This is a genomic window from Mitsuaria sp. BK037 (assembly GCF_014193045.1).
GTDB lineage: Bacteria > Pseudomonadota > Gammaproteobacteria > Burkholderiales > Burkholderiaceae_C > Roseateles.
This window is the reverse complement of the sequence record NZ_JACHYS010000003.1, coordinates 113,236-338,888: the sequence shown is the minus strand read 5'-3', so window position 1 is coordinate 338,888 and position 225,653 is coordinate 113,236. Positions and strand designations below refer to the sequence as shown.

205 protein-coding genes, 1 tRNA gene and 2 riboswitches (2 of these 208 only partly in view) are annotated in these 225,653 nt (G+C 70.7%); of the genes, 114 read left to right on the top strand and 92 right to left on the bottom strand.

The annotated features are described in order from the left end of the window. Positions 1-362, top strand: partial view of a TonB-dependent siderophore receptor gene (locus tag FHT37_RS18290; RefSeq protein ID WP_255489803.1) — the end only. It extends 1,909 nt beyond the left edge of the window; 362 of the gene's 2,271 nt are visible here — the last part of the coding sequence; its start codon lies beyond the left edge, outside the window; the stop codon is at positions 360-362. Between the two features lie 33 nt (positions 363-395). Here the strand turns inward: FHT37_RS18290 and FHT37_RS18285 are convergent, their stop codons facing one another. The 3 genes from FHT37_RS18285 to FHT37_RS18275 form a co-directional block, all read right to left on the bottom strand. After that, on the bottom strand, positions 396-1,574 hold the full coding sequence (locus FHT37_RS18285) for a diguanylate cyclase (protein WP_183483488.1): 1,179 nt from the start codon (positions 1,572-1,574) through the stop codon (positions 396-398). Positions 1,575-1,599: 25 nt separating this feature from the next. Further along, positions 1,600-2,754, bottom strand: a complete 1,155-nt coding sequence (locus tag FHT37_RS18280) for a diguanylate cyclase (protein ID WP_183483486.1) — start codon at positions 2,752-2,754, stop codon at positions 1,600-1,602. Positions 2,755-2,939: 185 nt separating this feature from the next. Continuing rightward, a complete protein-coding gene (locus FHT37_RS18275; protein ID WP_183483485.1) occupies positions 2,940-4,202 on the bottom strand; it encodes a septal ring lytic transglycosylase RlpA family protein in 1,263 nt (420 codons plus the stop codon). 98 nt (positions 4,203-4,300) lie between these two features. Here FHT37_RS18275 and FHT37_RS18270 point away from each other — a divergent pair, with 98 nt between their 5' ends. The 8 genes from FHT37_RS18270 to FHT37_RS18235 all read left to right on the top strand — a co-directional run bounded on the left by FHT37_RS18270 (position 4,301) and on the right by FHT37_RS18235 (position 10,445). Beyond that, complete coding sequence (locus FHT37_RS18270; RefSeq protein WP_091729217.1) at positions 4,301-4,999, top strand: fumarylacetoacetate hydrolase family protein; 699 nt, start codon at positions 4,301-4,303, stop codon at positions 4,997-4,999. Positions 5,000-5,024: 25 nt separating this feature from the next. Continuing rightward, positions 5,025-5,885, top strand: a complete 861-nt coding sequence (gene nadC, locus FHT37_RS18265; protein ID WP_183483483.1) for a carboxylating nicotinate-nucleotide diphosphorylase — start codon at positions 5,025-5,027, stop codon at positions 5,883-5,885. 143 nt (positions 5,886-6,028) lie between these two features. Further along, the gene (locus FHT37_RS18260; protein ID WP_183483481.1) at positions 6,029-6,820 is read left to right on the top strand and encodes a GntR family transcriptional regulator; all 792 of its coding nucleotides are present in this window, start codon (positions 6,029-6,031) and stop codon (positions 6,818-6,820) included. Then, the gene (locus FHT37_RS18255) at positions 6,817-7,626 is read left to right on the top strand and encodes a transporter substrate-binding domain-containing protein (RefSeq protein ID WP_183483479.1); all 810 of its coding nucleotides are present in this window, start codon (positions 6,817-6,819) and stop codon (positions 7,624-7,626) included. The genes FHT37_RS18260 and FHT37_RS18255 overlap by 4 nt, the downstream gene beginning before the upstream one ends. 72 nt (positions 7,627-7,698) lie before the next feature. After that, positions 7,699-8,424, top strand: a complete 726-nt coding sequence (locus tag FHT37_RS18250; protein WP_183483477.1) for an amino acid ABC transporter permease — start codon at positions 7,699-7,701, stop codon at positions 8,422-8,424. Beyond that, entirely contained in the window at positions 8,421-9,074 is a 654-nt protein-coding gene (locus tag FHT37_RS18245; protein WP_183483475.1) for an amino acid ABC transporter permease, read from the top strand. The genes FHT37_RS18250 and FHT37_RS18245 overlap by 4 nt, the downstream gene beginning before the upstream one ends. Further along, positions 9,058-9,876: an amino acid ABC transporter ATP-binding protein gene (locus FHT37_RS18240; RefSeq protein ID WP_221211151.1), complete on the top strand. Its 819-nt coding sequence runs from the start codon at positions 9,058-9,060 to the stop codon at positions 9,874-9,876. The genes FHT37_RS18245 and FHT37_RS18240 overlap by 17 nt, the downstream gene beginning before the upstream one ends. A 95-nt stretch (positions 9,877-9,971) precedes the next feature. Beyond that, positions 9,972-10,445, top strand: a complete 474-nt coding sequence (locus tag FHT37_RS18235) for a DUF4440 domain-containing protein (RefSeq protein ID WP_183483473.1) — start codon at positions 9,972-9,974, stop codon at positions 10,443-10,445. 15 nt (positions 10,446-10,460) lie between these two features. Here FHT37_RS18235 and FHT37_RS18230 read toward each other — a convergent pair whose 3' ends face one another. The 6 genes from FHT37_RS18230 to FHT37_RS18205 all read right to left on the bottom strand — a co-directional run bounded on the left by FHT37_RS18230 (position 10,461) and on the right by FHT37_RS18205 (position 16,669). Beyond that, positions 10,461-11,087 (bottom strand): DUF4276 family protein, encoded by a 627-nt coding sequence (locus tag FHT37_RS18230; RefSeq protein ID WP_183483471.1) that lies wholly within the window; start codon positions 11,085-11,087, stop codon positions 10,461-10,463. A 4-nt stretch (positions 11,088-11,091) separates the two neighbouring features. Next, positions 11,092-12,282 (bottom strand): AAA family ATPase, encoded by a 1,191-nt coding sequence (locus FHT37_RS18225; RefSeq protein WP_255488885.1) that lies wholly within the window; start codon positions 12,280-12,282, stop codon positions 11,092-11,094. A gap of 204 nt (positions 12,283-12,486) precedes the next feature. Then, positions 12,487-13,221, bottom strand: a complete 735-nt coding sequence (locus FHT37_RS18220; RefSeq protein WP_091729188.1) for a proteasome-type protease — start codon at positions 13,219-13,221, stop codon at positions 12,487-12,489. A 51-nt stretch (positions 13,222-13,272) separates the two neighbouring features. Beyond that, the gene (locus FHT37_RS18215) at positions 13,273-14,136 is read right to left on the bottom strand and encodes a transglutaminase family protein (RefSeq protein WP_183483467.1); all 864 of its coding nucleotides are present in this window, start codon (positions 14,134-14,136) and stop codon (positions 13,273-13,275) included. A 54-nt stretch (positions 14,137-14,190) separates the two neighbouring features. After that, positions 14,191-15,159, bottom strand: coding sequence for an alpha-E domain-containing protein (locus tag FHT37_RS18210; RefSeq protein WP_183483465.1), 969 nt, complete (start codon positions 15,157-15,159; stop codon positions 14,191-14,193). A 79-nt stretch (positions 15,160-15,238) separates the two neighbouring features. Continuing rightward, complete coding sequence (locus FHT37_RS18205; RefSeq protein ID WP_091731745.1) at positions 15,239-16,669, bottom strand: circularly permuted type 2 ATP-grasp protein; 1,431 nt, start codon at positions 16,667-16,669, stop codon at positions 15,239-15,241. A 234-nt stretch (positions 16,670-16,903) separates the two neighbouring features. Between FHT37_RS18205 and FHT37_RS18200 the strand changes: the two genes are divergently transcribed. From FHT37_RS18200 to FHT37_RS18170, 7 genes are all read left to right on the top strand, one after another. Beyond that, positions 16,904-19,039 carry a diguanylate cyclase domain-containing protein gene (locus FHT37_RS18200; protein ID WP_183483462.1) on the top strand — a complete coding sequence of 712 codons (2,136 nt, stop codon included), beginning with the start codon at positions 16,904-16,906 and terminating at the stop codon, positions 19,037-19,039. A gap of 56 nt (positions 19,040-19,095) precedes the next feature. Beyond that, positions 19,096-19,473 carry a winged helix-turn-helix domain-containing protein gene (locus FHT37_RS18195; protein ID WP_409072715.1) on the top strand — a complete coding sequence of 126 codons (378 nt, stop codon included), beginning with the start codon at positions 19,096-19,098 and terminating at the stop codon, positions 19,471-19,473. A 255-nt stretch (positions 19,474-19,728) separates the two neighbouring features. After that, positions 19,729-20,496 carry a molybdate ABC transporter substrate-binding protein gene (modA, locus tag FHT37_RS18190; RefSeq protein ID WP_183483457.1) on the top strand — a complete coding sequence of 256 codons (768 nt, stop codon included), beginning with the start codon at positions 19,729-19,731 and terminating at the stop codon, positions 20,494-20,496. Between the two features lie 21 nt (positions 20,497-20,517). Continuing rightward, a complete protein-coding gene (modB, locus tag FHT37_RS18185) occupies positions 20,518-21,186 on the top strand; it encodes a molybdate ABC transporter permease subunit (RefSeq protein ID WP_183483455.1) in 669 nt (222 codons plus the stop codon). Next, positions 21,183-21,881, top strand: a complete 699-nt coding sequence (locus FHT37_RS18180) for a sulfate/molybdate ABC transporter ATP-binding protein (RefSeq protein WP_183483447.1) — start codon at positions 21,183-21,185, stop codon at positions 21,879-21,881. The genes modB and FHT37_RS18180 overlap by 4 nt, the downstream gene beginning before the upstream one ends. Before the next feature lie 35 nt (positions 21,882-21,916). Continuing rightward, the gene (locus tag FHT37_RS18175; protein WP_183483445.1) at positions 21,917-23,899 is read left to right on the top strand and encodes a patatin-like phospholipase family protein; all 1,983 of its coding nucleotides are present in this window, start codon (positions 21,917-21,919) and stop codon (positions 23,897-23,899) included. Positions 23,900-24,037: 138 nt separating this feature from the next. Next, entirely contained in the window at positions 24,038-25,591 is a 1,554-nt protein-coding gene (locus tag FHT37_RS18170; protein ID WP_221211150.1) for a methyl-accepting chemotaxis protein, read from the top strand. On the opposite strand, the gene FHT37_RS18165 is transcribed toward FHT37_RS18170, so the two are convergent. Continuing rightward, on the bottom strand, positions 25,578-26,564 hold the full coding sequence (locus FHT37_RS18165; RefSeq protein WP_183483444.1) for an NAD-dependent epimerase/dehydratase family protein: 987 nt from the start codon (positions 26,562-26,564) through the stop codon (positions 25,578-25,580). The two genes, FHT37_RS18170 and FHT37_RS18165, sit on opposite strands and share 14 nt — an antisense overlap. 122 nt (positions 26,565-26,686) lie before the next feature. Beyond that, a tRNA-Arg gene (locus FHT37_RS18160) sits at positions 26,687-26,761 on the bottom strand. 285 nt (positions 26,762-27,046) lie between these two features. Here FHT37_RS18160 and FHT37_RS18155 point away from each other — a divergent pair. Next, positions 27,047-27,646 carry a cytochrome c5 family protein gene (locus tag FHT37_RS18155; protein ID WP_183483442.1) on the top strand — a complete coding sequence of 200 codons (600 nt, stop codon included), beginning with the start codon at positions 27,047-27,049 and terminating at the stop codon, positions 27,644-27,646. 63 nt (positions 27,647-27,709) lie between these two features. On the opposite strand, the gene FHT37_RS18150 is transcribed toward FHT37_RS18155, so the two are convergent. The 9 genes from FHT37_RS18150 to FHT37_RS18110 form a co-directional block, all read right to left on the bottom strand. Next, on the bottom strand, positions 27,710-28,249 hold the full coding sequence (locus FHT37_RS18150) for a DUF2946 family protein (protein ID WP_183483440.1): 540 nt from the start codon (positions 28,247-28,249) through the stop codon (positions 27,710-27,712). A 31-nt stretch (positions 28,250-28,280) separates the two neighbouring features. After that, positions 28,281-29,315, bottom strand: coding sequence for a YheT family hydrolase (locus tag FHT37_RS18145; RefSeq protein ID WP_183483438.1), 1,035 nt, complete (start codon positions 29,313-29,315; stop codon positions 28,281-28,283). 13 nt (positions 29,316-29,328) lie between these two features. Next, the gene (locus FHT37_RS18140) at positions 29,329-29,790 is read right to left on the bottom strand and encodes a nuclear transport factor 2 family protein (RefSeq protein ID WP_091729141.1); all 462 of its coding nucleotides are present in this window, start codon (positions 29,788-29,790) and stop codon (positions 29,329-29,331) included. 69 nt (positions 29,791-29,859) lie between these two features. Continuing rightward, on the bottom strand, positions 29,860-30,075 hold the full coding sequence (locus FHT37_RS18135) for a zinc-finger domain-containing protein (RefSeq protein ID WP_147240588.1): 216 nt from the start codon (positions 30,073-30,075) through the stop codon (positions 29,860-29,862). Between the two features lie 54 nt (positions 30,076-30,129). Further along, a complete protein-coding gene (locus FHT37_RS18130) occupies positions 30,130-31,053 on the bottom strand; it encodes a branched-chain amino acid transaminase (protein WP_091729133.1) in 924 nt (307 codons plus the stop codon). 52 nt (positions 31,054-31,105) lie between these two features. Then, complete coding sequence (locus tag FHT37_RS18125) at positions 31,106-31,519, bottom strand: hypothetical protein (RefSeq protein ID WP_183483436.1); 414 nt, start codon at positions 31,517-31,519, stop codon at positions 31,106-31,108. Positions 31,520-31,600: 81 nt separating this feature from the next. Next, positions 31,601-31,993, bottom strand: coding sequence for an antibiotic biosynthesis monooxygenase (locus FHT37_RS18120; protein WP_183483434.1), 393 nt, complete (start codon positions 31,991-31,993; stop codon positions 31,601-31,603). A gap of 60 nt (positions 31,994-32,053) precedes the next feature. After that, positions 32,054-33,412, bottom strand: coding sequence for a DNA repair protein RadA (gene radA, locus FHT37_RS18115; RefSeq protein ID WP_183483432.1), 1,359 nt, complete (start codon positions 33,410-33,412; stop codon positions 32,054-32,056). A gap of 219 nt (positions 33,413-33,631) precedes the next feature. Then, positions 33,632-35,098: a sodium:solute symporter gene (locus tag FHT37_RS18110; RefSeq protein ID WP_183483430.1), complete on the bottom strand. Its 1,467-nt coding sequence runs from the start codon at positions 35,096-35,098 to the stop codon at positions 33,632-33,634. A 162-nt stretch (positions 35,099-35,260) separates the two neighbouring features. On the opposite strand from FHT37_RS18110, the gene FHT37_RS18105 reads away from it, so the two are divergent. Beyond that, positions 35,261-35,893 carry a LysE family transporter gene (locus FHT37_RS18105; protein ID WP_091729120.1) on the top strand — a complete coding sequence of 211 codons (633 nt, stop codon included), beginning with the start codon at positions 35,261-35,263 and terminating at the stop codon, positions 35,891-35,893. Between the two features lie 164 nt (positions 35,894-36,057). Continuing rightward, on the top strand, positions 36,058-36,942 hold the full coding sequence (locus FHT37_RS18100) for a DMT family transporter (RefSeq protein WP_175538385.1): 885 nt from the start codon (positions 36,058-36,060) through the stop codon (positions 36,940-36,942). A 300-nt stretch (positions 36,943-37,242) separates the two neighbouring features. Here FHT37_RS18100 and FHT37_RS18095 read toward each other — a convergent pair whose 3' ends face one another. The 3 genes from FHT37_RS18095 to alr are packed head-to-tail and all read right to left on the bottom strand — an operon-like array spanning position 37,243 to position 39,575. Further along, on the bottom strand, positions 37,243-38,010 hold the full coding sequence (locus FHT37_RS18095; protein ID WP_183483429.1) for a hypothetical protein: 768 nt from the start codon (positions 38,008-38,010) through the stop codon (positions 37,243-37,245). A gap of 22 nt (positions 38,011-38,032) precedes the next feature. After that, a complete protein-coding gene (gene arfB / locus FHT37_RS18090; protein WP_183483427.1) occupies positions 38,033-38,440 on the bottom strand; it encodes an alternative ribosome rescue aminoacyl-tRNA hydrolase ArfB in 408 nt (135 codons plus the stop codon). Between the two features lie 31 nt (positions 38,441-38,471). After that, positions 38,472-39,575 carry an alanine racemase gene (gene alr / locus FHT37_RS18085; protein ID WP_183483425.1) on the bottom strand — a complete coding sequence of 368 codons (1,104 nt, stop codon included), beginning with the start codon at positions 39,573-39,575 and terminating at the stop codon, positions 38,472-38,474. A 219-nt stretch (positions 39,576-39,794) separates the two neighbouring features. Here alr and lplT point away from each other — a divergent pair, with 219 nt between their 5' ends. Then, complete coding sequence (gene lplT, locus FHT37_RS18080; RefSeq protein WP_091729106.1) at positions 39,795-41,072, top strand: lysophospholipid transporter LplT; 1,278 nt, start codon at positions 39,795-39,797, stop codon at positions 41,070-41,072. A 63-nt stretch (positions 41,073-41,135) separates the two neighbouring features. Here the strand turns inward: lplT and FHT37_RS18075 are convergent, their stop codons facing one another. After that, the gene (locus FHT37_RS18075) at positions 41,136-42,077 is read right to left on the bottom strand and encodes a hypothetical protein (RefSeq protein ID WP_183483423.1); all 942 of its coding nucleotides are present in this window, start codon (positions 42,075-42,077) and stop codon (positions 41,136-41,138) included. Between the two features lie 232 nt (positions 42,078-42,309). On the opposite strand from FHT37_RS18075, the gene FHT37_RS18070 reads away from it, so the two are divergent. From FHT37_RS18070 to FHT37_RS18060, 3 genes are all read left to right on the top strand, one after another. Next, the gene (locus FHT37_RS18070) at positions 42,310-43,170 is read left to right on the top strand and encodes a DMT family transporter (protein WP_183483421.1); all 861 of its coding nucleotides are present in this window, start codon (positions 42,310-42,312) and stop codon (positions 43,168-43,170) included. 59 nt (positions 43,171-43,229) lie between these two features. Next, positions 43,230-43,727, top strand: a complete 498-nt coding sequence (locus tag FHT37_RS18065) for a glutathione peroxidase (protein WP_183483420.1) — start codon at positions 43,230-43,232, stop codon at positions 43,725-43,727. Positions 43,728-43,790: 63 nt separating this feature from the next. Then, positions 43,791-44,945: a DUF2332 domain-containing protein gene (locus tag FHT37_RS18060; protein ID WP_183483418.1), complete on the top strand. Its 1,155-nt coding sequence runs from the start codon at positions 43,791-43,793 to the stop codon at positions 44,943-44,945. Positions 44,946-44,994: 49 nt separating this feature from the next. Here FHT37_RS18060 and FHT37_RS18055 read toward each other — a convergent pair whose 3' ends face one another. Then, positions 44,995-45,465, bottom strand: a complete 471-nt coding sequence (locus FHT37_RS18055) for a BON domain-containing protein (protein WP_310739755.1) — start codon at positions 45,463-45,465, stop codon at positions 44,995-44,997. 319 nt (positions 45,466-45,784) lie between these two features. Here FHT37_RS18055 and FHT37_RS18050 point away from each other — a divergent pair, with 319 nt between their 5' ends. Then, positions 45,785-47,092, top strand: coding sequence for a glutamate carboxypeptidase (locus tag FHT37_RS18050; protein ID WP_183483414.1), 1,308 nt, complete (start codon positions 45,785-45,787; stop codon positions 47,090-47,092). 27 nt (positions 47,093-47,119) lie between these two features. Here FHT37_RS18050 and FHT37_RS18045 read toward each other — a convergent pair whose 3' ends face one another. Further along, positions 47,120-47,521 carry a PaaI family thioesterase gene (locus tag FHT37_RS18045; protein ID WP_091729078.1) on the bottom strand — a complete coding sequence of 134 codons (402 nt, stop codon included), beginning with the start codon at positions 47,519-47,521 and terminating at the stop codon, positions 47,120-47,122. A gap of 140 nt (positions 47,522-47,661) precedes the next feature. Between FHT37_RS18045 and FHT37_RS18040 the strand changes: the two genes are divergently transcribed. From FHT37_RS18040 to FHT37_RS18015, 6 genes are all read left to right on the top strand, one after another. Next, positions 47,662-48,855 carry an amino acid aminotransferase gene (locus FHT37_RS18040; RefSeq protein WP_183483412.1) on the top strand — a complete coding sequence of 398 codons (1,194 nt, stop codon included), beginning with the start codon at positions 47,662-47,664 and terminating at the stop codon, positions 48,853-48,855. Between the two features lie 213 nt (positions 48,856-49,068). Further along, entirely contained in the window at positions 49,069-50,412 is a 1,344-nt protein-coding gene (locus FHT37_RS18035; RefSeq protein ID WP_310739768.1) for a D-amino acid dehydrogenase, read from the top strand. A gap of 111 nt (positions 50,413-50,523) precedes the next feature. Further along, entirely contained in the window at positions 50,524-51,753 is a 1,230-nt protein-coding gene (locus FHT37_RS18030) for a serine hydrolase (RefSeq protein ID WP_183483410.1), read from the top strand. Positions 51,754-51,771: 18 nt separating this feature from the next. Next, complete coding sequence (locus FHT37_RS18025; protein ID WP_183483408.1) at positions 51,772-52,680, top strand: LD-carboxypeptidase; 909 nt, start codon at positions 51,772-51,774, stop codon at positions 52,678-52,680. A gap of 111 nt (positions 52,681-52,791) precedes the next feature. After that, positions 52,792-53,043, top strand: coding sequence for a type II toxin-antitoxin system RelE/ParE family toxin (locus FHT37_RS25475; RefSeq protein WP_404932667.1), 252 nt, complete (start codon positions 52,792-52,794; stop codon positions 53,041-53,043). After that, positions 53,015-53,362 (top strand): DNA-binding transcriptional regulator, encoded by a 348-nt coding sequence (locus tag FHT37_RS18015; RefSeq protein WP_183483406.1) that lies wholly within the window; start codon positions 53,015-53,017, stop codon positions 53,360-53,362. Before FHT37_RS25475 ends, FHT37_RS18015 begins: the two co-directional genes overlap by 29 nt. A 74-nt stretch (positions 53,363-53,436) precedes the next feature. Here FHT37_RS18015 and FHT37_RS18010 read toward each other — a convergent pair whose 3' ends face one another. Beyond that, complete coding sequence (locus FHT37_RS18010) at positions 53,437-56,346, bottom strand: TonB-dependent receptor domain-containing protein (protein ID WP_310737411.1); 2,910 nt, start codon at positions 56,344-56,346, stop codon at positions 53,437-53,439. A 225-nt stretch (positions 56,347-56,571) separates the two neighbouring features. On the opposite strand from FHT37_RS18010, the gene dacB reads away from it, so the two are divergent. After that, on the top strand, positions 56,572-58,005 hold the full coding sequence (dacB, locus tag FHT37_RS18005; protein WP_183483404.1) for a D-alanyl-D-alanine carboxypeptidase/D-alanyl-D-alanine-endopeptidase: 1,434 nt from the start codon (positions 56,572-56,574) through the stop codon (positions 58,003-58,005). 19 nt (positions 58,006-58,024) lie between these two features. Here the strand turns inward: dacB and FHT37_RS18000 are convergent, their stop codons facing one another. The 4 genes from FHT37_RS18000 to FHT37_RS17985 all read right to left on the bottom strand — a co-directional run bounded on the left by FHT37_RS18000 (position 58,025) and on the right by FHT37_RS17985 (position 62,396). Further along, entirely contained in the window at positions 58,025-59,110 is a 1,086-nt protein-coding gene (locus FHT37_RS18000; RefSeq protein WP_091729043.1) for an LD-carboxypeptidase, read from the bottom strand. A 74-nt stretch (positions 59,111-59,184) separates the two neighbouring features. Continuing rightward, the gene (locus FHT37_RS17995) at positions 59,185-59,793 is read right to left on the bottom strand and encodes a M15 family metallopeptidase (RefSeq protein WP_183483402.1); all 609 of its coding nucleotides are present in this window, start codon (positions 59,791-59,793) and stop codon (positions 59,185-59,187) included. Further along, positions 59,790-60,692 carry a LysR family transcriptional regulator gene (locus FHT37_RS17990; protein WP_183483400.1) on the bottom strand — a complete coding sequence of 301 codons (903 nt, stop codon included), beginning with the start codon at positions 60,690-60,692 and terminating at the stop codon, positions 59,790-59,792. The genes FHT37_RS17995 and FHT37_RS17990 overlap by 4 nt, the downstream gene beginning before the upstream one ends. Before the next feature lie 105 nt (positions 60,693-60,797). Further along, positions 60,798-62,396, bottom strand: coding sequence for an ABC transporter substrate-binding protein (locus FHT37_RS17985; protein ID WP_183483398.1), 1,599 nt, complete (start codon positions 62,394-62,396; stop codon positions 60,798-60,800). A gap of 269 nt (positions 62,397-62,665) precedes the next feature. On the opposite strand from FHT37_RS17985, the gene FHT37_RS17980 reads away from it, so the two are divergent. Together FHT37_RS17980 and FHT37_RS17975 are read left to right on the top strand one after the other, a co-directional pair. Further along, on the top strand, positions 62,666-62,956 hold the full coding sequence (locus FHT37_RS17980; RefSeq protein ID WP_183483396.1) for a type II toxin-antitoxin system RelB/DinJ family antitoxin: 291 nt from the start codon (positions 62,666-62,668) through the stop codon (positions 62,954-62,956). Continuing rightward, positions 62,919-63,239 (top strand): type II toxin-antitoxin system YafQ family toxin, encoded by a 321-nt coding sequence (locus FHT37_RS17975; protein ID WP_404935747.1) that lies wholly within the window; start codon positions 62,919-62,921, stop codon positions 63,237-63,239. The genes FHT37_RS17980 and FHT37_RS17975 overlap by 38 nt, the downstream gene beginning before the upstream one ends. Before the next feature lie 14 nt (positions 63,240-63,253). Here FHT37_RS17975 and FHT37_RS17970 read toward each other — a convergent pair whose 3' ends face one another. From FHT37_RS17970 to FHT37_RS17915, 12 genes are all read right to left on the bottom strand, one after another. After that, positions 63,254-64,240: a dipeptide ABC transporter ATP-binding protein gene (locus FHT37_RS17970; RefSeq protein WP_183484161.1), complete on the bottom strand. Its 987-nt coding sequence runs from the start codon at positions 64,238-64,240 to the stop codon at positions 63,254-63,256. A gap of 35 nt (positions 64,241-64,275) precedes the next feature. Beyond that, on the bottom strand, positions 64,276-65,220 hold the full coding sequence (locus FHT37_RS17965; protein ID WP_091729022.1) for an ABC transporter ATP-binding protein: 945 nt from the start codon (positions 65,218-65,220) through the stop codon (positions 64,276-64,278). Continuing rightward, positions 65,220-66,158, bottom strand: coding sequence for an ABC transporter permease subunit (locus tag FHT37_RS17960; RefSeq protein ID WP_183483392.1), 939 nt, complete (start codon positions 66,156-66,158; stop codon positions 65,220-65,222). The genes FHT37_RS17965 and FHT37_RS17960 overlap by 1 nt, the downstream gene beginning before the upstream one ends. Before the next feature lie 7 nt (positions 66,159-66,165). After that, positions 66,166-67,176, bottom strand: coding sequence for an ABC transporter permease (locus FHT37_RS17955; protein WP_183483390.1), 1,011 nt, complete (start codon positions 67,174-67,176; stop codon positions 66,166-66,168). Positions 67,177-67,192: 16 nt separating this feature from the next. Further along, positions 67,193-68,035: an N-acetylmuramoyl-L-alanine amidase gene (locus FHT37_RS17950; protein ID WP_147242352.1), complete on the bottom strand. Its 843-nt coding sequence runs from the start codon at positions 68,033-68,035 to the stop codon at positions 67,193-67,195. Next, positions 68,032-69,030 carry an N-acetylglucosamine kinase gene (locus FHT37_RS17945; RefSeq protein WP_183483388.1) on the bottom strand — a complete coding sequence of 333 codons (999 nt, stop codon included), beginning with the start codon at positions 69,028-69,030 and terminating at the stop codon, positions 68,032-68,034. The genes FHT37_RS17950 and FHT37_RS17945 overlap by 4 nt, the downstream gene beginning before the upstream one ends. Positions 69,031-69,213: 183 nt before the next feature. Further along, positions 69,214-72,645, bottom strand: coding sequence for a carboxypeptidase regulatory-like domain-containing protein (locus FHT37_RS17940; RefSeq protein ID WP_183483386.1), 3,432 nt, complete (start codon positions 72,643-72,645; stop codon positions 69,214-69,216). 534 nt (positions 72,646-73,179) lie between these two features. Then, positions 73,180-74,706 carry a glycoside hydrolase family 10 protein gene (locus tag FHT37_RS17935; RefSeq protein ID WP_183483384.1) on the bottom strand — a complete coding sequence of 509 codons (1,527 nt, stop codon included), beginning with the start codon at positions 74,704-74,706 and terminating at the stop codon, positions 73,180-73,182. A gap of 33 nt (positions 74,707-74,739) precedes the next feature. After that, entirely contained in the window at positions 74,740-75,906 is a 1,167-nt protein-coding gene (locus tag FHT37_RS17930; RefSeq protein WP_310739754.1) for a heparan-alpha-glucosaminide N-acetyltransferase domain-containing protein, read from the bottom strand. Further along, complete coding sequence (locus FHT37_RS17925; protein ID WP_183483382.1) at positions 75,903-77,201, bottom strand: MFS transporter; 1,299 nt, start codon at positions 77,199-77,201, stop codon at positions 75,903-75,905. The genes FHT37_RS17930 and FHT37_RS17925 overlap by 4 nt, the downstream gene beginning before the upstream one ends. 76 nt (positions 77,202-77,277) lie before the next feature. After that, a complete protein-coding gene (locus tag FHT37_RS17920) occupies positions 77,278-78,180 on the bottom strand; it encodes an N-acetylmuramic acid 6-phosphate etherase (protein ID WP_183483380.1) in 903 nt (300 codons plus the stop codon). A gap of 169 nt (positions 78,181-78,349) precedes the next feature. After that, positions 78,350-79,804 carry a hypothetical protein gene (locus FHT37_RS17915; protein WP_183483378.1) on the bottom strand — a complete coding sequence of 485 codons (1,455 nt, stop codon included), beginning with the start codon at positions 79,802-79,804 and terminating at the stop codon, positions 78,350-78,352. Positions 79,805-79,914: 110 nt separating this feature from the next. On the opposite strand from FHT37_RS17915, the gene FHT37_RS17910 reads away from it, so the two are divergent. The 4 genes from FHT37_RS17910 (at position 79,915) to FHT37_RS17895 (ending at position 85,549) form a co-directional block, all read left to right on the top strand. After that, positions 79,915-81,111: a phospholipase A gene (locus FHT37_RS17910; protein WP_183483376.1), complete on the top strand. Its 1,197-nt coding sequence runs from the start codon at positions 79,915-79,917 to the stop codon at positions 81,109-81,111. 155 nt (positions 81,112-81,266) lie between these two features. After that, complete coding sequence (locus tag FHT37_RS17905) at positions 81,267-81,530, top strand: hypothetical protein (RefSeq protein ID WP_183483374.1); 264 nt, start codon at positions 81,267-81,269, stop codon at positions 81,528-81,530. A 232-nt stretch (positions 81,531-81,762) separates the two neighbouring features. Then, on the top strand, positions 81,763-83,124 hold the full coding sequence (locus FHT37_RS17900) for an MATE family efflux transporter (protein WP_183483372.1): 1,362 nt from the start codon (positions 81,763-81,765) through the stop codon (positions 83,122-83,124). Positions 83,125-83,383: 259 nt separating this feature from the next. Then, positions 83,384-85,549, top strand: coding sequence for a S8 family serine peptidase (locus tag FHT37_RS17895; protein ID WP_255489783.1), 2,166 nt, complete (start codon positions 83,384-83,386; stop codon positions 85,547-85,549). Between the two features lie 179 nt (positions 85,550-85,728). On the opposite strand, the gene FHT37_RS17890 is transcribed toward FHT37_RS17895, so the two are convergent. Then, entirely contained in the window at positions 85,729-86,445 is a 717-nt protein-coding gene (locus FHT37_RS17890; protein ID WP_183483370.1) for a cistern family PEP-CTERM protein, read from the bottom strand. A gap of 231 nt (positions 86,446-86,676) precedes the next feature. Between FHT37_RS17890 and FHT37_RS17885 the strand changes: the two genes are divergently transcribed. The 8 genes from FHT37_RS17885 (at position 86,677) to FHT37_RS17850 (ending at position 95,910) form a co-directional block, all read left to right on the top strand. Next, positions 86,677-87,663, top strand: coding sequence for an ABC transporter permease (locus FHT37_RS17885; protein WP_183483368.1), 987 nt, complete (start codon positions 86,677-86,679; stop codon positions 87,661-87,663). A gap of 56 nt (positions 87,664-87,719) precedes the next feature. Then, on the top strand, positions 87,720-88,553 hold the full coding sequence (locus FHT37_RS17880; RefSeq protein WP_183484153.1) for an ABC transporter permease: 834 nt from the start codon (positions 87,720-87,722) through the stop codon (positions 88,551-88,553). Next, entirely contained in the window at positions 88,550-89,503 is a 954-nt protein-coding gene (locus FHT37_RS17875) for an ABC transporter ATP-binding protein (RefSeq protein ID WP_183483366.1), read from the top strand. The genes FHT37_RS17880 and FHT37_RS17875 overlap by 4 nt, the downstream gene beginning before the upstream one ends. Then, a complete protein-coding gene (locus FHT37_RS17870; protein WP_183483364.1) occupies positions 89,500-90,288 on the top strand; it encodes an ABC transporter ATP-binding protein in 789 nt (262 codons plus the stop codon). Before FHT37_RS17875 ends, FHT37_RS17870 begins: the two co-directional genes overlap by 4 nt. A 9-nt stretch (positions 90,289-90,297) precedes the next feature. Then, complete coding sequence (locus tag FHT37_RS17865) at positions 90,298-91,809, top strand: ABC transporter substrate-binding protein (protein ID WP_183483362.1); 1,512 nt, start codon at positions 90,298-90,300, stop codon at positions 91,807-91,809. 188 nt (positions 91,810-91,997) lie between these two features. Further along, positions 91,998-92,609, top strand: coding sequence for a response regulator (locus FHT37_RS17860; RefSeq protein WP_183483360.1), 612 nt, complete (start codon positions 91,998-92,000; stop codon positions 92,607-92,609). Further along, positions 92,606-95,017, top strand: coding sequence for a penicillin acylase family protein (locus tag FHT37_RS17855; RefSeq protein ID WP_183483358.1), 2,412 nt, complete (start codon positions 92,606-92,608; stop codon positions 95,015-95,017). The genes FHT37_RS17860 and FHT37_RS17855 overlap by 4 nt, the downstream gene beginning before the upstream one ends. Then, the gene (locus FHT37_RS17850) at positions 95,014-95,910 is read left to right on the top strand and encodes a hypothetical protein (protein WP_183483356.1); all 897 of its coding nucleotides are present in this window, start codon (positions 95,014-95,016) and stop codon (positions 95,908-95,910) included. Before FHT37_RS17855 ends, FHT37_RS17850 begins: the two co-directional genes overlap by 4 nt. Before the next feature lie 8 nt (positions 95,911-95,918). Here FHT37_RS17850 and FHT37_RS17845 read toward each other — a convergent pair whose 3' ends face one another. After that, positions 95,919-96,575 (bottom strand): glutathione S-transferase family protein, encoded by a 657-nt coding sequence (locus FHT37_RS17845; RefSeq protein WP_183483354.1) that lies wholly within the window; start codon positions 96,573-96,575, stop codon positions 95,919-95,921. 330 nt (positions 96,576-96,905) lie between these two features. Here FHT37_RS17845 and FHT37_RS17840 point away from each other — a divergent pair, with 330 nt between their 5' ends. Next, positions 96,906-97,520, top strand: a complete 615-nt coding sequence (locus FHT37_RS17840) for a DUF6515 family protein (protein ID WP_183483352.1) — start codon at positions 96,906-96,908, stop codon at positions 97,518-97,520. A 24-nt stretch (positions 97,521-97,544) separates the two neighbouring features. On the opposite strand, the gene FHT37_RS17835 is transcribed toward FHT37_RS17840, so the two are convergent. Further along, the gene (locus tag FHT37_RS17835; RefSeq protein ID WP_091728939.1) at positions 97,545-98,552 is read right to left on the bottom strand and encodes an XdhC family protein; all 1,008 of its coding nucleotides are present in this window, start codon (positions 98,550-98,552) and stop codon (positions 97,545-97,547) included. A 66-nt stretch (positions 98,553-98,618) separates the two neighbouring features. On the opposite strand from FHT37_RS17835, the gene FHT37_RS17830 reads away from it, so the two are divergent. Beyond that, on the top strand, positions 98,619-99,188 hold the full coding sequence (locus FHT37_RS17830; protein ID WP_183483350.1) for a CoxG family protein: 570 nt from the start codon (positions 98,619-98,621) through the stop codon (positions 99,186-99,188). 256 nt (positions 99,189-99,444) lie between these two features. Continuing rightward, a complete protein-coding gene (locus FHT37_RS17825; RefSeq protein ID WP_183483348.1) occupies positions 99,445-100,539 on the top strand; it encodes an acyltransferase in 1,095 nt (364 codons plus the stop codon). Positions 100,540-100,578: 39 nt separating this feature from the next. Here the strand turns inward: FHT37_RS17825 and FHT37_RS17820 are convergent, their stop codons facing one another. Further along, positions 100,579-101,271: a YafY family protein gene (locus FHT37_RS17820; protein ID WP_091728927.1), complete on the bottom strand. Its 693-nt coding sequence runs from the start codon at positions 101,269-101,271 to the stop codon at positions 100,579-100,581. 62 nt (positions 101,272-101,333) lie between these two features. On the opposite strand from FHT37_RS17820, the gene FHT37_RS17815 reads away from it, so the two are divergent. Next, positions 101,334-102,641 (top strand): NAD(P)/FAD-dependent oxidoreductase, encoded by a 1,308-nt coding sequence (locus FHT37_RS17815; protein WP_183483346.1) that lies wholly within the window; start codon positions 101,334-101,336, stop codon positions 102,639-102,641. 7 nt (positions 102,642-102,648) lie between these two features. On the opposite strand, the gene FHT37_RS17810 is transcribed toward FHT37_RS17815, so the two are convergent. Continuing rightward, positions 102,649-103,032: a VOC family protein gene (locus FHT37_RS17810; RefSeq protein WP_183484150.1), complete on the bottom strand. Its 384-nt coding sequence runs from the start codon at positions 103,030-103,032 to the stop codon at positions 102,649-102,651. 196 nt (positions 103,033-103,228) lie between these two features. On the opposite strand from FHT37_RS17810, the gene FHT37_RS17805 reads away from it, so the two are divergent. The 3 genes from FHT37_RS17805 (at position 103,229) to FHT37_RS17795 (ending at position 106,828) form a co-directional block, all read left to right on the top strand. Beyond that, complete coding sequence (locus FHT37_RS17805) at positions 103,229-104,653, top strand: pitrilysin family protein (RefSeq protein ID WP_183483344.1); 1,425 nt, start codon at positions 103,229-103,231, stop codon at positions 104,651-104,653. Next, positions 104,650-106,059, top strand: coding sequence for a pitrilysin family protein (locus tag FHT37_RS17800; RefSeq protein ID WP_183483342.1), 1,410 nt, complete (start codon positions 104,650-104,652; stop codon positions 106,057-106,059). Before FHT37_RS17805 ends, FHT37_RS17800 begins: the two co-directional genes overlap by 4 nt. Continuing rightward, positions 106,039-106,172, top strand: a riboswitch (yybP-ykoY riboswitch). Its footprint overlaps the gene before it by 21 nt. A 77-nt stretch (positions 106,173-106,249) precedes the next feature. Continuing rightward, positions 106,250-106,828, top strand: coding sequence for a TMEM165/GDT1 family protein (locus tag FHT37_RS17795; protein WP_183483340.1), 579 nt, complete (start codon positions 106,250-106,252; stop codon positions 106,826-106,828). On the opposite strand, the gene FHT37_RS17790 is transcribed toward FHT37_RS17795, so the two are convergent. The 4 genes from FHT37_RS17790 to FHT37_RS17775 form a co-directional block, all read right to left on the bottom strand. Beyond that, positions 106,750-107,232, bottom strand: a complete 483-nt coding sequence (locus FHT37_RS17790) for a PIN domain-containing protein (protein ID WP_183483338.1) — start codon at positions 107,230-107,232, stop codon at positions 106,750-106,752. The two genes, FHT37_RS17795 and FHT37_RS17790, sit on opposite strands and share 79 nt — an antisense overlap. Then, positions 107,232-107,531 carry an AbrB/MazE/SpoVT family DNA-binding domain-containing protein gene (locus tag FHT37_RS17785; protein ID WP_091728898.1) on the bottom strand — a complete coding sequence of 100 codons (300 nt, stop codon included), beginning with the start codon at positions 107,529-107,531 and terminating at the stop codon, positions 107,232-107,234. Before FHT37_RS17785 ends, FHT37_RS17790 begins: the two co-directional genes overlap by 1 nt. A 141-nt stretch (positions 107,532-107,672) precedes the next feature. After that, positions 107,673-109,166 carry a glycerol kinase GlpK gene (gene glpK, locus FHT37_RS17780; protein WP_091728893.1) on the bottom strand — a complete coding sequence of 498 codons (1,494 nt, stop codon included), beginning with the start codon at positions 109,164-109,166 and terminating at the stop codon, positions 107,673-107,675. Positions 109,167-109,234: 68 nt separating this feature from the next. Further along, positions 109,235-109,999: a DeoR/GlpR family DNA-binding transcription regulator gene (locus FHT37_RS17775; RefSeq protein ID WP_091728890.1), complete on the bottom strand. Its 765-nt coding sequence runs from the start codon at positions 109,997-109,999 to the stop codon at positions 109,235-109,237. Between the two features lie 174 nt (positions 110,000-110,173). Between FHT37_RS17775 and glpD the strand changes: the two genes are divergently transcribed. The 10 genes from glpD to FHT37_RS17725 all read left to right on the top strand — a co-directional run bounded on the left by glpD (position 110,174) and on the right by FHT37_RS17725 (position 120,596). Beyond that, positions 110,174-111,799, top strand: coding sequence for a glycerol-3-phosphate dehydrogenase (glpD, locus tag FHT37_RS17770; protein ID WP_183484146.1), 1,626 nt, complete (start codon positions 110,174-110,176; stop codon positions 111,797-111,799). Positions 111,800-111,978: 179 nt separating this feature from the next. Continuing rightward, complete coding sequence (locus FHT37_RS17765; RefSeq protein WP_183483336.1) at positions 111,979-113,118, top strand: ABC transporter ATP-binding protein; 1,140 nt, start codon at positions 111,979-111,981, stop codon at positions 113,116-113,118. Next, the gene (locus tag FHT37_RS17760) at positions 113,118-114,269 is read left to right on the top strand and encodes an ABC transporter ATP-binding protein (RefSeq protein ID WP_183483334.1); all 1,152 of its coding nucleotides are present in this window, start codon (positions 113,118-113,120) and stop codon (positions 114,267-114,269) included. The genes FHT37_RS17765 and FHT37_RS17760 overlap by 1 nt, the downstream gene beginning before the upstream one ends. Beyond that, positions 114,266-115,150, top strand: coding sequence for a carbohydrate ABC transporter permease (locus FHT37_RS17755; RefSeq protein ID WP_091728875.1), 885 nt, complete (start codon positions 114,266-114,268; stop codon positions 115,148-115,150). Before FHT37_RS17760 ends, FHT37_RS17755 begins: the two co-directional genes overlap by 4 nt. Next, complete coding sequence (locus tag FHT37_RS17750) at positions 115,143-115,955, top strand: carbohydrate ABC transporter permease (RefSeq protein WP_091728872.1); 813 nt, start codon at positions 115,143-115,145, stop codon at positions 115,953-115,955. Before FHT37_RS17755 ends, FHT37_RS17750 begins: the two co-directional genes overlap by 8 nt. Before the next feature lie 12 nt (positions 115,956-115,967). After that, positions 115,968-116,276 carry a DUF2160 domain-containing protein gene (locus FHT37_RS17745; RefSeq protein ID WP_091728868.1) on the top strand — a complete coding sequence of 103 codons (309 nt, stop codon included), beginning with the start codon at positions 115,968-115,970 and terminating at the stop codon, positions 116,274-116,276. A 96-nt stretch (positions 116,277-116,372) separates the two neighbouring features. Next, complete coding sequence (locus FHT37_RS17740) at positions 116,373-118,109, top strand: ABC transporter substrate-binding protein (RefSeq protein WP_091728865.1); 1,737 nt, start codon at positions 116,373-116,375, stop codon at positions 118,107-118,109. A 144-nt stretch (positions 118,110-118,253) separates the two neighbouring features. Continuing rightward, the gene (locus FHT37_RS17735; protein WP_183483332.1) at positions 118,254-119,459 is read left to right on the top strand and encodes an AAA family ATPase; all 1,206 of its coding nucleotides are present in this window, start codon (positions 118,254-118,256) and stop codon (positions 119,457-119,459) included. After that, positions 119,456-120,061 (top strand): DUF4276 family protein, encoded by a 606-nt coding sequence (locus tag FHT37_RS17730; RefSeq protein ID WP_183483330.1) that lies wholly within the window; start codon positions 119,456-119,458, stop codon positions 120,059-120,061. Before FHT37_RS17735 ends, FHT37_RS17730 begins: the two co-directional genes overlap by 4 nt. A 58-nt stretch (positions 120,062-120,119) precedes the next feature. Next, positions 120,120-120,596 carry a TerB family tellurite resistance protein gene (locus tag FHT37_RS17725; protein ID WP_183483328.1) on the top strand — a complete coding sequence of 159 codons (477 nt, stop codon included), beginning with the start codon at positions 120,120-120,122 and terminating at the stop codon, positions 120,594-120,596. Positions 120,597-120,723: 127 nt separating this feature from the next. On the opposite strand, the gene FHT37_RS17720 is transcribed toward FHT37_RS17725, so the two are convergent. From FHT37_RS17720 to FHT37_RS17710, 3 genes are all read right to left on the bottom strand, one after another. Further along, positions 120,724-122,700: an RDD family protein gene (locus FHT37_RS17720; protein ID WP_183483326.1), complete on the bottom strand. Its 1,977-nt coding sequence runs from the start codon at positions 122,698-122,700 to the stop codon at positions 120,724-120,726. Positions 122,701-122,878: 178 nt separating this feature from the next. Then, entirely contained in the window at positions 122,879-123,112 is a 234-nt protein-coding gene (locus tag FHT37_RS17715) for a hypothetical protein (protein WP_183483324.1), read from the bottom strand. 146 nt (positions 123,113-123,258) lie between these two features. Continuing rightward, positions 123,259-123,783 carry a hypothetical protein gene (locus FHT37_RS17710; RefSeq protein WP_183483322.1) on the bottom strand — a complete coding sequence of 175 codons (525 nt, stop codon included), beginning with the start codon at positions 123,781-123,783 and terminating at the stop codon, positions 123,259-123,261. A gap of 63 nt (positions 123,784-123,846) precedes the next feature. Here FHT37_RS17710 and FHT37_RS17705 point away from each other — a divergent pair, with 63 nt between their 5' ends. Beyond that, positions 123,847-124,452 (top strand): hypothetical protein, encoded by a 606-nt coding sequence (locus FHT37_RS17705; protein ID WP_183483320.1) that lies wholly within the window; start codon positions 123,847-123,849, stop codon positions 124,450-124,452. 48 nt (positions 124,453-124,500) lie between these two features. On the opposite strand, the gene FHT37_RS17700 is transcribed toward FHT37_RS17705, so the two are convergent. From FHT37_RS17700 to FHT37_RS17690, 3 genes are all read right to left on the bottom strand, one after another. Beyond that, positions 124,501-124,893: a hypothetical protein gene (locus FHT37_RS17700; protein WP_091728846.1), complete on the bottom strand. Its 393-nt coding sequence runs from the start codon at positions 124,891-124,893 to the stop codon at positions 124,501-124,503. A 31-nt stretch (positions 124,894-124,924) separates the two neighbouring features. Continuing rightward, positions 124,925-127,648 carry a serine/threonine-protein kinase gene (locus FHT37_RS17695; RefSeq protein WP_091728841.1) on the bottom strand — a complete coding sequence of 908 codons (2,724 nt, stop codon included), beginning with the start codon at positions 127,646-127,648 and terminating at the stop codon, positions 124,925-124,927. A gap of 87 nt (positions 127,649-127,735) precedes the next feature. Next, the gene (locus tag FHT37_RS17690; protein ID WP_091728837.1) at positions 127,736-128,290 is read right to left on the bottom strand and encodes an ECF-type sigma factor; all 555 of its coding nucleotides are present in this window, start codon (positions 128,288-128,290) and stop codon (positions 127,736-127,738) included. A 309-nt stretch (positions 128,291-128,599) separates the two neighbouring features. On the opposite strand from FHT37_RS17690, the gene FHT37_RS17685 reads away from it, so the two are divergent. Further along, positions 128,600-129,205, top strand: a complete 606-nt coding sequence (locus tag FHT37_RS17685; RefSeq protein WP_183483317.1) for a diguanylate cyclase domain-containing protein — start codon at positions 128,600-128,602, stop codon at positions 129,203-129,205. 67 nt (positions 129,206-129,272) lie between these two features. Here the strand turns inward: FHT37_RS17685 and FHT37_RS17680 are convergent, their stop codons facing one another. Genes FHT37_RS17680 through FHT37_RS17670 form a run of 3 tightly spaced genes read right to left on the bottom strand, consistent with a single transcriptional unit; the run spans position 129,273 to position 134,207 of the window. Then, complete coding sequence (locus FHT37_RS17680; RefSeq protein WP_091728831.1) at positions 129,273-129,734, bottom strand: GNAT family N-acetyltransferase; 462 nt, start codon at positions 129,732-129,734, stop codon at positions 129,273-129,275. 46 nt (positions 129,735-129,780) lie between these two features. Next, the gene (locus FHT37_RS17675; protein WP_255489776.1) at positions 129,781-131,586 is read right to left on the bottom strand and encodes a phytase; all 1,806 of its coding nucleotides are present in this window, start codon (positions 131,584-131,586) and stop codon (positions 129,781-129,783) included. 14 nt (positions 131,587-131,600) lie between these two features. Further along, positions 131,601-134,207: a TonB-dependent receptor gene (locus FHT37_RS17670; RefSeq protein ID WP_183483310.1), complete on the bottom strand. Its 2,607-nt coding sequence runs from the start codon at positions 134,205-134,207 to the stop codon at positions 131,601-131,603. Between the two features lie 188 nt (positions 134,208-134,395). On the opposite strand from FHT37_RS17670, the gene FHT37_RS17665 reads away from it, so the two are divergent. From FHT37_RS17665 to FHT37_RS17645, 5 genes are all read left to right on the top strand, one after another. Then, positions 134,396-135,292, top strand: coding sequence for a diguanylate cyclase domain-containing protein (locus FHT37_RS17665; RefSeq protein WP_183483308.1), 897 nt, complete (start codon positions 134,396-134,398; stop codon positions 135,290-135,292). After that, complete coding sequence (locus FHT37_RS17660) at positions 135,289-136,353, top strand: AraC family transcriptional regulator (RefSeq protein ID WP_183483300.1); 1,065 nt, start codon at positions 135,289-135,291, stop codon at positions 136,351-136,353. The genes FHT37_RS17665 and FHT37_RS17660 overlap by 4 nt, the downstream gene beginning before the upstream one ends. A 29-nt stretch (positions 136,354-136,382) precedes the next feature. After that, positions 136,383-137,210: an AraC family ligand binding domain-containing protein gene (locus tag FHT37_RS17655; RefSeq protein ID WP_183483298.1), complete on the top strand. Its 828-nt coding sequence runs from the start codon at positions 136,383-136,385 to the stop codon at positions 137,208-137,210. A 21-nt stretch (positions 137,211-137,231) separates the two neighbouring features. Further along, positions 137,232-138,215, top strand: a complete 984-nt coding sequence (locus FHT37_RS17650) for a DMT family transporter (RefSeq protein WP_183483296.1) — start codon at positions 137,232-137,234, stop codon at positions 138,213-138,215. A gap of 76 nt (positions 138,216-138,291) precedes the next feature. Then, on the top strand, positions 138,292-139,611 hold the full coding sequence (locus tag FHT37_RS17645) for a hypothetical protein (RefSeq protein WP_183483294.1): 1,320 nt from the start codon (positions 138,292-138,294) through the stop codon (positions 139,609-139,611). Between the two features lie 27 nt (positions 139,612-139,638). Here the strand turns inward: FHT37_RS17645 and FHT37_RS17640 are convergent, their stop codons facing one another. Beyond that, positions 139,639-141,090 (bottom strand): PLP-dependent aminotransferase family protein, encoded by a 1,452-nt coding sequence (locus tag FHT37_RS17640; protein ID WP_183483292.1) that lies wholly within the window; start codon positions 141,088-141,090, stop codon positions 139,639-139,641. A 152-nt stretch (positions 141,091-141,242) separates the two neighbouring features. Here FHT37_RS17640 and FHT37_RS17635 point away from each other — a divergent pair, with 152 nt between their 5' ends. After that, positions 141,243-141,566, top strand: a complete 324-nt coding sequence (locus tag FHT37_RS17635; RefSeq protein WP_183483290.1) for a DUF2917 domain-containing protein — start codon at positions 141,243-141,245, stop codon at positions 141,564-141,566. 119 nt (positions 141,567-141,685) lie between these two features. Next, a complete protein-coding gene (locus FHT37_RS17630; RefSeq protein WP_255489768.1) occupies positions 141,686-143,332 on the top strand; it encodes a S41 family peptidase in 1,647 nt (548 codons plus the stop codon). A gap of 195 nt (positions 143,333-143,527) precedes the next feature. On the opposite strand, the gene FHT37_RS17625 is transcribed toward FHT37_RS17630, so the two are convergent. From FHT37_RS17625 to FHT37_RS17540, 18 genes are all read right to left on the bottom strand, one after another. Further along, entirely contained in the window at positions 143,528-144,145 is a 618-nt protein-coding gene (locus FHT37_RS17625) for a phosphatidylcholine/phosphatidylserine synthase (RefSeq protein ID WP_091728796.1), read from the bottom strand. 122 nt (positions 144,146-144,267) lie between these two features. Next, entirely contained in the window at positions 144,268-145,389 is a 1,122-nt protein-coding gene (locus FHT37_RS17620; RefSeq protein WP_183483288.1) for a nucleotidyltransferase family protein, read from the bottom strand. Beyond that, the gene (locus FHT37_RS17615) at positions 145,386-146,300 is read right to left on the bottom strand and encodes an HprK-related kinase A (protein ID WP_183483286.1); all 915 of its coding nucleotides are present in this window, start codon (positions 146,298-146,300) and stop codon (positions 145,386-145,388) included. The genes FHT37_RS17620 and FHT37_RS17615 overlap by 4 nt, the downstream gene beginning before the upstream one ends. After that, positions 146,297-146,614, bottom strand: coding sequence for an HPr-rel-A system PqqD family peptide chaperone (locus FHT37_RS17610; RefSeq protein WP_147239942.1), 318 nt, complete (start codon positions 146,612-146,614; stop codon positions 146,297-146,299). Before FHT37_RS17610 ends, FHT37_RS17615 begins: the two co-directional genes overlap by 4 nt. Then, positions 146,614-147,288, bottom strand: a complete 675-nt coding sequence (locus tag FHT37_RS17605) for a hypothetical protein (protein ID WP_091728781.1) — start codon at positions 147,286-147,288, stop codon at positions 146,614-146,616. Before FHT37_RS17605 ends, FHT37_RS17610 begins: the two co-directional genes overlap by 1 nt. Positions 147,289-147,594: 306 nt before the next feature. Then, positions 147,595-149,523 carry an ABC transporter ATP-binding protein gene (locus FHT37_RS17600; protein ID WP_183483284.1) on the bottom strand — a complete coding sequence of 643 codons (1,929 nt, stop codon included), beginning with the start codon at positions 149,521-149,523 and terminating at the stop codon, positions 147,595-147,597. A 127-nt stretch (positions 149,524-149,650) separates the two neighbouring features. Continuing rightward, the gene (locus tag FHT37_RS17595) at positions 149,651-151,351 is read right to left on the bottom strand and encodes an alkaline phosphatase family protein (protein ID WP_183483282.1); all 1,701 of its coding nucleotides are present in this window, start codon (positions 151,349-151,351) and stop codon (positions 149,651-149,653) included. A 423-nt stretch (positions 151,352-151,774) separates the two neighbouring features. Continuing rightward, positions 151,775-153,025, bottom strand: coding sequence for a glycolate oxidase subunit GlcF (gene glcF / locus FHT37_RS17590; RefSeq protein ID WP_183483280.1), 1,251 nt, complete (start codon positions 153,023-153,025; stop codon positions 151,775-151,777). Between the two features lie 58 nt (positions 153,026-153,083). Beyond that, positions 153,084-154,262: a glycolate oxidase subunit GlcE gene (gene glcE / locus FHT37_RS17585; RefSeq protein ID WP_183483278.1), complete on the bottom strand. Its 1,179-nt coding sequence runs from the start codon at positions 154,260-154,262 to the stop codon at positions 153,084-153,086. Continuing rightward, a complete protein-coding gene (locus FHT37_RS17580; protein ID WP_183483276.1) occupies positions 154,262-155,788 on the bottom strand; it encodes an FAD-linked oxidase C-terminal domain-containing protein in 1,527 nt (508 codons plus the stop codon). Before FHT37_RS17580 ends, glcE begins: the two co-directional genes overlap by 1 nt. 88 nt (positions 155,789-155,876) lie before the next feature. Further along, the gene (locus FHT37_RS17575) at positions 155,877-156,821 is read right to left on the bottom strand and encodes a transporter substrate-binding domain-containing protein (RefSeq protein ID WP_183483274.1); all 945 of its coding nucleotides are present in this window, start codon (positions 156,819-156,821) and stop codon (positions 155,877-155,879) included. Next, positions 156,821-157,960: an FIST N-terminal domain-containing protein gene (locus FHT37_RS17570; RefSeq protein WP_183483272.1), complete on the bottom strand. Its 1,140-nt coding sequence runs from the start codon at positions 157,958-157,960 to the stop codon at positions 156,821-156,823. Before FHT37_RS17570 ends, FHT37_RS17575 begins: the two co-directional genes overlap by 1 nt. 29 nt (positions 157,961-157,989) lie before the next feature. Next, complete coding sequence (locus FHT37_RS17565) at positions 157,990-158,790, bottom strand: PhaM family polyhydroxyalkanoate granule multifunctional regulatory protein (RefSeq protein ID WP_183483270.1); 801 nt, start codon at positions 158,788-158,790, stop codon at positions 157,990-157,992. A gap of 106 nt (positions 158,791-158,896) precedes the next feature. Continuing rightward, positions 158,897-159,568: a MarC family protein gene (locus FHT37_RS17560; RefSeq protein WP_254783480.1), complete on the bottom strand. Its 672-nt coding sequence runs from the start codon at positions 159,566-159,568 to the stop codon at positions 158,897-158,899. Between the two features lie 91 nt (positions 159,569-159,659). Beyond that, positions 159,660-160,715, bottom strand: a complete 1,056-nt coding sequence (locus tag FHT37_RS17555) for a TraB/GumN family protein (protein WP_183483268.1) — start codon at positions 160,713-160,715, stop codon at positions 159,660-159,662. 10 nt (positions 160,716-160,725) lie between these two features. Further along, on the bottom strand, positions 160,726-163,032 hold the full coding sequence (locus tag FHT37_RS17550) for an ATP-binding protein (RefSeq protein WP_183483266.1): 2,307 nt from the start codon (positions 163,030-163,032) through the stop codon (positions 160,726-160,728). 127 nt (positions 163,033-163,159) lie between these two features. Beyond that, complete coding sequence (locus tag FHT37_RS17545; RefSeq protein ID WP_091728741.1) at positions 163,160-163,465, bottom strand: DUF3567 domain-containing protein; 306 nt, start codon at positions 163,463-163,465, stop codon at positions 163,160-163,162. A 219-nt stretch (positions 163,466-163,684) separates the two neighbouring features. Then, the gene (locus FHT37_RS17540; protein ID WP_183483264.1) at positions 163,685-164,386 is read right to left on the bottom strand and encodes a hypothetical protein; all 702 of its coding nucleotides are present in this window, start codon (positions 164,384-164,386) and stop codon (positions 163,685-163,687) included. 289 nt (positions 164,387-164,675) lie between these two features. Between FHT37_RS17540 and FHT37_RS17535 the strand changes: the two genes are divergently transcribed. Genes FHT37_RS17535 through FHT37_RS17525 form a run of 3 tightly spaced genes read left to right on the top strand, consistent with a single transcriptional unit; the run spans position 164,676 to position 167,503 of the window. Then, positions 164,676-165,728 (top strand): fumarylacetoacetate hydrolase family protein, encoded by a 1,053-nt coding sequence (locus FHT37_RS17535; RefSeq protein WP_183483262.1) that lies wholly within the window; start codon positions 164,676-164,678, stop codon positions 165,726-165,728. After that, a complete protein-coding gene (locus FHT37_RS17530; RefSeq protein ID WP_183483259.1) occupies positions 165,709-166,386 on the top strand; it encodes a DUF4197 domain-containing protein in 678 nt (225 codons plus the stop codon). The genes FHT37_RS17535 and FHT37_RS17530 overlap by 20 nt, the downstream gene beginning before the upstream one ends. A gap of 40 nt (positions 166,387-166,426) precedes the next feature. Then, on the top strand, positions 166,427-167,503 hold the full coding sequence (locus tag FHT37_RS17525; RefSeq protein WP_183483258.1) for a homocysteine S-methyltransferase family protein: 1,077 nt from the start codon (positions 166,427-166,429) through the stop codon (positions 167,501-167,503). 75 nt (positions 167,504-167,578) lie between these two features. Here the strand turns inward: FHT37_RS17525 and FHT37_RS17520 are convergent, their stop codons facing one another. Then, positions 167,579-168,784 carry an HD-GYP domain-containing protein gene (locus tag FHT37_RS17520; protein ID WP_147242013.1) on the bottom strand — a complete coding sequence of 402 codons (1,206 nt, stop codon included), beginning with the start codon at positions 168,782-168,784 and terminating at the stop codon, positions 167,579-167,581. 221 nt (positions 168,785-169,005) lie between these two features. Next, positions 169,006-169,110: riboswitch (S-adenosyl-L-homocysteine riboswitch) on the top strand. A gap of 78 nt (positions 169,111-169,188) precedes the next feature. On the opposite strand from FHT37_RS17520, the gene metH reads away from it, so the two are divergent. Then, positions 169,189-171,954 (top strand): methionine synthase, encoded by a 2,766-nt coding sequence (gene metH, locus FHT37_RS17515; RefSeq protein WP_255489763.1) that lies wholly within the window; start codon positions 169,189-169,191, stop codon positions 171,952-171,954. Between the two features lie 162 nt (positions 171,955-172,116). Further along, positions 172,117-172,767 carry a glycine zipper 2TM domain-containing protein gene (locus FHT37_RS17510; protein ID WP_183483256.1) on the top strand — a complete coding sequence of 217 codons (651 nt, stop codon included), beginning with the start codon at positions 172,117-172,119 and terminating at the stop codon, positions 172,765-172,767. 118 nt (positions 172,768-172,885) lie between these two features. On the opposite strand, the gene FHT37_RS17505 is transcribed toward FHT37_RS17510, so the two are convergent. Beyond that, the gene (locus tag FHT37_RS17505; protein WP_183483254.1) at positions 172,886-174,403 is read right to left on the bottom strand and encodes a YifB family Mg chelatase-like AAA ATPase; all 1,518 of its coding nucleotides are present in this window, start codon (positions 174,401-174,403) and stop codon (positions 172,886-172,888) included. Positions 174,404-174,840: 437 nt separating this feature from the next. On the opposite strand from FHT37_RS17505, the gene FHT37_RS17500 reads away from it, so the two are divergent. The 8 genes from FHT37_RS17500 (at position 174,841) to gshA (ending at position 186,090) form a co-directional block, all read left to right on the top strand. Continuing rightward, positions 174,841-175,569: a TorF family putative porin gene (locus tag FHT37_RS17500; RefSeq protein WP_183483252.1), complete on the top strand. Its 729-nt coding sequence runs from the start codon at positions 174,841-174,843 to the stop codon at positions 175,567-175,569. A gap of 69 nt (positions 175,570-175,638) precedes the next feature. Further along, positions 175,639-175,977: a P-II family nitrogen regulator gene (gene glnK, locus FHT37_RS17495; RefSeq protein ID WP_067066343.1), complete on the top strand. Its 339-nt coding sequence runs from the start codon at positions 175,639-175,641 to the stop codon at positions 175,975-175,977. 134 nt (positions 175,978-176,111) lie between these two features. Continuing rightward, on the top strand, positions 176,112-177,641 hold the full coding sequence (locus FHT37_RS17490; protein WP_183483250.1) for an ammonium transporter: 1,530 nt from the start codon (positions 176,112-176,114) through the stop codon (positions 177,639-177,641). A gap of 83 nt (positions 177,642-177,724) precedes the next feature. Continuing rightward, positions 177,725-178,660 (top strand): LysR family transcriptional regulator, encoded by a 936-nt coding sequence (locus tag FHT37_RS17485; RefSeq protein ID WP_183483248.1) that lies wholly within the window; start codon positions 177,725-177,727, stop codon positions 178,658-178,660. Between the two features lie 123 nt (positions 178,661-178,783). Further along, positions 178,784-179,617: a putative hydro-lyase gene (locus FHT37_RS17480; RefSeq protein ID WP_183483246.1), complete on the top strand. Its 834-nt coding sequence runs from the start codon at positions 178,784-178,786 to the stop codon at positions 179,615-179,617. A 124-nt stretch (positions 179,618-179,741) separates the two neighbouring features. Continuing rightward, positions 179,742-180,980 (top strand): MFS transporter, encoded by a 1,239-nt coding sequence (locus FHT37_RS17475; protein ID WP_183483244.1) that lies wholly within the window; start codon positions 179,742-179,744, stop codon positions 180,978-180,980. Positions 180,981-181,055: 75 nt separating this feature from the next. Next, positions 181,056-184,703: a hydantoinase B/oxoprolinase family protein gene (locus FHT37_RS17470; protein WP_183483242.1), complete on the top strand. Its 3,648-nt coding sequence runs from the start codon at positions 181,056-181,058 to the stop codon at positions 184,701-184,703. A gap of 91 nt (positions 184,704-184,794) precedes the next feature. Beyond that, on the top strand, positions 184,795-186,090 hold the full coding sequence (gshA, locus tag FHT37_RS17465) for a glutamate--cysteine ligase (protein ID WP_091728528.1): 1,296 nt from the start codon (positions 184,795-184,797) through the stop codon (positions 186,088-186,090). Here gshA and FHT37_RS17460 read toward each other — a convergent pair. Further along, positions 186,081-187,055, bottom strand: a complete 975-nt coding sequence (locus FHT37_RS17460; protein ID WP_183483240.1) for a LysR substrate-binding domain-containing protein — start codon at positions 187,053-187,055, stop codon at positions 186,081-186,083. The genes gshA and FHT37_RS17460 overlap by 10 nt on opposite strands. Positions 187,056-187,160: 105 nt before the next feature. Between FHT37_RS17460 and FHT37_RS17455 the strand changes: the two genes are divergently transcribed. The 6 genes from FHT37_RS17455 (at position 187,161) to FHT37_RS17430 (ending at position 196,523) form a co-directional block, all read left to right on the top strand. Further along, positions 187,161-190,169, top strand: a complete 3,009-nt coding sequence (locus tag FHT37_RS17455; RefSeq protein ID WP_183483238.1) for a TonB-dependent receptor domain-containing protein — start codon at positions 187,161-187,163, stop codon at positions 190,167-190,169. A 203-nt stretch (positions 190,170-190,372) separates the two neighbouring features. Further along, entirely contained in the window at positions 190,373-192,256 is a 1,884-nt protein-coding gene (locus FHT37_RS17450; protein WP_091728516.1) for a potassium transporter Kup, read from the top strand. A gap of 41 nt (positions 192,257-192,297) precedes the next feature. Beyond that, positions 192,298-193,470, top strand: a complete 1,173-nt coding sequence (locus FHT37_RS17445) for a benzoate/H(+) symporter BenE family transporter (protein ID WP_183483236.1) — start codon at positions 192,298-192,300, stop codon at positions 193,468-193,470. Positions 193,471-193,660: 190 nt separating this feature from the next. Next, entirely contained in the window at positions 193,661-194,644 is a 984-nt protein-coding gene (gshB, locus tag FHT37_RS17440) for a glutathione synthase (RefSeq protein WP_183483234.1), read from the top strand. Positions 194,645-194,745: 101 nt separating this feature from the next. After that, entirely contained in the window at positions 194,746-195,606 is an 861-nt protein-coding gene (gene fghA / locus FHT37_RS17435; protein WP_183483232.1) for an S-formylglutathione hydrolase, read from the top strand. A 176-nt stretch (positions 195,607-195,782) separates the two neighbouring features. Continuing rightward, positions 195,783-196,523, top strand: a complete 741-nt coding sequence (locus FHT37_RS17430) for a metallophosphoesterase (RefSeq protein ID WP_183483230.1) — start codon at positions 195,783-195,785, stop codon at positions 196,521-196,523. A gap of 112 nt (positions 196,524-196,635) precedes the next feature. Here the strand turns inward: FHT37_RS17430 and FHT37_RS17425 are convergent, their stop codons facing one another. The 3 genes from FHT37_RS17425 to FHT37_RS25470 form a co-directional block, all read right to left on the bottom strand. Next, positions 196,636-197,040 carry a hypothetical protein gene (locus FHT37_RS17425; protein ID WP_183483228.1) on the bottom strand — a complete coding sequence of 135 codons (405 nt, stop codon included), beginning with the start codon at positions 197,038-197,040 and terminating at the stop codon, positions 196,636-196,638. After that, the gene (locus FHT37_RS17420) at positions 197,031-197,489 is read right to left on the bottom strand and encodes a hypothetical protein (protein WP_183483226.1); all 459 of its coding nucleotides are present in this window, start codon (positions 197,487-197,489) and stop codon (positions 197,031-197,033) included. The genes FHT37_RS17425 and FHT37_RS17420 overlap by 10 nt, the downstream gene beginning before the upstream one ends. A 124-nt stretch (positions 197,490-197,613) precedes the next feature. After that, a complete protein-coding gene (locus tag FHT37_RS25470) occupies positions 197,614-197,742 on the bottom strand; it encodes a hypothetical protein (RefSeq protein WP_255489758.1) in 129 nt (42 codons plus the stop codon). Here FHT37_RS25470 and FHT37_RS17415 point away from each other — a divergent pair. Then, positions 197,741-198,196 carry a metallophosphoesterase gene (locus FHT37_RS17415; protein ID WP_183483224.1) on the top strand — a complete coding sequence of 152 codons (456 nt, stop codon included), beginning with the start codon at positions 197,741-197,743 and terminating at the stop codon, positions 198,194-198,196. The two genes, FHT37_RS25470 and FHT37_RS17415, sit on opposite strands and share 2 nt — an antisense overlap. Here the strand turns inward: FHT37_RS17415 and FHT37_RS17410 are convergent. Together FHT37_RS17410 and FHT37_RS17405 are read right to left on the bottom strand one after the other, a co-directional pair. Next, positions 198,181-199,278, bottom strand: a complete 1,098-nt coding sequence (locus FHT37_RS17410) for a Uma2 family endonuclease (protein ID WP_183483222.1) — start codon at positions 199,276-199,278, stop codon at positions 198,181-198,183. The two genes, FHT37_RS17415 and FHT37_RS17410, sit on opposite strands and share 16 nt — an antisense overlap. 147 nt (positions 199,279-199,425) lie before the next feature. After that, positions 199,426-200,700 carry a flavin-dependent oxidoreductase gene (locus tag FHT37_RS17405; protein WP_183483220.1) on the bottom strand — a complete coding sequence of 425 codons (1,275 nt, stop codon included), beginning with the start codon at positions 200,698-200,700 and terminating at the stop codon, positions 199,426-199,428. 84 nt (positions 200,701-200,784) lie between these two features. Here FHT37_RS17405 and FHT37_RS17400 point away from each other — a divergent pair, with 84 nt between their 5' ends. Both FHT37_RS17400 and FHT37_RS17395 read left to right on the top strand, forming a co-directional pair. After that, a complete protein-coding gene (locus FHT37_RS17400) occupies positions 200,785-201,309 on the top strand; it encodes a MarR family winged helix-turn-helix transcriptional regulator (RefSeq protein WP_183483219.1) in 525 nt (174 codons plus the stop codon). Next, the gene (locus FHT37_RS17395; RefSeq protein WP_183483217.1) at positions 201,306-202,301 is read left to right on the top strand and encodes a Bug family tripartite tricarboxylate transporter substrate binding protein; all 996 of its coding nucleotides are present in this window, start codon (positions 201,306-201,308) and stop codon (positions 202,299-202,301) included. The genes FHT37_RS17400 and FHT37_RS17395 overlap by 4 nt, the downstream gene beginning before the upstream one ends. Here the strand turns inward: FHT37_RS17395 and FHT37_RS17390 are convergent. Continuing rightward, the gene (locus FHT37_RS17390) at positions 202,223-203,545 is read right to left on the bottom strand and encodes an MFS transporter (RefSeq protein ID WP_183483215.1); all 1,323 of its coding nucleotides are present in this window, start codon (positions 203,543-203,545) and stop codon (positions 202,223-202,225) included. The two genes, FHT37_RS17395 and FHT37_RS17390, sit on opposite strands and share 79 nt — an antisense overlap. A gap of 128 nt (positions 203,546-203,673) precedes the next feature. Here FHT37_RS17390 and FHT37_RS17385 point away from each other — a divergent pair, with 128 nt between their 5' ends. Then, the gene (locus FHT37_RS17385) at positions 203,674-204,315 is read left to right on the top strand and encodes a helix-turn-helix transcriptional regulator (RefSeq protein ID WP_183483213.1); all 642 of its coding nucleotides are present in this window, start codon (positions 203,674-203,676) and stop codon (positions 204,313-204,315) included. Between the two features lie 136 nt (positions 204,316-204,451). On the opposite strand, the gene FHT37_RS17380 is transcribed toward FHT37_RS17385, so the two are convergent. Continuing rightward, a complete protein-coding gene (locus FHT37_RS17380) occupies positions 204,452-205,885 on the bottom strand; it encodes a cytochrome P450 (protein WP_255489756.1) in 1,434 nt (477 codons plus the stop codon). A gap of 111 nt (positions 205,886-205,996) precedes the next feature. On the opposite strand from FHT37_RS17380, the gene FHT37_RS17375 reads away from it, so the two are divergent. Next, complete coding sequence (locus FHT37_RS17375; RefSeq protein ID WP_091728470.1) at positions 205,997-206,887, top strand: AraC family transcriptional regulator; 891 nt, start codon at positions 205,997-205,999, stop codon at positions 206,885-206,887. Positions 206,888-206,980: 93 nt separating this feature from the next. Beyond that, entirely contained in the window at positions 206,981-208,858 is a 1,878-nt protein-coding gene (locus FHT37_RS17370; RefSeq protein WP_183483211.1) for an ATP-binding cassette domain-containing protein, read from the top strand. A gap of 237 nt (positions 208,859-209,095) precedes the next feature. Here the strand turns inward: FHT37_RS17370 and FHT37_RS17365 are convergent, their stop codons facing one another. Further along, positions 209,096-209,881: a fumarylacetoacetate hydrolase family protein gene (locus FHT37_RS17365; RefSeq protein WP_183483209.1), complete on the bottom strand. Its 786-nt coding sequence runs from the start codon at positions 209,879-209,881 to the stop codon at positions 209,096-209,098. A gap of 101 nt (positions 209,882-209,982) precedes the next feature. Between FHT37_RS17365 and FHT37_RS17360 the strand changes: the two genes are divergently transcribed. Further along, on the top strand, positions 209,983-210,459 hold the full coding sequence (locus tag FHT37_RS17360; RefSeq protein ID WP_183483202.1) for an energy transducer TonB: 477 nt from the start codon (positions 209,983-209,985) through the stop codon (positions 210,457-210,459). Between the two features lie 76 nt (positions 210,460-210,535). Here FHT37_RS17360 and FHT37_RS17355 read toward each other — a convergent pair whose 3' ends face one another. Continuing rightward, positions 210,536-211,975, bottom strand: a complete 1,440-nt coding sequence (locus tag FHT37_RS17355; RefSeq protein ID WP_091731695.1) for a PLP-dependent aminotransferase family protein — start codon at positions 211,973-211,975, stop codon at positions 210,536-210,538. Positions 211,976-212,094: 119 nt separating this feature from the next. Between FHT37_RS17355 and FHT37_RS17350 the strand changes: the two genes are divergently transcribed. From FHT37_RS17350 to FHT37_RS17270, 17 genes are all read left to right on the top strand, one after another. After that, complete coding sequence (locus FHT37_RS17350; protein WP_091728453.1) at positions 212,095-213,309, top strand: PLP-dependent aminotransferase family protein; 1,215 nt, start codon at positions 212,095-212,097, stop codon at positions 213,307-213,309. After that, positions 213,306-213,761: a GNAT family N-acetyltransferase gene (locus FHT37_RS17345; protein ID WP_147239842.1), complete on the top strand. Its 456-nt coding sequence runs from the start codon at positions 213,306-213,308 to the stop codon at positions 213,759-213,761. The genes FHT37_RS17350 and FHT37_RS17345 overlap by 4 nt, the downstream gene beginning before the upstream one ends. Positions 213,762-213,866: 105 nt before the next feature. Then, a complete protein-coding gene (locus FHT37_RS17340; RefSeq protein ID WP_183483199.1) occupies positions 213,867-214,706 on the top strand; it encodes a PhzF family phenazine biosynthesis protein in 840 nt (279 codons plus the stop codon). 10 nt (positions 214,707-214,716) lie between these two features. After that, the gene (locus tag FHT37_RS17335) at positions 214,717-215,358 is read left to right on the top strand and encodes a VOC family protein (protein WP_255488880.1); all 642 of its coding nucleotides are present in this window, start codon (positions 214,717-214,719) and stop codon (positions 215,356-215,358) included. Next, complete coding sequence (locus FHT37_RS17330) at positions 215,358-216,095, top strand: alanyl-tRNA editing protein (RefSeq protein ID WP_183483197.1); 738 nt, start codon at positions 215,358-215,360, stop codon at positions 216,093-216,095. Before FHT37_RS17335 ends, FHT37_RS17330 begins: the two co-directional genes overlap by 1 nt. Beyond that, positions 216,092-216,739 (top strand): glutathione S-transferase C-terminal domain-containing protein, encoded by a 648-nt coding sequence (locus FHT37_RS17325; protein ID WP_183483195.1) that lies wholly within the window; start codon positions 216,092-216,094, stop codon positions 216,737-216,739. The genes FHT37_RS17330 and FHT37_RS17325 overlap by 4 nt, the downstream gene beginning before the upstream one ends. A gap of 74 nt (positions 216,740-216,813) precedes the next feature. Continuing rightward, a complete protein-coding gene (locus tag FHT37_RS17320) occupies positions 216,814-217,305 on the top strand; it encodes a GNAT family N-acetyltransferase (RefSeq protein WP_091728426.1) in 492 nt (163 codons plus the stop codon). A gap of 67 nt (positions 217,306-217,372) precedes the next feature. Then, entirely contained in the window at positions 217,373-218,317 is a 945-nt protein-coding gene (locus FHT37_RS17315; protein WP_183483193.1) for an SMP-30/gluconolactonase/LRE family protein, read from the top strand. Between the two features lie 288 nt (positions 218,318-218,605). Continuing rightward, a complete protein-coding gene (locus tag FHT37_RS17310; RefSeq protein WP_255511608.1) occupies positions 218,606-219,169 on the top strand; it encodes an ATP synthase subunit I in 564 nt (187 codons plus the stop codon). 15 nt (positions 219,170-219,184) lie between these two features. Continuing rightward, positions 219,185-220,054 carry a F0F1 ATP synthase subunit A gene (gene atpB / locus FHT37_RS17305; RefSeq protein ID WP_091728416.1) on the top strand — a complete coding sequence of 290 codons (870 nt, stop codon included), beginning with the start codon at positions 219,185-219,187 and terminating at the stop codon, positions 220,052-220,054. Positions 220,055-220,131: 77 nt separating this feature from the next. Next, the gene (gene atpE / locus FHT37_RS17300; protein WP_091728411.1) at positions 220,132-220,401 is read left to right on the top strand and encodes a F0F1 ATP synthase subunit C; all 270 of its coding nucleotides are present in this window, start codon (positions 220,132-220,134) and stop codon (positions 220,399-220,401) included. Positions 220,402-220,437: 36 nt separating this feature from the next. Then, positions 220,438-220,908 (top strand): F0F1 ATP synthase subunit B, encoded by a 471-nt coding sequence (locus tag FHT37_RS17295; RefSeq protein ID WP_147239847.1) that lies wholly within the window; start codon positions 220,438-220,440, stop codon positions 220,906-220,908. Positions 220,909-220,910: 2 nt separating this feature from the next. Continuing rightward, positions 220,911-221,444: a F0F1 ATP synthase subunit delta gene (locus tag FHT37_RS17290; protein WP_091728405.1), complete on the top strand. Its 534-nt coding sequence runs from the start codon at positions 220,911-220,913 to the stop codon at positions 221,442-221,444. Between the two features lie 91 nt (positions 221,445-221,535). Beyond that, positions 221,536-223,089, top strand: coding sequence for a F0F1 ATP synthase subunit alpha (atpA, locus tag FHT37_RS17285; RefSeq protein WP_091728401.1), 1,554 nt, complete (start codon positions 221,536-221,538; stop codon positions 223,087-223,089). A gap of 59 nt (positions 223,090-223,148) precedes the next feature. Then, positions 223,149-224,024, top strand: a complete 876-nt coding sequence (gene atpG, locus FHT37_RS17280; RefSeq protein ID WP_091728397.1) for a F0F1 ATP synthase subunit gamma — start codon at positions 223,149-223,151, stop codon at positions 224,022-224,024. Positions 224,025-224,074: 50 nt separating this feature from the next. After that, positions 224,075-225,487, top strand: a complete 1,413-nt coding sequence (gene atpD, locus FHT37_RS17275; RefSeq protein ID WP_091728394.1) for a F0F1 ATP synthase subunit beta — start codon at positions 224,075-224,077, stop codon at positions 225,485-225,487. A 151-nt stretch (positions 225,488-225,638) separates the two neighbouring features. Next, positions 225,639-225,653: the 5' end (the start) of a F0F1 ATP synthase subunit epsilon gene (locus tag FHT37_RS17270; RefSeq protein WP_091728389.1), read on the top strand. The gene runs 402 nt beyond the window's last position; only the first 15 of its 417 coding nucleotides appear in the window; the start codon lies at positions 225,639-225,641; its stop codon lies beyond the right edge, outside the window.

The following is a 225,653-nucleotide window of genomic DNA, read 5'->3' as shown; positions in this document are numbered from 1 at the left end:
ACACGCGCATCACCCGCCACGCGCTGGACCTGATCTACGCGAACCTGCCGCGCCACACGCTGCAGCTGAGCACCAGCTACCGCTTCGGCGGCGCCTGGGAGCGGCTGAGCGTCGGCGGCGGCGTGAACTACCAGAGCACCGTCACCGGCTACGGCATCGCGCATCCGACCCTGGGCACGACCACCGTCACCCAGGGCGCCTATGCGCTGCTGAACCTGCATGCGACCTACCAGCTCAACGAGCGCTTCAGCCTGGGCCTGTCGATCCGCAATGCGCTCGACAAGACCTACTGGACCAACCTGGACTATCCCAACTACGGCGATCCGCGCAGCGTGATGCTGAGCGTGCGCGGCCGCTTCTGACGCGGGTCGCGATCGCGCCGCTCAGCGCACTGCTCAACGCGCCGGTTCCAGCTCCACCGCCTGTACGACGTTGCGGCCCTGCGCCTTGGCGCGGTAGAGCGCCTGGTCGGCGCGTCGCAGGACCTCGGCGGCGCTGACGTCGGCGGCCGAGGACTCCGCGATGCCGAAGCTGGCCGTCAGCGTCCAGGCCTGTCCTTCCCAGGCGAAGGCGTGGCCGGCCAGCAGCGCGCGCATGCGCTCCGCCACCAGCGCGGCGCCCGCGATGCCGGTGTGGGGCAGCAGCACGCAGAACTCCTCGCCGCCCAGGCGCGCGAGGCGGTCGACCTCGCGCAGGCAGGGCCGCAGCACTCGCACCAGCGCCTTCAAGGCGGCGTCGCCGGCCGCATGCCCCAGCGTGTCGTTGAGCTGCTTGAAGCGGTCCATGTCCAGCAGCACCAGCGCGTAGCCGTGGCCGCGCATCTGGCGCGAGTGCTCGGCATCGACCGCCTCGGACAGCGCGCGCCGGTTCAGCGCGTCGGTCAGCGGGTCGCGCTCGGTGAGGCGGCGGATCTCCAGCACCAGCTTCATCAGCAGCAGGAAAGCGATCCAGCCGTTGATCAGCAGCGCCAGCACCAGCGACGCCCACAGCCAGGCGATGTTGAAGTCGGAAGCCACGTCGATGTCCGCGGTGCGGCCCGGCGCGAGCAGCGCCTCCACCGGCCGCGCCAGCAGCAGCAGGCCGACCGCCATCAGCGGCGCGGCCAGCGCCAGCGCCGCGCGCGGAGCCAGGCCGCGCGCGCGCAGCAGGCGCCAGGCATCGACCGCCGCCAGCATCGCCAGCGCCGCCATCGCGCCGTAGATCAGCAGCTTGTGCCCGAGCGTGTCCGGCCCGCCCGTGAAGCGCGCGGCGACGATGCCCACGGCGAGCGTCGCACCGCCGACGGTGCGCCAGGGCGCGGGCCGCTCGCCCACCACCGGCACCGCCAGCCGGATCAGCGCGAAGGCGATCAGCGACAGCAGGTCCGACCACCAGTAATGCTGCGGCGACACCAGCCCGAGCGCCTCGTGGAGCAGGAACGAAGCGCCCAGCGCCGCGTTGGCGCCCGACAGGCAGGCACAGGCGCCGGGCGATTCGCGCAGGCCGGCGGCGATCATCAGCCAGACCACCGCGGCGATGCCGAACAGCACCACCAGCGCGGCGATCAGCGAGACCGGGTCGGCGGCGGGCAGCATCAGGCGGGCTCCATCGTCGGTGGCCTCACGCGAACTCCGCTTCGCCGGCGGCGCGCAGGACGCGGTTGCGGCCACGCGCCTTCGCGGCATACATCGCCGCGTCGGCCCGCGACAGCGCGCCGTGGCCGTGGGTGTCGCCGGCGCGCATGGTGGCGACGCCGAAGCTCGCGCTGATCGGCCAGAGCTTGTCGCCCCAGGCCAGCGGGTGTTTCTGCAGCAGCTCGCGCAGGCGCTCCGCGACCAGCATCGCGCCGTCGAGCTCGGTGTCGGGCAGCAGCACGGCGAACTCCTCGCCGCCGAGCCGGCCGAAGCAGTCGGTGTCGCGCAGCGTCGCGCCCAGGACGGCGGCCAGGTGCTGCAGCGCGGCGTCGCCGCCGGCATGCCCCAGTTCGTCGTTGATGCGCTTGAAGTGGTCCACGTCCAGCACCATCACCGCGTTGGCGCAGCCGCGCTCGGTCAGCGCCTGCAGGCGCGCGAGATGGTCCTCGATGGCGCGCCGGTTCAGCAGGCCGGTCAAGGCGTCGCGCCGCGTCAGGTGGCGCACGCGCGCGATCAGGCGCTGCATCACCAGCGCGATCAGGCCGGTGGCGATGGTCAGGTCGACGACCAGCCGCAGCATCGCCAGCGGCGCGTTGGCGCCCAGCCCGGCGAGGCCCAGTCCCGCCGGCGTCCAGCCCAGCAGCCCGCCGGCGCGCCAGAGGCAGCCGCCGGCCAGCACGAGGTAGGGCGTCACGACGATGGCGGTCAAGCCGGCGCGGAAGCCGGCGCCGAGGGCGACGTCCCAGGCGGCCATCAGCGCGAGCACGCCGCCGGCGATGTTGGAGACGGCCCGCGCCGAGGACAGGTCCGGATCGCCCGCGGTGAGGGCGGTCGCCACCAGCCCCAGCGCCACGATCGCGAGGATGTCCGGGGCGCCGTAGCGCACCCGCATCAGTCCGCGCACGCCGGCGGCGAGCAGCCCCGCCGCGATCACGTCCAGCGGCAGCGCGACCAGGCGTTCCATCGCGGCCGGCAAGGCCGGCCACCAGGCCAGCGCGCACACGCCGTGATAGGCGGAGAGCCGACGCGCCGCGCGCGGCGCGATGCGCAGCACCTCGCCCAGCGCGAGCCAGACGATGCACGCGACGGTATCGATGACGGCGATCACCATCAGCAGCGTGGCGGCGTCGAGCGGCGGCATGCGGGTCATCTTCGCAGGGCGATGCGCGGCGCACCATCGCGCCGTCGTCACCGGCCCCGGCTTCCTCTCCCAGGGACGAAGCGCCCCACGGCGCCCCGCGTGGAACGGGGCAATCGGCGTGCGGGCCGTGCCCGGTCAGGGTGACCGACGGGCGCTCGCCGGTGTTCCGCGGCGTTCCGCGGCGCTCAGCGGCGCTCGACCAGCACCGGCGTCAGCGACATCGCGGTGCGCACCCGGTCGGCGGCGGCGCGGGCGTCCTCGCGGCTCGCGAAGGGACCGGCCTGCAGGCGGTGCAGGTTGCGGTCCTTGAAGATCGTCAGCATCGGCGCGATCTCCTCCATGCCGCGGGTGAACTGCTCACGCAGTTGCTCCGCGCCTTCGAGCCGCGAGAAGGCGCCGAACTGCAGCCAGAAGCCCTGCGCCGCCGCGGCGATCTTGAGCGCGGGCACCGGCGCCTGCGGATCGGCCGCGGCAATGGCGCCGGCGGTGGCGACCGCCATGGCCTCGGCCTTGGACTGGCCGGACGGCGGCAGGTCGCTGCCGGGCGGCAGCGCGGTGATGGGGATCGGCGTCAGGCTGGCATCCGGCCTGGCGTCCGGATTGGCGGACGGCGTCGTGCCCATTGCCGTGCCCGTCGCCGCGCCGGTCGACGTTCCCGGCTTGTCGGCGCGCGCCACCGCCGGAACCACCGGCACCGGCAGCGGCACCTGCGCCGGCACGGTCACCGGCGCGGCCGGCGGACGCAGCTGCGCGGTCGTCGTCGGATCGGGCGCGCCGCTGGGCGTCGCGGCGGCATAGACCGGCGTGTCGGGCGCGACCTTGGGGTCGGGCGACAGCGTGTCGCGGTCGCGGGTCCAGGCGCCGGTGCGGATGTCCTCGTAGGTGATGCGCTCGATCTCGACCGGCGCCACGCCGTTCAGCACGCCCAGCTTGAGCGCGGCGGTGTAGCTCAGGTCGATGATCCGGCCCTTGTGGAACGGCCCGCGGTCATTGATGCGGACGATGACCTCCCGGCCATTCTTGGGATTGCGCACGCGCGCGTAGCTCGGGATCGGGATGGTCGCGTGGGCGGCGGTCATCGCGTACATGTTGTAGATCTCGCCGCTGGACGTCGGCCGGCCGTGGAACTTGCGCCCGTACCAGGACGCCAGGCCCTTCTGGACCAGCGGCTTGTCGTCGGCGATCGGCTCGTAGCGCTCGCCCAGCACCTCGTAGGGCTTGTTGGGGCCGCCCTTGCGGATGGATTCCAGCCGCGGCACCGCGTCGGGCACCTTCTGCAGGTCGGGCGGGACGACGGCGTCGGGGCCGTCGCGGTCGGGCCAGGAGGAGGACTTGGGGCCGCCCGGGGCGGGGCGGCTGGGGGTGGGACCGCGGCTGGCGCAGGCGGCCAGGATCAGGGCACACGTCAGGACGGCCAGGCGCTGGCCGGCGGGGCGGGCTTCAAACATGGCCGCAACCCTAGCAATGCCGCGTGGATTTGCCAAGGTTATGCTCCGCGCTCCCCTCCTTCCTTGCACGATCGTTGCGATCGTTACCTCCGCACGCCATGAGCACCTATGTCTTCCCCCCAGCGCCGCAGGCCGCCGTGGCCGTGCGCGGCAGCGATGCGCGTTATGCCGTGAGCCGCATCTTCTGCGTCGGTCGCAACTACGCGGCGCATGCCCGCGAGATGGGCAGCGATCCGGACCGCGAGCCGCCGTTCTACTTCACCAAGCCGGCCAGCGCGCTGGCGCCGTCGGGCGGCACCATCCCCTACGCGCCCGGCACGAAGAACCTGCATTACGAGATGGAACTGGTCGTGGCGATCGGCAAGCCGGTCTTCAAGGCCACGCCCGAGCAGGCCGCCGACGCGGTCTGGGGTTACGCCGCCGGCCTGGACATGACGCGCCGCGACCTGCAGAACGAGGCCAAGGCCATCGGCCGGCCCTGGGACCTGGGCAAGGGCTTCGAGCATTCGGCCGTCATCACTCCGCTGGTGCCGCGTTCGGAGCTGGGCGAGCTGTCCCAGGGCGCGATCACGCTGGCGGTGAACGGCGTCGAGAAGCAGCGCGGTGACCTGTCCGACATGATCTGGAGCATTCCGGAACTGGTGGCCAACCTGTCGCAGTTCTATCACCTGGCGCCGGGCGACCTGATCTACACCGGCACGCCCGAAGGCGTCGGCCCGGTGAAGCCGGGCGACGTGATCACCGGCGTCATCGAGGGCTTCGGCGAGCTGTCGATCACCATCGGCGACGCCGAGTAATCCAGAGGCAGCCGGGACCGCGACGATGTTCGACCACAACGAGACCCTGGACGAGGCCCGCGCGCGCAACATCCGCGACGCGCTGTTCGAGGACATCGGCATCAGCGACTGGACCGCGCGGCTGGTGCCGTCGGGCCGGCGCGTGCAGGCCCATGTGCGGGTGCGCGAGGCGGCGGTGCTGTGCGGCCGCGACTGGTTCGAGGGCGTGTTCCTGGCGCTGGACGGCTCGTCGCGGATCGAGTGGCTGTACGACGAGGGTGCCGACATGGCGCCCGACACCCTCGTCTGCCGCATCGAGGCCGAGGGCCGCTCGCTGCTCTCGGCCGAGCGGCCGGCGCTGAACTTCCTGCAGCTGCTGTCAGGCACCGCGACGGCGACGCGCGCCCATGCCCGCGCCATCGAGGGCGCCAGTCCGAACCCGCGCGGCTGCGCGGTGCTGGACACGCGCAAGACCCTGCCCGGGCTGCGCCTGGCGCAGAAGTACGCGGTGCGCGTGGGCGGCGGCGCGAACCAGCGCCTGGCGCTGTACGACGGCATCCTGATCAAGGAAAACCACATCGCCGCGGCCGGCGGCGTGACGCAGGCGCTGCGGCAGGCGCAGGCGCTGAACGCCGGCGTGTCCATCCAGGTCGAGGTCGAGACCCTGGAGCAGCTGCGCGAGGCGCTGGCCGCCGGCGCGGTCAGCGTGCTGCTGGACAACTTCAGCGAGCCGATGATGCGCGAGGCGGTGGCCATCGCCGGCGGCCGGGCGCTGCTGGAGGTGTCGGGCGGCGTGGCCATCGACCAGCTGCGCTGGATCGCGGCCACCGGCGTCGACCGCATCTCGGTCGGGCGCCTCACCAAGGACGCCAAGGCGGTGGACTACTCGATGCGGGTCGAGGGCTGAGGCCAGGCACCGGGACGGTGCCTCGCACACCAAGCTTGTGCGCAACGGCCGCACGCGTGTGTCGTCCTGGCTTGCATACAAGACAGATGCGCCAGTGAGGCACGCGTGGCGCCCGCTGGCACGGAAGCTGCAATGCCCTGGGCATGGGCATCACCGCCACCGACATCAGCCAACGGATCATCGACGCCGTGCTCGCGCAGAAGCTGGCGCCGGGCACGCGGCTCGGCGAGCAGCCGCTGGCGCTGCTCTTCGACTGCAGCCGCACCATCGTCCGCGAGGCGCTGACGCGCCTGGCCGCGCGGGGCATCGTCACCGTCAGCGCGCGGCGCGGCTGGTACCTGATCGCGCCCTCGCGCGAGGAGGCCCGTGAAGCCTTCGAGGCGCGCCGCGTCATCGAGCTCGGCCTGCTGCGCGGCCGCCGCGCCCTGGACAAGCCGGCGCTGACGCGGCTGAAGAAACACCTGGCGCAGGAGAAGGCCGCGCTGCGCGGCGACGACGTCGGCGCGCGCAGCTTCCTGCTCGGCGACTTCCATGTCTGCCTGGCCGAGTGCCTGGGCAACAGCCTGCTCGCCGACACGCTGCGCGACTACACCGCGCGCACCACGCTGATCGCGATGCTCTACCAGTCGTCGCACGAGGCGGCGCAGTCCTGCCAGGAGCATGTCGCGATCGTCGCGGCGCTCGAGCGCGGCGACGCCGCGGGCGCCGAAGCGCTGATGGCCGCCCACCTGGCCAGCGTGCAGTCGGGCCTTCAACTCGACACGCAGACCGACGACCCGCTGCACCAGCTGCGGCAGGCGCTGACGCCGCTCGCGTCGTCGGCCGCCACCGCCGCATCCGTCGCTCCCTCGACCTCCCGCCGCCCGCGCGCCGCGCGCCGCGACGGGTCCGACCCCGCCGATCCCGCCCCCGCCTACCTAGGAGCCTTGTTATGAGCCACGCCGTCCGTTCCTCCGTCCGCGCGCTGCCGCGCCGCCTGCTGCTGGCCGCGGGCCTGGGCCTGCTCGCGCTGGGCGCCCAGGCGCAGACCGCGCTGGACACGATCACCAAGGCCAAGACCATCAAGATCGCCATCCCGACCGACTACCCGCCCTACGGCTTCGTCGGTCCCGACATGAAGCCGCAGGGCCTGGACGTCGCGATGGCCGAGCTGATCGCCGCCAAGCTCGGCGTGAAGGTCGAGCTGGTGCCGGTGACCAGCGCCAACCGCATTCCCTACCTGCAGACGAAGAAGGCCGACCTGGTCATCTCCACGCTCGGCAAGAACCCGGAGCGCGAGAAGGTGATCGCCTTCAGCGCGGCCTACGCGCCCTTCTATCAGGCGGTCTTCGCGCCCAAGAGCCTGGCGATCAAGAGCTTCGCCGACCTCGCCGGCAAGAGCGTCGCGGTCACGCGCGGCGCGATGGAGGACCAGGAGCTGGCCAAGGTCGCGCCGTCGACGCTGGAGTTCAAGCGCTTCGAGGACAACAACGCGACCATCGCCGCATTCGCCGCCGGCCAGACGCAGGTGCTGGCCACCAGCGCCGCCGTCGCCGGCAACCTGATGCAGCGCCAGCCCGGCCTGAATGTCGAATACAAGCTGCTGCTCAAGGACAGCCCGTGCTTCATCGGCGTCGCCAAGGGCGAGGATGCGCTGCTGGCCAAGGTCAACGCGATCATCGCGGCGGCCAAGCAGGCGGGCGAGCTCGAGGCGCTGTCCAAGAAGTGGCTGGGCCGCGGCGCCGGCGAGCTGCCGCTCTGAGCGGACGCGGATCGCCACCGTGCCTGACGTGAGACCGACCGCGCCCTTCGCTGGTCCCTCCGGGAGCCGCCCATGATCGAGTTCGACTTCGGCGCCGTCCTTGCCGAATGGCCGCTGCTGCTGCGCGGCCTGGCGTGGACCGTGGGCCTGACCGTGATCGCGGTGCCGCTGGGCCTGGCGATCGCGACGCTGGGCGCCTGGACGCGCGCCTGCGGGCCGGCCTGGGCGCGGCGCCTGGTCGGCGTCTACGTCGAGCTGCTGCGCAACACGCCGTTCATCGTGCAGCTGTTCTTCGTGTTCTTCGGCCTGCCGTCGCTGGGCGTGAAGTTGTCGCCGACCAGCGCCTCGCTGATCGCGATGACGCTGAACCTGGGCGCCTACGGCACCGAGATCCTGCGCGCCGGCATCCAGGCCGCGCCCAAGGGCCAGTGGGAGGCGGCGCAGAGCCTGGCGCTCGGGCCGACGCAGGTCTTCACGCGGGTGATCCTGCCGCCGGCGTTCAAGCGGGTGTGGCCGGCGATGACGAGCCAGATCGTGATCGTGATGCTGGGCTCGGCGGTGTGCGGGCAGATCTCCACCGAGGAGCTCAGCTACGCCGCCAACCTGATCCAGAGCCGCAACTTCCGCGCGTTCGAGGCCTTCATCGTCGCGACGCTGATCTACCTGGCGCTGTCCGTGCTGGTGCGGCGCCTGCTGCTCTGGGCCGGGCCTCGGTGGTTCTTCGGCGGCGCGCCGGCGCCGACACGCCCGCCGCTGTGGCGACGCCTGGCCGGCACCGGCACGGGGAGCCGCCCATGATCGAGTTCACCCTCTGGGACATCCTGCGCAACCTGGCGCTCGCGCTGCGCTGGACGGTGGCGCTGTCGCTGATCGCCTTCATCGGCGGTGGCCTGGTCGGCGGCACCCTGCTGTGCCTGCGCATCGGCCTGGGCCGCAAGACGCAGCGCCTGATCGGCGCGTACGTCGCGCTGTTCCAGGGCACGCCGCTGCTGATGCAGCTGTTCCTCGCCTACTTCGGGCTGGCGCTGCTGGGCATCGAGGTGTCGGCGTGGACGGCGGCGTCGCTGGCGCTGACGCTCTACACGAGCGCCTACCTGGTCGAGATCTGGAGCGGCTGCGTCGAGGCCGTGCCGCGCGGCCAGTGGGAGGCCGCGCGCAGCCTGGCCATGAGCTTCGGCGAGCAGCTACGGCACGTGATCCTGCCGCAGGCCGCGCGCCTGGCGATCGCGCCGACGGTCGGGTTCCTGGTGCAGGTGATCAAGGGGACCGCGCTGGCCTCGGTGATCGGCTTCGTCGAGCTGACCAAGGCGGGCGGGATGATCGCCAACGCGAGCTTCAAGCCCTTCCTGGTCTTCGGCTGCGTGGCGCTGTTCTATTTCGCGCTGTGCTTCCCCGTGAGCCTGGCTGCCCAACATCTGGAGAGGAAGCAACATGGCCGTGCTGCCTGAGACCGTGAGCGCCGATACCGCCGACGCCGCCAACGTCGCGACCGCCGCTTCCACGCCTGTGCCGGGCGTGCCCATCGTGCGCATCACCGCGCTGCGCAAGTCCTACGGGACCAACGAGGTGCTCAAGGGCATCGACCTGGACGTGATGCGCGGCGAGGTGATCGCGCTGATCGGCAAGAGCGGCTCGGGCAAGAGCACGCTGTTGCGTTGCATCAACGGCCTGGAGCAGTTCCAGGACGGCTCCCTGCGCGTGGCCGACAAGCCGCTGCTGCACGACAGCGCGATGGCGATGCGCGCGCTGCGGCAGCAGGTGGGCATGATCTTCCAGGGCTTCAACCTGTTCCCGCACCTGAGCGTGGGGCGCAACGTGATGCTGGCGCCGACGCTGGTGAAAAAGCGCTCCGACCAGGACGCCGCCGAGCAGGCGCGGACGCTGCTGGCGCGGGTGGGGCTGGCGGAGAAGTTCGACGCGATGCCGGACCAGCTGTCCGGCGGTCAGCAGCAGCGCGTGGCGATCGCGCGGGCGCTGGCGATGGAGCCGCAGGTGCTGCTGTGCGATGAGATCACCTCGGCGCTGGACCCCGAGCTGGTGGGCGAGGTGCTGCGGGTGGTGGAGTCGCTTGCCGAGGAGGGCATGACCCTGCTGATGGTCACGCACGAGATGAGCTTCGCGCGCAAGGTGGCGGACCGGGTGATCTTCATGCACCAGGGCCGCGTGCACGAGATCGGACCGCCGGCCGAGATCTTCGGCGCGCCGAGGACGCCGGAGCTGAGGCAGTTCCTGAAGTCGCTGGATGAGTGAGTCGCTCGGGAGGGGGCCATCGAAAGGGGCGTGTCCATCGGCATGAGGGCGCGCGCGGCCTAGACTCCTCGGCCTACGTCACCAGGAGCCTCGCCATGCCCGACCGCCGCTCGATCCTTCGATCCCCCTTGGCATTGACCGCCGGCATGCTGGCGGTTTCGTTCATGGCGCCGTTGCAGGCACAGGCGGTGGCGTCGAGTGGCGCGTCCGCGGTGCGCGAGGCCGAGATCGCCTTCGCCGCGACCATGGCCAAACGCGACTTCAAGGCATTCGCCGAATTCGTCGCGGAGGACGCGATCTTCATCAACGGCAGCAAGCCGCCGCTGCGCGGCCGGGCAGCCGTCCTCGCGGAATGGAAACGCTTCTTCGATGGCGCCGAGGCGCCGTTCTCATGGGCGCCCGATCTCGTCGAGGCACTGCCGGACGGCACGCTCGCCTATTCGACCGGACCGGTGCATGCGAAGGGCAAGCTGGTCGCGCGCTTCGCGTCGACCTGGCGACTCGATCCCGATGGCCGCTGGCGCGTCGTCTTCGACAACGGCAGCGACGTCTGCGACTGCAAGCGCTGACGGGCCGCTGCCACCTCAGGGTGCCTGAAGCGCCTCAAGAAGCGCGCGTCGAAATGCCTTGAAGCTTGAAGACCTGCATTCGTCAATGAGGATGCGCCGGCCGAGGCGTCGCGCGGTATCGATCTTCGGCAGACCTTCCTTGAAGTAGCCGTGATTCTGGAGAACTCGCTCAAAAGCCTCCCAAGTGCCGCCAAGGATTGCATCCGGATCTCTGAAGCCCTGGCGCTGGGGAACATTCGGTGAGACGCGAGGGAATTCTGCGCGGACGGCATCCCAGTCTCCAAAGTACCAAGCTTCCAGTTCCTCGATGGCAATGCGATTCACCACCTGCCAGGAAGGGTCGCGTCCCGCTTGGCCTTGCACACGAAGTCCTGCGCGGCTGGCCATTCCGTCCAAGCTTCGCTTCAAGCTCCGGCAATCCTCGTCGTCGCAGTCGACCAGGACAAAGAGCCGCCAGTCTTCCGGTAGCCACTGCGAGTAGCCCCTCAGGCGTGCTTCAAGCTTGGCGAGCAGGTCGGACTTCCCCTGGAACGCGTGAATCTCGAAGGTGGTCGTGGCAGGCAGGATGCGGGGCAGAAGCGACTGAAGGAACGCTTCCATCGATGGCTCCTCGACCAAGAGCGCGATGTGGCTCGTGGGCATTCGTTCAGCGCCCTCGCATCAAGGGGCGAGTTGGGGCACCCTGGTTCGTCAGCGGATCTCCGATACCAAGTTGCCCCTCCATCCAGAGATGTCCAAGGAGCGCTCCTTGTTCCATGAATTGCGGAATGCCCGGAAGATCCGACGCTCGCTGCACCTGCGTGTAGCCATGATCATCACGCCACAGTACCCGTACTTCATTGGCTCGCAGGACGTTGAGGAAGAAGGGCGAGTGGGTCGTGACCAGGAGTTGCGTCGAGTTCACCGCAGTGCGGCACTCCTCCGCCAGTTCAGGCAAGAGGCGAGGGTGGAGATAGTTCTCAGGCTCCTCGATGCCGATGAACGGCGGCGGCGCTGGATCATGAAGGAGCAGCAGATACGCCAGCATCTTGAGCGTTCCGTCTGATGCGAAACGGGCCAGGACCGGATGACTGAAGGGGGCGTCCTTGATCTGCAGCAGCAAACGACCGTCAGGCATCGTTTCCGCGAGCACTCGTTCAATTCGAGGCACTCGCTGGCGCAGTATCTCGAAGACTCTCTCAAGCCTTGCGGGATGAAGTTCGCCGAGGAACTGAATGACGTTGGCGAGGTTGTCGCCGGTACGAGTGAGTCGCTCTTGGGGTCCAGCCTCGGGTTGGCCCCTGGCGCTGTCGGCCGAGAGATACGAGACATACCAACCGGTGATGAACTCTCGCAGCGCTGCCACGCGAGGATGTTCCGCGAATTGCCCCAGCGCATTCACAGCGAGCAGATCCGGCGACTTCAGAGGGGTCTCAACGCGCCGGTCTTGTTCGTCAGGCTGTTCGCCGCTGGTTGCTCGCCCTTGCCCCATCCGATAGTCCAGGAACCTGAACGGCTGACCATGGCTACCGCGCTTCCATCGAAGCCACTCTTCCACCACCACTGGCCCACCGCCTTCTTCGTCCACGGCGAGGTGATACGTGATCAGTGGGAAATTCGGTTCGCGATACTTGATCTCAATGACGATCGGGCCGTCCGCGCCCCGTGTCTTCAACTCTCTAGCGCGGCCGCGCTTATCCCAGGCCCTTCGTAGGCCAAGCTCAAAACACTCGGCAAGGAATGCGAAGACGTCGAAGACCGTGGATTTGCCGCTGCCGTTAGGCCCAAGCAGTACGGTGAATGGAGTAAGGTCCTTGAACTCGACGTCCCGAAGTGCCCTGAAGTTCTGAACCTTCAAGTATTCAATGCGCGCCGGAGCGCGGGGACGGAGCCGAGTCCCGGCTGAGGAACGGGTGGCGGGCATCTCGTGATCTTTGCAGGCTTTGTCTGGCTCCGACGCCAGAAATCAAAGCGGCAAGTCTAGAGCCATCGGTCCCACTTGCAATGGGGAATCGGCGTGGCGGACTCCCACCTGGTGCCACCGCGAGATTGAGGTGTCACCTCACGCGAACCAGTCCTCGTCCGGCAACTGCTCGAAGACGCGCTTGAGGCCGCCGCCCCAGCCCTGGCTCACCTTCATGAAGTAGGGATCCTCCCGCGTGATGCGGTGGGGCTGCGCGGGCGCGAAGCTGTCGGTCTTGTAGAGCAGCATGTCGATCGGCAGGCCCACCGACAAATTGCTGCGGATCGTCGAGTCGAACGAGATCAGCGCGCACTTGGTGGCCTCGGCCAGCGAGCTGTCGAAATCGATCACGCGGTCGATGATGGGCTTGCCGTACTTGGATTCGCCGATCTGCAGGTAGGGCGTGTCTTCCGTGGCCTCGATGAAGTTGCCCTGCGGATAGACATGGAAGATCCGCGGCGCCTCGCCCCGGATCTGGCCGCCGACGATGAAGTTGGCGCCGAAGTCCACGCCCTGGTTGAGCTGGCCGGGCCCATCGCTGTCGCGCGCGACCACTTCCTTGAGGGTCTTGCCCACCAGCTCCGCGACGTCGTACATCGAGGTCAGGTTCATCAGGTGCGCGCCCTGGCCGACCGCGCGCTGGCGCAGCAGGCTCACCACGCTCTGCGTCGTCGCCAGGTTGCCGGCGTTGAGCAGCGTGATCAGGCGTTCGCCAGGCTGCTCGAACACATTCATCTTGCGGAAGGTGGCGATGTGATCCACGCCCGCGTTGGTGCGGGAATCCGACGCGAACAGCAGGCCGGCACGCAGCCGCATGGCAACACAGTAAGTCATGGGGCGCGAGCGTAGCCGATCAATCCGCGCTTGTGGGCGAGGCGCCCTTCGTCATTGCTGGTCGGTCGTGCCGGGCTTCACGAGCACTTCGGCCCGCATGGTTTCGAGCCCGCCGCCTGTTCGTACGCCGCGCACGGGACAGGCGTCCAGATAGTCCGCGCCGATCGCCAGCTTCACGTAGCGACCATCGGCCAGGCACTGGTTGCTGATGTCGTAACCCAGCCAGCCGCCCGCCATGCCGTGCGATGCGTCACGACCTTCCGTCGCCGCCGTCGCCGTCGTTGTGGCGTCGGGCAGCCGCACCTCGGCCCAGGCATGGCTGGCGACGTGCTCGAAGTCGGTGGCCAGGTAACCCGACACATATCGCGCCGGCAGCCCCAGCAGCCGCGCGCAGCAGACGAAGACCTGCGCGTGGTCCTGGCACACGCCGTGACCGGTGGCGAAGGCCTGCGCCGCCGGCGTGGCCGCGTCGGTGTAGCCCCGCACATAGGGCATGCGCTCGCCCAGCGCCGCCATCAGCGCCAGCAGCGCGCCGTGGGCATCGGCGGTCGCGGCGTCGGCGAAGCTCGCGGCGAACTGCCGCAGCGGCTCGTCCGCGCGCGTCAGCGGGCTGTCGCGCAGGAACAGCGGCGCGGGCAGCTCATCCTCGGGATCGGGCGTGGGGGGCGCATCGCTGGTGTCGACCTCGCCGACCGCGCGCAGGACGATGTCGCGCCGCGGACCGTCCAGGCTCAACACATGCATGGTGTTGCCGAACGCGTCCTTGCAGGCGCTTGCCGGTGCCGGCAGTTCCAGATGCCAGTGCAGCACGCGCAGGCCACGGCCCGCGCGCGGCGTGAGGCGCAGGTACTGCGTGCTGCGCGCCACCGGCGCGTCGTAGTCGTAGACCGTCTCGTGCGAGATGTGCAGGTGCATGCCTTGTCTCCGGGGGGCGTCCGCCGCGTCGGAACGACGCGGTCGGCGCCGAGGTCATTGCGCTTCGAAGTAGGCCTGCTGGATGTCCAGGCTCAGGCGGGCCGAGTCTTCCAGGAAGCCCGTCAGCCATGGATGCAGGCCCTGCTCGAGGATCTCGTCCACCGCACCGTACTCCAGCCGCAGCGCGAGCCGGCTGGCGCTCTGCTTGGCGGTGCGGCCGGCGTCCTCGGCGCCGCCGCGCGCCTCGATCTGCGGCAGGATGGCACGGATCTCGTCACAGCAGGCGCGCAGCGAGCGCGGCACGTCCGGGCGCAGGATCAGCAGCTCCGTCACGCGGCGGCCGTTGAGGCTGTCGCGGTAGGCCGCGTGATACGCCTCGAAGGCCGAGAGCGAGCGCAGCAGCGCGTTCCACGCGTAGAAGTCGGGCGCGCTCTCGCTGGGCGCGTCGACCGGCGCCAGCGTGTCCACCGCCGGCGCGATCAACTGGGACTTCACGTCCAGCAAGCGCGCGGTGTTGTCGGCGCGCTCGACGAAGGTGCCGAGCCGGATGAAGCAGTAGGCGTCGTTGCGCTGCAGCGTGCCGTAGGTGGCGCCGCGGAAGAGGTGCGAGCGTTCCTTCACCCAGTCGAAGAAGGACGATGGCTCGGCGAAGCCCTTGCGCGCGAGTCCTCGCGCTTCCAGCCAGCTGGTGTTGATGGCTTCCCACATCTCGGCGGTGATCTGGCCGCGCACCGCATGCGCGTTCTCCCGCGCCTGACGGATGCAGGACAGCACCGACGCCGGGTTGTCCAGGTCCAGCCCCATGAAGCGGAACAGCTGCTCGGCGCTCAGGCCGGGATGGCGCGCCTGGTAGGCCTCCAGCGTGCCGGTCACCGCGAGCGGCGCGGCCAGCTCCGTCGCGGCGCCGCGCGACTGCGGCAGCAACGACAGCGAATGCGTCACGTCGAGCATGCGCACGAGGTTCTCGGCGCGCTCCAGGTAGCGGCTCATCCAGTAGAGCTGGGCGGCGGTGCGGCTCAGCATGTCGAGCCTCCTGCCGGGCCGTTCCCAAGGGAGGCGGGCGCCGCGTCGACGGCCAGCGAAGGAAGTGGGCGTGCGCGCATCATGTTCTCTCCAGGATCCAGGTGTCTTTCGTCCCGCCGCCCTGCGACGAATTGACGACCAGCGAGCCAGCCTTCAGCGCCACGCGCGTCAGGCCGCCGGCCACCATGTTGACCTCGCGGCCCGAGAGCACGAAGGGCCGCAGGTCGATGTGGCGGGGCGCGATGCCGCGCTCGACGAAGGTCGGGCAGCTTGACAGGCACAGCGTCGGCTGCGCGATGTAGTTGGCCGGGTTGGCCTTGACCCGCTCCTTGAAGTCGGCGACCTCGGCCGCCGTCGACGCCGGCCCGACCAGCATCCCGTAGCCGCCGGCGCCGTGGACCTCCTTCACCACCAGGTCCGCCATGTGGTTCAGCACATGGTCGAGGTCCTCGGGCTTGCGGCATTGCCAGGTCGGCACGTTGTGCAAGATGGGCTCCTCGCCGAGGTAGAACCGGATCATGTCCGGCACGTAGGGATAGATGGACTTGTCGTCCGCGACGCCGGTCCCGATCGCATTGGCCAGCACCACGTGGCCCTGCTTGTAGACCGACAGCAGCCCCGGCACGCCCAGCATCGAATCCGCGCGGAAGGCCAGCGGGTCGAGGAAGGCGTCGTCGATGCGGCGATAGATCACGTCCACGCGCTTGGGGCCGACCGTGGTGCGCATGAATACGAAGCCGTCCTTGACGAACAGGTCCTGGCCCTCGACCAGCTCGACGCCCATCTGCTGCGCGAGGAAGGCATGCTCGAAGTAGGCCGAGTTGAACGGTCCCGGCGTCAGCACGACGACGGTCGGGTTGTCCGCCGGGCTGGCCTGGCGCAGCGTGTTGAGCAGCAGCGCCGGATAGTGCGCGACCGGCGCGATCGCGTACTTGGCGAACAGCTCGGGGAAGAGCCGCATCATCATCTTGCGGTTCTCCAGCATGTAGCTGACGCCGGAGGGGACGCGCAGGTTGTCCTCGAGCACGTAATAACCGCCGTCGGCGTGCCGGATCAGGTCGACGCCGGTGATGTGGGCGTAGACGCCCAGCGGCAGGTCCAGCCCCTGCATCGCCGGCTGATACTGCGCATTCGCGAAGACCTGTTCGGCTGGGATCAGCCCGGCCTTCACGATCTCATGCTCGTGATAGATGTCCCACAGGAAGCGGTTGAGCGCGGTGACGCGCTGGCGCAGGCCGCGTTCGAGCATCCGCCATTCGTCGGCCGGGACGATCCGGGGGACGGTGTCGAAGGGGATGAGGCGCTCCGCGCCCGCCTCGTCGCCGTAGACGGCGAAGGTGATGCCCACCTTGTGGAACAGCAGGTCGGCCTCGGCCCGCTTCTTCGCGAGCGCCTCCGGCGTCTGTGCGTGCAGCCAGTCCGCGAAGGCCTGGTAGCTGGGCCGGATCGCGCCGCTTTGCAGCAGCATCTCGTCGTAATGGCCGGCGGCCGGCAAAGTCAGCGCATGCATGGGGTCTCCAGGGACGGACCGCCTCCGGGCGGCGGCCCGGCGGGGCAGGTTGCAAGGCCCGTGCCCAGCCCGGCGCCCTGGCGGGGCCGGCACGGGCCCGAGCTTGACCGGTTTTGGTGCGCCTGCAAAGCCTGCCCCGTGACGGTGCCTCCGCAGGTTCCGTCATCGCCCACCGCTGGTGCAGTGGCACTATCCCGCGTTGCGGCCGGTCGCCGCTCTCGATACAACTCCGCGATGCACGATCACTCCCAGGCGCTCCCGCCTCCTCCCACGCCCGGACGACCGGGCGGCTCCGCCGCCGCCGGCGGTCACGATGGTTTCATTCCTCCGCGTGGCTCGCGGGCCTCGCTCGGCCGCTGGCTCACCGCGATGGTGCTGGCCGCGGTGGCGACGGCGCTGCTGATCACCGCGCTGCTGATCGAGAACTTCGCCCGCGCCCACGCCGAGCGGCGCGCGGTGGAGTCGCTGCGACAGGTGGCCGTCGACTTCCGCGACGCGCTCGACCGCGGCATGGCGCAGCAGTTCAAGGAAGTGCGGGTGCTGGCGCAGCTGGAGCCCTTCCGCCGCTTCGACGATCCCGAGGCGATGCGCCGCGCGCTGGATCAGGTGCAGGTCGGCTTCGACCACTTCGCGTGGCTGGGCGTGACCGACGCGCAGGGCAAGGTGCTGGCGGCCGCCGGCGGCCTGCTGGACGGGGTGGACGTCTCCAAGCGACCGTGGTGGCAGGGCGCGCGGGGCGGCCAGCCCTTCGTCGGCGACGTGCATGCGGCGCTGCTGCTGGAAAAACTCCTGCCGCGCCAGAACGAGCCCTGGCGCTTCGTCGATTTCGCGGTGCCGCTGCTGGATGGGCGCGGACAGTTGCAGGGCGTGTTCGGCGTCCACCTGAGCTGGGGCTGGGCGCGTCAGATCAAGAGCGAGCTGATCGACGCGACCATGGCCTCCCACCAGGCCGACGCGCTGGTGCTGGGCAAGGACGGGGTGGTGATCCTGGGACCCTCGGACCAGGAGGGCAGGAAGATGCCGATCGGCGCGGAGAGCGGGCAGGGCCTGCGTCACCATGAGGCCGGCGGCGTCGAGTACTTCGCGGTGAGCGTGCCCAGCCAGGGCTACGGTCCGTATCCGGGACTGGGCTGGACGGTGCTGGTGCGGCAGCCGGTGGCCGTGGCGCTGGCCGACTACTACGGCCTGCGGCGTCAGATCGCGCTGAGCGCGATCCTGATGCTGGCGCTGGCGGTGCCGCTGAGCTGGTGGCTGGCCCGGCGCATGAGCCGGCCGCTGCGCGAGCTGGCCGCCGCGATCGCGCAGCGCCGTCATCTCAGCGAGGACCATTTGCCGGCCGTCGGTGGCTACCGCGAGGCGGCGGTGCTGTCGCAGGCGCTGAACGACCTGGCGCACCGCCAGGCCGATCAGGACCGCTCGCTGGCCGAGCTGAACGCGTCGCTGGAGCTGCGCGTGCAGGCGCGCACGCTGGAACTGCACGACGCGCTGCTGCGCCAGGAGTCCATCGAGCGCCGGCTGCGCACCATCGCCGACAACCTGCCGGTGCTGATCTCCTACATCGACTCGGAGCACCGGCTCCGGTTCCTCAACGCGACCTTCCGCGCCTGGATGGGCATGGCGCCGGAGGAGGCGCTGGACCGGCCGCTGGCTGAGGTCATCGGGCCGGTGCTGCACGAGCAGCGGCTGCCCTTCCTGAAGGCGGCGCTGGCCGGCGCGCGGCAGCGCTTCGAGACGCGCTCCGAAGCCAACGGCGTGGTGCGGGACCTGCTGGCCGAATACGTGCCCGACGTTCAGCCCGATGGCAGCGTGGCCGGCGTCTACACGCTGGCCACCGACATCACCGCGTTCAAGCAGGTCGAGCGGGAGCTGGACCAGCTCAGCCGCGTCGATCCGCTGACAGGGCTGCCGAACCGGCGGCAGTTCGAGTCCCGCCTGTCGGAATCGCTGGCGCGCAACCGCCGCAACGGCCGGACGCTGGCGCTGATGTTCCTGGACCTGGACCACTTCAAGCAGGTGAACGATTCGCTGGGGCATGCGGCCGGCGACGCGGTGCTGCGGGCCTTCGCCGACCGGGTGCGCGGCGCGATCCGCGAGACCGACCAGCTCTGCCGCCTGGCCGGCGACGAGTTCGTGCTGATCCTCGAGAACCTGAACGCGCCGGACGAAGCCGCCGGCGTGGCGCGCAAGGTGCTGGACGCGGTGAAGGCGCCGCTGACGCTGCAGGGGCAGCAGCTGCAGCTGTCCACCAGCATCGGCATCGCCTGCCACGACGGCGGCCAGGAAGGCGAAGTGGCGCTGCTCGGCCGCGCGGACGATGCGCTCTATGCGGCGAAGGCGGCCGGCCGCGGCTGCTGGCGACTGGCCGATTGAGCGCGCCGGCATCAGGTTTAATGCGCGGCATGGTGGCCCGCCCGACTCCTCCTCACGTGAAGCCCAAACCGGCGCCCAAGCTCGCGCCCAAGCCAAGCCTCAAACTCCGCATGCGCGTGACCGTCGGAGACATCATCGCCATCGGGCCCGGAAAAATCGCCTTGCTCCAGGCGCTCGACGAAACCGGCTCCATCACGGCAGCCGCCAAGTCGCTGGACATGTCCTACCGACGCGCCTGGCTGCTGATCGATGAACTCAATCGCGCGCTGAAAACGCCCGCCGTCGCTACCGCGGCCGGCGGCGCCAAAGGCGGTGGCAGCGCGCTGACCGAGTCAGGTCGGGCGCTGATCACGCTCTATCGACAGATCGAGGACACCGCACTTCAAGCTGCCAAGCCGGAAATCCGAGAGTTGATGAAACTGCTGGCGACTTGAGGCACGGCCCCGGCGGGCGCGGGGAGGCTGGGCCTGGACCGAGCAGACGCTGGCAGCGCCGGTGCCCCTCCTCGCTCAAGCGCCTCCGCACGCTCGGCAATCGCTCGGAGGGGCACCGGCGCCGCCAGCGTCGACACACCGAGCCATTCAACGAAGCGCAGTGCGGGGGAGCGAGTAGGTCGGCGAAGGGGGGCGCAATATCCTGGGATATATTGCGGGGCTTCGTTTCGTCGACGGCTCCTACGAGGAATCGCCATGCGCTCGACTTCCCTTTCGATCACCCGACGCGTCGCCGCGCTGGCCCTCGCGCTGATGGCCTCGGGCCTGGCGCAGGCGGCCGAGATCACCGTCTCCGCAGCCGCCAGCCTGACCAACGCGTTCAGGGAACTGGCACCAGCCTTCGAGGCCGCGCATCCGGGCACGAAGCTCCAGTTCAACTTCGCCGCATCGGACGCACTCCTCGCCCAGATCGCCAAGGGCGCGCCAGTCGACGTCTTCGCCTCCGCCGACCAGGAGACGATGGACAAGGCCCAGCAACAGAAGCTGCTGGTCGACGGCACGCGGCGCAACTTCGTCAGCAACGCACTCGTGGTGATCACGCCTGCGGAAGGCGGCGTGGCGTTGAAGACCCTTTCCGACCTGCAGCAGTCCGCCGTGAAGCGCGTCGCGATCGGGCGTCCCGAGGGCGTACCCGCTGGCCGCTACGCCAAGGCCGCGCTGGAGCAGGCCGGGCTGTGGTCGGCCATCGAGCCCAAGGCGGTCTTCGCGCAGAACGTGCGGCAGGCGCTGGACTACGTGTCGCGCGGCGAAACCGAGGCCGGCTTCGTCTACATGACCGATGCGCTGGTGTTCAAGGACAAGGTCCGCGTCCTGTTCAGCGTGCCGACACCGGCGCCGATTTCCTACCCGATCGCCGTGACCCCCGGCGGCACGAATGCCGAGGGCGGCAAACGCTTCCTGGACTTCGTCACCTCGGCCGCTGGCCAGGCGGTGCTCGCCAGGCACGGCTTCCACAAGCCCTGATCGGCCGGGAGCGCAGCGCACGTGGAACCCGCCTGGATCGCGCTCGCGCTGTCGCTGAAAGTCGCCGGCTGGGCGACGGCGCTGAACCTCGTGCTCGGTGTGGCGGCGGGCTTCGCGCTGGCGCGTTTCCGGTTCCCGGGACGAGAACTGCTGGACGCGGTGCTGACGCTGCCGATGGTGCTGCCGCCGACGGTGCTGGGCTACTACCTGCTGGTGATCATCGGCAAGCGCGGCTGGCTGGGCGCCTGGCTGTGGGAGAGCTTCGGCATCAACCTGATCTTCACCTGGCAGGGCGCGGTGATCGCGGCGACGATCGTGGCGTTCCCGCTGGTGATGAAGTCGGCCCGCGCGGCCTTCGAGGGCGTGGATCCGCAGCTCGAGCGCGCCGCCCGCGTGCTCGGCCTGGGCGAGTGGGCGCTGTTCTTCCGCGTGACGCTGCCGATGGCCTGGCGCGGCGTGCTGGCCGGCGTGCTGCTGGCCTTCGCCCGCGCGCTGGGCGAGTTCGGCGCGACGCTGATGGTCGCGGGCAGCATCCCGGGCAAGACGCAGACGCTGTCCGTGGCCGTCTATGAGGCGGTGCAGGCCGGGCAGGACGACACCGCCAACCTGCTGGTGCTGATCGTGTCGCTGACCTGCGTCGCGGTGCTGCTGGTGGCGGGCCGGCTGGCGGGTCCAAGGAGTGGCGCATGAGTTTCGAGGTGCGCATCCGCAAGCACGTGGAAGGCGGCGGCCGCCGCTTCGAGCTCGATGTCGCCTTCGCCACCGACGCTCGCCGCACGGTGATCCACGGCCCGTCGGGCGCCGGCAAGAGCCTGACGCTGCTGGCGATCGCGGGGCTGCTCAAGCCGGACGAGGGGTCGATCCGCGTCGACGGCCAGCCGGTCTTCGACAGCGCGTCGGGCATCGACGTGCCCGCCCGCGAGCGCCGCCTCGGTTTCCTCTTCCAGGACTACGCGCTGTTCCCGCAACTGACCGTGCGGCAGAACATCGCGTTCGCGCTCAAGCGAGGCTGGCTGAATCCGTCGCGCCACGAGGGCGGCGAGGCGGTGGACCGCTGGATCCAGGCCTTCGAGTTGGAACGCGTCGCTCAGCAGCGGCCGCACCAGCTGTCCGGCGGCCAGCGGCAGCGCACCGCGCTGGCCCGCGCGCTGGTCAACGAGCCGCGTGCGCTGCTGCTGGACGAGCCGTTCTCGGCGCTCGATCCGGAGCTGCGCGGCCGGATGCGCGCGGAGCTGGACACGCTGCTGGCGCGCATCGGCATGCCGATGCTGATGATCACGCACGATCCGGAGGATGTGGCCCGCTTCGGCGACCGGCGCGTGATGCTGCGCGAAGGGGTCGTCCAGGTGCTGGCGACGTCCGGGGACGGGTCGGAGCGCTCCTGACACCGATGGTCGCCAGGGCGCCGAGAATCGGCGTCATGCACAGCGACGACCAGCGGCAGCCGGAGGCGGACGACGTCAGCCATTGCGACCTCGTCATGAAGGGCGGCGTGACCAGTGGCGTGATCTATCCGCGACTGGTGGCGGCGCTGGCCGACCGGTACCGGTTCAAGAACATCGGCGGCACCTCGGCCGGCGCGATCGCGGCCGGGGCGAGCGCGGCCGCGGAGCTCGGCCGCCAGCGCGGCCATGTCGGCGCCTTCGACCAGCTCGCGAAGCTGCCCGAGGAACTGGGCGCGGAGGTCGCCGGGGATCGGCGCCAGCCCGGCCGCAGCCGCTTGTTCACGCTGTTCCAGCCGGTGCCCGCACTGCGGCGCCACTTCGACGTGCTGTCGCGCGCGCTGGGCAAGTCCCGCGGCCAGGCCGTCGCCGCGGTGGTGGGCGGCATGCTCGCCGTCCATGCGAGGGCCGCGTTGGGGGTGGCTGCGGGCGGGCTGCTGCTGGCCTGGCCGGCGCTGCATCTGTTGATCGACGGGACTGGCGCGTCGCCGGGCCTGCGCTGGCTGGCCGCGGTGGCTGTGGTGGGCATTGCGGCGCTGACCGCCGCGGCCGCGGTCGGGGCGACGGCCGCGCTGTTCGTCCGTGGGCTGGCGCGCGGCCTGCGCGACAACGGCTACGGCCTGTGCAGCGGCCTGACGCAGCCGGACCAGGGCGGCCGGACCGCGCTCACCGACTGGCTGCACGGCTACTTCAACCAACTGGCGGGCAAAAGCATCGATGGGCCGCCCTTGAGCTTCGGCGATCTGTGGGGGCCCGACCCCACGACGCGGCGCATCCATCTGGAGGTGATCACCAGCGCGGTGAGCCAGCAGATGGTCTACAGCATCCCGTTCCGGCCGGGAACGCCGATGTTCTATTACGACCCCCAGGAGTGGTCGAGGCTCTTCCCGCCCGCGGTGATGGCCGCGCTGGCGGCGCCCTTCGCCGGCGGCAACGACGGGCCGGTGATCGAGAACGCGCAGGGGCGCGAGTTGAGACCGCTGCCGCGGCATGGCGAGTTGCCGGTCGTCGTCGCGGTCCGGATGAGCCTGAGCTTCCCGCTGCTGCTGTCGGCGGTGCCGCTGTACGCGGTGGACTGGTCGCGCACCGCGAACCAGCGCGCGCAGGCCCAGGTGCGCGCCGCGGAGACGGCCGAGGCCCGGCGCCAGCTGCGCCTGCGGGCCACGCGGATCTGGTTCTCCGACGGCGGCATCGGCAGCAACATGCCGCTGCACCTCTTCGACGCGATGCTGCCGCGGCACCCGACCTTCGCGGTGAGCCTGAAGCCGCCGCATCCGGACCATGGCATCCAGCCCGCCGTCGCGGGCAACGAGGGCGGCCGCGTCTACCTGCCCGAGGACGATCGCGGCGGCCGGTTGCGCTATTGGCCGGAGCCCGACCTGGTCCCCGACTGGGAGGAGCGCGAGGCGGTCGCGCGCGAGAAGACGCCGCTGGCAGGGCTGGCAGGTTTCCTTTGGAGCATCGTCGGGACGATGCAGAACTGGCGGGACGAGATCCTGTTCCCGACGCCCGGCTTCCGCGACCGCATCGTGCAGATCAGCCAGAAGCCCGACGAGGGCGGGCTCAACCTGACCATGGCCTCCGGCACGATCGCGGCCCTGGCGGACGCGGGCGGACTGGCGGCGCAGCGCCTGATCGCGCGTTTCCATCCGCTGGGCGCGGAAGGCGGCGCGGGTTGGGACGACCATCGCCGCGCGCGGCTCACGACCTTCCTGGGCGTGATGCAGCCGGCGACGCTCGGGGTGGTGGCGGCCGGCGCGCCGGCGGACTGGCTGGCGCTGCTCAAGGACGATCCGCGTTATCGGCGCTCGTCGGCGATGCGGGCGGAGGCGACCCGGTTCCTCACCGGGCTGCAGGGCCTGGGCGCGGCCGTGCCGCTGAAGCAGTCGGGACAGCCGCGCACGCTGGAGGTCGGCTCGCTCAAGCCGATCCCGCAGGTGCGCCTCGTGCCACGCGTCTGAGTGACAGCCGCCCCGGTCCGCCGGGGCCGTGGCGCCGGCCTCTTAACGCCGGCCGGAGATCGGAGTACGGTTGTGGGGGCCACATCGTGCCGCGTCGAGGTCCGATCTCCCTTCGGGCCCGCGTCCGAGGAGAACCACATGATGTCCAACACGAACGCCCGGGGGTCCATCGGTCGTCGTCTGGGAATGGTCCAGACCGGCGTCCTGGTGATCGCGCTGATCGGATCGGCGCTGGGGTACTGGGGCCTGAACCGCGTCGCGGAGCAGACCGCCGCGATGTACACCGACGCGATCGTCACCGAGCGCACCGCGTCCGACTGGTACCGCAACGTGTTCAACGGCACGACGCGCACCACGGCGATCGCGGTCAGCGCGGACCCGGGCCTGGCGACCTTCTTCACCCAGGCCGCCGCCGAGGCGACCAAGGTCTCGACCGAACTGCAGCAGCGGCTCGACAAGCTGCTGACGAAGCCCGAGGAACGCGCCACCTTCGACAAGGTGGCCGAGCTGCGCAAGACCTACCTGACGGTGCGGGACGCCATCACCGCGGCGAAGAAGCAGGGCGACATGGCGCAGGCCAAGCAGATCTTCGACGAGCAGTTCCAGAAGGCGTCGAGCGCCTACCTGGACGGCATCCGCGCCGTGGCGCAGCAGCAGCGCGACCAACTGGACCAGGCGATCCAGGCGCTGGCCGCGACCAACGAACGCGCCCGGATCGCGCTGGTGGTGTTCGGGCTGGTGGCGCTCGCAGCGGGCGGCGCGCTCGCGGTGTGGCTGACGCGTTCGATCACCCGGCCGCTGGGCCAGGCGGCGCAGGTGGCCGACGCGATCGCGCGCTTCGACCTGACCGGACGCATCGAGACCCGCGGCAGCGACGAGACCGCGCAGCTGCTGCGCGCGCTGGATGCGATGCAGGGATCCCTGCTGCGGCTGATCGGCGAGGTGCGCGGCTCGACGGACAGCATCGGCACCGCCAGCGCCGAGATCGCCAGCGGCAACATGGACCTGTCGGCGCGCACCGAGCAGACGGCGTCCAACCTGCAGCAGGCGGCGGCCTCGCTGACGCAGCTGACGGGCACGGTGCGGCAGACGGCGGATGCGGCGCTGACGGCCAACCAGCTGGCGAGCTCGGCCGCGGAGACAGCGCAGCGCGGCGGCTCGGTGATGGGGCAGGTGGTCACGACGATGGGCGAGATCAGCGACAGCTCGCGGCGCATCGCCGACATCATCGGCGTGATCGACGGGATCGCCTTCCAGACCAACATCCTGGCGCTGAACGCGGCGGTGGAGGCGGCGCGCGCGGGCGAGCAGGGCCGCGGCTTCGCGGTGGTGGCGGGCGAGGTGCGCTCGCTCGCGCAGCGCAGCGCGGAAGCGGCCAAGGAGATCAAGTCGCTGATCGCGACCAGCGTGGACCGCGTGGAATCGGGCTCGCGCCTGGTGACCGACGCGGGCACGACGATGACCGACATCGTGACCAGCGTGCAGCGCGTGACCGACATCATTGCGGAGATCCGCGCGGCCTCGCAGGAGCAGAGCGACGGCATCAACCAGGTGAACGCCGCGGTGGGCCACCTGGACCAGATGACGCAGCAGAACGCGGCGCTGGTGGAGCAGGCCGCCTCGGCGGCGGAGAGCCTCAAGGACCAGTCGAAGCGGCTGTCGGCCGCGATCGCGGTGTTCAGGCTGGCGTGACCGGCCGGGCGCCGAGGCACTCGGCCTCGCGCGCCGGGGTCAGCGTGGCGACGAGCTTGCTGGTGTCCCAGTCCGGCTCGCGCGGTGCCAGTGCCCAGGCCAGTGTGTCGGCGGCGGTGTGCTCGATGGCGCGGCAGGTCAGGCCCGCGGCCGCCGCGCGGGTGGCGTCGCCGAGCAGCATGCCGCCATGGGTCGGGTCGTTCTCGGGCAGCCAGAGCGGGAGCTGCGTCCAGGGCGCCATGCCCAGCACCAGCAGCAGGTCGTCCGGCAGCCAGGTGAAGCGCGCGCCGGCCTCTGGCGCGGCCTGGACGCAGGCGTCGAGCAGCGCCTGCATCGGCATTCGCGGCCCGACGGCATTGAAGCTGCCGGTGACCCGCGATTCGGCGAGGGCCAGGCAGAACGCCGCGAGGTCGCGGACATCGATGACCTGGACCGGACGTTCCGGCCGACCGGGCGCGAGGATCTCACCGCCGCGCGCGACGCGCGTCGGCCAGTAGGTGAAGCGGCCGGTCGGGTCGTGCGGTCCGACGATCAGCCCGGGCCGGACGATGACGTGACGATCGGGCAGGGCGCGCGTGAGCGCCTCTTCCGCTCGGGCCTTGAGCGGGCCGTAGCCCTCGTGGCCCGGCGCCAGCGGCGCCGATTCGTCGAAGACCCGGTGCGGCGGGAACACGCCGTAGGCCGAGATCGACGAAACCAGGACCACATGCGGGGCGCCGGTGTCGAGCGCGGCGAGGCTGCGCTCGACCTGCGCGGGAGTGAAGGCGGTGCAGTCGATGACGGCGTCGAACGCGCGGCCGCACAGAGCGCTCATGTCGCCGTCGCGATCGCCGACGAGGCGCTCCGCTTCGGGGAACAGCCCGCGGCCGTGGCGGCCCCGGTTCAGCATCGTGACCGCATGGCCTCGCGCGAGCGCGGCGTCGATGACGTGGCGACCGAGGAAGACGGTGCCGCCGAGGATGAGCAGTCGCATGGGGAGCTCGCGTCGCGATGGGACAGGGCGCAGTATCCGCCGCCGGCGGCACGCCTTCGCAACGACGAGCGGCAATGAAAAAGCCGGTTGCCACGCGTGTGACAACCGGCTTCTCGGTGTTTTGGTGCGACCGGCAAGAATCGAACTTGCGACTAGGCCTTCGGAGGGCCCAATGATATCCACTTCACCACGGTCGCCATGGGAAGCGCGCATTCTAGCCTCGTTCTGGCCCCGCTCGACCCAAGCCGATTCAAGTCGTTGAAACGGCACCAGGGCGAACCCGCTGCGCGACCCTCGCGCAACACCTGGCCCGCCCCCGTGCCGACCTTGACGAAAGCCCCAGGGTGGGGCGCCAGGGGGCTGGCTATACTGCGCCGATTTGCTGTTCCCCCGTCCGGTTTCCCGAGGGCCGATCAAGCCGCGAAACCCCTGCGAAACACGGACGCGCTTCTGCCGTAGTCGATTCGATTCACGAGGAATTCATGAGCGGAACCCAGGACCACGCCAACGCCCAGGACACGCACGCCGACGGTCACGACGCCCACGAAGGGCCCATCAAGACACCCAAGCAGTTGATCGTCGCGGTCTTCTTCGCGTTCGTGATCCCGATCGTGATCATCGTGATGCTCGCGAACTATGTGTCCAGCGAGATCAAGCCCGGCGCCGGCGGCAGCGGACTCGAGGAGCAGGCCGTCGCCGCCCGCATCCAGCCGGTGGGCTCGATCGAACTCAAGGACCTGGCCAACCCCGCCGCGATGAAGTCCGGCGAGCAGGTCTTCCAGGCGCAATGCGCCGCCTGCCACGCCACCGGCGCCGCCGGCGCGCCCAAGCTCGGCGACCATGACGCCTGGGGCCCGCGCGTGAAGACCGGTTTCGACACCCTGGTGCACTCCGCCCTGAAGGGCAAGGGCAACATGGGCCCGCAAGGCGGCGGCGACTTCAGCGACTTCGAGATTTCCCGCGCGGTGGTCTACATGGCCAACCAGGGCGGCGCCAAGTTCGACGACCCCAAGCTGCCCGCCGCGGCCGCTTCCGGCGCCGATGCAGGCGCCTCGGTGCCGGCGAACGCAGCCTCGCAGTAAGCCCTCCGCGCGCCAACAGGAAAGCCGACCCGCGGGTCGGCTTTTTCACGCGTGGCGCCAGCCTCACCCCCGGGCGACGGCCCCCTTCGGGTCGAGGGGGGACAGCACTACCCCATGACGGGTGACGAGCTCGGCGTGCGTCGCGTTCGTCATCGACCAGCGACCGGCTTCGATCACGTCCGCCGCCGGCCCCATGTCCTGCGTGTGGACCAGTCCCAGGCCGAGGTCGGTCTCGAGGAACAGGCGATCGGCCTCGTCCAGCACCGCGCCGGTGACCTGCGCCTCGCGGCCGGTGTGGCTCAGCACGCGGCCGTCGGGCTGCAGCCGCCAGATCCAGGGCGCCGCCTCCAGCTGCACGTAGACCCGCTGCGGTCCGTTCTGGAAGAACCATGCCCCCGTGTCGTCGACGCCGTAGTTGCGGTCGATGAAGCCGATCAGCTTGTCATGCACGATGCGGCTGCCCTTGACGGCCGGGAAGGGGCCCGCCGCCTGGATGCGCTCGTCGCGCATGTACCAGTCGCCGCGCGCATCCAGCGCCAGCCAGCCGTAGCAGTGCGGCACGTTGGGCCACTTCTTCAGCGCGGCCTCGACGATCGCATCCATGGGCGCTCCTTCGGTCCTTGTGCGGGGCGGCTCAGAGCCGCATCGCCAGCCAGTCGGTGACCCGTTCGGGCATCGTGCGCACGTGGCCCGGCGGGCGACCCGACGGGAATCCGACATGGCCCCCCTCGCGGGGTTGCCACAGCGTCACGTGCGCGCCCACATGGCTCTGCGCCGGCAGGCTGTGGGCCGGCACGAACGGGTCGTTGCGCGCGTTCAGCACCAGCGCCGGCACGCGGATGCGCGCCAGGTGCGGCTTGGCGGAGGCGCGCAGCCAGTAATCGTCGACATCCCGGAAGCCGTGCAGCGGCCCGGTGAAGAGGTTGTCGAACTCGTAGAGGTTGCGCACCCGCCGCATCCGCTCCGCATCGAACAGCCCCGGATGCTGCTTCAGCTTGCTCATGGCCTTGGGCATCATCGTGCGCAGGAACATGCGGGTGTAGACCAGCTTGTTGAAGCCCTTGCCGATCGCATGGCCGGCGGCGGTCAGGTCCAGCGGCGAGCAGATCGAGCTGACCGCCTTGACGGTGTCCGCGGCCGTGTCGCCGGCCTCCTGCGCCCAGCGCAGCAGCGCATTGCCGCCCAGCGAGACACCGGCCGCGATCATCGGCCCGCGGTGGGCCGCGCGGAACTGGGACAGCATCCAGCCGATCTCGACGTAGTCCCCCGAGTGGTAGGCCCGCGGCGCGAGGTTGAGCTCCCCCGAGCACCCTCGGAAGTAGGGCATCGCGAAGGCCCAGCCGCGCCGCTGCGCGACGGCGGCGAAGGCCTGCACGTACTGGCTGTCGACCGAGCCCTCCAGCCCGTGGAAGAGCACCAGCAACGGCCGCTCCGGCCCCGATGCAGGCGCGCCGGTCGTGCCCGAGGCAGCCGCATCGGCGGGCTTGGCGGAATCGGTGGGGGCGGCCGGATCGATCAGCCACTCGACGTCGATGAAGTCGCCATCCGGCGTGTGCCACCGCTCGCGTCGGAAGCGCGGCGCGGGGCCGTCGTAGCGCCGCGCGAACAGCACGGGCCAGATCGTCTGGGCATGGCCTCCGGGCAACCAGGGAGGCGCCTGGTACTGCATCAGCGGACCTCTCTCAATGCAGGGTGGTGGGAGCGCCCACGGACACGATCGACAGTTCCTGCTTCACGTCCTGCGAGGTGCCGGGGCTGGCGTGGTGCGCCACCAGGCGCCAGCCCAGCGCCGTCTTCAGGTAGACATTCGTGGCGACGACCCAGGCGCTCTGCGTGCCGTCCTCGTCGGTGATCTCGACGCGCTCCAGCACCTGGTGGATCGCCGTGTCGCCGTTGACCAGCCGGCGCTGGCACTCGGGATGCACCGGGATCGCGCCGCGCGCGAAGATCTGCTCGAAGCTCGCCCGGATCGCCGCCGCGCCGACGACCCGCGGTCCGCCCGGATGCACGCAGCAGACCTCGTCCTCATCGCCCCAGACGGCCATCAGGCGTTCCAGGTCGCCGGCCTGCAAGGCCTCGTAGAACTGCGCTTCGGTGTCCTCGGGAGAGGCCAGCAGCAGGGCGGTCTGAGGCTTGCGCACCATGGATCTCGTTCCTTGTTCAAGGGAGCGGGGCAATGACCGGATCCCCACGTCGGGGGACGGCCGGGGGGATCAGTGGCCGGAGGGCAGCTGCTCGCCGGCCTTGAGCTTGTAGAGCGTGCCGCAGTAGGCGCAGGTGCCTTCGCCGCCGTGGCTCAGGTCGATGTAGACGCGCGGGTGGTTGCTCCACAGCGGCATCTTGGGATTCGGGCAGAAGACGACGCCCGGACCTTGCAGGTCCTGCGCGGTGACTTCGACGGTGGCCTTGGGCGTGGTGGTGGTGCTCATGATCTTGTTCTTGCGGGCTGGCGAAGGCGGGCGCGTCCGGACGGGGGATCCCGATCAGACCAGCGTCAGCCAGTGGGCGTACTTGGGATTGCGACCGTTGACGATGTCGAAGAAGGCCGCCTGGATCTTCTCGGTGATCGGGCCGCGGCTGCCGATGCCGATCTCGATGCGGTCGAGTTCGCGGATCGGCGTGACCTCGGCGGCGGTGCCGGTGAAGAAGGCCTCGTCGCTGATGTAGACCTCGTCGCGGGTGATGCGCTTCTCCACGAGCTTCAGGCCCAGGTCCTGACAGATCGCGAAGATGGTGTTGCGGGTGATGCCGTTGAGCGCGCCCGCCGACAGGTCCGGCGTGTACACGACGCCGTTCTTGATGATGAAGAGGTTCTCGCCCGCGCCCTCGGAGACGAAGCCCGAGGCGTCCAGCAGCAGCGCCTCGTCGTAGCCGTCCTCGGTCGCTTCCATGTTGGCCAGGATCGAGTTGGTGTAGTTGGACACCGTCTTGGCCTGCGTCATCGTGATGTTGACGTGGTGGCGGGTGTAGCTGCTGGTCTTGACGCGGATGCCGCGCTTGAGGCCTTCCTCGCCCAGGTAGGCGCCCCAGGCCCAGGCCGCGACCATCAGGTGGACCTTGTTGCCCTTGGGGCTGACGCCCAGCTTTTCGCTGCCGATCCAGGTCAGCGGACGCAGGTAGCAGCTGGCCAGCTTGTTTTCGCGGACGACCGCCTTCTGCGCTTCCTCGACCTGCTCGATCGAGAAGGGCAGCTTCATGCGCAGGATCTTGGCGCTGTTGAACAGGCGCTCGGTGTGCTCGCGCAGCCGGAAGATCGCGGTGCCCTTGTCGGTCTGGTATGCCCGCACGCCTTCGAAGGCGCCGCAGCCGTAGTGCAGCGTGTGCGTCAGGACATGGATCTTGGCGTCGCGCCAGTCCACCAGCTCGCCGTCCATCCAGATCTTGCCGTCGCGATCGTCCAGAGACATGGGTCTTCCTTTTCGGCCGCGAATCGGCCGGGTGCTGCAAAAGTCGTGGATTTTATGCGGCCGGGGTGTCGGAAGGGGCGCCCGTGTGCGCCTGCGCGTCCGCCGCGCGGATCAGCGTCCAGCGGGTGACCAGGCTGCGCTCCAGCACCACGTCCACCGCGTCGCCGCCGGCGTCGGTCCAGCGGTAGGTGTTCGGGTCGACCTTGACGCCGAGCGAGCCGCACATGCGGATCAGGTCCAGCAGCTTCATGCCGGCATGCAGCTTCGAATGGAGCATCACCGCGCTGGCGACATGGCCCAGCGGCGCATTCTGGGCGGTGCGCATGACGCGCATCAGCTGGGAGAACTGCAGCAGCAGGAAGAAGACGATGCAGGACAGGCCCAGGATCGCGCCCTTCCAGCCGAAGAAGACGCTGCCCGCGACGATGGCGGCCAGGGCGAGGAGGATGCCGGCGAGGCGGTTCATGCGAGGGAACTCCGAAGGGGGAAGAAAGGGGTGAAAGTGGGGAACAGCGGGGGGCAGCGGGAGGAGCGGCGCGGTGTCGCCTCAGCGCTGGGCGACGGGCACCGGATCGTCGGTCCCGGCGGATTCGTCCCAGTGGTAATGGCGCTCGACCTTGGCGATGCGCAGCTCGTAATGGCGGTACCAGCCGCGCCGGCCCTGGTCGCGGGCGGCGGTGTGCTCGGTGACCGCGCGCCAGGCCCGGATGTCCTCCAGGCTGCGCCAGTAGGAGACGGTGATGCCCAGGCCGTCCGCGCCGCGGGCGCTCTCCACGCCGAGGTAGCCCGGTTGCGCTGCGGCCAGCGCCGCCATGCGTTCGGCCATCGCGCCGTAGCCGTCGTCGGGCGTGGCGTCGGTGCGCTGGCTGCAGAAGATCACCGCGTAGTACGGCGGCTGGATCGACGGCGAGGCGGGCGGCAGGAGGTCGGTGGCGCTCATGGGGAGGTCCGTGGCGGTGGGCGTCAGGCGGAGCGCGCATTGTCGTCGCCCCATGCGGCGTCACATCCCGCGCAGGATCTCGATCGCGTCCTCGATGCGCGCGACCGCGTGCACCGTCAGCCCGTCGATCGGCTTCTTGGGCGCGTTGGCCTGCGGCACGACCGCGATCGAGAAGCCCAGCTTGGCCGCCTCCTTCAGGCGTTCCTGGCCGCGGGGCGCGGGCCGCACCTCGCCGGCGAGCCCGACTTCGCCGAAGGCGATGAAGCCCTTGGGCAGCGGCTTGCCGCGCAGCGAGCTCTGGATCGCCAGCAGCACCGCCAAGTCGGCCGCGGGTTCGCTGATGCGCACGCCGCCGACCGCGTTGACGAACACATCCTGGTCCATCGTGGCCACGCCGGCATGGCGGTGCAGCACCGCCAGCAGCATCGCCAGCCGGTCACGCTCCAGGCCCACCGAGAGCCGCCGCGGGTTGGGCCCGCCGCCGTCCACCAGCGCCTGCAGTTCGACCAGCATCGGCCGGGTGCCCTCCAGCGTGACCAGCACGCAGGAGCCCGGCACCGGATCGCCATGGGTGGAGAGGAAGATGGCGCTGGGGTTGGTCACGCCCTTCAGGCCCTTCTCGGTCATCGCGAAGACGCCGATCTCGTTGACCGCGCCGAAGCGGTTCTTGATCGCGCGCACCAGGCGGTAGCTGCTGTGGGTGTCGCCCTCGAAGTACAGGACGGTGTCGACGATGTGCTCCAGCACCCGCGGCCCGGCCAGCGCGCCTTCCTTGGTCACGTGGCCGACCAGCACCATCGCGCAGCCGGTGGCCTTGGCGGTGCGGGTCAGCTGCGCGGCGCATTCGCGCACCTGCGCCACCGAGCCGGGCGCCGAGGACAGCTGTTCGGAATAAAGCGTCTGGATGGAATCGATGACGCAGAAGTCGGGGCGCTCGGCCTCGAGCGTGGCGAGGATCTTCTCCAGGCCGATCTCGGCCAGCACGCGCACCTGCGAGCCGTCCAGCCCCAGCCGGCGCGCGCGCATGGCGACCTGCGCGCCGGACTCCTCGCCGGTGACGTACAGCACCTTCATCTGCTTGGACAGCGCCTCGACCGCCTGCAGCAGCAGCGTCGATTTGCCGATGCCCGGGTCGCCGCCGATCAGCACGACGCCGCCGGTCACGATGCCGCCGCCCAGCACCCGGTCCAGCTCCTCGAGCGAGGTCGGCGTGCGGTCGAAGTCGCGGGCCTCGATCTCGGACAGCGTGGCCACGGGCTGGCTGCGGGCCAGCGCCTGGTAGCGGTTCTTGCCGCCGGTGGGCTCGGCGGCGGTCTCGACCAGGGTGTTCCAGGCGCTGCAGGACGGGCAGCGGCCCAGCCACTTGGCGCTGGTGGCGCCGCATTCGGAGCAGACGTAATGGGATTTCGGAGCAGCCATGGGGCGCGATTGTCGCCGCCCGCGCTGTGGACAACCCTGTTGAGAAGCCTGTGAATTCGCTGTGCGGCGGCTGTGATCCGCCTGTGACCGGCTTGTGGGCGGGATGTGGGCAGGGTGTGGGCGAGCGGGGGACAACCAGGCCCCCGCCTGTGGGCAAGCGGTGGGCAAGCGGCGTCGCCGCGGGGGAGGAGCTGTGGACAGGCTGGGGCCAGCCTGTGCTCAAGCGGCCTTCGGCTGGGGATAAGCCGCGGGGCGCGAGCCGATCCAGAGTCCCCCGAAGGTCAGGGCGGCGTTGACCAGCAGCAGTTCCAGCCCCATGCGGTAGTCCCCGAAGAGGATGGCCTGATGGGTGTCGACGATCCAGCACAGGGCCGGGGCCGCCAGGGCGATCCAGGGGAGGCCCCCGGGACGCAGGGTGCGCGAGCTCAGGATGCCGAAGGCGAACAGGCCCAGCAGCGGGCCGTAGGTATAGCCGGCCAGCTTCAGGATCAGGTTGACCATGCTCGGGTCGTCGAGCCAGCGGAAGCCCAGCGTCAACAGCAGGAAGACCGCCGCGTACCCGAGGTGGACGGCCTTGCGGACGCGGCGCTTGCGGGCCTCGTCCCAGTCGCGCCGCTCCTGCAGGCCGAGCAGGTCGATGCAGGTGCTGGAGGTCAGCGCGGTGATGGCGCCGTCGGCACTGGGGAACAGCGCGGAGATCAGCGCGACGACGAAGATCAGCTGCACCCAGGCCGGCAGGTGGTCCATCACCACGGCGGGGAACAGCCGGTCGCCCTGCGCGGCGAGGCCCTGCTGGCGCGCGTACAGGCTCAGCAGGCCGCCCAGGAACAGGAACAGCAGCACGACGCCGGTCATGATGGCCGCCATCACCATCATGTTCTTCTGGGCGTCGGCGAGCCGCCGGACCGAGATGTTCTTCTGCATCATTTCCTGGTCCAGGCCGGTCATCGCCACCGCGATCGCGGCGCCGGCCAGCAGCTGCTTGGCCCAGTGGGCGGCGCTCATCGGATCGGTGACGAAGACCTCGGCCAGCCCGGCGGCGCGCATCGCCTGCCAGCCGCCGGCCAGGTCCAGGCCCAGCGCGTGCAGCAGGAAGACCACGCAGATCACCAGGCCGGCGAGCATGCCGGTGGTCTGCAGCGTGTCGGTCCAGACGATGGTCTTGACGCCGCCCTCCAGCGTGTAGAGCAGGATCATCACGAGCACCAGCAGCGCGCTGAGCCAGAACGGCATGCCGAACTGGGCCAGCACCAGGTCCTGCAGGATGCGCACGACCAGGTAGAGCCGCGCGGTGGCGCCCAGCGTGCGCGACAGGATGAAGAAACCCGCGCCGGTGCGATGCGCCGCCACGCCCAGCCGGGCGCCGAGGTAGCGGTAGATCGAGCTCAGCTGGAGCCGGTAGTACAGCGGCAGCAGCACGAAGGCCACCACCGCGTAGCCGGCGACCTGGCCCAGCATGATCTGGAAGTAGCTGAACGCGCCGCTGCCGACCGAGCCCGGCACGCTGATGAAGGTCACCCCGGAGAGGGAGGTGCCGATCATGCCGAAGGCGACCAGCCCCCAGTGGCTGCTGCGGTTGCCGATGAAGAAGCTGTCGTTGTCGGCCCGGCGCGAGGTCCACCACGCCACGGCCAGCAGCAGCGCGAAGTAGGCGGCGATGACTACGAGCAGCACGGTGGCGGACATGGCGAGGGATTATTGGAGCGCCGCCGCCACGGACGCATTCCGAATCGGACGGGGGACATAACCGGCCGGGGAGGGCGATCCGGACGCGCCTGGCGTTAACCCTGACCTTCGTCCGCTGGCGGGCGGCGTGCTACAACCTCGGGTCCTTCGAAGGAGTCGATCATGGAGTTGTCAGTCTGGCTGGGGTTCTTCGCGGCCTCCTGGGCCATCAGCCTGTCCCCGGGCGCGGGCGCCATCGCGGCGATGAGTGCCGGACTGAATCACGGCTTCCAGCGCGGCTACTTCATGACCATCGGGCTGATCCTGGGCATCCTGACCCAGATCGTGGTGGTGGGCGCCGGCCTGGGCGCGCTGATCGCGGCCTCCGAGCAGGCCTTCGCCGTGGTGAAGTGGGCCGGCGTGGCCTACCTGGTCTACCTCGGCATCCAGCAATGGCGTTCGCCGGCCCGGCCGCTGGTGGCGGAGCAGGCCGAGGCCAAGCAGGTCTCGCGCCGTGACCTGGTGCTGCGCGGGTGGGCCATCAACGCGGTGAACCCCAAGGGCACCGTCTTCCTGCTGGCCGTGGTGCCGCAGTTCCTGAACCTGCATCACAGCCTGACGCAGCAGTACGCGGTGATCGGCGCGACGCTGGCCTTCACCGACGCCGTCGTGATGGCCGGCTACACGCTGCTGGCGGCGCGGGTGCTGCGGGCGCTGCGCTCGGAGTCCCACCTGAAGGCGATGAACCGGATCTTCGGCTCCTTGTTCGTCGGTGCCGGCGCGCTGCTGGCGACCTTCAAGAAGGCCGCCGACTGAGGGCCGACGCGCCCGATCCCACACGATTTCCGACGTCCCCCAGGCGGTCCGCGTCAGGACCGCCTCCCACCGAAGGCCGCCCCCAAAGGGCGGCCTTGTTGTTTTCCCCGGCCCGCTGAATGCGTCCCCGCGCGGGCGGCCGGTACAGATCGCTGCCGCACATCATGTCCACCGTTTCCGACCGCTGGTTGTTCTGGGGCCCGACGCTGATCTGGGCCAGCACCTGGCACGTGATCCTCTACCAGCTGGGCTCGGGCGTGCCGATCCTGAACTCGGTCGGCTGGCGCTTCGGGCTGGCGGCGCTGATGCTCGCGGGCTTCGCGCGCTGGCAGAAGCTGTCGCTGAAGCTGCCCTTGTCGGCGCACGGGCTGATGCTGGCGACCGGCATCGTGCAGTACAGCGGCAACTACTTCTCCGTCTATGAGGCGGAGCGCCACATCCCCAGCGGTCTGGTCGCGGTGCTGTTCTGCCTGATGGTGTTCGGCAATGCCCTGTCCGGGCGGATCTTCTTCGGCCAGCGGGTGACGGGGCGCTTCCTCGCGGCCTCGGCCGGCGCGGTCGCGGGCGTGGTGATGATCTTCTGGCCGGAGATCGCCTCGACCGGCGCACGCCCGACGGCGGCCTACGGCCTGGCGATCGGCTTGGCGGCGGTGCTGGCCGCATGCATCGGCAACGTGCTGACGCTGACCCTGACCCGGCGCGGGCTGCCGCTGGTGCCGGTGCTCGCCTGGAGCATGGGCTACGGCGCGGTCTTCCTGCTGGTGGCGTCGGTGGCGACGGGGCAGGGCCTGAACTTCGCCTGGACCTCGTCCTACGTGCTGAGCCTGCTGTACCTGGCGGTGTTCGGCTCGGTGATCGCCTTCGTCCTGTATTTCAAGCTGGCGCAGCGCCAGGGCACGGCGCGCGCGGCGCTGACCGGCGTGGTGATCCCGGTGATCGCGCTGGGGATCTCCGCGATCTTCGAAGGCTGGCGGCCGACGCTGCTGGCGCTGGCCGGCATGGTGCTGTGCCTGGGCAGCATCTACGCGGCGACGCGGCCGCAGCGCTGAGTTCAGCCGCTGCAGGATCCGCTGGAGGACCTCAGGCCTTGAGCGCGGCGCCCGCCTTGCGCCGGCGCACCGCCACGCCGATCGCGGCGACGCCGGCCAGCATCAGCGCTTAGCTCGCCGGCTCCGGCACCACCGCCGCATCGAGCTGGCGCAGGCTTCGGCCAGCGCCGCCACGGCGAGCATCCGCCCGCCCATCTTCTTGTGCATGAGGTCCCTCCCGAACCGGGGGGATTCTCTTCGTGTCAGTTCTGCAAAGCCGCCGATCACCCCCCGCATTCGCAGGGGGCTGCTCGCGCATCGTCACTTCGCCCAGCCGATCTCCGCCGCCGTCGCCGGACCGATGACCGTCTCGCCCAGGTTCGAGGGAATGCGCGCCTCGCCCTCGCGCACCGGGATGCGGCCGGCCATCAGTTCCGCGGCGGATTGCGGGTAGCGCGGCTCCTGCCGCGGCGCGGCGTAGCCGTCCGGAAACACCGGTGCCAGCGTCGAGCGGTCGTACTTGTCCGTCGCGCCGAAGGTGTGCAGCGCCTCGTGCGCGATCACCACCTCGTTCTGCGCCTGCTGGCCGCGCGCGGCGAAGAGATGCACCAGCCCCAGCCGCCCCTTCTCCAGCCCGATCGAGTGCGGCAGCGCGCCGGCGTAGTCCGGCGGGTGGTACATCAGGAAGAGCTTCACATCGGGCACCGGCGAGCTCGCCGGCGTCTGGCGCCAGGCCCACCAGCGCATCCGCAGGCTCCAGGCGATCGCCGACAGCGGATCGGCGCTGGCCGGCGCCGGCGGCGGGGCCACCCGCACGCGCTTGCCCAGCACCACCCGCACCGGCTGCGACAGCGGCACGCCGTAGCGCCGCGCCTCGTCCTGGAAGTAGGGCTCCAGCCGCGCGAAGGCCGACTCGTCCAGCCGGCCCAGGTAGGCCTCGGTCTCGGCGTCACCGCCGGCGCTGATCGGATAGAGCGTCACCACCTGCGGCCGCTTCCACGACTGCGCCTGCCAGCGGCCGACCAGCGTCGTGCCCGCCACCGTCACCAGGATCCCGAGCAGGACCAGGATGCGGAGTGCCTTGAACATGTCTTTTCCCTCGTGAATGGCGTCAGTCGACGCGCACCTTGCCGCGCCCGGCCTTGATGTCGCCGCGCTGGGACTTGGCCTCCAGGCGGCGCTTCTGCGAGCCGTGCGTCGGGCGCGTCGGTCGGCGGGTCTTGGGCGTGTGCGCGACGCTCTGCGCCAGGGCGACCAGCCGCGCGATCGCGTCGGCGCGGTTCTGCTCCTGGCTGCGCGACTCCTGCGCCTTGATGACGACGATGCCCTCGGCCGTGATGCGCTGGTCGCTGAGCGCGAGCAGCCGTTCCTTGATCACCGCCGGCAGCGTCGAGCGCCGGATGTCGAAGCGCAGGTGGACGGCGCTGCTGACCTTGTTGATGTTCTGCCCGCCGGGCCCGCTGGCGCGGATCGCGGAGATCTCCAGCTCCCAGTCGGCCGGCGTCCAGTCCAGGTGCATGACGCCGACGCGACCGGGCGCTCGAGGGGCCTCAGCCCAGGGTCTCGACGTGCACCGGCACGCGCCGGGCCAAGGCGCACATCAGCTCATAGCCGATGGTGCCGGCGGCGCGGGCCACCTCGTCGATCGGCAGCACCGCGCCCTGCGGGCCCTGGCCCCACAGCGTGACCTCGCTGCCGATGCCTTCGGCCGGCAGCTCGGTCAGGTCGACCGCCAGCATGTCCATCGACACGCGCCCGATCGTCGTGCTGCGCTGGCCGCCGACCAGCACCGGCGTGCCGTGCGGCGCGTGGCGCGGGTAGCCGTCGGCATAACCGCAGGCCACCGTGCCGATGCGCATCGCGCGCTGCGCCACGAAGCTGCTGCCGTAGCCGACGCTGTCGCCCTCGCGCAGATGCTGGACCGCCAACACCTTGGCCCGCAGCGTCATCGTGGGTTTCAGGCCCCAGTGGGCGATGTCGTGCTCGGGGAAGTCCGGCGCGCTGCCGTAGGTCATGATCCCGGAGCGCACCCAGTCGGCGCGCACCGCCGGATCCTGGCTGTGGCGCAGGATCGCGGCGCTGTTGCTCAGCGAGCGCTCGCCGGGCAGGTCGGCCGTCGCCTCCTTGAAGACCGCCGTCTGGTGCGCGATGCCGCGCGGGCCGTCGGCGTCCGAGAAATGCGTCATCAGCGAGATCTCGTCCACCTGCGGCAGGGCGTTCAGCCGCGTCCAGGCGCCGCGGAAGGCGCTGGGCGTGAAACCCAGCCGGTTCATGCCGCTGTTGAGCTTGAGGAACACCCGGTGCGGCTCGTGCGTCTTGTGCATCGCCAGCCAGTCCACCTGCTGCTCGTGATGGACGGTGTGCCAGAGCTTGAGCCGCGAGCACAGCTCCAGGTCACGCGCCTCGAAGCAGCCTTCCAGCAGCAGGATCGGGCCGCGCCAGCCCAGGTCGCGCAGGCGCTGGGCCTCGTCCAGGTCGAGCAGCGCGAAGCCGTCGGCGGAGCGCAGCGCGTCGAACACGCGCTCGATGCCATGGCCGTAGGCGTTGGCCTTGACGACGGCGAAGACCTGCGCGTCCGGCGCGCGGGCGCGGGCACAGGCGATGTTGTGGGCCAGCGCGGGCTGGTGGACGATGGCTTCGATCGGACGCGGCATGGGTCGGCATTGTGCCGCGCAGGAACGGTTTCACGCCCCGCGGCGGTGCGAGGGGGGAGAGGTCGCGAGGGTCGGAAAAGCGGTGCGAAATAGCACAGAGCCGCTGTCCCGGGAAGGTCTGTTACGAAAACGAGCGCGTGCTATAAACCCGCCGCAGCGCTGCCTTTCCCCACCCCGTGGACCCAGCGTGATCACCGCAGTTCCAGGTATGCCGGGTCGATGAAAAAAGGCTTCTACACCATCATGTCAGCGCAGTTCTTCAGCTCGCTGGCTGATAACGCGCTGTTCGTCGCCGCCGTGGAACTGCTCCGCACCAGTGGAGCCGCCGAATGGCAACGCGCCGCGCTGGTGCCGATGTTCGCGCTGTTCTACGTGGTGCTCGCGCCCTTCGTCGGTGCCTTCGCCGACGCGGTCCCCAAGGGCAAGGTCATGTTCATCTCCAACACCATCAAGGTGCTGGGCTGCCTGAGCATGCTGGTGGGCGTCCATCCGCTGATCGCCTACGCGATCGTGGGCCTGGGCGCCGCCGCCTATTCGCCGGCCAAGTACGGCATCCTGACCGAACTCCTGCCGCCGTCCCAGCTGGTCAAGGCCAATGGCTGGATCGAGGGCCTGACCATCGCCTCCATCATCCTGGGCGCCGTCTTCGGCGGGCAGCTGATCGGCGCCAAGGCCTCGGCGGTGCTGCTGGCGATCGACGTGCCCTTCATCGACACCGGCATCGACACCCCGCCGGAGGCGGCCATCGCCTTCATGGTGGTGCTGTATTTCATCGCGGCGCTCTTCAACCTGCGCATCCCCCGCACGGAGGCCCCCCTCCAGCCCATCGCCCACAGCGCGACCGACCTGGTGCGGGAGTTCGCCGCCTGCAACTCGCGGCTGTGGCAGGACAAGCTGGGCCAGATCTCGCTGGGCATGACGACGCTGTTCTGGGGCGTGTCGGGCAACATGCGCTACATCGTCTTCGCCTGGGCCGCCGCGGCGCTGGGCTACGGCACGACGCAGGCCTCGGCGCTGGCGGGCGTGGTGGCGATCGGCACGGCGGTGGGCGCGGTGGTCGCCTCGGTGGCGGTGCGGCTGGACAAGGCCACCAGCGTCATCCCGCTGGGCATCGGCATGGGGCTGCTGATGCTGGTGCTGAACTTCATCGACAACCTCTACCTGGCCATCCCGTTCCTGATCCTGCTGGGCGGCATCGGCGGTTATCTGGTGGTGCCGATGAACGCGCTGCTGCAGCATCGCGGCCACAACCTGATGGGCGCCGGGCGTTCGATCGCGGTGCAGAACTTCAACGAGCAGGCCTGCATCCTGGGGCTGGGTGCGCTGTACACGATGCTGACCCGCTTCGGCACCTCGGCCTTCGGCTCGATCACGATCTTCGGCCTGCTGGTGGCGGGGATCATGTGGGTCGTCGGGCGCTGGCATGCGCACAACAAGCGCGAGCACACCGAAGAGCTCGAGCGCCTGCTCGCGATCGCGCGCAGCGACAAGCACTGAGGCCGCTCTCTCCCGCTTGCGGTAGAGAGCAGGGGCGAGGGCCAGCGGCGGTGGCCAGGCGGCTCAGCGCCGCGCGCGGCCTCGGCCGCTGGGCGGCGTCTCGACGACCAGGCCGCCGGTGGTCAGCACCTGCTCGATGTGCTCCGACCACGCGCGGCCGATCTTCAGGCAGCCGCTGTGGTTGAGGTGGATCTCGTTGTGCCAGTCGCCGCTGATGCCGCTGGCTCCCGGCGCGGCTGCGGCCAACGGCACGGTGGTCGAATCGAACACGAACAGTCCCGGGAACTGCTCCTTGTCCGCCATCAGCGACTTCAGCAGTTGCGCCAGGTGCATCACCATCAGCCGGCTGACTGCGGCCCAGTCGGCCGCCGGGATCGCATAGGCCTTCAGCGCCGGATACAGCCACGGCCCGTGGCCCGCATCCTCCGCGCCGGCCGGCCTCGGCATCGGCACCGCGTAGCAATGCATGAACACCGGCTTGCCGGCGGACGGCCCCTGGTCGCGCAGCGTCAGCAGATGACGCAGGTTGGCCTTCAGGTAGTCCGCGTAGGTCGCCCAGCCCGGCTCCGAGAAGTAGCGGCCGACCCCCGCCGACGGCGGCCCCCATTCGGTCTGGCGGCGCAGCAGGCGCAGGTGCAGCGGCACCTCGGCGCCGTCGATCTGGGTCGGGGTCTGCGCCGCCTTGATCAGGTCGTTGCCGCCGACGGACAGCAGGATGCCGTCCCACACCGGCGATTCCGGCGCCGTCAGCAGGCGCACGAAGTCCGGCGCGGACTCGAGCTCGACCACCTTGGACAGGCTTTCGCGCTGGCCGGCGCAGTTGATCGCGACGGCGGGTTTGGTCAGCACCAGTTCCTGGAGCAGGTTCGCGTGCGCGCTGAGCTTGGCCTGGGCGGTGGAGAACCAGGAGTCCCCTTGGGCCAGCAGGCGCCAGTGGTAGCCCTGCAGGTCGGGCCCGGGGGTGGACTGCAGATCCTCGGGGGCGAAACAGGCCAGGTGATCCAAGAGAAGCTCTCCCTAGTTTGGTGGACGGGTCACACGCGACAGGGTAGGCCGCGTGCATGACAGGCGCACGGCGCCCCGATTGGAGGGCAGGGTCAGTCCTTGCGCCATGCTACAAACCCTGGGCATTGTTGGCCGCGCCGCGAGCCGGTTCCAAGTCCCGACCCGGGGACTGTTGCGCAAGCCCCACCCCTGTCCCTTCCCTCTGTCCCCTGGCTCCCGCCGCCGTTCCCGCATGCCGATCCTCGCCCTGATGCTCAACGCCACCATCTGGGGGCTGTCCTGGTGGCCTTTCCGTCAATTCGAGGGGGCGGGCATGCACCCGCTCTGGACCACGGTGATCATGTACGCGCTGTCCTGGGCGGTGGTGCTGCTGAGCCAGCGCGGGGCGGTGTCCGAATGGCTGCGCTCCCCCGGCCTGTGGGTGGTGACGCTGGCGGCCGGGATGACCAACACCGCCTTCAACTGGGGCGTGTCGACCGGCGACGTGGTGCGGGTCGTGCTGCTCTTCTACCTGATGCCGCTGTGGGCGGTGCTGCTGGCGCGGGTGGTCCTGCATGAGCCCTTGACGGCGATGGCGGGGTTGCGGATCGCCCTGGCGCTGGGCGGCGCGCTGGCCGTGCTGGCGCCCGCGGACGGCGGCTGGCCGGTGCCGTCCAGCCTGCCGGACGTGCTGGGGCTGGTCGGCGGCATGACCTTCGCGTTCAACAACGTGATGCTGCGCCGCGAGGCCGCCCGCAGCCCGGGGGCGCGGGCGCTGGCGATGTTCACCGGCGGCGTGCTGGTGGCGGGCCTGTCGGCCGTCGCCATGGCGGGCCACGGCCTGGCGCCCTGGCCCTCGCTGCCTGGGGCCGTGTGGCTGCTGCCGCTGGCGGGCATGGCGCTGCTGTTCTTCGTCTCCAACCTGTCGCTGCAGTACGGCGCGGCGCGGCTGCCGGCGAACGTCACGGCGGTCGTGATGCTGACCGAGGTCCCGGTGGCGGCGATCTCGGCGCTGCTGCTGGGCGGCGGCACGCTGGACGGCAAGACGGCGCTGGGCGGTGCGGCGATCCTGGGCGCGGCGATGCTGGCGGCCCTGGAGCGCCACCGCGCCTGATCCGCCGCGCCGCGCTAGGATGCACCCCGGCCCACCCGGCCCCAACGAGGAGGTCCCCCATGAGCGCCAATGGCAAGACTGCCTTCGACTTCGACGCCGTCAGCATCGCTGGCGAGCCGGTCGCGCTGTCGCAGTACCGCGGCCGCGTGCTGCTGATCGTCAACACCGCCAGCGAGTGCGGTTTCACCCCGCAGTTCAAGGGCCTGGAGGACCTGTGGCGCGACTACCAGGCCCGCGGGCTGGTGATCGTTGGATTCCCGAGCAACGAGTTCGGCGGCCAGGACCCCGGCAGCAATGAGGAGATCGCCTCGTTCTGCCAGCTGAACTATGGGGTCAGCTTCCCGATGATGGCCAAAGTCAAGGTCAACGGCAGTGAGGCGCATCCGCTGTGGCAGTGGCTCAAGGGCGAGAAGCCCGGGATCCTGGGGACGCAGGGCATCAAGTGGAACTTCACCAAGTTCCTGGTCGGGCGCGATGGCCAGGTGCTCAAGCGCTTCGCGCCGAACGACGCGCCGGCGGCGATCCGCGGCGAGATCGAGGCGGCGCTGGGCGGCTGAGCGGCCTCAGCGTTCGGGGAGGCCGGCCGCGACCGGACCGATCCGGCAACGCGGATTTGTCGGATGGCCGACATTCTGGCCGCGCACGACGGCCTGGAGTCCATCGCCATGGAAGACGCACTCGGGCGCATCGCCCACCACTTCGCCCGTTTCGCCGAGATCGACGGCCAGGATGACCCGCTGTACCGCGCCCTCGCGGCGGTCATCGGCGGCGATGCCGCGCTGATGGGCCTGCTCCTGGAGGCGCCGCCGACGCAGCGCCTGCCCGTGCTGCTACTGGCGGCGCTGCATGAGCGGATCCTCGCGGGCGATCCGCATCCGTTGGCGGCGTATTACGCCAGCGTCGGCGGGACGCGCGCGCCCGACGACGCCTTGCCGGCGACGCTGCGGGACTTCATCCAGCGGGAGGACCCGGCGCTGCGCGCGCTGATCCGCACCTGCACGACGCAGACCAACGAGACCGGTCGCTGCGCGGTGCTGCGGCCGGCCCTGCAGGCGCTCGCGACGCGGCTGGGCGGGACGGCGTCGGCGCCGGTGGAACTCGCGCTGTTCGACTTCGGTTGCAGCGCCGGCCTGAACCTGGGCGTCGACCGCTATGCCTATGACGATGGTGTCGAGATCACGCCGGGCGCGAGCCCCGACGCGCCGGTGATCCGGACGCATTGGCGCGGCGAACGCCCCACCGGCCTGCTGGGCGCGCCGTGCTGGCGGGCGGCGCGGCGGATGGGCGTCGACCTGAACCCGGCCGACCCCGCCGACGAAACCGCCGCTCGCTGGTTGCGCGCCTGCCTGTGGCCCGGAGACGCCGCCCGGCGCGAGCGCCTGGACCGTGCGCTCGCCGATGCGCGGCGGCATCCGGTGCCGCTGGTCCGCTCGGCGGACGGGCTGTCGGTGCTCGAGCGCTGGATGGCGGACCTGCCGGCCGGCGTCACGCCGGTGCTCGTCAATGTCTGGGTGCTGGCCTACTTCGACGCCGAGGCCTTTCGCGCGCACGTCGAGCGCATCGAACGCCTGGTCCGCGAGCGCGGCCTGGCCTGGATCAGCGGCGAGATCGGCAAGCTGGCGCCGCTGCCGTCGCCGCCCGACTGTCCGCCGGGCGAGTCGCCGGGCAGCAGCACCCTGTGGACGCTGCAGTGGGCCGATGGCGGCGAGCCGCGGACCGGGGCGCTGGCGTGGTCCCACCCCCATGGCCGGTGGATCGAATGGCTGGAGGCTTGAAATCCGGCGTTCGAGGCTGGCGGCTGGCGCAGGCGCCTCCACCGCCGGTTCAGTGCGAGGCCGCCGCGGCCGGTCCGCCCGGCACGACCTGGAGCTCGTTGATGACGGCCTCGACATCGTCCAGCTGCTTCACCAGCGCTTCCAGCGCCGCGGCGTCCCCGGCGCTCCGCACGCAGCCCTGCAGCCAGATCCAACGCCGCTGGCCGAGCGCCCAGACGCTGGTCGTGGCGGCGAAACGGCCGTCCGCGGCGATGGCTTTCTGCACCCGCGGCATGATTTCCTTGTCGTAGAGATAGGCGTTGGGCAGGCGGCAGCGGCCACTCTGGAAGCAGCTCGTGCCGCGCTCGATGCGACCGTGGGCCTGGGCCCGGGCTTCAGCCTCGGTGAGCTGCGGGCCCGCCGGGACCGGGCACACCGAAGGCGGGATCGCCGACGTCAACTGGACGAAGGGATCGTCGAAGACATTGCGGCGGACGTCGTCGCCGAGCGCCGGGCCGGTGGCCAGGGCCAGGACCAGCACGACGCTCCCGAGCCGCTGGCGCCGTGCCGGTGCCGGGCGCGGGAAATCCGTGACAGGGGAGCGGCCCACGGGCGAGGGTGTCGATGGCATGAGCGCGAGCCTGCCTCAACGCGCGCCCGGCCGCCAGGGCCGCCGCGACGGCTGAAGGGCCTCAGCGCATCGGTGACGCCGCCAGGGATGCCGCGAGCGCTTGCGTCGCTCCGCACACGAAACACTTTCAGCGCGGACGGCGGAGCGGTCTGCCGATAGGATCGGCCCTTCCTTCGCTCCCCCGAGGGAGCGGCGACGACAAGCACCCCACCGATCGGAGACCTCGACGATGCTGGCTTCCTTCCCTGTCTGGCGCCGTGCGGCGCTCGCCCTGGCCGCGATGGCCGCCCTCGGCGTCCAGGCGCAGACCGTGCCCGAGCTGCAGGCCCTGGCCGCCAAGGAGCAGCCCCAGCTGATGAAGACGCTGCAGCAACTCGTCGAGATCGAGTCCGGCAGCTCCGACCGCCAGGGCCTGGACCGCATCGCCGGCCTCATCGCCCAGCGGCTGCGCGAGCTCGGCGGGCAGGTGCAGCTGATCGATCCCGACACGACCATCGCGTCGCCGACCTCCGACGCCGGCGACGGCCCGGCCAAGGTGGGCCAGATCGTGCGCGCGTCGTTCAAGGGCGGCAGCGCCACCGGCAAGCGCGTGATGCTGATCGCGCACATGGACACCGTCTACCAGCGTGGCGGCCTGAAGCAGCAGCCCTTCCGCATCGACGGCAACCATGCCTACGGCCTGGGCATCGCCGACGACAAGCAGGGCGTGGCGACCATCCTCCACACGCTGGCGATGCTCAAGGCGGTCGGCTTCAAGGACTACGCGGAGATCACCGTGCTGATCAACGGCGACGAGGAGATCGGCTCGCCTGGATCGAACGCGTTGATCACCCGGCTGGGCGGCGAGCACGACGCGGTGCTGTCCTTCGAGGGCGGCGGCGGGCCGACGACGCCGGACACGGTGCGGCTGGCCACCAGCGGCATCGCGTCGGTGGACCTGAAGGTCAAGGGGCGCTCGTCGCATGCGGGCGCGGCGCCGGAGAAGGGCGTCAACGCGCTGTACGAGATGGCCCACCAGATCATGCAGACCCGCGACCTGTCCGACCCGAAGAACGGGAAGCACCTGAACTGGACGATGGCCAAGGCGGGCTCGGTCCGCAACGCGATCCCGGAGCGGGCCGAGGCCAACGGCGACGCGCGCGCGGACCGCGTCGCCGATTTCGACGGCATGGAGGCCGAGCTGCGCAAGCGCATCCAGAACAAGCTGCTGCCGGAGTCGGAGATCACGCTGAGCTTCGACCGCCGCCGGCCGCCGCTGCAGGCGACGGAGGCCTCGCGCGCGCTGGCCGCCAAGGCCAAGGCGCTGGCCGACGAGCAGAAGCTGGAGCTGGTCGTCCGTGACCGTCCCACCGGCGGCGGCACCGATGCGGCCTATGCCGCGCTGGCGACCAAGGCGCCGGTGATCGAGGGCCTGGGCGTGCGCGGCTACGGCGCGCACAGCAGCGACAGCGAGTTCGTCGTCATCGACGCCATCGCGCCCAAGCTCGTGCTGGTCACGCGCCTGGTGATGGCCATCGGCAGCGGCAAGGCGCTCTGACGATCCCGTCGCTGATTCCGGGAGGGCTCAAGCCTTCGGATACAGGACCATCTGCGTGCAGCGGAACAGCGCGATCGTCTTGCCCTCGTGGCTGACGGTCGCGTCCCAGACCTGCGTCGTGCGGCCCATGTGCACGGCCACGGCGGTGCATTCGATGACCCCGTCGCGGGCGGTGCCCAGGTGGTTGGACTTGAGCTCGACGGTGGTGAAGTTGCTGGCGCCGTCCGGCAGCGAGGCGATGCAGCCGTACCCGCAGCAGGTGTCGGCCAGCGTGACGACGCTGCCGGCATGCAGGTAGCCGTTGGGCGCCATGACCTGCTGACGCACGGGCAGCCGCGCGTGGACGCGGCCCTTCTCGACCTCGACGATCTCGATGCCCAGGTGACCCGGCAGGCAGGCGGCGCCACGCGCGTTGAAGTCGGTGATCATGTGATTCGGTGGGGCAGGTGATGCGAAGCCGGCATTGTCGTCGTGCTGTACCGGTGCGCCGGCGGCGGGGCTGTTGCGGTGCGGCGGGGTCCGGCTGGGGATAATGGCCGCCGCCGTTTGTCCAACCTGGAGTTCCCAGCATGTTCCAGCACGTCGACGCCTACGCGGGCGATCCCATCCTCAGCCTGAACGAGGCCTTCCAGAAGGACCCGCGCACGCAGAAGATCAACCTGTCCATCGGCATCTACTTCGACGACGACGGCCGCATCCCGATGCTCGATTCGGTGCGCCGGGCCGAGCTGGCCGTGGTGGAGCAGGCCGGTGCCCGTCCCTACCTGCCGATGGAAGGTGCCGCCAATTTCCGCACCGAGGTGCAGAAGCTGCTGTTCGGCGCCGACAGCGAGGCGCTCAAGAGCAACCGGGTGGCGACCATCCAGGGCGTGGGCTCCTCGGGCGGCCTGAAGGTCGGCGCGGACTTCATCAAACGCTACTTCCCCGACAGCGCCATCTACCTGAGCGACCCGACCTGGGACAACCACCGCGCCGTCTTCGAGGGCTCGGGGCTGGAGTGCCGCAGCTACCCGTACTACGACGCCAAGACCGGCGGCCTGCGCTTCGACGCGATGCTGCAGGCGCTGTCGGAGGCGCCTGCGCGCAGCATCGTGCTGCTGCATGCGTGCTGCCACAACCCGACCGGCGTGGACCTGTCGCAGTCGCAATGGGACGCGCTGATCCCGGTGCTGAAGGAGCGCGAGCTGATCGCCTTCCTGGACCTGGCCTACCAGGGCTATGGCGATGGCCTGGAGCAGGACACCTTCGCGATCCGCGCGCTGGCCGCCGAGGGGCTGAGCTTCTTCGTCGCCAACAGCTTCTCCAAGAACATGAGCCTGTACGGCGAGCGCTGCGGCGCGCTGTCGGTCGTGTGCCCGGACGCGGCGCAGGCGGCCAACGTGCTGGGCCAGCTGAAGTTCACCATCCGCCGCAACTACTCCAACCCGCCGATGCATGGCGGCCAGGTCGTGGCCAAGGTGCTGGGCGACCCGGCGCTGCGCGCGCTGTGGGAGGGCGAGGTCGAGGAGATGCGCGAGCGCATCCTGGCGATGCGCAACGCGCTGTTCGAGGTCATCACGGCCAAGATTCCGGGGCGCAACTTCGATTACTTCCTGACGCAGCGCGGCATGTTCAGCTACACCGGGCTGACGCCGGAGCAGGTGGACCGCCTGCGCGAGGAATTCGGCGTCTACATCCTGCGCTCGGGCCGGATGTGCATCGCCGGCCTGAACACCCGCAACGTCGAAGCCACCGCGAACGCGATGGCAGCCGTGCTGGCCTGACCGACGTCTCCGTCTGGTCCCTTCGCCTGGGATTCATCCCCTCTCTCGACACCCCTCGCGCCCGCATCATTCCCTCTCCCCCCGTGAGGGGGAGAGGGTAGGGTGAGGGGGTTCTTGCCGTAGCGCTGCGGCAGATCGAAAGACCCCTCACGCCCGCCCTCTCCCCGCGCGGCGGGGAGAGGGAGTAACCCGGTTGGCACCGCATTTGCGCGCATTCAACAGGGTTATGGGTGGCGGCCTCGCTTTCATTGGCTGAGGGCGGCGCGAATCCGTACCCTCCCGGACCATTCAAGAATGAATTCGTCCGGGATGAAGCAACTCGTGGTGATCGGTGGCGGCGTCGTTGGCGTCACCACCGCCTGGGCCCTGGCGGAGGCGGGGCACCGGGTGACGCTGGTGGAGCGCGAGGCCGCGCTCGCCACCGGCGCGAGCCGGGCGAACGGCGGGCAGCTCAGCTACCGCTACGTGTCGCCGCTGGCCGATGCCGGCGTGCCGCTGAAGGCGCTGCGCTGGCTGCTGGACCCCGACGGCCCGCTGCGCTTCAAGCCCGATGGCACCGCCGCGCAGTGGCGCTGGCTGGCCGCCTTCCTCGCCCACTGCCGCGGTCCGATCAACCAGCGCACCACCGAGCGCCTGCTCGAACTGGGCGCCTTCAGCCAGCAATGCTTCGGCGAGCTGCAACGCCACGCGGCGCTCGACGCCATCGAGCTGCGCACGCCCGGCAAGCTGGTCGTCTACCGGAAGGCCGAGGAATTCGCCCGCGTGGCCGCGCGCGCGCCGGGCGGACCGGAACGCGCGCTGACCCGGGACGAATGCCTCGCCATCGAACCCGCGCTGGGCGATGGCGGCGCGGACTGGCTCGCGGGTGGCATCTTCACCGCGGGCGAGGCCGTGGCCGATTGCCACGCGCTCAGCGTCCAGCTGGGCGAGCGCCTCGCGCGGCATCCGAATTTCCAGGGACGGCTGCAGGCGCATGCGACCGGTTTCGTCGTCGAGGGCGAGCGCGTCGTCGCGCTGCGCACCGACCAGGGCGAACTGGCGACCGGCGGGGTCGTGCTGGCGGCCGGGCTGCAGAGCGCGGCGCTGGCGGAACTCGTCGGCCTGCGGCTGCCGCTGTATCCGCTCAAGGGCTACAGCCTGTCCGCGCCGATCAACGGCGTGCACCGTCCGCCGACGGTCAGCGTGACCGACTTCGAACGCAAGACGCTCTACGCCCGCATCGGTCAGCAGCTGCGCGTGGCGGCGATGGTCGACCTGGTCGGTGAGGACACCCGCATCGATCCCAAGCGCCTGGCGGCCTTGCAGCGCAATGTGCGCGAGACCTTCCCGAAGGCCGCCGACTACGACCGCGCGGTGCCCTGGGCCGGGCTGCGGCCGGCCACGCCGTCCGGCGCGCCGATGCTGGGCGAGACCCCGCTGCGCGGGCTGTGGCTGAATGTCGGCCATGGCGCACTGGGTTTCACCTTCTCCTTCGGCTCGGCCCGCATCGTGGCCGACTTGGTCTCCGGCAAACCCAGCCCGATCGCGCTGGACGGGCTGCAGCTGCGTGCTGCCTGAGGGCTCGCGGTGACGGACGGACGCACCGCGCCCTCGCCCACGGCGCCATCGCCCGCCGCGCCGGCGGACCGCCGCGCGCCGCTTCGTCCGGGCGCTCGTCCCGCACAGCCGTTGACCCAAGCCGCCCTGGCCCAGGCCTTGCGCGAGGCGGTCCTGGCGCAGGACTTCGGCGCGACGCTGGATCCGCAGGACGAGGGGCGACCGATCCGGCACTTCCCCAGCATCGACCTGGCCGTCGCGGCCTTCCCCGAGTCGGGACCGCCGGTGTGGGCGAACGTGGCGTTCTCGCGCGAGCATCCGCAGGGCTTGATCGCCGAGCTGCCGGCCGATGGCGGGCCGGTGCGCAACCTGCGCTTCCTGGCGGACCAGCGCGATGCCGACGGGAACTCGATCGCGTGGCGCCCGGGCTCGGATTGGTCCGCGATGAACTGGGTGCCGCTCGCGGGCGCCGTGGGCGAGGGCGGCGGCCGCGTGGTCGCACCCTATCCGGCGTCGCTGCTGAAGCTGATGGTGCTGGTCGGCATCGGGCGGCTGGTCGACCAGGGACGCGCTGGCTGGTGGCAGTCGCTGGAATACGGCGGCCGCGAGCGCGTGGTGGCCGACTGGGCCTATGACATGGTCACCTGGAGCAGCAACGAGGCGACCTCGGCGCTGGTGACGCTGATGCATGCGGCCGACGCGATCCGCCGCGACGGCGGACGCGAGGTGCGCAACGAGTTGCATGCGCTGTTCGCGTCGCTCGGGCTGACGACGCTGCGCCTGGCCAACACGACGGCCGAGGGCGGCTGGGGCAACGCGGCGGGGTCCGGCGTCGGGCAGATCCAGATGACGGCGTGGGACACGGTGCGCCTGCTCTGGTGGCTGGACCCGACCGCGCCCTGCGCGCCCTGGCTGGCGGCCGACGCGCCGCGGCTGTCGCCCGAGAGCCGCAATCAGGCGATGCATGCGCTGCAGGATCAGGCGCTGCATCAGGTGCTGTCGAGTGGCGCCTTGGCGGGCGTGCCGGGCTGGGTGCCGGGCCTGCCGGCGCGGCTGCCGTCGCGGTGGTTGCAGCCGGACGGATCGCTGCAGGCGGGCGAGGTGTCGCTGCCCGGCGACCTGCGGCGCTTCGCGGCCGGCGGCGAGGTCTGGTTCGCGCACAAGACCGGCAACACGGAGAACTACGCGTCCGATGCCGGCATCGTGCGCGGCATCGCGCCGCGCCGGCGCCATTACCTGATCGCGCTGCTGACCAGCCTCGGGTCGCGCTACGCTCCCGATCCCCGCTGCCCGACGACGTGGCGCATCCCGGCGCTCGGCGCCGCGATCGACGCGCGGATGGCGGCGTGGCTCGAGGCCTGAACTCGACGATTGATCGTGATGCCTTCCACCACCATGCTGCTGCCTCCCCTGCCCGAGCGCGCCTGCCTCGGCATCATCGCCCCCGCCGGTCCGCCGCGCGAGGGCAGGCTCGATCAGGTCGTGCCGATGATCGAGCGGCTGGGCTTTCGCGCGAAGGTGTTCCCGGGTTGCGCGGGTCCCGCCTTCCTCGGCCATCTCGCGGCGGACGACGACCGTCGGCTGAACGACCTGGAGGCGGCGCTGGCCGATCCCGACGTCGACGCCGTCATCGGCCTGCGCGGCGGTTACGGCTGCATGCGGCTGCTGGACCGGATCGATCGCGCGCTGCTGCGCCGCTTCCCGAAGCCGCTGATCGGCTACAGCGACCTGACGGCGCTGATGGTACTGCGACAGCAGGAGGGCCTCGCCAGCTGGCATGCGCCGATGCCGGCCTCGGACTGGTGCAAGGGGGAGTCGGGATGGGCCGATGCCGTCGCGCTCGCGCAGCGGCTGCGGCGGGGTCTGCGGGAAGGGGAGCGGCTTGGGCCTGCGCTCGCACCGCACCCGCTGAATCGCGGGACGGCACCCGTTCGCGGCGTGCTCACGGGAGGCAATCTCGCGGTGCTCGTGGCGCTGCTGGGCACGCCGTTCATGCCGGACCTGCGGGGCTCGGTGCTGTTCCTCGAGGACGTCGGGGAGGATCCCTACAAGATCGATCGCCTGCTGTGCCAGCTGCGTCTGAGCGGAGGGCTCGACCAGCTGACGGGCGTGCTGCTGGGCAGCTTCAGTGATGCGGACTCGCCGGATGAGGTGCTGGCCGATTACTTCGGCGGGCTCGGCGTGCCGGTGCTTGCCGGTTGGCCAAGCGGCCATACGTCGCCGAACCTTCCGCTGCCGATCGGTGTCGCGGTGACGCTGGATCCGGTCGCGAGAACGCTCGAAGCCTGAGCAGGTTGCCCCCATCGGAGGGCCGACCTCAGGGCGACGACTTGGTACGCAAGACCTGGCACTCTTCTCGTTCGCGAAGATGCGAGGAGGTCGACATGGCTCGCGCCGTCTATCTGGTCCCAGGCTTTCAAAAGTGGAGGCGCAAGCAGGGCATGCGCAGACGGTGATCTCTGCCGTGCCGTGGCTGAAATGGAACGCGGCCTGATCGATGCAGATCTTGGTAGTGGACTCTTCAAGAAGCGGATTGCACGATCCGGCGCCGGCAAACGCGATGGCTTCATCGTTCAGCGGGATGCCGCAATCAATTCTGGATTTCTGACGGAGGTGCTCTGTGATGCGCAAGCGCAAGTACGACTCGATTGATCGAATGGTGAAGACCGGACGCGGCATGCACGCCTGCGGGTTGGTCAGCGGTGAGCATTTCCAACGCCTGGCGTGGTGCGGCATTGCACCGCCGGCGCCGCTGACGCCCGACGAGGTCCGGGCCATCCGGGAGGAGGCGGACCTCAGCCTCTATGTCTTCGCGAACATGCTCAGCACGACAGCGCGGCTGCTGCGCCGCTACGAGCAAGGGCTGGATCGACCGACCGGTCCGCTCCTGCGATTCCTGCACACGATCCGGGAGCAGGGCGTGAAGCGCGTCTTCCCCTTGACCTCGGCCGCACTGGGCGGCAAGGCGTAAAAAAGCCCGCCGGTTCCCCGGCGGGCTTTCGTGTGTCCGAGGCCGCCGCGCGAGGCGGCAGGCCATCGGAGCGATCAGAAGAACTTGTAGTCCAGCCCCAGCGTGAACGAGCGCCCGCGCGGGTCGGCGACGCGCGGCTCCCACGAGCTGCCCGAGCCGGTGTTGCTGTCGTAGCTGTTCGCGAACGGCGGGTCCTGGTCGAGGATGTTCTTGATGCCGGCCGTGATCGTCAGGTTCTTGATGCCGGTGTAGGCCACGCTGACGTGGTGCAGGTAGTACGGCTTGACCCACGGGTCGAAGGCCGGGGCCGTCGCGTTGCCGTTGGCGATGCCCGGCGGCACGTAGCCGTAGTAGCCCGTCGAGTACTGCTGGCGCAGCGACCAGGCCCAGTCGCCATAGGCGTAGGTGATGTAGGCGCTGTGCTTCCAGCGCAGGCCCAGCTCGCTCGAGCGCGTGAAGCGGCCGACCTCGCTCGGCCCGAAGGGCACGTTGTCCAGCAGCTTGGACTTTTTCTCCAGCAGGTAGGTGCCATCCAGGCCGGCCGTCAGGCGGCCGCCGTTGAGCGGCGTACTGCCGCGCATCGACAGCTCCAGCCCGCGCGTGCGCGTCTCGCCGGTGTTGATCCAGCGCGTGTCGACGATCTTCAGCGCGCCGGTGCTGTCACGCAGGAAGGCCTCGGGGAAGAGCTGATAGTTGTTCAGGATCTGCGACAGCGTCAGGCTCTGGATCTGGCCGTCGCGCTTGATGTCCCACAGGTCGACGCTCATGTTGAAGGCCGGCGAGGGTTGCCACACGAAGCCGATGTTGGACATCTTCGACTCCTCCGGCCGCAGGTCCGGCTTGCCGCCGAACAGCGTGTTGAAGGTGATCGCCTGGCAGCCCGGCGCGTTGCTCACCACGTTGCCGGGGCAGGTCGCCGGATCCGGCACGCCGGCGCCGGTGTAGGGCGACTCGGTCACGCCATTGAACAGCTGGTTGAAGGTGGGCACCCGGAAGCCGGTGCTGTACGAGGCGCGGAACACCAGGCTCTCCAGCGGCTGGTAGCGCACCGACGCCTTCGGGTTGGTCGTGCTGCCGAAGCCGGTGTACTTGTCATAGCGCACCGACAGGTTCAGGTCGAGGTTCTTGACGATCGGGATGATGGTTTCGCCGAAGATCGCGCCCACCTTGCGCTTCACGCCGCTCAGCGCGTTGATGTTGTCGAACGGCGCGTTGTAGACCCAGGTGTTGATGTCGTTGGTGTTGACCGAGGTGTTGCCGTCGAAGCGGTACTTCTCGATGCGGTAGTCCACGCCCAGCGCCGCCATCACCTCGCCCGCCGGCAGCTTGAAGACCGGGCCCGACACGGTGGCGTCGAACTGGTCGGTCGTGTACTTGCCGCCATAGAGCTCCGTCCCCGCCGCCGAGATGGCGTTGAGCGCCGCCAGCGCCGCCGGCGTCTGCGACTCGCCCGCCAGCAGGAAGGGGTTGAGCACGCCGGTGTTGATCAGGTTGGCCAGGCCGACGTAGTTGTGATAGCCGCTGCCCAGCGTCGAGGTGCTCTTGCTGTAGGCGTGCGAGGCGCCGGCCTTGTAGTCCCAGTCCTTGAGGAAGGGCAGCGGGCCGTCCAGGCTCAGCAGGTAGCGGCCGGTGTCGGTGTCGGTGCCGATGGCGCGCTCGCCGCATTCCATGCAGCGCCAGCGGAAGGTCATCGGCAGGCCCTGATTGGCGGCCAGCGAAGGGAACTGCGCCACCAGCGCGTCGAACACCCGCTGGTAGCCGGCACCGCTGGACGGATAGGCCAGGTCGGCGAAGGGGTTGCGCGTGGTCGTCCCATTGGGCAGGCCCAGCGTCGAGGTCGACGCGGCGCTGCTGATCTGGTTGGGCGAGAAGTACTTGGTCGACTCCGACTTGCCCAGCAGCAGCTCGCCGGTCAGCAGGTGCTCGCCGAGCTTGAGCTGGCCGCGGGTGACCAGGTTGGTGTTCTTGACCGGCTGCTGGATGACCGCTGCGCGTCCGGTGTCCCAGGCGCAGCCGAACTGGTTGGCCGGCGAGGCGGAGGCCGAGTTCCACAGCTTCTCCGCATACGGCCCCATGCCCGGCTGCGAGGCGCAACCGGCCTGGCCGGGCAGGTCCAGGATGTTGACGCTGTTGATCGCGGCGCCGTTGTACAGCGGGCCGGTGTTGGCGTTGGAGCCCGGGCGGCTCAGCACGTTGCGGATGGTCGTGCCCGTCGTCGTGGGCAGGAACAGCGTCGCGAAGGGCGTGCCGCGCGTGTCAGGCGACAGGCCGCGCTCGGGCTGGAAGCTGTTGACGAAATCGCGCTGCGAGCCGTCCAGGCGCTTGTTGTCGGTCACCGACAGCACCGCCAGCAGGTTGAAGCCGTCCTTGTCGATGTTGCCGGCGCCGCCGGTCAGCGACGCGCGGTAGATGTTGCCGCCGCCGTGTTCGGTCACGTCGGTGAAGGCGCTGGCCTGCAGGCCCTGGTAGTCCTTGCGCAGGATGAAGTTGATGACGCCGCCCACGGCATCGGTGCCGTAGGTCGAGGAGGCGCCGTCCTTGAGCACCTCGACGCGCTCGATGGCGGCCATCGGGATCTGGTTCAGGTCGACGACGCCGCCGTTGAGGCCGTGCGCGGCGATGCGGCGGCCGTTCAGCAGGATCAGCGTCGCGTTGGCGCCCTGCAGGCGCAGGTTGGCGGAGGTCGCGCCGTTGTTGCCCCGCGCCTGGCCCGACACCACGTCGGCATTGGAGGCCAGGTTGTCCAGGCCGTTGCCGTTGGCCGAGAGCGTGGCGATCAGCTGCTCGGCCGACACGATGCCCTGGCGGTCCAGGTCCCGGCGGGAGATGGTCTGCACCGGCAGCGCGCCTTCGTCCTGGATGCGCTTGATGCTCGAGCCGGTGATCTCCACCCGCTCCATCTTCTGGACCTCCTGCGACCAGGCCGCCGCATGGGCGCCCAGCCCCACCACCACGAGACAGCGAGCGAGTTGATTCAATTTCACGACCTTCTCCTTGTTAACCGGACCCGGCGTCCTGCAACGCCGCCAACGACGGAGGCGCGACCATTGGCGATCGACCTGTTGCGAGCTGCGAACGATCTTCAAGCACGAGACGATTTCAAGGTCCTAGGAACCTCACCCATTTGTTGCTTCCGTCCCGATGAATGCTTGTCGCGCGTCCATAACCTGCGGGAATGCAAAGGCGCCGGGCCGATACAGTCGCCCCTCATGCGATCGATCACCGCCTTTGCTCTCCTGGTCGCCGCGCTGGCCACGACCGGCTGCGCCACCCTCATCGACACGCCGCCCGCGCCGGTCCAGGCCGCCTTGCGCGAGGCCGGCGTGCCGGCCGCCTCGCTGGCGGTGGTGGCCCATCCGCTGGAGGCGCCCGGCACCGGCCTGCGCCTGAACGCGGACCGGCCGATGGCGCCCGCCTCGACGATGAAGACGATCACCGCGGTGGTCGCGCTGGACCGGCTGGGGCCGGGCAGCCGCGGGCAGACGCAGCTGCTGGCCGCGGGCGAGGTCCGTGATGGGCGACTCGACGGGCCGCTGGTGCTCAAGGGCGGGGCCGACGCGGACCTGGACTGGCCCGCGCTGTGGGCGATGCTGCGCGAGCTGCGGGAGCGCCATGGCGTGCGCGAACTGGCCGGCGGCATCGTCGTCGACCGCGGCGTGTTCAACCCGTCGCGGCTGGACATCGACGCGCCGCGCTTCGACGAGCAGGCGGAATTTCCCTACAACGTCATCCCCGACGCGCTGCACCTCAACGGCAGCCTGCTGCAGTACGACCTCACCGCCGATGAGCGCGGGCTGACGGTGCGGCCCTTCCCGCAATTCGGCGCCCTGGTGATCGACACCAGCGCGGTGAGGCTCAACGACAAGCCCTGCAAGGACTGGGACGACGGCTGGATGCCGTCGCGCTTCGAGCCCTTGCCCGGCGGTGGGGGCCGGCTGGTGCTCGCGGGCGAGTTCCCGCGCGGCTGCCAGGTGACGCAGTCGCTGAACGTGCTGGACCGGCAATGGGAGACGGCGCAGGCCTTGCGCCAGTTGTGGGGTGAGTTGGGTGGGAGCTTGTCGGGCGAGATCCGCGAGGGCGCGACGCCGGAGGGCGCGCGCGTGCTGGTCCAGCATCGCGACCGCCCGCTGGCGGAGCTGCTGCGGCCGGTGATGAAGGCTTCGGACAACGCGCTGGCGCGGTTGCTGTTCCTGCGCCTGGGCGCTGCCGCGGCGCAGCCGGGCGAGGACACGCGCCAGGCCGCCGCGCGCGTCGTGCGCGACTGGTTCGCGGCGCAGCGGATCGACAGCACGGGCATGACGCTGGAGAACGGCTCAGGCCTGTCGCGCACCGAGCGGGCGACTGCGGCGCAACTGGCGGCGATGCTGGGAGCGTCGGCGCGCGGGCCGCACGGACCGGAGCTGCTGGCGACGCTGCCGGTGGCGGGCGTCGACGGGACGCTGGCGCGGCGCATGAAGGGCACGGCGGCCGAGGGCCGAGCCCGCATGAAGACCGGCACGCTGCGCGACGTCGTGGCGCTGGCGGGCTACGTGCCGGACTCGACCGGCCGGACCTGGATCGTCGTCGCCATCGTCAACGACGAGCAGGCGATGAAGGCGCGCCCCGCCATCGACGCGCTGGTCGATTGGGTGGCGCGGCAATGAGCGCAGAGGGTGAGGGTCTTCAGCTCACCGCCGGCGACAGCAAGCGCACCGTTCCCGCGGTCGCGTCCATTTCCGCCGGCTGCCCCACCGGCACGGTGAACTTGCGCTTGATGTGGCCGATCATCGCCCCGCGGTACACCGGGATGTTGAGCGGCAGGAAGTAGTCGTCGAACACCTCATCCAGCGTCAGCGTGCCGTAGCTTCCATCCCCGGGCCCGCACTGGGTGAACTTGCCCAGCACCACGCCCGACAGCTGGTCCAGCGCGCCGCACAGCCGCAGCGTCGACAGCATGCGGTCGACGCGGTAGATGTACTCGTTGACCTCCTCGAGGAAGAGGATCGCGCCCCGCGTGTCGGGGAAGTAGGGCGAGCCGGCCAGCGAGCTCAGCACCGCCAGGTTGCCGCCCACCAGCGGTCCGCGCGCCAGGCCAGGTCGCAGCGTGCTGATGCGGTCCTCGCGCTGGACGAGGTGGGCCCCGCGCTCGCCCTGCGGGTTCTGCAGCAGGTCGGCCTGCGCGTCCATCGCCACGGCGCGGAAATGCTGGAGCGAAAACTCGTTCCACTCCGAGCCCGCGACCGGGCAGTGGAAGGTGATCAACCCCGTCTGCTTGTGGATCGCGTTGACCAGGCTGGTCAGATCCGAGAAGCCGCCGAAGAACTTCGGCTTGCGGCGGATCAGCGCGTAGTTCAGCTTGTCGACGATGCGGTTGCATCCCGACCCGCCGGTCAGGGCCAGGATCCCGGCCGCCTCGTCGTCGGCGAAGGCGTCGTTGATGTCGGCGGCGCGCTGCACGTCGGTGCCGCCGAACTGGCCGTAACGGCCGCGCACGTTGGCCCCGAGCTTGACCTTGAAGCCCAGCGCCTCGAGCGACTCGACGGCGATCTCCAGCGGCTCGCGCTCATAGGTCGCGTTGGCGGGGCTGACCAGCGCGATCGTGTCGCCGGGGCGCAGTCGGCGTGCGCGCAGCGGCTCTGGCGCGGCATTGGGCCGTGCGGCGCGGGCCGGCGCGGCGGTCTGCGCCCGCGCCGGCGACAGCGCGCCCAGCGCGCCCAGTGCGGCCGCCGCAGCGGCGCCGGTGAGGAGGTGGCGGCGGGAAGCGGTCATGAGGATCTCCGGAAGCAGCGACGTACGAGGGTTTCAGGCGCCTGTCGCAGCACGCGAGCGACGCCGGCCACCGCTCACAGCACCAGCGGCAGTTCGCGGCGCACGCGCTCGCGGTCGCCGAAGTCGAAGTGCCACCACTCGGTCGTGATGGTCTGGAAGCCGGCATGGCGCATCGCCGCGCGCAGCCAGCCGCGATGGCGCAGCTGGTCCGCGGTGAGACCGCCCACGGCGAGCTGCTCGGCCTCGAACTCGGGGTGCGAGGCCGGCGTCATTTCGTCGAAACCGGTGCCCATGTCGAGTTCGCGGCCCTGGTCGTCCAGCAGGGTCACGTCGACGGCCATGCCGAATGAATGGATCGAGCGCCGCGCCGGGTGGGCCAGGTACTTGGTGAGCGGCGTGCCCTCCAGTTCGGCCCACAGCGCTTCCTGCACCCGCTGCGGTCGCAGCGCATCCAGCACCACCAGCGTCATGCCCGGGCAGTGGCGAGCCAGCCAGGCGGCCGCCTCGGCGAGCGCATCGGCGGCCGCGCGGCGCAGGAAGGCGCAGTCCAGGCCGCCGTAGACGTTGCGGCCGACGAAGTTGTCCGGCGTCGCGTAGCGCAGGTCCACCGCGATGCCGGGGATGGTGAGCAGCGAGCGGAACTCGGTGTGCGCCGCGATCTCTTCGCAGGGAATGGCATTCATCCGGCGAGGCTGTCCAGGTTGGCGCGGGCCGCGTCCCGCAGGTAGGTGACCAGCCGGCGCGCCGCCTGGGCCAGCGGCGCGCTGGCGGAGGTCAGCAGGTAGAGGTGGATGGCCATCGGCGGCGCCAGCGGCCGGACCTTGACCCGGGTCGGGTCGGCCGACGCGGCGGTGAACGGATCGACGACGGTCATGCCCACGCCCGCCTCCACCAGCGCGCGGGCGAGTTGGTAAGTCTGGACGGTGATGCGGCTGTCCAGGTGCCGGCCCTCGGCCTCGCTGGCGTTGTGCAGCATGTGGCCCAGCGGGTCGTCCTCGGCCATCGCGATCAGCTCGGACTGGATCTCCTCCAGCGGCAGCGGGCCGCTGCCCTGCGCCTCGGGGCCCTGCACCGGGCACAGTGCCATCATCGTGCCGCTGGCCAGCACCTCGGCCTTGATGCCGGGATGGCGCGGGTCCTGCAGGCTGAGCGCCAGGTCGGCTTCGCCCAGCAGCAGCGCCGAGACGATCTCGCGGGTGTGGTTGGTGCTGAGCTGGCAGCGGCTGCGCGGGAAGGCCTGCGCCCAGTGCGTCATCGCCGCCGGGATCACCGCGGCGCCCAGCGTCGGCGTGGCCATCAGGCGCAGCGATTCGGACTCGCCGCTGCGCAGGTTGGCCGCCAGGCGCCGGATCGCGACCAGGTCGCGGTTGAGCTTGTCGATCTCGACGAACAGCCGCTGCGCCTCGGGCGTCGGATAGAGCTTGCCGCGCACGCGGTCGAACAGCGGCATGCCAAGCTGCAGCTCGCAGTGCTGCAGCACCTTCGTGACGGCCGGCTGCGAGATGTGCAGCAGCTGCGCCGCGCCGCTGATCGTGCCGGCCTGCATGATGGCGTGGAAGACTTCAATGTGACGGAGCCTCATGTCGGCCCCCCGGCCGGCGAATACGCCGTCCGGCCCCCCGAGGGGGCCCGGCCCGGCTGGGGGCGGCCCGGCGCTCGGGCCGGCGCGCTGAGAAGAGGAGCTGGCTTATTCACGGTAGACGTTCTCGAAGACCACCCCGCCGTTGGGCTGCATCCTGAAGCCGCGCAGGTCCTTGCTGGTGGGGATGTAGACCGTCGAGTGTGCCATCGTGATCCACGGGCGCTCCCGCTTGAAGATCACCTGTGCCTGCTCGTAGAGCGCGATGCGCCGCGCCTGGTCGGGCGTGGCGCGGGCCGCGTCGATCAGGCGCTCGAACTCGGGGTTGCAGAACTTGACGCCCGACTTGTTGGTGGCGCAGCTGAGGTTGGGCGTCAGGAAGTCGTCGGCGTCGCCGCTCTCGCCGGACCAGCCGCTCATGTAGACCGAGTGCTCGCCGGCGTTGGCGCGCTTGAGGTACTCGCCCCATTCGTAGGTGCGGATCTGCGCGCGCACGCCGATGCGGGCCCAGTCCTGCTGGATCAGCTGCGCCATCAACTGGCCGTTGGGATTGGTCGGGCGCGTGACGGGCAGTGCCCAGAGGTCGATGTCCAGGCCGTCCGGGAAGCCGGCCTGCCGGAGCAGGGCCTTGGCGCGCTCGGGGTCGTACTCGTTCTTCAGCGTGCGGTTGTAGCCGGGGATGGCCGGTGGGAACGGGTTGACCGCCTGCATCGCGTCGCCGCGCGGGAACAGCGCGCGGAAGATTGCGTCGCGGTCGACGGCGATGTCCAGCGCCTCGCGCACCAGCCGGCTGTCGGTCGGCGGCTTGCGCAGGTTGAAGGACAGGTAGGAGATGTTGAGCGCCTGGATCTTCTCGAGCCGGATGCGTTCGCGATGGCGGTCGATGGCGGCGACGTCGATGTCGCGCAGCGGCGAGGTGATCTGGCATTCGCCGGCAAGCAGCTTCTGCACCCGCACCGCGGCTTCGCGGCTGATGGTGAAGATCAGCTTCTGCGTCTTCTGCGGTTCGCCCCAGTAGTCGGGGTTGGCCTCCATGCGGACGACGTCGTCCTTGGCATAGCTGCGGAAGCGGTAGGGACCGGTGCCGATGGGCAGGCGGTTGATCTGCGCGGCCTTGCCCTCGCGCAGCAGCTGGGCGCCGTACTCGGCCGACTGGATGCCGGCGAAGGCCATCGCGAACCAGGTGACGAAGGTGACGTTGGGCTGCGCGAGGGTGAAGCGGACGGTGCGGTCGTCGAGCTTCTCCATCTTCGTGATCGCCTTGGCCAGGCCCAGGTTCTGCGGATAGATGAAGTTGGCGGGGAAGGCCTTGTTGAACGGGTGCTCGCGGTCGAGGAAGCGGCCGAAGGTGAACAGCACGTCGTCGGCGTTCATCGGCCGCGTGGGGGTGAACCACGGGCGGGTGTGGAAGCGGACGTGCTCGCGCAGCGTGAAGGTGAAGACGCGGGCGTCGGGGCTGATGGTCCAGGCGGTGGCGAGCGCCGGCTGCAGCGCGGTGCCGCCGCGCTCGAAGCGGACCAGCCCCTGGAACATCTGGTTGTTGACGTTGTTGGTGCTGGCGGAATCCCACAGGCCGGGATCGAAGCCCTCGGGGCTGGCGTCGGTGCAGTAGACCAGCGGCTTGGGCGCGGCGGCATCGGCCGCCTGGACGACGGGCAGTGCCGCGAGCAGCCACGCGGCCAGCGAGAGGGAAAGGGCAGGGCGCATCGGGGGGGAGGGCTAGCCGGCGCATTGTCGAAACGCGGGCGCGACGGTCACAACTGAAATGGGGCGGTTGGACCATAACACCGGGTTATGCGGACGCTCGATGCGCCCTGACGCCTGGTCTCGTACATCGAAGGCGTCAAACGCCCGAGCGCTCGGGGCGACGAACGCAGCATCCTCGTGGAGGATGCGCGATTCCCTCCGGGCCCATGCTGGCGTAGACTCCACATTTGTAGCCACAATGTCGCTACGTTTGAGCGAGAACGTCCATCATGAGCCTGGCCATCAAATCCACCGAACTGCGATCCCGCGTCGAGCCCGAACTCAAGGATTCCGCTGCCGAAGTGCTGGCCCAATGCGGCCTCACCCTGAGCGATGCGATCCGTCTCTTCCTCACGCAGGTGGTGTTGCACAACGGCCTGCCCTTCGAGGTGAAGGTGCCCAACGCGGAGACCCGCGCGGCGATGGAGGAAGCCCGTGCCGTCACCCGAGCTCGGTTCGGTTCCGGAAAGGAACTGATCGATGATCTTGAAAAAAAGGCCCGCCCGCGAAAAACGCGCTGAGCCTCCGCGCGTCACCGACTACGCCGCGAAATTCCTGCGGGACTGGGAACGGCTCTCGCATTCAGGTCGGTACGACATGGGCCGCCTCAAGGCGGCCATGCTCCTGTTGATCGCCAACGACGGGCCGTTGCCCGCCGAGTACAAGGACCACGCCCTCCTGGGCGACATGCGGGATCACCGCGAGTGCCACATCGGTGGCGACTTCCTCCTGATCTATCACCTGCGCGGCGACACCATCGTCTTCGTGCGCGCGGGGACGCACGCGGAGCTCTTCGGGCGCTGAGCGCGGACTGGCGTTCAGATCACATCACACGCCACCAGCCGCCCGTCCAGCTCACGCAGTTCGGGGCGGACCTCGGCGCAGCGCGGCAGGGCCAGCGGGCAGCGCTGGTGGAACGCGCAACCGGTCGGGGGCTTGAGCGGGCTCGGGAGCTCGCCGTGGATGCGGATGCGCTGGCGGCGGTCGGCCGGACGCAGCGCCGGCGTCGCGCTGATCAGCGCCTGCGTGTACGGGTGCAGCGGCCGCGCGAAGATGCGGCGCTTGTCCCCGTGTTCCACCGCGCGGCCCAGGTACATCACCATCACCTCGTCGGCCACATGCTCCACCACCGCCAGGTTGTGCGAGATGAACACGTAGCCGGTGCCGAACTCCTCCTGCAGGTCCATGAACAGGTTGAGGATCTGCGCCTGGATCGACAGGTCCAGCGCCGAGGTCGGCTCGTCCGCGACCACGATGCCGGGCTGCATCACCATCGCCCGCGCGATCGCGATGCGCTGGCGCTGGCCGCCCGAGAACATGTGCGGGTAGCGCTGCAGGTGCTCCGGCCGCAGGCCGACCTTGGCCGCCAGCGCCTCGATCCGCTCCCGCCGCTCGGCACGGCCCAGCGTCGTGTTGATCACCAGCGGCTCCGCCAGCGTCGACGCGATGGTCTTGCGCGGATTCAAGGCGGCGTAGGGGTTCTGGAACACCATCTGCACCTCGCGCCGCAAGGCCTTGCGCGCGGCCGCGTCGGCCGCGTCGGCGGCATCACGGCCGTGGATGCGCAGCGTGCCGGCGCTCGGCGCCTCGATCAGCGTCAGCGCCCGCGCCAGCGTGGACTTGCCGCAGCCGGACTCGCCCACCACCGCCAGGGTCTTGCCCGCCGCCAGCTCGAAGCTCACGCCGTCCAGCGCGCGCACCGTCGCGGCCGGCGCGAACCAGCCGCGGCTCACGCGGTAGTGGCGAGCCAGCTCGCGCGCCTGCAGCACCGGCGCAGCGCCTGTCGTCGCGTCCGCCACGGGCATCGAGGACGCCGGCATCGGCGCGTCGTCGGCGGCGCTCATGCGGCGGTCTCCTCGCTCAGCGGATAGAAGCAGCGCACGCCGGCGTCCAGCGCCGGCCGCTGCGCGCGGCAGCGGTCCTGCGCACGCGGGCAGCGCGGCGAGAACAGGCAACCCGACGGCCGGTCGAGCGCGCCCGGCACGATGCCCGGCAGCGCCTGCAGGCGGCGTCCGCCGCGGTTGTGCTCGGGGATCGCGGCCAGCAAGGCCGCCGTGTAGGGATGCCGCGGCGACTCGAAGACATCGGGCAGCCGGCCCGTCTCGACCACCTGGCCCGCGTACATCACCGCCACGCGCTGCGCCATCTCCGCCACCACCGCGAGGTCGTGCGTGATCATCACCAGCGCCATGCCGCGCTCGCGCTGCAGGCGCAGCAGCAGGTCCATGATCTGGGCCTGGATCGTCACGTCCAGCGCCGTCGTCGGTTCGTCGGCGATCAGCAGCTTGGGCGAGCAGGCGATCGCCAGCGCGATCATCACGCGCTGGTTCATGCCGCCCGACAGTTCATGCGGATAGGCGCCCAGCCGGCTCGCCGCGTCGGGGATCTCGACCTGCTGCAGCAGCTCCAGCGCGCGCTGGCGCGCCGCCGCGCCGCGCAGGCCGAGGTGGGCCCGCAGCACCTCCTCGATCTGGTGGCCGACGGTGTAGCTCGGGTTGAGCGAGGCCAGCGCATCCTGGAACACCATCGCGATGTCCTTGCCCACCAGCCGCCGGCGCGCGGCCGCGGGCATCGCCAGCAGGTCCTGGTCCTCGAAGCGCAGCGAGGCGGCGCTGGTCACGCCGGGCGCGTCGATCAGCCCCATCAGCGCCATCATGCTGACCGACTTGCCGGAGCCCGATTCGCCGACGATGCCCAGCACCTCGCCGGGCGCGACATCGAGGTCGACACCGTCCACCGCCGGGAAGGCGCCGAAGCGCACGCGCAGGTCACGGATCTCCAGCATCACGAGACCCTCTTCAGGCGCGGGTCGAGCGCGTCGCGCAGGCCGTCGCCCATCAGGTTGACGCTCAGCACCGACACGAGGATCGCCAGTCCGGGCAGCGTCACCACCCAGGGCGCGCGCACGATGTAGTCGCGCGCCGACGACAGCATCGTGCCCCACTCGGCCATCGGCGCCTGGACGCCCAGGCCGAGGAAACCGAGGCCGGCGGCCTCGAGGATCGCGGCCGAGAAGCTCAGCGACGCGTTGACGATCAGCGGCGCCAGGCAGTTGGGCAGCACCGTCGAGAACATCAGCCGCCAGGTCGACGCGCCCGCGACGCGGCTGGCGGTGACGTAGTCCTTGCCGAGCTCGGCGAGCGCGGCGGCACGGGTGAGCCGGACGTACTCCGGCAGGCTGCCGATGGCGATCGCGATCACCGTGTTCATCAGGCCCGGCCCGAGCACCGTGATCACGCAGATCGCCAGCAGCAGGCCGGGCAGCGCGAGCATCACGTCCATCAGCCGCATCACGACCGGCGCCAGCAGCCGCTGGTGGAAGGCCGCCAGCAGCCCCAGCAGCACGCCGGGGATCAGCGACAGCACGACCGAGGCGAGCCCGATGCCGAGCGACACGCGCGCGCCGTGCAGCAGCCGCGACAGCAGGTCGCGACCGAGTTCATCGGTGCCCAGCAGGAAGCGCGCCTGGCCGCCGTCCATCCACAGCGGCGGGGTCAGCATCGCGTCGCGGTACTGCCGCACCGGATCGTGCGGCGCGATCCAGGGCGCGAGCAGCGCCGCCAGCGCCAGCAGCGTGAACACGACCAGCGCCACCAGGGCGCCGCGGTTGGCGGAGAAACCGCGCCAGAACTCGGCCAGCGGGCCGGGCGGCAGCACTGGCGCCATGACGGTCGGGACCTCGGGTGAGAGGCTCGTCGGCGCCGGGCGGGTGGGATCGCTCATGCTCATCTCAGCCATGCTTGCGGATGCGCGGATTGACCACGCCGTACAGCAGGTCCACCAGCAGGTTGACCGCGATGAAGGTGCAGGCCGAGATCAGGATGCCGGCCTGCACCACCGGATAGTCGCGGCGCGCGATGGCGTCGATCAGCCACTTGCCGATGCCGGGCCAGCTGAAGATGGTCTCGGTCAGCACCGCGCCGGCCAGCAGGCTGCCGACCTTCAGTCCGATCACCGTGATGACGGGGATCAGCGCGTTGCGCAGGCCGTGCACCAGCACCACCCGCGCCGGCGACAGGCCGCGGGCGCGGGCGCTGCGCATGTAGTCCTCGCGCAGCACCTCCAGCAGGCTGGAGCGCGTCATGCGCGCGATCACCGCCGTCGTGCTGGTGCCCAGCACCAGCGCCGGCAGCAGCAGGTGGCGCAGCGCCGAGCGCCAGGCGCCGGCCTCGTCGTGCAGCGCCGCGTCGACCAGCATGAAGCCGGTGACGCGCTGCACGTCGTACTCGACGGCGATGCGGCCCGACACCGGCGTCCATCCCAGTCCGACCGAGAACAGCATGATGAGGATCAGCCCCCACCAGAACACCGGCATCGAATAACCCACCGTCGCCACGCCCATCACGCCCTGGTCCAGCAGCGAGCCGCGACGCAGCGCCGCGGCGATGCCCAGGGCCATGCCCAGCACGATCGCCAGCAGCAGCGCGAACAGCGCCAGCTCCGCGGTGGCCGGAAACAGCGCGCGGAATTCGTGCGAGACCGGCTCGTGCGACACCAGCGATCGCCCCAGGTCACCGTGCAGCAGGCCGCCGACATAGTCGGCGTACTGGCGCCACAGCGGCTGGTCCAGGCCGAGCTCGTGCATCAGCCGCGCATGCGTGGCCTCGTCCAGCGCGCGCTCGCCCATCATGATCGCGATCGGATCGCCCGGCACCAGTCGGATCAGGCCGAAGGCGACCAGCGTCACGCCGATCAGCGTCGGCAGCAAGGTGGCCAGGCGGCGGAGGAAGAAGTTCAGCAAGGCAGGCGGCGCCAGGTCAATACGCCGAGCGCACCTGCGAGTCCGCGGCGCGTGGCTGCTTCATGAGCATCCCGCCGGGCGTGGTGACCACCTCCAGCAGCGCGGCGGTCTCGGCATCCATGTCGCCGGCGAAGTTGGCCGGACGGTATTTCATCTGGAAGGTGCTGATCACCTCGCGGGTGGCGATGTCGAACTCGCCGGTGCGCGGCGTCTGGTAGCCCACCTGCGCCAGGCGCTGCTGGAACCAGTTGACGTCGGGCACCGGGCCGACCTCGTAGATGGCCCGCTTGACCTGCACCTGCGCCGCGTCCGGCCAGGCGATCAGGCCGGCGTCGGCGAGCTGCTTCCAGGGGAACTCCGGACCCGGGTCCTGCTTGCGTCCCGGCGCGATGTCGTTGTGGCCGAGGATGCGGTCGGAGCGGATGCCGTGGCGCGCGACGATCTCGCGGGTCAGCTGGATGACGTCGTCGATCTGCTTCTGCGGATAGGGCGCGTAGACGCGGCCCAGCGGCGTGTCGGTGAAGCCGGCGTTGACGATCTCGATGCCGATCGAGGCTGAGTTCAGGTTGGTCGCGCCGCCCCAGTAGCTGACGCCGGCGTGCCAGGCGCGGCGGTTCTCGTCGACCAGCTGGTAGACCTTGGACGGGTTGTCCTGCACCAGGTAGTGCGCGGAGACCTTGCCGCCGGTGGTCAGCACCTTCATCGACTTGTCGAAGTCGAGCACCGTGTAGTGGAGGATCAGGAACTGCGCGCGGCTGTCCTGGTTCTCCGAGACATGCGTCTTGTCGATCTGCAGCGTGGGCGAGGCGCAGGCCGCGAGCAGCGCGACGGCGGCGAGGGTCAGGAGCTTGGTCTTCATGGGGCGAGGGCCGCGCGCCGCGCGGCGGCCAGGGCGGTGTCGGGTTGTTGAACGGCGAGGGGCAGGTCGTGCGGCAGCGCGGCGCGCAGGCCGGCCTCGATCGCTGGGTGCAATTGCAGCACACGTCCGGCGGCGGTGACGGGACGCACGCCCAGGCGGCGCACGAGCGCCAGCGGCAGCCGGGCGAGCTCGCGGCCGGCGCGGTGCAGCAGCGCGAGGGCGTCGGGATCATCGGCCTCGGCCGCTCGCGCGACGGCCAGCGCGAGGCGGCCGATCGAGCCGCGCCGGGCCGCGTTGTCGCCGCCGTACATGAAGGCGCGGGTGGTCGGCCAGTCCGCGCCGCCGAGTTCGTCGAACAGGTGGCGCGCCAGCGCCGAATCCGTCCAGGCGCCGGGGGCCTCGTCCTCGCGTCGCCAGACCAGCGCCAGTGCCTCGCGGGCGATCCACTGGCCGCCGCCTTCGTCGCCGAGCAGCGGACCGCGGCCGCCGGCGCGGTGCAGCGCGCCGTCCGCGTCGATGAAGGCCGCGATCGCGCCGGTGCCGGCGTAGACCAGGTAGCCCTCGCCGGGGCGGTAGAGCGCATGCCAGGCCTGGGCGATGTCGCTGTCGCAATGGATCTGCGCCGGCGCCAGGCCCAGTTGCTGCGCCAGCAGCGCACGCAGCTGCCGGCCGGCGGGGCCGTCGGGTTCGCCGAGCCCGGTGATGCCGGCCTGCAGGCCGCGCAGGGCGCCCGGTGCCGCGTGCGCGATCACCGCGGCGGCGAGCGATTGCAGCGTCTGCGCCAGCGCCACGCGGCCGGCGCTGTTGTCCAGCAGCAGCGCGCTGAAGCCACCGACCTCGCCGCGAGCGACCAGCGTGCCGTCGGGCCGCGACAGCGCCCAGCGCGTCTGCGTGCCGCCGGCGTCGAGCCCCAGGCCGAGCCCGGCGCCGGCGCGCGCGCTGCCTGGCCGGTCGGGCGCGTGGGCGGAGGCGGTGGCGTCGGGAGTGAGGCTCATGGGGGAGGGCGTGGCGCGCGGAGCTTAAGAGGCGCGTCGCGGGCCCGCCATTGTCAATGCGCGGGGCGGGTATGAGTTGGGCTCATGGCCGCCATGAAAAACGGGCTCCCGAAGGAGCCCGTGGTGTCCGCGAGGACCGGCCGTCGAGGCCGGTCGCCCGCAGGGAGCGTGATCGTGCGTCGATCAGAACTCGTAGGCGGCCGTCACCTGGATGGCCCATTGCGATTCGCCCTTGACCTGGCGGATGGCCAGGTTGTCGTTGATCGCGTTGGCGTTGGTGCGGTAGACGTAGTTCCCTTGGGCATCGATGCCGGCGAAGTTCACGAAGCTGCGACGGTTGCCACCGGCGGACTGGAAGGTGACTTCGTCGATGCGGCCCCACTTCTTGTTGAGCAGGTTGCCGATGTTCAGGATGTCGAAGGTGACCTTGCCCTTGTGCTGCGGGAAGAAGCCGGGGACTTCCTGGCTGACGCGCAGGTCGAAGCTGTTCACGAACTGCGAGAACGAGCTGTTGCGCGGCACCACGGCGCCCTTGTACTTCGACAGGTCGGGGTTGTTGTCGACGATGTTCCAGAACGCCGCCTCGTCCGCCGGGGTGGCGAACTTGACGCCCGCCGCGCCGCGCGAGGCGGGGATGTACAGCAGGTCGTTGCCGGCGACGCCGTCGCCGTTCATGTCGTTCAGGAAGGTCCAGCTGTAGGGCTTGCCGCGACGGCCTTCCCAGAACAGGCCGACGTTGGTCTTCAAGTTGCTGATGAAGGCCTTCTGCCACGTCACGTTGGCGGTGAAGCGGTCGCGGATCATGTACGCCGAGTTGGCGGCCACGTTCTCGTTCGGATTGAAGACGGCGCGCGAGTTGAAGTTGGAGTTCGCCACCGACGAGGTCAGCGGGCTGACTTCCGACGCTTCCGTGTAGGTGTAGGCGACGCCGAAGCCGAAGCCGTCACGGGCCGGACGCTGGAACGACAGGGTGATGGCGTTGCCGTCGCCCTTCTTGGTCTTCGTGGCCAGGGTCACGTTGCCGAACGATGCGTTGGACAGTGCGCGCGAGCGGCCGTTGGCGCAAGCGCCGGTGGTGCTCAGACTGCCGTTCGTGTTGGTCCAGCAGTTCGGGCTGTAGCTCTGCGGCGTGTAGTACAGCGAGCGGCCGTCAGGACCGGTGGCGGTCGGGTCGCCAAGGTTCAGGTGCTGGTAGTAGATGCCGGTGTTGACCTTGGTGTAGACCCACTCGACGCCGAAGTTCATGCCGAAGAACGGCAGCTCCGCGTCGTAGGCGAGGTTCATCTTCCAGACGGACGGCTGGCCCAGACCCTTCTGGATGAAGTCGACGTTGGCGGCCGGCGTTGCGCCTGCCAGGATCGGCTGGTTGTTCGGATCAGCGCTGAACACGCCCGAGGCGGTGCCCGAGCAGGCGTTCAGACCGGCCGTTCCGCAACCGACCAGGCGCGTGGCCATGCCGGTGTTGGAGTACGGGTTGGTCAGCCAGACCGATGCCGCGGCGCCCTGGAACAGGCCCGCGCCGCCGCGGATCTGCTTCTTGTGGCCGGTGCGGTTGTCCAGCGCGTAGTTGAAGCCGAAGCGCGGCTGGAACAGGTTTTCGCCGTCGACGGTGGTCGAGTTGTCCAGGCCGAAACCGCCCGTGGCACGCGTCACGCTGCTGGCGCCCGTCACCGCGCCCGGCACGACCGCCGCGGCTGCGGCGGCGTTGTAGGTCGGCTTGTCGTTGGTGCTCAGCTGGTCGACGCGGAAGCCGGCCGTGATGTTCAGGTCCTTGGAGACATTCCAGGTGTCCTGCAGGAACACGCCGGTCTGGCCCAGCGTCCACTTGGCGATGCCGTCATCCAGCGTGCCGCCGGCCACGGGAACCTGGACCTGGTAGCTCGAGGGGCGGCCGCGGGTGAAGTTCTCCAGCACCGCCGCCTGCACCTGCGCCGCGGAGGCGGTGTTGCAGTTGATCGCGCCAAAGCTGTAGGTCCAAGCGCTTTCGCAGCCGAACGTGTAGTTGCCGTTCACGTTCTGGAAGAACGCGTTGTAGATCTTGTTGCGCTGCAGGTCGCCGCCGAACTTGATCTCGTGGTCGTTCTTGATCCAGGTCGCGCCGAAGTAGGCGTCCAGGGTCTCGGTGTCCAGCACGTTGAACTGGCGGCTCTGCTCGGTGCCGAAGTTCACGAAGCGGTTGCCGGTGCTCGCGCCGGCCGGGGCGCCGTCGGGCAGCGCGCCGTTGAAGCGGATGCCGATCGCGGGCAGGTTGCTGTTGTTCTGCGGAACGCTGTTGTAGTCCCGGTTCGAGATCTTCAGCTCGGTCGAGAAGTCCGGCGTCCAGTCGGCGAACCACTGGCCGACGACGGTGTCGATCTTCTTCTTCTGCTGCCACCACTGCGAGGTCATCTGCAGGCCGGTCGCGCTGTAGCCGCCGAAGGAACCGTTGTTGGTGTCCGACTGCTCGGTGCGCGCGACGCGGATGCTGGCGCGGTGGTTGTCGTTGATGTTCCAGTCGATCTTGGCCAGATAGTCCTTGACCGACAGCTGCGACTGACCGATCACCGAGCCGGTGTCGATGCCGTAGGCGTTCTTTGCGGTCTGGGTGATCGCATCGAGCTGGCCTTGCGAGATCGCGTTGTTGGTCAGCGAGCTGCCGATCGGTCCGAACTCGGGCTGGGCGCGGTTGCTCTTCAGCTCTTCATAGTTGACGAAGAAGAACAGCTTGTCCTTGAGGATCGGGCCGCCCAGGGTGAAGCCCTTGGTGTCTTCCTTGAAGGGCAGGAAATCGGTATAGCGCTGGTTGCCGCGGTCGAAGCGCTTGCCCACCATGTCGTCGTTGCGGTAGACGTAATAGACGCTGCCCTTGAACTCGTTGGTGCCCGACTTGGTGACGGCGTTGATGTTGGCGCCGGTGTAACCCTTCTGGGTCACGTCGTAGTTGGACAGGTTGACCTGCACCGACTGGATCGCGTCGATCGAGATCGGCTGCTTGGCCGTCGGCAGGTTGTTGGCTTCCAGGCCGAAACTGTCGTTGATGGCGACGCCGTCAATCGTGATCGAGTTGTAGCGCGAGTTCTGGCCCATCGCCGAGATCTCGCCGCGTTCCTTGTCGGTCTGCGCCAGGCGGGGATCGTTGCGGGCGTAGTCCTGCAGGTTGCGCGCGATCGACGCGTAGGCGTCCAGTTCGGCGCGGCTGATCTGCGTGCCCGAGCCCATCGTCGAGTTGTTGAACTTCGCCGCGGTGGCGCTGCCCGTGGTGACCACGGTCTCGAGCTGGGTGGAGCTCTTGCCCAGCTGCACGTCCAGGCCCAGCGTCTCGGCCAGGGCCAGGTAGACGTTCTCGCTGACCTCGCGGTCGCCACCCTTGGTGACGGTGATGGTGTAGGGACCGCCCACGCGCAGGCCGCGCGCGTTGTAGCGGCCGTCGGCATCGGTGGTCTGCGTGTTCGAGGAGCCGGACTCCTTGTGCAGGATCACCACCGTGGCGCCCGCGACGGGCTTGCCGTCAGCGCCGACCACGCGGCCGCCGATGGCCGAGGTGGTGTTCTGCGCCATCACCGGCGCGGCCGCCACGATGGCGACCGCGGCGGCCAGCGCCGTCCGCGAAAAACCCAACCAATCCTTCTGATTCATTCCTGTGCTCCTGTGCGACGTCAGACCGAAACCCGTTCCGAGGGGGCTGTGAACGTTCCGCAAACGTTTTCCGTCGCCGACTTCAACGCGATGTGGTGCGCGTCGCGGCGATGCCCGCCCTCGTTTGTTGTTGCGTCGGGCGCGCTCTTGGGCGCGCCATCTCCGCTTATGAAGCAAAAAGCCTACCAGCCGAAACCTGCCGCATCAATGCGGCAATATCGGGAGACCTCTCCTTCACAGCGCGTCGTCAATGCCTCATTCGAGCCCTTTTTCGGGGCGCTCACGGCGGCCTCACCAACGCGTCAGCGGCGCAGTCTGGATAGCCAATGTTGAGGAGCTGTGACAAGTGTTCACTGGCGTTTGCAGGTGAGGCACGCACGCCACACCGAAGCGCAACAGCGCCCAGGGACGGGGCGCGCGCCCTGCGGCGCAACCCGCCGATCGGTGCTGATCTTTGAGGGTTTCCCCTAGGGCTGATGAGCGCACGCCGCCGGGGTCGGTCGTTGCGCCGAATCGACAGTGAAGGCGCTGCGTTCAGGCGACGAACGAAGCGCGAGGGCCTTCCTCACCGATCGCGTTGATCGCGGACAGCACCAGCGCCTCGCCCGGCGAGGGCCGCGGGATGCGGCCGTCCGGGGGCAGGGCCTCGAAGCGCCAGGCCTGGCCGGCCACGCGGCGCCAGAGCGCGAAGCCGCGTGCCGGCGCGCCCGCCGCGGAGGCCCGCAGCGCGCCGTCGGGCTCGCGCGACAGCGAGACGGCGCCGCATGCGGGCGCCGAGAGCCAGGGCGTGGCGGGCGCGAGCGCCGCCTGCGCATAGGCCCCGTCGCGCAGGGCGTCGGCGATACCGCGGCGGTTCTTCAGCAGCGCCACCATGCTGAAGTGCAGGTGACCGCCAGTGCCCGGCGCGGCGCGCGTGAGCGCCACCTGCTCGGCGATTTCCTCCAGCGGCCAGCCATCGGCCTCGTTGCCGGCGCGGCTGGTGAACAGCCCCGGCCAGACGTGCCGCCCCAGCGGATTGAGCCCTTGCCAGGCCCGCATCAGCGGCTCGAAGGCTTGCGGCTTCTGCGCGCGCGGCCAATAGAGCTGCGGCGCCAGGTAGTCCAGCCAGCCCATGGCCATCCAATGCTCGACGTGCGCGTAGAGCTTGTCGTACTGCGAGAACCCGGTGATGCCCGCCGGCCGCAGGTCGGGCCGCGGCAGGCCGAAGGGACTGATGCCGACGCGCGCCTCCGGCCGGAGCTCGCGCACCAGCTCGTACAAGCGTCGCACCAGCTGGTCGACGTTGTCGCGACGCCAGTCGGCCCGCGCCAGCGTGCCGCCGCCTCGGACGTAGCGCAGCCAGCTCGCGTCGTCGGGGAAGTCGATGTCCTGCTTGGCCGCGTCCTGGACGGGGTAGGGATAGAAGTAGTCGTCGATGTGCAGGCCGTCGACGTCGTAGCGGGTGAGCAGGTCACGGCAGACCGCCAGCGTGTGGTCGGCGGCGCCCGGTTCACCGGGATCGATCCAGAGCTGGTCGCCGTACTTCTTCACCCAGTCCGGTCGCGTGCGGCTCAGGTGCGTGGCGGCGGGGGCGGACTTGCCGCCGCTCTGCTTCGCCCGATACGGGTTCAGCCAGGCGTGGAGTTCAAGACCGCGCGCGCGGGCCTGCTCGATCCACAGCGCCAGCGGGTCGTAGCCCGGTCCCTGGCCCTGGACGCCGGACAGGTACTCGCTCCAGGGTTCCAGCGTGGAGCGGTACAGCGCGTCCGCGCTGGTGCGGACCTGCAGCACGATCGCATTCAGGCGCAGCGCCCGCGCGTGGTCCAGGATCGCGTGGATCTCGGCGATCTGCGCGGCGTCGCTCAGGCCGCGGCGGCTGGGCCAGTCGATGTTGGCGACCGTCGCCACCCAGGCGGCCCGGAACTCGCGCGGCGCGGGCGGCGGGCCGTCCTCGGCGGTGGCGGCCTCGGTCCGGGCCGGCACGGCGCTCGACCGTCCCGTCGAGCAACCCGGCAGCGCCGTCCCCAGGCTGCCAAACACCGGTGCGGCCAGGGCCGCGGTCATCCACTGTCGTCGTCGCATCGAAACTTCATCCGGCGGCGCCGTGCGGCCCGCTCACACTTTCACGATCCAGCCGCGCCGCCACATCGCCCACGCGATGCCGTAGAACACCGCCACGAAGCCGACGGCGAACAGCAGCGACGCGAAACGCGGATCCACCGGCAGCGCGCGCAGCGGCGCGAAGAGCCAGGCCTTGAGCGACACGCCCGCGGCGACGTGGACCAGCCCGAGCAGCCGGGCCACCAGACCGGACAGCGCGAACAGGAACAGCGCGTTCATGCCGAACACCACCAGCGGCTGCAAGCGCCGCGCCATTGCGTCGCGCATCCGGGGCAATGGCGCGGCATCGAGGAGCCAGTAGAACACGCCGAACACGAGGCACCCCCAGCCGGTGGTCAGGAAAACGAAGGCGGGCGTCCACAGATTCTTGTTGATCGGCAGCGTCCAGGCATCGAGGACCTGGGCGGCCCAGAGGCAGCCCAGCCCCGCCACCATGAACCACATCGCCTTCTCGGCGGGATCGCGGCCGCGTCGCGCGAGCCAGCGGCCCGCCAGCAATCCCGCGATCTGGCTGGCGACGGCCGGCAGCGTGCTCAACAGGCCTTCGGGGTCCCAGGTCTTGCTCTTCGCCCACAGGTGCCCGCCCAGCAGCGCCCGGTCCAGCCAGGCGCCGACGTCCTCCCCGGGCTGCAGCGAGCCGCGGTGCCAGACGCCCTGCGCATCGGGCACGGCCACGCAGGTCTGGATCAGCCCGTAGCCCAGCAGCAGGTCGATGAACACGGCCAGCTGCGCGCGCCAGCCACACCACAGCGCGATCGGTGCCGCCAGGATCGTGATGAGTCCGAGCCGCTGCAGCACGCCCGGCAGCCGCACCGTCTCGAAGTGGAAGAACGGGAACAGGTTCAGCAGCAGGCCGATCAGGACGATGGTCGTCCCGCGTCGCCAGGCATGGCGCAGCAGCGCGCCACGGTCGTCGACCTGGCCGCGGCGGGCCAGGCTGAAGCTCATCGAGATCCCGCTGATGAAGACGAAGAACGGGAAGATCCAGTCGGTGAAGGTCCAGCCATGCCACTGCGCGTGCCCGAGCGGCGCGTACAGCGCCGACCAGTCGCCCGGGTTGTTGACCAGCAGCATCGCCGCGATCGCGAAGCCGCGGAAGGCGTCCAGCGACAGCAGCCGCTCGCCGGCCGCCGGTCGCGTGCCGGGCGCGGCCGCGCTCACGCGCCGGGCTCCTTGCGGCCGAAGCCCTCGGGGATGCGGATCAGCGCGGTCATGACCAGCGACGGGATCGTCGCGAGCAGCACCCAGCCGAAGAAGTGCAGGTAGCCGAGCTGGTCCTGCAGCCAGCCGCTCCACATGCCGGGCAGCATCATGCCCAGCGCCATGAAGCCGGTGCAGATCGAGTAATGCGCCGTCTTGTGTGGTCCATCCGCGACCAGCACCATGAACATCATGTAGGCGGTGAAGCCCAGGCCGTAGCCGAACTGTTCCACGGCAAGCGCCGCGGCGACGATCCACAACGAACCCGGATGGGACCACGCCATCGCCAGGAAGACCACGTTCGGAAGGTGCATGGCGAGCACCATCGGCCACAGCGCGCGCTTCAGCCCCACGCGCGAGATCGCCCATCCCCCCAGCAGCCCCCCCACTGTGAGCGCGATCAGGCCCACGGTGCCGTAGACGATGCCGAGTTCCGTGTTGCTGAGTCCCAAGCCGCCCTGGTCCTGCGGGTCGAGCAAAAAGGGCACCGCCAGCTTCAGGAGTTGCGCCTCGGGGAAGCGATACAGCAGCAGGAAGCCGAGGATCACCGCGAGGCCGGGCTTGCGGAAGAACTCCGTAAAGATGTGGACGAAGGTGGCGCTGCTGCGCTCCGAGCGCGGCATCGGGGCGTCGGCGGCCGGGCGAGGCAGGCGCCACCAGTGATAGCCCGCCAGCAGCAGGAAGCCGCCCGCCATCAGCGCGATGACGGTCTGCCAGGCAAGGACCCAGCTGCCGTACGTCTTCTGCACCTCGCCGGCCAGCACGACAAGCCCGCCCATGCAGGCGATGTTGGCCAGCCGGTAGAAGGTGGAGCGCACACCGACGAAGGCGGCCTGCTGATGCTGGGCCAGCGACAGCAGGTAAAGGCCGTCCGCCGCGATGTCGTGCGAGGCCGAGACGAAGGCCATCACCCACAACGCCGCCAGCGACAGCTGGAAGAACGCCGGCAAGGGCAGCGCCAGCGCGACGGCAGTCAGCGCCGCGGCGATCAGGAACTGCGTCGCGACCGTCCACAACCGTTTGGTCGCGAACATCTCCACCAGCGGCGACCACAGCGGCTTGACCACCCACGGCAGGTAGAGGCCCGAGGTGAACAGCGCCATGTCCGTGTTGGAGATGCCGAAGTTCTTGTACATGACCGTCGACATCGACATCACGAAGACGTACGGCAGGGCCTGCGCGAAGTACAGCGTGGGCACCCAGGCCCAGGGGCTGCGGATCGACGCGGAAACAGGAGAGACGGTGGAGGCGGACATGGGCCTCAGTGTCGGTGCAAACGCAGCGGCGGCCGCATGGGGATTGCCGCGCTCGCGTGCGAGGGCCGCTTGCGGATCAACGCTCGACCAGCGCCTGGCGCAGATTGCCCGCATAGCGCGCGAGCAGCGCCCGGGCCGCCTCCGCATCGATCGCGCGCCGCAGCATCACGGTCGCCGTCTTGACGTGGAAGCCGCAGCGCTCGAGCGCGGCGCGCGCCGCCGGCTCGTCGGCAGCGCTGGCGCGCATCGTCAGCGCGACCGCACGGCGCACCAGCTTCGCGTTGGTCGCCTTCATGTCCACCATCAGGTTGCCGTGGACCTTGTGCAGGCGGACCATCAGCGCGCTCGAGAAACTGTTGAGCGCGATCTTCTGCGCCGTGCCGGCCTTCAGCCGCGTGCTGCCCGAGATGACCTCGGCGCCGGTGTCCAGCAGGATCGGATGATCGCTGGCGGCCAGCACCGCGGCGCCCGGGTTGTTGGCCAGCGCCACCGTCAGCGCGCCCGCCGCGCGCCCGGCCGCCAGTGCGCCCAGCACATACGGCGTGTGGCCCGAGGCGGCGATGCCGATGACGACGTCGTCCGGCGTCGGCGCGAGCGCCTCCAGGTCGCGGCGGCCCTGCGGCTCGTCGTCCTCCGCGCCTTCGACGGCCACGAACATCGCGCCCTCGCCGCCGGCCAGGACCGCGACGGCGCGCTCGCGCGGCCAGGAGAAGGTCGGCACCAGCTCGACACTGTCCAGCACCCCGAGCCGGCCCGAGGTGCCCGCGCCCGCGTACAGCAGCCGCCCGCCGGCCACCAGCCGCGGCAGCGCCGCATCCACGGCCGCCGCCAGCGCTGGGGCCGCCGCGCGTACCGCCGCCACGGCCGCGCGCTGGTCATCGATGAAGACCTCCATCAGGCGGAGGCTGTCATACAGGTCCAGATCCGGGTGATGCTCGCTCGGGGCTTCGGTGTTCAGAGGCTGCGGGGATTCGGGCATGGTGCGGCCTACTCTAGTGGGCGCGCCCGGCGGCTGCCAATGAAACGGCGCGGGAACGCCATAACCGGTGGTGATCGCAGGGGCTCTGGCAAGGACTGCCACCTTCGGCGCGCAGGCCCGACCAGGGCATGAGGCCTCGCGTCCGCGAACCTCACGCCCTGTTCGAGCCTCACCGGCGGCCGGGCGTGCGGGCCTCGGCGTCGAGCACGGCCTGGATCACCTCGGCCAGGGCGACGGGCGTGGGGGCGGCGTCGAGCTCGACCAGCACCATGTAGCCGCGGTCGCGGCCCTGGGCGGTGAAGGCCTGCAGCAGCGCGATCTGGTCGCTGTGCACCATCGTGCCCTCCGGCGACCAGTACTCCATCGCCACCAGGCAACCATCCGACGGCGTGCCCGGGTAGAAGCGGCTGCCGACGTAGTAGCGCGGATCGATGGTGCTGCCATGCATCAGCATCTCGTCGCGACCGGCGCGGCCCGCGAGCCAGGCCTCCTGCAGGGGGGCGTAGTCGCGCCAGGACGCGGGCAGCAGCGCGCGGTAGCGGTCCAGCGTCCAGGCCGGCTCGTCGGCGCCGGGGACGCGCTGCTCGTACTCGGCGACGCTGGCTTCGCCCGGCACCTTGGTGTGGAGGTAAGGCGTCGGACCGATCCAGATGTTGGAGGCGGCGCGTCCGGCGCCCTGGATGGTGAACAGGCCCTGCGGGGTGTTGCCCAGCGTGATCGTGCCCGGCAGGCCGCTGCTGGACAGCGCCAGCTGCTCGATGTTGAAGAGCCCGCCATCGGCGCGTCGCACGAAACGGCCGTCGGCTTGCCGCACCAGCGCCAGGCCCATCTGCTGTCGGCCCGGTCGCTGGAAGCTGAACACCACCGGGTAGCCGGGGCGGATCGCCAGCAGATCCGCCAGCGGCGGACGCGCCGGCTGCGGCACGCCCTGCGCCGTCGCCAGGGCCTGGGCCAGCGCCTGCAGGCGCGGCTCGTCGCGGTCGCGCTGCGCCAGTTGCGACTGGATCAGCGCCAGGTCCGCCGGCTGGCGGGTCTGCATCAGCGCATAGGCGGCGATCGCGAACTCGCGCGGCGCGGCCAGGCGCGGCAGCAGCGGACGCAGCAGCGGCGCCGCGTCGAAGGCGTAGAGCGTGAAGGCGGCCGTCAGCAGCGGGCGCTGGATCTCCGCCGGCTGGCTGTCCAGCGCGGGCAGCGCGGCCAGCAGCGCCGGGCGGGCGGTATCGATCTCGGCCCGGTAATGGGCGACCAGTCGCAGCGCCTGCGCCAGTTCGCGCAGGGCGGCGCCGTCCTGCGGCGCGGCCAGTGCCTGCGCGGCGGCGGTGCGGATGCGGGCGCGGTCGTTGATCCAGCGCGCCTGCGCGTCGGCGCCGCTGCCGACGGTGGAGCGGAACTGTTCCGGCCGCAGGGCCTGCAGCGCGGCGGGGGCGAAGGGCCCGCCCGGCACGGCCTGGGGCGTGGAGGCCGGGGCCTGGGGCGCGCGCGACCACTGGGCGCAGGCGCTCAGCAGCAGCGGCGCGGCCAGGGCGGCCCATGTAGGCCAGCGGGGTCGGGGGTGCCCGTGGGGCCAGGACTTGCCCGGCGCCGGGGCGGTCGACAAGGAAACGGGGGCGGTGGACGGCTGCATGGCGGCCGATTCTAGGGAGCGTGCCTCGGCAAGTTCTGCCACCCGGGCCGGGAACGCCGTTTGCATCCCGCCCGCTTCGACTGGACTAGGACGGATGCACGATGGTGTCGATGAGGACGTGGCGCCTGCGCCTCGCGAAGGCGATGACGTGGGCGGCGGCGGTGCTGGCGGCACTGATCGCCGCCTGGTCGGACGAGGCGTCGGCGCAGGTCGCGGCGCTGCCGGCGCAGACCCCGGCCTTGAACGCCGCCGCGGCGGCGAAGACGCCGTCCGAGTGCGCCGCCATCGCGGACAACGACGCCCGGCTGGCCTGCTACGACCGGCTGCATGGCCGCGCCCCCGACGCGGCGCCGCCCTCGGCGGTCGCGCAGGCGGCGCCGGTGCCGGTGCCCGCCGCGCTGCCGGTGGCGGCCGCGGCCAGCGTGCCGCGGGTGGACGATCCGTGCTCGCGCCTGCCGGAGGCCTCGGGCAGCGCCCGCAACTACCTGGGCTCGACGCTGTCCGAGCGCTGGGAGCTGTCCTGCCGTGACCAGCTCCCGCGCTTCCTGCCGCGGCCCTACAAGCCGGTCTACCTGCTGCCGGTGTCCTGGACCTCGCGCTCCAACCGCTCGCCGGCGCCGTCGTCCGAAACGCCGGACAACGGCGTGGTGCAGGCGCTGGACCTGGACAAGAACGAAGCCAAGTTCCAGATCAGCCTGAAGTCCAAGATCTGGTCGCTCGACGACCACGGCAGCCTGTCCGTCTGGGGCGCCTACACCCAGAGCTCGCGCTGGCAGGTCTACAACGGGCGCGTGTCGCGGCCCTTCCGCGAGACCAACTACGAGCCGGAGCTGATCGTGACCCACGGCGCCGACGTGGCGCTGCCCTTCGGCTGGAAGGCCAGCATGGTGGGCCTGAGTCTGAACCACCAGTCCAACGGCCGGGCGGCGCCGCTGTCGCGCAGCTGGAACCGGCTGATCGGCGACCTGAGCCTGGAACACGGCGAGACCACCGTCAGCCTGCGGCCCTGGTGGCGGATCCTGAACGGCGGCAGCGACGACAACCCGCGCATCCAGGACTACGTCGGCCGCGGCGAGGTGCTGGTGACGCAGAAGCTGGGGCGCCACGTGCTGGCGCTGACGGCGCGGCACAGCCTGCGCTTCGGCGACCGCTCGCGCGGCTCCGCCCAGCTGGAATGGGCCTTCCCGATCGGCGGCGGCCTGCACGGCTACCTGCAGCTGTTCAGCGGCTACGGCGAGAGCCTGATCGACTACAACTTCCGCGAATCGCGGGTGGGCCTCGGGGTGTCCGTCATCGAATGGCGCTAGGCGCGACCGCTCACCGCGACCGGCGGTCGCCGGCCGGACTTCCGTCACGACCGGACGCCGCCGCCGCGTCACGGGGCCCGGTTTCGATGAATATGGCGCACCCCGGCCGGGCCGCCCCCATCGCCTTCGCGCGGTGGCTCGACTAGGCTGCGCGCATGTCCGCTTTCATCGACACCTGCGTCATCTGGGTGGTGCTCTATCGCCTGGACGGCCGCGACCGCCAATGGGTCCGCGCCCTGCCGCCCTCGGCGGAGGCGGCGGTGCGCGCGCTGCTGCTGGAGGAGCTCGACGAGCTCTATGGCGAGCGCGCGACGCTGGTCTCGCTGCGCCCGGCCCTGGACGCCGAACGCGGCGCCTTCCTCGCCGGCGGCCTGCCGATGTGCCCGGTGGCTGCGCCGGCCGGACCCTCGGCCGCCTGAGCGGCGCCCCCCGGCGCACGCAGTCCACACGGCGCACGCGGCCCCCACACGACCGATACGACCCATACGGCCCGGCCTCGCCACCGTCCGGTGGCGGCGAAACGACAACGTCGACGGCCCGGTCGGTTTCATCGCGGTTACGGCCCCCGGGCGCGGCGACGCCACGAGAGAATCCCGCGCTCGTGTCCACCGCTGTCAGCGGCGGCGCGCGTCCGCCTCCCGCCGCCGCACCATGTCGTCCCCCTCGCACACGCCGCCGTCGCCCCGCCTGTTCTCGCTGGCCTGGCCCCTGTTCCTCGAGCTCTGCCTGGGCATCGCCGTTGGCGTGATCGGCACCATGATGGCGGCCCGGATCTCCGATCCCGCCGGGGCCGCCTTCGCGCTGGCCAACCAGCTGGCGGCCACGCTGTTCATCCTCTTCCGCATCATCGGCGCCGGCATCAGCGTGGTCATCACGCAGGCGCTGGGCAGCGGCCGCCGCGCGGTGGCGGACGCGACCGCGCGCGCCGCGCTCGGCGCCAGCAGCTGGCTGGGCGGCTCCACCGCGGTGATGGCGCTGCTGTTCGCCGGTCCGCTGCTGCGCCTGATGAATGCCCCGGCGGAAGTGCTGCCGCTGGCGCAGCCCTTCCTGATGGCGCTGGCGCCGGCGCTGATGCTGGACGCCTGGAATGCCTCGATGGCCAGCGTCATGCGCGCCCACCTGCGCAGCCGCGACACGCTGCTGGTGCTGGTGGCGATGCAGGTGGCGCAGCTGCTGCTGTCGGTGCTGCTGATGCCGCGCCTGGGCCTGCCGGGCTTCGCCCTGGCGCTGGCGCTGAGCCGCGCCTTCGGCCTGGGCCTGCATGTCTGGCTGTGGCGCGCGCGCCTGGACCTGCGCCCGCGCGCCTCCGACTGGTGGCGGCTGCCGCGCGCGGAGCTCGCCGCGGTGCTGCACATCGGCCTGCCCGGCGCGGCCGAGAACATCGCCTACCGCCTGGCCTACATGGTGAGCATCGCCGTGGCCGGGCACCTGGGCGCGTCGGCGCTGGCGGCGCACAGCTACACCTCGCAGCTGATGTATTTCGTGCTGCTGCCCGGCCTGGCGACCGGCTTCGCGGCGGAGATCGTCGTCGGCCACCTGATCGGCGCCGGCCAGCTGCACGAGGCGCACCGGCTGGTGCGCCGAGCGCTGGCGCGCGGGCTGGCGATCAGCGTGGTGGTCGCGGGCGCGGCGGCGGCGGCGGCGCCGTGGCTGCTGACGCTGTTCACCCACGACGAGGCCATCCTCGCCAGCGCGGCCGTGCTGATGTGGATCACGGTGATCCTGGAGCCGGGGCGGACCTTCAACCTCGTGGTCATCAACGCCCTGCGCGCCGCCGGCGACGCGAAGTATCCGGTGATGGTCGGCGCCGGCTCGATGCTGCTGGTGCTGGCCGGCGGCAGCTGGCTGCTGGGCGAGGTGTTCGGGCTGGGCCTGGTCGGCCTGTGGATCGCCTATGCCGCGGACGAATGGATCCGCGGACTGCTGATGTGGCGCCGCTGGGCGCGACTGGGCTGGGTGCCGCAGGCGCGGGCGGTGCACCGCCGCCTGCGTCTGGCCGCGCAGGCGCACTGACGCGGGCGGCAATGCGGCGCGGCCGTGAGGCCATGACGCCTCCGCGCTGTCGACGGATTTGACACTCGCACGCCGTCCCGCCGGGGGCGACGGAAAAACCTCAATCGCCGTCCCCACTTGCAGTTCTGGCCCGGGCCTTGCTGCGAGAGACCGACCGTGCGCGCGCAGACGCGCCGGCCGCCGTCAGGGGGACGACAACGAGCTCCGCAGGGACGGCTCCGCAGGCCGGGGACCGCCGCTCGGGGCGGAGGAGACCGCCATGTCCGTGCTTGCATCCTTCGTCCTTGCCGCCGCCGCGGCCACGCCGGCTTCGACGCCGCCTTGCGCGCCCGCGCGTCCGGAGCAACTGCGCAACGAGCTGTCGCCATCGCAGGGCCTGGAGCGCTATACCGACCTGAGCCCCGCCGTGCGCGAGGCGCTCGTCCGCCGCATCGACCAGTTGCGCATCGACGACCTGGTGATGCTCAGCCGCGCCGGCGTCAACGGCCAGTACCGCTACGACGACGAGATCCGCCACGCGCTGATCGGCAACCTGCTCTGCGACCGGCTCGACCTGTCGTCGTGGAAGGCGACCGACGAGGCCAGCGCCCTGGTGTTCTGCGAGGTCGACACCTGCGTCGCCCTGACCGTCGACGGCCGCGTGCTGACGCGCCTGAGCCGGCGCAAGCCCGATGCCTTCGACGCGCTCGCGCAGGCGCTGCGCATCCGGCCCGGCGGCCCGCAGACGGAGCTCGAGCTGCCGCCGCCCGCGGCCGGCACGGCCAACGGCTGGGCGCGCCAGCGGCTGCTGGTGCAGACGCGGGCGGGCCTGGACGACAAGGCGCTGGCCAGGATCCTCGGCCCGCACGGCGGCAAGGCGCGTCGCATCGGCCGCACGCAGGTCGCCATCGTCGACCTGCCGCCCAACGCCTCGGAGACCGCGGTGGCGATGACGCTGGCCCGCCATCCGCAGCTCAAGACGGCCGAACTGGACATGCGGGTGTCGCCCGCGATGACGCCCAACGACCCCTACATGGGCAGCGAGTGGCACCTGGTGCGCATCAATGCGCCGCAGGCCTGGGACACCGCCCAGGGCGCCGGTATCAAGATCGCGATCCTGGACACCGGCATCGACGCCAGCCATCCCGACCTGGCCGGCCGCATGGTCCCGGGCTGGAATTTCTATGACGGCAACGCCGACACCAGCGATGTCCACGGCCACGGCACGGCGGTGGCCGGCGCGGCGGCGGCGGCCGTGAACAATGGCATCGGCGTCGCGGCCGTCGCCGGCCAGGCGCAGCTGATGCCGGTGCGCATCGCCGACCCCAATGCCTATGCCTACTGGAGCACCGTCGCGCAAGGCCTGAGCTGGGCGGCGGACCAGGGCGCCCGCGTGGCCAACATCAGCTACAGCGGCGTGGCGGGCAGCGTCTCGGTGCAGAGCTCGGCCGACTACCTGCGCAGCAAGGGCGGGCTGGTCGTGGTCGCGGCTGGCAACAACGGCATCGACGAAGGCATCACGCCCACGGCCAGCATGATCCCGGTCTCCGCCACCAACGAGACCGATGCCAGGACCAGCTGGTCCAGCTACGGCAACTTCGTCGCGCTGGCCGCGCCCGGGCAGAACATCTGGACCACCCAGCGCGGCGGCAGCTATGGCGCCTGGTGGGGGACCTCGCTGGCCAGCCCGGTCGTGGCCGGCACCGTCGCGCTGCTGATGTCGGCCCGGCCGACGCTCAGCGGCAGCGCGATCCAGAACGCGCTGTTCACCACCGCCGTCGATCTCGGCACCGCCGGGCGCGATCCGTATTTCGGCTGGGGCCGCATCAACGCGGGCGCGGCGATGCAGGCGGTGCTGAGCGCGCCCGCGCCCGATACCCAGCCGCCCGCCGTCTCGGTGAGCGCGCCGCTCAACGGCGCGACGGTCAACGGGCTGGTCGCGGTCGATGTCGGCGCCTCCGACAACCAGGGCATCGCCCGCGTGGACCTGCGGGTCAACGGCAGCGTCGTCGCCTCGGACACCTCGGCACCCTATGGCTTCAGCTGGGACTCGACCCGGGTCGCCAACGGCGCGGTGACGCTCACCGCCACCGCGGTCGACGCGGCCGGCAATGCCGGCACCAGCGCGGCGGTGACGCTGACGGTGGCCAATGCGGCGCTGGTCGACACGCAGCCGCCGGAGATCGCGATCGCGACGCCCGCGGCCAATGCCAAGCTGGCCGGCAACACGCTGACGATCTCGACCCGCGCCAGCGACAACGCCGGCGACGCCGGCATCCGCCAGACCCTCTACGTCGACGGTGCGCAGGTGGCGAGCGGCACCGGCGCCACCCTGAGCTTCACCTGGAACCTCAAGAAGGCCTCGGCCGGCACGCACACGATCCAGGCCGTCGCGAAGGATGCCGCCGGCAACACCGCGGTGGCGACGACGTCCTTCACGAAGTAGGCGGGCCGGCGCGGGGCTTCGCCTTGCGCTGATCCAGGGCGGGGGCCCGCGCCGCCGCTCGAGCGCAGCGACAGCATCGGGGCCTGCGACGACGCCCAAGCCGCGCGAGTGCTCGCCGGAACGCAAGAAAGCCCGCCGAAGCGGGCTTTCTGTCGAGGGCCCCCTGCCGAGGCCAGGTCTCAGGACGCGCGGCGCAGCGGGCGTGTCAGCACCCGGCGCGACAGCCCGGCGGCGAGTGCCGCGATGGCGATCAGCGCCAGCGCGTCGGGCTCCGGCACGTTGCCGCCGCCGCCGCCCGAGCCGCCGCCACCGCCTTCGCCGCAGCCCGGCTGGCTGGCGACGCAACCGGCGAATTCCACCGAGACTTCGCGCGTGCCCACGCTCTGGAACTTCGCGGAGTAGGGGCTGGTGAAGGTGATGCCCTGCGTGAAATCGCCGCCGGCCTCGGCCGTGAGGACGAGGTTGAAGGACGACATCATTCCCTCGCCCAGCCCGTCGCCGATCGGTCCGCCGGAGCAGTTGTTGCCGGCCCAGACGCACAGGTCGACCTTCTTGAAGCTCGGGAAGTTGTCGTCGATCGACGCGGACCATCCGGAACCGGCGGTGGCGCCCTGGAGCGCCGGCGTGACGACGTCGATGCCGAACGACAGCAGCGCGTTCTGCCCCGGCCCGAAGGAGTTGTTCGTGACGATGGTCGCGAAGGTGGCGGTGGTCGCGGACCAACTGGTCAGCGTGAACTTCACCGTGGCCGACAGCGTGGCGCCGTCGAGCGTGCTGGTGTAGAGCAGCGTCGTGGTGTCGTTGAGGCCGCCGAACACCACCGCGGTGGCCTGCGCCTGGCTGCAGAACAGGAGAGCCGCGGCGGCGGCGAGCCCATGGATCATTGTTGGCTTCATGATCGATCCCTTCCCGGACGATGCACGTGGCTGTTGTTCTCCCCTGCTTCCCCTATGCATAAGCCGGGCCACTTCGCCAAACCGTTGATCCGCCGTCAAATTTCCATTGATCTGATAAATCCGCACACGGAACTGTAAAAAAGGACGACGCTGCGGGCACGCCGGTTGCCGTCGCCCGCCCGGTGCGTGGCAACGCCGTCGCGGGGCGCGGCGCCTATGATCCCGCCCGCGATGATTTACCTGCTCAAGCGCCTGGCGGTGCTGTTGCTGACGCTGCTGGCCGCTTCGGCGCTGATCTTCGGCGCGCTGGAATGGCTGCCCGGCAATGCCGCCCAACTGATCATGGGACCCGAGGCCCCGCCCGAAGCGGTCGCGGCGCTGGCCCGCCAGCTGGGACTGGACCAGCCGGCGTGGTCCCGATACCTTGCCTGGCTGGCCGGCCTGGTGCGCGGCGACCTCGGCTTGTCCTACGCCTACGGCGCGCCGGTCGCCGACCTGATCCTCGAGCGCCTGGCCCTGACCCTGCCGCTGGCGCTGCTGGCGATGTCGATGACGGTGGTGCTGGCGCTGGGCGCCGGCTGGTGGGCGGCCAGCCAGCATGGCCGTGCGGGCGACCACCTGGTGATGGGCCTCACGCAGCTGGGCCTGGCGGTGCCGAGCTTCTGGCTGGGCATGCTGCTGGTGCTGCTGTTCGCGGTGAAGCTGCAGTGGGTCGACGCCGGCGGTTTCCCCGGCTGGTCCGAGGACCTCGGCGGCGGCTTCTGGCCGGGCCTGCGCGCGCTGCTGCTGCCGGCGGCGGCGCTGGCGGTAGTGCAGGCGGCGATCCTGGCGCGCATCGCACGCTCCGCGCTGCTGGACATCGCCCGCGAGGACTTCATGCGCAGCGCCCGCGCCAAGGGCCTCTCGCGCCGCGCGGCGCTGTGGCGGCACGGCCTGCGCCATGCCGCGATCCCGCTGCTGACGCTGGGCGGGCTGCAGTTCGCCAACCTGCTGGCCGGCACCATCGTCATCGAGAACGTCTTCACCTTGCCCGGCCTGGGCCGCCTGATGGCGCAGGCGATCGCCAACCGCGACCTGATCGTCGTGCGCAACGGCGTCATGGGGCTGGCGGCGCTGGTGCTGCTGCTGAATTTCGCGATCGACCTGCTGCACGGCTGGATCGATCCCCGGCTGCGCACGCGGGCCGAAGCCGACGTCGAGGCGGAGGGCGCGGCATGAAGGACGGTGCCAAGGACAGCATGAGGTCCGACGTGAGGTCCGACGTGAGGTCCGGCATGAAGTCCGGCGTGAGGTGGGGCATGAGGCGCGCCGGCTTCCTCGCGGGCGCCGTGCTGACCGCCGCGCTGCTGCTGGCGGCGCTGCTGTCGCTGGTCTGGACCCCCTGGCCGCCCGAGCAGATCGACATGGCCCGCCGCCTGGCCGCGCCAAGCCCGGCGCACTGGCTGGGCTGCGACCAGCTCGGCCGCGACGTCCTCAGCCGCCTGATGGCCGGGGCGCGCAGTGCCTGGCTGGTGGGCCTGGTGGCCGTCGGCATCGGGCTGCTGGCCGGCACCGCGCTCGGGCTGGTCGCGGCCGCGCGGCGCGGCGCGGTGGAGGCGCTGATCCTGCGCGGCGCCGACCTGGGCTACGCCTTTCCCGCGCTGTTGCTGGCGATCCTGCTGGCGGCGGCGCTGGGGCCTGGCATGACGGTGGCGATGGCGGCGATCGGCCTGCATGCGGTGCCGTCCTTCGCGCGGCTGGTCAATGGCAGCGCCAAGAGCTGGTGGGCGCGCGACTTCGTGCTGGCCGCCCGCGTCGCGGGGCAGGGCCGGTGGGCGATCACGGTGCGCCATGTGCTGCCGCAGCTGCTGCCGCTGCTGATCGTGCAGGGCACGACCAGCTTCGCGCTGGCCATCCTGGCCGAGGCCGGCCTGTCCTATCTCGGCCTGGGCACCCAGCCGCCGCAGGCCAGCTGGGGACGGCTGCTCGCCGAGGCTCAGACGCTGATGTTCGAGGCGCCGCAGCTGGCGCTCGCGCCGGGCCTCGCGATCACGCTGGCGGTGCTGGGCCTGAACCTGCTGGGCGACGGCCTGCGCGACCGGCTCGATCCCAAGGAGCTGCCGCGATGAGCGCGCCGCTGCTCGAGGTCCGCGACCTGCAGGTGTGGCTGGCCGGGCGGGGCGGCGCGGCGCTGCATGCGCTGCGTGGCATCGACCTGAGGCTGGACCGCGGCGAGTGCCTGGCGCTGATCGGCGAGTCCGGCAGCGGCAAGACGCTGACGGCGCTGGCCGTGATGGGGCTGCTGCCGGACGGCGCGCGGGCCACCGGCCGCATCGCCCTGGACGGGCGGGAGCTGCTCGCGCTCGACGAGGACGACTGGTGCGGCCTGCGCGGCCGCCGTGTCGCGATGGTGTTCCAGGAGCCGCTGACGGCGCTCAACCCACTGCAGCGCGTGCTGGCGCAGGTGATGGAGCCGATCCGCCTGCACCGCCTCGCGCCGGACCGCGCGAGCGCCCGCCAGCGCGCGCTGGCGCTGCTGGCGCGCGTCGGCCTCGAGGAGCGGCAGGCCTGCGCCTATCCGCACCAGCTCTCCGGCGGCCAGCGCCAGCGGGCGCTGATCGCGATGGCGCTCGCCGCAGAGCCGGAACTGCTGATCGCCGACGAGCCGACCACGGCCCTTGATGCGCGGCTGCGCGTGCAGGTCCTGGAACTGCTGCGCGAGCTGGTCGCCGAGCGCGGCATGGGGCTGCTGCTGATCTCGCACGACCTCGCGCTGACGGCGCGCCGCGTCGATCGCCTGCTGATCCTCTACGGCGGACGCGTCATGGAGCAGGGCGTCGCGGCGGACCTGCTGGCGCAGCCGCGCCACCCCTACACGCAGGCGCTGTGGGCGGCGCGGCCGCGGCTGGGCGCCGGCCGCGGCCAGCCGCTGCATCCGCTCAAGGGCAACGTGCCGGCGCTGGCGCAGCTCGGCGACGGCTGCCCGTTCGCGCCGCGCTGCCCGCTGGCGACCGCCCGCTGCGCCGCGGAGCCGCCTCGTTTCGACGGCCGGCTCGCCTGCTGGGAGGTGTCGACATGAGCGGGGTCATCGGCCGGACTCCGGCGCCGTCGTCCTCGCCAGCGGCTCCGCTGCTCGAGGTCGAGGGCCTGGGCCAGCGCTACGGCGGCCGCACGGTGCTCAAGGACATCTCGTTCACGCTGCCGGCCGGCGAGTCGCTCGGCATCATCGGCGAGTCGGGGGCCGGCAAGAGCACGCTGGCGCGCCTGGTCATGGCGCTGGAACGGCCTCGCCACGGCCGGGTCCGCTGGTCCGGCCAGGACGTGAACGCGATGCCCGCCGCCGCGCGGCGCGCGCTGCGGCCCGGCGTGCAGATGGTGTTCCAGGATCCCTACGGCTCGCTGGATCCGCGCTGGCGCGTCGGCCGCAGCGTGGTGGAGCCGCTCGCCGCGCTGCCGATGACCGACGCCGAGCGCCAGGCGCGGCTGCTGGAGGTGCTGGCCGAGGTCGGCCTGGAGCCCGACGCGGCGCTGCGCTTCCCGCACCAGTTCTCCGGCGGCCAGCGCCAGCGCCTGGCGATCGCGCGGGCGCTGGCGACGCGCCCCCGCCTGATCGTCGCGGACGAGCCGCTGTCCGCGCTGGACGTCTCGGTGCAGGCGCAGATCCTGGCGCTGCTGCGCGAGCTGCAGCGGCGCGACGGCATCAGCCTGGTCATCGTCAGCCACGACCTCGCGGCCGTCGAGGTGCTGTGCGACCACGCGCTGGTGCTGCGCGGCGGCGAAGCGGTCGAGCAGGGCCCGGCCGCGCGCGTGCTGGGCGATCCCCGGCATCCCTACACCCGGGACCTGCTGGCCGCTTTGGCATGATCCGCGGCCATGGACACCTCCCTGGACCGCCGCCGTTTCCACCGGCTCTCGATCGGCGCCGTCGGCGCCAGCCTCGGCGCCGCGCTGCCGGCCTTCGCGCAGGCGCCCGGCGGGCGGCCGCTGGTGCTGGGCATGACCCTCGAGCCGCCGGGCCTGGACCCGACCGCCGGCGCCGCCGCCGCCATCGGCGAGATCGTGCTCTACAACGTGCTGGAGCCGCTGACCAAGGTGGCCGAGGACGGCTCGGCCAAGCCGCTGCTGGCGCTGCGCTGGAGCGCCTCGGCGGACCAGAAGACCTGGACCTTCACGCTGCGTCCGGGCGTGCGCTTCCACAACGGCGCGCCCTTTGACGCCACGGCGGTGAAGTTCAGCTTCGAGCGCGCGGCCGCGCCGAACAGCCTCAACAAGGACCGCCGTGTCTTCGAGAACATCGCCGCGATCGCGACGCCCGATCCGCTGACCGCGGTGCTGACGCTCAGGCATCCGGAGCCCGACCTGCCGGCGCTGCTGGCGCAGGCGACGGCGGTGATCGTCGAGCCCGGCAGCGCCGCCGGCAACGCGCAGAACCCGGTGGGCACCGGGCCCTACCGCGTCGCCCAGTGGCAGCGCGGCGCCAGCCTCACCGTCGCCGCCTGGCCGGGCTTCCGCGATGCGGCCTCGATCCGGATCCCGCGGGTGCAGTTCCGCTTCATCGGCGAACCGGCCGCGCAGGTCGCCGCGCTGCTGGCCGGCGACGTGGACGCCTTCCCGCGCGTGGCCGCGGCCCGGGCGCTGTCCCAGTTCAAGGCGCAGCCGCGGCGCTTCCAGGTGATCACCGCCTCGTCGCGCGCCAAGACCATCCTGGCCATCAACCACCAGCGGCCGCCGCTGGGCGACGTCCGCGTGCGCCGCGCCATCGCGATGGCGATCGACCGCAAGGCCGTCATCCAGGCCAGCGCCGATGGCTATGGCGTGCCGATCGGCAGCTTCGTCACGCCGGACGCGCCGGGCTACGTCGACTGCACCGCGATCAACGCCTACGACCCGGCCGCCGCGAAGGCGCTGCTGGCCCAGGCCAAGGCGACCGGGCTGTCCCTGTCGCTGAAGCTGCCGCCGGTGCCGTACGCGCGCCAGGGCGGCGAGCTGATCGCGGCGCAGTTGGCGGCGGTCGGCATCACCGCCCGGATCGAGCAGATCGAATGGGCCCAGTGGCTGTCCAGCGTCTACGGCAGCAAGGCCTACGACCTGACCGTCATCGCGCATGTGGAGCCCTACGACTTCGGCAACTTCGCGCGGGCGGACTACTACTGGGGCTACCGCAGCCCCGCCTTCAACGCGCTGTACGAGCGCATGCAGGGCAGCGCCGATCCGGCCGAGCGGACCCGGCTCTTCGGCCAGGCCCAGCGCCAGGTCGCCGAGGACGCGGTCGCGGCCTTCCTCTACCAGCCCCAATGGATCACGGTGGCGCGGGCCGGCCTGAAGGGCCTGTGGAGCCGCACCCCGCTGTTCGCCAACGACCTGTCCGCGCTGAGCTGGGCATGAAGCCGTGCAAGCCCCCTGATGCAGGGACGCGGCGGCGGCGCGCTGTCGCGTGGCCGCGTCAGCCGGCGAGGCGCGACGGCGGCTCGTCGGAGCTCGCGCGCCGGCCGTCCACCGAGAGGGCTTTTCCTCTACAGGCCGTCTTGCGGCCGGTGTAGCGTGCGCGGTTTGGGGAGGAGTCGGAGAGCCGCATGCCGTTTGAATTGCCTGAGACCCTGCAGCCGTTCCTGTTGCCGCTGCTGATCGTGGTCCCGCTGGCCATCGTGATCATCATCATCACGGTGCGCCGTGGCGACTATCGCGACGTGGGCGCGCCGCCGCCATCGCCCCGTCCCCTGCCGCCCGGCCCGGCCGCCCGCGCCAGCTCGGCCCCCGCCGCGGCGCCCGCCGCCACGTCCCCCGCGACCGCCGCCTCGCCCGAGCGCCTGCCGCTGCTGGTGGTCGACGACTCGGCGGTCGTGCGCGCCAAGTTGCTGAAGCTGTTCAGCGAAGCCGGCCACGAGGTGGTCGCCGCGCGCGACGGCGTGGAGGCGATGGAGCTGCTCGGCCAGACCCGCTTCGGCGTGCTGATCACCGACCTGGAGATGCCCAACATGGACGGCTTCGAGCTGATCAAGGCGGTGCAGGGCGCGATGGCGACCGAGGACCTGCCCATCATCGCCATCAGCGGCCATGAGGAGCTGCACGCCCGGCTGCACCAGGTGCAGGGCCTGTACGGCATGTTCCACAAGCCCTGGAACGACCGCGAGCTGATCAAGCGCGTCGAGGCGCTGTCCCACCTGCGGCAACCGGTCCGTTCATGAGCGTGGGTCGCTGGCTGAAGCGCGGCGCGCTCACGGTCGCCGTGCTGGCGGCGCTGGGCGCCGCGGCCGCGGCCTGGCATGTCCACCAGAAGCTGCCGCAGCGCGACGGCGAGCTGCAGCTGTCCGGCCTGAGCGCGCCGGTCACCGTCCGCTACGACGAGTGGGGCGTGCCCCACATCGACGCGCGCAACGAGGACGACCTCTACCGCGCGCTCGGCTACCTGCATGCGCAGGACCGGCTGTTCCAGATGGAGATGCTGCGCCGGCTGGCGCGCGGCGAGCTGGCGGAGGTGCTCGGGCCCAAGCTGGTCGACACCGACCGCCTGTTCCGCGCGCTCGGCATCCGCCAGCGCGCCGATGAACTCGCCGCGGCGAGCGCGGCCATCACCGCCCAGCCCGGAGCGACCCGCGCGCTGTATGCCTACCTGGACGGCGTCAACCAGTACCAGGCGACGCGGCCCGCGCCGCTGGAGTTCGAGGTCCTGGGCATCCCCAAGCGCCCGTTCACCGCTGCGGACACCTACAGCATCGCCGGCTACCTGGCCTACAGCTTCGCCGCGGCCTTCCGCACCGAGCCGGCATTGACCGCGGTGCGGGATCAGCTCGGTCCCGACTACCTGCGCATCTTCGACCTGGACTGGCATCCCTCCGGCGTGCTGGAGCCGCAGGCGCTGGACGCGCCGCGCGGGCGCTTCCCCGACGTGGCGCCGATGCTGGCGCGGCTGGCCGCGGTCGGCGACCAGGCGGCGGCGCTGGCCGGGCTGCCGCAGTTCGAGGGCAGCAATGCCTGGGTCGTGTCGGGCAGCCGCACCGTCAGCGGCAAGCCGCTGCTGGCGGGCGATCCGCACATCGCGTATTCGGCGCCGGCCGTGTGGTGGGAGGCGCACCTGCGCACGCCGCAGTTCGAGCTCTACGGGCATCACCTCGCGCTCAACCCGATGGCGCTGCTGGGACACAACCGGCGCTTCGGCTGGAGCCTGACGATGTTCCAGAACGACGACGTCGACCTGATCGCCGAGAAGGTCAACCCGGCCAACGCCAACGAGGTCTGGTACCAGGGCCGCTGGGTCGCGATGACCGCGCGGCAGGAGACGCTCAAGGTCAAGGGCCAGCCCGACCAGGTGCTGACGCTGCGCCGCTCGCCGCACGGGCCCATCGTCAACGACGCGCTGCCGGGCGACCGCGGCGAGCGCCCGGTCGCGATGTGGTGGGCCTTCCTGGAGACCGAGAACCCGGTGCTCGACGGCTTCTACCGGCTGGGCCGCGCCGACACGCTGGACCGCGCGCGCGACGCGGCGAGCCTGGTGCATGCGCCGGGGCTGAACATCGTGTGGGCCAACGCCAGTGGCGACATCGCCTGGTGGGCGGCCGCGAAGCTGCCGCAGCGGCCGCCGGGCGTGAATCCGGCCTTCGTGCTGGACGGCGCGACCGGCGAGGCCGACAAGCCGGGCTTCCTGCCGTTCTCGGCCAATCCGCACGAAGAGAACCCGGCGCGCGGCTACATCGTGTCGGCCAATTTCCAGCCGACCGGGGACACGCCGGTGGCGGGCTACTACAACCTGGCCGAGCGCGGCCGGCGCCTGGACGGGCTGCTGAGCCAGGGCAAGCGCTGGGACATCCACAACAGCCAGGCGCTGCAGCTGGACGTGCAGACCGACTACGGCCCGCGCGTGCTGCGGCCGATCATCCCGCTGCTGCGCGGATCGGCCTCGGTCGAGGAGCAGCCGCTGGTCGAGGCGCTGGTGCGCTGGAACGGCGCCTACAAGGCGGACGCGGTGGCGCCGGTGCTGTTCCAGCAGTTCACCGCCGAGTTGCTGCGGGCGGCGCTCAAGGATGAACTCGGCGAGGCGCAGTTCGAGAACCTGCGCCGCACCCGCGCGCTCGATCACGCCTTGCCGCGACTGATGGCGGACGCGGACTCGCCCTGGTGGGATGACCGCTCGACGCCGCAGCGCGAGACGCAGACCGACATCGTGCGCCGCGCCTGGAAAGCGACGGTCGCGCACCTGCAGGCGACGCTGGGCCCCGACAGCGGGACCTGGCGCTGGGACGCGGTGCACACGCTGACGCACGAGCATCCGCTCGGCCGGCAGAAGCCGCTGAACCGGATCTTCAACGTCGGTCCGTTCCCGGTGCCCGGCGGGCATGAGGTGCCCAACAACTTCGCGCAGCGCAACGGCAGCGGGCCGTGGCCGGTGGTCTACGGACCGTCGACGCGCCGGTTGATCGACTTCGCGCGGCCGCAGGAGGCGCTCGGCGTCAATCCGGTCGGGCAGAGCGGCGTCTGGCCGGACGCGCATTACGCCGACCAGGCCGCGCTGCTGGCCCAGGGCCGTTATCGCCGCGAGTGGTTGGACGAGGCCGATGTGCGCGCGCATTCGAACGGCCTGCTGGTGCTCAAGCCATGAGGTCCGTGTCGAGCACACGTGGCGCACCCGGCGCGCGGGCCGCCGTGCTGGCGCTGGCGATGCTCGCCGCGACCTGCATCGCGATGCCCGCCCTGGCGGTGGACCTGCCGGCACCGGCGGAGCTCGCGCGGCGACTGGCCGCCGGGCCGGCAACCGGCGCGTCCGGCCCGGCGACGGCGGCGGCCACGGCCAAGGCGACGGCCGCTGTCACCGTCACCGTGCTCGAGCCGCACCTGATGCGTGACGGACGCATGCCCGAGGTCCGCTACCTTGGCGTGCCCGCCGACGCGGCGTTGACGGCGGTGCTTGGCACGGGTTGGCGTGCGCCGGGGCAGGAACTGGAATTCCGCGCGCTGGATGGTTTCGTCTCGCGCATTCCGGTGGAGCGCTTCGCGCAGCATCGCGCGTGGCTGGTGCACGCGCGCGCCGATGGCCGGCCCTTCCAGGTCGACAACCACCTGCAAGGCGAGCGGCAGGTGCCGCTCGGGCCGTATTACCTCGTGTGGGACAACCGCGCCTCGAAGGCGCTGCAGGCCGAGGGCGGCGCGCTCTGGCCCTACCAGGTGGCGTCGGTGAGCGTGGGGCCCTCCTCGACGCGCGCGCTGCTGCCGGATGGCCTGGCCGCCCGGTACGCCGACGCGGCGGACCTCGCCCGCACCCACTGCCTGAGCTGCCACCGCATCCGCGGCTACGGCGGCGACAAGATGCCGCTGGACCTGGATGTCGTCGTCCGCGGCTACGACGCCGCGGCCTGGCAGCGCTGGCTGCTGGCGCCGGCCGCGGTGCGGCCCGGCACGACGATGCCGGCGCTCGCCGAGGGCATGTCCGCCGAGGAGCGGGCCGCCATCGCGCAGCGGCTCTACGACTACCTGCGCGCGCTGCCGCCTCGCTGAGCGGGCGGTCAGAACCAGGGCTTGGGCAGCTGCTCCGTCTCGATCGCGCGCAGCAGCGCCGGGCGCTGCGCCATGCGCTCGAGGAAGGCGGCGAGGGCGGGGCGGTTGCGCGCGGGATGGCTGAAGTTGCGCGTCCAGCGGCACAGCATGAAGGCGAAGGGGTCCAGCACCGAATAGCGCTCGCCGAGCAGGAACGGACCGCCGTGGCGTTCGAACTCGGCGGCGAGCAGGTCCAGCTGCGCCGCGGCGCGCACCTGCGCCTGGGCTTTGACCTCGGCGCTGCCGGCGGCGTTGCCCGGGGCGACGAAGCGGTCCGGGTAGTAGTAGGTGATGACGGTGGGCTGCAGCGTGTTGGTCAGCCACATCAGCCACTTGTAGGCATGGGCGCGCTCGGCGCTGCCCAGCGGCGGCATCAGGCCGGCCTCGGGATGGGTGTCGGCCAGGTGCAGCAGGATCGCGGCGGTCTCGAACAGCACCAGCTCGCCCTGGCGCGTGTCGCGCAGCGCGGGCAGCAGGCCGTTGGGATTGAGCTTCAGGAACTCGGGGGACTTGTGCTCGTCGCGATCGCGATCGACGAGGCGGAGCTGGAACGGCACGCCCAGTTCCTGCAGGAGCACGTGCGGGGCGAAGCTGGCGTTGCTGGGGAAGTAGTAGAGCTCGATCATGGCGGCGGGGTCGAGGTGGGGCGAGGTGAGGTCGCAAGAAAGGCGTGCGCCCGGCGGCGCGTGGAGAGGCCGTGAGGGCCGTGTCGTCATGTCGTGACGTCGCGGATGCCCGGCGGCGCGCATCATCGCCGATCGTCGCGCGCGACCGTTGCGCCACCGCGCGCGACCCGCTTCCGTCCCATGCGCGGCTCGTGCGCTGACCGTGCACGGACCGACACGGGCAATGGATCTTTACCCCTGCGAAACGCCATTCCGTAGACGCGGCCGAAGGGCCCGGCGTTCAATAAGCCTCCGGACTTCCTGGGCGCCGCACGGCGGCGCGAGCAGATCATGAGCAAGCTTCGTTGGTTGATTCCCGTCGCGCTGGCGCTGAGCGCCGGCGTCGCCTCGGCGCAGCACCACGGCGGCGGCGCGCGGGTCGACATCGGCCTGCGCTTCGACAGCCGCTACCACCACGACCACTACTACCCCGCGCCCGGTTACGTGGCCCGCGGCCTGCCGGGCGGCGCGGTGTTCGTCGGCAACCGCTACTGGTACCACGGCGGCGTCTGGTACCAGCCCTGGGGGCCGAGCTTCCGCGTCATCGCCCCGCCGATCGGCTTCGTGGTGCCGGTCCTGCCCAGCGCCTACGTGACGCTGCGCATCGGCGGGCTGCCCTACTACTACGCCAACGGCGCGTATTACACGGTGGCCACCGGCGAGCCGGGCTACGTCGTGGTCGCGCCGCCGCCCGGCGCCGACACCGCGACGCCGGCCCCGGTGGCGCCGCCGCGGCCGGACCCGATCATCTATCCGCGTCACGGGCAGTCGGCCGCGCAGACCGAGGCCGACCGCCAGGACTGCAACCGCTGGGCGACCTCGCAGCCCACCGCGATGAACGACGCCGGCGTGTTCAACCGCGCGGTGGAGGCCTGCATGGACGGGCGCGGGTACAGCATGCGCTGAGCGCGCTGAGCGCGGGGTGCGCCGCTAGACCACGCATCCCGCCTCGCCGCGATCCTCCGGCAAGGCGCTGCTGACGACCTGCACGCCGTAGCGTTCCGCGGTCATGTGGGCCAGGATGGCCAGCGCGATCTCGGGCGGCGTGCGGGCGCCGATGTGCAGGCCCACCGGGCCGTGCAGGCGGTCCAGCTGGGCATCGCTCAGGTCGAAATGCTCCTTCAGCCGCGCGCGGCGCTTGGCCTGGTTCACCCGCGAGCCGATCGCGCCGACATAGAACGCGGGGCTGCGCAGCGCCTCCATCAGCGCGAGGTCATCCAGCTTCGGATCGTGCGTCAGCGCGACCACCGCCGTGTGCCCGTCCGGCCGCAGCCGCTGGACGACGTCGTCCGGCATCTCGCGCGTCAGGGGCGCCGCGATCAGCGTCCACGGGTAGTCGTCGCGCGGATCGCAGACCTGCACCTGGTAATCGAGCGCCAGCGCCATCTGCGCCAGGTACTGGCTCATCTGGCCCGCGCCGATGATCAGCAGCCGCCACTGCGGCCCGTGGTGGGTCACCAGCCGCGTGTCGCTCAGCACCAGCCGGTCGGCGCCGTCGCGCGAATGCGCCGGCGGCTCCGCCAGCGTCACCGCGCCGGTGGCCAGCTCCAGCGTGCGCAGCACCCGCTCGCCGCGCGAGAGCCGCTCCAGCAGCGGGCCGATCGCCGATTGCGATCCCACCGGCTCCAGCATCAACTCCAGCGTGCCGCCGCAGGGCAGGCCGAAACGCTGCGCCGCCTCCGCGCCGACCCCATAGCGGATCAGCTCCGGCGTGCGCAGGCTGAGCGCGCCTTCGCGGATCTTCGCAACCAGGTCGTCCTCGATGCAGCCGCCCGAGACCGAGCCGGCGATCAATCCGTCCGCGCGCACCGCGACGATCGACCCGACCGGCCGTGGCGCCGAGCCCCAGGTCCGGGTGATCGTGCCCAGCACGACGCGCTGATCGGCGTCGAGCCACTGCTGCACCTGGCGCAGCACCTGCAGGTCCATGTTGTCCATCCCCGCACCATAGCGAAATTCGTTGCGGCCTGCCTCGGCCCGGGCCGGCGGGCCACAATCCGGCCCATGCCCACGCTCGCCCTCGACGACGATCTGGCCCTGCCCGTGTCCCAGGCCCTGGCCTGGCGCGCGCTGCATGACCTGGCCCTGCTCGCCGACAGCCTGCCCGACGGCGCCCGTCTCGCGGCCGGCGACGCGCCGCGGTCCTACGCGCTGGCGCTGCCCGGCTTCGAAGGCGTCGTGACCGTCCTCGACCTCGAGGTCCCCAGCCGCCTGCGCCTGCGCATCGACGGCCGCGGCCCTCGCACCGGCAAGGTCGAAGGCCAGGCGCAGCTGCGGCTGGCGTCGCTGGGCGAGGACCGCGCGCTGCTGCATGTGGCGCTCGTGATCCAGGCCGAGCGCGAGACCCCCACCAAGGTCGCCGGCCTGATGGCGCTGCGCGAGCGGCTCGCCGGCATCGCCGCCGCCGTCGAGCGCCGCCATCCGTCCGACCGCCCGCGGCCGGTGAAGGCGCCGCCCAAGCCCTGGCCGCAGCGCCTCGTCGACTGGTACCTGGGCTGGTTCGCCGCGATATTCAACGGCACCTTGTTCCCGCCCCCCAAGCCCCGTGCGCGCGGCCCGCGCGCCAAGCGGTGAGCGATTGACCTCCTCATGGCGACGTGGCGGTCGTCGTGAGCGGAATGTGAGCGTGACGTGAGCGTGGCGTTGGTCTGATGTGAGTCCGCTGTCATGCGGCGGTGCGCCGGGCGTGATGCAAACGAACTCGATGTAACTCGTTGATTTGCTTATAGAATTGGCGCCTCAACGGCCACCTCGCGGTGGCCGCTTCGTTTTTGCGCCGAGCGAGACCCAGGCTCGTCGGCGACTGCTTTCCGCCGATTCCCGATTCCCGATGGCCTCTCGCCTGTTCCCGCTGGACGCGCTGCGCGCCACCGCCGCGCAACTGATCGTGTTGCATCACCTGTCGGTCTACGGACCGATCGCGGAAGCCATGCACCGGCTGTTCCCGCTGCTGACCGGCTGGCTCTACGACTACGGGCGCATGGCCGTGCAGGTCTTCCTGGTGCTGGGCGGCTACCTGAGCGCGCGGGCGCTCGCGGCGCAGGAGCCGCAGCTGCGCCGCTCGGCGCCGGCGCTGCTGGCCCAGCGCTACTGGCGCCTGGTGCCGCCGTTCATGGCCGCCGTCGGGCTGACGTTGCTGAGTTCCTGGCTGGTGGCGCCCCTGCTGCCGGACCTGGTGCCGGAACAGGTGGAACTGGCGCAGATCCTGGCCCATGCGCTGCTGCTGCAGGACCTGCTGCCGGTCGAGGCGCTCACCGTCGGCGCCTGGTACGTGGCGATCGACTTCCAGCTCTTCGCGCTGCTGCTGCTGGTGATGTGGGGCCTGCGCTGCCTGCCGCTACCCGGCGCCAGACGCCAGGAGCTCGCGCTGGCGCTGGTCGGCGCCCTGTGCGCGGCGTCGCTGCTCCAGTTCAACCGGATGGCCGAGCTGGACGTCTGTGCCATCTACTTCTTCGGCGCCTATGGCCTGGGCGTGCTGCTCTGCTGGTGCCAGGGCTGGACGCCGCGGGCGCGCCGCGCCGGGCTGCTGGCGCTGGGCGGCTTGATGGCTGTCGCGCTGGCGCTGGAGTTCCGCGAGCGCCTGGTCGTGGCCGCGCTGACCGCGGCGGTCATCGCGCTGTGGCACCGCGGCACGCTGCCGGCGTGGTTCCAGCGGCACGGCCAGGCGCCGGTGCAGACGCTGGCGCGCCATGCCTACGCGCTCTTCCTGGTGCACTTCCCGGTCTGCCTGCTGGTGAACGCGATCTACGAGCACCGCGCCGAGAGCCCGGCCCTGATGCTGGACGCGCTCGCGCCGCTGGCGCTGCTGGCGGCCTGGCTGCTGAGCAACATGGCGGCGGTGCCTTTCCATCGCTGGATCGAGGCGCCGCTGCTGCGCTGGCGACCGCGCGCCGCGGCGCTGCCGCAGGGCGTCGCGCTGCGCTGAGGCGCTTGTCGCTTCCGGGCCCGGCGGGCTCGGCGCCCGCTAGGCCCAGTTCTCGCGCGCGTTCTCGCGCCGCTGCAGATCGGCGAGCGTCTTGCCGGGTTCGTCGCGGAAACGCTCCTCCAGCAGTTCCAGCTGCTGCACCCGGTCGACGCGGAAGCTGCGGAAGTCCTCGCGCAGCTCGCACCAGGCGGAGAAGGTCCACACCGGTCCCCAGAAGAAGCAGGCCAGCGGCCGCACGACGCGGGAGCTGGTCTGCTCGCTCAGGTCGAGGTAGTGCAGCCGCAGCTTGGTGCGGGACTCGGTGGCCAGGCGCAGCTGCGTCAGGCGCTCGCGGGTGGCGTTGTCCAGGCCGCGCTGCGGCGCGTAGACGGTCAGGCTCTCCGCGGCGGCGCGCGCCGAGCCCGGCAGCACCGCGAAGATCTTGCCGAGCGCCTCCTCGGCGCGCTGCCCGAGCACGGCGTCGAGCTGCGGCTGGGCCAGCCGCACCGCGGCGACCAGTGATTGGGCTTCCTCGGCGCTGAACATCAGCGGCGGCAGCTCGAAGCCGACCCGCATCCGATAACCGACGCCCGCCTCGCCATCGATCGGCACGCCCTGCTGCTGCAGCGCGGCCACGTCGCGATAGACGGTGCGGATCGAGACCTCCAGCCGCTGGGACAGGAACTCGGCCGTCGTGAGACGGCGTCCACGGATGAGTTGGACGATCTGGAACAGGCGGTCGGCGCGGCGCATCCCACCATTGTCAGCGATGGGCCCCACCTATCCGAGTCGTCATCCCCGCTACGATGTGCCGCATGGCTGACCCACATGTTGCGCTTCCCCATGTCGTGATCATCGGTTGCGGGTTCGGTGGCCTGGAGGCCACCAAGGTCCTCGACGGTGCCCCGGTCCGCATCACCTTGATCGACCGCAGCAACCACCACCTGTTCCAGCCGCTGCTGTATCAGGTCGCGACGGCCGGCCTCACCGCGCCGTCGATCGCGTCGCCGATCCGGCACATGCGACGCCACCAGCGCAACCTCACGGTGCTGATGGCCGAGGTCGACACCATCGATGTCCAGGCCCGCGAGGTCGTGCTCGGCGACGGACAGCGCCTGCGCTACGACCACCTGATCGCCGCCGCCGGCGCGACGCACAGCTACTTCGGCAACGACCAGTGGCAGGCGCATGCGCCAGGCCTCAAGACGCTGGCCGACGCCTTCCAGCTGCGCGCGCGCCTGCTGAGCGCCTTCGAGCGCGCCGAGACCCTGCCCGATCCCGCCGACCACGCGCCCTGGCTCAACTTCGTCGTCATCGGCGGCGGGCCCACTGGCGTGGAGATGGCCGGCACGCTGGCCGAGATCGCCCGCCACACGCTGCGCGACGAGTTCCGCCGCATCGACCCGGGCCGCGCCCAGGTGCTGCTGGTGGAGGGGTCCGACCGGGTGCTGGCCGCCTTCAAGCCGGCGCAGTCGGCGCAGGCCCAGGCGCAGCTCGAGCGCATCGGCGTGGTGGTGCGCACCGGCTGCCGCGTCGTCGGCATCGACGAGGAGGGCGTGGACCTCCAGACCGCCGACGGCACCCGCGAACGGATCGCCTCCCGCACCAAGGTGTGGGCCGCCGGCGTCGCCGCTTCGCCGCTGGCGCGCACGCTGGGCGTGCCGCTGGACCGCGCGGGACGGGTGATCGTCGACGAGCAGATGAACATCCCCGGCCATCCCGAGGTCTACGTCGTCGGTGACATGGCCGCCGCGACCAGCCTGGAAAAGGACGGCAGCCGCAAGCCGGTGCCGGGCGTCAGCCCCGGCGCGAAGCAGGCCGGCCGGCATGCGGCGCGGCAGATCCTCGCGCGCCTGCAGGGGCGCTCGGAGCCGCCGTTCCGCTACCGCGACTACGGCAACCTCGCGACCATCGGCCGCAAGGCGGCGGTCGCCGACCTGGGGACGATCCAGTTCAGCGGGTTCTCCGCGTGGCTGTTCTGGCTGTTCGTGCACGTCTATTTCCTGATCGGCTTCCGCAACCGGGTCCGCGTCTTCGCGGACTGGGCCTGGGCGTACTTCACCTTCCAGCGCCATGCGCGCATCGTCGTGGAGCCCCGGCCCGGCGCGCGGGACGACGCCTAGGCGCCGGTCAGATCGGGGTGCAGATCTCGACCAGGGTGCCGTCGGGGCAGCGCAGGTAGGCGACCACCTGGCCCCAGGGCTTGGTCATCGGCGGGGTCAGGCCTTGCGCGCCGGCGCCCAGGGCACGCGCGTAGGCGGCCGGCACGTCCGGCGTGGACAGCCCGACCTCCATCCCCAGCGGCGCGCCGTCCGCGGCCTTGCGGTAGTCCTGACCGAGGTTGCCGCGCGCGATGTCGTGGCGCGCGAAGGACAGGGTGGTGGCGCCGGTCTCGAGCTCGCCATAGGCGCCGGACTCGTGCAGGAAACGGCGCGTCAGGCCGAATGCCCGTTCGAAGAAGTCCAGCGACGCGCCCACGTCCTCGACGTAGACGATCGTGTAGGCGAAGTTGATGGCGCTCATGGCAAGCCCTCCGTGGAGTGACGATGAAAGCGGGGCGCTTGTCCCCGTTGGGCGGGGCAGCGGCGCGGCCCATGCCCCGGATCGCCGCCCGGGCGCCCCCGATTCGGGTGGGCCGCCCGTCAGGACGATGTCGCGCCGATGATGCGGACCGGCTGCTGACAGCGGATTGGCAGCTAGGATGCCGGCCATGAGTGCCCCGCCCCTCGAGCCGCAACGGCTGCCCAACGGTCTGCTCTGGCTGGCGCGCCCGGTCCCGGGCTCGCAGGTCGCGGTGCGCGTCGTCTATCGCTGTGGCGGCCGCGACGACCCCACCGGCCGCAGCGGGCTGTCGCACCTGGTGCTGCGGCTGATCGCCGGCGCCAGCCGCTACCTGGAGCCGGGTCAGTTCCACCGCCTGATCGCCAGCGCCGGCGGGCGCACCCGCATCGAGATCGACGAGGACTTCGCCGCGCTGCAGACGGTGGTGCCCGCGCCGCAGCTCGAGCGCGTGCTGTGGGCCGAGGCCGAGCGGATGAGCAATCCGCGCCTGGATCCCGATACGCTGGCCAGCGCGCGGCAGCAGCTGCGCCAGGCGGTGCAGGAGCCGCTGCTCAATCCCTATGCGCGGCTGGACCTCGCGGTGCAGCGCCACGGCTACCTGACGCATCCGTACCAGCGCGGCGCGCTCGGCGATCCGGAGCAGCTCAAGGACCTGGACATCGACGCCGTGCGCGCCTTCCATGCCGCCCGGTTCGGCTGCGACCGCGCGCTGCTGGTGGTGACCGGCGCGTTCGACGAGGGCGCGCTCGCGCGCTGGGTGATGCACTACTTCGGCTCGATCCGTCCGCCGATGCCGCCGTCCGCGGTGACGGCCTTGACGGCCGCGCCGGCGGTGTCGCCGACCGCCTCGGCAACGCCGGCGTCAGGGCTGCCGGCCTCGTCCTCCTCCGGGCCCGCCGCCGTGCCGGTCACGCCGCCCGCCGCTGCGTCGCCCGCGTCGCCCGTGGCATCGGTGGCCGAGCCGCGCGAGCTGCGCGAATCCCGTCGTCCCCAGAGCCAGACGCTCAAGCTGTCGCTGGCGCAGGCGCCGCTGCCGGCGGCCGCGCTGGTGTGGCAGGTGCCGCGCGCCGACGATCCGTCGCTGCCGACCTGGCAGCTCGCGCAGGCGCTGCTGGGGCTGGGGCGGTCGGGCCGCCTCACCGACACGCTGGTCGACGAGAAGGCGCTGGCGCATCAGCTCAGCCTGCGGCTGGATGCGCACCGCGACGCGGGGCTGCTGGTCGCGCAGGCGCTGGCGGCGCACGGCCAGACCGCGGCGCCGCTGGCGCAGGCCCTGCAGCAGGAAGTGCTGCGGCTGGCCGACGAGGCGATCACCGACGAGGAACTCGGCAAGGCCAAGGCCCTGCTGCGGCGCGAAACGCTGTCGGCCGAGTGGACCGCCGACCGGCTCGCCCGGGCGCTCGGCACCGCCTGGGCGGTGCGCGGCGATGCCGGCGCGGCGGCCAAGGACATGGCGGTGTGGATCAAGCTCGGCGGTGCCGACGTGCAGCAGTTCTGGCGCCGCCAGGTCGTGCAGGCGCCGGTGCTGACGCTGCTGGCGGATGTCGGTGCCGCCGCGGGAGTCGCGGCATGACGGTCGACCTGCATCGTCGCGGACTGATGCTGGGCGCCGCGATCGCGTCCGGCTCGACGGCCTGGCCGGCGCTGGCGCAGGACGGCTTCGACCGCCCGCCGGAGGCGCCGCCGCTGACCGCGCTGCCGCCGCTGGCGATCGAGCAGGCCAGGCTGCCGAACGGGCTGCGCGTCATCGTGCTGCCGGTGCCGGGCGCGCCGCGCACCGCGATCCGCCTGATCGGTGAGGGCGGTTGGCTGCGCGATCCGGCCGGCAAGGAAGGCCTGGCGGAGGTGGCGCTGTCGATGCTCGCGCAGGGCGCGAAGCGCGATGGCGACGAGATGGAATCGGCCGACATCGCCTACGCGGGCGACCTGCTCGGCCTGCCACTGCGGCTGGCGCTGACGCCGTCCACCTGCGAGCTGGCACTGGAAGCGCTGCCGGACCAATGCGACGACGCGGTCAACCTGATGGCCGACCTGACGCAGCGGCCCTTGCTGGCCTTCGAGGCGCTCGAGCACATCCGCAGCCGGGCGCTCGACGCGCTGGTGCTGCGTCGCGCCGATGCGCTGCTGCTCGCGCCCTGGGCGGCACGGCGGCAGTGCTGGGGCCGCGCGCAGCCGGTGCAGACGACGGCCAGCCTGAAGCGCCTGCGCCGCGAGGACGTGCTGGGCTTCCATCGCCAGTACTGGCGACCGGAACGCGCGGTGCTGCTGTTCGCCGGCGACCTGAGCCTGCAGGCCGCGCGCGGTCTGGCCGAGGACTTCATGGGCGACTGGCGGGTGCCCAAGGCGCCGGCCGGACCGGCGCCGGCACCCGCGCTGGCGACCGCGACGCCCGCCGCCGCCGTCGCCCAGTTCCTGCAGCTGCCGCAAGGGCAGGGATGCCGGCTGATCGTCCAGACGCCGGTGCCGCGCGGCACGCCGCCGGGCCTGCGCGAACTCGCGCGCACGCTGATGCAGCAACGGATCGCCGCGCGTCTCCCCTGGCCCTGGGACAGCGAGATCGAATCGCTTGGCGGCGCGCTGTGCTGGCGGATGGGCGTGACGCTGCCGGTGGCGGCGGTGCCGGAGCAACTCGCACGCTTGCGGGAGCAGCTGCCGCTGCTGGCGGACGAGCCGGTGACGCCGGAGGACCTCGCGCTGGCCCAGGCCCTCGCGCTGGGGGACTGGCAGGCGCAGCTGGCGGAGGCGCCGGATGCGCTGCTGGCGCAGGCGATGGCGGCGGGGGAGCTGGAGGCGGTCCTGCAATGGCCCCAGCGCGTGAGAGCGATCAGCGCGCCGGTGCTGCAGCTGCTGCTGGCCGCGAGTTGGCGCGACAACCGCACGCAATTGCTGCTTCTGGGCGATGCGGGCCCACCGGCGCCGGCACAGCGCGCATGGCCCGGGCTGGCGCTGACTACAATGCGCGCTGTCATTGGGGAGTAGCCGCTGCACCCCGCCCGTCGCCCGACGGGCCGATTCAGCAGACCCGCGTCAACAGACTTGAGCTTCGGCTCATGGCGCGAGGTAGCCAGGAACCCGCGGGTTCCCAGCCTGGCGAGACCTTTGACCATGCCCCCGGACCTGCGGCCGGCGGCGGCATGGTCATGGGTTCGTTCCGGCCGCTGAGTCCTTCATGGAAGCCTTCCTCATCTCCACCGGCCTCGTGGCCCTCGCCGAGATCGGCGACAAGACCCAACTGCTGGCCTTCATCCTGGCGGCGCGTTTTCGCAAGCCCGGGCCGATCGTGCTCGGCATCCTGATCGCGACGCTGGTCAATCACGCCTGCGCGGGCGCCGTCGGCAGCTGGATCACGACGCAGGTCTCCGCGCAGACCTTGCGCTGGGTGCTGGGCCTGGGCTTCATCGCGATGGCGGTGTGGACGCTGATCCCCGACAAGATCGAGGAAGAGGAAACCGGCGGCAAGTTCCGGCTGGGCGTGCTGGGCACGACGATCGCGGCGTTCTTCCTGGCCGAGATGGGCGACAAGACGCAGATCGCGACGGTGGCGCTGGCGGCGCGCTTCAACGACCTGTGGATGGTGGTGGCGGGCACGACGCTGGGGATGATGATCGCCAACGTGCCGGCGGTGCTGGTGGGCGGCAAGCTCGCGCACAAGCTGCCGGTGCGGCTGGTTCACGCCATCGCGGCGGCGATCTTCGCGGTGCTGGGCGTGCTCACGCTTCTGGGGGCAGGCGCGTCGATGGAGTTGTGACCCCGGTCCTCCGACAGCAGCCTCATGCCCGCGCATGAGGCGGCATCGCGGTCGAAGGTCATGGTGCATCCGCAGCCGGCAGTCCGGCCCAGTCGCTCGATCAGGTAGTCCGCGAAGTCGGCTCGGCCCACATGGAAGCGCGCGACGGCGTCGATGACGTCCTCGACCTGCTCGAAGACCAGTCCGCCCTCCCGCAGCAGTTCGATCAAGGCGCGGGCGACCTCGTCGCGTTTCACCTTGCAGCTCTTGTTCAGCACCCACACCAGCTCCACCAGCGTCGGGACGGTGATGTAGCCGGGTGCCTGCGGCGTGAAGCTGGAGAGCAGCGATTTGGCCGCGCGGTACTGCACGGGTTCGTCTCGTGTGACGAAACGGACCAGGATGTTGGTATCGATGCCGACCATCACTTGCGCTTCTCCTTGCGCTTGGCGCTTTTACGGCGCTGGCGCTCCATGGAGGCGAAGGTGTGATTCATCTCGTCGATCGTCACGGGCCGACGCACGCGCGTGGGAACGATGCCTGCGATCGGCAAGGGACGCGTGGCCACGTAGAAAAGGAATTCGTCCGGAGCGACGTGGAAGAACTCCACCTGGTCGCCCGGGCCGATGCGAAGGGCGTCCAGCACGCCTTGCGGAAGGGTGATCTGGAGGCCTTCGCCGATCGTGGCGACCGGTCCGATGCTCCGTACGCAATGAGAGGCCATGGATGACTCCTTGTCGTTTCAACGAAAGAAGCCCGCCACTCTAGGCATGCCGATCCCGAGCCGCACTTCCTCAAATCAGTCATTGAGGAGGGAGCGCCGGCCCCTCGGACGGGGGCCCGCGAAAGGGGAACCCGCGACCGTCTATCGCGCCGACGCCTGCCGCACCGCGCGCTCCCACTGCGCCATCAGCGCCTGGGCGCGGTCGCGCGACAGGGTCGGTCGGAACACGCGCTCGGCCTGCCAGTTGCGGCCGATGTCGTCGAGGTTGCGGTAGACGCCGACCGTCAGTCCGGCCAGGTAGGCCGCGCCCAGCGCCGTCGTCTCGATCACCTTGGGCCGCACGACCGGGATGCCCAGCAGGTCCGCCTGGAACTGCATCAGCAGGTCGTTCACGCAGGCGCCGCCGTCCACCCGCAGCTCGCTCACCGGCGCGCCGCCCGCCGCGACCGCGTCCCGGCTCATCGCCTGCAGCAGCGCCGCGCTCTGGAACGCGATGCTCTCCAGCGCCGCGCGCGCGATGTGCGCCACCGTCGATCCCCGCGTCAGGCCCACGATCGCGCCGCGCGCCTCCGCGTCCCAGTAGGGCGCGCCCAGCCCGGTGAAGGCCGGCACGAACATCACGCCACCCGCGTCCGGCACGCTCTCCGCCAGCCCCTGCACCTCGCCGCTCGCCTTGATCGCGTTCAGCCCGTCGCGCAGCCACTGCACCACCGCGCCGCCGATGAAGACGCTGCCCTCCAGCGCGTAGCGCGGCGTCGCGTCGATCTGCGCGGCGCTGGTGGTGATCAGCCCGTTCGCGCTGGTCTGGAAGCGCGTTCCCGTGTGCATCAGCATGAAGCAGCCGGTGCCGTAGGTGTTCTTGGCCATGCCGGCCTCGAAGCAGGCCTGGCCGAACAGCGCGCTCTGCTGGTCCCCCCCGATGCCGCCGATGGTGAGGGCGCCGCCCAGATGCTCCGGCGCCGCCTTGCCGAATTCATGCGCCGACGGCTTCACCTCGGGCAGCAGGGACGCGGGGATGCCCAGCAGCGCCAGCAGCTCCTCGTCCCAGCGGTTCTCGCGCACGTTGAACAGCATCGTGCGCGAGGCATTGCTCACGTCGGTGACATGCACCTCGCCGTTGGTCAGCTTCCAGATCAGCCAGCTGTCGATCGTGCCGAAGGCCAGTTCGCCGCGCTCGGCCTGCTCGCGCGCGCCGCTGACGTGGTCGAGGATCCACTGCAGCTTCGTGCCGGAGAAGTAGGCGTCGACGACCAGCCCCGTTTTCTCCTGGATCCGCGCGCCGTGCCCCTGCTCGCGCAGTTCGGCGCAGCGCGGCTCGGCGCGCCGGTCCTGCCAGACGATCGCATGGTGGATGGGCCGGCCGGTGCGGCGGTTCCACACCAGCGTGGTCTCGCGCTGGTTGGTGATTCCCAGCGCCTTCACGTCGGCGGCTTTCAGCGAGGCCTTGGACAGCACCTCGCGCGCGACGGCGAGCTGCGTGTCCCAGATCTCGTCGGCGTCGTGCTCGACCCAGCCGGGCTGCGGATAGATCTGGCGGAACTCGCGCTGCGCCATCGCGACGATGCGCCCTTGCGCATCGAAGACGATCGCGCGCGAACTGGAGGTGCCCTGGTCCAGGGCCAGCAGGTAGGTCATGACTTGTCTCGCTGGTCGTGTGCTTGAACGGCGCTTGAACGGCGCGGCGGCGGACGCCCGCCGCGATGCTACGGCGCGACCACCAGTTCCACGCCGGCGTCGCTCATCAGCGCCGGGAAGGGCTCGGGCGGTGGCTCGTCGGTGAAGAGCGCGTCGATCTGCGGCAGCCGCGCCACCTCGGCCATCGCCGGGCGGTTGAATTTCGTCGCGTCGGCCGCCACCCACACCTCGCGCGAATGCTCGACGATGGTCCGCGCCACCATCACCTCGCGGTAATCGAAGTCGCGCAGGCTGCCGTCGGACTCGATGCCCGAGATGCCGATCAGCCCGATGTCCACCTTGAACTGGCGGATGAAGTCGACCGCCGCCTCGCCGACGATGCCGCGGTCGCGGTGCCGCACCGAGCCGCCCACCATGACGAGCTCGCAGTCCGGGTTGTCGCTCAGGATCATCGCCACGTTGAGGTTGTTCGTGATGACCCGCAGGCCCTTGTGGCGCAGCAGCGCATGCGCCACCGCCTCGGTCGTCGTGCCCAGGTTCAGGATCAGCGAACAGCCGGCCGGGATGCGCGCCGCGATGGCGCGCGCGATGCGGGCCTTGCCGTCGGCCTGCATCGCCTGGCGCTGGCGGTAGGCGATGTTCTCGGTGGTCGACGAGGGCACGCGCACGCCGCCGTGGAAGCGCTGCACCAGGCCGGCCTCGGCCAGGCGCTGCACGTCGCGGCGCACGGTCTGCAGGGTGACGCCGAATTTCTCGGCCAGCGCCTCGACGCTCACCGATCCATTGGCGCGCACCTCTTGCAGCAGGTCGTTCTGACGCGGGTTGGGATTCATGGCGCGCAGGCTAAAGGAACCAAAACGAACAAATGATCGGGTAAACCCTTGCCTGAAACGCGCATATTCGCGCTAAAAAGAAAAAAGAAGAACAGAATTGCGAACTTCGCAAGGGCCTTCGAACCGCCGTCGCGTCGATTCGTTCCCCAGGAGACCCGCTTGAATCCCGCCCCGATGACCGCCAGCCCCACGACGACCGAACCCGGAGCCCCCGCCGCGCCGAGCGCGTCGAACGTCTGCGACGTGTTCGTCGTCGGCGGCGGCATCAATGGCGCGGGCATCGCGCGGGACCTGGCCGGCCGCGGCTGGAAGGTGGTGCTGGCGGAGGCCTCGGACTTCGCGGCCCACACCTCCTCGTCGTCGACCAAGCTGATCCATGGCGGCCTGCGCTACCTCGAGTACTACGAGTTCTCGCTGGTGCGCAAGGCGCTGCAGGAGCGCGAGGTGCTGCTGCGCAGCGCGCCGCACATCATGTGGCCGCTGCGCTTCGTGATGCCGCACGACGCCGCGATGCGGCCGGCCTGGATGATCCGCATCGGCCTGTTCCTGTACGACCACCTGGCGCGCCGCGAGGTGCTGCCCGGTTCCACCGGCGTCGACCTGCGCCGCTCGCCCTACGGCGAGCCGCTCAAGGCCACGTACACGAAGGGCTTCGTCTATTCCGACGGCTGGGTCGACGACGCCCGCCTGGTGCTGCTGAACGCGCTGGACGCGCGCGAGCATGGCGCGGTGCTGCATACCCGCACGACGGTCACCGCGGCGCGGCGGCACGCCGACCACTGGATCGTGACCCTGCGCTGCGCCGACGGCGAACGCACCGTGCGCGCCCGCGCGCTGGTCAACGCGGCCGGGCCGTGGGCGGAGGGCTTCCTGCGCGAGGTCGCCACGCCGGCGCGCGGCGAGGCACTCGCCACCAAGAGCCTGCGCCTAGTCAAGGGCAGCCACATCATCGTGCGCAAGCGCTTCACCCACGACCACGCCTACATCTTCCAGAACCCCGACAAGCGCATCATCTTCGCCATCCCCTACGAGGACGACTTCACCCTGATCGGCACGACCGATGTGGAGCTCGCGCCCGACGCGCTGGCGGGTTTCGGCAAGGCGCGCATCGAGGAGCGCGAGATCGCCTACCTCTGCGAGCAGGCCAGCCGCTACTTCCGCGAGCCGGTCAGCGCCGCGGACGTGGTCTGGACCTACGCCGGCGTGCGGCCGCTGCTGGACGACGCGTCCGGCGACCCGTCGGCGGTCACGCGCGACTACCTGCTGGAGACCCACGCCGACGGCGGCGCGCCGCTGCTGAGCGTGTGGGGCGGCAAGATCACCACCTTCCGCAAGCTGGCCGAGGATGCCGCCGACCTGATCGGCGCGCTGCTGGGCGACCGGCGCCGCGCCTGGACCGAACATGCGCACCTGCCCGGCGGCGACCTGCGCGACTGGATCGGCGCGCCGCAGCGACCCGACACCGATTTCCAGCGCCTGCTGGCCGCGATCGGCCAGCGCCACCCGTGGCTGCCGCCGTCGCTGGCGCGGCGCCTGGCGCGGGCCTACGGCGCCCGCGTCGGCCGGGTGCTCGGCGGCGCGGAGCGACTGGAGGACCTCGGCCCGGAGATTGCCCCGGGCCTGCACCAGGCGGAACTCGAATACCTGGTCCGCGAGGAATGGGCGCGCGCGGCGGACGACGTGCTGTGGCGGCGTTCCAAGCTGGGACTGCATTACACCGAGGCGCAGCGGATGGCGGTGGTCCAGTGGTTCGCCGAGCGCGAGCACCTCTGGGCCAAGCCGCCGGCCGCCGCCGCATGACCTGACCCCACGCCCCGTGGCCCGTCGGGACTGCGGGTTCGCGGGGAGCGACAACGGGAGCCACCCGCGCCATAAAGCGCAACGGCGCGCCGACCGGCGCCCGCCAGCGCCGGGAAACGCCGCGAGGCGCGACGAAACGACAACGACATGCACAGAGAGACAACGATGGAGCCGAGCTCATGGAGCTGAGCCTGCAGGGCGTGAGCCACAAGGTCGGCGCGCAGCAGCACCTGTATCCGATGGACCTGCGGCTGGTGCCGAACGCGGTCACCGTGCTGCTGGGCGCGACGCAGGCGGGCAAGACCACGCTGATGCGGCTGATGGCGGGCCTGGACCGGCCCAGCCAGGGGCGGGTGCTGGTCGACGGCACCGACGTCACCGGCTGGCCGGTGCGCCAGCGCGACGTGGCCATGGTCTACCAGCAGTTCATCAACTACCCGTCGATGACGGTGCGCGACAACATCGCGTCGCCGCTGAGATTGCGCTCCTCGGCCCCGGGTACGCGGTCGGCCCCCCGGGGGGGCGCGGCCGTCCCTGGGGACAGCCCCTCGCGCGGCCCGCTCGATCGCGACGCGATCCGCCGCCGCGTGGACGAGCTCGCCACCAAGCTGCACATCGAGATGCATCTGGACAAGCTGCCCGCGCAGCTCTCCGGCGGCCAGCAGCAGCGCGTCGCGCTGGCACGGGCGCTGGCCAAGCAGGCGCCGCTGATGCTGCTGGACGAGCCGCTGGTGAACCTGGACTACAAGCTGCGCGAGGAGCTGCGCGAGGAGCTCGGCCAGCTCTTCGCCGCCGGCGAGTCGACCGTGGTCTACGCGACCACCGAGCCGGCCGAGGCGCTCCAGCTCGGCGGCTACACCGCGGTGATGGACGCCGGCGAGCTGCTGCAGTACGGCCCGACCGCCGAGGTCTTCCACCGTCCCGCATCGCTGCGCGTCGCGCGCGCCTTCAGCGATCCGCCGATGAACCTGGTGATCGCGCAGGGCCTGGGCGACCGGCTGCAGCTGCGGCCGGGCGTCGAGCTCGCGCTGCCGGGGCAGGGCGGCGTCACCGTCGGCGTGCGCGCCAATGCGCTGCGTGTGAGCGCGCAGCCCGGCGACCTCGCGATCAAGGGCGAGGTCGAACTCGCCGAGATCTCCGGCTCCGACACCTTCGTCCATGCGCGCACCGAGATCGGCGAGCTCGTCGCCCAGCTGACCGGCGTGCACGACTTCGAGCTCGGCGCACCGCTGACGCTGTACCTCAACGCGGCGCATGTCCACGTCTTCGACGCGGCCGGCCTGCTGACACGGGCGCCCGAGCGCCGGGGAGGCCGCTGATGGCCCGCATCGACCTGGACCTGGCCCATGCCTATCGGCCCGATCCGAAGGAGGACAGCGACTACGCGCTGCTGCCGCTGCAGATGAGCTTCGAGGACGGCGGCGCGTATGCGCTGCTGGGCCCGTCGGGCTGCGGCAAGACGACGATGCTGAACATCGTCTCCGGGCTGCTGCGGCCCTCGCACGGCACGGTGAAATTCGACGACCGCGACGTGACCACGCTGACGCCGCAGCAGCGCAACATCGCGCAGGTGTTCCAGTTCCCGGTCATCTACGACACGATGACCGTGGCCGAGAACCTGGCCTTCCCGCTGCGCAACCGCGGCGTGCCGGCGGATCGCATCAAGGCGCGCGTGGGCCGCATCGCCGAGATGCTGGAGCTCAACGGCCAGCTGGACCAGCGCGCGTCGGGCCTGTCGGCGGACGCCAAGCAGAAGATCTCGCTGGGCCGCGGGCTGGTGCGCGAAGACGTGTCGGCGGTGCTTTTCGACGAGCCGCTGACCGTCATCGATCCGCATCTGAAGTGGCAGCTGCGCCGTAAGCTCAAGCAGATCCACCATGAGCTCAAGCTCACGCTGGTCTACGTCACCCACGACCAGGTCGAGGCGCTGACCTTCGCCGATCGCGTCGTCGTCATGACGCGCGGGCGCGCGGTGCAGGTCGGCACGGCGGGCGAGCTCTTCGAGCGGCCGAGCCACCGTTTCGTCGGCCACTTCATCGGCTCGCCGGGCATGAACTTCCTGCCCGCGATGCTGGACGAGCACGGCGCGCTGCGCGTCGCCGACCAGCCGGTGGCGACCGGTGGCGTCGCGCTGGACGCGGCGTTGCCGCGCGGCACGCCGTTCTCGCTGGGCATCCGGCCGGAATACGTGGCGGTCGACGAGGTCGGCGACGGCGTTCCGCCGCTGCCCGGCAGCATCACCGGCGTAGTGGCGCAGGTGCAGGACATCGGCACCTACTGGCTGCTGACGGCCCGCACCGGCGCGCACGCGCTGAAGGCGCGGCTGCCGGCGCAGGCCTCGCCACCGCCCGCGGGCGCGACGGTCGCGCTGCGCGTGCTCAATCCCCACACCTGCTTCTATGGCGCGGACGAGCGGCTGATCGCCGCCAGCGCGGCGACGGCCGGCGCGCGCCAGGAGGATCTCGCATGAAACCCATCAACCAGAAAGCCTGGTTCCTGGTCCTGCCCGTGCTGCTGTGCGTGGCCTTCTCGGCCATCCTGCCCTTGATGACGGTGGTGAACTACTCGGTGCAGGACATCATCTCGCCCGAGCGGCGCGTCTTCGTCGGCACCGAGTGGTTCGCGGCGGTCATGCGCGACGAGGAACTCCACGGCGCGCTGCTGCGCCAGCTGGGCTTCTCGCTGGCGGTGCTGCTGGTCGAGATCCCGCTGGGCATCTGCCTGGCGCTGTCGATGCCGGCGCAGGGCTGGAAGGCCTCGGCGGTGCTGGTGATCGTCGCGCTGTCGCTGCTGATCCCGTGGAACGTCGTCGGCACGATCTGGCAGATCTACGGCCGCGCCGACATCGGGCTGCTGGGCGCGTCGCTGCAGGCGCTGGGCGTCGACTACAACTACACCGGCGATGCCACCGACGCCTGGGTCACGGTGCTGATCATGGACGTCTGGCACTGGACGCCGCTGGTGGCGCTGCTGTGCTTCGCCGGGCTGCGCTCCATCCCCGACGCCTACTACCAGGCCGCGCGCATCGACGGCGCCAGCAAGTTCGCGGTGTTCCGCTACATCCAGCTGCCCAAGATGCGGGGCGTGCTGATGATCGCGGTGCTGCTGCGCTTCATGGACAGCTTCATGATCTACACCGAGCCCTTCGTCCTCACCGGCGGCGGTCCCGGCAACGCCACGACCTTCCTCAGCCAGTACCTGACGCAGAAGGCGGTCGGCCAGTTCGACCTCGGCCCGGCGGCGGCGTTCTCGCTGATCTACTTCCTGATCATCCTGCTGCTGTGCTTCATCCTCTACAACTGGATGCAGGCGCTCGGCACCCAAGACAAGAGCGAGGTGGCCCATGGATGAACGCCGATTCCGCAAGCGCACGATCTTCCTGATCGCCTACCTGCTCTTCGCGCTGCTGCCCATCTACTGGATGGTCAACATGAGCTTCAAGACGAACGAGGAGATCCTCTCCAGCTTCAGCCTGTGGCCGCAGCACTTCTCGCTGGCCAGCTACCGGACGATCTTCACCGATCCGTCCTGGTACAGCGGCTACATCAACAGCCTGATCTACGTGGCGATCAACACGGTGATCTCGATCAGCGTGGCGCTGCCGGCGGCCTACGCGTTCAGCCGCTACTCCTTCCTCGGCGACAAGCATGTCTTCTTCTGGCTGCTGACCAACCGGATGACGCCGCCGGCGGTGTTCCTGCTGCCGTTCTTCCAGCTCTACACGACGCTGGGCCTGATGGACACGCACCTGGCGGTGGCGCTGGCGCACCTGCTGTTCAACGTGCCGCTGGCGGTGTGGATCCTGGAAGGCTTCATGAGCGGCATCCCGCGCGAGATCGACGAGACCGCCTACATCGACGGCTACAGCTTCCCGCGCTTCTTCCTGACGGTGTTCCTGCCGCTGATCAAGGCGGGCGTGGGCGTGGCGGCGTTCTTCTGCTTCATGTTCTCGTGGGTGGAGCTGCTGCTGGCGCGCACGCTGACCAGCGTCGACGCCAAGCCCATCGTCGCGACGATGACGCGCACGGTGAGCGCGTCCGGCATGGATTGGTCGACGCTCGCGGCCGCGGGCACGCTGACCATCGTGCCGGGCGCCATCGTGATCTGGTTCGTGCGCCACTACATCGCGAAGGGTTTCGCGATGGGCCGGGTGTAAGGGAGGTCCGCGATGTTTGATTGGATGGTGTGGACGACGCCGGTCGCGATCTTCTTCAGCTGCGTGGTGCTGATGCTGATCGGGATGACGGTGTGGGAGATCAAGTCGCCGACGACGCTGCGCAAGGGCTGGCTGCCGATGCGCACGACGCGCGGAGACCGGCTGTTCATCGGCCTGCTGACGGCGGCGTACATCAACCTGGCATTCGTCGGCCTGGGCGCGAAGATGGCCGAGTGGTTCAAGCTCGAGGCCGAGCCCAGCGTGTGGATCAGCTTCGTCCTGTCGATGCTGGTGCTGGGCCTGATCCTGCGCAAGGGTTGACACTTCATTGAAGCTTCAAGGAATTCGGCTTCCTCTTCCCCCGGAGCCGCGATTCGTCCTCAAGAGGGGGAGATTCGACAGACACAGGAGACAAGCGTGAACAAGAGCAAGTATTCCGCGCTGGCCGTGGCCGCATTGCTGGCGTTGGGAGCGAACGCCGCTTGGGCCGGCGAGGCCGAGGCGAAGAAGTGGATCGACAGCGAGTTCCAGCCGTCGACGCTGTCCAAGGACAAGCAGACCGCCGAGATGAAGTGGTTCATCGAGGCGGCCAAGAAGCTGCAGGCCAAGGGCGTGAAGGAGATCTCGGTGGTGTCCGAGACCATCACCACGCACGAGTACGAGTCCAAGGTGCTGGCCAAGGCCTTCAGCGAGATCACCGGCATCACGGTCAAGCACGACCTGATCCAGGAAGGCGACGTCGTCGAGAAGCTGCAGACCTCGATGCAGTCGGGCAAGAGCATCTATGACGGCTGGATCTCCGACTCCGACCTGATCGGCACGCATTTCCGCTACGGCAAGATCATGAACCTCACCGACTACATGGGCGGTGCGGGTAAGGAGTGGACGAATCCCGGGCTGGACCTGAAGGACTTCATCGGCACCAGCTTCACGACCGCACCGGACGGCAAGCTGTACCAGCTGCCCGACCAGCAGTTCGCCAACCTGTACTGGTTCCGCGCCGACCTGTTCGCGCGCAAGGACCTTCAGGACAAGTTCAAGGCCAAGTACGGCTACGAGCTGGGCGTGCCGCTGAACTGGAGCGCCTACGAGGACATCGCCGAGTTCTTCACCAACGACGTGAAGACCATCGACGGCAAGCCGATTTACGGCCACATGGACTACGGCAAGAAGGACCCGTCGCTGGGTTGGCGCTTCACCGATGCGTGGCTGTCGATGGCGGGCTCGGCCGACAAGGGCATTCCCAACGGCATGCCGGTGGACGAATGGGGCATCCGCGTGGCCGACGACAAGTGCACGCCGGTGGGCGCGTCGGTGGCGCGCGGCGGCGCGACCAACTCGCCGGCGGCGGTGTACGCGCTGACGAAGTACGTCGACTGGATGAAGAAGTACGCGCCCAAGGAGGCGACGGGCATGACCTTCGGCGAGGCCGGCCCGGTGCCGGCCCAGGGCCAGATCGCGCAGCAGATCTTCTGGTACACGGCCTTCACCGCGGACATGACCAAGCCGGGCCTGCCGGTGGTGAATGCCGACGGCACGCCGAAGTGGCGCATGGCGCCCGGCCCGAACGGCCCGTACTGGAAGGCCGGCATGCAGAACGGTTACCAGGACGTGGGCAGCTGGACCTTCTTCAGCGGCCATGACGCCAACCGGACCGCGGCGGCCTGGCTGTATGCGCAGTTCGTGACGGCCAAGACGGTGAGCCTGAAGAAGAGCATCCAGGGCCTGACCTTCATCCGCGACAGCGACATCCGCAGCGACTACTTCACCAAGAACGCCAACAAGTACGGCGGCCTGATCGAGTTCTACCGCTCGCCGGCGCGGGTGGCGTGGACGCCGACGGGCACGAACGTGCCGGACTATCCGAAGCTGGCGCAGCTGTGGTGGAAGAACGTGGCGCAGGCGGTGACCGGCGAGAAGACGCCGCAGGCCGCGATGGACACGCTGGCGGACGAGATGGACGCGGTGATGGCGCGGCTGGAGCGCGCCGGCATGGCCAAGTGCGCGCCCAAGCTCAACAAGAAGGAAGACCCGAAGAAGTGGCTCTCCGACAAGGGCGCGCCGTGGGCCAAGCTGGCCAACGAGAAGCCCAAGGGCGAGACGATCGCCTATGAGAAGCTGCTCGGGGCTTGGAAGGAAGGCAAGGTGCGCTGAGCCTGCCGCCGCCGCGAAGCGGCGGTCTGCGTGATGCCAATGCCGCCGGGGCTTGCCTCGGCGGCATTCTTTTTGGGCGCGCGACCGAGCGGGTAGCATCTGCCTTTCGTTTCCGCCGCTGCTGCGAATCACCAAGGCTCCAAGATGACGCAAGTGCCCTTCCTGACCCGCGTCGTGCTGCGCAACTACAAGAGCATCGGCTTCTGCGATGTCCGGCTGCGTCCGCTCACCTATCTGGTTGGGGCGAACGGGTCCGGCAAGAGCAATTTTCTCGATGCGCTGCACCTCGTTCGGGACGCGCTGGGTGGATCGCTGGACAACGCGTTGAACGAGCGGGGCGGGCTCGCCGAAGTCCGTCGTCGGTCGACGGGCCATCCGATGACCTTTGGCGTGAGGCTCGAATTCATCCTGCCTTCGGGGCAAGAAGGGCATTACGCATTCAGCGTCAGCTCCCAGGCAGGCGGCAGCTATCTGGTTCATGCCGAAGAGTGCTTGATCGGAAAGCGGGGAAGTGGTCCCTCCTATCGCATCGAGAGGGGCATCGTGAAGGCGTCGAGCGAATCGACCTTTCCTGCCTTGACGCCGGATCGGCTCGCGCTGGTGGCGCTGTCAGGCGTTGCTGCTTTCCGCCCGGCCTATGACGCACTCACCTCCATGGGGTTCTACAACTTGAACCCCAAGGTCATGCGCGAGTTGCAGAAGCCCCAGGAGGGAAAGCTGCTCAAGCCGGTGGGCGAGAACATTGCCAGCGTCATCGGCCATCTGGAGCGCGTGTCTCCCGAAGGATTGGAGCGCATCCAGGAATATCTCCGGACCGTGGTGCCGATGGTGCACGGCATTCATCGCAAGCAGATCGGTCACATGGAGACCTTGGAGTTCAGCCAGGAGACAAAGGGCTCCGAGCATCCTTGGCGCTTCATGGCGCAGAACATGTCGGACGGCACCTTGAGAGCATTGGGCGTTCTGACTGCGCTCTATCAGGGCAATCGGGATTACGCGCCGACACTCGTTGGCATCGAGGAGCCGGAGACGGCGCTTCATCCGGCGGCGAGCGCGGCGCTCCGCGAGGCATTGCAGCGTGCGTCCGAAAACACGCAGATCATCGTCACCAGCCACAGCCCGGATCTTCTGCACGATGAAGGCATCGGCGCGGAGGCGCTGCTGGCCGTCGCGTCCGATGGCGGGGAGACCCATATCGCGCCAATCGACGAAGGCGCGCGCACCGCGCTGCGAGAGCGCCTGTTCTCCGCTGGTGAGCTGCTGCGGCTGAATCAATTGATGCCCGATCCATCGGAGATCAAGCGCCAAAGCCTCTCCCAGGGTGAACTGTTTGGAGAATCCCGCTCATGAGGTCGGTGTGCGCGATCGTCGAAGGAGACGGTGAGGTCGCTGCGATGCCCATCGTCCTGCGGCGTCTGCACGAGCGGTTCGGCCCTGCGGATTTCGTGAACGTGCTGACGCCAATTCGGGTCCACAAAGACCGCTTCCTGAATCGCGAGGAGGAGTTCCGCCGTCATCTCCTGCTGGCGGCGGCAAAGTGCGGCGAGGAGGGCTGGGTGCTGATCGTGCTTGATGCCGACGACGCCTGTCCGATCAACCTGGCTGCAGACATCAGGGCAAGGGCCGAGACCGTCATTCCCCACCGCGCTTTCGCCGTGGTCATTCCCAATCGGGAGTTCGAAGCCTGGTTCATCGCCGCAGCGGAGTCGCTGCACGGCGTGCGAGGTTTTGCGTGGACGTCGAACGATGAGATCGACGCGGAATCGCCCCGGAATGCCAAAGGCTGGATCAAGGAACGAATGGCCTCCCGCAGCTATGGCGAGACGACCGACCAGCCCGCGTTTTCCGCGAAGTTCGACTTGGACCTGGCCGCCGCCAACAGTCGCTCGTTCCGAAAGATGTGCAGCGAATGGAAGAAGAACTTCCAGATTGAACTGCTGGAGACGACGTAAGGAGGGGCGCTTAAGGCGCGCATAAGGCCGGAAACCACCGGCATGCCACCATCGGCGCATGTTCAAGTCGCTGATCGACCTCTTCGACACGCTGGCGCCGGATGACGCGTTCGGCCGCTCGCGGGGCGGCACGCCGTCGCTGCCGCTCGCGGCGGCGGTGCTGCTGGTCGAAGTCATGCGCGCGGACGCCGATTTCTCCGGCGTCGAGCGCGCCGCGGTCCACCGCGGCCTCACCGCCCTGTTCGCCATCTCCGACGACGAGGCCGATGCGCTGACCGCGCAAGCCGAGCGCACCGCGCGCACGGCCTCCGACCTGTTCGCCTTCACCTCGCCGATCGACGAGCGCTGGGAGATGCCGCAGAAGCTGCGCCTGCTCGAGCTGATGTGGGGCGTGGCCTATGCCGACGGCCGACTCGGCGACATCGAGCGCCACACGATGTGGCGCATCGCCGACCTGCTGCACATCCCGCAAGGCGCCTACGTCCATGCGCGCATGCGGGCGAAGGCGGCCGCCGGGATCGGCGACGAAGACTGAATCCGCCTCCTCCGAGGCGCCGGTCGCGCCGCCTGCCCGAAATGGAAAGGCCCTCCGCAGGAGGGCCTTCTTGTTGGTGAGAGTTCGGTGATGGCGAGGCTCGCCCCGACCGCCTCGCCCGGTTGGGTCAGCGCACGTTCTGAAAGACCACGCGTTCCGCCAGTTCGCGCGGCGCGACCGCCGTGCTGCGCTGCAGCTGGTTGAGCACCAGGCTGGCGCGCTCGCAGCTGATGGGCGCGGGACCGGCATCGCCGTCGGTCCACAGCTTGGAGAAGGCGCCCGCGGCAGCGGTGCCGACGGTCCGGGCCACGACCTCGAGTTCCAGCGCCGTCGCCTGCGGCGCACGCGCGCGCAGCGGCGCGGTCTCGGCGGCGGACTCGGTCAGCCAACGCGCCTCAAGGGCCATGGCTTCCTCCGGCAGCAGGCGGCGCGGCACCGGCGAGCCCGAGAGCCAGGACTGACAGGTGTCCGCACCTAGCGCCTGCGCCGCGGTCAGCTGCGCGCGCAGCACTTGCAGATAACGCCGGCGCAGGTCGCGCGAGCCGTTCAGCAGCATCTCCCGCACGTTCGGTGCGAGCGCCGCCTGGGCCGCGATCTGCGCGCCGGCGACGGCGTGTTCCGATCCCGCCAACGCCATGTGAGCATTGCGCATGCGGCCGGCGGCGTCGTCGATCAGGCCCGGGAAGCGCTGGTCGAGCCGGAACCACGCGTCGCTCGCCCGCAGCGCGTTGACGTAGTCGACCAGCGGCGCGTACTGGCCGGGCTTGTCGCCTTCCGGCAGCGCCACGTCCAGCGTGCGCGGCGGCGGCAGGATCAGGGAATGGCGCACCAGGTCCTCGGCGGCGGGGTACCACATGCGTCTGGACGGCGTGCTGAGCGTCTTCTCGATGAAGTCCTCCGGCAGCTCCATGCGGCGGTAGGTGCGGGCGAGTTCCTGATTGGCGATCTCGTCGAAGGCCGGATTGAAGGTGCCGCTGCTGGCGCGATGGAAGCCCAGCTGCGCGCCGGGCATGAGCTGGCGCTTGTTGCCGGCGAGGAAGACCAGCGTGCAGGCGCTTTCGCAGTTGCCGATCGCACGGGTGCCGACGCCGCGTTGGCGGATCAGCTCGACCATGCGTTCGGCCTCGGTGACGCGGCCGCCGGGCGAGGCGACCTCGAGCAGGCGCACCGCCGGCGAGGCCGCCAGCAGCGTGCCCAGGCGATGCGCGTCGCCGGCGCCGATCGGACCATTGAACTGCATGGTGCGGCCGTCGGCGCTGACGGACAGGCGCACATTGCCGATCGGATCGATGCCGCGGGCGAGCTTCCACAGCTCCGGGAACTCGGAGAACACGCCCAGCGCGAGCGAGAAGGCGATCTGCAGGAACGAGCCCAGCAGCGACAGTCGCGCCAGGCCGGAGATCAGGTAGGAGCCGCCCGCGTCGACGTAGCCACGCACCGAGCGCCAGGTGCCGACGGCGCTCCAGACCTCGATGACGATCAGCAGCGGCCAGGCGATCAGCAGCGCGATCGCGACGCCCTGCAGGCCCTCGCTCTTGGTCGCGAGCCAGGCGACCAGGCCCTGCACGCCGGCGGCGACGGGCCAGGTCAGCAGGACGTGGTTGATCCAGAAGCTCTGGGCCAGGCTCTGCTCGCCGCGCCAGTGGCTGGCGATGTAGCCGATGAGCAGGCCTTCGCCGTCGGCGGGCGCCTCGCGGCTGCGCTCGACGGCGGTGCGGGAGAGGCGGTCGTGCCAGGTGCGGCCCTCGGCGTCGACGCGGGCCCAGAGGAAGCCGGCGAACAGCGGGACCGCGGACACGAGATAACCGGCCCAGCGCAGGGCGGCTTGCAGCGGTGACGGGTGCTTGCCGCTGCGGGCGTCGACGACCTTGATGCCGGCGACCAGCTTGCCGGGCGTGGCGCCCTGCCAGCTCCAGAACACCACGCAGACGATCAGCGGCAACAGCCAGTTGATGGCGAGCGTGCCGGGACGCAGGTCGGTCCACTTGGACACCGGGTCGCCATAGACGGCCCACATCAGCAGCGTGCTCGCGGCGAGCATCAGCGCGCCGTCGATGACCATGGCCAGCGCGCGAGGCGCCAGGCCGACGGATTGGTTCGACATCCTTCTCTCCCTCCAGGGCGGGGAGTGTAGTGAGCGGGTGCGGCGCCGCGCTTGTCAGTCCTGTGGCGGTGTGGGCGCTGTATTGAATCCGTCACAGGCGACGGGGTGGAGTTCCCCCTTTGGGAGGGGGCCGGCAGTAATACCGCGCCAGACAAGACCCGAAACGACGACGTTGGTGTCAAGCACGAGCCGGACGACGCCTTTGTGCCCGGACCGCATCGATCTCGACCTGGATGTCCTCGGCGGACATTGCTTCCGATTCGGGCGCCCGAATACGTTCGAGCCGTTCAAGCAGGGCTTGGGAGCGGAGCTGCCTGGCAATGAGCTGGATCAGCCGATCAGGATGCAGAAGGCCCGCGCGGGCGGCAGCCTGGGCCAGTCCGTCGGGGAGATGGATTTCAATTGAAGTCATTGGCGCGATTCCCTTTCGACATGCCGCCTGCAGCGCGCGAAGGGCCAATGCTCTCGCCGGCCCGGCGGCCGCTCAATGACTCCGTCTATCCAAGAACCGACTCGAAGCTGCGCGTTCGTTGGCGCAGTGCCACACCTGCCGCCGGCTCAGTCGTCCCAGAAGAACCGCCGGTCCGGATAGACCACGCTCTGCGAGGTGCGGAACACCACGCCGTTCTTGAAGTGCACGTTGAAGCGCAGCAGGTAGCCGTTCATCTCGGGCTCGATGTTCCAGTCCCAGACGTCCTCGCCGCTGAGCTTGAAGAACACGCGGGTGCGCTCGCGGCCGAGGATGCGGTTCACCTGCTCGGGCGTCATGCCCGGCACGATGCGGTTGCGGCTCGCCGGCGAGAGGCCGTCGACCGCGCTCACGAAGCGGTCCTGCGCATCGAGCCGCACCATGTAGCAGGTGCGGCCGAAGGGCTGGGTGGCGTACTCCAGCGTGTGGCCGCCGTCGGCCTCGGGCCAGACGTAGCTCGGCGGGCCGTAGAGCTGCTGCACCTGGGCGCCGGTCGTGACGCCGGGCTGCAGGCGCTGGTCCTTGAGCAGCGTCGTGCAGCCGCCCAGCGCCACCGTCGCGACCACCGCCACCGCTGCCGTGCCCAGCGGGCCCAGGCTCGTCCACTCGCGCATCGTTCTCTCCTGCCAGACGAAGCGGCCATTGTGCGGCGAGCGCGGCGACGCACAATCCGCCCCATGCCGAGACCGCACTTCCGACAGGCGTTTCAGATCGCCGCCCTGACCGTCCTGCTGACGGGCGCGCCCGCGATGGCGCAGGCGCCCGCCGTGGCCGGCGCGGGATCCGCGTCGAGCGCCGCGCCGGGCGCGCCGTGTGTGCTGCTGTTCGGACAGGGGCGCAACTTCGATCCCGAGCAGTCGGCGGCCAATCGCCGCTGGGACGAGGCCAACGGCGCCTTCAACCTCGCCGTGCGCGAGCCGCTGGCGGCCGCGGGGCTGCGGGTGATCAACCTGGTGTTGCCGGTTTCGGCGACCGACCTGCCGCGCAACCTGCAAGGGCTGCTCGCCGAGGTGCAGCGGTGCGGCTGCACGCGGGTGCTGGAAACGGCGCTGTTCGCCGACGTCGCGCAAGGGCTGCTGATCGCGCGGCTGCGGGTGTATCCGGTGCTGGGGCTGCTGGGTCCGCAGGCGGCCGGCAGCCAGCCGCGGATCGGCGCGGTGGCCTATACGCAGCAGAAGGAATTCACGCTCGATGCGCGGGTGATGGATCGGGTGAACCCGTCCCGGTTGGGACGGGTGATGGGGGAGGAGGCCGCGGCCGCGCTGGTCGTGCCCCGTGAATGAGCAAAGGGCCGCGATGCGGCCCTTTGCGTATCGACGCGGACGACGGGATCAGCAGGTCAGCGGGCCGTCGTTCAGGACCTGGGGATCGCTGCTCGGGTAGAGGTTCTCGACCTGGCCCGGCGTGGAGAAGAGCAGGATGACGCCCTTGGTGATGATCGAGCCGTTCGTCGGCATCGGGAAGGTGACGACGTTCTCGTCATCGGCCGGCGCGAAATTGCTGCCGTTCATGCCGGGTGTGGAGCCGATCGTCTTGAAGGTGGCGCCGATCAGCAGCAGGCTGGTGTTGTCGGCCTGCGCGAAGTTGCAGGAGCCCGCGTCGCGGGGAATGTGGAGCGTGGAACCTTCGATGGGCTCGGTGCCCGCCTGGTCGGCGTAGTACGTGCAGTCCGCGAAGTTGCCATCGGCGCTGACCTGGGCAGCGACATAGAACGTGTTGGTCATCGAATCACTCCTTGAGCAGTTTTGGTAATGGTCAGGTCGGAGCGATGCCTGATCGATCCCGCGCGAGCCACTCGGCAGATTGCCTGACGTCTCCGCGTCCTCCCTGTCCCAAGCAGGATTGGGCATCAACCCATGCGCGAGTGATCTGCTGATGAACCCGAATCAGGCCGGCCATCTTCTCGATCCTGTCAACAACATCCTGGCATACCGCCTGTCGCTCGCGTGCCTGCTGCGGGCTGGTGCGGCCCTTCAGCAATTCGATCTGCAGCTGCCGGACGAGTAGCAGCCCGCTCAGGATCCGCACCTCGCGGGGCCGCTTGTCGAGGGTCGGCTGCACCAGCTGCACCGCGTTCGCGAGCACCGCTTGTGCGGCGGCAATGTCGCCGTCCTGGCTGAGCGACCGTGCCTGCTGGGTGGACCAGACCATCCAGGCGTCGAGCACCCGACCGTCGATGCGCTCGGCATCCTTCGTGAGCAGGTCCAGGGCGCGCCGCACGGTCTGGAGGCGTTCCTTGCGTTCCTGCGGCGGCAGCAGGCTGCCCTGCACCTCGGTGTCCAGCAGCTGCATCCGGATCCGGTTGATCTGCCATTGGACATTGGACGGATCTTTGGCGGCCAGCGTCTCGAGGATGCTCCTGGCGGCGGAGGCATCCCGGATGGCGGCGTCGCGCTGACCGGTGTTGACCAGGGCCTCCGCCTTCCAGCGATGCATGATGGCCTCGCGGTACGCCCACCCGTCCTGCGGCGCGTCGCGTCGGACTTCGGCGATCAGCGACGCGCCTTCCGCGAAGGTGTGGGCGGCGGCCTGGTCCAGCCCCTGCCAGAGCAGCGTCGTCCCGAGCCAGCTCAAGCTGTCCGCCAGGTCCATCCGCGCAGCGGCATTGCCGGCGTCCGCGGGTTCTTGCAGCCCCTGTTTCTTGAGCTCGATGGACTTGCGGAAGAAGGCCGTCGCCGAGCGCAGGTCCGCCAACTCCAGCTTGGCGGTGCCCAGGCTGTTGTAGGCGTAGGAGAGCTCGATCAGCGCCTCGCGGTTGCGAGGCTGCGCGTCCAGCCAGGCCTGTTCCGCGTCCCGGTAGGCGAGCCAGGCCTCGGTCGCCCGGTCGAGCTCGCGCGCGTAGTAATGGACATGGCCGACCCAGAACGCCGCCGCGCCCTGCGCCTTGCGCCACTCGCCCGTCAGGTCGGGCGAGGGCGGGGCGCCCTCGAGCAGCTTGCGTGCCGCCTGCAACGGCTCCAGCGCCTCCTTGAGATTCCGCTTGGAGACACGGACCTCACCGATCACCGTCAAGGCCTTGGCGCGTTGCAGCCGCTCCATCGGCGTGGCGTTCTGATCCTGCGCCAGATACGTCAGCGCCTTGCTCCCCACGCTGTCCAGCAGCTCCAGCCGCCCCACCGGCCGCAGCTTGTCGGCGAACTCCCCCAGCATGTAGCTCAGCAGGTCCTCCGCCTGTTGCCGCCGCTCCTGCGCCTGGTGCTCCGCCCGTTCGGCCCGCCGCGCCTGCAGCACGCTCAGCCCCGTCAGCGACACCAGCGCCAGCACCGCCACGCTGCTCGCCGCGACGCTCCACCGATGCCGTCGCACGAAGCGGCCCAGCACGTACAGCCGCGTGTCCGGCCGCGCCGTGATCGGCTCGTGCGCCAGCCAGTGCCGCAGGTCCACCGCCATCGACTCCGCGTTGGCATACCGCTCCGACGGCTTCTTCTTCAGCGCCTTGCCGACGATCGTGTCCAGGTCGCCCCGCAGCAGCTTGGCCTGCCGCGCGATCACCGGGTCGAGCTGGTCGCTCGCCACGTCCGACAGCCGCTTGGGCACCAGCTCCACCACCGCCCGCAGCCGGTCCAGGTGGGTCTGCGTGTCGTCCGCCGTCGGATGGCGGCCGCCCAGCATCTGGTACAGCAGCACGCCCAGCGCGTACACGTCGGTGGCCGTCGTGACGTCGGCCTGCTGCACCTGCTCCGGCGCCGCGTACTGCGGCGTGAACGCGCTGCCGGCCCGCTGCGTCAGCTCGGTGGCCACGCCCGAGTGCGTCGCGTCGTCCAGCAGCTTGGCGATGCCGAAGTCCAGCAGCTTCACCTGGCCGTCGTGCGTGACCAGGATGTTGCTGGGCTTGAGGTCGCGATGCAGGATCAGCCGCTGGTGCGCATGCGCCACCGCCGCCAGCACGTCCAGGAACAGCTTGATCCGTGACTCCACGTCCAGCCCGTTGACCTGGCAGTGGCGGTCGATCGGCAGGCCGTCCACATACTCCAGCACCAGGTAGGGCTGGTGCCCGTGATGCACGCCCGCGTCCAGCAGCCGCGCGATGTTCGGATGCGACAGCCGCGCCAGGATCTGCCCCTCGCGCTCGAAGCGGCCGCTGTCGCCCTTGCCGAACAGCCCCGACTTCAGGAACTTGACCGCCACCTGGCCCTCGAAGCGGCCGTCGGCCCGGCTCGCCAGCCACACCGCGCCCATGCCGCCCTGGCCGAGCTCGCGCTCGAGCTCATAGGGCCCGAGGGTCTCGCCGCGGAAGTCCAGCGGCGGCACCGCCGACGGCACCGGCCCCTGCAGCACCTCGGCGGCCGGCTGCTCGAGGAAACGGTCGTCGTCGAGCGCGGCATCGCGCGCCAGCAGCGCCTCCAGGTGCTCGGCCATCGCGACGTCGCCGGCGCGGATCTCCGCGAGGCGGCGGCCCCGGGCGGGCTCCTCCAGGTCGAGCAGTTCGTCGAGCAGCGGACTCAGCGCGATCCAGCGCTGTTTATCGAGTGCGTCCATCGTCGGGCGTCTTGGGATTCTTGGGCGTCGTGGGCATCTTGGGCGACTTGCGCCGTATCGACGGACCGCGCGGTGCCGACCCGGGGGTCAGTCCTTGAGGCTCATCGAGAGCAGGATTCTCGCCTTCTGCCAGTCGCGCTGGATGGTCCGCTCGGTGACGCCGAGCGCCTCCGCGATCTCCTGCTCCAGCAAGCCGCCGAAATACCGCATCTCCACCACCTGCGCCAGCCGCGCGTCGATGGTGGCGAGCTCCTCCAGCGCCTCGTGCACGCGCAGGATGTGGTCGTCGGACTGCGGTGCGCCCTCGACCACCGCGGTGTTGAGCGTCAGGTCGGGCTGGTCGCCGCCGCGGCGCTCGGCCTGGCGCGCCCGCACCAGGTCGATGACGACGTGGCGCATGGTCCGCGCCGCGTAGGCCAGGAAGTGGCGCCGGTCGGGGAAGGTCTGGCCCTGCGCGCCCGCCAGGCGCAGCCAGGCCTCGTGCACCAGCGCGGTGGTGTCCAGCAGCGTCATCTCGCCGGCCTGCCGGATGCGTTGCCGCGCCAGGCGCTGAAGGTCGCCGTACAGCTGCGCCACCACCTGGTCGGCGGCGGACCGGTCGCCTTGGCCGGCCTCGTGCAGCAGTTGGGTGATGTCCTTCATGAGGCGGAACTCTAGCGGGGGTGTATGACCTTGTTACATGGGCCTGGGCGACGGATGACGCAAACCGGTGGGTCTCGACATCAATTTAAGGGTTTCTACCCAGCAGATTTTTGTGAGCGGATGTCGGGACGGCGGTGAGGAATCCGTTTTAGATAGGTGAGGGCACGGCTGGTCAGTGTGGCAAGGGAGGCCGGCATGGATCGGGCTGCTTCAGCAGGTCGTGTCCTCAACCCCATTCATTCGTTCCCCGCGGGTCGGCCTGGTGCCGCACGCGGGCGTGGATCCGTCCTCGACCTGGAGCTGTCGCGCATGAGCCTGTCCACCGCCATCGTCGCGTCCGCCGCCATGGAGGAGGGCCAGGCGGCACCTGCCAAGCCGGCGCGACAGACGCCGGCGCTGTGGCTGCCCCGCGTCGATTCGCTGGCCGAGTTCGGCCTCATGATCTCGCGCCAGCTGACGCAGTGCCGCCGCTACGGCGGTCACCTGTCGGTGCTCTGGCTGGAGGCGGCGCCGGCCGGTGCCGAGGACGACGCGACCCTGGCCGCCTCGGCGTCGGGCGAGCCGCCAGCCGCCGATGAGGGCGAGGGTGGCGCGGAACGCGTCGCGGCGCTCGAGACCCGGTCGCAGCTGATGACGGCGGTGGGACGCCGCCTGCGCAGCCGGGTGCGCGGGACCGACATGGTCCTGCAGGTGGGCGAGACCAGCTTCGCCGTGCTGCTGCTGGACGCCGGCCTGCGCGAGGCCCACCTGGTGCAGCAGCGCCTGGCCCCGGCGCTGAACAGCCCGTACGGCGTGGACACGCGGATGCTGCAGGTGCGCCTGCAGATGGGCACGGCCTCTTTCCCGGAGGGTGGCCTGCGCGGCGCCGACCTGGCCGAGAGCGCCCGCCAGGACCTGCGCCGGCGCCGCTGCTGAGCGCGCGCCTGCTGTCCACCCGTCCGGCGGGCCGCTGCCCGCCATCGGGCTCGCTCGGAAGCCCCGCTCAGAAATCCTGCCCGTAGATCAGGAAGCCCTTGTGCTCCGCGACGCGGTCGTACAACGCGCGCCCGGCCGCGTTGGTCGTGTGCGTCTGCCAGTAGAGGCGATGTCCGCCGCGCGCCTGCACCGCCGCGGTGACCGCCGCGATCAGCGCCCGACCGACGCCGCGGCCGCGGACGTCCTCGGCGGTGAACAGGTCCTGCAGGTAGCAGGTGTCCTCGATGCGGGTCGTGCTGCGGTGGAAGAGGTAATGCGTCAGGCCGACCAGCCGCCCGTCGAGCTCGGCGACGAAGGCGTGGACCGGCTCGCGTTCATCGAAGAAGCGCGCCCAGGTCGAGGCCGTCACGGCCTCGGGCAGGGCGGTCTCGCCGGCGCGGCCATAGAAGGCGTTGTAGCCGTCCCAGAGCGGACGCCAGGCGGCGAGGTCGGACGGGGCGATCGGACGGACGACGATTTCAGAGGACATGCGCGAAGTCGAGGACTGGGCCGGGGCCCGGTTGAAAGGGCCGCGATCATCGGGCTTCGCGCGAGGCCGGGCAACCATCGCATGACGCCGGGGGCTCAACCGCGCGCATCACCGCCTGCCACGGCACCAGCTTGAAGTTCTGCCGTCCCATCGGCCAGCGCTTGTGGCCGTCCTGGACGACGAGCAGCCCCCGGCCGTACTCGCCGCCGAGCGCGGCCGCGCTGACGTCCAGTCCGTCGGTCTCCGATGCCGCGTCGATGCCGCGGGCCGGGTTCAGGCCGACACGGAAGCGTCCCTTGACCGCATGGGGCGCGTCCGCGTCGAGCAGCACATAGCTGTCGTCGCCCTGGGAGGAAACAACCAGCCACGCGCCCTGGGCGCTGCGATGCACCGCCATGCCCTCGACATCGGCATGCAGCGTCTCCCCGACCGGCAGGATCAGCGCGGCGTCGCCCAACCGGCCCTCCGCGTCCAGCGCGACGCGCCACAGCCCGCGCTTCTCCTCGCCGACGAAGAGCTGCCGGCCCGGCTCGTCGACCACGCAGCCCTCCGGTTGCGAGGCCAGCCGCATCGTGGCGACCGTCGTGGCCGACCAGGCGCCGGCGCTGCGCGCCACCCGCAGCTGCAGCAGGCGCCCGTCCTTGTCGTTGACGAACACGTCCAGGCCGCCCGCCGGGTTGCGTCCGGCGCAGACGCCGTAGACCTCGTCCAGCCCCGTCGGCAACTCGGCCAGGGTGCTCACGCGGCCGCCGCCGTCGATGCCGAACAGCAACACGCTGTGACGGTCGCGCTGCGTGGCGACGGCCAGGTCCCAGTCGCGGCCGTCGTGGCGCAGGCGCTGCCGCAGGTCGACGTTGTTGACGCGGCCGACCGGCAGGAACTGCCTCTCGCGCCCCTGCAGGTCGTAGACCGCCAGGCCGCGCTTCTTGTCGGTGCCCAGGATGAGGCTGCGCGCGGGCTGCGTCGGATGGACCCAGATCGCAGGATCGTCCGCGGCATCGCCGCCGCCCCGCACCGGCTCGGTCTGCGCCGAGGGGACTGCGACCGGGATCACCGGGCGGGGACGCGCCGCGCGGGCCTCGAGCCAGAGCGCCAGATCCTTCGGCGCCAGCCCCGGCGCGACCAGCGCGCGGCCCGAGCGCTCGGCGTCGGCCTCGAAGGCCCACAGGCCTACGTCGGCCTCGGCGATGTACAGCGTCGCCTCGTCGTCGCGCACCGCGCAGCTCTTGGCGTCCGGGATCGTCGCCAGCTGGCGCAGTACCTGGGCCGGCATCGGCGAGGGCGCGACCAGGCGACCGCTCGTGCCGGTCAAGCCGCTCGTGCTGCTCGTGCTGCTCGTGCTGCTTGCTCGGCGCTTGGCCGGGTCGACGGGCGGCGGGGTCAGCAGCCATTGCTCCGACAAACCATCGCTGCCGAGCAGGAAGGCCTGGAGCGTCTGCTGGCGCGGCTCGAGGTAGAGGCAGATCGCCTCGACGTCGATCGCCGGCGCCGCCCACTGGCCGCGCTCGCGCAGGCGCTGGTCCCGCACCTCGATCAGGCGAAGGACGCCGGTGTCGGCGTCCTGCAGCAGCGCGACGGTCGTGCCGTCCGCGAGCCGGCGTCGATCCCAGCGCTTGGCGCGCACGCTGAACTCGTCCGCCGGCTGGCCCGCGGCGTCGAGCAGCCGCAGGCCGTTCTTGCCCAGCTCGAGCACCGGCGCGGTCGACGTTGCCGCCGTGCCCGTTGTCGTTCCCGGTCCAGAACCCGCCTGAGCGATCGGGACGAACGCGCCCGCAGCCGCAACAGCCGTCGCCAGGAGCGCGCGGATCGTCATCCCAGCGGCGCGGGGCGTCCTCATCGTCTTCATCGTCATGACCTGCCGCTCCTTCAGAACATCGCCAGCTTCAGGCTGAGCTTGTAGGCCCGCCCGTACTGCTCGTACTGGGTGTTGAAGGCCTTGCTGCCCTGGTAGACGTAATAGCGTTCGTTGCTCAAGTTGAGCGCCTCGAACTGCAGCTGCAGCTGCTTCGTCAGCTGGATGCGCATCGACGCGTCGATCTGGTTCTGCGTGTCGACCTTGCGGTCCTGCGCCGCGTCCAGCACGTCGCCGACCTCGAGCAGGTAGGGCGACTTGTGGTTCAGCGCGATGCGCGCGCCGAAGGCCGGCGACTCCCAGCCCAGGCTGAGGTTGATGCTGCGGTCGGACTGGCTCGGCAGCGCGATGCGCCGGCTGACGAAGCGGCCCTCGTCATAACCGCCGATGGTCGCGCGCGACTTCACGAAGCTGCCGTTCGCGCCGATCACCAGGCCGTTCCACGGCGCCGGCAGCGTGCTCAGCGCCTGGCTCCAGGAGAGCTCCAGCCCACGCACCGTCGCGTCGCCGCCGTTGGCGAAGGACTCGACATGGCTGAAGTCCTCCCAGCCCGGCGTGCCGGCCAGGTCGGTCTGGAAGGCGAAGTCGCGGATCTTCTTGTGGAACAGCGCGGCCGACAGCACCCCGTCCCGTCCCAGTCTCTGCTCCAGGCCGAGGTCCAGGTTGCGCGCGCGCAGCGGCTTGAGCAGCGGGTTGCCGACGGTGGCCTCGTCGCCGTCGACGGTCACGCCCGGGCTCAGCTGGCCGAAGGCCGGCCGCACCACCGCGTGCGTCAGCGCCGCGCGCAGCACCAGGCCTTCGTTGAGCTTCTGGCGCAGCAGCACCGCCGGCAGCCAGTGGCTCGAGCGCGTGTCCTGGTGCACCGCGCTCAGCTCGCCATCCTTCCAGGCGGTGCCGTCGGCGGTGAAGCGCACGCGCTCATGGCGCACGCCGACCAGCCACTGCGTGCCGCCGCGCTCCAGCGTCGCCTGCAGGTAACCGGCGTCGGTGCGCTCCTTCATCGCGTAGTCGTTGACCGACGAGTCGACCGCGTCGCGGAACGCGTTCAGGTCATAGGCGCCGTACAGGCCGCGCAGCTTGCCGGCATCGATGCCGGGCCCGAAGGCGGTCCACGGGTAGTCGACCTCGCCGCCGCCGACGAACTGGCCCAGCCCCAGCTGCGCCGACGGGACGTTGTACGGCGCCTTCTTCAGCACCTTCGCGCTGGGCGCGTAGGTCTCCTGCGCGTTGTCCTTGTTGCGGCGCATCGCCTTCAGGCCGGTCTTGAGGTCGAGGTCCCAGCCGCCCAGGTCGAACTCGCGCTGCACGTCGGCCTTCAGGTGGCGCACCCGGTCGGTGGCGCTGCTCTGCTCCACCTTGGCCTTGTTGAAGGCGTATCGCGAGGCGTCGCCCAGCCCGGCCACCGCCGTGGGCATCGGCCGAACGGTGTCGGTGTAGCCCAGGCCGGAGAAGTCCGCGGTGAAGGACGACGAGGCCAGCGTGTCGGGCTTGTCCTCGCTGGCGCGGCCGGCACCGGCCTCGGCCCAGAACTTCCAGTCGCCGCGGCTGAGCTCGCTGCCCAGCACCACGGCGCTGGACTTGTTGATCTCGCGCCGCGCCTTCAGGCCGCGGCTGACGGTGCCGTCGCCGGTCTCGCCGGGCGCCAGCGGCTCGTCGAACTCGATCGCGATCGACTGGCGCTGCTCCTGGTCGGTGAAGCGGCTGCTGAAGCTGCGCAGGTAGACCAGCGAGGCCTCGTCCGGCTTGAAGTCCAGGTTCAGCGCCGCGCCGACGCGCTCGCGGGTGATGGTGTAGCGGCGCAGCTCGAAGCTGGCCAGCTTGTCGCCGTCCCAGTCGCCGCCGGTCTCGACGTTGTCGCTGGCGAAGCGGCGCTGGTCGGCCGACAGCGCCAGCGCCACGCCCAGCGTGCCGCCGGCGAAGCGGTCGGCGAAGGCGACCGAGCCGCGCGGCCGGGTCCTGCCGGCATTGGCGTCGTGGTTGGCGCCCAGTTCCATCGTGAACAGCCGGCCCGGCTGGTCGAAGGCGCTGAGCGTGCGCACCGTCACCGTGCCGCCCAGCGAGTTGGCGTCCTGGTCCGGCGTCAGCGTCTTCTGCACCTCCAGCGAGCGGATCAGGCCGGCCGGCACCAGGTCCAGGCCCGGAGCGCGGCGGTCGGACTCGGAGGCGGGCGTGAGCGCGCCGTTGATGTTGACCGCGTTGTAGTCCGGACCCAGGCCGCGGACGCGGATGAAGCGGCCTTCGCCCTGGTCGCGCTCCACCGACACGCCCGGCATGCGGGCCAGCGCCTCGGCGGCGTTGTTGTCGGGCAGTTGGCCGATGCCGTCGGCATGCACGATGTTGACGATGCCGGGCGCCGCGGACTGCTTGTCCAGCGCGGAGCGCAGCGCCGCCGCCTGGCCCACCGTCACGACGGTGTCGAGCTGGCGGGCGTCGGCCTTCGCGTCCTTGGCGGGCGGGGCGTCTGCGCGGGCGTCCTTGCGGAGGCCGGCGGCGGCCTCGGGGCGCGTGTCAGGACGGGGCGGGGCCTGGGTGTCGGCGGCCTGCTGCGCCCATCCGGGCGTGGCGGCGAAGAGGCTGGACAGGCACAGGGCGAAGAGCGTCGGGCGGGGCGGCGTGCGCATGGGAAGAGGTCGGTGAGTCACGGATGGCGGCGCACGTTAGGAAGCCGGGATGGCGGGTCCGTGACAGCGTGGGATTCTCGACGCGCCGCGGCCCGGACGGCTCCGCCAGGCCCGGCGCGTGAGCCGATCCGACCCCCGGCGCCGCATGTGACGGCGACTGTCACAAACGCTGCCTAGCATCGCGCGCCATGAAAGTCGTGCTGCCGCGTCCGCCGCTGGTGCTCGCGCCGGTCGCGGGCTCGCGCCATTTCGGCCATGGGCTGCTGCTGGCGATGGCCGCCGTCACCTGGTCCTTCGGCTACTGGGCCGTCGCCAAGCCGCTGGCGCAGTGGCGCTGGGTCGACATCCTCAGCGAATCGCTGATCGTGGCGATGCTGGCGCTGTGGCTGGTGCAGCTGCGCGCGAGCCGGCCCGCCGGCCGCGTCACGACCTGGCTGTGCCTGGGGCTGGCGGGGATGCTGCTGGGTGGCTGGGCGGACCTGATGGACGAGTTCTGGAAGTTCCCGCGCGCGTTCACGCTGCTGATGGGGATGGAATCCACCTGCCACGTCGTCGGCATGACCGGGCTGACCTTCGGATTGCACCTGTGGCGGCAGGAACAGCTGGCGCTGAACGCGCTGCGCGCCGGCCGTGAGCGCGGCTACCGGGAACACGCGCAGATCGACGGGCTGACGCAGCTGGGCGACGGCGCCTACCTGCTCGCGCAGATCGAGCGCCTGCGGCGCGCGCCCGCCGCGCCGACGACGCTGGTGATGCTGGGCTGGCAGGACCTGCCCGGGCTGGCGCGCCAGCATGGGCTGGCGGAGTCGGAACGGCTGCTGCAGGCCACCGGGCCCTTGCTGCTGCTGCAGCTGCGCGAGGGCGACCTGCTGTGCCGTTACGCGGCGGACCGTTTCGTCGCGCTGCTGCCGAATGCGGACTCGGCGCTGCCGGGCGACCTGCTGGCGGCGCTGTCCGCGCATGTGCATCCCTGCGCGGATGGGCGCACCCGGGCGCGGCTCGGCGCCCGCATGGCCAGCGCGACGCTGGATGCCGACGAGGACGGCGAGGCGCAACTGCTGCGCCTGCTGGAGCGGCTGCGGTGAGCGCGCTCCCCAGCGCGGCACCCGAGCCCGACGACGCGCTCGCCGCGCTGCGCCAGGCGCTGCCGACGGGCGCGGCGACCGCCTATGGCGCCGACCACGCCTTCATCCCCTGGGCCTACCAGGGCGCGCTGCTGGCCGAGTTCGCCCGCAGCCGCGGCATCGATCCGGCCGAGTGGCTGGGCCGCTGCGGCGTGGTGCCGGGCCAGGCGCTGTCCGCGCGCCAGCTGCTGTCGATGCTGGCGGCCTTGCAGCCGCTGGCGGGCGACGTGGGTTTCGTCGTCGGCCAGTTGAGCCTCCCGGGCCATTACGGCCTGGCCAGCCAGGCGCTGCAGCAGGCTGGCGACCTGCGCCAGGCGCTGCGCGTGCTGTGCGACTGGCCCGCGCGGCTGTCGCCGCTGCTGACGCCGCGGCTGGTGGAAAGCGCCGACGAGTTGCTGCTGGTCTGGACCGAGGCCTGCGGCGCGCCGCCCAGCCTGCAGCCGCTGCTGGTGGACATGCAGATGAGCGCGGTCGTCGCGATGGCGCAATGGCTGGGCGGCGGCCGGTCGCTGCCCTGGCGCTTCAGCTTCAACCGCACGCGGCCGCGTGAGCTGTCGCGGCACGCGGCCTACCTCGGCCCGGCGCTGCACTTCGGCTGCCAGGTCGACGCGATGCGGCTGCCGCTGTCGGCGGCCGTCGATCCCTGGCCGGCGGCGGCGGCCGGCCGCGCGGCGATAGCGCTCGGCGCGCTGGGGCAGGGCGCCGATCCGCAGGCCGCCTGGCGCGGGCAGCTCGCCGTGCTCTACGACCACCTGCTGGGCGAGGTCGGCGGCGATCCGTCGCTGGAGCGCAGCGCGCAGCGCTTCGGCATCAGCCCCGCGACGCTGAAGCGGCAGCTCGCGCAGCTCGGCACCCATCACCAGGCGCAGCTCGACCAGGTCCGCGCGCACGCGGCGCTCTACCTGATGCTGCTGCGCGGTCAGCGCGGCGAGGCGGTGGCGCGCACGCTGGGCTTCCACGACAAGAGCAACTTCCGGCGCTCGTTCAAGCGCTGGACCGGCATGACGCCCGGGTTGCTCTGAACCGGCGGGCCGGGCATAGACTCCCGCCCATGCCCACGGCGTTCGAGCATCCCGAGGATCGGGCCCAGTACCGTCGCCCCGCGCACCGCGCGGGCGTGGAGCTCTACCACGCCCACATCCTGCGGCACAGCTTCGAGCCGCACACGCACGAGGCCTACGGCCTGGGCGCGATCACGGACGGCGTGGGCCGCTTCCGCTGGCGCGGCGGCGAGCACCTCGCGCCGCGCGCCACGCTGATGCTGATGAATCCCGAGGACATCCACACCGGCGAGGCCGCCACCGCCGATGCCTGGGGCTACCGCATGGTCTACCTCGACGAGCAGCTGCTCTCCGAGCTGTACGGCGGTCCCGCCTGGCGCTTCGACGCCGCGGTGGCGCACGACGCGGCGGCCGCGACGCAGGCCGCGGCGCTGATCGCCGCGCTGTGGCGCGCCCGCGAGCCGCTGGCCTTCGACAGCGCGCTGCTCGAGCTGGTCCAGGGACTGAGCCGCCACGCCCATCGCGCGCCGGTGCGGCCCGAGGGCGCCGCGCCGCGTTTCGCGCCGGTGATCGAGCACATGCGGGCCCACCTGGACGAGTCGCTGGACACCGCCCGGCTGGCCGCCGTCGCCGGGCTCAGCCCCTTCCATTTCCTGCGCAGCTTCAAGGCGCAGCACCATGCGACGCCGCAGCAGGCGCTGATGGCGCTGCGGCTCAACGAGGCCAAACGCCAGCTCGCCGCCGGCCAGGCGCCGGCGCAGGTCGCCGCCGCCGTCGGACTGACCGACCAGGCGCACCTGACGCGCAGCTTCGCGCGTCGTTACGGCCTCACCCCGGCGCGCTACCAACAGCAACTCGGTACAAGACGCCGGGCCTGACGCGGCGCGACACTGCGCCGCATGCTGTCCGGATTCCTGTTCGCGCTCGCCGCCGGCCTGATGTGGGGCCTGGTCTTCGTCACGCCGCTGCTGCTGCCCGACTACCCCGCCGCCATGCTGATGGCCGGCCGCTACCTGGCCTTCGGCCTGCTGGCGCTGCCGCTGGCGTCGATCGACTGGCGCGAGCTGCGGCGGCTGACGCGGGCCGACTGGACGGACGCGGTCAAGCTCAGCGCGATCGGCAACTTCCTCTACTACCTGACACTGGCCGCCGCGATCCAGCGCGCCGGCGGGCCGCTGCCCACGATGATCATCGGCACGCTGCCGGTGGTGATCGCGGTCTGCTCCAACCACCGCAACGCGGCGCGCGACGGCCACTACCGCTGGCGCGACCTGGCGCCGGCGCTGCTGCTGATCGCGCTGGGCATCGGTTGCGTCAACCAGGTCGAGCAGGCGGCGCTGGCCCCGCAGGCGCTGGGCCGCTACCTGCAGGGCGCCGGCCTGGCGCTGATCGCGCTGGCCTGCTGGACCTGGTACCCGATCCGCAATGCCGACTGGCTGCGCGCCCATGCCGACCGCAGCCCCCGCGCCTGGGCCACCGCCCAGGGGCTGGTGACGCTGCCGATGGCGGCGCTGGCCTTCCTGGTGCTGGCGGTCGCCGACGGCGCCGGCCTGCCGCTGCTGCCCGCCGGCTTCGACTTCCCCGCCGGGCCGCGCCTGTGGCCCTATGTCGGACTGATGATGGCGGTCGGGCTGTTCGCGTCCTGGCTCGGCACGCTGTGCTGGAACGAGGCCAGCCAGCGCCTGCCCACGACGCTGGTGGGCCAGCTCATCGTCTTCGAGACGCTGGCCGCGCTGGTCTACGCCCAGGTGCACCGCGGCGCGTGGCCGCCGCTGATGGGCGTCGCCGGCGTGGTGCTGCTGGTCGGCGGCGTCTGCTGGGCGCTGCGCCTCAAGCCGGTGCCACCGGCCCGGGAACGGCATCTGCCCGCCTCGTCCGCATGACGGCGGCCCCCGTGCCGTCGTCCCCGAGGCCGGTAAAAGTCGGTGCCATCGGCGCCGGCCTCTGCAGAATCGACGGATGCCCATCGCCCCACCTCACGCCCGCTGTCAGGCCCAATCGCTCAACGAGCCGCTCAACGAGCCGCTCAACGAGCCGCACATCCAGCCGCTCGACGACACGCTCACCCGGTCGCTCAACGAGCCGCACATCCAGCCGCTCGACGACACGCTCACCCGGTCGCGCGACGAGACGCTCACCCAGCCGCTCGACGACACGCTCACCCGGTCGCGCGACGAGACGCTCACCCAGCCGCTCGACGAAACGCTCGCCCAGCCGCTGGCGCGGTCGCTGACCTGGCCGTCCCCCCATTCCCTTCCTGATGCCGATCCGACCCGGCGCGCGCTGCTGCGGCGCGCTTCGGCGCTGAGCCTGGGCGCGACCTCCGCGGCGCTCGGCGCCTGGCCGGCACTGGCCGCACCCGAGGGCGAGGCGAAGGCGGAAGCCGAGGCCGGCGTGACGGAAGGCCGCTGGCACGACCGGTCCCGCCTGCGCGACATTCCCTGGCGCCTGCGCCTGCCCGAGGGCGACGGTGCGGTCGCGCTGGTGGTGTTCTCGCACGGACTGGGCGGCAGCCTCGACGGCGGCACCGAGTGGGCGCAGGCCTGGGCCGAGGCCGGCGTCGCGACGCTGCATCTGCAGCATGCCGGCAGCGACCGCGCGATCTGGCGCGGCGGGCTGCCCGCGGTCAAGGCCGCCGCCAGCGCCGAGCAGCTGGTCGAGCGCGCCCATGACGTGCAGTTCGCCGTCGAGCAGCTGCTCAAGCTGCGGCAGGACCGCAGCGGCCCCTGGTCGCGGGTGCGGCCGGAGGCGCTGGGCATGGCCGGGCATTCCTTCGGCGCGCAGACCACGCTGGCGGTCGCCGGCCGCGATTACCAGGTGCGCGGCGCGCCGGACCTGTCGGAATCGCACTTCAAGGCCTTCGCGGCCTTCAGCCCCTCGGTGGGGCACGGCGCCGGCGGCATCAAGGGCATCACCCGCCCGATGCTGTGCCTGACCGGCAGCCTCGACGGCAATCCGCTCGGCCCGGAGCGCGACGGTCGCTACCGCCGCGCCGTCTACGACGCGCTGCCGGCCGGCGCCAAGGCCCAGCTGTGGCTGGAGGGCGCCGATCACATGAGTCTGGGCGGCGCTGGCGAGCGCGGCGCCGGCTTCGGGCAGCGGCTGCTCGGACGCCCGCGTGAACGCGCGCCGGAGCGGCTGGCCGCGCATCACGCGGCGCTGGTCAAGTCGATCAGCACCGACTGGTGGCGCTGGCGCCTGCTCGACGACGAGGCCGCGATGACGCGGCTCAAGGCGCCCAAGGGCCTGGACGCGGACGACGAGTGGCTGCAGGGCTGAGCGCGCGGAGCGCCGCCGGCGCGCGGCCTACGCGGCCAGCTCGTCCGGCGGGCTCATCAGCAGCTGCTTGGCCAGCGCGCCGATGCGGCGCAGCGCGCGCGGATGCTCGGGGCCCCACTTGCCGCCGACGCCCAGCCGCACGCAGTTCCGGAAGCGCGGGCTCGCCGAGAACATCATCCCCGGCGCGATGACGATGTGCTCGGCCAGGCACGCTTCATAGAGCTGCGCCGAGTCGAGCGCCTCCGGCAGTTCCACCCACAGGATGAAGCCGCCCGCGGGGTCCGACACCCGCGTGCCCTTGGGGAAGCTCTCGGCGATCAGCTGGCGCGCCTCGTCGACGCGGGCGGCGATGGTCGCGCGCAGATGCCGCAGCGCCGCGCCGCTGCCGGCCTGCGTCAGCAGGTCGGCCAGCGCCAGCTCCAGCACGCTGGTCTGCGCGCCCGACTGCACCGCCTTGGTCTGCCGCAACACCCGGCCCCAGCGGCCCGCCTCGACCCAGCCCAGCCGCAGCCCCGGCGCGATCGTCTTCGAGAAGGAGCCGCAGATCATCACGTGCCCGGTCGTGTCGAAGGACTTCACCGCGCGGCGCTTGTCCTCCTGCTCGGACAGGTCGTTGTAGAGCACGTCCTCGATCAGCGCGACGTCGTGCCGCGCCAGCATCGCGGCCAGGCGCCGCCGCTCGGGCACCGGCAGGCAGGCGCCCAGCGGGTTGGACAGCGTCGGCACCGTCAGCACGGCCTTGACCTGCTGCGTCTCGAAGGCCAGCTGCAGCGCGTCCAGCGACATGCCGTGACGCGGATGCGTCGGGATCTCCAGCGCGCGCAGGTGCAGGCTCTGCAGGATCTCCAGGAAGCCGTAATAGGTCGGCGACTCCAGCGCCACCACGTCGCCGGGCTTGCAGACGGCCCGCAGGCACAGGCTGATCGCCTCGATGCAGCTGTTGGTGATGACCACCTCGTCCGGGTCCAGCACGCAGCCCAGCCCGAGCGCATGGCGGGCCACCGCGCGTCGGGCCTCCTCCATGCCGGGGCCGATCGGGTAGGTGCACAGCAGCTCGCGATGGCGCATCACGGCGCGGGCCATCGCGCGGCGCACGCGGTCCTGGTCGAAGAGTTCCGGACCCGGGCAGGCGGCGCCGAAGGAGATGAAGCCGGGATCCTGCGACAGGGCCATCACCTGCGCGCCGAGCTGGTCCAGCTGCACCATGCGCGAGGCGGTGTCGGGCCGGGAGACCCGCGGCTCCGGCAGCCGCGGCGGCCGCGCGGCGACGAAGTAGCCGGAGCGCGGCCGGGCCTCGATCAGCCGGGCATCCTCCAGCCAGCGGTAGGCCTGCACCGCCGTCGACAGCGACACGCCGTGCTGGCCGGCCAGCTCCCGCACGGAGGGCAGCCGCTCGCCGCGTTTCAGCGTGCCCGCCCGGATCGACCGGGCCATGCGGTCGGCGAGTTGCATATACAGCGGTAGCAGCGGCGCGTCCATGCGTCGATTCTGTGTGTTCCGGGTTGGCAATGACCAATACAGATCAGCGGCAAGCCGGCCAGCACAGGTCACGGCCGTGCGCGCGCTGTATGCGCCGCATCGGTCGGCCGCTGTGGATGGAGCGCCGCACAGCCGCTTCCTATCGTTGGGCCATGCAACCGCTGCGCCTCCTCCCTCCGCTGTTCCGGCCCCGGCTTTCGCCCGCGCCGGCCTTTGTCCCACCCGCGCCCGGCCTGGAGGCGATCGTGCTGCCGACCGACGGCCGGCCCGTCACGCTGCGCCTGCGCCGGCCGGTGCGCCTGCGGGTCTTCGGCGGCCGCGCCTGGATCACCCGCGCCGGCTGCGCCGACGACCACTGGCTCGAGCCCGGCCAGGTCTTCGAGCTGCCCGCGCCGCCGACTTGGTTCGGGTGGCGGATCTTCGCCAGTGGCGAGGGTGCGTCTTTGGTCACTTTGAGAGCAGAACCGCCCATTTGAGCGGCTGTACGCCGCCGGTTTCCCGCTATAACTCCGCCCTCGACGCTGGCGGACGCCTTCCAAAAGGGGGCGCCCGCGATACCGACAACAACGGGACACCGTCCCGCGAGGGAGTTGACATGAATCGATCCGCGATGTGGCGGGTGACGCGCCTGGCCGTGGCTGGCGCCGTCGGGGCGATGCTGCTGAGCGCATGCGGCGGCGGTGGGGGAAGCAGCGGCACGCCGGTGGTGGGCAGCGGCGAGACCGGTGGCGGCACGGTCGGTGGTGGCGGCACGGGCAACGGTGGCAACACCGGCGCGGTGCTCCAGCCCAGCGCCGCCTACGCCCAGCAATGCGCGCCGGGCAACCCGGAGGCCAGTCAGCGCAGCGGCTCGCTGGCGACCGAGAAGAACTGGATCCGCGCCTACTTCGACGAGGCCTACCTGTGGCGCGAGGACGTGCCGTCGATCGATGCCTCGGCCCCGCGCTACAGCGGCAGCGATGTCGAGACCGCGCTGGACAACTACTTCGACGACCTGCGCTCGCCGGCGACCACCGCCAGCGGCAAACGCAAGGACCAGTTCAGCTTCATGATGAGCACCCGCGAGTGGAACGCGCTGTCGCAGGGCGGCGTCGAGCTCGGCTACGGGATCGAATGGCGGATGAAGTCGGCGACACCGCCGCGCGGCCTGCGCGTCGCGTTCGTCGAACCGGGCAGCGCCGCCGACCGCGCCGGCGTGCGCCGCGGCGACACGCTGGTGAGCGCCGACGGCGCGGCGGCCGATGTCAACGACGCGGCGGGCGTCAAGACCCTCAACGGCGCGCTGTTCCCCGACACCGCCGGCGCGAGCCACCGCTTTGTGCTGACCGCCAATTCCGGCGCGAGCCGCGACCTCACGCTGGTCGCCGGCAACGTCACCAAGACGCCGGTGCCGACCCGGCAGGTGCTGACCGCGACCGATGGCGGCAAGGTCGGCTACCTGGTCTTCAACGACCACATCCTGCCGGCGGAAGCGCAGCTGATCGCCGCGATGCAGGACTTCCGCGGCCAGGGGGTGTCCGACCTGATCGTCGACCTCCGCTACAACGGCGGCGGCTACCTGTTCATCGCCAGCGAGCTGGCCTACATGATCGCGGGCAGCGCGGCGACCTCCGGCAAGACCTTCGAGCACCTGCGCTACAACAGCCGCCGCAGCGCGGAAACCAACAGCGAGGGTTCGAAGACGCCGTTCTACGACCAGTCCTGCCTGATGACGGCGGATGGCCGTTGCAGCTCGCGGCAGCCGCTGCCGGCGCTGAACCTGCGGCGCGTGTTCGTGCTGGCGCAGTCGGGCACCTGCTCGGCCAGCGAGGCGCTGATCAACAGCCTGCGCGGCGTGGACGTGGAGGTCGTGCTGGTGGGCGGCACCACCTGCGGCAAGCCCTACGGCTTCACGGCCAAGGACAACTGCGGCTACAGCTACTTCCCGATCGAATTCGTTGGCGTCAACAACAAGGGCTTCGGCGACTACGCGGACGGCTTCGTGCCCGCGGGCAGCGGCGCCACCGGCGTGAAGGGCTGCGCGGTGGCGGACGACTTCGAGCACGCGCTGGGTGACGCCAGCGAGGCGATGCTGGCCGCGGCGCTGCAATACCGCGCCAACGGCAGCTGCCCGGCGGCGAGCGCCTCGGGCACGGGCCTGGCACGCGCGACGGCGACGCGCGCCGGCGGCGAGGATGCCGTGGCGCTGCAGTTCAAGAAGCTGGCCGCGCGCAGCAACCGCATCCTGGGCGGGCGGCCCTGAGGCGGCCCTGAGGCGGCGCGTTGGGGCGCCGCGCAGGGGTGCCCATTCCGATTCGGCGTGCCGCCGGGCCCGTCCTGACCCGCCGTCGATGCCCCACGCGCGAGCGCTATGACAAAGGCCGCCCTCGGGCGGCCTTTGTCGTCATCGGGCACAGCGCTGGACACACGTCCAAGCGCGTCGGCGCTCAGCGTCAGCTCACAGCTTCGGGATGCGGATGCGGCTGATCATCAGCGAGCCGGAGACCGCGAACAGCAGCACCAGCGGATGCAGGGTGAAGCCGCCCAGCTTGATGGCGCCGAACCACAACGCGTCGCCGATCGCGCCCTGCCAGGCGGCGATCCACAGCACGATCACCAGCAGCAACGACGTGGGGATGGGCGTGCCCTCGAAGTAGGCAACCTTGTCGCTGCCCGCGGACAGGCTTTCGGCGGTGATGTTGTAGCGCGCCAGGCGCGACACGCCGCTGGCCACGAAGAAGCCCAGCACGATGCGGTCCCACAGGCCCTGCATGCCACAGCCATAGGCGATCACGGCCGGGGCGACGCCGAAGGAGATCACGTCGGCCAGCGAGTCCAGCTCGCGCCCCATCGCGGAGCTCTTCTGGCGCCAGCGCGCGATGCGGCCGTCCAGCACGTCGAAGACCAGCGCGGCCGGGATCAGCGCGCAGGCGTAGTACAGGTGCTGCGTCAGCCCGGTCTGCAGGAAGGTCATCACCGAGAACAGGGCGCCCACGCCGCAGAAGGCGTTGCCCAGGGTGAACCAGTCCGCCAGATGGAACTCGCGGATCATGGAGAAAGGCTTGGGTCGGTTCATGGGGAGCGAGCATAAGCGAAGGCCCTTGGCCTCGCGGCAAAGGCCGCGCCCGCCCCCTTCGGGCGGTATGTCCCCTCTCCCCTTCAGGGGGAGAGGGAGGGGTGAGGGGGTTCTTCGAAGGCCTAAGGCGTCTCGACCTTGGGCACTTCGGGGGCAGTTGTCATCCGCGACCAGGCCTTGCGCGCCAGATGCCGCGCCAACAGCCCGGCCGGCATGCGCAGCCAGTGCGAGCGCACATACAACGCGACCTCCGCCATCGCATGGCCCGGCAGGCGGCAGCTGTCATGGCCCGGCCGCAGCAGGCGCCGGTAACAGGCATCCAGCAGCCGCAGCGCCAGCGGTCCCGGCGGCGGCCCCAGTTCCTCCGGCAGCGTGTCCGGATAAGGCGTGTCCAGCAGCAGCCGCGTGTAGCGCAGCGCCAGCCACAGCGGCCGCGTCAGGCCGATGCGCCGCGCGCGCGACGCCAGCCGCGGCCAGAAACCCTCGATCGCGCCGAACTCGCGCAGCAGCGCGTCGAGGTCGAACAGGTCGCGCAGCCCGTTGGGCAGTTCGCCCTCGTGGAACAGGTGCGCGGCGCTGTGCAGCAGCATGTCCTCGGGCGGCAGCACGAAGACGCCCGCGAGGCCGGGCAGCGGGCGCGGCGCGTCGAACAGCGCGCGGCTGTCCAGCGGCGTGCGTGCCGTCGGCGGCAGCAGCGTGTGGTGCACGTCCAGCGAGGTGCCGCGGCGCTTGTGGTGCAGCGGCGGCAGCTCGTGCATCCACTCGCGGTAGTAGCGCTGGTCGTAGGCGTCCAGGCCGTCGTCGAAATCCCAGCCGTGCACCAGCAGCGTCGTCTCGCAGCGCGGCAGTTGCTCGGGCGGGATCAGCAGGTCGATGTCGCTGAACAGCCGGCCCGGTGCGGGCGCATGCCCGCCCAGCGCATAGGCGGCGCCCTTGAGCAGGATCAGCGGGCCAGGCAGCTCGGCCAGCGTCTGCCGCAGCAGTTCGACCTCGCGCCGCAGCATCTGCACCTGCCGCCGCGACAGCAGCAGCGCCGAGCGCAGGTGGGGCTGCACGGGCGGCGGCAGCGTGTCCAGCCAGCCGCCGGTTTCCATCTGCTCGGCCAGCCGGCCGGCCAGGTTGGACCGCCGCGCCTGTCGCAGCAGCAGGTCCCACTCGGTCAGGCTCAAGCCGGCCGCGACCGCGGGCTGCAGCAGCACGCGGATGAGCAGTGGGCGGCGGCGATCGTCGCGCCGGGCGCTCATGGCGCGGACTCCTCGAGCGCGTCGAAGCAGGCCAGGGCCTCGTCGAGCCGGCTGTACTCGAAGCGATGGCAGCCGCAGCTGTCGACCAGTCTCCCCAGTGCCTGGAAGCCGGCCAGGCCGTGGACGTCGTAGTTGAAGGACTGCTCCGCCAGGTCCATGAAGGCGCGGGCGCGCTCCACCGGGACGAGCTGCGCGGCCGCGTCGGCGCGCCACGCGGGCAGCACGACCCAGGCCGGGCGGGCCGGCGCGAGCCGTGCGTCGATCGCGTCCTGCGGCGCCCGCACCAGCGCGACCGTGCCCTTGGCGGTGTTGAACATGGAGGCGCTGAACACCGCCTCCGGCGCGAAGGCGCGGATCAACGGGATCGAGGCGTTCTTCAGGTTGATCGGCCGCGCCATGCCGTGGACCAGGCCGGTGCTCATGTCCAGCAGCCCCAGTTCGTCCGACAGCAGCCGCCAGCCGCGATGCGCCAGCGCCGCGCACAGGGTGCTCTTGCCGGAACCCGGTGGCGCCGGCATCAGCAGCGCGCGGCCGCCGCGCTCCAGCACCGCCGCATGGATCAGCAGGTACTGGTGGGCATGGGCGGCGATGCACCAGTTGATGCCCCACTCCAGCATCGCCAGCGCCTGCGCGGCGGGCAGCGGCGTGAAGGAGCGCTGGCCGTCGAACCAGAATTCGGCCCGGCCCTGCAGCCGGCTCAGCCAGTGGGGACTGCGCAGCACGGCGACGTGGAAGTCGACGAATTCGTCATCGCCGGCGACTTCGAAGTCGCGGTACATGGTCGCCACGTCGGCGGCCAGGTGTGGGATGTCGGAGCGCACGCGCACGGTGAACGGCGACAGCCGCAGCGTCACGCCGCCGTCGCGCATCCGGGCCCGCAGCCCGGCGGTGCCGACGTCCTGCAGTTTCAAGCGGCCGGCTCCTCCACCGGGCCTTCGGCCAGCAGGTGGATCTCGGCCAGCCGGCGCAGGTGCAGGTCCAGAAGCTCGGCCAGCGCCTCGGGCATGGGCGGCTCGTCCCAGTCGACGTCGCGGGCCAGGCGTTGCAGCAGCTGGTCGCGGTCCAGCGGCCCGGCGGCCAACCATTCGGCCAGCTGCGCGCCGAGCGCGGCGATCAGGTGGGTGTCCCCGGTGTCAGGGTCGAAATAGACCGCGTGCTGTTCGCCCTCCCAGGCGAGCAGCACGTTGTTGAGCGAGGGCCTGCAGTGCCAGGCGGCTCCGGCCATCAGGCCACGAGCCAGTTGCTGTACAGGTAGTTCTTGAAGTCGGCCTGCGTCCAGGCCGCGCCGGTGGAGTTGGCCGGCTTGAAGATGCCGGGGCCCTGCGAGGCCATCTGCAGCAGCATGTCCTGGCCGGTGGCCGAGAGCACGCACTGGTTGACCTTGTTGCCGGCGAACAGGGTGTTCAGACGCGCGACGATCATCATCGTGCCGTAGCCCGCCGAGTCGTTCTTCAGCAGGTTGTAGACATTGGCGGTGCCGCTGACGTTCTTCAACCCGGCCGGGAACAGCTTGGCCACGGTCAGGTTGTTGCGCGCGTAGGTGAGCGACTTGCCGGAATACCACTGGGCGATCACGTAGTTCCAGGGGGCGTTGCCGCCGCGCACCAGGGACCGGCCGGTGTTGTCCTTCCAGTTGGCGATGTACCAGCACTCGGTGTTGTTGATCACCGCGGCATCGGCGCGGGCCTGCACGCTGGCGCCGCCGTTGCGCAGGATCGCCGAGCCCCAGGCCGAGGTGGTGTTGCAGTGCCAGGCCATCGCCGGCCGGCTGGCCAGCGTCAGGCCCACTGGCACCACGCCCGCCTGGATGAAACGACGGCGGCGCTGCGAGACGACGGTGCCCGCGGCGGTTGCCGGGGTGGCCGAGGGCTGCTGGTGGGTGTCGCTGCTGTTGTCCATAAGCTCAGCTTTCGTGGTGCACGGGCCCCAGGAAGGGGCGGACGCTCAAGCGGATCGGCGCTCCCGTCCGACCTGCGACCGCAGTGTTTCATACAAGGCACCGACCGGAAACCCCGACCAACCCCTTGAACGGGTGGCGTGCGGCGTCCCTCCGACGATGGATAAGTTAGCGCGGGCTTTCGGTGAATCCATTGAGGCCAAACGAATCATCGCCGGCGTGGTGCGCAAGCGCCTCCGCGCCTTGAGCCGAACGCGCCATGCCGCCCGCCCTGTTCGAGCGACAGCGCCCGCTGCCGGCATCCGTCGTCATTCCGCCTCGTCATGCACGACGTCGCGGTCGTCGGCGTCCTCGCGCGCCTGGCCGCCAGCGGGCCGGCGCTTCGCATCGCCCTGGCCGTCCTCGTCCAGGCCGTCCTCGACCAGGAAGCCGCCGCTCTGATGCGCCCACAGCTTGGCGTACAGGCCGCCCTGCGCCAGCAGCGACGCATGGTCGCCCTGCTCGACGATGCGGCCCTGGTCCATCACGATCAGCCGGTCCATGGCCGCGATGGTCGACAGCCGGTGCGCGATCGCCACCACCGTCTTGCCTTCCATCAGCCGGTACAGGCTGCGCTGGATCGCCGATTCGACCTCCGAGTCCAGCGCGCTGGTCGCCTCGTCGAGCAGCAGGATCGGCGCGTCCTTCAGCATCACCCGCGCGATCGCGATCCGCTGGCGCTGGCCGCCGGACAGCTTCACGCCGCGTTCGCCGACATGCGCGTCGTAGCCCTGGCGACCCTTGGGGTCGGTCAGTCCGTCGATGAAGTCCACCGCCTCGGCGCGTTCGGCGGCGGCGCGCATCTCGTCCTCGGTCGCGTCGGGCCGGCCGTACATCAGGTTGTCGCGCACCGAGCGGTGCAGCAGGCTGGTGTCCTGGGTCACCATGCCGACCTGGCGTCTGAGGCTGTCCTGCGTGACTGCGGCGATGTCCTGGCCGTCGATCAGCACCCGGCCCTTGTCCACGTCGTAGAAGCGCAGCAGCAGGTTGACCAGGGTCGACTTGCCGGCGCCCGAGCGGCCGACCACGCCGATCTTCTCGCCCGGGCGGATCGTCAGCGTCAGGTCGTGCAGCACGGTCTTGCGGCCGCCGTAGCTGAAGTCAACGTGGTCGAAGCGGACCTCGCCCCGGGTCACCGAGAGCGTGGTCGCGCCGGCGGCGTCCTGGATCGCGACCGGGCGCGACAGCGTGGTGATGCCGTCCTGCACGGTGCCGATGTGCTCGAACAGGCTGGCCATCTCCCACATGATCCAGTGCGAGATGCCGTTCAGCCGCAGCGCCATCGCCGTGGCCGCCGCGACCGCGCCGATGCCCACCTGGCCCTGCGTCCACAGCCAGACCGTCATGCCGGCGGTGGAGGCGATCAGGCCCATCGACAGCGCATGGTTGACGATCTCGAAGCCGCTGATCAGCCGCATCTGCCGGTAGGCGGTGCCCAGGAAGTCCTGCATCGCGCCGCGGGCGAAGCCGGCCTCGCGGTTGGAGTGGGAGAACAGCTTGACGGTGCTGATGTTGGTGTAGGCGTCGGTGATGCGGCCGGTCATCAGGCTGCGCGCGTCGGCCTGCGCGGAGGCGGCCTTGCCCAGCCGGGGCACGAAGTAGGTCAGCGCCACGATGTAGCAGGCCAGCCAGCCCAGGAAGGGCAGCAGCAGCGTGGCGTCGAAGCCGCCCACCACGCCCAGCATCGTCACGAAGTAGATCGTGATGAAGACCAGGATGTCGGTGACGATCAGCCAGCACTCGCGCACCGCCAGCGCCGTCTGCATCAGCTTGGCGGAGACGCGACCGGCGAACTCGTCCTGGTAGAAGCTCATGCTCTGGGCGAGCAGGTGGCGGTGGAAGTTCCAGCGCAGCCGCATCGGGAAGTTGCTGGACAGCCCCTGGTACTTGCTCAGCGCCTGCAGCGCGATCAGCAGCGGGCTGGCCAGCAGGATCCCGCCCAGCAGCAGCAGCTTGTCCTGCTGGGTCGACCACCACTGCGCGGGCGGGACCTCGCTGAGCCAGTCGACGACCGAGCCCAGCATCGAGAACAGCAGCGCCTCGAAGGCGCCGATGGCGGCGGTCAGGACGGTCAGCACCAGGATCAGCTGGCGCATCCCGTGCGAGCCCGCCCAGACGAAGGCGAAGAACCCCTTGGGCGGTTGCGGCGCCGGGGTCTGCGGAAACGGATCGACGAGTTTTTCGAACCAGCCAAACACGGCGGTCTCCCTGTCACTTCTGCGAGACCGAGCAGCCTACAGGAGCCGTGTGGCGGACGTATCCCACCCCCGCTTCGGTGGCGGGTGGGTGCGGTGAATGGGGGGATTCGCCGGCCCGGCGGGGCGATCAGCGCGCCGGCAGGGGCAGCAAGCGGCCTTGCGCCTGCCGCGGCGCGGGAATGTGGAGCAGGGCCGACAGCGTCGGTGCGAGGTCGACGATCTCCACGCGCTGCTCGATGCGGCCCTGCCCGACCCAGGCCGGGCCCCAGGTCAGCAGCGGCACGTGCGTGTCGTCCTCGTAGGGGCTGCCGTGGGTCGTGCCCATCAGGCGCGAACCGAAGATCCAGCCTGGCTTGGGCACCACCTGCAGCGGCGCCGCGATGCCCGGATACCAGGACCTGCGCATCTGCTCGAGGTAGGGCGTCGCGGTGTCGGTGCCGGCGAGCTGCGCCCGCGTGAACGCGACCTGCACGCCCTCGACCTGCTGCACCAGCGCCTGCGCCGCCGCATAGACCTCGTCCTGCTTCAGGCCCTTCGCCTGGATGGCGGCCTCGTCGAAGATCAGGCCAGTGCCGGACAGGCCGACCACCCAGCGGCCTTCGCCGAACTGTTTCGCCAGTCCCGCGTTGACGAAGCCCACGGCCTGTGCCGGATTGATCCGGCCGGCGTCGCGGCCTTGCGACTTCGCCCATTCGGGTGTGTCGGTGAAGCCGTGGTCAGCGGTCAGCACGGCGACGTAGTTGTCGCGGCCGACCTTCGCGTCCAGGTATTGGAACCACGACTGCAGGTAGGCATCCAGATGGAGGAAGTGATCGTGCGACAGCCGCGACTCGGGGCCGAAGGCGTGGTTGATGTAGTCGTGGCTGGACAGGCTCACCGACAGGAGGTCGGTCTGCTCATCCGCGCCGAGCCGCTCGCCCTCGACGGCGGCGCGGGCGAAGGCCAGCGTCAGTTCGTCGCCGAACGGCGAGGGCAGGATGTTGCCGTAGAAGCGCGGACCGGGGCCATCCATGCCGGCGCCCAGGACGGCCGGCAGCCGGTTGCCGTTGCCGCTGTTGGCCTGCCAGGGCTGGCCGTCCGGCACGCTGCGCGCGTAGGCGGCCTCGGGCAGCATCGGCGCCCAGGTCTTGCCGAAGAACTGGTCGGCCGGCTTGGCGGCGTTGAAGGCGTCGACCCAGGCCGGATGCCGGTCCATGTAATAGGTGGAGGACGCGAATTGGCCAGTGCCGCCCATGTACATGTAGGCCGTGCCCTTGTGGCCGGCCGGCAGGATGGCGCCGCGGTCCTTGCCGGAGATGCCGATCACCTTGGCGGCGGGCTGCAGCGTGCGCAGCACGTCGCCGACGGTCTCGACCTTGTAGTTCTCCGGGCTGGTGCCGGCCAGGGGCTCGGTGTTGTTGCCGATGTACTGGTAGCGCGGATCGGCGGTGTTGTACTGCGGCGTGCCGGTCATCGGATCGCGCCACTCGTTGCCGATGATGCCGCTGCGCTGCGGATAGGCGCCGCTGAGCATGATCGAGTGACCGGCCGCGGTGACCGTGTAGCCGTGGCCGTAATACGCGTTGGCGAACCAGGCGCCGCGGTCCAGGAAGCGCTTGAAGCCGTCGGGCTGCAGTTGGTCGCGGTAGCCCAGCACCTGCCGGATGGGCAGGCCGTCAATCACCATGAAGACCACCAGCCGGGGCGGCTTCTTCGCCGTGAAGGGGGAGGCGGTGGGGTCAGGGTTTGCCGCGACCGGTCCGGTGGCGGAGGGAGCAGGCGCGTTGGCGCAGGCGGTCAGCGCGGCCAGGACGGGCACCAGCAGCCAGGTGCGACGGGTCAGGGTCATGGCGGGTCGGGGCTCCGCGGAGCCGCTGAAGCAGGGAGGACTGCGGAGTATCCGCGTCCGGCCGCCACATGGCGGGCGTCTGACAGCTTCCATGCTCATCCTGCGCAACGGGAAAACCCTGAACCTGGGCGCCTCGCGCCGAAGCCTGGACGGAAAAAAGGCCGGTCCCCACATGGTGACCGGCCTTCTTCACTTTCTGGTTGGATCGCTTGACGCGCTCCCCTCCTGTTATGGGAGGCGATTCTGCGGGCCGCAGGCAATGCGCATGCCCGGGTTTGCCCGGGGCCGGGCCTCAGATGTGAGAACTCCTCCTCAAGTGGGCGGGGTTTGCACGGTGAGTGATGCGCCGATGCGACGTTCCGCAGGTCCATCCGCAGCGCGACGCGCGATCGCGGTGACAAGACGGTGACGAGATGACCCGGCTCAGGCGGACAGCGCGTCGTCCAGGACTTCGATCCAATGGCGCACCGGCGTGCCGGTGCCCGACTGCAGGTGCTGGATGCAGCCGATGTTGGCGGAGACGATCGCATCGGCGGCCAGCGGTGCCAGCGCGGCGAGCTTGCGCTCGCGCAGCTGCTTGGACAGCACCGGTTGCAGCACGGAATACGTGCCGGCCGAACCGCAGCACAGATGGCTCTCCGAGGGCGCGGTCGCGATCTCGAAGCCGAGTTCCCGCATCAGTCCCTCGACACCGCCGCGCAGCTGCTGGCCGTGCTGCAGCGTGCAGGGCGGGTGGTAGGCCAGGCGCGGGCGGGCGCCCGGCCGGTCCTGCCCCAGCCGCGAGCGCAGCGCCGGGACCAGCGAGGGCAGGTACTCGCTGAGGTCGCGCGTCAGCGCCGACACGCGCGCGGCCTTCGCGGCGTAGTGCGGGTCATGCGCCAGCAGGCGGCCGTAGTCCTTGACCTGGACGCCGCAGCCGGAGGCGTTCATGACGATCGCCTCGACCTCGCCGCCGTGGCCGTCGACCATCGGCCACCAGGCGTCGATGTTGCGGCGCGCGTCGTCCAGGCCGCCAGGGTGGTCGTTCAGATGAGCCCGGATCGCCCCGCAGCAGCCGGCTTCGTCGGCCACCAGGGTCTGCACGCCGGCGGCGTCCAGCACGCGGGCCGTCGCCGCGTTGATGTTGGGCATCATGGCCGGCTGCACGCAGCCCATCAGCATCAGCACCTTGCGGGGATGCGCGCGCCGCGGCCACTGGTGCGCGCGCGGGCCGGCCGCCGGTGGCACCTTGTCCTTCAGCGCGCCCGGCACCAGCGGCCGCAGCGCCTGGCCGAGCCGTAGTGCCGGCTTGAACAGCGGCGAGGTCAGCCCTTCCTTGAGCAGCCAGCGCTTGAGGCGTTCCTCGCGCGGGCGCTCGACCTTGGCCTCGACGACCTGCCGGCCGATCTCCACGAGCTGGCCGTACTGGACGCCGGACGGGCAGGTGCTTTCGCAGTTGCGGCAGGTCAGGCAGCGGTCCAGGTGTTGCTGCGTGGCGGCCGTCGGCGTCTCACCCTCCAGCACCTGCTTGATCAGGTAGATGCGGCCGCGCGGTCCGTCGAGCTCGTCGCCGAGCAGCTGGTAGGTCGGGCAGGTCGCCGTGCAGAAGCCGCAGTGCACGCAGCGCCGCAGGATGGCCTCGGCCGCGCTGCCTTCCGGGGTGCCTTGGAACTCGGGGGCCAGGTGGGTCTGCATCGGTGGGCTTGCGGTCGGCGGGCTTGCTGCGGCGGGCTGGGGGCGTGGCGAACGGCGGTCAGAGGTCCGGATAGAGGCGGCCAGGATTGAAGATCCCCGCCGGATCGAACTGCCGCTTCAGCTCCTTGTGGATGCGCGTCAGCTGCGGCCCGAGTGGCGAGAAGGTGCCGGCCGTCTTGTCGTTCGCATAGAACATCGTCGCGTGGCCGCCGGCCGCGGCGACCAGCTCGCGCAGCTGCGCCGGCGCCATCGGCGTGACCACCCAGCGCTGCGCGCCGCCCCATTCGATCAGCTGCTCGCCGTGCAGCGGCATCGCCAGCGTCGTCGACGGCACCGCGATCCGCCACAGCGTCGCGCCGCCCTGGACGGCCCGGCGCGCGCCGAGGAAGAACTCGTCGCTCTGGTCGCGCAGGCCCTGCCAGAACGGCGCGGCCATCGCCTCCGGGATGACGTCGCCGCCCAGCTTGCGCACCGCCGCGGCGACGGCGGCCTCGGCGCCGGACAGCCGCGCCACCAGCGCGCCATCCCACCAGGCCGTGGCCGACAGCGGCAGCGGCTGCCCACCCCAGCGGTTCATCTGCAGCAGCGCCTCCTCCTGGCCGAACTCGAAGCGCAGCGTCACCGTGGCCACCGGCATCGGCAGCACCTTCAGCGTGACCTGCGCGATCAGCCCCAGCACGCCCATCGAGCCGGCCATCAGGCGCGAGACGTCATAACCGGCGACGTTCTTCATCACCGTGCCGCCGAAGTGCAGTAGCTCGCCCTTGGCATCGAGCAGCGTCAGCCCGAGCACGTGATCGCGTACCGCGCCGGCGCTGGCGCGCGCCGGGCCTGACAGGCCGGTGGCGACCATGCCGCCGACGGTGCCGATGCCGCCCGAGGCCGCGCCGACGAAGCGCGGCGGCTCGAAGGCCAGGTGCTGGCCGTGGCGCGCCAGCAGCGCCTCGACCTCGGCCACCGGCGTGCCGGCGGCGGCGGTCACGTAGAGCTCGCTCGGCTCATAGGCCATCACGCCGTTGAGCGCCTGCGTCGACAGCGGCGCCGCGTCGCCGAGCGGGCCGCCGTAGAAATCCTTGCTGCCGTGGCCGGTGAAGCGCACCGGGCGGCCCTCGCGGAAACGCTCGGCCATCGCCTCCAGCGCGTCGATCAGCTGCGTCGCGCGGACGAACTCCGCCGGCTCGGGCGGCGTCGCGACGGGCGCCGGCCCGCGCTCGAAATCCTCTGCTTGCACCGTCATCAGAATCGCTCCAGGTCGGGGAAGGCGAGCGCGCCGCGCTTGACGTGCATGCGGCCGTACTCGGCGCAGCGCTGCAGCGTCGGGATCACCTTGCCGGGGTTGAGCAGCCCTTGCGGGTCGAAGGCCCGCTTCAGGGCCAGCATCCGTTCGCGCTCCTGCGGCGAGAACTGGACGCACATGCTGTTGAGCTTCTCCACGCCGACGCCATGCTCGCCGGTCACCGTGCCGCCCATCGCGACGCTGGTCTCCAGGATCTCGGCGCCGAAGCGCTCGCAGCGGTGCAGCTGGTCGGCATCGTTGGCGTCGAACAGGATCAGCGGATGCAGGTTGCCGTCGCCGGCGTGGAAGACGTTGGCGCAGCGCAGCCCGTACTTGCGCTCCATCTCCTGGATCGCCAGCAGGATGTCGGCCAGGCGCTTGCGCGGGATGGTCGAGTCCATGCACATGTAGTCCGGGCTGATCCGCCCCGAGGCCGGGAACGCGTTCTTGCGGCCGCTCCAGAAGCGCAGCCGCTGCGCCTCGTCCGCGCTGACCTCCAGCCGCGTCGCGCCGCTGGCGCGCAGCACCTCGCTCATGCGGCCGATCTCCTCCTCGACCTCCTCCGGCGTGCCGTCGCTCTCGCACAGCAGGATGGCCTCGGCGTCGAGGTCGTAGCCGGCGTGGACGAAGTCCTCCACCGCGGCGGTCATCGGCTTGTCCATCATCTCCAGGCCGGCCGGGATGATGCCGGCCGCGATGATCGCAGCCACCGCGTCGCCGGCCCGGCGCAGGTCGCCGAAGCTGGCCATGATGCAGCGCGCGCGCTGCGGCTTGGGCGTCAGCTTGACGACGACCTCGGTCACCACCGCCAGCATGCCTTCGCTGCCGACGACCACGCTGAGCAGGTCCAGCCCGGCGGCGTCCAGCGCCTCGGAGCCGAACTCGACCGGCTCGCCCTCGACGGTGAAGCCGCGCACCTTCAGCACGTTGTGCAGCGTCAGGCCGTACTTGAGGCAATGCACGCCGCCGGAGTTCTCCGCGACGTTGCCGCCGATGGTGCAGGCGATCTGGCTGCTCGGGTCCGGCGCGTAGTAGAGGCCGTGCGCCGCCGCGGCCTCGGAGATCGCCAGGTTGCGCACGCCGCATTGCACGCGCGCGGTCCGCGCCAGCGGGTCGATGCCGAGGATGCGGTTGAACTTGGCCAGCGCCAATGTCAGGCCCTCGGCGTGCGGCATCGCGCCGCCGGACAGCCCGGTGCCGGCGCCGCGCGCGACCACCGGCACGCCCAGCGCGTGGCAGGCCTTGAGCACGCCGGCGACCTGCGCTTCGGTCTCCGGCAGCGCGACCGCCAGCGGGCGCTCCCGGTAGGCGGTCAGGCCGTCGCATTCATAGGGGCGGGTCTGCTCGTCCTGCCACAGCAGCGCGTGCGGCGGCACCACCGTGCCCAGGGCCTGGACCAGCGCCGCGCGTCGCCCGGCGCGGAACGCGGCCAGCGCCCCGGCCTGCTGGCCAGGCGGCTCGTGGGTCGAGGGGAGGACGGCGGTCATGGCGTCGAACTGTAGCCGCGCGCGCTGACCCGGGCCTGAACCGGCGCGCCGGCGATGGGGGGAGCGCGACCGCTCATCGGGGGGAGATTCAGCGCCCGCCGGGCAGCGGCCACCACAGCGCCCGGCGGTCCAGCGGCGTGCGCGGCGGCAGCAGCGGATTGCGCAGGCGCAGCACGCGGCGCTGGTCGATGCGGTGGCGCCGCACGAGCTCTCCGAACAGCTGTCGCGACAGCCGCTCGAAGCTGCCGTCGGCGACCAGCGCCTCCATGCCGCGCGTGAGGTTCGCCGCCAGCCGTGGCCGGCCCGGCCGCACGAACATGTAGAGCGCCGCCGGGTAGTGCAGCAGCAGCGCGCTGTCGATGGCCAGGCGCTGTTCGGGGAAGCTGGCCAGCTCCGCGTCGATCTCGAAGATCGAGCGCGGGAAGTAGTCGAAGCGCCCCTGCGACAGCATCTGGAACAGCCCCTGGTAATGCGTGCTCACCTGCACCGGCAGGCCGTTGGCGCGCAGCACGGCGGTGTCGGGCCAGTCGTGCATCTGTCCGGCGGTCAGGCGCGCCAGGTCGCGCAGGTCCCGGACCTGGCGCAGGCGGTCGCGGTCGTCGTCGCGGGTCAGGCACAGGCGCCAGCCGATCAGGCCGCGATCCAGCGGGATGCGCACCGGCAGCAGCGTCTGCTCGCGCTGCGGGTCGGTCATGGTCCAGAAGACGTCGATGCCGGGATCGTCGCTGGCCATCTCCAGCAGCGCGCGGCTCTGGACCATCTCCGACTGCGTCGGGATCAGCGTGTAGCGCGCGCCGCTGCGCTGCAGCGCGGCATGCAGCAGGCTGATGAAGTAATCGACCTGCCGGTCCTGCTGGGGCAGGTGGCGCGGATAGACGACGGTGGCGGGCTCGGCCGCCGGGGCGCCCGACGCCTGCGGATCGGGCGGTGTCGCGCCGAGTCGGGCGGCGACGTCGCGGGCGGCCCGCAGCGGCAGCGCGGTGCCCAGCGCCGAGGCCGCGGCGACCTGGAGCAGGTGGCGACGTGCCGGCATCAGCGATCCAGGAAGACGGTCAGCACGCCGGTGTAGCCATGCAGCCGCGCGTGGGCGATCTCGCCGTTGGCGAAGAAGCCGGCCAGCGGCACCTCGCCGAGCGCGTGCTGCACCCACTGCAGTTCGGCCGAGGGCGCGCCGAAGTGCGGTCCGCCGCGACCGGTGCAGCTGACGTAGAGGGCGCCGGCCATGTGGGCGCCGCGCTCCTCGGCCTCGGCGCGGATCTCGGTGCAGATGCGCACCAGGTCGCGGCGCGCGGCGTCGGGATGGCGCTCGCAGAAGCTCAGCAGCTCGCCGGTCCGCAGCTGCTCGGCGACGGCGATGCCGCGGCGGCCCGGATCCAGGCCGACGAGGTGGCGGACGCGGACCTCGGGGCCGTATTCGCGGCGGGCGCCGGGCTCGTCGTTCAATCCCACCAGCGTGCGCCGGAACAGCGGCATCGCCTGGCGCAGCGAGCCGGACTCGCCGGTGTACGCGGGCAGCTTCAGGTCCTCGAGCAGGGCGTCGAGCGCGGGCAAGCCGTCGAGTTCGGTGACCAGCGGGCCGTCGCAGGCGGTGACGCGGCGCTCGCGACCCAGCGGCTGGCAGCCCTGGCTGACGCGCGAGATCCAGCGCACCTCCGGTCCGAGCGCCAGGCCCGACAGGCCGCCGGCGAAGACGCCGTCGGCGATCTGCACCGCGTCGTCACCGCCGCTCACCAGGCCGCCGAACAGGTAGCCGCTGCTGCAGCGCTGGGCCAGCTCGCCGATCAGCTCCTGCAGATCGGGCGTGCCGCCGTCGGCGTGCAACAGCAGGCTGCGCGCCTCGCCCTCGGGCGGCAGCGGCTGGCGGCCGGAAAAGATGCGCCACTGGTCCGGCGGCAGGTCGCAGAGCATGACGACCAGCGCCGGCTCGTCGAAATACTCGACGCCGCTGGCGCTCACCGCCAGCGCCGACGCGCCGACCCAGCCGCAGCCGGGCCAGCGCTGGCGGACCTCGTCCAGCAGCGCCTGCGCCTGCGGCACGTAGGGGTGGGTCAGGTAGAGGAAGCCCAGCGTCGGCGTCATGCCGGCGCGCTGGCCCTCCAGCTGCGCGCCGGCCAGGGCCAGCGCCATGTGGGGGTCGGGATGGGTGGCGTGAGCCTGGAGGAAACGAGGCATGGACGGCCCTCGGGGGAACTGCGGGAGGCTCAGGGAGTCTTGCGTTTGGAAGCGGTCGTCTTGCGGGCCGGCGCGGCCTTGGCGGCCGGCTTGGCCGCCGACTTGGCCGCCGCTCTGGGCGCGCGATCCGTCGATGCCTTCGCCGTGCCCTTCGCGGCGGAGGGGCGCGTCGCCGCGGGCCGGCCCGCCGGCGCGGCCGACGAGGCGGCGGCCGTGGACGCCGCCGTGGCGACCGACGCCGCGGTCTGCGCGCTCTTCATCGCGTTGGCCGCGACCTGCGTGAATTGCTGGGTGAGGGCGTTCCACCACTGCATCGGGTCGGCGCCGGCGGGCTTGGCGCCGGGCGCCGCAGGCGCCTTGGCCGGCTCGGCGGCGTCCTCGGCCGGCGCGGCCTTCGATGCGGGCTCGGCGGCAGGCGATGAGGACGGCCCGGCCGTCGTGGCCTTCGATGCCGGGGCCGGCGCGGACGACGGGGACGGCGACGGCGACGGGGACGGGGACGAAGCGGACGACGCCCCCGGGAAGGGCGGCGGCACGGGGGTCTTCAGCGCATCCTTGAGGTCGGCCATCGGCACGTTCATCGCGTGCAGCGTGGACAGCGTCATGCGCTGCACCTCGAGCGCCTGGATGGTCGCGGTCAGCATGCGGGCGTTGTTCTCGAGCCAGAACTGCACGGTGCGCAGCTCGTCGATGCGCTTGTCCAGCTCCTGCGGGTCCAGCGTGGGGGCCACCCACTGGTTGAAGCCGGGGATCGCGGCGCCGGCGTTCTTCATCAGCCCCTGCAGGAAGTCGAAGCCAGGAACGAATTTGCTGAAGTCGGTGTCCGCCATGCTGTCTCCTCGGTGGGCTTGCGGCGACGCCTGCCTGGGCGCGGCCGTGAGCGTCGATCCTACGCCGCGGCGGGAGGCCTTCGCGCAGGAGGGGGCGAGGGTCGCCTCAGGTCGGGATGTGGTTCAGGTCGGCCCAGCCGGACCAGAGGATCTGGATGCCGATGCACAGCAGCACGAAGGCCATCAGCCGCATCATGACCAGGGTGCCGACCTCGCCCATGCGCATCAGCAGCCGGCCGCCGTTGCGGTAGACCAGGTAGACGACGGCCGCCGTGATGGCCGCGCCGATCGCGGCGATGCCGGCCTGCATCACGTAGGGGATGGGCGAGCGCGGGATCTGCGCGCCCAGCGCGATCGCCGCGGCGATGCTGCCCGGGCCGGTGGTCAGCGGGAAGGTGATGGGGAAGAAGCTGCGCCGCACGATCTCGGCCTCGCTGATGTCGCCGGGCGACGAATGCACCACGGCGGTCTGGACGTCGTCGGTCTCGTTGCGGGTCAGCATCACCCAGGCGCTGTAGGCCACCAGCAGGCCGCCGCCCACGCGCACCACCGGCAGCGAGATGCCGAACAGGTCCAGCACGTAGGTGCCCACCAGCAGCGACACCATGATCACCACCCAGCCGTTGATCGCGACCTGGCGCGACAGTCGCTTGAGGACCTTGTCGTCGCCGCCGGCCGCGCCGATGACGATCGGGGCCACGCCCACCGGATTGATGATGGGCAGCAGCGTCAGCGGCACCAGGAACAGCGATTGGAGGAAGGACGGCAGGGGGTCCAAGATGCGGGACTCCGAAGGGAAAAGGAAGGGTCTGGCGGAAGGCGCCGCGGCGGGGCCGGGCGCGAAGGCGGCCCAGTGTGCCGCAACTCGGTCACCGCGATCCGGAGGGCGGCATCAGGGTTACCTCGAAGCCGTGCTCCCGCAGCAGCGCGGGCAGCGCCCGCGGGCCGGTCATGTGCATCGCGCCGACGGCCACCAGCAGCGACTGGCCGCGCTGGTGCAGCTCGGCGATCCGTTCGGCGAGCGCCGGGTTGCGACCGTCGTTGATGCGTCTCAGCGCCGTGCGGTCCGCGGCGTCGGTGACGCAATCGCACCACTCGGCGTAGCGGTTCAGCCGCGCCAGGTCGCCGCGGTCGTAGACGGCGACCATCGTGTCCAGCGTGCGCAGCAGCGCGGCGGGGCGCTCCAGCTGGCGCAGGTTGGCCCGCAGCTCGTGGCGGGCGGCGTCGACGTCGGCGGGCAGCAGCGCCTCGAGCTGGCCCTGCAGCGTCTCCAGCGCCAGCACCGGCAGGCCGCGCTCGCGGGCCCACTGGCTCAGCAGCATCTCCTGGCCGTACCGCACGTCCAGCCCCAGCGCGCGGGCACGCAGCAGCATGTAGGTGCTGGTCTGCAGCAGCGGATGCATCGTCGCGAGCGCGCCCGGCGGCAGGCAGACCGCGGCGGCCTGGGCGTCCAGGCGGCGGCGCAGCGAGGCGTCCAGCGGCAGCTCGGGCATCGGCGGCATCTGCCAGGCATCGCGGTCCAGCGGATCGAGTTCGAGCGCCACCGCGTCGACCTGCGCCAGAGCGGCGAGCAGGCGCGGTCCGGGCGCGGCCCAGGCGGGACGGCCGACATGCAGGCTGGCATAGAGGTAGGAGGTGCGGCCGTCGCGGCTCAGCGTCCACATCACGCCGCGATCCTTGGCGAGCGCGGCCAGACGCGCGGCGGGCAGCGGCGCGGGCTCGGCGGGGCAGTTGGCCTTGGGCGGCGGCGCGGCCGCGGCAGGAGCGGCTTGCGCGGCGGTGCCGAGCAGCAAAGCGAGCGTCAGCGGCAGGAGCACCGCTCGGCGCGCTACCTGGCTCAGTCGCGCGAGGCAGCGGAACACCAGTCGCGCGAGGCAGCGGAAGAGGAACGAGAGCAGCATGCCCGGCACGATGCCATAGAACATGGCGTGGGGGTCAGGCCTCGCCCCGGCGGAAACCCATCGGGCGGCGCTGGCGGACGTCCGGCTTCACGCGGTGCTCGGCCTCGAGCAGCGTCAGGAATTCATCCGGCGACAGCGCCTCGCCCAGGATCTCGGCCTGCTGCCGCACCGCGGCGAAATCACCCAGCGTCAGCGCGTCCAGCGAGCGCAGCCGGTCCGCCTGCGACTCGTCGGGCGGCAGGCCCAGTTCGCGCTCGAACATCGTCAGCCGCTGGTCCGGCCGCAGCGGCTTGAAGCGGATCTTGAAGCTGAAGCGGCGCAGCGCCGCCTCGTCGAGGTCGTCGAAGGCATTGGTCGTGCAGATGAACAGGCCGGCATGGCGCTCCATGCCCGCCAGCATCTCGTTGACCTCGCTGACCTCGTAATGCCGCTCGGCCATGCGGCGGCTGCGCAGGAAGCTGTCGGCCTCGTCCAGCAGCAGCACCGCGCCCTCGGCGGCGGCGGCCTCGAACATGCGGGCCATGTTCTGCTCGGTCTCGCCGACGTACTTGGACATCAGGTCGCTGGCCAGCCGCACCATCAGCGGCCGCTGCAGTTCCGCGGCGATGTGCTCGGCCAGCGCGGTCTTGCCGCTGCCCGGCGGTCCGTGGAAGCACAGCGTGCCCAGACCGCGACGGCGCAGCGCCTCGATCAGACGCGGCAGCGCGAAGCGGCATTCGCAGTGGATCAGGTCGAGCGAATAACGCGTCGCCGCCGGACGCGCCTGCGGCGAGACGTCGACCAGGCCGAGCGCCTTGTCGGCATGCAGCAGCTGCCGGCTGACCAGCCGCTCGTTGGCGACGGCGTCCGCGGCCGCCTCGCCGCCGGCCAGGCGGGCGAAGCGCACCGCGGTGCGCACCTGCGCCGGCGTCAGCCCGCGGCGCTCGGCCAGGCGCTCGGCGAAACCGTCGGGCACCGGCAGTTCCTCCAGCGCCTTGCGCACCAGGCCCAGCCGCGCGCCCGGCGGCGGCGAGGTCAGCTCCAGGTGGTACTGGAAGCGGCGCCGGAACGCGGGGTCGATGTGCTCGATGCGGTTGGTGATCCAGAGCACCGGGACCGGGTTGCTCTCCAGGATCTGGTTGACCCAGGCCTTGCCGTTGACGGCCATCGGCGCCGGCACCTCCAGCGCCGCGTCCAGCCGCGCCATCAGGTGGGCCGCGTCGCCGCTCAGGTGCGGGAACACGTCCTCGACCTCGTCGAACAGCAGGGCCACCTCGCGGCTGGCCTTCAGGAAGACCTGGCTGATCTGCAGCGAGCGGTAGCGGTCGCGCCCGGTCAGCGCATTGCCGTCGCGGTCGGCGTACTCGACCTCGTAGAGCGTCAGCCCGGCCTCGCGCGCGGCGACCTTGGCCAGCTCCGTCTTGCCCGTGCCCGGCGGGCCGTAGATCAGCACGTTCACGCCGGGCTGGCCCTGCGTCACCGCATGGCGCAGCAGGGTGGCGAGGATGCCCACGTCCTCGGCGATGAAGTCGAAGTCGGCGCGCTGCAGCGGACTGGGCGCGACCGGGCGCGTGAACACCGCCATCAGGTCCTGCGGGCCGTCGTAGGCGCGCATCAGCACCGGCGGCAGCTGCTCGCTGACCTTCATCAGGTCGGAGAGGTCGGTGATGTTGTGCTCGGCGATCAGGTTCTCGATCATGCCGACCCGCTCCAGCCGCGAGCCGGCGCGCAGGGCCTCCGCGACCTCGTGCGGATCGACGCCCGCCACCTCCGCGATCGCCGCGAAGGCCTCCTGCGCGGTGTTGACCTTGAACTCGACCAACGCGCCGCGCAGCTCGCGCTGGTAGCGGGCGAGGGTGCCGTAGAGCAGCAGGGCGCGCTCCGCCGCGTTGAGCTGCAGCAGGCGACCCAGCACGTCGATGTTCTGCTCCACCAGCGTGGACTGGCTGCGCAGCTGCGCGTCGAGCGCGTCGCAGGTGCAGGACAGCAGCGCGAGCAGGTCCTTGGGCGCGTCCTTGATGTATTCGTCGAGGTAGAAGAACAGCGTCGCCTCGGCGAACGGGCCGCGCCAGACGCCGTGGCGCGCGAGGAAGGCCGCGTCGCCCAGCCGCTCATGGCCGGCCCAGAGCGAATGCCCCTGGCAGCGGCGCGCGAGGTAGCCCCGCACGCGGGCCAGCACCGGCGAGGGCCAGACCAGGTGCCGCGCGGTCAGCGCGAGCAGGCCGCTGAGGTCGCGGCGCGGGTTGAAGCGGTTGGCGTGGCGGACTGTGAGCGTCAGCACGAAGTGCGAGCACATGCGATCCAGGACCGGGCTCTCGGACAGGCCCGGGGACACCAGCGGAGGCTGCGCGCGCTTGCCCATGATTCGTGCGGAGGGGGAGGGCCTCACCGCCTGGGGCGGTGCATGGCCGCACGATCTTGGCGCAGCGGGTGCCGCGCGACAAGCCCCGGTCCCCCGCAGGTGGAGGGCGCCGGGGCCGGTCGGGGGGTCAATGCATGACGACGGGCTGCTGGCCCAGGTTGGCGTAGGTGGCGATGAAGGCGTCGAGGTCGTCGACGTCCGGGCCTTGCTCGATCAGCGCCTCCACGCCTTCCTGGAAGGTCTGGGCCAGGGCGCCCTCGATGAAGATTTCCTTGCGGGTGAACTTGTCGACGATCTCGAAACCATCGCGCTGCAGCGAGGGCAGGTGGGTGTGGTCCGCCTGCGCGGCATGCGCCGCGTCACCGGGGGACGGGTCGACCGGAACATCGAACTGCACGACGATGTAGCTCGGCGAGTCGTAGAGCATGTGCATGAAGGACTCCTTTGTGACAGGAGTTATGGCCTGACGCGATGGATTCAAGCCCCATCGCTCCCAACCAGGCCATGACCCCATGGTGGCAGAACTTGCCGGCACGGATTCATCCGGTCCCAAGCATTTGTGGTGCCAACCGCACAGGGTTTCACGGATTCACGGAACGTAACGTGTTCGCGTGCCATGGCCGTCGTGCCGGCACGCGCGACACCGGCAGGGTCAATCCAGCAATCGGAGCGCCCACTGCTCGTCGTCGTCGAGGCTGAAACGCAGGTCCACCGGCAGGAAACCGCGCTGTCCGTCCAGCCAGGCCGACCATTGCAGCGCGGGCCGGCCGGGGCCGCGTCGCAGCGCGCGCTGCAGCAACCAGCGGTCGCCGTCGCGCGCGACCACCTCGAAGTCCCAGTCGTGCACGCCGGTCGCGCCGGCCACCGGCATGCGCAGCCGCAGGCCGACATGCGGCGCGGGCTCGGCCGCCATCAGCGCCGCCAGCTGCAGCCACCACGACAGGCGGTCCTGCGTGCCCGCCGACAGCGTGTAGGCGCGTGCGCCGACAAGCAGACGCGGCGGGACGGCATCCTGGTCGAAGACAAGCAGCTCGCGCTCGCGGCCTTGACGGCGCACGCGATGACGTTCCGGCTGCAAACCTTGCGGACCGACGCGACCTTCGCTGCGCCAGAGCGGCAATTCACGGTCGCCGGCGCGGCGCTCCAGGGTCATGTCGTAGCGTCCGTCCTCGATCCGGAAATTCAGCGAAGCCTCACCGGGCTGGCCGTCGATGACGAAGGCATAGGCGAGCGATCCTTCACCGCGCAGCGGCAGGGCGAGCAGCGCGGGGACGGGGCGAGCGTCGGCGAGCGGTGGGGTCGTGGTCGCGATGGCGGTGGGCACCGCGCCGGGCGCGAGCTCCGGCGTCGTCACGGGCGGCGCAACGAGTGGCTCAACCGGTGGCGTAACAGGCGATGCAACCGGCGGCGCGATGGGCGGCGCGATGGGCGCCGCCAAGGACTCGGGCCGCGGGACCGCGTCGATGAGGCGGGTCGCCATCGCGCTCGCGTCGACCGCGCGCGGCGCGGGCTGTCGCGACAGCGCATTCATCACGGCCGCATGCAGCAGCAGCGCGGCCGCGAGCGCGACGCCGAGCGCCTTCCGATCCTGAGGTGAAAATGCCGCCAACGCTCGCCCGACGAATGACTGTCCGACCACAACAATGAAACTCGCAACCTACCGCGATGGATCGCGCGACGGCCAACTGGTGGTCGTGTCGCGCGACCTGAGCCAGGCATGCTATGCCAACGGCATCGCCACGCGCCTGCAGCAAGTGCTCGACGACTGGAACTTCATGGCGCCGCAGCTGGAGACGCTGTCGGTGTCGCTGAACCAGGGGCGCGCGCGGCATGCGTTCGCCTTCGATCCCCGGCAGTGCATGGCGCCGCTGCCGCGCCTGGCCGGCTGGATCGCCGGCGAGGCCTATCCCGGACAGGGCCAGGCACTGCGCGAGCGCGGCCTGGCCTGGCCGGAGCGCTTGAGCGCGCCGCTGCTGCGCGCCGGCGGCGCCGAGGCGCTGCTCGGGCCGGCCGATCTGCTGGACCTGCGCGCGCCGGGCCTGGAGCCCGAGGCGCAACTCGCGGTCCTCACCGGCGATCTGGCGCAGGGCGCGGTGCCGTCGCAGGCGCTGGAATCGGTCCGGCTGCTGATGCTGGTCAGCGACTGGGTGCTGCGGCCGGCCCAGCAGGAGGAACTGGCCAACGGCTGGCCGGCGCTGCACAGCCGCCCGGCGCTGCAGTTCGCGCCGGTCGCCCTCACGCCCGATGAACTGCCCGGCGCCTGGTACCTCGGTCGCGCGGCGCTGCAGCTGCAGATCATGCGCAACGGGCGCAAGCAGGCCGTCGTCGACGCGAAGGCCGGCATGCAGTGGTCCTTCGGCGACCTGCTCGCCGAGGCCACCCGCAACCGGCCGCTGCGCGCCGGCACGCTGGTCGGCGCCGGCATGCCGGTGCTGGGCAAGCCGGTCGTGCTCGAGGCCGGCGACAGCCTGCGCATCGAGTTCAAGCTCGGTGACGGACCCGGCCCGTTCGGCGCCATCGACATGGACCTCGCGGAATCGGAGCAGGCTTCGTCGCTCGCGGCCGATGTCGATGCCGATGCCGCGGATGCCGATGCCGATGCCGACGCGACGCCGCCGGTCGAGCCCGCCGAGCCCGCCGCCACTGCGGCGGCCGATACCCCCGAAGGAGACCTCGATGAACCTGCTTCGCCGTGACCTGATCGCGCTGCTGGGCGCGGGCTGCGCCTCGCCCTGGGCGATGGCCTTGAACCTGAGCGAGGGCGACGCCGCCTCCGGCGTGCGCGCGGCCCTGGAGCGCGGCGCGCAGGCGGCGCTCGCGAACCTGGGCCGCACCGACGGCTTCCTGGGCAATCCGCAGGTGCGCATCGAGCTGCCCGGCGCGCTCAAGGACGCGGCCCGGCTGCTGCGCACCACCGGCCAGGGCCGGCGCATCGATGAGCTGGTGACCTCGATGAACCGCGCCGCCGAGCAGGCGATGCCCGAGGCGCGCCAGCTGCTGGTCAGCACCGTGCGCAATATCAGCGTCGAGGACGCGGTGAGGATCGTGCGCGGCGGCGACAACGCGGTGACGCGCTTCTTCGAGGACAAGACGCGCTCGCCGCTGACTGACCGCTTCCTGCCGATCGTGACGAAGGCGACCGAGCGCCAGTCGCTGAGCGAGAAGTACAACGCCGTCGCCGGCAAGGCCCTGGGCTTCGGCCTGATCCGCAAGGAGGACGCCAACCTGCAGTCCTACGTCACCGACAAGGCGCTGGACGGGCTGTATTTCATGATCGGCCAGGAGGAGAAAAAGATCCGCCAGGACCCGGTGGGCACCGGCAGCGCCATCCTGAAGAAGGTCTTTGGCGGATGAGAAGGCTGGGGCCGGGCGCGGTTTTTTACAATCGCGCCCCATGAACGCCCCGACCGCCGCCCGTCCCGCCGCCGCCTACACCCGCGGCGCCGCCTTGCCCGCCCTGCTGGCGCAACGCATCGCCGTCCTGGATGGCGCGATGGGCACGATGATCCAGCGCTACAAGCTGACCGAGGCGGACTTCCGCGGCGCGTGCTTCGCGGACCATCCCAAGGACCTCAAGGGCAACAACGACCTGCTGGTGCTGACCAAGCCCGAGGTCATCAGCGAGATCCACCGCCAGTACCTGGACGCCGGCGCCGACATCATCGAGACCAACACCTTCGGCACGACCACCGTCGCGCAGGAGGACTACGGGCTGGAGGCCTTCGCCTACGAGATGAACGTCGCCGCGGCGCGCCTGGCGCGCGAGGCCTGCGACGCGTTCAGCACGCCGGACAAGCCGCGCTTCGCGGCCGGCGCGCTCGGCCCGACGCCGCGCACGGCGTCCATCAGTCCCGACGTGAACGACCCGGGCGCCCGCAACGTCGACTTCGACACGCTGCGCGCCGCCTACTACGAGCAGGCCAAGGGCTTGCTCGAGGGCGGCGTCGACCTGTTCCTGATCGAGACCATCTTCGACACGCTCAACGCCAAGGCCGCGATCTTCGCGGTGGACGAGCTGATGGAGGACACCGGCGAGCGCCTGCCGGTGATCATCTCCGGCACGGTGACCGATGCGTCGGGCCGCATCCTGTCGGGGCAGACGGTGACGGCGTTCTGGCACTCGGTGCGGCACGCGCGGCCGCTGGCGATCGGCCTGAACTGCGCGCTCGGCGCGGCGCTGATGCGGCCCTACATCGAGGAACTGTCCAAGGCGGCCGGCGACACGCCGATCTCCTGCTACCCGAATGCCGGCCTGCCCAACCCGATGAGCGACACCGGCTTCGACGAGACGCCGGACGTCACCGGCCGGCTGGTGGGCGAGTTCGCCGCGGCCGGCTTCCTGAACATCGCCGGCGGCTGCTGCGGCACGACGCCCGACCACATCCGCGCGATCGCGCAGAAGGTCGCCGCCTACCGGCCGCGCCCGTGGGGCAGCAAGCTGTTCAGCGGACTGATCACTGAAGGCGTCTGATCCCTCCGTCTCCCTTGCCCGCTTGCGGGAGGGCGGGGGTGAGGGCCGGAGGAGTAGCGGTCGGGGCAGTCCAGCTCAATAGAGCTTGAGCATCGCGTCCATGTGGACGCGCAACCGGACTTCATGCGGCGCCAGGCTGGCCGAGATCGCCTGCGCCGGCAAGCGCGTGTCGCGCAGCACCGGCACGGTCAGCGGCGAGCCGCTGCGGCCGATCAGCGCCGCCACCAGCGGTTCGCTCGCGCTGTGCCCGCGCTTGAGCACCATGCCCTCCTCGCCATTGGCCAGCCGGACCAGCGAGCCCGGCGGATAGAGGCCGATCGCCTTGATCAGCGCGGCGCCCGCCTCGTCGGGCTGCTGCAGCTCGTCCAGGTAGACCGCCCGCGCGGCCTGCGCCGCCGACAGCGCCCGGCGGTTGCGTCGCGGGCTCAATCGCGCGCCATAGACGTCGATGCGGCGCAGCAGGCGCGCCATCAGCTCCCCGTCCGCGCGGCCGGCCAGCGGGCCCGGCCCGGCGTCGTGATGCAGGCGGACCGCGGCGAGCCAGGCCTCGTCGTCGACCCCGATCCCTTGCAGCGTGGCCGCCGCGCGGTCGCCATGGCCGGCCAGGGCCTCGCGCTGCGCCTGGGCCAGCGCCTCGGGCCGCAGCGCATGCTGGTCCTGCTGCGCGGCGCTGTCCAGGTTCATCGTCAGCGCCGCCAGGCCCAGCGTGCGCCGGCGGCCCTCGCTCCAGCCGAGCTGGCGGGTCGTCATCTCCGCCAGCACCAGCGACAGCAGCGCATGCCGCGCGCTGTACTGCAGCGGCTCCTGGCCCGCGTCGTGCACCAGCATCGCCAGCGAGGCATCGGGCTGCTGCGTCAGGCGCGACAGCACCGTGTCCAGCAGCTGCGCCAGGCGCAGGAGGAAGTCCGGCCGATGCGGATCGCGCAGCACCTGCTGCGCATGCCACTGCAAATCGGCCCAGATGGCGGTGTGCGCCGGCCCCGTCGCCGCCGGCAGGGGCATGGGCCGCGTGGGCTTGTACTCGGCCTTGGCATTGGCCAGCGCGGACAGCGAGGCCCCCTGCAGCATCATCGTGTCGAGCTTGTGGGCCAGGGCGCGCTGGTATTCGCGCGTCTCGTGCGCCTGGACCCAGGGCCCGCGCGCCAGCAGCTCGCGCACCTGCGGCGTGTCGGGCAGCGGATGCCCGGCGGCGAACAGCAGGTGCCCCGCCGCGTCGCGCAGCGAGAAGGTCAGCACCTGTCCCACGCGCAGGCTGTTTGAAGGAAGTTGGACCAGATCCACGTGGCCTTCCCGGCGACCGGACGTCGCCTCCTCGTTGTTGTCGTTGTCGGATGTCGCCGTGCCTGCGCCGGTTCCCTCCACCGCGGCACGCTGCGGGCGAGCATAGGTCCGCGCGAGGCTTCGGCAGGCATTCCGGCACGAACAAAGCAGGGCCGGACCGGTAGAATGCACGCCGTTTCCGCTGCCAGCAATGCCGCATTCGCGGCATCGGGGCGGCGGTGGTTTCCGAGGAGCGTTGCGACAGGTCCCGTCATCCGGGCGCCCGCCAGGCTCGGAACGGCGCGGTCGGACCCCGGGACCCCGCTGAACAACGACGCTCACCGTCCCGCCCCGCGCGGGGTTGCGGTGAGTTGCGCGGCCCCGTCTCGATCCAGCTTCCTCCAGCCTCGAAGAGCGCCGCCGCCATGTCCGCCCTCCCTCCCGCTTCCGACGCCAGCACCGCTCCGGGCCGCGCCGCCGTCCCCCCGATGAAGCTCTCCGGCCTGGAGCCGGTGGCCATCGGCGCCGGCACGCTGTTCGTCAACGTGGGCGAACGCACCAACGTCACCGGCTCCAAGGTCTTCGCGCGGATGATCCTGAATGGCGATTTCGAGCAGGCGCTGAGCGTCGCCCGCCAGCAGGTCGAGAACGGCGCCCAGGTCATCGACATCAACATGGACGAGGCCATGCTGGACAGCAAGGCCGCGATGGTGCGCTTCCTCAACCTGATCGCCTCCGAGCCCGAGATCGCGCGCGTGCCGATCATGATCGACTCCTCCAAGTGGGAGGTGATCGAGGCCGGGCTCAAGTGCATCCAGGGCAAGGGCATCGTCAACTCGATCTCGCTGAAGGAGGGCGAGGCCGAGTTCCGCCGCCAGGCCAAGCTGATCCGCCGCTATGGCGCGGCCACCGTGGTGATGGCCTTCGACGAGACCGGCCAGGCCGATACCTACGAACGCAAGATCCAGATCTGCGAGCGCGCCTATCGGCTGCTGGTCGACGAGATCGGCTTCCCGCCCGAGGACATCATCTTCGACCCCAACATCTTCGCGATCGCCACCGGCATCGAGGAGCACAACAACTACGCGGTCGACTTCATCGAGGCCACGCGCTGGATCAAGGCGAACCTGCCCGGAGCGAAGGTCAGCGGCGGCGTGTCCAACGTGTCCTTCAGCTTCCGCGGCAACGAGCCGGTGCGCGAGGCCATCCACACGGTCTTCCTGTACCACGCGATCCAGGCCGGCATGGACATGGGCATCGTCAACGCCGGCATGGTCGGCGTCTACGACGAGATCCCCGCCGACCTGCGCGAGCGCGTCGAGGACGTGGTGCTGAACCGCCGCGAGGACGCGACCGAGCGGCTGCTCGAGGTGGCCGAGTCGGTCAAGGGCGCGGCCAAGGACGACAGCGCCAAGCTGGCCTGGCGCGCGGGCGACGTCGACGCGCGGCTGTCGCATGCGCTGATCCACGGCATCACCGATTTCATCGTCGAGGACACCGAGGAAGCCTGGCAGGGCATCCGCGCCAAGGGCGGCCGGCCGCTGCACGTGATCGAGGGCCCGCTGATGGCCGGCATGAATGTGGTCGGCGACCTGTTCGGCGCGGGCAAGATGTTCCTGCCGCAGGTGGTCAAGAGCGCGCGGGTGATGAAGTCCGCGGTGGCCCACCTGGTGCCCTACATCGAGGAGGAGAAGCGCCAGCTCGCCGCCGCCGGCGCCGACGTCCGGTCCAAGGGCAAGATCGTCATCGCCACGGTGAAGGGCGACGTGCACGACATCGGCAAGAACATCGTCACCGTGGTCCTGCAGTGCAACAACTTCGAGGTCGTGAACATGGGCGTGATGGTCCCGTGCCAGGACATCCTCGCCAAGGCCAAGGTCGAAGGCGCCGACATCATCGGGCTCTCCGGCCTGATCACGCCCAGCCTGGAGGAGATGCAGCACGTCGCCGCGGAGATGCAGCGCGATGACTACTTCCGCGTGAAGAAGATCCCGCTGCTGATCGGCGGCGCCACGACCAGCCGCGTGCACACGGCGGTCAAGATCTCGCCGCATTACGAAGGGCCGGTGGTCTACGTGCCCGACGCGTCGCGCTCGGTGGGCGTGTGCTCGGACCTGCTGTCCGATGAACGCGCCACGCGCTTCATCGACGAGCTGAAGTCGGATTACGAGAAGGTCCGCGAGCTGCACGCCAACAAGAAGCAGACGCCGCTGGTGACGCTGGCGCAGGCGCGCGCGAACAAGCAGCGCGCCGACTTCACGACCTACACCCCGCCGGCGCCGCGCTTCATCGGCCGGCGCCAGTTCCGCAATTACGACCTGGCCGAACTGGCGCAGTGCATCGACTGGGGCCCGTTCTTCCAGACCTGGGACCTGGCCGGGCCGTTCCCGGCCATCCTCAAGGACGAGGTCGTCGGCGCCGAGGCCCAGCGCGTCTTCAGCGACGGCAAGCGCATGCTGCAGCGGCTCATCGAAGGCCGCTGGCTGACCGCCAATGGCGTGCTGGGCCTGTACCCGGCCGCGCAGGTCAACGACGACGACATCGAGATCTACAGCGACGAGTCGCGCTCGGAGGTGCTGATGACCTGGCGCGGGCTGCGCATGCAGTCCGAGCGGCCGGTGGTGGACGGCGTGCGCCGGCCCAACCGGGCGCTGGCGGACTTCATCGCGGCCAAGGGCACGGTGCCGGACTACATCGGGCTGTTCGCGGTCACCGCCGGCCTGGGCGTGGACAAGAAGGAGCAGCAGTTCATCGACGACCTGGACGACTACTCCGCGATCATGCTCAAGGCGCTGGCCGACCGGCTGGCCGAGGCCTTCGCCGAGCGGCTGCACCAGCGCGTGCGGATGGACTTCTGGGGGTACGCGGCCGACGAGGCGCTCAGCAACGAGCAACTGATCGCCGAGGCCTACCGGGGCATCCGTCCCGCGCCGGGCTATCCGGCCTGCCCGGATCACCTGGTCAAGCGGGACATGTTCCGCGTGCTGCAGGCCGAGGACATCGGCATGGCGCTGACCGAAGGCATGGCGATGACGCCGGCGGCCAGCGTCAGCGGTTTCTACCTCGCGCATCCGGAGGCGACCTACTTCAATGTGGGCCGCATCGGCGACGACCAGGTGGCGGACTGGGCGGCCCGCATGGCGCTGGATCCGCAGGACGCGCAGCGGGCGCTCGCGCCGCTGCTGGGCTGACGCGCCGGAGCAACGAAAACCGCAGGACGCGGCCTTGTCCTACAGGCCGCGTTTCACCCATTTACAAACGGAACAAGAACCGGGCCCCGCGACTTGTAACAGCGTGGCATTCTTCGCTCGTCCCCCGAGGTAGGGGAAAACCATAAGAGGTGAATCATGGCGTTGAATACCAATCAAAAGATCGCGGCGGGTGCAGTTGGGGCCACCGTGCTGGTCGTGGCAGCGTTCTTCGCGGGGCGGCACCAGTCGGCGCCGTCGATGCCGGACACGCCGGTCGCGGCGGCCGAGCAGCAAGGCAACATCGTCGATCGCAACGGCGCCAATGCCGCCGACGAGGCGCGCGCCGCGCGCCGCTCGGGCGACCAGGCAGTGCAGCAGCACGCGTCCAATGAACCCCGCCGCGGCTCGCAGTCGCGCGATGGCGGCTCGACCGGCTACGCGGACAACAACGGCAGCGCCGGCCAGGCCGAATCCCGCCTGTGCGCGTCCTGCGCGACGGTCCTGTCGGTGCGCACCGAGGCCCGTGAAGGCCAGGGCACCGGCATCGGCATGGTGGGCGGCGCGGTGGTCGGCGGCCTGCTGGGCAGCGCGGTCGGCGGCGGCACCGGCAAGAAGATCGCCACGGTGGGTGGCGCGGTGGCGGGCGGCTACGCCGGCAACGAGATCGAGAAGCGCCAGCGCAGCACCACCGTCTGGGTGGTGAAGATGCGCAACGCCGACCAGAGCAACCGCACGATGACCTTCAGCCATGACCCGGGCGTGCAGAGCGGCGACGTCGTGCGCGTCAGCGACGGCCAGCTGATCCGCCAGTAAGCCGGATCCCTGATCGCGAGGGCCGCCCCGCGCGGCCGAGAACCCCCGAAGCGCCGGCATCGTCCGGCGCTTCTGCTTTCCGGCGCGGCGCGAGGTCCCCGTCCGACCGCACCGGGCCTCATTCCTCACGGCCCGGCAGCGCGCGTCGCCACTGGATCGCTTCCGCGACGTGCGCCGGCGCAACGATGTCCTCGGCCGCCAGATCGGCGATGGTGCGCGCGATCCGCAGCACGCGATGGAAGCTGCGTCCCGACCACGCCAGCCGCGCCGACGCGCGATGCAGCATCGCCTCGGCGTCGGGCGCCATCCGCAGGTGCTCGTCCAGTTGACCCGCGGCCAGCCGGCCGTTCACGCAACCCTGCCTGGCTTCGGCGCGCCGGCGGGCCGCTGCGACGCGCGCGGCGACGGTGGCGCTGGGCTCGCCGTCCGGTGCGGCCGAGAGCACCGCGGCCGGCAGCACCGGCACCTCCACCGTCAGGTCGATGCGGTCGAGCAGTGGCCCGGAGAGCCGGTTCTGATAACGCGTGACCTGGTCCGGTGAGCAGCGGCAGGCCTTGGTCGGATTGCCGAGATGGCCGCACGGGCAGGGGTTCATCGCGGCGATGAGCTGGAAGCGCGCCGGGAAATCCGCCTGATGCGCGGAGCGGGAGATATGGACGCGTCCGGTCTCGAGCGGCTCGCGCAGCGCTTCGAGCGACAGCCGCTGGAACTCCGGCAGTTCATCCAGAAACAGCACGCCATGCTGGGCCAGCGTGATCTCGCCGGGGCGCGGCGGCGAGCCACCGCCGATCAACGCCGCGGCGGAGGCGCTGTGATGCGGCGACCTGAAAGCGCGCTGCGCCCACAGCGATGGCCGGAACTGGCCGTTGGCGCTCAGCAGCGCGGCGGACTCCAGGGCCTCGGATTCCGACAAGGGCGGCAGCAGCGTCGGCAGGCGCTGGGCCAGCATCGACTTGCCGGTGCCCGGCGGCCCGACCAGCAACACGCTCAGTCCGCCCGCCGCGGCGATCTCGAGGGCGCGTTTCGGCCCCGCCTGTCCCTTGATGTCACGCAGGTCGAGCGGCGTGTCGACCACCGGCGGCGGATCGCGCTGCACGCGCGGCAAGGGCGCATCGCTGCGCGGCTGCAGCGCGTTGACGAGGTCCAGCAGATGGGCGGCCTCGCGCACCACCAGGCCCTGTACCAATGCCGCCTCGTCGGCGCAGCCCCGCGGCAGGATCAATTCGCGATCGAGCTTGGCGGCGCGCAGCGCGAGCGCCATCGCCAGCGCGCCCTTCACCGGCCGCAGCTCACCGGACAGACCGAGCTCGCCGGCGCATTCGAGGTGGGACAGCAGCTCGGCGTCGATCTGGCCGCTGGCAGCGAGCAACCCCAGCGCGATCGGCAGGTCGAAGCGCGCGCCTTCCTTGGGCAGATCGGCCGGCGACAGGTTCACGGTGATGCGCTTGTTCGCTGGGAACTCGAGCCCGCTGCTCTGCAGCGCGGCGCGCACGCGCTCGCGGGACTCCTTGACCTCCAGGTCCGCGAGGCCGACCAGCGTGAAGCTCGGCAACCCATTGGCCAGATGGACTTCCACCTCGACCGCCGCGGCCGACAGACCGTCCAGCGCGCGGCTGTGGATGATCGCGAGGGACATCGCCATGGCTGCGGGCGCCCCCCCTCAGCATTCGAGCCGACGACACCGGACCCTGCTGCGCGGGCCCTTCGCGCAGTCGCCTGGCCTTGCCGCCGCGCCTCCCGGTCGCGCACGCGACCGCTCCATCGGCCAAGCCGGCTGCGCTTCCAGCATCTGCATCCCTCCGCACCCACTCGGGTCATGAAGCCGGCAGTGTCCCCACCGATGGATTTCACGCCTAGCACCCTGTTGGGGCGTTTCGAGGGTTAACCACTCCCCCTGTCGCGCCTGTTTTTGGTGCGCATTGACGCTTGACGGGGCGGTATCGGCAACCGTTCGTCGCGGCATGAGCCGGATTGGGGCTCTTTCGGGGGAGGACCGCCGCTTGGCACAAAAGCTGCAAAGCCTCGTCCGGAAGCAGTCGCCCCGAGTCGCCCAACAATCAGGAGCCCCCGCGCATGAAGCCCTTCGCCGCCGCCGCCCGCGCCGCCGCCCTTGCGGTCACCGTCGTCGCCACCGCCCTCCCGGCGCTGGCGCAAGAGGCCAACCCGCTGTCCTTCAACGTCAGCGTCACCTCCGACTACCGCTATCGCGGCATCTCGCAGACCCGCCTGAAGCCCGCGCTGCAAGGCGGCGTCGACTACGCGCATTCGAGCGGCTTCTACGTCGGCGCCTGGGCCTCGACGATCAAGTGGATCTCGGACGGCGGCGGCGATGCCGATGTCGAGATCGACACCTACGCCGGCTACAAGACCGAGGTCGGCGGCGGCGTCACCGTCGACGTGGGCTTCCTGCGCTACAACTATCCGGGCAACGATCTGCCGGTCAGCGCCAACACGAATGAGCTGTACGGCGCCGTCTCCTTCGGACCCGCCACGCTGAAGTACTCGCACTCGATCAGCAACCTGTTCGGCTTCGCGGACTCCAAGAACAGCAGCTACCTCGACCTCAGCGCCACCTTCGACATCGGCGGCGGCTTCACGCTGACGCCGCACATCGGCCACCAGAAGGTCAAGAACAACAGCGACTTCAGCTACACCGACTACTCGCTCACCGTGAACAAGGACTGGTCCGGCTTCACCTTCGGCGCCGGCTTCGTCGCCACCAACACCGACAACTACATCGGTGGCAAGGGCAAGGACCTGGGCAAGAACGGTGTGGTCGTGTCCGTCAAGAAGGTCTTCTGAATCTGAACCAGGAGGGCGCGGGCGGATGGCCGCGCCGCCCTCCGCGCCGCGCATCGAGGAGAAAACGTCATGAAACTGATCACCGCCGTCATCAAGCCCTTCAAGCTGGATGAAGTGCGCGAAGCCCTGAGCGCCATCGGCGTGCAGGGGCTGACCGTCACCGAAGTCAAGGGCTTCGGCCGCCAGAAGGGCCACACCGAGCTGTATCGCGGCGCCGAATACGTCGTCGACTTCCTGCCCAAGGTCAAGATCGAGGCGGCCGTCGCCGACGGCGTCGTCGAGCAGGTCATCGAGGCCATCGAGAACGCCGCCCGCACCGGCAAGATCGGTGACGGCAAGATCTTCGTCTCCCCGCTGGATCAGGTGATCCGCATCCGCACGGGCGAGACCGGCCAGGACGCGCTGTAAGCGCCCCGGCCGAGCGCTGAAACGTCGCGGCCGCCGCGGGTGGCCGCTCCGCAGTCCGTTGCAGTCCCGCGCCACGCGCCGCATGGCCCGTCGCGTCCGCCGATCCCCAAGATCCAACGAAGAGAGTCCCGATCATGAAGAAACTACTCGCCTGCCTGGCCTTGGCCGCGGCAGCCTTCACCGGCCTGGCCCCCGCGGCCATGGCGCAGGACGCGGCCTCCGCGCCCGCCGTCACCGCCAGCGACACGGCGGCGCCGGTCGCCCCCGCGGCGGCGCCCGCCGCCTCCGCCCCCGCGGAAGCCGCCTCGGCCGCCGCCGCTCCGGCGCCGGTCCCCAACAAGGGCGACACCACCTGGATGATGGTCTCCACCCTGCTGGTGATCCTGATGACCGTCCCCGGCCTCGCGCTGTTCTACGGCGGTCTGGTCCGCAGCAAGAACATGCTGTCGGTGCTGATGCAGGTAATGGTGACCTTCTCGCTGATCCTGGTGCTGTGGGCCCTGTACGGCTACAGCCTGGCGTTCACCGAGGGCAACAAGTTCGTCGGCGGCTTCGACCGGCTCTTCATGAAGGGCATCTGGGACAACGCTGCAGGCACCTTCGCCAATGCCGCGACCTTCAGCAAGGGCGTCGTGATCCCCGAGATCGTCTTCGCCGCCTTCCAGGCCACCTTCGCCGGCATCACCTGCTGCCTGATCGTCGGCGCCTTCGCCGAGCGCATCAAGTTCAGCGCCGTGCTGCTGTTCATGGTCCTGTGGTTCACCTTCAGCTATGCGCCGATCGCGCACATGGTCTGGTTCTGGATGGGCCCGGACGCCTACACCTCGGCCGCTGTCACCGAAGAGATGACCAGCAAGGCCGGCCTGATCTGGCAGTGGGGCGCGCTGGACTTCGCCGGCGGCACCGTGGTGCACATCAACGCCGCCGTGGCCGGCATCGTCGGCGCCTTCATGGTCGGCAAGCGCATCGGCTACGGCAAGGAAGCCTTCACGCCGCACAGCCTGACGCTGACGATGGTCGGTGCCTCGCTGCTGTGGGTGGGCTGGTTCGGCTTCAACGCCGGCTCCGCCCTGGAAGCCAACGGCTTCGCCGCGCTGGCCTTCATCAACACCCTGTTCGCCACCGCCGCCGCGGTGCTGGCCTGGTGCGTCGGTGAAGCGCTGCTCAAGGGCAAGGCCTCGATGCTGGGTGCCGCCTCGGGCGCCGTGGCCGGCCTGGTCGCGATCACCCCGGCCGCCGGCAACGTCGGCATCGGCGGCGCGCTGGTCATCGGCCTGATCGCCGGCTTCGCCTGCCTGTGGGGCGTGTCCGGCCTGAAGAAGCTGCTCGGCGCGGACGACTCGCTGGACGTGTTCGGCGTGCACGGCGTGGGCGGCATCGTCGGCGCGCTGTTGACCGGCGTCTTCAACTCGCCCAGCCTGGGCGGCCCGTCGCTGGTCGGCGACTGGGTGACCGCGAGCATGGTGACCGCGGACGCCTACTCGATCGGCTCGCAGGTGCTGACGCAGCTCAAGGCGGTCGTGCTGACCATCGTGTGGTCGGGCGTGGTGTCGGTGATCGCGTTCAAGATCGTCGACCTGGTGATCGGCCTGCGCGTCTCCGAAGAGGAAGAGCGCGAGGGCCTGGACATCAGCTCCCACGGCGAGACCGCGTACCACAAGTGATCTCCTGATCCGCTGATCCTGCAATGGCTGAGGCCGCCCTTCGGGGCGGCCTTCTTCATTGCGGCTGCCCATAATCCGCCGCCATGAACCTCCGCTTTGTCGAAGCCTTCCACTGGGCCGCCTCGCTGCGCAGCGTCACCCGCGCGGCGGAGAAGCTGCACATCACGCAGTCCGCGCTGTCCAGCCGCATCGCCTCGCTGGAGGAAGAGCTCGGCGTGGTGCTGCTGGACCGCCGCGACAAGCAGTTCCGGCTCACCGTCGCGGGCCAGCGTTTCCAGACGCTGGCGCAGCGCCTACTGGAGGTGCAGCGCCAGGTGAAGGAGGAAATGGGCGGCACCGGCGGCGGCGCCGGCCGGCCGGTGGTGCTGCGCATCGGCGCGATCGAGTCGGTGGTGCACAGCTGGCTGACCGGCTGGCTGCAGGAGATGCGGGCGGCGAATCCGGATTTCGAGCTGGAGCTGACGGTGGAGACCTCGCCGGTGCTGGTGGACCAGGTGCGGCGCGGTGCCCAGGACCTGGTGTTCGCGGCGATCCCGGCCGCCGATGCTGGCGGCGTGCGCACGCGGGCGATGGCGCCGATGCCGATGGGCTTCGTCGGCCGTGCCGACCTGCACACGAAGCGGCGTTATGGGCTGTCCGACCTCGCCGGCCATGACCTGCTGACCTTCCAGCGCGGTTCCCAGCCGCACCAGGCGCTGCTGCAGATGTTCCAGGAGTCGGACCTGCCGCTGCCCCGCGTGCATGCGATCTCGTCGATCTCGGCGATGGTCCAGCTGGTGGAGGGCGGCTTCGGCATCGCGACGCTGCCGGTGGCGGTGGCGGAGCAGCTGGCGAAGCGGCTCTCGCTGCGCGTGCTGCGCAGCGATGCCGAGCTCGTGCCGCTGCCCCTGCACGCGAGCTACCGCGAGGATCCCAGCTCGCAGCTCACCGAGTCGGTGCTCGACTCCGCGCTCGACTACGTCGCGCGCCAGCGTCCGTCCGGGAAACCCCGCATGGCATCGGCCCCCGCGCGACGCTAAGCGGAATCGCTACTTGCCTCATCGAAAAAATCGATGAGGCGACGCGCAAAATTTCCATTGGATCGAGCAGGTGGGCGACTCCCACAATGCGTCGCATCGCCCGACAGCCTTCGCGATCCCGCCATGAACCTGCCGACCGCCCGCCTCGATCCCGTCGCCGATCTTCCCGTCCTGGACGCCGCGTCCAGCGCGCTCGAGGTGCGCCTCGCCGCGCGCCATGGCGGCTTCAGCGGCCACACCAGCGGCCTGGCCAGCGACCACGTGCAGGCCAACCTGGCGATCCTGCCGGCGGCCCTGGCCGAGGACTTCCGCCGCTATTGCGCGCTGAACCCGCAAGCCTGCCCGCTGCTCGGCGTGAGCGAGCCGGGAAGTCCGTTCCTCGCGGCGCTGGGCGCCGACCTCGACCTGCGCACCGACCTGCCGCGCTACCGCGTCTGGCGGGACGGCGAACTGATCGATGAACCGGTCGATGTCGTCCGGTGGTGGCGCGAGGACCTGGTCGCCTTCGCCATCGGCTGCTCGTTCTCCTTCGAGCATGCGCTGCTGGCCGAGGGCATCCCGCTGCGGCACGTCGAGCAGGGCCGCAATGTCGCGATGTACCGCACCAGCATCGAGACGGCGCCCGCTGGCGTCTTCCGCGGGCCGACGGTGGTCTCGATGCGGCCGCTGACGGCCGCCGACGCGATCCGCGCGGTGCAGATCACCTCGCGCCTGCCGCAGGTGCACGGCGCGCCGCTGCACCTGGGCGATCCCGCGCGCATCGGCATCCGCGACCTCGCGACGCCGGACTACGGCGACGCCGTCGATGTGCACGACGGCGAGCTGCCGGTGTTCTGGGCCTGCGGCGTCACGCCGCAGTCGGCGATCGCCACGGCCCGTCCGCCGTTCTGCATCACCCATGCGCCGGGGCACATGCTGGTCACCGATCTCCTGAATCGCGCGTTGCTCGCGGCCTGAGTTCCCGCCGCGATCCGCCCGTCTCCGCAGTACCGTCCCGGCCGCCGCCCGCCCCGCGCGCGAGGCGACGGCCGTCTCCGTCCCCCGCCGGCGCGCGTCGCCGGCATCGAAGAAAGACGAAACCATGTGGCTCCGAGACACCACGCCCCCCGAGCGGCGCACGCTGACCGCGACCTTCGCCGGCTATGCCGTCGACGGCTTCGACTACATGATCTACACCTTCCTCATCCCGACGCTGATCGCGGCCTGGGGCATGAGCAAGGGCCAGGCCGGCGCGATCGCCACCGGGGCGCTGCTGACCTCGGCCGTCGGCGGCTGGGCGGCGGGCGTCCTGGCCGACCGCTTCGGCCGGGTGCGCGTGCTGCAGTGGACGGTGCTGTGGTTCGCGCTGTTCACCTTCCTCAGCGGCTTCACCACCTCCTTCGAGCAGCTCTTCTTCACCCGCGCGATGCAGGGCTTCGGCATGGGCGGCGAGTGGGCGGTGGGCTCGGTGCTGATCGCCGAGACGATCAACGCCAGGCACCGCGGCAAGGCCGCCGGCCTGGTGCAGAGCAGCTGGGCGATCGGCTGGGCGGCCTCGGCGCTGGCGTTCTGGGGGCTGTACTCGGTGCTGCCGCCGGAGACCGCCTGGAAGGTGCTGTTCTGGATCGGCATCCTGCCGGCGCTGCTGATCCTCTACATCCGCCGCAACCTGGACGAACCGCCGGTCTACCTGGCCGAGCAGGCGCGTGCCAAGGCGCGCGGACAGCGCGCCAACTTCCTGCGCATCTTCTCGCCCGAGCTGCTGCGCAACACGGTGCTGGCGAGCCTGCTGGCCACCGGCATGCAGGGCGCGTACTACTCGGTGACCACCTGGCTGCCGACCTTCCTCAAGACCGAGCGGCAGCTCTCGGTGCTGGGCACCAGCGGCTACCTGCTGGTGCTGATCGCCGGCTCCTTCGCCGGTTACCTGACCAGCGCCTGGCTCTGCGATGCCATCGGAAGACGCCGCTGCTTCATGCTGTTCGCGCTGATGGGCGGCGTGCTGGTGCTGGCCTACACCCAGATGCCGATCACCGACGCGGCGATGCTGGTGCTCGGTTTCCCGCTGGGTTTCTTCCTGTCCGGGATCTTCTCCGGCATGGGCGCCTTCCTGGCCGAGCTCTTCCCCAGCGACGTGCGCGGCTCCGGCCAGGGCTTTTGCTACAACATCGGGCGGGCGCTCGGCGCCGCGTGCCCGGCGCTGATCGGCCACTTCAGCACCCAGTACCCGCTGGGGCAGACGCTGGGCTGGATGGCGGCGCTGTGCTACGGGCTGGTGATCCTGGCGGCGCTGGCGCTGCCGGAAACCCGCGGCCGCGAGCTGGCGCCGGCCGCCGCCTGAGCGGCCCGAACCCTTCGAATCACGGGCGCCCGGCGCTGGATGCCGGGTGCTGGAACGGACCTCCTGGACCTCACGATGCAAGCCACTCCCACCCCCGATCGCTGGCAGTTCTGGATCGACCGCGGCGGTACCTTCACCGACCTGGTCGGCCGCGCGCCCGATGGCACGCTGCACACGCTCAAGCTGCTGTCCGAGAACCCCGAGCACTACCGCGATGCCGCGGTCGAAGGCATCCGTCGCCTGCTCGGCCTGAAGCCGGGCGAAGCGATCACCGCCGCGCTCGTCGACTGCGTGAAGATGGGCACGACGGTCGCGACCAACGCGCTGCTCGAGCGCCGCGGCGACCGCACGCTGCTGGTCACGACGCGTGGCTTCCGCGACGCGCTGCGCATCGCGACGCAGGCGCGGCCCAAGCTCTTCGAGCGCCACATCCAGCTGCCCGAGCTGCTCTACGAGCGGGTGATCGAGGCCGATGAGCGCGTCGACGCCCAGGGCGCGGAGATCAGACCGCTGGACGAGGCCGCGCTGCGCGTCGACCTGCAATCGGCCTTCGACGCCGGCCTGCGCGCCTGCGCCATCGTGTTCCTGCACGGCTGGCGCGCCCCCGACCATGAGCTGGCCGCCAAGCGGCTGGCGCAGGCGGTCGGGTTCACGCAGATCTCGGTCTCGCATGAGGTCAGCCCGCTGATGAAGCTGATCCCGCGCGGCGACACCACCGTGGTCGACGCCTACCTGAGCCCGATCCTGCGCCGCTACGTCGACCAGGTCGCCGCCGAGATGCCCGGCGTGCGGCTGTTCTTCATGCAGAGCTCCGGCGGCCTGACCGAGGCGCGCCGCTTCCAGGGCAAGGACGCGATCCTGAGCGGGCCGGCCGGCGGCATCGTCGGCATGGTGCGCACCGCGCAGGCGGCCGGCCACGACAAGGTCATCGGTTTCGACATGGGCGGGACCTCGACCGACGTCAGCCACTTCGCCGGCGAATTCGAACGCGCCTTCGACACCGAGGTCGCCGGCGTGCGCATGCGCGCGCCGATGATGAGCATCCACACGGTGGCGGCGGGCGGCGGCTCGGTGATCGCCTTCGACGGCGCGCGGCTGCGGGTGGGGCCGGCGTCGGCCGGCGCCAATCCCGGTCCGGCGAGCTACCGGCGCGGCGGTCCGCTCGCGACCACCGATGCCAACGTGATGCTGGGCCGCATCCAGCCGGCGCATTTCCCCAAGGTCTTCGGCCCGGCCGCGGACCAGGCGCTCGACGGCGAGGTCGTCCGCGCCCGCTTCGCCGAGCTGGCCGGGCAGATGGCCGCGGCCGGCAAGCCGATGACGGCCGAGGACGCAGCCGCCGGCGCGCTGCAGATCGCCGTCGGCGCGATGGCCAACGCGATCAAGCGGATCTCGGTGGCGCGCGGCTACGACGTCACCGGCTACACGCTGCAGTGCTTCGGCGGCGCCGGCGGCCAGGCGGCCTGCCTGGTCGCGGATGCGCTGGGCATGACGCGCATCCTGGCCCACCCGTTCGCGGGCGTGCTCAGCGCCTACGGCATGGGGCTGGCCGACCAGACCGCGATGCGCGAGGCCTCGATCGAGCGCCCGCTGGACGAGGACGGCCTGGCCGCGGCGCGCGAGACCGCACGGTCGCTGGCGACGCAGGCGGGCGGCGAGCTGGCGTCGCAGGGCGTGCCCGACGGCGCGCTGCGCACGATCGCACGGGCGCAGGTCCGCTATCAGGGCACCGACACCGCGCTGAGCTGCCCGCTGCCGCTGGACGGACCGGCCCCCGCCGCGATCGGCGCGATCCGCGAGGCCTTCGAGCAGGGGTATCGCCGGCGCTTCGCCTTCCTGATGCCGGACCGCGCGCTGGTGATCGAGGCGGTATCGGTGGAGGCGCTCGCCGCCGGTGCGTCGCTGGAGACACCGGCCGAGGCCGGCATCGCCAGCACGCATCACCCAAGACCGCTGGAGCGCGTGCGCATGTACTGCCTCGCGGACGACCAGCCGGCCGGCTGGCGCGATGCCGAGCTGCATCACCGCGATGCGTTGAGACCGGGTGCCCGCATCGATGGCCCGGCGATCGTCGCCGAACGCAATGCGACGACCGTTGTGGACGCCGGCTGGCGCGCCGAGCTGCAGCCCTCGGGCGACCTGCTGCTGACGCGCATCCGCGAGCGCGCCCGCACCCGCGCGCTCGGCACCGAGGCCGACCCGGTCGTGCTGGAGGTCTTCAACAACCTTTTCATGAACATCGCCGAGCAGATGGGGCTGCGGCTCCAGAACACGGCGCACTCGGTCAACATCAAGGAGCGGCTGGACTTCAGCTGCGCGCTCTTCGACGGCCGGGGCCAGCTGATCGCCAACGCGCCGCACATGCCGGTGCACCTGGGCTCGATGAGCGAGTCCATCCGCTCGGTGATCGAGCGCAACCCGGACATGGCGCGCGGCGACGTCTATGTGCTCAACGACCCGTACCACGGCGGCACGCACCTGCCCGACATCACCGTCGTCACGCCGGTGTTCCTGGACGAGGACGACGTCCGCCCCGGCTTCTTCGTCGCCAGCCGCGGCCACCATGCCGACATCGGCGGCATCACGCCGGGTTCGATGCCGCCGTTCTCCCGGGACATCACCGAGGAGGGCGTGCTGATCGACAACTTCCAGCTGGTCGCGCAAGGCCGTTTGCGCGAGGCCGAACTGCAGGCGCTGCTGCGCTCGGGGCCGCATCCGAGCCGCAATCCGGCGCAGAACCTGGCCGACCTGCGCGCGCAGGTGGCGGCGAACGAGAAGGGCGTGCAGGAACTGCAGGCGATGGTCACGCAGTTCGGCCGCGCCACCGTCGAGGCCTACATGCAGCACGTGCAGGACAACGCCGAGGCGTCGGTGCGGCGGGTCATCTCGGTGCTGAAGGACGGCGCGTTCACGCTGCCGCTGGACAACGGCGCCCGCATCCAGGTGAAGGTGACGGTGGACGCGGCGGCGCGACGCGCAACGGTGGATTTCACCGGCACCAGCGCCCAGCAGCCCAACAACTTCAATGCGCCCAAGTCGATCACGATGGCGGCGGTGCTCTACGTGTTCCGCACGCTGGTGGACGACGCGATCCCGCTCAACGCCGGCTGCCTCAAGCCGATCGACGTGATCGTGCCCGAGGGCTGCATGCTCAACCCGCGCCATCCGGCGGCGGTGGTGGCGGGCAACGTGGAGACCTCGCAGTGCGTGACCAACGCGCTGTATGGCGCGCTGGGCGTGATGGCCGCCGGCCAGTGCACGATGAACAACTTCACCTTCGGCGACGCGACCCACCAGTACTACGAGACGATCTCCGGCGGCTCCGGCGCGGGGCCCGGCTTCGATGGCACCTCGGTCGTGCAGACCCACATGACCAACTCCCGGCTGACCGACCCCGAGGTGCTGGAGTTCCGCTTCCCGGTGCGGCTGGACAGTTACGCGATCCGCCAGGATTCGGCGGGCGCCGGCCGCTGGCAAGGCGGGCAGGGCGGCGAGCGCCGCATCCGCTTCCTCACGCCGATGACGGCCTCGATCCTGAGCAACGGCCGCGGCGCCGGCGCCTTCGGCATGGCGGGCGGGTCGCCGGGCGCGGTGGGCGAGAACCGGGTCGAACGCGCCGACGGGCGGGTCGAGGCGCTCGGCCACATCGGCCAGGTGGAGATGGCGCCGGGGGATGTCTTCGTCATCCGCACCCCGGGCGGGGGAGGGTACGGCACCCCCTGAGGCCTCCCCTTGAGATGGGGCGGACAGCCCCCATGTGGGCGTGCCTAGAATCCGAAGACCCGCCCCACAGGCTGTCCAGGCGCCGCCCATCATGGTCCCTCATCTCATCACCGCCCTGACCGGGCCCATCAATGAACTGGAGCAGCGCGTGCTCGAGTCGATGCCGGCGATCGAACGCTGGTTCCGGCTCGAGTGGATGGAGCACACGCCGCCCTTCTACAGCTCGGTCGACCTGCGCAATGCCGGCTTCAAGCTGGCGCCGGTGGACACCAACCTGTTCCCGGGCGGCTTCAACAACCTGACGCCCGAGATGCTGCCGCTGGCCGTCCAGGCGGCGATGGCGGCGATCGAGAAGATCTGCCCCGAGGCCAAGAACCTGCTGCTGGTGCCCGAGGCGAAGAACCGCGGCAGCTTCTATCTGTCCAACCTGGCGACGCTGGTGCGCATCTTCTCGATGGCCGGCCTGAACGTGCGGCTGGGCTCGCTGGACGAGTCGATCAAGGAGCCGACCACCGTCGCACTGCCCGACGGCAGCGCGCTGACGCTGGAGCCGCTGGTGCGCCAGCGCTCGCGGCTGATGCTCAAGGACTTCGATCCCTGCACCATCCTGCTGAACGACGACCTGTCGGCCGGCATCCCCGACCCGCTCACCCACCTGCACGAGCAGTACCTGCTGCCGCCGCTGCACGCCGGCTGGGCGCAGCGCCGCAAGAGCCAGCACTTCCGCGCCTACGAGGAGGTGTCCAAGAAGTTCGCCAAGCTGCTGGGCATGGACCCGTGGCTGATCTATCCGCATTCGGTCGCGGTCGACGGCCTGGACTTCAACACCGGCGCCGGGCTGGACGCGCTGCAGGCGCAGGTGGACGCGACGCTCACCCGCACCCGCCGCAAGTACAAGGAATACGGCATCAACGAGAAGCCCTTCGTCGTGGTCAAGCCCGATGCCGGCACCCATGGCCTGGGCGTGATGACCATCCGCGACGCCAAGGACCTCGAGGCGCTGGCGATCAAGGCGCGCGAGAAGCTGGCGAAGCTGCAGGGCGTGCCGGCGCTGTCCCAGGTGCTGGTGCAGGAAGGCGTGGCCACGCACGAGCGCATCCACGAGGCGGTGGCCGAGCCGGTGGTCTACATGATGGACCGCTACGTCGTCGGCGGCTTCTACCGCGTGCATGCGGACCGGGCCGAGGATGAAAATCTGAACGCGCCGGGCTCGAGCTTCGTGCCGCTGGCCTTCGCCCATTCGTCGCACCTGCCCGCGCCCGGCGAGAAGCCCGGCGCCAGCGCGCCCAACCGCTTCTACATGTATGGCGTGATCGGCCGCCTGGCGATGCTGGCGGCGAGCTACGAGCTCGAGACCACCGATCCGGACGCCGAAGACTACGCCTGAGCGCCGGCCGCGCCGCCCTCCGGGCGCGCGGCCTCCACCAGCAGCTGCTTGAAGCGGTCGACCGCCTCGCCCTGCGTGTCCGGCAGATGCCAGACGCTCATCGGCCCGAGTCCCAGGTCCACCGCGTGCGGCAGCAGCACCACCACGCCGCGCTTGGCCGCCGCCACCGCCATGTCCTGGGTCATCACCGCGACCAGCGGCATCTCGCGCATCAGGCTCAGCGCCAGCATCGCGTCGCCGCTCTCGATCAGGTCGGTCGGCGGCGCCAGGCCCATCTCCTGCCAGAGCCGGTCCATCAGCAGACGGGTGCGCGTGCCCGGCAACTGCCAGATCCAGCGCTGACGGCTCAGCACCTCCCAGCTCAGCCGGGGCGTGCGCGCCAGCGGATGCTGCGCGCTCATCGTCAGCACCTCCGGCTGCGGCGCCAGGGCCACCCGCGCCAGGCCCAGCGGCTCGTCCTGCGGCATCGCCCGGGCGACGACCAGGTCCAGCGTGCCCGCCAGCAGGTCGGTGAAGAGCGAGCGCAGCGCGTGGGTGCGCACGCTCACCGTGACGCCGGGGTTCTCGCCCTTCATCGCGGTGATCGCGATGGGCAACAAGCGTGCGAGCGCTGCGTTGGTCGCACCGATGCGCACCTCGCCGGACGCGCCGCGCACCATCGTGGCGACATCGCCGGCGGCCCGCTGCAGATCGGCGTCGAGCTTGACGGCCAGCACCAGCAGCCGCCGGCCCAGCGGCGTCGGCTGCATGTTGCGTCCGCGCCGCACGAACAGGGTTTGTCCCAGCCCCTGCTCCAGCTCCGCCAGCGTCTTGCTCACCGCGGGCTGGGTGACATGCAGCAGATCGGCGGCGGCGCTGATGTTGCCGGTGTCGCGCAGCGCCAGCAGCACCCGCGCATGCCGCAGCGACATGCGCCGCATCACGAAGTGTTCAGCGGCTTCGGGGGAGGTCGATGACGCATTCATAACCTGAGGTTCACAAGTCCATCACAAAGCTTCATGGGCCATCGGGAACCGCTCCTTACCGTGACGCACGCCTCCCCCGAGTCTTGTCACAGGAGTGATTGCCACATGGTCCGTCGTTTTTCCCGTCCGCAACGCCTGCACGTCCTGCAGTGGGCCGCCGCCGCAGCGGCCCTGGCGTTGGCCAGCCCGTCCCAGGCCCAGTCCCCGGCCCCCCAGGCCCCGCAGGCCGCGACCCCCACCCCATCCGCGCCCTCGGACGATGCGAAGAAGCTGGAGCGGGTGGAGATCACCGGCACGCTGATCAAGCGCACCGACAAGGAGACGCCGTCGGTGGTCCAAAGTATCACCCGCGAGCAGATCCGCAACTCCGGCTATGCCAACGTCGAGGAGCTGCTGCGTGCGAATTCCGCGGTGGACATCGGCTCGATCGGCGACGGCGCGGCCTCGGGTTTCGTCGGCGGCGTGTCGACGATCTCGCTGCGCGGCTTCGGCTCCCAGGGCACGCTGATCCTGATCAACGGCCGCCGCACCGCGCCGGTGGCGGCGGTGGACGTGAACTTCGGCCGCGGCTCGATGATCAACGTCAACACCATCCCCAAGGAGGCGATCGAGCGCATCGACATCCTGAAGGACGGCGCCTCGGCGATGTACGGCTCGGACGCGATGGCCGGCGTCGTCAACTACATCCTGCGCAAGGACTACCAGGGCATCGAGGGCAGCGCCTCCTACGGCGCCAACGACCGCGGCGTCGGCGCGACGAAGAACGGGTCCCTGACCTTCGGCTTCGGCAACCTGGACACGCAGCGCTTCAACGTCTTCGGCGGCCTGGAAGTCTCCAAGCGCGACAGCGTGATGGCCAACGAGCTCAAGGACCGCGGCAACCTGGCGCTGCAGAACCAGTACCTGACCAGCAACGGCTCGCTGGCGCGCTTCACGCCGGACTCGTCGGCCTCGTTCTACGGCAACTACTACCGTGTGCCGACCAGCCTCACCGGCACCACCTCGATCAACGGCATCAACGTCGCCAACAGCAACCTGTCGGGGGTGAATTACCTGGGCACGCTGTCGGGCTGCCCGCCCGAGCGCACCGTCGGCCAGGGCGTGCCGAACCGGCCGGCGGGTTTCCTGCCCACCACGGCCTCGCTGCCCACCGGCATGTGCCGCTTCAGCCTGGACGATGCGGACGAGGTCGTCGCCAAACAGGACCGCACCAGCGGCATGGTGCGCGGCACCTTCGCGATCAACGACGCGCTGACCGCCTATGCGGACCTGATGGTGTCCAAGACCAAGACGGTGGAGCAGCGCGCGCCCTATGCGATGACCACCTCGCTGGTCACCTCGGGCAACCCGGTCGCGACGACCTGGCCCAAGCTCGACGGCACCTTCCTGCGCCAGAATGCGATCATCCTGCCCGTCGGCCACCCGGACAACCCGACCAACGGCACCGCCAATCCGCAGCAGGTGCAGCTGATCTACCGCTTCGAGGACCTGCCCACCGGCGACATCAACGTGCTGCGCTCCACGCGCCTGACCGCCGGCCTGGAGGGCACCGCCTTCGGCTGGGACTTCGACACCGCGATCCTGTTCAGCCAGAACGACAACGAGCGCTTCCAGGAAGGCCGCGTGCGCAGCTCGCTGCTCACCGCCGCGATCGCCAACGGCAGCTACCGCTTCGGCAAGCCCAACTCGCGCGAGGCGATCAACAGCGTGTCGTCGACGGCCTACAACGAGGGCAAGTCGCGCCTGGTCTCCTGGGACGTGCGCGGCAGCCGCGAGCTGTTCGACCTGCCCGGCGGCCGCGCGGCCATCGCCATCGGCACCGAGCTGCGCAAGGAAAAGCTGGAGGCGATTCCCGATGACGTCTACGCGACCGGCGACTACATCGGCCTGGTGGCCAATGGCGCCTCGGGCAGCCGCAAGTCCTACGCCGCGTTCACCGAGCTGAGCCTGCCGGTGGTCAAGCAGCTGGAGCTGCAGGCCGCGGCGCGCTACGAGCACTACGACGACTTCGGCAACAGCACCACCGGCAAGGCCGGCTTCAAGTGGACGGCGCTGCCCTCGCTGATGGTCTTCCGCGGCACGGCGGCCACCGGTTTCCGCGCGCCGGCGATCTCGCAGATCGGCAACTCCTTCGCGCTGTCCTTCCACAGCTTCCAGGAGCGCCGCGTCTTCGACAGCCTGCGCTGCGACACCAGCAACCCGAACGCGCCGGTGAGCAAGGCGCCGGTGGCCAACAACCGCGACTGCAACGTGCTGGGCTTCACCGCGGTGCCGTCGGGCACCACCAGCCCGGGCAGCCTGCCGACGGTGATCAGCGCCAATCCGGACCTTCAGCCGGAGAAGTCCAATTCCTTCACCTTCGGCATGATCTTCACGCCGAGCCAGTACGCGGACCTGGCGATCGACGGCTGGTACTTCCACCGCAAGAACGAGATCCGCTCGCAGCGCGGCGTGGACATCATGGACGACTACAACGCCAACCCGGCGGGCAATACGCAGGTCGTGCGCGATCCCAATCCGCAGACCTGGCTGCCGGGCGTGGACAACAGCGGGCCGATCATCATGCTGGTGCGCCAGTACGGCAACAACGAGTGGACCAAGACCTCGGGCATCGACTACGACCTGAACCTGCGGCTGCCGCCGACAGCCTGGGGCAAGTTCGGCCTGAACGTCAACGGCACCTACACGGCGCGCTACGACCAGGTGGTGGTGAAAGGCCAGGCGGTGCAGCACCAGGTGGGCACGACGGTGTCGGACATCTCCAAGACCCGGGCCAGCGCCACCTTCAAGTGGGACACCGACCAGGCGGGCGCCTGGCTGCGCTTCAACCACGCGGATCCGCTGTCGAGCACCGTCTGCTCGTCGCTGACCGCGGCGCAGCGCGCCTTCCTGAGCAACCTGAACCGCTGCCGGGTCGGCCGGGACCGCACCATCGACCTGGGCGGCTCCTACCGCGGCATCAAGGGCCTGACGCTGTCGGCCAGCGTGGTGAACCTCACCAACGACTACGACCGCGCCAACGGCATCCCGACGGTGCTGAGCTACTACGACACCGGCGCGACCAACCTGCTGGGCCGCCGCTTCACCGTCGGCGCCAGCTACGTGTTCCAGTGAACGCCGTGCCGCCGGCGCCGTCGGGAGACGGTGGCCGGCGGGCGGTGGCGCCCGCGGTCGGATTTCCCGGTCCAAGCGCAACCGCCGCCGTCCGTCAAGCCCGCCCCCGCAACGGCGGGAGTGGCGATTGACGCACTGCACAACGGAAGGCAGACAATACGCGCTTTCGACTTCCGGCGGCCCGGGCGGCCGCCGCGCCTTTCGTGAGTTCACACAACGCGCCCCGCTCGCCGGCCGTCCTGGCCGGGCTGACCATCGGCGCCCTCGGTGTCGTCTACGGCGACATCGGCACCAGCCCCCTGTACGCGCTCAAGGAAGTCTTCCACGGCGCGCACGTCCCCATGACGCACGACAACATCCTCGGGGTGCTGTCGCTGCTGTTCTGGACCATGACCATCGTGGTCTCCTTCAAGTACGTGCTGCTGATCCTGCGCGCGGACAACAACGGCGAAGGCGGCCTGATCGCGATGCTGGCGCTGGCCACCACCGCCGTGCGCGAGAAACCGACGCTGCGACGCGGGCTGATGCTGGTGGGGCTCTTCGGCACGGCGATCTTCTTCGGCGACGCGGTCATCACGCCAGCGATGACGGTGCTCTCGGCGGTCGAGGGCATCGAGGTCTACGCGCCGCAGTACCACGACGCGGTGGTGCCGATCTCCCTGGTGGTGCTGGCGGGGCTGTTCGCGGTCCAGCGCTTCGGCACCGGCGGCGTGGGCAAGGCCTTCGGGCCGGTGATGCTGGTGTGGTTCACCTCGCTGGCGCTGCTGGGCATCCCCAAGATCGTCGGCAATCCGCATGTGCTGCAGGCCATCAACCCGATGTGGGCGATCGAGTTCTGCGCGCACTACGGCTGGATCGCCTTCGTCGCGCTGGGCGCGGTGGTGCTGGTGGTGACCGGCGGCGAGGCGCTGTACGCGGACCTGGGCCACTTCGGCAAGCAGCCGATCCGCATCGCCTGGTACAGCTTCGTGATGCCGGCGCTGACGCTGAACTATTTCGGCCAGGGTGCGTTGCTGCTGGACCGGCCGGAAGCGATCAAGAACCCCTTCTTCCTGCTGGCGCCGGGCTGGGCGGAGATCCCGCTGTTCGTGCTGGCGACGCTGGCGGCGATCGTGGCCTCGCAGGCGCTGATCACGGCGGCCTTCTCGGTGACCAAGCAGGCGGTGCAGCTCGGGCTGCTGCCGCGCATGCGCATCGTGCACACCTCGGTGCGGGACATCGGCCAGATCTACGTGCCCTTCGTCAACTGGGGCCTGTTCGCCTTCGTCGTCGTGGCGGTGGCCTTCTTCGGCTCGTCGAGCAAGCTGGCCGGCGCCTACGGCGTGGCGGTGACCATCGACATGACCATCACCACGGTCATGACCTTCTTCGTGATCCGCTTCGGCTGGCGCTATCCGCTGTGGCTGTGCGTGCTGGCGACCGGCGCGTTCTTCGTCATCGACGCGACCTTCCTGGCCTCCAACCTGCTGAAGATCGCCCACGGCGGCTGGTTCCCGCTGCTGATCGGCTTCGGCATGTTCACGCTGATGCTGACCTGGAAGCAGGGCCGCCGGCTGCTGTCGGACAAGCTGCGCGAGGACGCGATCGACCTGAAGAGCTTCCTCGAGGCGGTGTTCATCAACCCGCCGACGCGGGTGCAGGGCAGCGCGGTGTTCCTGTCGGCGGAGCAGGGCGTCACGCCCAATGCGCTGCTGCACAACCTCAAGCACAACAAGGTGCTGCACGAGCAAAACCTGTTCGTCAGCGTCAAGCATCACGAGGTGCCCTGGATCGGCTTCGAGAGACGTGTCGAGGTGGAGAGCCTGGACAACGACTGCTGGCAGGTGACGCTGCACTTCGGATTCAAGAATGAACCGGACGTGCCGGACGCGCTCAAGCTGCTGGAGCAGCGCGGCGTCCACCTGGACGAGATGGAGACCAGCTACTTCCTGTCGCGCGACATCGTCATCCCGACCATCGGCTCGGGCATGGCGCTGTGGCGGGAGAAGCTCTTCGCGAGCATGCACCGCAACGCGGCCGCGGCGGCGGACTTCCTGCACCTGCCGACCAACCGGATCGTGGAACTGGGGTCGAAGGTCGAGATCTGACGGCCGCAGGGACGCGCGGCGCGGTCGTTATGCTTCGCGTCATGAAACGCTGGCTGCAAGACCTGTCCCTCTCCGCCGCGGTCGCGGGCTTCGTGGCCGTGCTCGTGGGTTTCACCAGCTCGGTGGCCATCGTGTTCCAGGCCGCGCAGGCGCTGGGCGCGACGCCGGCCCAGACCAGCTCCTGGATCTGGGCGCTCGGGCTGGGCATGGGACTGACCAGCCTGGGCTTGTCGCTGTGGACGCGCCAGCCCGTCCTCACCGCCTGGTCGACGCCTGGCGCCGCGCTGCTGGCCGGCGTGTCCGGCATCTCCATGCCCGAGGCCGTCGGTGCGTTCATCGTCTGCGGCGCGCTGATCCTCATCGCCGGCGCGACCCGCTGGTTCGAACGGATCATGGACCGCATCCCCATCGCCATCGCCTCCGCGCTGCTGGCCGGCGTGCTGGCGCGATTCGGGCTGGACGCCGTGCTCGCGACGAAGACCGCGCCCGCGCTGGTCCTGACGATGGCGCTCGTCTACGTCGCGGCCCGCCGCTTCCTGCCGCGCTACGCGACGCCGCTGGTGCTGCTCGCCGGCGTCGCCGTCGCGGCGGCGCAGGGCCGGCTGCATCTCGAGGCCGTCGAGTGGGGCTGGGCGATGCCGGTCTGGGTCACGCCAGCGTTCTCGCTGCCGGCGCTGGTCGGCGTGGCGCTGCCGCTGTTCCTTGTCACGATGGCTTCGCAGAACCTGCCCGGCGTCGCCGCGCAGCGGGCGTCGGGGTATCAGACGCCGGTCTCGGCGAGCATCGCCGCCACCGGCCTGGCCTCGGTAGTCTTCGCGCCGTTCGGCGGCTATGCGTTCAACCTCGCGGCGATCACCGCGGCCATCTGCATGGGGCGCGAGGCGCACGAGGATCCGGCCAGGAGATACACGGCGTCGGCGATGGCGGGACTGTTCTATATCGCCATCGGCTTGGCCGGCGGCGCGGTGGTGGGGCTGCTGACCGCCTTCCCCCGCGAGTTGATCGCGGCGGTGGCGGGACTGGCGCTGCTGGGCACGATCGCCGGTGGGCTGTCGGCCGCGCTGAAGGATGAGCGTCACCGCGACGCCGCCATCCTGACCTTCCTGGTCACGCTGTCGGGGCTGAGCCTGCTGGGCATCGGCTCGGCGTTCTGGGGCGTGGTCGCCGGTGCGGTTTCTCTTTTGGTGCAACACTTCCGGGCGGCTCCCAGATAGTGATCCTGCCTAGGGGGCTGGCCCTCACCCCTGCCCTCTCCCGCAAGCGGGAGAGGGAGTTCGTGCCCGAGGTCTGAAGGTCCCTGCTGAGATCCCCGGCCTCGCCGCCGAATTGCCCGAATTGCCCGAATTGCCCGAACTGCCGCCGAATTGCCGGCGTTTGCCGAATCCCTTGTCGAAAGCCCTGTCCATGAAACTGCTGTTCGTCGCCGACCCGCTGTCCACGTTCAACACCTACAAGGACTCCACCTTCGCGATGATGCGGGAGGCCGCCCGGCGCGGACACGAGCTGTGGGTATGCGAGGTGCCCGACCTGCTGTGGGTCAGCGGCGGCCGGGTGACGGCGCATGCGGCCCGGCAACTGACGCTGACGCCGGAAGCCGCCGCCAGCCAGGCCGGCACGAAGCTCGCCGTGTGGCACGAGATCACCGCGACGCGGGACCTGCCGCTGGCCGATGTCGACGCGGTGCTGATGCGCAAGGACCCGCCCTTCGATTCGGAGTTTTTCTACGCGACCCACCTGCTGGAGCAGGCCGAGCGCGAAGGCGCGCGCGTGTTCAACAAGGCCGCGTCGCTGCGCGACCATCCGGAGAAGCTGGCGATCCTGGAGTTCCCGCAGTTCATCGCGCCGACGCTGGTGACGCGCTCCGCCGCCGCGATCCGCGCCTTCCATGCGGAGCACCAGGACATCATCCTCAAGCCGCTGGACGGCATGGGCGGCATGGGCATCTTCCGCGTCAAGGCCGACGCGCTGAACCTGGGCAGCATCATCGAGACGCTGAACAAGAACGGCGCGCAGTCGGTGATGGTGCAGCGCTTCGTGCCGGAGATCGTCCAGGGCGACAAGCGCATCCTGCTGATTGGCGGCAAGCCGGTGCCGTACTCGCTGGCGCGCATCCCGCAGGGCACCGAGGTGCGCGGCAACCTGGCCGCCGGCGGCAAGGGCGTGGCCCAGCCGCTGACCGACGACGACCGCCGCATCGCCGAGGCGCTGGCGCCGGTGCTCGCCGCGCGCGGGCTGCTGCTGGTGGGGCTGGACGTGATCGGCGACAAGATGACCGAGCTCAACGTGACCAGCCCGACCTGCTTCCAGGAAATCATGGAACAGACCGGTTTCGACGTCGGCGCGGTGTTCATCGACGCGCTGGAAGCGGCGGTGAGGGCGGCGCGCTGAGCGTGTGACGACCGCGCTCGAACGCGCTCGATGGGGCTCGGGTCGCGCCTCGCTTGCGCTCTGATCGCACCTTGATCGCCGAAACGGACCAGGATTCAGCCATGACTTTTGAATTGCTCAGCGAGCACGCCAGCTTCGGCGGCGTGCAGCGTTTCCACCGTCACGACTCGGTCGAGATCGGCCTGCCGATGCGCTTCGCGCTGTACCTGCCGCCGGGCGGGGCGCGCGCGGCGAAGGGCCTGCTGGTGTTCCTCGCGGGGCTGACCTGCACCGAGGAGACCTTCACCATGAAGGCCGGCGCCCAGCGCCAGGCCGCTGCACTGGGCCTGGCGCTGCTGATGCCGGACACCAGCCCGCGCGGCGAGGCCGTCAGCGCGCTGCCGGGGGCGAGCGCGTCCTGGGATTTCGGCATCGCCGCGGGCTTTTACCTCGATGCGACGCAGGCGCCCTGGGCGACGCACTGGCGCATGGAGAGCTACCTGATGAAGGAGCTCATCCCGCAGGTGCAGGCCGAGTTGGGCTTGGACGCGGCGCGGACCGGGATCGCCGGCCATTCGATGGGCGGGCATGGGGCGTTGACGCTGGCGCTGCGGCATCCGGGCGCCTTCGCGTCGGTGTCGGCCATCGCGCCGATCGCGGCGCCGAGCCGTTGCCCGTGGGGCGTGAAGGCCTTCACCGGCTACCTCGGCGACGACCGCGACGCGTGGCCCGCGCACGATGCGAGCGCGCTGATGCAGGCGCAGGCGCGCGTGCCGTACCCGGGCGGCCTGCTGGTCGACCAGGGGCTGGCGGACCGGTTCCTGGTCGAGCAGTTGTTCCCGGAGGCGCTCGAATCCGCGTGTGCGGCGATCGGGCAGCCGCTGACGCTGCGCCGGCACGACGGGTATGACCACGGGTACTACTTCATCGCGTCGGTGATCGACGATCATCTGGCGCATCACGCCCGGCAGTTCAGAGGCTGATCGCCGTCACAGATGACGCGTCCCTGCGGGCCCGGCGCCGATCGGGTGCTGGGGCGCTCGGATGCTCGGGGCGCTCGCTGTCTGCAGCTCGCGTTTGCGTTGGCCGCCGCGTGCGGCGCCCGGCGCCCGGTCGCTCGCCGGTCGCTGGCGGATGAACGAGAGCACCGGAGAGTCCAATGCGCATCGCCCTGCTGTCCGACATCCACGGCAACCTGCCGGCACTGGAGGCCGTCGTGGCCGACCTGCGCGCGCGCGGCGTGGACACGATCGTCAATCTCGGGGACATCCTGTCCGGTCCGCTGCTGCCGCTGGAGACGGCGCGCTACCTGATGTCCCAGGACTGGCCAACGATTGCCGGCAACCATGAGCGGCAGCTGCTGGCGATCACGGCGGCGAAGCCGGGTGGTGCCTCGGACCGTTTCGCTCGGGAATGCCTGGGCGAGGCGGAACTCGACTGGCTGCGCGCGCTGCCGGCGACGCTGCGGCTCAACGACGAGGTGTTCCTGTGCCACGGCACGCCGCGCCGGGACATCGAGTATTTCCTCGACTCACAGGTCGGCGAACGCCTGGTGCTGGCGTCGGCGAAAGATGTCGCCGAGCGCCTCGGCGAGGAGCGATCCGAGCTGGTCTGTTGCGGCCACACGCACATTCCCCGGGTGCTGCGCAGTGCGCGCGGGCAATGGCTGGTGAATCCGGGCAGTGTGGGCTTGCAGGCCTGGGATGACGATCACCCCGAGCCGCACGTCGCGGAGATGGGCTCGCCGGATGCGCGCTATGCCATTGCGGAGAAGATGACGCAGGGATGGCGGGTGACGTCGATCAGCGTGCCGTATGACCACGAAGCCGCTGCGCGGATCGCGGCCCGCAACGGGCGTGAAGATTGGGCGAGGTGGTTGAGGACGGGCTACGCGGCTTGATCGCGGCGATGCCCACGCCCCACGCCGCGATAGGGGCGTGAAGGTCTTGGCCACCGACGATGACGCCGTTGCCGTTCCCCGACTGGAGGGGGAACCGTAGAGGCTTCTTTGCTCATGAGACGCCGAACAAGCGCCCACGCGTGATGGCCAGACGCTTCAATTCCTTTGCCACCATCCTCCTGCTCGAGAGACCGTGCGCGGAGAAGTCCGCGAGCGCATGAGCCGGGTTGTCCGGCAAGGTCGGATGGTCGTGTGTCGGGTCCTCGAAGCACGGTATGCCGCAGGCGAGGAATTCGGCGACGCTCAGGCCGAAAACCGCAGCCGACCGCCGGCCAGCACGTGTGTAGCGCTCATGCGCGCCTTCGGCGGTCGTGATGGACGACCGGTCGACCGACAACTGCCCGTTGTCCGACTTCGAGGGCATGAAGCACGAACTGCAGGGGCATCCAGCGTTCAGCCCGCTGGGGTGGATCTGGCGGAACAGCAGCTCCTCCGCGTTGCTCAAGCTCATCGCCATGCGGGGCCTCCTGCGGCGTCGAGTGCGCGGAGGAACTCGGCGTCCATGACCGGGTAGGGCTTGGGATACAGCTTGCCGGTGCCGCCGATCTCGAAGCCGAAGATCTCCAGTGTTCCGTCGGCGCCGACTTCCACGGTGAGGTCCCAGGTGCCCCGGATGTACTCCATCAGCACGCCGCCGTCGGGCGACGGGAACAGGTCGCCCAGCCCGACGAGCGGGGGCCGCGCGAGCAGGAGCTGCCGGGTGACCCGCAGGGCGATCGCGGAGATCGGCGGCGCGCCGTCGTCGTTCCAATCAGCGGGCAGCGCCGCCAGTTCGGCCAGGCGGTCTTCGACAGCGGCCCATGGTGGAAGAGGGGGAGTCTCCTGGGCTTCGCCGGGATGAGCCGGCGGCGCGCAGGGAGGGATCGGCTTGGACGGCATCAGGCGGTCGGGAAGTGGGTAGGCCATTCACCGCTCCTACAGGGTTGTTGAGGAGCAATGATTCTTCGAATCCCGGTGCCTGCTGTCTCTCGCATCAATCGGCGGTAAATCGAGGGCTGGTGCCAGATCGAAGGCGTCGGAGTGACTGCGATCAGGAAAACGATCCGGGGCTGGTCGGCGCATGTGCCGGCGGCGCGGCCTCCCCCATCGCCGCCTGCCGATGCCCCGCCACCGCCTTGTAGCGCTTGACGAAGGCATCGACTTCCGCGGGGTCGATCATGTCCTCGAGCTGCGCGAAGCCGTCCGGCGAGGTGTTCCTGTGCCACGGCACGCCGCGCCGGGACATCGAGTATTTCCTCGACTCGCAGGTCGGCGAACGCCTGGTGCTCGCGTCGGCGGAAGAGGTCGCCGAGCGCCTCGGCGAGGAGCGATCCGAGCTGGTCTGTTGCGGCCATACGCACATTCCCCGGGTGCTGCGCAGTGCACGCGGGCAATGGCTGGTGAATTCGGGCAGCGTGGGCTTGCAGGCGTGGGATGACGATCACCCCGAGCCGCACGTCGCGGAGATGGGCTCGCCGGATGCGCGCTATGCCATTGCGGAGAAGATGACGCAGGGATGGCGGGTGACGTCGATCAGCGTGCCGTATGACCACGAAGCCGCTGCGCGGATCGCGGCCCGCAACGGGCGTGAAGATTGGGCGAGGTGGTTGAGGACGGGCTACGCGGCGGCTTGATTGCTCGCCGCGATACGTTCGTAGATGACCTCGGCGGGAATGGTGAGGTCCAGGGATTCCAAGTGAAGCGGCGCATCGCCGATGGACGGATGGCGCGACCACCGGCCATCGGATTCCCGGCGGTGAAGATCGATGCGGCGGCGGACATGGTCGACCAGCACGTACTCCCGCAGGGAAGGAATCCGGAAGTAGGCCTGCGCCTTCTCGGTCCGATCGAAGCGTTGCGTCGAGACCGACAGCACCTCGATGACAAGGATGGGCGCCAGCATCCACCGCTGATGCCCGCTGATCCGCTCGCAGGTGACGACGACGTCAGGATAGAAGTAGGTGCCGATGGGATTCAGCACCGCCGCGTTTTCCGAGAAGACGCGGCAAGGGCTGCCTCGCAGATGCTGATGCAGGCTCGCGGCGAGATTCATGCACGCCGTGCCGTGGTCGAGGCGAGCGCCGGTCATCGCCAGGATCCGGCCGTGGAAGAACTCGTGCCTGCGTCGCTGAAGGTCTTCCCATGCGCAGAACTCCTCGAGGGTGAGCCTGACATTTGGCTGGTCAAGGCCGGCGAACACGGCGGCCACGGGAAAGGCGATCCCTTGGAAATCGAGGCGCACCTCGCCGCCCGCCTCGTGGTGGGTCGCGGTCCATCCGCCTGACGCGTTTCGCCGCTCCACGCTGACCCTTCGGGTGCCACGGTCGACGATCAACAGCTCCTGCATGGTGTTGATGCGCCGTAAGGCGCCCAGACGCATGGCGTCGGCGATGCCGGGCGTCGCGGAGGGAAAGGTACAGGCGAACGCCGGAGAGAGACACTCGTCGGATCGAGCGAAGAACACGTCCGGCCGGACCACATCGAGATGGGTGGCGATCACGGGTTCAGCGCCCAGGCAGGCGGCCCAGGGTGACTCCTCGCCCGACGCCGCCTGGATCACCGAAGTCAGATTGACCAGCAGGCGGAAGAAGGCGGAATCGCGCGGCGGCAGCGGACGAGGGTGGCCATCGATGAGTTCATGGGCCTCTTCCTGTAGCGCTTGCCATTGAAGGAACTCGTCCGAGGTCATCGGCTGCTCGACATGGAGGTAGGACATTCGCCACTCCTGCAACTGCGTGAGGAAAGCTGGCGATTCTTCGGAAGCCGCTGTTTGGCGTCTGCCACCTCGATCAGCATGAAATCCGGCCCTCGTCCCCGATGGAGGGCGCTTGGGTGACTGGAACGGAGGGGCCGGTTCCGCGTGCTAGCGGGGCGAAGGCAGCGCGGCCTCCCCCATCGCCGCCTGCCGATGCCCCGCCACCGCCTTGTAGCGCTTGACGAAGGCATCGACTTCCGCGGGATCGATCACGTCCTCGAGTCGCGCGAACCCGTCCGGCGCGCGTTCCTCCACCATGTCGAGGATGTAGTCCAGCCCCTCCTGCCGATTGAGTTCGACGATGCGCGCGCACATCGGCCGGCGCTCGGCCTCGTAGTTCGCGAGCGCCGTCTCCACGCGTCGCTCCTCGCGCAGCGCCCTGGCGATCGCGGCGGCATCGAGGATCGCCTGCGTCGCGCCGTTCGAGCCGATCGGGTACATCGGGTGCGCCGCGTCGCCCAGCAGCGTGATGCGCCCATGCCGCCAGCGCGGCAGCGGATCGCGGTCGACCATCGGCCACTCCAGCAGCTGCGTCGCGCCCCGGATCACGCCGGGCACGTCCAGCCAGGGGAAGCGCCAGCCGCCGAAGGTCGGCATCAGGTCATCGATCGAGCCCGGCTTGTTCCAGTCCTCGCGCCCCGGCGCCGTCAGTCCGCCACCCAGGCCGTCCTCGCGCAGCCGGCGGTCGCAGATCCAGTTGATCAACTGCAGCCCGTCCGGCCGCGGTGGTGCGATCGGATAAACGACGAACTTCGCGCGCCGATGCCCCGCCTGCACCATCGTCCGGCCGTCCAGGAACGGTCGTGCCAGCGAGGTGCCGCGCCACATCATCATCCCGTTCCAGCGCGGTGCTCCTTCATCGGGATGGAACTGCCGCCGGATCGCCGAGTGGATGCCGTCCGCCGCGATCAGCACGCTCGCGCGCCGCGCCAGCCGGGCGCCCGTGGCGTCCACCCCATGGGCGATGACCTCGTCGCCATCGAGCTGCGCGCCGGTGATGCGCCAGCCGCTCACCAGCCGTTCCGCGCCGAGCCGCGTCGCCGCCTCGCGCCACAGCAGCTGCTGCAACTCGCCGCGGTGCACGCTGAACTGCGGATGGCTGTAGCCGCCGGCCAGGCCGCGCACGTCCTCGTAGATCGTCTGTCCGTGACGGTTGGCGAAGACCAGCGCCGAGGTCGGCACCGCCATCGAGGCCAGCGCCGGCATCAGCTCCAGCTCGTCCAGCACCGCCACCGCATGGGGCAGCAGGTTGATGCCGACGCCCAGCGGCTTGAGTTCGGCAGCGGCTTCGCAGACCGTCACGCGGTGGCCGTCGCGTTGCAGCGCCAGCGCGGCGGCCAGTCCGCCGATGCCGCCGCCGGCGATCAGGATGTCGAGGGCCATGGGCGTCTCCGGGCTCCGGGGGAATCGATCGGGTCAGGGTAAGCGAGATAGTTGCGCTATGCAACAGTATCTAAGCTCATTGCCATGAGTCGTACCCGCTCGCCCAAGACCGTCGCCGAGCCGCCTGGCGGCCCGCTGCTGCCCGTTCCCGGGCTGGACTACGGGGTGCTCGACGAGTTGCTCGGCTACGCGCTGCGCCGGGCCCAGATCGCGTTGTACGTGGACTTCTACCGCGCCACCGCCGGCCTGGACGTGAGTCCGCCGCGCTTCGCGGCGCTGGTGCTCGTGGGCCGGAACCCGGGCATGCGGCAGGGACTGCTGGCGCAGGCCATGGGCCTGCACCGCAGCGGCGCGCTGCGCCTGACCGACTGGCTGACCGCCCGCGGCTGGGTGGAACGCCAGGACGATGCCGAGGACGCCCGCAGCTGGGGGCTGTTCCTGACGGCGGCCGGCAAGCGCAAGCTGGCGGAGCTCGAGCGCCGCGTGCGCGCGCACGACGAGCGCCTGATGCGCGGCCTGGGCGATCGCGCCGCGCTGTTGAAGCTGGACCTCGAGCGGCTGGCCGCGATGGCGGCGGCCAACAACAACGACGACGGAGACAAGCGATGAACGACCCTGAACGACTGCTCACCCGCCGCGATGCCGGCCTGCTGCTCGGCGCCGCGTTGGCCGGACTGACCGGACCGCTGCGCGCGCAGACCGCGGCGATGCCGCGCATCCTGGTCGGCTTCCCCGCCGGCGGCTCCACCGACGTGATCGCGCGCCGGCTCTCCGAGGCCTGGCGCGGCCGGCTCGCCGAGGCGGTGCTGGTCGAACAGCGCGTCGGCGCGGGCGGACGCCTGGCGGTGGCTGCGCTCAAGGACGCGCCGGCGGACGGCGGCACGATGCTGCTGAGCCCGTCCTCGATGTTCACCATCTATCCGCATGTTTATCGCAAGCTGGCCTACAAGGCGGAGAGCGACGCGATCGCGGTCTCGCCGATCTGCAACGCGACCTGCGGCTTCGGCGTCGGGCCGATGGTGCCGGCGTCGGTGAAGACGCTCGGCGACTTCGTCGCCTGGGCCAAGGCGCATCCGGAGCAGTCGTCCTACGCCTCGCCCGCCGCGGGCGCGATGCCGCACTTCCTCGGCGACCAGTTCAAGCGCGCCGCCGGCATCACGCTGGCCCACGTGCCGTACCGGGGCGCGGCGCCCGGGCTGCAAGACCTGATGGGCGGCCAGATCGCCTCGGGCTGCTTCATCCTCGGCGACTTCCTGCCCCACCTGGCTAGCGGCCGGCTGCGCATCCTGGGCGTGACCGACCATGAGCGCTCGCGCTTCACTCCCGAGGTGCCGACCTTCGCCGAACAGGGCTTCAAGGGCATCGTCGGCTTGGAAAGCTACGGGATCTTCCTGCCGTCGAGGACGCCGGCCGCCGTCGTCGACAAGGTCTTCGACCTGATCCGGGTCGCGCTGCGCGAGAAGCAGGTCGTGGACGGCCTGGCCAAGCTGGGGTTCGAGCCGCTGGCGATGGCGCCGGCGGACTACGCGCGGCGGCTGGCGGCCGAGCGCGGGCAGTGGGGGCCGATCGTGCAGGCGTCCGGCTTCTCCTCGGACGACTGAGCGAGCCGCCGCCAGGCGAAGAGCGCCAGCGGGATCGCCAGCGCCGACAGCGCCAGCGCGAGCCCGCCGGCGGCGCTCCAGCCCCAGCGCTCGACCACCGCGCCCATCAGCGGCGGACCCAGCAGCGCGCCCGAGGCGCCGAACTGCGTCAGCCGTCCGCTGGCCAGCGCGAGGCGCTCCGGCGCACGCGCGGCCAGCGGCAGCAGCGCGAAGACCAGGCTCGGGAACACGCCCGAGGCCGCGTTGACGGCGATCGCGAGCAGCGCCTGGGTGGACGCCTGGCCGCCGTCGCGCAGGGCGGCCAGGAACAGCAGGCCCGACAGTCCCAGCGAGACCGCCATGGCCACCGCGATGGCCGGCGACAGCGCGCCGCGGCGCTTCAGCAGCCACGCGCCGATCGCGCTGGCCGGCACGTTGGCGAGCGCGGCGGCGGCGGTCCAGCCGCCGGCCGTGGCCAGCGGCATGCCGCCCTGGGTGAGCAGGCTGGGCAGCAGCGCGAGCAGGCCGACCTCGGCCACCGCGTAGGCGCCGAAGGCCGCCACCAGGGCCCATAGCAAAGCGCCGGTCGCGCCAGGCGATGGCGGCGGCGCTGGTGCCGCTAGCGCTGCCGGTGCGGCCGGCGACGTGGAAGATATCGGCGATGCGGGCGATGTGAGTGATGTGGGTGATGTCGCCGATGTCGCCGATGCGGCTCTTCTTGTTGCGGCGTCGCCCGCTGCCATCGCGCGCAGGCTCACCCACAGCAGCAAGCCGCCCGCCACGCTCAACGCCTGCGCGAGGCGCCAGCCCACCGCGCCCGCCGCCCATGCGTAGGCCCAGGCGCCCACGGCCATGCCCACCGGCACGAAGGTGCTCCACAGCGCCATCGCGGCCGCTTGCCGTCGGCCCTCGGCCGCGCGGGCGATCAGCACGGGCGCTGCGACGACGATCGCGAGATAACCCAGGCTCTCGACCAGCCTCGCCAGCGCCAGCGTCACGAGGTCCTGCGCGAAGGCGCTGGCCGCCGCGCCGATGGCGAGCGCGAGCACCGCCACGGACAGGCTGGATCGGAGCCCGACACGCGGCAGCCAGCGTCCGGCGACGCCGCCCAGCGTCGCGCCGCAGACCTCCAGCAGCGAGGTCAGCGCGGCCATGGCCGCCAGCCCGAGCTGGAGCTCGCGCGCGATCGGCGGCGACAGCGCCGCCAGCTTGCCCAGTTGGGCCGCGGCGAACACGCCGCAGAGGTAGTACAGCAGAATCCTCACTTCGGCCCTCCCGTGCCGATCCGGTCGACGCGAGGCGTGTCGACCTCCGTTTCCCTCGATGGCGACGGGGTGCGCGCGCTGGACGTGACCGCCTCGCCACTGCTCAATGACTTCCCGGTGCCTGTGCCATGAATGAATCGCCGCTGTTGTCCTGCGATGCTCGTCAGCTCGGCCGCAGCCTGCGGCTGTGGCGAACGCTGCGCCGCCTGAAGCAAGGCGCGGTCGCGGCCGAGATGCGCGTCTCGCAGACGACCGTGTCGCGCTGGGAATCGGGACTGGCGGCGCCGTCGCTGGAGGAGCAGCAGGCGCTGCGCCGGTTGATGGCCGCGCGGCTGGACAGCGCGGCCGACTTCGAACTCGGCCGGCTCGTCGAACGCGCGCCGGTGCCGGTGCACCTGATCTGCGACCTGAGCCACCGGCTGCTGGCGATGTCCCGCGCGCGGGAGCGGCACTGCCGACTGCCGCGCGCCGAACTGATCGGCCGCGCGTTGTGGTGCTACGCCACGCCCGAGATCGTGGCGCAGGAAGCCCGGCTGGACGCGCTGGGCTGGTACGAGCCGGCGCCCGGCGCGGTGGAGTTCGAGACCGGCGCGGCCACCGAGCAGGACATGCCCATCCTCCGGAGCCGGATGCGATGGGTGCGCTTCCAGCTGTCCGACGGCAGCTTCGTGCGGTTGGCCGAGACGGTCGACGAGGACGATGCCGCCGTCGATGCGGGGCGCGCGGTGGAGGCGGCGCCCGGCGTGCGGAGCGAGGCGCCGCGCGGGTGACTGGGTGAACGGTTGATCCTGCGGTCGGACGTGCGGCTGGGCGTGCGGCTGGGTGAGCGGTCGGGCAGGGCGGCGTGACGAGGGCATGGCCGCCACGCTACGGGCCCGGCCGGGCGGTCGTCCACGAATAAAAGATTCAGCGCGGCAGCAGCCGCAAGCGAAGGGGCGTGGCCGGGCGCAGCGTGATGTTGAGCACCGGCTCGGGCGCGGGCGCCCCGGGCACGGGCGCGAGGCGATACCGCTGCAGCACCATCGCGGCGATCAGCGTGATCTCCATCAGCGCGAAGTGGCTGCCCAGGCACACCCGGGGGCCGGCGCCGAAGGGCATCCAGGCGCCGCGCGGGATCTCGCGATGGCCGGCCGCCGGATCGAAGCGCTCCGGGCGGAAGGATTCCGGCTCATCGAACCAGCGCGGGTCGCGCTGGATCAGGCCGGGTGTCAGGCGCAGCATCGCCCCGCGCGGCAGCCGCAGGCCGGCGATGTCCAGCGGCTGCGTGGTCCGGCGCGAGAACAGCGCCGGCGCCGGCGGGAACAGCCGCAGCGTCTCCTTGATGCACAGGCTCAGCCAGGGCAGCCGCGTCAGGTCCGCCGCCCCAGGCTCACGACCGCCGAGCACCGCGTCCACCTCGTCGGCCGCGCGCCGCTGGGCGTCGGGGTGGGCGGCCATGCACCAGCCCCACCAGGTCAGCGCGGCGGCGCTGGTCTCATGGCCGGCCAGGAAGGTCGTCATGCATTCGTCGCGCAGGGCGGTGTCGTCGAGTGGCGCGCCGTGCTCGTCGCGCAGCGCCATCAGCATCGCCAGCAGGTCGTCCGGCGCCGGACCGCCCTGGCGGGCGTGCTCGCGCCGTATCGCGAGGTGACCGCGGATCAGCCCGTCCAGCGATCGCAGCGCGCGGCGCTTGCCCCGCTTCCAGGGCGCCCACAGCGGCGCGCTGACCGGCACGTACATCTCGCCCATCGCGACCTTGCCGAGCTCGTGCACGGCCCAGGCCGCCTCGGCCACCGCCGCATCGCCCTCGCCGGCGGAGAACAGCGTCCGCAGGATCACGTCCATCGTGAGCAGCGTCATGAGCGACTCGAAGTCGAGCGTCACGGCCCGGGCCTCGCCCGAGCTGCCGTTCGAGCCGCCGTTCGAGCCGCCGTTCGAGCCGATGGCCGCGTCGGGCAGGCGTTCCAGCGCGCGCCGTGCGGCCTCGACCATCAGCGGCACGAAGCCGGTCACCCGCTGCGGCGAGAAGCCCGGCTGCAGCAGCTTGCGCTGGCGCTGCCACGCGGGCCCCTCGGCCACCAGCACGCTGTGGCCGTGCGCATCCGCGAACACCGCGGTCGCTCGCTGCCAGCGGATCAGCCCCTCGTGGCCGGCGATCAGCAGCTCGCGCACATGGTCGGGATGGAAGAAGCAGAAGTCGTCCAGGCCGAGCAGCCGCTGGTGGACCACGTCACCATAACGCCGCTGCAAGTGGCGGAGATGGCCCAGGTAGTCCCGGCGCAGCGCGAGGACCTCGGGCAACCCGCCCCAGCGGGTGGAAGGACCAGGAATGGGAGCGGGGATCGGCAGGACATGGCTCATGGGAGGGCATCGTGGCGGCGACCCGGCGCCGCGTCTTGAATCGAAGCGACATGACAGGGGCTTCGAGTGAGCCCCGTCGCCGCGGGCGCGACGCCTCTAGACTGCGGCGCCATGGACGCTTCCCTCCACCCCGGCACCATCGCCCGCCTGCGCATCCCTTCGCGCGCGCTGGAAGGCTGCGTGTACGCCTACCTCTGGCGCGACCTCGCCGGAGAGGTGGCTGGCCCATCAGCGCCCGCGCTCACCGAGGCGCAGTGCCAGAGCTGGTTCCCCGCCACGCCGCTGTGCGGGCTGAGCTGGACGCTCAGCGGCCGCGTGCGTGAGCTGGGCCTCGGCGGCGAGCCTGGCGATTGGCTGCCGGCCGGCGTGCTCGGCGGACCGCGCAGCGGGCCCCGTCGTTTCCAGTCGACGCCGGACGGCCGGGCCTTCATGGTCGCGATCCGGCCGGAGGCGCTGCAGGCGATGACCGGCCTGGACATCGGCGCGCTGAAGGACCGCATGGTGCCGCTGTCGGTCATCGACGATCCGGCCTGGCGTGCGCTCGACGCGGCGATGCGCGAGGCCGGCGACGAAGCGACGGCGCGTCGCACGCTCGAGGCCTTCCTGCTGCCGCGCTGGCGGACGGTGCGCGCGGCGGTGCTTGCCGACGACCCGCCGCCGCGCGGTTACGCCGGCTGGATGCAGCGCCTGGCCCTGCGCGCGATCGCGGCGGGGCACGGGCGCAGCGTCCGCCAGGCCGAGCGTCGCATCAAGCAGTGGAGCGGCCAGAGCCTGCGCGCGCTGCGGCTGGTCAGCCGCGCCGAGGCCGCCTTCCACGAGGTGCGCCGGCGCGACGAGGACGACGACGCCGTGATCTGGAGCGCCCTGGCCCAGGACCACGGCTACGCCGACCAGGCGCACCTGTGCCGCGAGACCCGGCGCCTGAGCGGTTTCAGCCCCGAGGAACTGCGCCGCCGCGTCGCCGAGGAGGAAGCCTTCTGGGCCTACCGCGTCTGGGTCTGACCGCCGCAGCGCCCGGGCGGGACTCCCTCGCCCCCGGGAGGGGGAGAGGGCCGGGGTGAGGGGGCGTCCCCGCCCATCGAGGACAATCCCCCGATGGCTGTCCTTTCCCTCTCCAACGCCCACCTCGCCTTCGGCCATGTGCCGCTGCTCGACGGCGCGAATTTCTCCCTCGAAACCGGCGACCGCGTCGGCCTGATCGGCCGCAACGGCACCGGCAAGTCCTCGATGCTGAAGGTCCTCGCCGGCCTCGAGAAGCTCGACGACGGTCTGCTGCAGCTCGAGAAGGGCCTGACCAGCGTCTACGTGCCGCAGGAACCCGAACTGCGCCCCGAAGCCACCATCTTCGACGTCGTCAGCGAAGGCGTGGCCGAGGCCAAGGCGCTGCGCGCCCGTTACGAGGCGCATGACGAGAACGACGACCTCGGCTGGGTCCAGGAGCGCATCGAGCAGATCGGCGCCTGGAACTGGGAACAGCGCGTCGACGAGACGCTGCACCGCCTGGGCCTGGACGGCGAACGCCGGGTCGGCGAGCTGTCGGGCGGTCTGAAGAAGCGGGTCGCGCTGGCCCGCGCGCTGGTGGCGCAGCCCGACGTGCTGCTGCTGGACGAGCCCACCAACCACCTGGACCTGGACGCGATCCGCTGGCTGGAGGAGCTGCTCAACGGCTTCAAGGGCTCGCTGCTGCTGATCACCCACGACCGCGCCTTCCTGGACAACGTCGCCAACCGCATCGTCGAGCTCGACCGCGGCCAGCTGCGCGGCTACCCCGGCAACTTCGCCGCCTTCCAGGCCGCCAAGGCCTATGAGCTGGAGAACGAGGCGCTGGCCAACGCGCGCTTCGACAAGCTGCTGGCGCAGGAGGAGGTCTGGATCCGCAAGGGCGTCGAGGCCCGCCGCACCCGCAGCGTCGCGCGCGTGCAGCGCCTGCATGAGATGCGCGCCGAGCGCCACGCCCGTCGCGACGTGCAGGGCAAGGTGCGGCTGGACGTGGCCACCGGCGAGTCCAGCGGCAAGATCGTCGCGGAGCTGGAAAACGTCTCCAAGCGCTTCGGCGACCGCCTGATCGTCGACGGCTTCACCGGCACGATCCTGCGCGGCGACAAGGTCGGCCTGATCGGTCCCAACGGCGCGGGCAAGACCACGCTGCTGAAGATGATCCTGGGCGAGCTGCCGCCCGACAGCGGCACCGTGCGCCTGGGCACGAAGATGACGGTCGCCTACTTCGACCAGATGCGCGACGCGCTCAACCTCAACGCCACGCTGGCCGACACCATCAGCCCGGGCAGCGAGTGGATCGAGATCGGCAACCAGCGCAAGCACGTCAAGAGCTACCTGGGCGACTTCCTGTTCTCGCCGGCGCGCGCGGACTCGCCGGTCTCCAGCCTCTCCGGCGGGGAGCGCAACCGGCTGCTGCTGGCGCGGCTGTTCGCGCGTCCGGCCAACGTGCTGGTGCTGGACGAGCCGACCAACGACCTGGACATCGAGACCCTGGAACTGCTCGAGGAACTGCTCGCCGAGTACGACGGCACCGTGTTCCTGGTCAGCCACGACCGGCGCTTCCTGGACAACGTCGTGACCTCGACCATCGTCAGCGAAGGCGCCGGCAAGTGGCGCGAGTACGAAGGCGACGTCGAGGACTGGCTGCAGCAGTCGCAGCGCGCGGCGGAGATCAAGGCGCGCCAGGCGCCGGCCGCGGCGCCGGCTCCGGCGCCCGCGCCCGCGCCCGCACCGGCGCCCGTCGTCGCGACCAAGCGCAAGCTCAGCTACAAGGAGCAGCGCGAGCTCGACGAAATCCCCGCCCGGATCGGCGCGCTGGAAACCGAGCAGAAGCACCTGCAGGCGCTGCTCAACAGCACCGAGCTCTACCAGCAAGGGGCCGCCAAGATCACCGAAGTCACCAACCGGGCGGCGGAGATCGACGATGAGCTGCTGGCGCTGATGGAGCGGTGGGAGGCGCTCGAGGCGAAGTGAGGGAGGCGGCCGGACTGCAGGCACCGGGCGCGGCGCCCTGACTGGTGGCAACGAACTCGGCGCCCGGACTGTCAGCACCGAGCGTGGCGCCCGGAGTGCTGGTACGGAGCAAGGTGCCCGGACTGTCAGCACCGAGCTCGGCACTGCCAGGGCATGGGGGCTCCCTCCTGGACCCCCAAGCCCTGTCCGCGCCCCGAGACATCACCGCGTGCGGCGGATTTGCGACCGAGGGGTGCGTCAGGACTTGACCGTGAGGTCGCCGAGACCGGCGTAGCGCGCCGTCACCGTCACTCCCTTCGACAGCTTCGTGGCAACGCGCCAGGAGCCCGTCGTGACGACACTGCCCGCCGGCACGGTCAGGCCAGTGCGCGTCGCCGCTTGAAGCCATCCGGCCACGACCCAGGCGGGATCGTTCAGGCCATGGCCGCCGGTACCCGCCATCGGCGCCTGGTCGCCGACGATCAGCTCGCAAGACTGGTTCGCCCAGTCGTGACCCGGCTTCCACGCCTGCCACGGGCCCAGCGCTAGCGCGCCATGCGTCTGCGCATCGGCCAGGCGCAGCAGGTTGTCGGCGCCCAGGCCGCGCTGCCAGCGCGAACCCAGCCATTCGACGGCGACGCACATCGCATCGATCAGGTGCTCGGCCTGGCCGGGCACCAGCGCAGCGGCCATCTCGGGCGTGACGTCGCGCCCGAGGCGCAATGCGATCTCGGCCTCCGCGCCGATCAGGGACAGGTCACCGAAGTCGCCGCCGTTGCGCAGGCCGCGGACCTCGCGGGCGCGCAATGGCGGCAGCGGCGAACTGCCCAGCGCGCCATCGCGCGACGAGCCGCCACACTTCCAGAACTGCACGCGTCCCGGCGCCAGCCAGTCGAGCCGCTGCGCGAGCTCGGCCTGCGCCGCGTAGGCGGCGGCCTCGTCGGGGAGCGACCAGGCGGTGTCGTCCAGCAGCGTGTCGTCGGACCAGGCCTGGGCGAGCGCGGCGCCCAGGTCGGCGGGGGAGGAGGGGCTAGGGATGGTCATGAGCGCGGATCTTAGGCGCCGCCGCTAGCATCCGGCCCGACAAGGACACACCGCGTCGGGCGAGCCTCGCGCGACAGGGAACATGGCCAGGGAGGCCCCAGATGATCGATCGCTCCGGATCCGCGGCGCGCGCCGCCGCGTGGCTCCTGTCCGCGCTGCTCGCGGCCTGCGCCACGCAGCCGCTCAATCCGTTCGGCCGCGCCTACGACGAGGAGAACGTGCTGAAGCCCGGGCCGCTCGCCGGCTGCAAGGGCAACTACGACGTCCCGCCCTACCTCGAGTTCGGCAGCAAGACCATGTATCCGGCCACGCAGCACATGAACGCGTACAGCGGCGACGTGGTCGTCGAGTTCCGCGTCGACGCGCAGGGACGGGTCACGCCGCTGACGGCCGCCGAGGGCCCGGCTCGCGCGTTCATCAACCACAACAACCTGGCGATGAAGGACTGGCGCGTGCGGCCGGCCACCTGGTGGGGCACGCCGGTCGAGGTGGTCTGCCGGCTGCAGCAGAGTTACCGGATCATCGGCCCGTACGCGCCGGTCCGCGAGGACAACGCGCCGCCGCCCGAGCGCCGCTGACGGTGCTCGTCGCGTCGCCGCGGGGGCGCGTCATCGCGGGTCATCCGTCGTGGCGTCATCGGCGGCCGATCGCGGCTCAGCGCCGGAGCGCCTCGCGGGCGCGCTCCAAGGCGTGCCAGAACTTCGGGTCCTGCGAGGTCGCGAAATTGATGCGCATCAGCGTGCCCGGCGTGCGGGTCGGGCTGAAGAGGATGCCGGGCGCGATCAGCCAGCCCTGGTCCATCATCGCGGGCGCGAGCCGCTCGGTGTCCACGCCCACGTCGACCCAGCCGAACAGGCCGGCCGGCGTCGCGGCGAAGCGGCAGCCCGCGTCCTCGGCCAGCCGCACGCAGCGCTGGCGGGCCGTGGCCAGGCGCGAGGCGATCCGTTCCGCATGCTTGCGCAGCAGGCCCTGCTCCAGGCACAGCGCCACCGCGCGGTCCATCAGCGGGCTGGTGGTGAGCGAGGCCAGCAGCTTGAGCTCGGTCAGCCGCGCCATGCGGTCCGCGCTGGCCGCGACGAAGCCGACCCGCCACGCCGGCGACAGCATCTTCGAGAAACCCGAGACGTAGATCGTGCGGCGCAGCTGGTCCAGCGCCGCCAGGCGCGGCGCGTGGTTGGGCGCGAACAGCGCGTAGGTGTCGTCCTCGACGATCAGCAGGTCGTGCTCGTGCGCCAGCTGCAGCACCTGGTGCGCGTGCGCGAGGTCCAGCGTCGCGCCGGTCGGGTTGTGCAGCACCGACACCGTGACGTACATGCGCGGCCGGTGTTCCTCGATCAGCCGGCGCATCACGCCGATGTCGGGCCCCTGCGCGCCGCGCGGCACCGGCAGCAGCCGCATGCCGGCCTGCGACAGCCGCGCGTATTCGATCGCCCAGCCCGGGTCGTCGACCAGCACCGCGTCGCCGGGCTCGAGGAAGGCGCGGGTGATCAGGTCCAGCCCGTGGGTCGCGCCGACGGTGCTCATGATCTGGTCCGGCGCCGCCTGGATCGCGATGTCCAGCAGCCGCCGCGACAGCGCGCGGCGCAGGCGCTCGTCGCCGAGCGGCTCGCCGTAGCCCGACAGCAGCGCGTCGTCGGCGTTGGCCGCGAGCCGGCGCAGCGTCGACTGCAGCAGGCCCAGGTCCAGCCACTCCGCCGGCAGGGTGCCCAGCCCCGGCGAGCGCCGCGCGTCGGCCTGGAACATGCCGCGGATCAGCGCGCTGGCGTCGACCGGCGGCGGCAGCGGCGCCGGCGCGGGCTCGATCGCCAGCGGCGCGCGCGGCGGCGTGCGGGTTTCGCGAACGAAAAACCCTCGCTTCTTGCGCGCCTCGAGCAGGCCCTGGGCCAGCAGCTGGTCGTAGGCCGCGACCACGGTGTACGGGCTGACGCCGTGGTGCCGCGCGCAGTCCCGCACCGACGGCAGCCGCGCGCCCGGCAGCAGCAGCCGCTGCTGGATGCGCGCCGCGAAGCGCTGCGCCAGCTGCTGCGCGAGCGGCTGGCTGGCGTTGCGGGAGAGGGTGACCGGCGCGACATTCACGCTGGAGCTGGCGCTCATGCCGGCGTTGGCTGTGCTGGTGTCCATGCCAATACAGATGATGCGGTGGTATGGCTCAGTGTATTGGTTCTGTGCTGGTCGACCCCTTAGACTGGCCCGCTCAACCGGAGACAACCCCCATGAACCGCAGTCCCTGGACGCAAGCCCGCCGCGCCGCGCGCATGAACCCGTCCATCATCCGAGAGATCCTGAAGGTCACCGAGAAGCCTGGCGTGCTGTCGATGGCGGGCGGCCTGCCCAGCGCGGACACCTTCCCGGTCGAGGCCATCAAGACCGCCTGCGACCGGGTGCTGACCCACAACGCCAAGGAAGCGCTGCAGTACGCCGCCAGCGAAGGCTTCGCGCCGCTGCGCGAGTGGGTCGCGGCCAAGGTCGCGACGCTGGGGATCCAGGCCTCGCCGGACCAGGTGCTGATCACCAGCGGCTCGCAGCAGGGACTGGATCTGGTGGGCAAGCTGCTGTGCGACGCCGGCGCGCCGGTGGCCGTCGAGACCCCGACCTACCTCGGTGCGCTGCAGGCCTTCACGCCCTACGAGCCGATCTTCGCCAGCCTGGCCAGCGACGATGAAGGCCCGCTGCCTTCGGCCATCGAGGCGCTGCCGCACGACGCGCCGGGCACGCGCTTCGCCTACCTGCTGCCGAACTACCAGAACCCGACCGGCCGCGTGATGAGCGCCCAGCGCCGCGAGGCCGTCGTCGCGGCCGCGCGCAAGGCCGGCGTGCCCATCGTCGAGGACAACCCCTACGGCGACCTCTGGTTCGACCAGCCGCCGCCGGCCTCGCTGAGCTCGCTGTGGCCCGAGGGCAGCATCTACCTGGGCTCGTTCTCCAAGGTGCTGACGCCGGGTTTCCGCCTGGGCTACATCGTCGCGCCCAGCGAGATCTACCCCAAGCTGCTGCAGGCCAAGCAGGCCGCCGACCTGCACACGCCGGGCTTCAACCAGCGCGTGGTGCACGAGGTGATCAAGGGCGGCTTCCTGGACGAGCACGTGCCCAAGATCCGCGCCCGCTACAAGGCCAATCGCGACGCGATGGCCAAGGCGCTGGCCGAGTGCCTGCCCCCGGGCTGCGAGTGGCAGGTGCCCGAGGGCGGCATGTTCTTCTGGATCCGCCTGCCCGAGGGCCTGGACGCGATGACGCTGCTGCCGCGCGCCGTCGATGCCGGCATCGCCTACGTGCCGGGCGCCGCGTTCTACGCGCACCAGCCCGATCCGCGCACGCTGCGCCTGTCCTTCGTGACGCTGACGCCGGACCTGATCGCCGAAGGCGTCGACAAGCTCGGCCGCATGCTGCACGAGGCGCTCGCGCTGACGACCGCCGAAACCACGCCATGAGCGAGGCGCGCCCGCCGCTGCCCTTCGAGCCGGTGCTCGACGAGCACTGGACCGAGGCCGACCTGGACGTGATCCACGGCTTCATCGGCCGCACCTACTGGGCGGCCGGCATCCCGCGCGACACGATGCGCCGAGCGATGGCGGGCTCGCTGAACCTGCTGCTGCGCGGGCCGTCCGGCGCGGTGGTGGGTTACGCCCGCGTGGTCACCGACCGCGCCACCTTCGCCTACCTCTGCGACGTCTTCGTGCTCGAGGACTGGCAGGGGCGGGGGCTGGGGGACTGGCTGATCGCGCGGGTCGTCGCGCACCCGGCGCTGCAGGGGCTGCGACGCTTCTCGCTGTTCACCAAGGACGCGCACGCGCTGTATGCGCGCCACGGATTCCAGCCGCTGGCGGCGCCGGACCGCGGCATGGAGCGGCTCCGTCCCGACGTCTACCGCGCCGCCCCCTGAGGCCGGCGTAGGGGCGATGTCCCCTGTTTCTGGCACCCGATGCCGCCTGTCACTCGCACGTCAGGCGGGGCGGGCCGACTTCACCGTTCTCGATCGAGGGTCTTCATGTCCGAACTCCGCCGTTTTGTCCAGGTCGACGTCTTCACCGCCGAGGCGCTGAAGGGCAACCCGCTGGCCGTCGTGGTCGACGGCGCGGGCCTGGACGAGGCCACCATGGCCGCCTTCGCCCGCTGGACCAACCTGTCCGAGACCACCTTCCTGCTGCCGCCGACGGATCCGGACGCGGACTATCGCGTCCGCATCTTCACGCCGGGCGGCGAGCTGCCGTTCGCCGGCCATCCGACGCTGGGATCGGCCCATGCCTGGCTGGCCAGCGGCGGTGATCCGAAGCAGCCCGGCGAGGTCGTCCAGCAGTGCGAGATCGGGCTGGTGCGCATCCGGCGCGACGGCGGCCGGCTCGCCTTCGCGGCGCCGCCGCTCAAGCGCGAGGGGCCGGTCGAGCCGGCCCTGCGCGAGCAGGCGCTGCGCGCGCTGCGCCTGGAGGCCGCCGAGCTGCTGGACCTGGTGTGGGTCGACAACGGCCCGCAGTGGATGGCGGCGCGGCTGCGCTCGGCCGAGGCGGTGCTCGCGCTGCAGCCGGACTTCGTCGCGATGGACGGCCTGAAGCTGGGCGTCGTGGGCGCTTATCCTGCGGGTTCGCCACAGCAATTCGAGGTCCGGGCCTTCGTGCCCGGGCTCGGCGTTCCGGAAGACCCGGTCACGGGCAGCCTGAACGCGGGTCTGGCACTATGGCTGCAGGGCGCCGGTCTGGCGCCCGATCGCTATGTGGCCGCCCAGGGCGCCGCCCTCGGGCGCGCCGGCCGGATCCATGTGGCACGCGAAGGCGCGCATTGCTGGATTGGCGGCGATGTCACGCCGTTGATCCACGGTCAGGTGAGGTTGTGAAGCCATGAGCATGGAAGTCGATCATCTCGTTGTCGCCGCGAACACCCTGGAGGAGGGGCGCGCCTGGTGTGAACGTGTCCTCGGGGTCACGCCGCAACCCGGCGGGCGCCATGCGCTGATGGGCACGCACAACCTGCTGCTCAACATCAGCGCGCCGCCAGCGTATCCCCGCTGCTATCTGGAAATCATCGCCATCGATCCCGAGGCGCCGGATCCCGGTCGGCCCCGCTGGTTCGACCTGGACCAGCCCGCCGTGCGCGAGCGCCTGGCGCAGGAGGGCCCGGCGCTGCTGCACTGGGTGGCGCGCGTGTCCAGCCTGGATGCGACGCTGGCGACCTGGTCCGGCGAGGGCATCGATGCGGGCGAGGCCGTCGAGGCCGGACGCGGCGACCTGCGCTGGCGCATCGCGCTGCGCGAGGACGGCCGCCGGCTGCGCAAGGAAGGCCTGCCGGTGCCGATCGAGTGGCAGGGCGACGCCCATCCCACCGACAAGCTGCCCGAAAGCGGCGTCCAGTTGCTGAGCTTCGAAGCCCGCGACGGCCTGCGCGCCGAGCTCTCGACGCCCAAGGGCACGGTCGAGCTGGAGGCGATCGAAGGCACCTTGTCCGACGCACCGACGCAGTCGGGTGATCTCGACGACGTGCCGGCCTGATGGGCACCCAGGACCTGTTCCGCGAGGACGCGCAGTTGCGCGAGTGCGAGGCGACGCTGCTGCGCGCCGACGAGCGCGGCCTGCTGCTCGACCGCACGGTGTTCTATCCGCAGGGTGGCGGCCAGGCCGGCGACGCCGGCACGCTGACGCTGCCCGGCGGACGCGAGCTGGTGATCGCCGACACCCGCAAGGGCGAGGACGGCGAGATCCTGCACCTGCCCGCGCCGGATCAGGACCTCGCCGGCCTGGCGGTCGGCACGCCGGTGACGGCCCGCATCGACTGGCAGCGCCGCCACGCCCACATGCGCTTCCACACCGCGACCCACTTGCTGTGCGCGCTGGTGCCGCATCCGGTCGATGGCTGCTCGATCACGGCGGGCTATGCGCGCTTGGACTTCCACATGACCGACGCGCTCGACAAGGACGCGCTGACGGCCGGCATCGCCCGGCTGGTGGCCGAGGCGCGCCCGGTCAGCCACAGCTGGATCAGCGATGAGGAACTCGACGCGAATCCCGGACTGGTCCGCAGCATGAGCGTCCAGCCGCCGCGCGGCTCGGGCCGGGTGCGCGTGCTCAAGATCGACGGCGTCGACCTGCAGCCCTGCGGCGGCACGCACGTGGCCAACACGGCCGAGATCGGCGCGGTCGTCGTCACCAAGATCGAGAAGAAGTCGGCGAAGACCCGTCGCGTGGTGCTCGGCTTCGCCAGCGACGCCGCCGCGGCGCCTTCGGCATGAGCGCGCTGCGCGTGCTCGGACGTGCGGCGTCCATCAACGTGCGCAAGGTGCTGTGGACCGGCGTCGAACTCGGCCTGGACCTGGTGCGCGAGGACGTCGACGTCAAGGCCGATGCTTTCCGCGTGCTCAATCCCAACGCGATGATGCCGGTGCTCATCGATGCGCAGGCGGGTCCGGGCGCTGACGCCGGCACGCCGTTCTCGATGTGGGAAAGCAACAGCATCTGCCGCTACCTCGCCCGCCGCGAGGGCCGCGAGGACCTGCTGCCCGACGAGCCGCGGCGTCGCGCGCTGGTCGAGATGTGGATGGACTGGCAGGGCGGCGAGCTGAACAACAGCTGGCGTTACGCCTTCATGGCCCTGGTGCGCAAGAGCCCGCTGCATCAGGACCCGGCGCAGATCGAAGCCGGCATCGCCCATTGGAACCGGCACATGACGATGCTCGACGGGCAGCTCGAGCGCTCGGGCGGGCCCTATGTGCTGGGCGCGACCTTCACCCTGGCGGACGTGGTGCTCGGCCTGTCCACGCACCGCTGGCGCGCCGCGCCCATCGCGCATGCGAGCCTGCCGGCGGTCAACGCCTGGTACGAGCACCTGCTGGCGCGCCCGGGATTCGCCTTGCACGGCCCGGCCGCGGGCCCCTGAGCGCCGTCGTCCTCGACGTCGCTCTCCAATCCGAGCGCTTGAACGCGGGAGCGGCCTCGCTACACTCGCCCGCTGTGGACACGCCTGACATACGACTGATCTGCCCCGATTCGCCTGCGTTGTGGGAAGAAGCGCGCGCGATCCTGCGCGAATACGCGCAGAGCCTGGACGTGGACCTCTGCTTCCAGGGCTTCGAGGAAGAACTGGCCTCGCTCCCCGGCGAATACGACGCGCCCCAAGGCACGCTGCTGCTCGCGCTGGTGGATGGACAGGTCGCCGGCTGTGGCGGTTTCCGGCCGCTCATGGACTCGGACTACGCCAACGCCTGCGAGATGAAGCGGCTCTTCATCCGCCCCGCGTTCCGTCGTTTCGGCCTGGGCCGCACGATGGCGCAGGCGCTGATCGATCGCGCCACGAGCGCCGGCTACTCCAACATGCTGCTGGATACGCTCGACGACATGGAGGCCGCGCGCGACCTGTACGAGAGCCTCGGCTTCGAAGAGATTCCGCCGTACTACTTCAATCCGATCGCAGGCGCGCATTACCTGAAGGTCGACCTGGCCTGATCGAGGCGTCCACCCCGTCGGCCGCGCGGTTTCCGGTTTCGCCGGGTTACCGGCATAGCATCGCGCCATGACCTCGCAGCCTCATGCCGACCCCACGACGTCCACGGACGAGTTCTTCCGCCTCGAGCCCGCGTCGCTGACGCCGGCGCTGCTCGGCGAGTCGCCGTTCTGGCATCCGCTAGAGCAATGTCTCTATTACGTCGACATCCCGGGCAAGGCGTTGTTCCGGCTCGACAGCGGCGCGGCGACGCCGACCCGCTGGGCGCTCAACGACGAGCCGGGCTGTGTGGTGCCGCTGGTGGGCGGCGGCCTGCTGATCCCGCAGCGCAACGGGCTGTGGCGCTTCGATCCCGCCACCGGCGAGTACCTGAAGCTGCTCGACCCGCCGTACGACGCCTCGAAGCGGCGCTTCAACGACGGCAAGGCCGATGCGCAAGGGCGCCTGTGGGTCGGCACGATCGATGACGCGCGCCAACCCGAGTCGGCGCTCTATTGCCTGCGCGAGGGCGTCTTCGTCCCGATGAAGGACGGCATCACCACCTCCAACGGCCTGGGCTGGAGCCCGGACGGCCGCTCGATGTACTGGGCCGACACCAAGGCGCACGAGATCTACTGCATGGCCTTCGACGCCGCCAGCGGCACGCTTGGCGAGCGCGAGGTGTTCGCGCGATTCGCGCCGCGCGGCGCCGACCAGCCGCTCGAGACCTATGGCGGCCGGCCCGATGGCGCGGCGGTCGACGTCGAGGGCGGTTATTGGGTCGCGATGATGGAAGGCCAGCAGCTGCTGCGCCTGTCGCCGTCGGGCGAGCTGCTGACGCGCGTCGAGTTGCCGGTGCGCTGCGCCACGATGCCGACCTTCGGTGGTGCGGACCTGCGCACCATCTTCGTCACCACCGCACGGGAAAAGCGCAGCGAGGCGGAACTCGCCGCCCAGCCCTGGGCTGGATGCGTGCTCAAGATGCGGGTGCCGGTGGCGGGCTTGCCGGTGCAATTCGCGCGCTGGCCGGGCTGAGGTCGACCGAGGGCGCGGTGGCGCCGTGGCGCCATGACGGCGCGGCCTGCGCGGATCGGGTCGAGGGCAATCCCGAGTGGCGGCAAAGGGGCAGGTGTTGCGTGCGCACCTCGCGCCCCGTCGTGGCGGACGCCCCGCCAGCCTCGATGAACACGGCGCGCGCCCGGCTATGCGGGCTTCGCACGGCCTGTCAAGTCGGCGCCGATGGGCCGCCGCCGCAGCCTGTTAAGGGTCTGTAAGGTCAGACCCCCTATAATCCCGTGGTTTTGCCGCTCGCCCCTTGAAGCCGTGAATCCCGATCCAGCGCGCGCATCCAATGCGCCGCCCGCCGAGCCGCTCCGGACCACTCCGCCCCATCAGGCGAAGGACCGAGGCGCCGCCAGCCAGGATCCCTGGGACGATGGAATCGAAGGAGATGCGGACGGCGAACCGGCTTTCAAGCCCCTGACGCGAGAACAAGCGCAGGACTTGCGGGCCCGGCTTCCGGCAATGTCGGTCTGGTCCTTGTTGATCTGGCAGGCGGCGGCGGGAGCGGTCATGGTCGCGCTGTGGGGTCTGCTGTCCCTGCAAGCCGACAAAACCTGGTCGGCGCTGTTCGGTGCCGCCTCGGTCGTCCTGCCGAACGCCCTGATGGCGTGGGGCATGACGCGGCGATCGGCGAGGGACGCGGGCACTCCGATGCTCACGTTCGCGGTCTGGGAGCTGGTGAAGATCATTCTGGCGGTCGCCATCCTGGTGGCGGTCGCCGCGGGTTTCCCGTCGTTGAGTTGGGCAGCGTTGCTCTCGACCCTCGTCGTGACCCTGAAGGCAAATTGGCTGGCCCTGCTTCGGCGGGGTCGAATCAGAAAATAGAGACGGAAAGCAACCATGGCAGCAGAAGGGCACGCGCCGACCTCGGGTGAATACATCACCCACCATTTGCAGCATTGGCAGAAGAACTTCCAGTTCGAGGACGTCAAGCAGGTCGACATCGTCGACTTCAGCGTCTTCAACTTCGATTCGCTCATTTATTCGACCGTGCTGGGCCTGCTCGCCGTGTTCCTGCTGTGGCGCGCCGCACGCAAGGCGCATGCCGGCGTGCCGGGTCGCTTCCAGGCCGCCGTCGAGATCCTGGTCGAGATGGTGGACAACCAGGCCAAGGCCGTCATCCACAACGAGAAGAGCCGCAAGGTCATCGGCCCGGTCGCCTTGACCGTGTTCGTGTGGATCTTCTTCATGAACTTCATGGACATGCTGCCGGTGGACTGGCTGCCCACGCTGTTCACCAACTACGTCGCCCACGACGCGCACCACGCCTATCAGCGCGTCGTGCCGACCGCCGACCTGTCGACCACGCTGAGCATGTCCACGTTCGTGCTGCTGCTGGTGTTCTTCTACAGCTTGAAGATCAAGGGCGTGGGCGGCTGGGGCCATGAACTGATCTCCGCGCCCTTCGGCGCGCACCCGGTGCTGTGGCCCTTCAACTTCGCCATGCAGGTCATCGAGTTCATCGCCAAGACGGTGTCTCATGGCATGCGGCTGTTCGGCAACATGTTCGCCGGCGAGCTCGTGTTCATGCTGATCGCCCTGATGGGCGGCGGCTGGGCCCTGACCGGCACCGGCATCGGCCTGGCCATCGGCCATGTGCTCGCCGGCACGGTCTGGACGCTGTTCCACATCCTTGTGATCACGCTGCAGGCCTTCATCTTCATGATGCTGACGCTGATCTACCTGGGCCAGGCGCACGACGCGCACTGATCCGGCTGGACACGGCTACTTCGATTTCCCGATTCCCTTTCCCTTTCCTTTTTATCTAACTCTCTCAGGAGCAAAACATGGAAAACATCCTCGGTCTGGTCGCTCTGGCTTGCGGCATCATCGTTGGTCTGGGCGCGATCGGCGCTTCCATCGGCATCGCGCTGATGGGCGGCAAGTTCCTGGAGTCCTCGGCTCGTCAACCCGAGCTGATGAACGAACTGCAAACCAAGATGTTCATTCTGGCCGGCCTGATCGACGCGGCCTTCCTGATCGGTGTCGCCATCGCGCTGCTGTTCGCGTTCGCCAACCCGTTCGCCGCCACCTTCCTGTCCACCATCGCTCGCTGATAGGCCCGTCCCTTTCACGACTGAAAGGATCGTGCCGTGAATATCAACGCTAGCCTTTTCATTCAGTGGATTCCGTTCGCCATCCTGGTGTTCGTCACGATGCGGTTCATCTGGCCGCCGATCGTGAAGGCGCTGGACGAGCGCGCGGAGCGAATCCGCACTGGCCTGGCGGCTGCTGACCAGGCGAAGGCCGAGCTGGCCAACGCCAACAAGAAGGTCGACGAGCAACTGGCGCAGACCCGCAACGAAACCACGAAGCTGCTGTCCGACGCCGAGAAGCGCGGCGCCGCCATCGTGGACGAAGCGAAGAAGCGCGCGGAGGACGAAGGCGCCAAGATCATCGCCGCTGCGAAGGCCGAGGCCGAGCAGCAGTCGGTGCGTGCCCGTGAGGCCCTGCGCGAGCAGGTCGCCGCGCTGGCCGTCAAGGGCGCCGAGCAGATCCTGCAGCGCGAGGTCAATGCCAGCGTGCATGCCGAATTGCTGAACCGTCTCAAGACGGAGCTGTAATCATGGCTGAACTCGCAACCATTGCCCGTCCCTACGCCGAAGCGCTGTTCCAGGTCGCGTCCTCGCAGGACCTGAAGGCCTGGAACGAGCAGTTGGCCGCGCTGGCGCTCGTCGCCGGCGACAGCCAGCTGCGCCAGTTCGCCGAAGACCCGAAGGTGGGCACCGACCAGGTGTTCCAGGTCATGTCGGCGGCCAGCAAGCAGACGCTGCTGCCCGGCGTGCAGAACTTCCTGCGCGAGGTGATCGCCAACGGCCGCCTGTCGGCGCTGCCGGCGATGGTCCAGCAGTTCCACGAACTGGCCAACGCCGCTTCCGGCGTGTCCGATGCGCAGATCTTCAGCGCCTACCCGATCGAGCCGGCCCAACTGGCCGACGTGGTCGCGTCGCTGGAGAAGCGCTTCGGTCGCAAGCTGCAAGCCCGCGTCGAGCTGGAGCCTGGCCTGATCGGCGGTATCCGTGTGGTGGTCGGCGACGAGGTGCTGGACACCTCGGTCAAGGCCCGCCTGGAACGCATGAAAGTGGCGCTGACGGCCTGAGGCGCAAGCCTCCGGTCCCAGCCCGACTGCCAAAGATCCCCCCGATTCACCCTGGTGTCCCGCTTCGGCGGGATGCCGTTGGGAGCAAGCAATGCAACTGAATCCCGCTGAAATTTCCGAACTGATCAAGAGCCGCATCGAAGGCCTTGGCGCGTCCACCGACGTGCGCAACCAGGGCACCGTGGTGTCCGTGTCCGACGGCATCGTGCGCGTGCACGGCCTGTCCGACGTGATGCAAGGCGAAATGCTGGAATTCCCGGCCGCCGCCGATGGCTCGCAGACCTTCGGTCTGGCGCTGAACCTGGAGCGCGACTCCGTCGGCGCCGTGATCCTGGGCGCCTACGAGCACATCGTCGAAGGCGACACCGTCAAGTGCACCGGCCGCATCCTGGAAGTGCCGGTCGGCCCCGAGCTGATCGGCCGCGTCGTGAACGCGCTGGGTCAGCCGATCGACGGCAAGGGCCCGATCAACGCCAAGATGACCGACGTCATCGAGAAGGTCGCCCCGGGCGTGATCGCCCGCAAGTCCGTCGACCAGCCGGTGCAGACCGGCCTGAAGTCGATCGACTCGATGGTGCCCGTCGGCCGTGGCCAGCGCGAGCTGATCATCGGCGACCGCCAGACCGGCAAGACCGCCGTGGCGATCGACGCGATCATCAACCAGAAGGGTCAGAACATGACCTGCGTGTACGTCGCGATCGGCCAGAAGGCTTCGTCGATCAAGAACGTCGTGCGCGCACTGGAAGCCGCCGGCGCGATGGAATACACCATCGTCGTCGCCGCCTCCGCGTCTGAATCCGCCGCGATGCAGTACGTGTCGGCCTACTCGGGCTGCACGATGGGCGAGTACTTCCGCGACCGCGGCCAGGACGCGCTGATCGTGTACGACGACCTGTCCAAGCAGGCCGTCGCCTACCGCCAGGTCTCGCTGCTGCTGCGCCGCCCGCCGGGCCGCGAAGCCTTCCCCGGCGACGTGTTCTATCTCCACAGCCGCCTGCTGGAGCGCGCCGCCCGCGTCAACGCCGAGTACGTCGAGGCCTTCACCAAGGGTGAAGTCAAGGGCAAGACCGGCTCGCTGACCGCGCTGCCGATCATCGAGACGCAAGCCGGCGACGTGTCCGCCTTCGTCCCGACCAACGTGATCTCGATCACCGACGGCCAGATCTTCCTGGAAACCAACCTGTTCAACGCCGGCATCCGTCCCGCGATCAACGCCGGTATCTCGGTGTCGCGCGTCGGTGGCGCTGCCCAGACCAAGCTGATCAAGTCGCTGTCCGGCGGTATCCGTACCGACCTGGCCCAGTACCGTGAGCTGGCCGCCTTCGCGCAGTTCGCCTCGGACCTGGACGCCGCGACCCGCAAGCAGCTGGACCGCGGTGCCCGGGTGACGGAACTGCTGAAGCAGGCGCAGTACAGCCCGCTGTCGATCAGCCTGATGGGCGCGTCGCTGTACGCGGCCAACAAGGGCTTCATGGACGACATCGAGGTCAAGAAGGTCCTGGCCTTCGAGCACGGCCTGCACCAGTTCCTGAAGACCTCGCACGCCGCCCTGCTGACCAAGCTGGAAAGCGACAAGGCCATGGACAAGGACGCCGAAGCCGAACTGAACGCCGCGATCACGTCGTTCAAGAAGTCCTTCGCCTAAAGCAACCATGACCGGGTCTCGCTGAAGTCAAGCAAGACCCGGCCCTCACAGGAGAAATCATGGCAGCAGGCAAGGAAATTCGCGGCAAGATCAAGTCGGTCGAGAACACCAAGAAGATCACCAAGGCCATGGAGATGGTCGCCGCTTCGAAGATGCGCAAGGCGCAGGATCGGATGCGCGCGGCCCGTCCGTACGCGGAGAAGGTCGGCAACATCGCCGCCAACCTGTCCAAGGCCAACCCCGAGTACCGCCATCCGTTCATGGTGTCGCATGCCGACGCCAAGACGGCCGGTTTCGTGGTGGTCACGACCGACAAGGGCCTGTGCGGTGGTCTGAACACCAACCTGCTTCGCGCGACGACCAGCAAGCTCAAGGAAATCGAGCAGGCGGGCCAGAAGGCGGAAGTGGTCGCGATCGGCAACAAGGGTCTGGGTTTCATGAACCGGATCGGCGCCAAGGTCGTCGCGCATGCGACGCAGCTCGGCGACAGCCCCCAGCTCGAGAAGCTGGTCGGCCCGGTCAAGACGCTGCTGGACGCTTACGCGGAAGGCAGGCTGTCGGCGGTCTATCTCTGCTACACGCGCTTCGTCAACACGATGAAGCAGGAGCCGGTGGTGCAGCAACTGCTGCCGCTGACGGCCGAGTCGCTGGAGACGGATGCCGCGGGTCACGCATGGGACTACCTGTACGAGCCCGATGCCCCGACGGTGATCAACGAACTGCTGGTGCGCTACACCGAAGCCCTGGTCTATCAGGCCGTGGCGGAGAACATGGCGTCCGAGCAATCGGCGCGCATGGTGGCCATGAAGGCCGCGACCGACAACGCCGGCACGCTGATCGGTGAGCTGAAGCTGGTCTACAACAAGACCCGCCAGGCCGCGATCACCAAGGAACTGTCGGAAATCGTCAGCGGCGCGGCCGCCATCAGCGGTTGATCCCGGCGATCGATCGCAGGCAACAGATTTGGAATTGAAGGAACGAAAAAATGGCTAACACTCAATCGGTGGGCAAGATCGTTCAGTGCATCGGCGCCGTGGTCGACGTGGAGTTCCCGCGTGACCAGATGCCGAAGGTGTTCGACGCCCTGAAGATGGAAGGCTCGGCCCTGACGCTGGAAGTGCAGCAGCAGCTGGGCGACGGCGTGGTCCGCACCATCGCGCTGGGCTCGTCCGACGGCCTGCGCCGCGGCACCGAGGTCTACAACACCGGCGACACCATCCAGGTGCCGGTGGGCCAGGCGACCCTGGGTCGCATCATGGACGTGCTGGGCAACCCGATCGACGAGCGCGGCGACGTGGCCCGCGACCAGGTCGCCTCGATCCACCGCAAGGCCCCGGCCTATGACGAGCTGAGCCCGTCGCAGGAACTGCTGGAAACCGGCATCAAGGTGATCGACCTGATCTGCCCGTTCGCCAAGGGCGGCAAGGTGGGTCTGTTCGGTGGCGCCGGCGTCGGCAAGACCGTGAACATGATGGAGCTGATCAACAACATCGCCAAGGCTCACTCGGGTCTGTCGGTGTTCGCGGGTGTCGGCGAGCGTACCCGTGAGGGCAACGACTTCTATCACGAGATGTCCGACGCGGGCGTCGTGAACCAGGACGACCTGAGCGCGTCCAAGGTCGCGATGGTCTACGGCCAGATGAACGAGCCCCCGGGCAACCGTCTGCGCGTGGCGCTGACCGGCCTGACGATGGCCGAGTCCTTCCGCGACGAAGGCCGTGACGTGCTGTTCTTCGTGGACAACATCTACCGCTACACGCTGGCCGGTACCGAAGTGTCCGCGCTGCTGGGCCGCATGCCGTCCGCGGTGGGCTACCAGCCGACGCTGGCCGAGGAAATGGGCCGCCTGCAGGAGCGTATCACGTCGACCAAGGTCGGCTCGATCACCTCGATCCAGGCCGTGTACGTCCCTGCGGACGACCTGACCGACCCGTCGCCGGCGACGACCTTCGCCCACTTGGACGCCACCGTGGTGCTGTCGCGTGACATCGCCTCGCTGGGCATCTACCCGGCCGTGGACCCGCTGGACTCGACCTCGCGTCAGATCGACCCGAACGTCATCGGTGAAGAGCACTACAACACGACGCGCTCGGTGCAGTCGGTGCTGCAGCGCTACAAGGAACTGCGCGACATCATCGCGATCCTGGGCATGGACGAGCTGTCGCCGGAAGACAAGCTGGCCGTGGCCCGCGCCCGCAAGATCCAGCGTTTCCTGTCGCAGCCGTTCCACGTCGCGGAAGTGTTCACCGGCTCGCCCGGCAAATACGTCCCGCTGAAGGAAACCATCCGCGGCTTCAAGATGATCGTCAACGGCGAGTGCGACCACCTGCCGGAGCAGGCCTTCTACATGGTCGGCACGATTGACGAGGCCTTCGAAAAGGCGAAGAAGATCCAGTAAGACGTCGCAGACGGCGCGCTGGCGTCGTTGCCGTGCTCGCCGGACAGGAGTCCGGCTCCGCGCGGCGCCTAGCCAGCCCACCGTCTGCTCGCTTACTGGACCTTCTTCCCGCGGTGGCGAAGGCCTGCCGCGGCAAACTTAAGGAAACGCAATGGCAACCCTCCAC

Bases quoted from the DNA above. Each gene is read 5' to 3' on its own strand.
- gshA (WP_091728528.1), top strand. From the start codon at position 184,795: ATGGTCCCTCATCTCATCACCGCCCTGACCGGGCCCATCAATGAACTG.
- FHT37_RS17905 (WP_183483374.1), top strand. From the start codon at position 81,267: ATGTCCGCTTTCATCGACACCTGCGTCATCTGGGTGGTGCTCTATCGC.
- FHT37_RS17535 (WP_183483262.1), top strand. From the start codon at position 164,676: ATGAAACTCGCAACCTACCGCGATGGATCGCGCGACGGCCAACTGGTG.
- FHT37_RS17860 (WP_183483360.1), top strand. From the start codon at position 91,998: ATGCCGTTTGAATTGCCTGAGACCCTGCAGCCGTTCCTGTTGCCGCTG.
- FHT37_RS18155 (WP_183483442.1), top strand. From the start codon at position 27,047: ATGAGCGGAACCCAGGACCACGCCAACGCCCAGGACACGCACGCCGAC.
- FHT37_RS17895 (WP_255489783.1), top strand. From the start codon at position 83,384: ATGTCCGTGCTTGCATCCTTCGTCCTTGCCGCCGCCGCGGCCACGCCG.
- FHT37_RS17940 (WP_183483386.1), bottom strand. From the start codon at position 72,645: ATGAATCAGAAGGATTGGTTGGGTTTTTCGCGGACGGCGCTGGCCGCC.
- FHT37_RS17315 (WP_183483193.1), top strand. From the start codon at position 217,373: ATGACCTCGCAGCCTCATGCCGACCCCACGACGTCCACGGACGAGTTC.
- nadC (WP_183483483.1), top strand. From the start codon at position 5,025: ATGTTCGACCACAACGAGACCCTGGACGAGGCCCGCGCGCGCAACATC.
- FHT37_RS18110 (WP_183483430.1), bottom strand. From the start codon at position 35,098: ATGTCCGCCACCGTGCTGCTCGTAGTCATCGCCGCCTACTTCGCGCTG.
- FHT37_RS17385 (WP_183483213.1), top strand. From the start codon at position 203,674: ATGAATGAATCGCCGCTGTTGTCCTGCGATGCTCGTCAGCTCGGCCGC.
- FHT37_RS17875 (WP_183483366.1), top strand. From the start codon at position 88,550: ATGAGCGCGCCGCTGCTCGAGGTCCGCGACCTGCAGGTGTGGCTGGCC.
- FHT37_RS18275 (WP_183483485.1), bottom strand. From the start codon at position 4,202: ATGTTTGAAGCCCGCCCCGCCGGCCAGCGCCTGGCCGTCCTGACGTGT.
- FHT37_RS18280 (WP_183483486.1), bottom strand. From the start codon at position 2,754: ATGCCGCCGCTCGACGCCGCCACGCTGCTGATGGTGATCGCCGTCATC.
- alr (WP_183483425.1), bottom strand. From the start codon at position 39,575: ATGCCGCGTCCGATCGAAGCCATCGTCCACCAGCCCGCGCTGGCCCAC.
- FHT37_RS18215 (WP_183483467.1), bottom strand. From the start codon at position 14,136: ATGCACCTGCACATCTCGCACGAGACGGTCTACGACTACGACGCGCCG.
- FHT37_RS18170 (WP_221211150.1), top strand. From the start codon at position 24,038: ATGATGTCCAACACGAACGCCCGGGGGTCCATCGGTCGTCGTCTGGGA.
- FHT37_RS17830 (WP_183483350.1), top strand. From the start codon at position 98,619: ATGCCCACGCTCGCCCTCGACGACGATCTGGCCCTGCCCGTGTCCCAG.
- FHT37_RS18105 (WP_091729120.1), top strand. From the start codon at position 35,261: ATGGAGTTGTCAGTCTGGCTGGGGTTCTTCGCGGCCTCCTGGGCCATC.
- FHT37_RS17655 (WP_183483298.1), top strand. From the start codon at position 136,383: ATGCCCACGGCGTTCGAGCATCCCGAGGATCGGGCCCAGTACCGTCGC.
- FHT37_RS18100 (WP_175538385.1), top strand. From the start codon at position 36,058: ATGTCCACCGTTTCCGACCGCTGGTTGTTCTGGGGCCCGACGCTGATC.
- FHT37_RS17795 (WP_183483340.1), top strand. From the start codon at position 106,250: ATGGAAGCCTTCCTCATCTCCACCGGCCTCGTGGCCCTCGCCGAGATC.
- FHT37_RS18175 (WP_183483445.1), top strand. From the start codon at position 21,917: ATGCACAGCGACGACCAGCGGCAGCCGGAGGCGGACGACGTCAGCCAT.
- FHT37_RS17650 (WP_183483296.1), top strand. From the start codon at position 137,232: ATGCTGTCCGGATTCCTGTTCGCGCTCGCCGCCGGCCTGATGTGGGGC.
- FHT37_RS17415 (WP_183483224.1), top strand. From the start codon at position 197,741: ATGTCCTCGAGCTGCGCGAAGCCGTCCGGCGAGGTGTTCCTGTGCCAC.
- FHT37_RS17330 (WP_183483197.1), top strand. From the start codon at position 215,358: ATGGGCACCCAGGACCTGTTCCGCGAGGACGCGCAGTTGCGCGAGTGC.
- FHT37_RS17485 (WP_183483248.1), top strand. From the start codon at position 177,725: ATGAACCTCCGCTTTGTCGAAGCCTTCCACTGGGCCGCCTCGCTGCGC.
- FHT37_RS17595 (WP_183483282.1), bottom strand. From the start codon at position 151,351: ATGACCCTGACCCGTCGCACCTGGCTGCTGGTGCCCGTCCTGGCCGCG.
- FHT37_RS18125 (WP_183483436.1), bottom strand. From the start codon at position 31,519: ATGAACCGCCTCGCCGGCATCCTCCTCGCCCTGGCCGCCATCGTCGCG.
- FHT37_RS17420 (WP_183483226.1), bottom strand. From the start codon at position 197,489: ATGGCCTACCCACTTCCCGACCGCCTGATGCCGTCCAAGCCGATCCCT.
- dacB (WP_183483404.1), top strand. From the start codon at position 56,572: ATGCGATCGATCACCGCCTTTGCTCTCCTGGTCGCCGCGCTGGCCACG.
- FHT37_RS17395 (WP_183483217.1), top strand. From the start codon at position 201,306: ATGAACGACCCTGAACGACTGCTCACCCGCCGCGATGCCGGCCTGCTG.
- FHT37_RS17575 (WP_183483274.1), bottom strand. From the start codon at position 156,821: ATGCCGGCACGTCGCCACCTGCTCCAGGTCGCCGCGGCCTCGGCGCTG.
- FHT37_RS17920 (WP_183483380.1), bottom strand. From the start codon at position 78,180: ATGCCCGAATCCCCGCAGCCTCTGAACACCGAAGCCCCGAGCGAGCAT.
- FHT37_RS17565 (WP_183483270.1), bottom strand. From the start codon at position 158,790: ATGGCGGACACCGACTTCAGCAAATTCGTTCCTGGCTTCGACTTCCTG.
- FHT37_RS17755 (WP_091728875.1), top strand. From the start codon at position 114,266: ATGAAACCCATCAACCAGAAAGCCTGGTTCCTGGTCCTGCCCGTGCTG.
- FHT37_RS17375 (WP_091728470.1), top strand. From the start codon at position 205,997: ATGGACGCTTCCCTCCACCCCGGCACCATCGCCCGCCTGCGCATCCCT.
- FHT37_RS17885 (WP_183483368.1), top strand. From the start codon at position 86,677: ATGATTTACCTGCTCAAGCGCCTGGCGGTGCTGTTGCTGACGCTGCTG.
- radA (WP_183483432.1), bottom strand. From the start codon at position 33,412: ATGGCTGCTCCGAAATCCCATTACGTCTGCTCCGAATGCGGCGCCACC.
- atpA (WP_091728401.1), top strand. From the start codon at position 221,536: ATGCAACTGAATCCCGCTGAAATTTCCGAACTGATCAAGAGCCGCATC.
- FHT37_RS18050 (WP_183483414.1), top strand. From the start codon at position 45,785: ATGCTGGCTTCCTTCCCTGTCTGGCGCCGTGCGGCGCTCGCCCTGGCC.
- FHT37_RS17725 (WP_183483328.1), top strand. From the start codon at position 120,120: ATGTTCAAGTCGCTGATCGACCTCTTCGACACGCTGGCGCCGGATGAC.
- FHT37_RS17620 (WP_183483288.1), bottom strand. From the start codon at position 145,389: ATGAGCGCCCGGCGCGACGATCGCCGCCGCCCACTGCTCATCCGCGTG.
- FHT37_RS17705 (WP_183483320.1), top strand. From the start codon at position 123,847: ATGCCGAGACCGCACTTCCGACAGGCGTTTCAGATCGCCGCCCTGACC.
- FHT37_RS17745 (WP_091728868.1), top strand. From the start codon at position 115,968: ATGTTTGATTGGATGGTGTGGACGACGCCGGTCGCGATCTTCTTCAGC.
- atpD (WP_091728394.1), top strand. From the start codon at position 224,075: ATGGCTAACACTCAATCGGTGGGCAAGATCGTTCAGTGCATCGGCGCC.
- FHT37_RS17530 (WP_183483259.1), top strand. From the start codon at position 165,709: ATGAACCTGCTTCGCCGTGACCTGATCGCGCTGCTGGGCGCGGGCTGC.
- FHT37_RS25470 (WP_255489758.1), bottom strand. From the start codon at position 197,742: ATGATCGACCCCGCGGAAGTCGATGCCTTCGTCAAGCGCTACAAGGCG.
- FHT37_RS17980 (WP_183483396.1), top strand. From the start codon at position 62,666: ATGAGCCTGGCCATCAAATCCACCGAACTGCGATCCCGCGTCGAGCCC.
- FHT37_RS17460 (WP_183483240.1), bottom strand. From the start codon at position 187,055: ATGAATGCGTCATCGACCTCCCCCGAAGCCGCTGAACACTTCGTGATG.
- FHT37_RS17370 (WP_183483211.1), top strand. From the start codon at position 206,981: ATGGCTGTCCTTTCCCTCTCCAACGCCCACCTCGCCTTCGGCCATGTG.
- FHT37_RS18165 (WP_183483444.1), bottom strand. From the start codon at position 26,564: ATGCGACTGCTCATCCTCGGCGGCACCGTCTTCCTCGGTCGCCACGTC.
- FHT37_RS18120 (WP_183483434.1), bottom strand. From the start codon at position 31,993: ATGAGCGCCACCGACCTCCTGCCGCCCGCCTCGCCGTCGATCCAGCCG.
- FHT37_RS17345 (WP_147239842.1), top strand. From the start codon at position 213,306: ATGAGCGAGGCGCGCCCGCCGCTGCCCTTCGAGCCGGTGCTCGACGAG.
- atpB (WP_091728416.1), top strand. From the start codon at position 219,185: ATGGCAGCAGAAGGGCACGCGCCGACCTCGGGTGAATACATCACCCAC.
- FHT37_RS17855 (WP_183483358.1), top strand. From the start codon at position 92,606: ATGAGCGTGGGTCGCTGGCTGAAGCGCGGCGCGCTCACGGTCGCCGTG.
- FHT37_RS17850 (WP_183483356.1), top strand. From the start codon at position 95,014: ATGAGGTCCGTGTCGAGCACACGTGGCGCACCCGGCGCGCGGGCCGCC.
- FHT37_RS17340 (WP_183483199.1), top strand. From the start codon at position 213,867: ATGTCCGAACTCCGCCGTTTTGTCCAGGTCGACGTCTTCACCGCCGAG.
- FHT37_RS18025 (WP_183483408.1), top strand. From the start codon at position 51,772: ATGCCTTCCACCACCATGCTGCTGCCTCCCCTGCCCGAGCGCGCCTGC.
- FHT37_RS17640 (WP_183483292.1), bottom strand. From the start codon at position 141,090: ATGGACGCGCCGCTGCTACCGCTGTATATGCAACTCGCCGACCGCATG.
- FHT37_RS17490 (WP_183483250.1), top strand. From the start codon at position 176,112: ATGAAGAAACTACTCGCCTGCCTGGCCTTGGCCGCGGCAGCCTTCACC.
- FHT37_RS17880 (WP_183484153.1), top strand. From the start codon at position 87,720: ATGAAGTCCGGCGTGAGGTGGGGCATGAGGCGCGCCGGCTTCCTCGCG.
- FHT37_RS18145 (WP_183483438.1), bottom strand. From the start codon at position 29,315: ATGCAGTACCAGGCGCCTCCCTGGTTGCCCGGAGGCCATGCCCAGACG.
- FHT37_RS17680 (WP_091728831.1), bottom strand. From the start codon at position 129,734: ATGTCCTCTGAAATCGTCGTCCGTCCGATCGCCCCGTCCGACCTCGCC.
- FHT37_RS17935 (WP_183483384.1), bottom strand. From the start codon at position 74,706: ATGCGACGACGACAGTGGATGACCGCGGCCCTGGCCGCACCGGTGTTT.
- FHT37_RS17760 (WP_183483334.1), top strand. From the start codon at position 113,118: ATGGCCCGCATCGACCTGGACCTGGCCCATGCCTATCGGCCCGATCCG.
- FHT37_RS18245 (WP_183483475.1), top strand. From the start codon at position 8,421: ATGATCGAGTTCACCCTCTGGGACATCCTGCGCAACCTGGCGCTCGCG.
- FHT37_RS17685 (WP_183483317.1), top strand. From the start codon at position 128,600: ATGAGCCTGTCCACCGCCATCGTCGCGTCCGCCGCCATGGAGGAGGGC.
- FHT37_RS18045 (WP_091729078.1), bottom strand. From the start codon at position 47,521: ATGATCACCGACTTCAACGCGCGTGGCGCCGCCTGCCTGCCGGGTCAC.
- FHT37_RS17765 (WP_183483336.1), top strand. From the start codon at position 111,979: ATGGAGCTGAGCCTGCAGGGCGTGAGCCACAAGGTCGGCGCGCAGCAG.
- FHT37_RS18260 (WP_183483481.1), top strand. From the start codon at position 6,029: ATGGGCATCACCGCCACCGACATCAGCCAACGGATCATCGACGCCGTG.
- modA (WP_183483457.1), top strand. From the start codon at position 19,729: ATGCGCTCGACTTCCCTTTCGATCACCCGACGCGTCGCCGCGCTGGCC.
- atpE (WP_091728411.1), top strand. From the start codon at position 220,132: ATGGAAAACATCCTCGGTCTGGTCGCTCTGGCTTGCGGCATCATCGTT.
- FHT37_RS17825 (WP_183483348.1), top strand. From the start codon at position 99,445: ATGGCCTCTCGCCTGTTCCCGCTGGACGCGCTGCGCGCCACCGCCGCG.
- FHT37_RS18150 (WP_183483440.1), bottom strand. From the start codon at position 28,249: ATGGATGCGATCGTCGAGGCCGCGCTGAAGAAGTGGCCCAACGTGCCG.
- FHT37_RS18220 (WP_091729188.1), bottom strand. From the start codon at position 13,221: ATGACTTACTGTGTTGCCATGCGGCTGCGTGCCGGCCTGCTGTTCGCG.
- FHT37_RS17525 (WP_183483258.1), top strand. From the start codon at position 166,427: ATGAACGCCCCGACCGCCGCCCGTCCCGCCGCCGCCTACACCCGCGGC.
- FHT37_RS17500 (WP_183483252.1), top strand. From the start codon at position 174,841: ATGAAGCCCTTCGCCGCCGCCGCCCGCGCCGCCGCCCTTGCGGTCACC.
- FHT37_RS18065 (WP_183483420.1), top strand. From the start codon at position 43,230: ATGAGCGCCAATGGCAAGACTGCCTTCGACTTCGACGCCGTCAGCATC.
- FHT37_RS17845 (WP_183483354.1), bottom strand. From the start codon at position 96,575: ATGATCGAGCTCTACTACTTCCCCAGCAACGCCAGCTTCGCCCCGCAC.
- FHT37_RS17805 (WP_183483344.1), top strand. From the start codon at position 103,229: ATGAGTGCCCCGCCCCTCGAGCCGCAACGGCTGCCCAACGGTCTGCTC.
- FHT37_RS18200 (WP_183483462.1), top strand. From the start codon at position 16,904: ATGCACGATCACTCCCAGGCGCTCCCGCCTCCTCCCACGCCCGGACGA.
- FHT37_RS17635 (WP_183483290.1), top strand. From the start codon at position 141,243: ATGCAACCGCTGCGCCTCCTCCCTCCGCTGTTCCGGCCCCGGCTTTCG.
- FHT37_RS17555 (WP_183483268.1), bottom strand. From the start codon at position 160,715: ATGTTCTATGGCATCGTGCCGGGCATGCTGCTCTCGTTCCTCTTCCGC.
- FHT37_RS17730 (WP_183483330.1), top strand. From the start codon at position 119,456: ATGAGGTCGGTGTGCGCGATCGTCGAAGGAGACGGTGAGGTCGCTGCG.
- FHT37_RS17915 (WP_183483378.1), bottom strand. From the start codon at position 79,804: ATGCAGCCGTCCACCGCCCCCGTTTCCTTGTCGACCGCCCCGGCGCCG.
- FHT37_RS18180 (WP_183483447.1), top strand. From the start codon at position 21,183: ATGAGTTTCGAGGTGCGCATCCGCAAGCACGTGGAAGGCGGCGGCCGC.
- FHT37_RS17950 (WP_147242352.1), bottom strand. From the start codon at position 68,035: ATGAAGACCAAGCTCCTGACCCTCGCCGCCGTCGCGCTGCTCGCGGCC.
- arfB (WP_183483427.1), bottom strand. From the start codon at position 38,440: ATGCACCTGGACTGGACGCCGGCCGACTGGGAGCTGGAGATCTCCGCG.
- FHT37_RS17425 (WP_183483228.1), bottom strand. From the start codon at position 197,040: ATGGCGATGAGCTTGAGCAACGCGGAGGAGCTGCTGTTCCGCCAGATC.
- FHT37_RS17505 (WP_183483254.1), bottom strand. From the start codon at position 174,403: ATGTCCCTCGCGATCATCCACAGCCGCGCGCTGGACGGTCTGTCGGCC.
- FHT37_RS17430 (WP_183483230.1), top strand. From the start codon at position 195,783: ATGCGCATCGCCCTGCTGTCCGACATCCACGGCAACCTGCCGGCACTG.
- FHT37_RS17965 (WP_091729022.1), bottom strand. From the start codon at position 65,220: ATGCTGGAGATCCGTGACCTGCGCGTGCGCTTCGGCGCCTTCCCGGCG.
- glnK (WP_067066343.1), top strand. From the start codon at position 175,639: ATGAAACTGATCACCGCCGTCATCAAGCCCTTCAAGCTGGATGAAGTG.
- FHT37_RS17355 (WP_091731695.1), bottom strand. From the start codon at position 211,975: ATGAGCGCCAGCTCCAGCGTGAATGTCGCGCCGGTCACCCTCTCCCGC.
- FHT37_RS17790 (WP_183483338.1), bottom strand. From the start codon at position 107,232: ATGGTCGGCATCGATACCAACATCCTGGTCCGTTTCGTCACACGAGAC.
- FHT37_RS17380 (WP_255489756.1), bottom strand. From the start codon at position 205,885: ATGAGCCATGTCCTGCCGATCCCCGCTCCCATTCCTGGTCCTTCCACC.
- FHT37_RS17735 (WP_183483332.1), top strand. From the start codon at position 118,254: ATGACGCAAGTGCCCTTCCTGACCCGCGTCGTGCTGCGCAACTACAAG.
- FHT37_RS17610 (WP_147239942.1), bottom strand. From the start codon at position 146,614: ATGGCCGGAGCCGCCTGGCACTGCAGGCCCTCGCTCAACAACGTGCTG.
- FHT37_RS17985 (WP_183483398.1), bottom strand. From the start codon at position 62,396: ATGCGCCCTGCCCTTTCCCTCTCGCTGGCCGCGTGGCTGCTCGCGGCA.
- FHT37_RS17545 (WP_091728741.1), bottom strand. From the start codon at position 163,465: ATGCACATGCTCTACGACTCGCCGAGCTACATCGTCGTGCAGTTCGAT.
- FHT37_RS18015 (WP_183483406.1), top strand. From the start codon at position 53,015: ATGCGCAAGCGCAAGTACGACTCGATTGATCGAATGGTGAAGACCGGA.
- fghA (WP_183483232.1), top strand. From the start codon at position 194,746: ATGACTTTTGAATTGCTCAGCGAGCACGCCAGCTTCGGCGGCGTGCAG.
- FHT37_RS18255 (WP_183483479.1), top strand. From the start codon at position 6,817: ATGAGCCACGCCGTCCGTTCCTCCGTCCGCGCGCTGCCGCGCCGCCTG.
- FHT37_RS17870 (WP_183483364.1), top strand. From the start codon at position 89,500: ATGAGCGGGGTCATCGGCCGGACTCCGGCGCCGTCGTCCTCGCCAGCG.
- FHT37_RS18135 (WP_147240588.1), bottom strand. From the start codon at position 30,075: ATGAGCACCACCACCACGCCCAAGGCCACCGTCGAAGTCACCGCGCAG.
- FHT37_RS17605 (WP_091728781.1), bottom strand. From the start codon at position 147,288: ATGGACAACAGCAGCGACACCCACCAGCAGCCCTCGGCCACCCCGGCA.
- FHT37_RS17720 (WP_183483326.1), bottom strand. From the start codon at position 122,700: ATGTCGAACCAATCCGTCGGCCTGGCGCCTCGCGCGCTGGCCATGGTC.
- FHT37_RS17750 (WP_091728872.1), top strand. From the start codon at position 115,143: ATGGATGAACGCCGATTCCGCAAGCGCACGATCTTCCTGATCGCCTAC.
- FHT37_RS17350 (WP_091728453.1), top strand. From the start codon at position 212,095: ATGAACCGCAGTCCCTGGACGCAAGCCCGCCGCGCCGCGCGCATGAAC.
- FHT37_RS17690 (WP_091728837.1), bottom strand. From the start codon at position 128,290: ATGAAGGACATCACCCAACTGCTGCACGAGGCCGGCCAAGGCGACCGG.
- FHT37_RS17700 (WP_091728846.1), bottom strand. From the start codon at position 124,893: ATGACCAACACGTTCTATGTCGCTGCCCAGGTCAGCGCCGATGGCAAC.
- FHT37_RS18285 (WP_183483488.1), bottom strand. From the start codon at position 1,574: ATGCTGCCCGCCGCCGACCCGGTCTCGCTGATCGCCGCGCTGGTGGTG.
- FHT37_RS17970 (WP_183484161.1), bottom strand. From the start codon at position 64,240: ATGCCCGTGGCGGACGCGACGACAGGCGCTGCGCCGGTGCTGCAGGCG.
- FHT37_RS17815 (WP_183483346.1), top strand. From the start codon at position 101,334: ATGGCTGACCCACATGTTGCGCTTCCCCATGTCGTGATCATCGGTTGC.
- FHT37_RS17290 (WP_091728405.1), top strand. From the start codon at position 220,911: ATGGCTGAACTCGCAACCATTGCCCGTCCCTACGCCGAAGCGCTGTTC.
- FHT37_RS17925 (WP_183483382.1), bottom strand. From the start codon at position 77,201: ATGTCCGCCTCCACCGTCTCTCCTGTTTCCGCGTCGATCCGCAGCCCC.
- FHT37_RS17400 (WP_183483219.1), top strand. From the start codon at position 200,785: ATGAGTCGTACCCGCTCGCCCAAGACCGTCGCCGAGCCGCCTGGCGGC.
- glcE (WP_183483278.1), bottom strand. From the start codon at position 154,262: ATGACGGTGCAAGCAGAGGATTTCGAGCGCGGGCCGGCGCCCGTCGCG.
- FHT37_RS18235 (WP_183483473.1), top strand. From the start codon at position 9,972: ATGCCCGACCGCCGCTCGATCCTTCGATCCCCCTTGGCATTGACCGCC.
- FHT37_RS17665 (WP_183483308.1), top strand. From the start codon at position 134,396: ATGAAAGTCGTGCTGCCGCGTCCGCCGCTGGTGCTCGCGCCGGTCGCG.
- atpG (WP_091728397.1), top strand. From the start codon at position 223,149: ATGGCAGCAGGCAAGGAAATTCGCGGCAAGATCAAGTCGGTCGAGAAC.
- FHT37_RS17990 (WP_183483400.1), bottom strand. From the start codon at position 60,692: ATGAGGCTCCGTCACATTGAAGTCTTCCACGCCATCATGCAGGCCGGC.
- FHT37_RS17645 (WP_183483294.1), top strand. From the start codon at position 138,292: ATGCCCATCGCCCCACCTCACGCCCGCTGTCAGGCCCAATCGCTCAAC.
- FHT37_RS17335 (WP_255488880.1), top strand. From the start codon at position 214,717: ATGGAAGTCGATCATCTCGTTGTCGCCGCGAACACCCTGGAGGAGGGG.
- FHT37_RS17800 (WP_183483342.1), top strand. From the start codon at position 104,650: ATGACGGTCGACCTGCATCGTCGCGGACTGATGCTGGGCGCCGCGATC.
- FHT37_RS17550 (WP_183483266.1), bottom strand. From the start codon at position 163,032: ATGGGCAAGCGCGCGCAGCCTCCGCTGGTGTCCCCGGGCCTGTCCGAG.
- FHT37_RS17480 (WP_183483246.1), top strand. From the start codon at position 178,784: ATGAACCTGCCGACCGCCCGCCTCGATCCCGTCGCCGATCTTCCCGTC.
- FHT37_RS17455 (WP_183483238.1), top strand. From the start codon at position 187,161: ATGGTCCGTCGTTTTTCCCGTCCGCAACGCCTGCACGTCCTGCAGTGG.
- FHT37_RS18000 (WP_091729043.1), bottom strand. From the start codon at position 59,110: ATGACCGCTTCCCGCCGCCACCTCCTCACCGGCGCCGCTGCGGCGGCC.
- FHT37_RS18070 (WP_183483421.1), top strand. From the start codon at position 42,310: ATGCCGATCCTCGCCCTGATGCTCAACGCCACCATCTGGGGGCTGTCC.
- FHT37_RS17470 (WP_183483242.1), top strand. From the start codon at position 181,056: ATGCAAGCCACTCCCACCCCCGATCGCTGGCAGTTCTGGATCGACCGC.
- FHT37_RS17960 (WP_183483392.1), bottom strand. From the start codon at position 66,158: ATGAGCGATCCCACCCGCCCGGCGCCGACGAGCCTCTCACCCGAGGTC.
- lplT (WP_091729106.1), top strand. From the start codon at position 39,795: ATGAAAAAAGGCTTCTACACCATCATGTCAGCGCAGTTCTTCAGCTCG.
- FHT37_RS18270 (WP_091729217.1), top strand. From the start codon at position 4,301: ATGAGCACCTATGTCTTCCCCCCAGCGCCGCAGGCCGCCGTGGCCGTG.
- FHT37_RS17445 (WP_183483236.1), top strand. From the start codon at position 192,298: ATGAAACGCTGGCTGCAAGACCTGTCCCTCTCCGCCGCGGTCGCGGGC.
- FHT37_RS17865 (WP_183483362.1), top strand. From the start codon at position 90,298: ATGGACACCTCCCTGGACCGCCGCCGTTTCCACCGGCTCTCGATCGGC.
- FHT37_RS17675 (WP_255489776.1), bottom strand. From the start codon at position 131,586: ATGACGATGAAGACGATGAGGACGCCCCGCGCCGCTGGGATGACGATC.
- FHT37_RS17890 (WP_183483370.1), bottom strand. From the start codon at position 86,445: ATGAAGCCAACAATGATCCATGGGCTCGCCGCCGCCGCGGCTCTCCTG.
- metH (WP_255489763.1), top strand. From the start codon at position 169,189: ATGTCCGCCCTCCCTCCCGCTTCCGACGCCAGCACCGCTCCGGGCCGC.
- FHT37_RS18130 (WP_091729133.1), bottom strand. From the start codon at position 31,053: ATGTCTCTGGACGATCGCGACGGCAAGATCTGGATGGACGGCGAGCTG.
- FHT37_RS18205 (WP_091731745.1), bottom strand. From the start codon at position 16,669: ATGCATGCGCTGACTTTGCCGGCCGCCGGCCATTACGACGAGATGCTG.
- glpK (WP_091728893.1), bottom strand. From the start codon at position 109,166: ATGACCTACCTGCTGGCCCTGGACCAGGGCACCTCCAGTTCGCGCGCG.
- FHT37_RS18230 (WP_183483471.1), bottom strand. From the start codon at position 11,087: ATGCCCACGAGCCACATCGCGCTCTTGGTCGAGGAGCCATCGATGGAA.
- FHT37_RS17325 (WP_183483195.1), top strand. From the start codon at position 216,092: ATGAGCGCGCTGCGCGTGCTCGGACGTGCGGCGTCCATCAACGTGCGC.
- FHT37_RS17945 (WP_183483388.1), bottom strand. From the start codon at position 69,030: ATGAGCCTCACTCCCGACGCCACCGCCTCCGCCCACGCGCCCGACCGG.
- FHT37_RS18060 (WP_183483418.1), top strand. From the start codon at position 43,791: ATGGCCGACATTCTGGCCGCGCACGACGGCCTGGAGTCCATCGCCATG.
- gshB (WP_183483234.1), top strand. From the start codon at position 193,661: ATGAAACTGCTGTTCGTCGCCGACCCGCTGTCCACGTTCAACACCTAC.
- glcF (WP_183483280.1), bottom strand. From the start codon at position 153,025: ATGCAGACCCACCTGGCCCCCGAGTTCCAAGGCACCCCGGAAGGCAGC.
- FHT37_RS17360 (WP_183483202.1), top strand. From the start codon at position 209,983: ATGATCGATCGCTCCGGATCCGCGGCGCGCGCCGCCGCGTGGCTCCTG.
- FHT37_RS18250 (WP_183483477.1), top strand. From the start codon at position 7,699: ATGATCGAGTTCGACTTCGGCGCCGTCCTTGCCGAATGGCCGCTGCTG.
- FHT37_RS17670 (WP_183483310.1), bottom strand. From the start codon at position 134,207: ATGCGCACGCCGCCCCGCCCGACGCTCTTCGCCCTGTGCCTGTCCAGC.
- FHT37_RS17715 (WP_183483324.1), bottom strand. From the start codon at position 123,112: ATGACTTCAATTGAAATCCATCTCCCCGACGGACTGGCCCAGGCTGCC.
- FHT37_RS18040 (WP_183483412.1), top strand. From the start codon at position 47,662: ATGTTCCAGCACGTCGACGCCTACGCGGGCGATCCCATCCTCAGCCTG.
- FHT37_RS17710 (WP_183483322.1), bottom strand. From the start codon at position 123,783: ATGCGCGAGTGGACGAGCCTGGGCCCGCTGGGCACGGCAGCGGTGGCG.
- FHT37_RS17570 (WP_183483272.1), bottom strand. From the start codon at position 157,960: ATGCCTCGTTTCCTCCAGGCTCACGCCACCCATCCCGACCCCCACATG.
- FHT37_RS18140 (WP_091729141.1), bottom strand. From the start codon at position 29,790: ATGGTGCGCAAGCCTCAGACCGCCCTGCTGCTGGCCTCTCCCGAGGAC.
- FHT37_RS17820 (WP_091728927.1), bottom strand. From the start codon at position 101,271: ATGCGCCGCGCCGACCGCCTGTTCCAGATCGTCCAACTCATCCGTGGA.
- FHT37_RS17900 (WP_183483372.1), top strand. From the start codon at position 81,763: ATGTCGTCCCCCTCGCACACGCCGCCGTCGCCCCGCCTGTTCTCGCTG.
- FHT37_RS17475 (WP_183483244.1), top strand. From the start codon at position 179,742: ATGTGGCTCCGAGACACCACGCCCCCCGAGCGGCGCACGCTGACCGCG.
- FHT37_RS17695 (WP_091728841.1), bottom strand. From the start codon at position 127,648: ATGGACGCACTCGATAAACAGCGCTGGATCGCGCTGAGTCCGCTGCTC.
- FHT37_RS17630 (WP_255489768.1), top strand. From the start codon at position 141,686: ATGAATCGATCCGCGATGTGGCGGGTGACGCGCCTGGCCGTGGCTGGC.
- FHT37_RS17410 (WP_183483222.1), bottom strand. From the start codon at position 199,278: ATGTCCTACCTCCATGTCGAGCAGCCGATGACCTCGGACGAGTTCCTT.
- FHT37_RS17840 (WP_183483352.1), top strand. From the start codon at position 96,906: ATGAGCAAGCTTCGTTGGTTGATTCCCGTCGCGCTGGCGCTGAGCGCC.
- FHT37_RS18095 (WP_183483429.1), bottom strand. From the start codon at position 38,010: ATGTTCAAGGCACTCCGCATCCTGGTCCTGCTCGGGATCCTGGTGACG.
- FHT37_RS17995 (WP_183483402.1), bottom strand. From the start codon at position 59,793: ATGAATGCCATTCCCTGCGAAGAGATCGCGGCGCACACCGAGTTCCGC.
- FHT37_RS17580 (WP_183483276.1), bottom strand. From the start codon at position 155,788: ATGACCGCCGTCCTCCCCTCGACCCACGAGCCGCCTGGCCAGCAGGCC.
- FHT37_RS17365 (WP_183483209.1), bottom strand. From the start codon at position 209,881: ATGACCATCCCTAGCCCCTCCTCCCCCGCCGACCTGGGCGCCGCGCTC.
- FHT37_RS17910 (WP_183483376.1), top strand. From the start codon at position 79,915: ATGAGGACGTGGCGCCTGCGCCTCGCGAAGGCGATGACGTGGGCGGCG.
- FHT37_RS17835 (WP_091728939.1), bottom strand. From the start codon at position 98,552: ATGGACAACATGGACCTGCAGGTGCTGCGCCAGGTGCAGCAGTGGCTC.
- FHT37_RS17405 (WP_183483220.1), bottom strand. From the start codon at position 200,700: ATGGCCCTCGACATCCTGATCGCCGGCGGCGGCATCGGCGGACTGGCC.
- FHT37_RS18210 (WP_183483465.1), bottom strand. From the start codon at position 15,159: ATGCTGAGCCGCACCGCCGCCCAGCTCTACTGGATGAGCCGCTACCTG.
- glpD (WP_183484146.1), top strand. From the start codon at position 110,174: ATGACCGCCAGCCCCACGACGACCGAACCCGGAGCCCCCGCCGCGCCG.
- FHT37_RS17785 (WP_091728898.1), bottom strand. From the start codon at position 107,531: ATGGCCTCTCATTGCGTACGGAGCATCGGACCGGTCGCCACGATCGGC.
- FHT37_RS17775 (WP_091728890.1), bottom strand. From the start codon at position 109,999: ATGAATCCCAACCCGCGTCAGAACGACCTGCTGCAAGAGGTGCGCGCC.
- FHT37_RS18240 (WP_221211151.1), top strand. From the start codon at position 9,058: ATGGCCGTGCTGCCTGAGACCGTGAGCGCCGATACCGCCGACGCCGCC.
- FHT37_RS17625 (WP_091728796.1), bottom strand. From the start codon at position 144,145: ATGAACCGACCCAAGCCTTTCTCCATGATCCGCGAGTTCCATCTGGCG.